At 44.4% G+C, this 230,686-nt stretch carries 179 protein-coding genes, 1 pseudogene and 1 riboswitch (2 of these 181 running past the window's edge); of the genes and pseudogenes, 86 read left to right on the top strand and 94 right to left on the bottom strand.

Features of this window, described 5'->3' with window-relative positions:
• Positions 1–10, top strand: the 3' portion of a protein-coding gene (locus MSG36_RS07505; protein WP_248367040.1) for a hypothetical protein. It extends 980 nt beyond the left edge of the window; 10 of the gene's 990 nt are visible here — the last part of the coding sequence; its start codon lies beyond the left edge, outside the window; it ends in the stop codon at positions 8–10.
• A protein-coding gene (locus MSG36_RS07500) for an MFS transporter (protein WP_248367038.1) crosses the window boundary here: on the top strand, positions 1–1,187 show its 3' portion. Its footprint begins 4 nt before the window's first position; the window shows 1,187 of its 1,191 coding nt (coding positions 5–1,191); its start codon lies beyond the left edge, outside the window; the stop codon is at positions 1,185–1,187. Before MSG36_RS07505 ends, MSG36_RS07500 begins: the two co-directional genes overlap by 14 nt.
• Positions 1,188–1,238: 51 nt before the next feature.
• On the opposite strand, the gene MSG36_RS07495 is transcribed toward MSG36_RS07500, so the two are convergent.
• Both MSG36_RS07495 and MSG36_RS07490 read right to left on the bottom strand, forming a co-directional pair.
• The gene (locus MSG36_RS07495; RefSeq protein ID WP_248367036.1) at positions 1,239–1,604 is read right to left on the bottom strand and encodes a nucleotide pyrophosphohydrolase; all 366 of its coding nucleotides are present in this window, start codon (positions 1,602–1,604) and stop codon (positions 1,239–1,241) included.
• Positions 1,594–2,643 carry an HNH endonuclease gene (locus MSG36_RS07490; RefSeq protein ID WP_248367033.1) on the bottom strand — a complete coding sequence of 350 codons (1,050 nt, stop codon included), beginning with the start codon at positions 2,641–2,643 and terminating at the stop codon, positions 1,594–1,596. Before MSG36_RS07490 ends, MSG36_RS07495 begins: the two co-directional genes overlap by 11 nt.
• Before the next feature lie 442 nt (positions 2,644–3,085).
• Between MSG36_RS07490 and MSG36_RS07485 the strand changes: the two genes are divergently transcribed.
• Positions 3,086–4,588: a reverse transcriptase domain-containing protein gene (locus MSG36_RS07485; protein WP_248367030.1), complete on the top strand. Its 1,503-nt coding sequence runs from the start codon at positions 3,086–3,088 to the stop codon at positions 4,586–4,588.
• Between the two features lie 237 nt (positions 4,589–4,825).
• Positions 4,826–6,259: a hypothetical protein gene (locus MSG36_RS07480; RefSeq protein WP_248367027.1), complete on the top strand. Its 1,434-nt coding sequence runs from the start codon at positions 4,826–4,828 to the stop codon at positions 6,257–6,259.
• A 648-nt stretch (positions 6,260–6,907) separates the two neighbouring features.
• On the opposite strand, the gene MSG36_RS07475 is transcribed toward MSG36_RS07480, so the two are convergent.
• A complete protein-coding gene (locus tag MSG36_RS07475; RefSeq protein WP_248367024.1) occupies positions 6,908–7,936 on the bottom strand; it encodes an IS110 family transposase in 1,029 nt (342 codons plus the stop codon).
• Between the two features lie 102 nt (positions 7,937–8,038).
• Here MSG36_RS07475 and MSG36_RS07470 point away from each other — a divergent pair, with 102 nt between their 5' ends.
• The 3 genes from MSG36_RS07470 to MSG36_RS07460 all read left to right on the top strand — a co-directional run bounded on the left by MSG36_RS07470 (position 8,039) and on the right by MSG36_RS07460 (position 10,226).
• The gene (locus MSG36_RS07470; protein WP_248367021.1) at positions 8,039–8,851 is read left to right on the top strand and encodes a hypothetical protein; all 813 of its coding nucleotides are present in this window, start codon (positions 8,039–8,041) and stop codon (positions 8,849–8,851) included.
• Between the two features lie 136 nt (positions 8,852–8,987).
• On the top strand, positions 8,988–9,497 hold the full coding sequence (locus tag MSG36_RS07465) for a hypothetical protein (RefSeq protein ID WP_248367018.1): 510 nt from the start codon (positions 8,988–8,990) through the stop codon (positions 9,495–9,497).
• Positions 9,498–9,653: 156 nt separating this feature from the next.
• Positions 9,654–10,226 (top strand): HNH endonuclease signature motif containing protein, encoded by a 573-nt coding sequence (locus MSG36_RS07460; RefSeq protein ID WP_206377711.1) that lies wholly within the window; start codon positions 9,654–9,656, stop codon positions 10,224–10,226.
• A 56-nt stretch (positions 10,227–10,282) separates the two neighbouring features.
• Here MSG36_RS07460 and MSG36_RS07455 read toward each other — a convergent pair whose 3' ends face one another.
• Both MSG36_RS07455 and MSG36_RS07450 read right to left on the bottom strand, forming a co-directional pair.
• Positions 10,283–10,681 carry a hypothetical protein gene (locus MSG36_RS07455; protein ID WP_122080799.1) on the bottom strand — a complete coding sequence of 133 codons (399 nt, stop codon included), beginning with the start codon at positions 10,679–10,681 and terminating at the stop codon, positions 10,283–10,285.
• A 96-nt stretch (positions 10,682–10,777) separates the two neighbouring features.
• A complete protein-coding gene (locus MSG36_RS07450) occupies positions 10,778–12,349 on the bottom strand; it encodes an EAL domain-containing protein (RefSeq protein ID WP_248367015.1) in 1,572 nt (523 codons plus the stop codon).
• Positions 12,350–12,694: 345 nt separating this feature from the next.
• On the opposite strand from MSG36_RS07450, the gene MSG36_RS07445 reads away from it, so the two are divergent.
• Both MSG36_RS07445 and MSG36_RS07440 read left to right on the top strand, forming a co-directional pair.
• The gene (locus MSG36_RS07445) at positions 12,695–13,117 is read left to right on the top strand and encodes a lysozyme inhibitor LprI family protein (protein ID WP_248367012.1); all 423 of its coding nucleotides are present in this window, start codon (positions 12,695–12,697) and stop codon (positions 13,115–13,117) included.
• Positions 13,118–13,279: 162 nt separating this feature from the next.
• Positions 13,280–14,071 (top strand): carbon-nitrogen hydrolase family protein, encoded by a 792-nt coding sequence (locus MSG36_RS07440; RefSeq protein ID WP_248367009.1) that lies wholly within the window; start codon positions 13,280–13,282, stop codon positions 14,069–14,071.
• An 85-nt stretch (positions 14,072–14,156) separates the two neighbouring features.
• On the opposite strand, the gene MSG36_RS07435 is transcribed toward MSG36_RS07440, so the two are convergent.
• The 8 genes from MSG36_RS07435 to MSG36_RS07400 form a co-directional block, all read right to left on the bottom strand.
• A complete protein-coding gene (locus MSG36_RS07435; RefSeq protein ID WP_248367006.1) occupies positions 14,157–16,616 on the bottom strand; it encodes a CHASE3 domain-containing protein in 2,460 nt (819 codons plus the stop codon).
• A gap of 221 nt (positions 16,617–16,837) precedes the next feature.
• Positions 16,838–17,839, bottom strand: a complete 1,002-nt coding sequence (locus MSG36_RS07430) for a substrate-binding domain-containing protein (protein ID WP_048613455.1) — start codon at positions 17,837–17,839, stop codon at positions 16,838–16,840.
• A gap of 129 nt (positions 17,840–17,968) precedes the next feature.
• Positions 17,969–18,937, bottom strand: coding sequence for a ribokinase (gene rbsK / locus MSG36_RS07425; protein WP_248367004.1), 969 nt, complete (start codon positions 18,935–18,937; stop codon positions 17,969–17,971).
• Between the two features lie 222 nt (positions 18,938–19,159).
• Positions 19,160–20,038: a ribose ABC transporter substrate-binding protein RbsB gene (rbsB, locus tag MSG36_RS07420; RefSeq protein ID WP_017058470.1), complete on the bottom strand. Its 879-nt coding sequence runs from the start codon at positions 20,036–20,038 to the stop codon at positions 19,160–19,162.
• Between the two features lie 127 nt (positions 20,039–20,165).
• Complete coding sequence (gene rbsC / locus MSG36_RS07415; RefSeq protein WP_048610991.1) at positions 20,166–21,152, bottom strand: ribose ABC transporter permease; 987 nt, start codon at positions 21,150–21,152, stop codon at positions 20,166–20,168.
• Positions 21,149–22,654 carry a ribose ABC transporter ATP-binding protein RbsA gene (rbsA, locus tag MSG36_RS07410; RefSeq protein ID WP_248367002.1) on the bottom strand — a complete coding sequence of 502 codons (1,506 nt, stop codon included), beginning with the start codon at positions 22,652–22,654 and terminating at the stop codon, positions 21,149–21,151. The genes rbsC and rbsA overlap by 4 nt, the downstream gene beginning before the upstream one ends.
• Before the next feature lie 99 nt (positions 22,655–22,753).
• On the bottom strand, positions 22,754–23,173 hold the full coding sequence (gene rbsD, locus MSG36_RS07405; RefSeq protein ID WP_017060853.1) for a D-ribose pyranase: 420 nt from the start codon (positions 23,171–23,173) through the stop codon (positions 22,754–22,756).
• Positions 23,174–23,372: 199 nt separating this feature from the next.
• Positions 23,373–23,687, bottom strand: a complete 315-nt coding sequence (locus tag MSG36_RS07400) for a winged helix-turn-helix domain-containing protein (protein ID WP_248367000.1) — start codon at positions 23,685–23,687, stop codon at positions 23,373–23,375.
• A 406-nt stretch (positions 23,688–24,093) separates the two neighbouring features.
• Here MSG36_RS07400 and MSG36_RS07395 point away from each other — a divergent pair, with 406 nt between their 5' ends.
• Positions 24,094–24,690 carry a porin family protein gene (locus MSG36_RS07395; RefSeq protein ID WP_248366998.1) on the top strand — a complete coding sequence of 199 codons (597 nt, stop codon included), beginning with the start codon at positions 24,094–24,096 and terminating at the stop codon, positions 24,688–24,690.
• Between the two features lie 115 nt (positions 24,691–24,805).
• Here the strand turns inward: MSG36_RS07395 and MSG36_RS07390 are convergent, their stop codons facing one another.
• A complete protein-coding gene (locus MSG36_RS07390) occupies positions 24,806–25,849 on the bottom strand; it encodes an endonuclease/exonuclease/phosphatase family protein (protein WP_248366996.1) in 1,044 nt (347 codons plus the stop codon).
• Between the two features lie 422 nt (positions 25,850–26,271).
• Here MSG36_RS07390 and MSG36_RS07385 point away from each other — a divergent pair, with 422 nt between their 5' ends.
• From MSG36_RS07385 to yejF, 4 genes are read left to right on the top strand one after another with little or no spacing between them, the layout of a single operon-like run.
• Positions 26,272–28,167 (top strand): extracellular solute-binding protein, encoded by a 1,896-nt coding sequence (locus tag MSG36_RS07385; protein WP_248366994.1) that lies wholly within the window; start codon positions 26,272–26,274, stop codon positions 28,165–28,167.
• 12 nt (positions 28,168–28,179) lie between these two features.
• A complete protein-coding gene (locus MSG36_RS07380; RefSeq protein ID WP_248366992.1) occupies positions 28,180–29,268 on the top strand; it encodes a microcin C ABC transporter permease YejB in 1,089 nt (362 codons plus the stop codon).
• 31 nt (positions 29,269–29,299) lie between these two features.
• Positions 29,300–30,322, top strand: coding sequence for an ABC transporter permease (locus tag MSG36_RS07375; RefSeq protein ID WP_017060847.1), 1,023 nt, complete (start codon positions 29,300–29,302; stop codon positions 30,320–30,322).
• Between the two features lie 9 nt (positions 30,323–30,331).
• Entirely contained in the window at positions 30,332–31,951 is a 1,620-nt protein-coding gene (yejF, locus tag MSG36_RS07370) for a microcin C ABC transporter ATP-binding protein YejF (protein WP_248366990.1), read from the top strand.
• Between the two features lie 96 nt (positions 31,952–32,047).
• Here yejF and MSG36_RS07365 read toward each other — a convergent pair whose 3' ends face one another.
• The 3 genes from MSG36_RS07365 to MSG36_RS07355 form a co-directional block, all read right to left on the bottom strand.
• On the bottom strand, positions 32,048–33,241 hold the full coding sequence (locus tag MSG36_RS07365) for a carbohydrate porin (RefSeq protein ID WP_248366987.1): 1,194 nt from the start codon (positions 33,239–33,241) through the stop codon (positions 32,048–32,050).
• Between the two features lie 31 nt (positions 33,242–33,272).
• Positions 33,273–33,812, bottom strand: a complete 540-nt coding sequence (locus MSG36_RS07360) for a hypothetical protein (protein ID WP_248366984.1) — start codon at positions 33,810–33,812, stop codon at positions 33,273–33,275.
• A gap of 885 nt (positions 33,813–34,697) precedes the next feature.
• Positions 34,698–36,605, bottom strand: a complete 1,908-nt coding sequence (locus tag MSG36_RS07355) for an amidohydrolase (RefSeq protein ID WP_248366981.1) — start codon at positions 36,603–36,605, stop codon at positions 34,698–34,700.
• A gap of 367 nt (positions 36,606–36,972) precedes the next feature.
• On the opposite strand from MSG36_RS07355, the gene MSG36_RS07350 reads away from it, so the two are divergent.
• The gene (locus MSG36_RS07350; protein ID WP_248366978.1) at positions 36,973–37,863 is read left to right on the top strand and encodes a LysR family transcriptional regulator; all 891 of its coding nucleotides are present in this window, start codon (positions 36,973–36,975) and stop codon (positions 37,861–37,863) included.
• Positions 37,864–37,979: 116 nt separating this feature from the next.
• Here the strand turns inward: MSG36_RS07350 and MSG36_RS07345 are convergent, their stop codons facing one another.
• Positions 37,980–39,659, bottom strand: coding sequence for an amidohydrolase (locus MSG36_RS07345; RefSeq protein ID WP_248366975.1), 1,680 nt, complete (start codon positions 39,657–39,659; stop codon positions 37,980–37,982).
• Between the two features lie 111 nt (positions 39,660–39,770).
• Here MSG36_RS07345 and MSG36_RS07340 point away from each other — a divergent pair, with 111 nt between their 5' ends.
• Positions 39,771–40,670, top strand: a complete 900-nt coding sequence (locus MSG36_RS07340; RefSeq protein ID WP_248366972.1) for a LysR family transcriptional regulator — start codon at positions 39,771–39,773, stop codon at positions 40,668–40,670.
• 35 nt (positions 40,671–40,705) lie between these two features.
• Here MSG36_RS07340 and MSG36_RS07335 read toward each other — a convergent pair whose 3' ends face one another.
• From MSG36_RS07335 to MSG36_RS07310, 6 genes are all read right to left on the bottom strand, one after another.
• On the bottom strand, positions 40,706–41,743 hold the full coding sequence (locus MSG36_RS07335; protein ID WP_248366969.1) for a linear amide C-N hydrolase: 1,038 nt from the start codon (positions 41,741–41,743) through the stop codon (positions 40,706–40,708).
• Between the two features lie 90 nt (positions 41,744–41,833).
• Complete coding sequence (locus MSG36_RS07330) at positions 41,834–42,715, bottom strand: LysR family transcriptional regulator (protein WP_048608631.1); 882 nt, start codon at positions 42,713–42,715, stop codon at positions 41,834–41,836.
• Between the two features lie 136 nt (positions 42,716–42,851).
• Positions 42,852–43,409: a hypothetical protein gene (locus tag MSG36_RS07325; RefSeq protein WP_048613474.1), complete on the bottom strand. Its 558-nt coding sequence runs from the start codon at positions 43,407–43,409 to the stop codon at positions 42,852–42,854.
• Positions 43,385–44,113 carry a helix-turn-helix domain-containing protein gene (locus MSG36_RS07320; RefSeq protein WP_050621614.1) on the bottom strand — a complete coding sequence of 243 codons (729 nt, stop codon included), beginning with the start codon at positions 44,111–44,113 and terminating at the stop codon, positions 43,385–43,387. The genes MSG36_RS07325 and MSG36_RS07320 overlap by 25 nt, the downstream gene beginning before the upstream one ends.
• Positions 44,114–44,135: 22 nt before the next feature.
• Entirely contained in the window at positions 44,136–45,524 is a 1,389-nt protein-coding gene (locus MSG36_RS07315) for a hypothetical protein (RefSeq protein ID WP_248366964.1), read from the bottom strand.
• A complete protein-coding gene (locus tag MSG36_RS07310) occupies positions 45,521–45,775 on the bottom strand; it encodes a cold shock domain-containing protein (protein ID WP_050649359.1) in 255 nt (84 codons plus the stop codon). Before MSG36_RS07310 ends, MSG36_RS07315 begins: the two co-directional genes overlap by 4 nt.
• 267 nt (positions 45,776–46,042) lie before the next feature.
• On the opposite strand from MSG36_RS07310, the gene MSG36_RS07305 reads away from it, so the two are divergent.
• The 5 genes from MSG36_RS07305 (at position 46,043) to MSG36_RS07285 (ending at position 53,595) form a co-directional block, all read left to right on the top strand.
• Positions 46,043–47,455, top strand: coding sequence for a TolC family outer membrane protein (locus MSG36_RS07305; RefSeq protein ID WP_231718235.1), 1,413 nt, complete (start codon positions 46,043–46,045; stop codon positions 47,453–47,455).
• A gap of 150 nt (positions 47,456–47,605) precedes the next feature.
• Positions 47,606–48,691, top strand: coding sequence for an efflux RND transporter periplasmic adaptor subunit (locus MSG36_RS07300; RefSeq protein ID WP_248366962.1), 1,086 nt, complete (start codon positions 47,606–47,608; stop codon positions 48,689–48,691).
• 6 nt (positions 48,692–48,697) lie between these two features.
• Positions 48,698–51,817 (top strand): efflux RND transporter permease subunit, encoded by a 3,120-nt coding sequence (locus MSG36_RS07295; RefSeq protein WP_248366959.1) that lies wholly within the window; start codon positions 48,698–48,700, stop codon positions 51,815–51,817.
• A 198-nt stretch (positions 51,818–52,015) separates the two neighbouring features.
• Positions 52,016–52,795, top strand: a complete 780-nt coding sequence (locus MSG36_RS07290) for a hypothetical protein (RefSeq protein WP_048608619.1) — start codon at positions 52,016–52,018, stop codon at positions 52,793–52,795.
• 263 nt (positions 52,796–53,058) lie between these two features.
• The gene (locus MSG36_RS07285; RefSeq protein WP_136974998.1) at positions 53,059–53,595 is read left to right on the top strand and encodes an RNA-binding S4 domain-containing protein; all 537 of its coding nucleotides are present in this window, start codon (positions 53,059–53,061) and stop codon (positions 53,593–53,595) included.
• Between the two features lie 156 nt (positions 53,596–53,751).
• On the opposite strand, the gene MSG36_RS07280 is transcribed toward MSG36_RS07285, so the two are convergent.
• The 8 genes from MSG36_RS07280 to MSG36_RS07245 all read right to left on the bottom strand — a co-directional run bounded on the left by MSG36_RS07280 (position 53,752) and on the right by MSG36_RS07245 (position 63,162).
• Positions 53,752–55,485: a sodium/solute symporter gene (locus tag MSG36_RS07280; protein ID WP_017080165.1), complete on the bottom strand. Its 1,734-nt coding sequence runs from the start codon at positions 55,483–55,485 to the stop codon at positions 53,752–53,754.
• A complete protein-coding gene (locus MSG36_RS07275; RefSeq protein ID WP_348983440.1) occupies positions 55,478–56,476 on the bottom strand; it encodes an ester cyclase in 999 nt (332 codons plus the stop codon). The genes MSG36_RS07280 and MSG36_RS07275 overlap by 8 nt, the downstream gene beginning before the upstream one ends.
• A 14-nt stretch (positions 56,477–56,490) precedes the next feature.
• Positions 56,491–57,465 (bottom strand): ester cyclase, encoded by a 975-nt coding sequence (locus tag MSG36_RS07270; protein WP_193840297.1) that lies wholly within the window; start codon positions 57,463–57,465, stop codon positions 56,491–56,493.
• Positions 57,466–57,978: 513 nt separating this feature from the next.
• The gene (locus MSG36_RS07265) at positions 57,979–59,259 is read right to left on the bottom strand and encodes a TRAP transporter large permease (protein ID WP_248366956.1); all 1,281 of its coding nucleotides are present in this window, start codon (positions 59,257–59,259) and stop codon (positions 57,979–57,981) included.
• The gene (locus MSG36_RS07260; protein ID WP_086774247.1) at positions 59,256–59,819 is read right to left on the bottom strand and encodes a TRAP transporter small permease; all 564 of its coding nucleotides are present in this window, start codon (positions 59,817–59,819) and stop codon (positions 59,256–59,258) included. The genes MSG36_RS07265 and MSG36_RS07260 overlap by 4 nt, the downstream gene beginning before the upstream one ends.
• Before the next feature lie 168 nt (positions 59,820–59,987).
• Positions 59,988–60,983: a TRAP transporter substrate-binding protein gene (locus MSG36_RS07255; protein WP_086774248.1), complete on the bottom strand. Its 996-nt coding sequence runs from the start codon at positions 60,981–60,983 to the stop codon at positions 59,988–59,990.
• 314 nt (positions 60,984–61,297) lie between these two features.
• Complete coding sequence (locus tag MSG36_RS07250) at positions 61,298–62,260, bottom strand: substrate-binding domain-containing protein (protein WP_017080159.1); 963 nt, start codon at positions 62,258–62,260, stop codon at positions 61,298–61,300.
• A 152-nt stretch (positions 62,261–62,412) separates the two neighbouring features.
• Positions 62,413–63,162, bottom strand: a complete 750-nt coding sequence (locus MSG36_RS07245; protein ID WP_248366953.1) for an aldolase/citrate lyase family protein — start codon at positions 63,160–63,162, stop codon at positions 62,413–62,415.
• 341 nt (positions 63,163–63,503) lie between these two features.
• Between MSG36_RS07245 and hisD the strand changes: the two genes are divergently transcribed.
• The 6 genes from hisD to MSG36_RS07215 all read left to right on the top strand — a co-directional run bounded on the left by hisD (position 63,504) and on the right by MSG36_RS07215 (position 69,584).
• Complete coding sequence (gene hisD, locus MSG36_RS07240; protein WP_248366950.1) at positions 63,504–64,796, top strand: histidinol dehydrogenase; 1,293 nt, start codon at positions 63,504–63,506, stop codon at positions 64,794–64,796.
• 1 nt (position 64,797) lies between these two features.
• Positions 64,798–65,529 (top strand): SDR family oxidoreductase, encoded by a 732-nt coding sequence (locus MSG36_RS07235; protein WP_017080156.1) that lies wholly within the window; start codon positions 64,798–64,800, stop codon positions 65,527–65,529.
• A 17-nt stretch (positions 65,530–65,546) separates the two neighbouring features.
• Entirely contained in the window at positions 65,547–66,542 is a 996-nt protein-coding gene (locus MSG36_RS07230; protein ID WP_248366947.1) for a cupin domain-containing protein, read from the top strand.
• Between the two features lie 8 nt (positions 66,543–66,550).
• The gene (locus tag MSG36_RS07225) at positions 66,551–67,285 is read left to right on the top strand and encodes an alpha/beta hydrolase (protein ID WP_248366944.1); all 735 of its coding nucleotides are present in this window, start codon (positions 66,551–66,553) and stop codon (positions 67,283–67,285) included.
• Positions 67,286–67,735: 450 nt separating this feature from the next.
• A complete protein-coding gene (locus tag MSG36_RS07220) occupies positions 67,736–68,260 on the top strand; it encodes a cytochrome b (protein WP_050649368.1) in 525 nt (174 codons plus the stop codon).
• 1 nt (position 68,261) lies between these two features.
• Entirely contained in the window at positions 68,262–69,584 is a 1,323-nt protein-coding gene (locus tag MSG36_RS07215; RefSeq protein WP_248366941.1) for an ethylbenzene dehydrogenase-related protein, read from the top strand.
• Positions 69,585–69,737: 153 nt separating this feature from the next.
• On the opposite strand, the gene MSG36_RS07210 is transcribed toward MSG36_RS07215, so the two are convergent.
• Entirely contained in the window at positions 69,738–70,622 is an 885-nt protein-coding gene (locus tag MSG36_RS07210; protein ID WP_248366938.1) for a LysR family transcriptional regulator, read from the bottom strand.
• Between the two features lie 106 nt (positions 70,623–70,728).
• On the opposite strand from MSG36_RS07210, the gene MSG36_RS07205 reads away from it, so the two are divergent.
• On the top strand, positions 70,729–71,691 hold the full coding sequence (locus MSG36_RS07205) for a nitrilase family protein (RefSeq protein ID WP_248366935.1): 963 nt from the start codon (positions 70,729–70,731) through the stop codon (positions 71,689–71,691).
• A 165-nt stretch (positions 71,692–71,856) separates the two neighbouring features.
• Here the strand turns inward: MSG36_RS07205 and MSG36_RS07200 are convergent, their stop codons facing one another.
• The 10 genes from MSG36_RS07200 to MSG36_RS07155 form a co-directional block, all read right to left on the bottom strand.
• Positions 71,857–72,300, bottom strand: coding sequence for a F0F1 ATP synthase subunit epsilon (locus MSG36_RS07200; protein WP_017060844.1), 444 nt, complete (start codon positions 72,298–72,300; stop codon positions 71,857–71,859).
• A gap of 14 nt (positions 72,301–72,314) precedes the next feature.
• Positions 72,315–73,700, bottom strand: a complete 1,386-nt coding sequence (atpD, locus tag MSG36_RS07195) for a F0F1 ATP synthase subunit beta (protein ID WP_019820615.1) — start codon at positions 73,698–73,700, stop codon at positions 72,315–72,317.
• A gap of 44 nt (positions 73,701–73,744) precedes the next feature.
• Complete coding sequence (gene atpG, locus MSG36_RS07190; protein ID WP_122080835.1) at positions 73,745–74,614, bottom strand: F0F1 ATP synthase subunit gamma; 870 nt, start codon at positions 74,612–74,614, stop codon at positions 73,745–73,747.
• 46 nt (positions 74,615–74,660) lie between these two features.
• Entirely contained in the window at positions 74,661–76,202 is a 1,542-nt protein-coding gene (gene atpA / locus MSG36_RS07185; RefSeq protein ID WP_248366932.1) for a F0F1 ATP synthase subunit alpha, read from the bottom strand.
• Positions 76,203–76,211: 9 nt separating this feature from the next.
• Complete coding sequence (locus tag MSG36_RS07180) at positions 76,212–76,763, bottom strand: F0F1 ATP synthase subunit delta (RefSeq protein ID WP_248366929.1); 552 nt, start codon at positions 76,761–76,763, stop codon at positions 76,212–76,214.
• Between the two features lie 11 nt (positions 76,764–76,774).
• Positions 76,775–77,245: a F0F1 ATP synthase subunit B gene (locus tag MSG36_RS07175; protein ID WP_017060839.1), complete on the bottom strand. Its 471-nt coding sequence runs from the start codon at positions 77,243–77,245 to the stop codon at positions 76,775–76,777.
• A gap of 54 nt (positions 77,246–77,299) precedes the next feature.
• Entirely contained in the window at positions 77,300–77,536 is a 237-nt protein-coding gene (gene atpE, locus MSG36_RS07170) for a F0F1 ATP synthase subunit C (RefSeq protein ID WP_004730405.1), read from the bottom strand.
• A gap of 45 nt (positions 77,537–77,581) precedes the next feature.
• Positions 77,582–78,352, bottom strand: coding sequence for a F0F1 ATP synthase subunit A (gene atpB, locus MSG36_RS07165; RefSeq protein WP_048608583.1), 771 nt, complete (start codon positions 78,350–78,352; stop codon positions 77,582–77,584).
• Position 78,353: 1 nt separating this feature from the next.
• Positions 78,354–78,755: an ATP synthase subunit I gene (locus MSG36_RS07160; RefSeq protein WP_048608582.1), complete on the bottom strand. Its 402-nt coding sequence runs from the start codon at positions 78,753–78,755 to the stop codon at positions 78,354–78,356.
• Positions 78,756–79,471: 716 nt separating this feature from the next.
• Positions 79,472–80,356, bottom strand: coding sequence for a LysR family transcriptional regulator (locus MSG36_RS07155; protein WP_017060836.1), 885 nt, complete (start codon positions 80,354–80,356; stop codon positions 79,472–79,474).
• A gap of 157 nt (positions 80,357–80,513) precedes the next feature.
• Between MSG36_RS07155 and MSG36_RS07150 the strand changes: the two genes are divergently transcribed.
• The 7 genes from MSG36_RS07150 (at position 80,514) to MSG36_RS07120 (ending at position 89,993) form a co-directional block, all read left to right on the top strand.
• Complete coding sequence (locus MSG36_RS07150) at positions 80,514–80,912, top strand: RidA family protein (protein WP_004730412.1); 399 nt, start codon at positions 80,514–80,516, stop codon at positions 80,910–80,912.
• Positions 80,913–81,111: 199 nt separating this feature from the next.
• A complete protein-coding gene (locus MSG36_RS07145) occupies positions 81,112–82,572 on the top strand; it encodes an aldehyde dehydrogenase family protein (protein ID WP_048613379.1) in 1,461 nt (486 codons plus the stop codon).
• Between the two features lie 183 nt (positions 82,573–82,755).
• Positions 82,756–83,751 (top strand): membrane dipeptidase, encoded by a 996-nt coding sequence (locus tag MSG36_RS07140; protein WP_048608578.1) that lies wholly within the window; start codon positions 82,756–82,758, stop codon positions 83,749–83,751.
• Positions 83,752–83,980: 229 nt separating this feature from the next.
• Positions 83,981–85,588, top strand: a complete 1,608-nt coding sequence (locus MSG36_RS07135; RefSeq protein WP_248366926.1) for a BCCT family transporter — start codon at positions 83,981–83,983, stop codon at positions 85,586–85,588.
• 229 nt (positions 85,589–85,817) lie between these two features.
• Positions 85,818–87,632 carry a hypothetical protein gene (locus MSG36_RS07130; RefSeq protein WP_248366923.1) on the top strand — a complete coding sequence of 605 codons (1,815 nt, stop codon included), beginning with the start codon at positions 85,818–85,820 and terminating at the stop codon, positions 87,630–87,632.
• The gene (locus MSG36_RS07125) at positions 87,629–88,366 is read left to right on the top strand and encodes a DUF3726 domain-containing protein (RefSeq protein WP_248366920.1); all 738 of its coding nucleotides are present in this window, start codon (positions 87,629–87,631) and stop codon (positions 88,364–88,366) included. The genes MSG36_RS07130 and MSG36_RS07125 overlap by 4 nt, the downstream gene beginning before the upstream one ends.
• A gap of 334 nt (positions 88,367–88,700) precedes the next feature.
• Positions 88,701–89,993, top strand: coding sequence for an alpha/beta fold hydrolase (locus MSG36_RS07120; protein ID WP_248366917.1), 1,293 nt, complete (start codon positions 88,701–88,703; stop codon positions 89,991–89,993).
• A gap of 169 nt (positions 89,994–90,162) precedes the next feature.
• On the opposite strand, the gene MSG36_RS07115 is transcribed toward MSG36_RS07120, so the two are convergent.
• From MSG36_RS07115 to MSG36_RS07090, 6 genes are all read right to left on the bottom strand, one after another.
• On the bottom strand, positions 90,163–90,345 hold the full coding sequence (locus MSG36_RS07115; RefSeq protein ID WP_004730424.1) for a hypothetical protein: 183 nt from the start codon (positions 90,343–90,345) through the stop codon (positions 90,163–90,165).
• A gap of 264 nt (positions 90,346–90,609) precedes the next feature.
• The gene (locus MSG36_RS07110; RefSeq protein ID WP_004730426.1) at positions 90,610–90,837 is read right to left on the bottom strand and encodes a PAS factor family protein; all 228 of its coding nucleotides are present in this window, start codon (positions 90,835–90,837) and stop codon (positions 90,610–90,612) included.
• 267 nt (positions 90,838–91,104) lie between these two features.
• Positions 91,105–93,261 carry a cytochrome c gene (locus MSG36_RS07105; RefSeq protein ID WP_248366914.1) on the bottom strand — a complete coding sequence of 719 codons (2,157 nt, stop codon included), beginning with the start codon at positions 93,259–93,261 and terminating at the stop codon, positions 91,105–91,107.
• The gene (locus MSG36_RS07100; RefSeq protein WP_248366911.1) at positions 93,258–93,872 is read right to left on the bottom strand and encodes a cbb3-type cytochrome c oxidase subunit II; all 615 of its coding nucleotides are present in this window, start codon (positions 93,870–93,872) and stop codon (positions 93,258–93,260) included. Before MSG36_RS07100 ends, MSG36_RS07105 begins: the two co-directional genes overlap by 4 nt.
• Positions 93,873–95,297 carry a cytochrome-c oxidase, cbb3-type subunit I gene (ccoN, locus tag MSG36_RS07095; RefSeq protein ID WP_248366908.1) on the bottom strand — a complete coding sequence of 475 codons (1,425 nt, stop codon included), beginning with the start codon at positions 95,295–95,297 and terminating at the stop codon, positions 93,873–93,875.
• A gap of 37 nt (positions 95,298–95,334) precedes the next feature.
• Complete coding sequence (locus tag MSG36_RS07090; RefSeq protein ID WP_050646107.1) at positions 95,335–95,709, bottom strand: cytochrome c; 375 nt, start codon at positions 95,707–95,709, stop codon at positions 95,335–95,337.
• Positions 95,710–96,182: 473 nt separating this feature from the next.
• Here MSG36_RS07090 and MSG36_RS07085 point away from each other — a divergent pair, with 473 nt between their 5' ends.
• Positions 96,183–96,638 carry a hypothetical protein gene (locus MSG36_RS07085; RefSeq protein WP_248366905.1) on the top strand — a complete coding sequence of 152 codons (456 nt, stop codon included), beginning with the start codon at positions 96,183–96,185 and terminating at the stop codon, positions 96,636–96,638.
• Positions 96,639–96,647: 9 nt separating this feature from the next.
• Entirely contained in the window at positions 96,648–97,673 is a 1,026-nt protein-coding gene (locus MSG36_RS07080; RefSeq protein ID WP_048611070.1) for a GGDEF domain-containing protein, read from the top strand.
• A 230-nt stretch (positions 97,674–97,903) separates the two neighbouring features.
• Here MSG36_RS07080 and MSG36_RS07075 read toward each other — a convergent pair whose 3' ends face one another.
• A complete protein-coding gene (locus MSG36_RS07075) occupies positions 97,904–100,336 on the bottom strand; it encodes a bifunctional diguanylate cyclase/phosphodiesterase (RefSeq protein ID WP_248366902.1) in 2,433 nt (810 codons plus the stop codon).
• A gap of 3 nt (positions 100,337–100,339) precedes the next feature.
• On the bottom strand, positions 100,340–101,371 hold the full coding sequence (locus MSG36_RS07070; protein ID WP_050621595.1) for a spermidine/putrescine ABC transporter substrate-binding protein: 1,032 nt from the start codon (positions 101,369–101,371) through the stop codon (positions 100,340–100,342).
• 362 nt (positions 101,372–101,733) lie between these two features.
• On the opposite strand from MSG36_RS07070, the gene MSG36_RS07065 reads away from it, so the two are divergent.
• From MSG36_RS07065 to MSG36_RS07035, 7 genes are all read left to right on the top strand, one after another.
• Positions 101,734–102,384 carry a LysE family transporter gene (locus tag MSG36_RS07065; protein WP_248366900.1) on the top strand — a complete coding sequence of 217 codons (651 nt, stop codon included), beginning with the start codon at positions 101,734–101,736 and terminating at the stop codon, positions 102,382–102,384.
• A gap of 279 nt (positions 102,385–102,663) precedes the next feature.
• Positions 102,664–103,464, top strand: coding sequence for a PhzF family phenazine biosynthesis protein (locus MSG36_RS07060; RefSeq protein ID WP_052879678.1), 801 nt, complete (start codon positions 102,664–102,666; stop codon positions 103,462–103,464).
• A 123-nt stretch (positions 103,465–103,587) separates the two neighbouring features.
• Complete coding sequence (locus MSG36_RS07055; protein WP_050650519.1) at positions 103,588–104,091, top strand: YgjV family protein; 504 nt, start codon at positions 103,588–103,590, stop codon at positions 104,089–104,091.
• 71 nt (positions 104,092–104,162) lie between these two features.
• Entirely contained in the window at positions 104,163–104,477 is a 315-nt protein-coding gene (locus MSG36_RS07050) for a cupin domain-containing protein (RefSeq protein WP_248366898.1), read from the top strand.
• A 98-nt stretch (positions 104,478–104,575) separates the two neighbouring features.
• On the top strand, positions 104,576–105,058 hold the full coding sequence (locus tag MSG36_RS07045) for a GNAT family N-acetyltransferase (protein ID WP_048608558.1): 483 nt from the start codon (positions 104,576–104,578) through the stop codon (positions 105,056–105,058).
• Between the two features lie 165 nt (positions 105,059–105,223).
• Positions 105,224–105,481 (top strand): hypothetical protein, encoded by a 258-nt coding sequence (locus tag MSG36_RS07040; protein WP_050633506.1) that lies wholly within the window; start codon positions 105,224–105,226, stop codon positions 105,479–105,481.
• 131 nt (positions 105,482–105,612) lie between these two features.
• Positions 105,613–105,909: a hypothetical protein gene (locus MSG36_RS07035; protein WP_004730457.1), complete on the top strand. Its 297-nt coding sequence runs from the start codon at positions 105,613–105,615 to the stop codon at positions 105,907–105,909.
• Positions 105,910–106,050: 141 nt separating this feature from the next.
• Here the strand turns inward: MSG36_RS07035 and MSG36_RS07030 are convergent, their stop codons facing one another.
• On the bottom strand, positions 106,051–106,548 hold the full coding sequence (locus MSG36_RS07030; RefSeq protein ID WP_108111944.1) for a fasciclin domain-containing protein: 498 nt from the start codon (positions 106,546–106,548) through the stop codon (positions 106,051–106,053).
• Positions 106,549–106,750: 202 nt separating this feature from the next.
• Here MSG36_RS07030 and MSG36_RS07025 point away from each other — a divergent pair, with 202 nt between their 5' ends.
• Together MSG36_RS07025 and MSG36_RS07020 are read left to right on the top strand one after the other, a co-directional pair.
• Entirely contained in the window at positions 106,751–107,734 is a 984-nt protein-coding gene (locus MSG36_RS07025) for a DUF2860 family protein (RefSeq protein WP_248366896.1), read from the top strand.
• Between the two features lie 165 nt (positions 107,735–107,899).
• Complete coding sequence (locus MSG36_RS07020) at positions 107,900–108,394, top strand: GNAT family N-acetyltransferase (protein ID WP_248366894.1); 495 nt, start codon at positions 107,900–107,902, stop codon at positions 108,392–108,394.
• 142 nt (positions 108,395–108,536) lie between these two features.
• On the opposite strand, the gene MSG36_RS07015 is transcribed toward MSG36_RS07020, so the two are convergent.
• Positions 108,537–109,319, bottom strand: coding sequence for a LuxR C-terminal-related transcriptional regulator (locus tag MSG36_RS07015; RefSeq protein WP_248366892.1), 783 nt, complete (start codon positions 109,317–109,319; stop codon positions 108,537–108,539).
• A gap of 167 nt (positions 109,320–109,486) precedes the next feature.
• Positions 109,487–109,586: riboswitch (purine riboswitch) on the top strand.
• Between the two features lie 90 nt (positions 109,587–109,676).
• Between MSG36_RS07015 and MSG36_RS07010 the strand changes: the two genes are divergently transcribed.
• From MSG36_RS07010 to MSG36_RS07000, 3 genes are all read left to right on the top strand, one after another.
• A complete protein-coding gene (locus tag MSG36_RS07010; protein WP_248366890.1) occupies positions 109,677–110,696 on the top strand; it encodes an adenosine deaminase in 1,020 nt (339 codons plus the stop codon).
• Positions 110,697–110,952: 256 nt separating this feature from the next.
• Complete coding sequence (locus tag MSG36_RS07005) at positions 110,953–111,669, top strand: Crp/Fnr family transcriptional regulator (RefSeq protein WP_050712525.1); 717 nt, start codon at positions 110,953–110,955, stop codon at positions 111,667–111,669.
• A 120-nt stretch (positions 111,670–111,789) separates the two neighbouring features.
• Complete coding sequence (locus tag MSG36_RS07000) at positions 111,790–111,948, top strand: hypothetical protein (protein WP_017070406.1); 159 nt, start codon at positions 111,790–111,792, stop codon at positions 111,946–111,948.
• Between the two features lie 87 nt (positions 111,949–112,035).
• Here the strand turns inward: MSG36_RS07000 and MSG36_RS06995 are convergent, their stop codons facing one another.
• The 5 genes from MSG36_RS06995 to MSG36_RS06975 form a co-directional block, all read right to left on the bottom strand.
• Positions 112,036–112,701, bottom strand: a complete 666-nt coding sequence (locus MSG36_RS06995) for a DUF2057 family protein (RefSeq protein ID WP_050646096.1) — start codon at positions 112,699–112,701, stop codon at positions 112,036–112,038.
• 106 nt (positions 112,702–112,807) lie between these two features.
• Positions 112,808–113,236, bottom strand: coding sequence for a hypothetical protein (locus MSG36_RS06990; protein ID WP_248366887.1), 429 nt, complete (start codon positions 113,234–113,236; stop codon positions 112,808–112,810).
• A 13-nt stretch (positions 113,237–113,249) separates the two neighbouring features.
• Entirely contained in the window at positions 113,250–115,637 is a 2,388-nt protein-coding gene (locus tag MSG36_RS06985) for an ATP-binding protein (RefSeq protein ID WP_248366884.1), read from the bottom strand.
• Positions 115,630–116,724, bottom strand: a complete 1,095-nt coding sequence (locus tag MSG36_RS06980; RefSeq protein WP_048608538.1) for a cytochrome c peroxidase — start codon at positions 116,722–116,724, stop codon at positions 115,630–115,632. Before MSG36_RS06980 ends, MSG36_RS06985 begins: the two co-directional genes overlap by 8 nt.
• A gap of 416 nt (positions 116,725–117,140) precedes the next feature.
• Positions 117,141–118,703: an arylsulfatase gene (locus tag MSG36_RS06975; RefSeq protein ID WP_048608536.1), complete on the bottom strand. Its 1,563-nt coding sequence runs from the start codon at positions 118,701–118,703 to the stop codon at positions 117,141–117,143.
• Positions 118,704–119,049: 346 nt separating this feature from the next.
• On the opposite strand from MSG36_RS06975, the gene MSG36_RS06970 reads away from it, so the two are divergent.
• The 10 genes from MSG36_RS06970 to yegS all read left to right on the top strand — a co-directional run bounded on the left by MSG36_RS06970 (position 119,050) and on the right by yegS (position 131,925).
• Entirely contained in the window at positions 119,050–120,597 is a 1,548-nt protein-coding gene (locus MSG36_RS06970; protein ID WP_017060009.1) for an arylsulfatase, read from the top strand.
• 192 nt (positions 120,598–120,789) lie between these two features.
• The gene (locus MSG36_RS06965) at positions 120,790–123,198 is read left to right on the top strand and encodes a tetratricopeptide repeat protein (RefSeq protein ID WP_248366881.1); all 2,409 of its coding nucleotides are present in this window, start codon (positions 120,790–120,792) and stop codon (positions 123,196–123,198) included.
• A 130-nt stretch (positions 123,199–123,328) separates the two neighbouring features.
• A complete protein-coding gene (locus tag MSG36_RS06960) occupies positions 123,329–124,312 on the top strand; it encodes a MoxR family ATPase (protein WP_048608533.1) in 984 nt (327 codons plus the stop codon).
• A 12-nt stretch (positions 124,313–124,324) separates the two neighbouring features.
• A complete protein-coding gene (locus tag MSG36_RS06955; protein ID WP_061038363.1) occupies positions 124,325–125,287 on the top strand; it encodes a DUF58 domain-containing protein in 963 nt (320 codons plus the stop codon).
• Complete coding sequence (locus tag MSG36_RS06950) at positions 125,288–125,848, top strand: DUF4381 domain-containing protein (RefSeq protein WP_248366878.1); 561 nt, start codon at positions 125,288–125,290, stop codon at positions 125,846–125,848.
• Positions 125,841–126,920 carry a VWA domain-containing protein gene (locus tag MSG36_RS06945; protein ID WP_248366876.1) on the top strand — a complete coding sequence of 360 codons (1,080 nt, stop codon included), beginning with the start codon at positions 125,841–125,843 and terminating at the stop codon, positions 126,918–126,920. Before MSG36_RS06950 ends, MSG36_RS06945 begins: the two co-directional genes overlap by 8 nt.
• A complete protein-coding gene (locus MSG36_RS06940) occupies positions 126,913–128,637 on the top strand; it encodes a VWA domain-containing protein (protein ID WP_248366874.1) in 1,725 nt (574 codons plus the stop codon). The genes MSG36_RS06945 and MSG36_RS06940 overlap by 8 nt, the downstream gene beginning before the upstream one ends.
• Positions 128,634–130,016 carry a BatD family protein gene (locus MSG36_RS06935; RefSeq protein WP_248366872.1) on the top strand — a complete coding sequence of 461 codons (1,383 nt, stop codon included), beginning with the start codon at positions 128,634–128,636 and terminating at the stop codon, positions 130,014–130,016. Before MSG36_RS06940 ends, MSG36_RS06935 begins: the two co-directional genes overlap by 4 nt.
• Before the next feature lie 78 nt (positions 130,017–130,094).
• Positions 130,095–131,000: a LysR family transcriptional regulator gene (locus MSG36_RS06930; protein ID WP_017064697.1), complete on the top strand. Its 906-nt coding sequence runs from the start codon at positions 130,095–130,097 to the stop codon at positions 130,998–131,000.
• A gap of 19 nt (positions 131,001–131,019) precedes the next feature.
• Positions 131,020–131,925, top strand: a complete 906-nt coding sequence (yegS, locus tag MSG36_RS06925; RefSeq protein ID WP_048608524.1) for a lipid kinase YegS — start codon at positions 131,020–131,022, stop codon at positions 131,923–131,925.
• Between the two features lie 62 nt (positions 131,926–131,987).
• On the opposite strand, the gene MSG36_RS06920 is transcribed toward yegS, so the two are convergent.
• Together MSG36_RS06920 and MSG36_RS06915 are read right to left on the bottom strand one after the other, a co-directional pair.
• Positions 131,988–134,462 (bottom strand): EAL domain-containing protein, encoded by a 2,475-nt coding sequence (locus MSG36_RS06920; RefSeq protein WP_050633488.1) that lies wholly within the window; start codon positions 134,460–134,462, stop codon positions 131,988–131,990.
• A complete protein-coding gene (locus MSG36_RS06915) occupies positions 134,459–135,577 on the bottom strand; it encodes a substrate-binding domain-containing protein (protein WP_248366870.1) in 1,119 nt (372 codons plus the stop codon). Before MSG36_RS06915 ends, MSG36_RS06920 begins: the two co-directional genes overlap by 4 nt.
• A gap of 81 nt (positions 135,578–135,658) precedes the next feature.
• Here MSG36_RS06915 and MSG36_RS06910 point away from each other — a divergent pair, with 81 nt between their 5' ends.
• Positions 135,659–136,753 carry a substrate-binding domain-containing protein gene (locus tag MSG36_RS06910; RefSeq protein ID WP_248366868.1) on the top strand — a complete coding sequence of 365 codons (1,095 nt, stop codon included), beginning with the start codon at positions 135,659–135,661 and terminating at the stop codon, positions 136,751–136,753.
• A gap of 138 nt (positions 136,754–136,891) precedes the next feature.
• Here the strand turns inward: MSG36_RS06910 and MSG36_RS06905 are convergent, their stop codons facing one another.
• Complete coding sequence (locus MSG36_RS06905) at positions 136,892–138,574, bottom strand: alkaline phosphatase family protein (protein WP_248366866.1); 1,683 nt, start codon at positions 138,572–138,574, stop codon at positions 136,892–136,894.
• A gap of 159 nt (positions 138,575–138,733) precedes the next feature.
• Positions 138,734–139,522, bottom strand: coding sequence for an SUMF1/EgtB/PvdO family nonheme iron enzyme (locus tag MSG36_RS06900; protein WP_048608517.1), 789 nt, complete (start codon positions 139,520–139,522; stop codon positions 138,734–138,736).
• A 137-nt stretch (positions 139,523–139,659) separates the two neighbouring features.
• Between MSG36_RS06900 and MSG36_RS06895 the strand changes: the two genes are divergently transcribed.
• Both MSG36_RS06895 and MSG36_RS06890 read left to right on the top strand, forming a co-directional pair.
• Complete coding sequence (locus MSG36_RS06895) at positions 139,660–140,991, top strand: anaerobic sulfatase maturase (RefSeq protein ID WP_248366863.1); 1,332 nt, start codon at positions 139,660–139,662, stop codon at positions 140,989–140,991.
• A gap of 87 nt (positions 140,992–141,078) precedes the next feature.
• Complete coding sequence (locus MSG36_RS06890; protein ID WP_248366861.1) at positions 141,079–142,137, top strand: HEAT repeat domain-containing protein; 1,059 nt, start codon at positions 141,079–141,081, stop codon at positions 142,135–142,137.
• Positions 142,138–142,284: 147 nt separating this feature from the next.
• Here the strand turns inward: MSG36_RS06890 and ggt are convergent, their stop codons facing one another.
• From ggt to MSG36_RS06835, 11 genes are all read right to left on the bottom strand, one after another.
• On the bottom strand, positions 142,285–144,015 hold the full coding sequence (gene ggt, locus MSG36_RS06885) for a gamma-glutamyltransferase (RefSeq protein WP_248366859.1): 1,731 nt from the start codon (positions 144,013–144,015) through the stop codon (positions 142,285–142,287).
• A gap of 261 nt (positions 144,016–144,276) precedes the next feature.
• Positions 144,277–145,344, bottom strand: coding sequence for a sulfate ABC transporter permease (locus tag MSG36_RS06880; protein WP_248366857.1), 1,068 nt, complete (start codon positions 145,342–145,344; stop codon positions 144,277–144,279).
• 1 nt (position 145,345) lies between these two features.
• A complete protein-coding gene (locus MSG36_RS06875) occupies positions 145,346–145,822 on the bottom strand; it encodes a hypothetical protein (protein ID WP_017094534.1) in 477 nt (158 codons plus the stop codon).
• Positions 145,823–145,831: 9 nt separating this feature from the next.
• Complete coding sequence (locus MSG36_RS06870) at positions 145,832–149,035, bottom strand: response regulator (protein WP_248366854.1); 3,204 nt, start codon at positions 149,033–149,035, stop codon at positions 145,832–145,834.
• Positions 149,036–149,248: 213 nt separating this feature from the next.
• Positions 149,249–149,623 (bottom strand): hypothetical protein, encoded by a 375-nt coding sequence (locus tag MSG36_RS06865; protein WP_050621561.1) that lies wholly within the window; start codon positions 149,621–149,623, stop codon positions 149,249–149,251.
• 108 nt (positions 149,624–149,731) lie between these two features.
• Positions 149,732–151,870 (bottom strand): ATP-binding cassette domain-containing protein, encoded by a 2,139-nt coding sequence (locus tag MSG36_RS06860; protein WP_050643875.1) that lies wholly within the window; start codon positions 151,868–151,870, stop codon positions 149,732–149,734.
• On the bottom strand, positions 151,867–153,453 hold the full coding sequence (locus MSG36_RS06855; RefSeq protein WP_061038347.1) for an ABC transporter transmembrane domain-containing protein: 1,587 nt from the start codon (positions 153,451–153,453) through the stop codon (positions 151,867–151,869). Before MSG36_RS06855 ends, MSG36_RS06860 begins: the two co-directional genes overlap by 4 nt.
• Complete coding sequence (locus MSG36_RS06850; RefSeq protein WP_248366851.1) at positions 153,443–154,867, bottom strand: TolC family protein; 1,425 nt, start codon at positions 154,865–154,867, stop codon at positions 153,443–153,445. The genes MSG36_RS06855 and MSG36_RS06850 overlap by 11 nt, the downstream gene beginning before the upstream one ends.
• The gene (locus MSG36_RS06845; RefSeq protein ID WP_248366848.1) at positions 154,842–157,073 is read right to left on the bottom strand and encodes a response regulator; all 2,232 of its coding nucleotides are present in this window, start codon (positions 157,071–157,073) and stop codon (positions 154,842–154,844) included. Before MSG36_RS06845 ends, MSG36_RS06850 begins: the two co-directional genes overlap by 26 nt.
• Before the next feature lie 3 nt (positions 157,074–157,076).
• On the bottom strand, positions 157,077–158,426 hold the full coding sequence (locus MSG36_RS06840; protein WP_122080866.1) for an HlyD family type I secretion periplasmic adaptor subunit: 1,350 nt from the start codon (positions 158,424–158,426) through the stop codon (positions 157,077–157,079).
• A gap of 12 nt (positions 158,427–158,438) precedes the next feature.
• Complete coding sequence (locus MSG36_RS06835; protein ID WP_122080867.1) at positions 158,439–158,789, bottom strand: hypothetical protein; 351 nt, start codon at positions 158,787–158,789, stop codon at positions 158,439–158,441.
• Between the two features lie 190 nt (positions 158,790–158,979).
• On the opposite strand from MSG36_RS06835, the gene MSG36_RS06830 reads away from it, so the two are divergent.
• Both MSG36_RS06830 and MSG36_RS06825 read left to right on the top strand, forming a co-directional pair.
• Positions 158,980–180,498 carry a tandem-95 repeat protein gene (locus MSG36_RS06830; RefSeq protein WP_248366845.1) on the top strand — a complete coding sequence of 7,173 codons (21,519 nt, stop codon included), beginning with the start codon at positions 158,980–158,982 and terminating at the stop codon, positions 180,496–180,498.
• Positions 180,499–180,706: 208 nt separating this feature from the next.
• Entirely contained in the window at positions 180,707–181,060 is a 354-nt protein-coding gene (locus tag MSG36_RS06825) for a hypothetical protein (RefSeq protein ID WP_248366842.1), read from the top strand.
• Positions 181,061–181,276: 216 nt separating this feature from the next.
• On the opposite strand, the gene MSG36_RS06820 is transcribed toward MSG36_RS06825, so the two are convergent.
• The 5 genes from MSG36_RS06820 to MSG36_RS06800 form a co-directional block, all read right to left on the bottom strand.
• Complete coding sequence (locus MSG36_RS06820) at positions 181,277–182,173, bottom strand: sigma-70 family RNA polymerase sigma factor (protein WP_248366840.1); 897 nt, start codon at positions 182,171–182,173, stop codon at positions 181,277–181,279.
• 412 nt (positions 182,174–182,585) lie between these two features.
• Positions 182,586–182,918, bottom strand: a complete 333-nt coding sequence (locus tag MSG36_RS06815; protein ID WP_048660260.1) for an Hpt domain-containing protein — start codon at positions 182,916–182,918, stop codon at positions 182,586–182,588.
• On the bottom strand, positions 182,912–184,501 hold the full coding sequence (locus MSG36_RS06810) for a response regulator (protein WP_248366838.1): 1,590 nt from the start codon (positions 184,499–184,501) through the stop codon (positions 182,912–182,914). Before MSG36_RS06810 ends, MSG36_RS06815 begins: the two co-directional genes overlap by 7 nt.
• 275 nt (positions 184,502–184,776) lie before the next feature.
• The gene (locus tag MSG36_RS06805; protein ID WP_048615305.1) at positions 184,777–186,327 is read right to left on the bottom strand and encodes a DHA2 family efflux MFS transporter permease subunit; all 1,551 of its coding nucleotides are present in this window, start codon (positions 186,325–186,327) and stop codon (positions 184,777–184,779) included.
• Positions 186,328–186,330: 3 nt separating this feature from the next.
• Complete coding sequence (locus MSG36_RS06800; RefSeq protein ID WP_248366836.1) at positions 186,331–187,395, bottom strand: HlyD family secretion protein; 1,065 nt, start codon at positions 187,393–187,395, stop codon at positions 186,331–186,333.
• Between the two features lie 128 nt (positions 187,396–187,523).
• Between MSG36_RS06800 and MSG36_RS06795 the strand changes: the two genes are divergently transcribed.
• A complete protein-coding gene (locus MSG36_RS06795) occupies positions 187,524–188,426 on the top strand; it encodes a LysR family transcriptional regulator (RefSeq protein WP_248366834.1) in 903 nt (300 codons plus the stop codon).
• Positions 188,427–188,494: 68 nt separating this feature from the next.
• On the opposite strand, the gene MSG36_RS06790 is transcribed toward MSG36_RS06795, so the two are convergent.
• The 4 genes from MSG36_RS06790 to MSG36_RS06775 all read right to left on the bottom strand — a co-directional run bounded on the left by MSG36_RS06790 (position 188,495) and on the right by MSG36_RS06775 (position 193,862).
• On the bottom strand, positions 188,495–190,912 hold the full coding sequence (locus MSG36_RS06790; RefSeq protein ID WP_248366832.1) for a glycoside hydrolase: 2,418 nt from the start codon (positions 190,910–190,912) through the stop codon (positions 188,495–188,497).
• A 103-nt stretch (positions 190,913–191,015) separates the two neighbouring features.
• Positions 191,016–191,828 (bottom strand): DUF2861 family protein, encoded by an 813-nt coding sequence (locus MSG36_RS06785; RefSeq protein ID WP_248366830.1) that lies wholly within the window; start codon positions 191,826–191,828, stop codon positions 191,016–191,018.
• Complete coding sequence (locus MSG36_RS06780) at positions 191,828–192,475, bottom strand: response regulator transcription factor (RefSeq protein ID WP_248366827.1); 648 nt, start codon at positions 192,473–192,475, stop codon at positions 191,828–191,830. The genes MSG36_RS06785 and MSG36_RS06780 overlap by 1 nt, the downstream gene beginning before the upstream one ends.
• Positions 192,453–193,862 (bottom strand): DUF3404 domain-containing protein, encoded by a 1,410-nt coding sequence (locus MSG36_RS06775; RefSeq protein WP_248366824.1) that lies wholly within the window; start codon positions 193,860–193,862, stop codon positions 192,453–192,455. Before MSG36_RS06775 ends, MSG36_RS06780 begins: the two co-directional genes overlap by 23 nt.
• Positions 193,863–194,105: 243 nt before the next feature.
• Here MSG36_RS06775 and MSG36_RS06770 point away from each other — a divergent pair, with 243 nt between their 5' ends.
• Both MSG36_RS06770 and MSG36_RS06765 read left to right on the top strand, forming a co-directional pair.
• The gene (locus MSG36_RS06770; protein WP_050620834.1) at positions 194,106–194,639 is read left to right on the top strand and encodes a YbhB/YbcL family Raf kinase inhibitor-like protein; all 534 of its coding nucleotides are present in this window, start codon (positions 194,106–194,108) and stop codon (positions 194,637–194,639) included.
• Positions 194,640–194,662: 23 nt separating this feature from the next.
• Positions 194,663–195,460 carry a helix-turn-helix transcriptional regulator gene (locus MSG36_RS06765; protein ID WP_248366821.1) on the top strand — a complete coding sequence of 266 codons (798 nt, stop codon included), beginning with the start codon at positions 194,663–194,665 and terminating at the stop codon, positions 195,458–195,460.
• A gap of 30 nt (positions 195,461–195,490) precedes the next feature.
• On the opposite strand, the gene MSG36_RS06760 is transcribed toward MSG36_RS06765, so the two are convergent.
• Together MSG36_RS06760 and dsdC are read right to left on the bottom strand one after the other, a co-directional pair.
• On the bottom strand, positions 195,491–196,684 hold the full coding sequence (locus MSG36_RS06760) for a CynX/NimT family MFS transporter (RefSeq protein ID WP_248366818.1): 1,194 nt from the start codon (positions 196,682–196,684) through the stop codon (positions 195,491–195,493).
• Between the two features lie 142 nt (positions 196,685–196,826).
• On the bottom strand, positions 196,827–197,768 hold the full coding sequence (gene dsdC, locus MSG36_RS06755; RefSeq protein WP_248366815.1) for a DNA-binding transcriptional regulator DsdC: 942 nt from the start codon (positions 197,766–197,768) through the stop codon (positions 196,827–196,829).
• Positions 197,769–198,023: 255 nt separating this feature from the next.
• Here dsdC and MSG36_RS06750 point away from each other — a divergent pair, with 255 nt between their 5' ends.
• The 11 genes and pseudogenes from MSG36_RS06750 (at position 198,024) to MSG36_RS06700 (ending at position 211,315) form a co-directional block, all read left to right on the top strand.
• The gene (locus MSG36_RS06750) at positions 198,024–199,355 is read left to right on the top strand and encodes a D-serine ammonia-lyase (protein WP_248367343.1); all 1,332 of its coding nucleotides are present in this window, start codon (positions 198,024–198,026) and stop codon (positions 199,353–199,355) included.
• A gap of 253 nt (positions 199,356–199,608) precedes the next feature.
• Positions 199,609–200,409, top strand: coding sequence for a hypothetical protein (locus MSG36_RS06745; protein ID WP_248366812.1), 801 nt, complete (start codon positions 199,609–199,611; stop codon positions 200,407–200,409).
• Between the two features lie 251 nt (positions 200,410–200,660).
• A complete protein-coding gene (gene trpS / locus MSG36_RS06740; RefSeq protein WP_050650473.1) occupies positions 200,661–201,689 on the top strand; it encodes a tryptophan--tRNA ligase in 1,029 nt (342 codons plus the stop codon).
• A gap of 47 nt (positions 201,690–201,736) precedes the next feature.
• Positions 201,737–201,934 (top strand): annotated as a pseudogene (locus tag MSG36_RS06735) (hypothetical protein); the annotation flags it as partial.
• Positions 201,935–202,049: 115 nt separating this feature from the next.
• On the top strand, positions 202,050–202,427 hold the full coding sequence (locus MSG36_RS06730; RefSeq protein WP_248366809.1) for a VOC family protein: 378 nt from the start codon (positions 202,050–202,052) through the stop codon (positions 202,425–202,427).
• A gap of 137 nt (positions 202,428–202,564) precedes the next feature.
• Positions 202,565–203,026: a hypothetical protein gene (locus MSG36_RS06725; RefSeq protein WP_248366806.1), complete on the top strand. Its 462-nt coding sequence runs from the start codon at positions 202,565–202,567 to the stop codon at positions 203,024–203,026.
• A gap of 356 nt (positions 203,027–203,382) precedes the next feature.
• Complete coding sequence (locus MSG36_RS06720) at positions 203,383–204,246, top strand: delta-class carbonic anhydrase (protein ID WP_248366804.1); 864 nt, start codon at positions 203,383–203,385, stop codon at positions 204,244–204,246.
• 316 nt (positions 204,247–204,562) lie between these two features.
• Positions 204,563–205,744, top strand: a complete 1,182-nt coding sequence (locus MSG36_RS06715; RefSeq protein WP_061040223.1) for a C45 family peptidase — start codon at positions 204,563–204,565, stop codon at positions 205,742–205,744.
• Between the two features lie 204 nt (positions 205,745–205,948).
• A complete protein-coding gene (locus tag MSG36_RS06710) occupies positions 205,949–207,136 on the top strand; it encodes a BamA/TamA family outer membrane protein (RefSeq protein WP_248366801.1) in 1,188 nt (395 codons plus the stop codon).
• A 280-nt stretch (positions 207,137–207,416) separates the two neighbouring features.
• A complete protein-coding gene (locus tag MSG36_RS06705) occupies positions 207,417–209,051 on the top strand; it encodes a hypothetical protein (RefSeq protein WP_248366798.1) in 1,635 nt (544 codons plus the stop codon).
• Positions 209,052–209,248: 197 nt separating this feature from the next.
• Positions 209,249–211,315 carry a carboxylesterase family protein gene (locus MSG36_RS06700; protein ID WP_248366795.1) on the top strand — a complete coding sequence of 689 codons (2,067 nt, stop codon included), beginning with the start codon at positions 209,249–209,251 and terminating at the stop codon, positions 211,313–211,315.
• 93 nt (positions 211,316–211,408) lie between these two features.
• On the opposite strand, the gene MSG36_RS06695 is transcribed toward MSG36_RS06700, so the two are convergent.
• Together MSG36_RS06695 and MSG36_RS06690 are read right to left on the bottom strand one after the other, a co-directional pair.
• On the bottom strand, positions 211,409–212,326 hold the full coding sequence (locus tag MSG36_RS06695; RefSeq protein WP_048612554.1) for a LysR family transcriptional regulator: 918 nt from the start codon (positions 212,324–212,326) through the stop codon (positions 211,409–211,411).
• Between the two features lie 147 nt (positions 212,327–212,473).
• Complete coding sequence (locus MSG36_RS06690) at positions 212,474–212,959, bottom strand: DUF3299 domain-containing protein (RefSeq protein WP_248366793.1); 486 nt, start codon at positions 212,957–212,959, stop codon at positions 212,474–212,476.
• A gap of 290 nt (positions 212,960–213,249) precedes the next feature.
• Between MSG36_RS06690 and MSG36_RS06685 the strand changes: the two genes are divergently transcribed.
• The 5 genes from MSG36_RS06685 to MSG36_RS06665 all read left to right on the top strand — a co-directional run bounded on the left by MSG36_RS06685 (position 213,250) and on the right by MSG36_RS06665 (position 218,463).
• The gene (locus tag MSG36_RS06685; protein WP_050646396.1) at positions 213,250–214,011 is read left to right on the top strand and encodes a hypothetical protein; all 762 of its coding nucleotides are present in this window, start codon (positions 213,250–213,252) and stop codon (positions 214,009–214,011) included.
• A 319-nt stretch (positions 214,012–214,330) separates the two neighbouring features.
• Positions 214,331–215,899 carry an amidohydrolase family protein gene (locus MSG36_RS06680; protein ID WP_086969395.1) on the top strand — a complete coding sequence of 523 codons (1,569 nt, stop codon included), beginning with the start codon at positions 214,331–214,333 and terminating at the stop codon, positions 215,897–215,899.
• Between the two features lie 94 nt (positions 215,900–215,993).
• Complete coding sequence (locus tag MSG36_RS06675; RefSeq protein WP_086967941.1) at positions 215,994–216,635, top strand: trimeric intracellular cation channel family protein; 642 nt, start codon at positions 215,994–215,996, stop codon at positions 216,633–216,635.
• A 109-nt stretch (positions 216,636–216,744) separates the two neighbouring features.
• The gene (locus MSG36_RS06670; protein ID WP_048615283.1) at positions 216,745–217,371 is read left to right on the top strand and encodes a LysE family translocator; all 627 of its coding nucleotides are present in this window, start codon (positions 216,745–216,747) and stop codon (positions 217,369–217,371) included.
• 141 nt (positions 217,372–217,512) lie between these two features.
• Positions 217,513–218,463 carry a LysR family transcriptional regulator gene (locus MSG36_RS06665; protein WP_054541129.1) on the top strand — a complete coding sequence of 317 codons (951 nt, stop codon included), beginning with the start codon at positions 217,513–217,515 and terminating at the stop codon, positions 218,461–218,463.
• A 59-nt stretch (positions 218,464–218,522) separates the two neighbouring features.
• On the opposite strand, the gene MSG36_RS06660 is transcribed toward MSG36_RS06665, so the two are convergent.
• The 7 genes from MSG36_RS06660 to MSG36_RS06630 are packed head-to-tail and all read right to left on the bottom strand — an operon-like array spanning position 218,523 to position 225,064.
• On the bottom strand, positions 218,523–219,899 hold the full coding sequence (locus tag MSG36_RS06660; RefSeq protein ID WP_248366790.1) for a BatD family protein: 1,377 nt from the start codon (positions 219,897–219,899) through the stop codon (positions 218,523–218,525).
• Positions 219,886–220,605, bottom strand: coding sequence for a hypothetical protein (locus tag MSG36_RS06655; RefSeq protein ID WP_248366787.1), 720 nt, complete (start codon positions 220,603–220,605; stop codon positions 219,886–219,888). Before MSG36_RS06655 ends, MSG36_RS06660 begins: the two co-directional genes overlap by 14 nt.
• Positions 220,599–221,579, bottom strand: a complete 981-nt coding sequence (locus tag MSG36_RS06650) for a VWA domain-containing protein (RefSeq protein ID WP_248366784.1) — start codon at positions 221,577–221,579, stop codon at positions 220,599–220,601. Before MSG36_RS06650 ends, MSG36_RS06655 begins: the two co-directional genes overlap by 7 nt.
• Positions 221,572–222,597 carry a VWA domain-containing protein gene (locus MSG36_RS06645; RefSeq protein WP_248366781.1) on the bottom strand — a complete coding sequence of 342 codons (1,026 nt, stop codon included), beginning with the start codon at positions 222,595–222,597 and terminating at the stop codon, positions 221,572–221,574. The genes MSG36_RS06650 and MSG36_RS06645 overlap by 8 nt, the downstream gene beginning before the upstream one ends.
• The gene (locus MSG36_RS06640) at positions 222,590–223,129 is read right to left on the bottom strand and encodes a DUF4381 domain-containing protein (protein ID WP_248366779.1); all 540 of its coding nucleotides are present in this window, start codon (positions 223,127–223,129) and stop codon (positions 222,590–222,592) included. Before MSG36_RS06640 ends, MSG36_RS06645 begins: the two co-directional genes overlap by 8 nt.
• Positions 223,130–223,148: 19 nt before the next feature.
• Positions 223,149–224,081, bottom strand: a complete 933-nt coding sequence (locus tag MSG36_RS06635; protein WP_248366777.1) for a DUF58 domain-containing protein — start codon at positions 224,079–224,081, stop codon at positions 223,149–223,151.
• 14 nt (positions 224,082–224,095) lie between these two features.
• Positions 224,096–225,064 carry a MoxR family ATPase gene (locus MSG36_RS06630; RefSeq protein WP_248366775.1) on the bottom strand — a complete coding sequence of 323 codons (969 nt, stop codon included), beginning with the start codon at positions 225,062–225,064 and terminating at the stop codon, positions 224,096–224,098.
• A gap of 403 nt (positions 225,065–225,467) precedes the next feature.
• Between MSG36_RS06630 and MSG36_RS06625 the strand changes: the two genes are divergently transcribed.
• Positions 225,468–226,523 carry a DUF1254 domain-containing protein gene (locus MSG36_RS06625; protein ID WP_050646387.1) on the top strand — a complete coding sequence of 352 codons (1,056 nt, stop codon included), beginning with the start codon at positions 225,468–225,470 and terminating at the stop codon, positions 226,521–226,523.
• Positions 226,524–226,961: 438 nt separating this feature from the next.
• Positions 226,962–227,504: an MSHA biogenesis protein MshA gene (locus MSG36_RS06620; RefSeq protein WP_248366773.1), complete on the top strand. Its 543-nt coding sequence runs from the start codon at positions 226,962–226,964 to the stop codon at positions 227,502–227,504.
• Positions 227,505–227,599: 95 nt separating this feature from the next.
• Here the strand turns inward: MSG36_RS06620 and MSG36_RS06615 are convergent, their stop codons facing one another.
• On the bottom strand, positions 227,600–228,982 hold the full coding sequence (locus MSG36_RS06615) for an MATE family efflux transporter (RefSeq protein WP_116870692.1): 1,383 nt from the start codon (positions 228,980–228,982) through the stop codon (positions 227,600–227,602).
• Positions 228,983–229,490: 508 nt separating this feature from the next.
• On the opposite strand from MSG36_RS06615, the gene MSG36_RS06610 reads away from it, so the two are divergent.
• Positions 229,491–230,309 carry a hypothetical protein gene (locus MSG36_RS06610; RefSeq protein WP_248366770.1) on the top strand — a complete coding sequence of 273 codons (819 nt, stop codon included), beginning with the start codon at positions 229,491–229,493 and terminating at the stop codon, positions 230,307–230,309.
• Positions 230,310–230,686: the final 377 nt, after the last annotated feature.

The following is a 230,686-nucleotide window of genomic DNA, read 5'->3' as shown; positions in this document are numbered from 1 at the left end:
AAGCTATTAGATTAAAACTATTGGGCAATATTAGTAGAAACTTTTTCCTTTTTTGTATCGCCTCGTTTGTTTCTTCTATAGGAAATTCTATAATACCAATCGCCTTTGCCATCGAATCTGTAAAGATCTCTCCGTCAGGCGTAGGTCTTAGTATAGTTCTTATATCCTTATGGTTAGGGAGATACTTAGGGACTTTACAATATCGAAGAACAAGTTTTGTTAACCTTAAGAGAGTAATCCTTGTCTCGGATTTTTTTAAGCTATCGACGCAGCTTGGCTTACTTCTTTATATCTACGTTTATAGTAATGATATTGTAGCAATGGCAGCATCTTCCTTTATATACGGTATAGCTTCATCTTTTTTCGCCCCTTCCTCATACAGGTTGATACCAGTAATTACTTTAGAAAAGGAAAGGGAGAGATGTAACTCAATTCTATCTGCTATGGGTGATGTTTTTGGGATCCTTGGGCCATTAGTTGGCGCTACGATAGTTATATTTCTTGGCTTCGAACTAGTTCTATTGGTTGATGTTATTACTTTTGGCTTCGCCTTGCTTATGTTTTACTTAATGGATCTTGAAAAGCAAGTCAATTCAGTTGGCGAGTCAGAAACACCCAAACCTGATACAAACTCAAATAAGATGTCTATGATTCCAGTTTGGTCTGAGAATGGTATAAGAAGTTGGTTCTTTGCCTCAGTTTGTATTGGGTTTATGGGTAGTGCGGGGCCATTCTTAATTATACAAAATCATTCAGAATATTCATGGGCACTTGTTGCGACTATAGTTTCAGTGGGTTCTCTGTTAGGGTCGGCCTCCGTTATGACAGGAAAGCTTACCAACGTAAAATGGAAAGGTGTCCACTTCCTATGTTTATTGTTCCTTACTATTCAATTGTTGGCTTTCAATAGCCAAATGAACATTTACATAATCGCGATGTTTGGCCTTACTGGAGCTCTATTTACCACTATGAGTGGTGTGAAGTGGGATACGAAAGTTCAAAATGAGCTATCCCCTAATCAACTATCGATTTTTGCTGCTAAGGAACAACTTTGGATGAATACAGCAATCCCTATGGGAATGTTGCTGTTTGCTTTTGCATCACTAGTTGAGTTAATTGATCTTACCTTAATAGTCATTTCAGTTACTACATTCTTAAGTACGATCTTTTTGATACGTAAAGAATAATTATAGAGCGTCAATCGTATGCCTTACTTGTGAGGTAAGGCTTATACAATGTTATTTGTCTGAGTACTTCGTTGCGTTACCATAAGATGACGAGATAGGATACTTTTGAGCATTTTTTTGGATTTTTATATGAGCTGCCTGTATCAAATCAATGTTTGTTGCATCGGCTAACTGTAAGAGATATAAAAATACGTCTGCTAACTCTTCTTGAACTTTTGTTGTTTGTTCATCGGTTAACTTGTTGCTTTGCTCTTCTGTTAACCACTGAAATATTTCCATTAGTTCACTCACCTCAACAGATAACGCCATGGTTAAGTTTTTTGGACTATGGAACTTACTCCAGTCTCTTTCCGATGCAAAAGAACGTAGCTTGGTATACAGTTCATTGTGTTCCACACAACTGTTACTATTTGACATAATAATCCATAAGTTTTCGAAGGGTAATTTTGACACCTCTCTCCTTAAGAGACTTCTTTCTACGATTTAAGAATGTTTCCACTAGAGGTGAGGTAATATCTATATCAGAATGATGGAACATGCTGTGGCAATTAGGGCAGAGCGAAAGAATGTTTTCTGGAACATCTAGACTAACGTTAAACTCGCCTTGTTTTTCCATTGGTATTAAATGATGTGCTTCGACGAAGTTTTTCTTAGTTACACGAGACCTAAATGTAATGTGTTGAGGGTTGTTTTCACACTGAAAATTAGCATTTTCTAACGCGCTTTTAGCAATACGGAAGCTTCTTGGCCATTTACCTTTGGCATTACCATTGTCACCACGTTTTTGGGGCGGCTTTATTGGCCCTGCCTCTAAAATTATTGACTGTGCAGTTTCTACGGTGTTTTGGTAAGTTTCTTCATCTGTTGAAGGAAGTTCACTTACTGTTAATTTAGATTCTATGTTTTCCATATCATGCAACAAAAGAACACTCGGGAAAGGAGCGCGCTTTTTACCTGCCGCTATTATACTTAAGTGAAAGTTATAATTGCTGTCGCTTATAGACCAGTTCATCTTGCCAGCTTCATGAGTTTGAACCCACTTAAATCTATGTTTGAAGCTAACAGATTGTTTAGTTGGGTCGTCTTCATTTGGTGATGGCCATAATTTATAATCATCTATATAGAAATCACTAGTGATTTTACCAAGAATTACTCGGTCTATTTCGAATACAAAATCACTGACAAAATCTTCAGTTAACGTTTCATCTGGATACATCGGGTACCTATGTTCGATAAAAGGTAGATGCTTTTTCATGTATTGTTTGTTTTGGGTCCTAACTCCCACTAAAAACATTACATTATCTCCAGCTTTTATTTCTGAATGTAAACCACTAGTCCTTGTTCCCCAAGTGAAGTTCTCAAGGGCGATTTTAAGGTTCCTTTCAGTTATATCATCGTTTTTTAGTATAATTGTCCAAGTTTTTGGCATTGTCGAAAGCCCAGTTAAGTAGTTCATTTAAAACTATGTTTATTAATATAAAGGGAAGTTACCTCCCGATGAATGAATAGTCTATATCTAGGCTTCGCATATCTGGTTTTTATCTACTTTTTGGGTTTTACCTGTCGGTGTGTTGGGGGGAGAAACTTACGCTAAATGCCAGTGGCCCTACCTAGTTGGTTTTTAGTACCTTAATCAATGTCTTTTGGTTGAACATTAAGTATGGAATATACACTTATATGATATTGACTTTATTGCATATTTTTAGTCTAATTCAGCATATGCCTATAGAGGTGAGCGGACACCCTTACCACTTGGTTATTCCTCTTAACTAATGTATGACTAAGCAGGGACGTTAGTGGATAAAACATCTTTCTAATGTATGTAGTGACTATCTTTTACGTAGGTTGTGTCCGTGGAATAAACCCAGCGAAAGCTGGGTTTTTTTTAGGAGAAATTTGTGGAATTGCATGAAAAAATCACGTGGTATATTGAAAAGGAAGCAGAGAAACTAACTCTTCGCCATCACGCATATCATAATGCTTTATATGTTGAGAATGAGAGAAAGCGTCAACGGTCTTCATCACCTACAAACCTAAAAGTGGTTGCGAGACCACCACACTGGTCACAAGATAAAAAATTCAACCCTTTTTATGTAAAAAAGCACGCTAAGACAATAGCCTATTCTATTGCCAAGAAAATTGAGTCTCAAACCTATGAACCATTTGAACCATCGAAAAACAAGGTGGCTAAATCATCTGGAGGTTATCGGGAGGTAGCGATGTATCAGATTCCAGATGCTGCTATATCGACTTTTTTCTATCACCGGTTGCTGTCTAAGAATAAACACCGGTTCAGTTCATTTTCATATGCTTATCGTGATGATAGGAACGTGCATTTTGCGATTCAGGATATTGCAGTCGAACTATCACAAAATTCTAGGTTGTTTGTCGCGGAATTCGATTTTTCAAAGTTTTTTGATGCGATTTCACATAAGTATTTATTCGAACAATTTGACCTCAATGGCTTCTTCATTAGCCAAGAAGAGAGAGCTGTTATTAAAGCGTTCTTAAACGGCCGTGAAAGAGGTATCCCTCAAGGGACATCTATTTCCCTTTTCTTAGTAAACCTAGCCTGTTGGAAACTTGATAAACAATTAGAGAAAGAAGGGCTACAATTCGCTAGATATGCTGACGATACAATCGTGTGGTCACAGGACTATGCAAAAATCACTAAAGCCCTAGATATCATGAGTAATTTCTCTAAAGATGTTGGCGTTGCGTTGAATGCAGAAAAATCTGAAGGGATCAGTATTCTTAGACCTAATGGAATGAAGTCAGAGTTCCATAAAAGCAAAGATAAAGTTGAGTTTTTAGGTTACTCAATATCCATCGATAAAGTTTCAATCAAAGGTTCGTCAGTCGAAAAAATCAAACGAGAAATCTCATATGTTCTGTATAAACATCTGATTCAACCTCTAAAGTCTTCACCTCTAAAAGCTCTAAAAATGCCAGCAAACAATCAAGATGAAGCATTACTTAGTGCCATTTGTGAAATTCGTCGATATATGTATGGCAATTTATCCGAAGACATGTTGTCGGTATATCTTAGTGGACGCAGCAATCGAATATTTTTTAAAGGAGTGATGAGCTTTTACCCTTTGATTAATGATGAAGATCAAATGAAGTCTTTGGATGGTTGGTTGGTAAATGCTATTTTTAAAGCCGTCCGACATCGTGCGATTCTTCTCGCATTTCACCGTCAGCCTCGAAATCATATCTTTCCGTTTAATGTCTCAAGAGGAGAGCTTTTAAGAGGTTGTAATCGAACTCGCATCAATGGCATGAGGCTTCTTAAATACCCAAGCTTTTTAACTATATATAAAGCCATGCAGAAAGGGTTGATAGAAGTGGGGATCGCGGGTGTTACTGACTCTAAAGCTAATACTTATAACTACATGTAATGTATAAAAGACATCTTATGAATTCAATTTACCCCTTTATCACGGGGTAATTCGACTTTGAGTTAACTACCTAGTCCGAGACCTCACACGTACGTGTCTATCTTTGCATAACATCAGACCAAACGCATCAATGTTGCTGGTTACACATAAGATATAAAAATAAACTCACATCAACCACTTTAATATTGTGGACTTAGCCCCAACATCTTGTTCGTAGATGACATTTTGGAAGCCGCTATGAGAGTATCAGAGTATTTTGGTTTAAAACGCACACAAGCATATTTAGATTTTGTAGACATCCCTTTAGATACTGATTTAGCAGTATTTTTAGACCCAAATGCTATAAAGTCACTTGATTCATCATGGGGAAATGAGTTGTCTTCGTTCCTGCAGTCTTTTTTTGAGTCCGTTTTAAAAATGATAAAAAATGGAGATGATGGTCGAGCAAAAACATTGCTTGCGTCTTTAAGTGAAGGTAATGAGTTTCATTTGGGGTACTCTGTTGGGAAGTCAAGAGGGCACGGCTTTGGAGATGAGTCAGCAGATTCAGTTTGGGATGCTCTAACTAAAAGTAAGGCTGCAAAGTCCGGTTTATTGCAAGACTTAGAGGATACAGCTCTACTTATCAATGGAATAGGGACTGATATGATTTCTGACGCGGTATGCAATATCCTTCGCAGTCCGCTGATAAAGTACACTCAAGATATGTGCCGCTATTATGGGATTCCACTCACTCAAAATGTTGTTTCTGGACCTCTTTGGAATCCAATAAAAGAGGTGTGGGAAAATACGTTTGTTGATTTACCAACTACTAGTTACGGTAAAGTAATATTGGTCCCTAAAGTATTGGTCCGCAGTCGACTAAGTTTTCATTATGAAGAGTATTATAGACACTATTTGTTGCCTCAAATGCAGCATGAACATATTAAAATTCAAAGTCCCTTAGTTCAAAACCTAAAAAATGGCTCCCAGATAGTCACTAAAAAGGACTTAATGGAAAAATATGGAAAGGACAAACTGGCTGTAGTTGAGCAAACGATTTTGAGGCCACATGTATTGGATGATTATCGAGAAGCAAAAATTGATAATCCATCTAGCCCTATATCTCATGAGCAGTTTTCCGAGCTTGAACAAGTTGAAAAACCAGATGTTAGTCAATTACTGGAACAATTAAAGGCTCTGCCTGTAGGTCGTGAGACTGCAGAACAGTATGAAGACATTGTTGAAAGGATTTTGTCAGTCATATTATACCCATCTTTATGTAATCCAACTAAGCAACACAGAATACACGATGGCCGAAAAAGGATAGATATTACATACGTAAATGAAGCTAAAGGGGGCTTTTTTTATTGGTTGTCGATGCATTACCCAGCACCACACATCTTTATAGAGTGTAAAAACTACGGGAAAGAAGTTGCAAACCCTGAGGTCGATCAGCTATCCGGTAGGTTCTCACCTAGTAGGGGTAAAGTTGGGATTTTGATATGTCGCTCTATTGAGAATAAAGAGCTTCTCTATAAACGCTGCGTTGATACTGCGAAAGACCAGAGAGGTTTCATTATTGCTCTTGATGACTCTGATATAATAACTCTTGCCAACGAATACGCTGACTGTGAAGGTATACAAGATTTCACTTTGTTACGTGAATACTGGAAACAATTAGTGGACTAAAGCTTTGTTTTGGTTCAATTCTGATAAGCGGTAACTTGAAATGTGAAAGAGATATGAAGCCGAACCCACTCGTTATGGGCTCAGCTTCGTTCTCCTCTATATGTTAAAGAAGGAAAGGATCATACTTATATAGTCTTATTTTAAACTAACCTATCAACGATAATCTTATCGATTCCTAGTAGATGCTTTGAAGTTTCACCTTAAAATTTGATTAATCCTAACTCCTGTTAATGTCTCTTATGGTCTAGAGCTTGGCCTGTCGCCATCTTTAACATCATAGAGAATCTCAACTGAACGGCCTAAAGTTAGTAACAACTATCTAGCTACACATTTGCTACATAGATAATAAAAAATCAAATAATATTTAATATGTTAATGATTTAAATGCTATTTTTTGATTTATATTTAAACCTTAACAGGGCTACATGGACTCCCTCTTTTGTCAACAACAGCTCCCGCTGACAACAGTGGATCGAACAGCAGCTCTACATTCGGTGTTTAATCGGAATCGTTCCGTCACCTTGATGATATTCGCTTGATGCCAGCCTCATTCGTTAAACAGTATTTATTACTTCCCAATTAAACAGGTTTAGGCATCTCGGTCTGGTCGTATTGTCATCATTTGCTATTGCTTTGACTCGGTGAGTGTTAACCGTTTACATAGTTAATCTTATACTCTTTTCCTGTTGTTAATAACGCCCATATTATACGAGCGTTTTTTGCTGCTAGGGCGACAGTTGCTCGTTTATAACCTCGTCGTTCAACGAGTTGATTTAACCAAATACTGTTGCGATCGGTTTTCTCTTTACATCGTGCAATAACGGCTCTTGCGCCATGAATAAGTAGAGTGCGAATATGTTTTTCGCCTCTTTTGCTGATGCGACCAAGATGAACATGACCACCTGTTGAGTATTGTCTTGGAACCAACCCTATCCAAGCGGCAAATTGGCGGCTAGAGCCAAATTGTTTGGCGTCATTGACGGTCGCGACAATGGCACTTGCACTGTGTTCACCGACACCTGGAATATCCATGAGGGCTTTGGCTGAAGCCATCTCACGAACTAAAGCAGAGACTCTACGATCATAGTGCAATACTTCTAGGTTAAGGTGTTGAATCTTGTTCGATAGATCTTGAAGTAGCTCTCGAGCGAGTATAGGCAAACCATTTTCTGCATCTTCAAGGACACTACCAATAGTGTTTTGAGCCGAGTAGCGACCCTGCGGCATCACAATGCCAAATTCGGAAAGCAAACCTCTGAGCTGGTTAATAGTCGCCGTTCTTGTTTTAATTAGCCCCTGTCGAATACGGTGCAGGCAAAGCACAGCTTGTTGCTCTTCACTTTTTATAGAGACAAATCGTGTTTTGGGTCTAGATACCGCTTCACAGATGGCCTCTGCGTCATTGGCATCGTTCTTCTCATTTTGTCGATATGGAATAACGAATTTGGACGCCATAATTTTCGGGTTATGACCTAGTTTCAGTAGCTCTCTCGCCCAGTGGTGTGCACCAGAGCACGCCTCCATACCGATGAGGCAGGGCGGTAACTTCGCGAATGTGTCTAAGAGTTTGTTTCTTTTGACAGTTTTGCGTAGGACGCACTTGCCATATGCATCAACGCCGTGAATACTGAATACATTCTTGGCGAGGTCAACGCCAATAGTTTGAATGGTGGACATAGTAACCTCCAGTTCTTCAGCGTGTACTAAGTAAGTATGGCACGCAGAGTGTCAGGTAGAGGGAGTCGATATCATTCGTTAGGTGATATTGGGAAATTTAATATGTACGAAAGTCTAAAAATAGAATTTGAAAATAAAGGTATTCCCTTTAGTGAGGTTGATTTTTTTGATCATCCAAATTTCCTCAGAGCAGAACAACTAGATCCTAGTTATCTCGTAAAATTTGCTCAATTTGTAGCTGAACAACCATATTCAAATGAGTACCTTGTTAAATCTGAAAAGATAATTCGAGATGTTTGCAACATTTTAAGTGCCGAACTCATTAAAAATGGAAGAGAGGGGGCATGTGCTGATATTGCTGGAATTTTAGCTAGAATCCTTGAACAAAAAGGAATTTGGAGTGTAGCTATAAATGGCGCTGCGACAATCGAATTCCCCAAAGAGTCAGGTGAAGAAACGACATATTTTTGGTCTGTAGACAACTCAAATGCTTTTGCTGGGCATGCTTGGGTATTTGCTCCCCCATTTGCTGTGATTGATATAACGCTTAAACAACAGCCTTATGCCGGGAATAAAAAGGAATATATTCCAGTAATTAACTTGATAAAAGATGCACCCATAGCTCATAGCTTCATTGAGGATATTCTCAGCCCTGAAGCTAGGCAGTATGTAAAAATGCATCGAATTCCTGATAGTAAAGTGTTTGATTTTACAGCTTCTCAACTAAAACTTGTTCAGGCTTCGATACCAGCTCGTAATGCTGAATTAGGTCAAGTAAGCGTAAAGTATTCGCCAGTTGCTGTTTTTGCGAGCGATAATGCCTTACCGCTGATGAATAATATGAGTTTTGGTGGTTTGACACCTTATGAGATGTACAAAGAAAAAATAGAAAAAGTCGTCGAAAGTATCACCTAACAAACTGTTTAAGAGTGATTCTCAACGCTTAGCATTTTTGGTTTGCTTTGAATTTAGTGTTTACGGCACTATGCTTTAAGTGCAGTGGTCTGCGTTGCTCACCACTTAATGCGGCTAGAGAGCTAAGGAGAAATAAGTGTCACCCGAAGAAATCGAATTGTACAAAGATGCTATAAAAATCGGTGTGCCCGCTATTGTAGGTTTACTCGCAGGACTTGTACCTTATTTAATTGAGGGGAACAAAGTATCTACACAACGAATGATCGAGAAAGATAAGTCTAAACGAGAGTTGGTTTTAAGATTTTCTGATGCGTTATCGCAATATATCGGTAGTTCTTCAGCTTATATCTCCTATTTGTTGTCTAAGGAATTTAACCGTGGTGAAGAGTGGGATAAATCTGTATCCGAATCCGCGAAGAAAATGTTAGATAATGAAGTTGATAGAACAAGGGCTAAAGCTCTATCTGGTATCATTGGTGATACTGAAGTTATTGATTCTATTTTAGAGTATGACAAGTGTGTTACCAATGTGATTTCCTTGCTCGCTCATCCTAAGCGACCTGATAAAACAGAGAAGGAAGCTGTCTTGAACAGAATGAAAGATAGTGAAAAAGTGCTTCTACATTCATTGAGTAAGCTTCTTTAATAGCGCTCTAACAAACGCTTAAATAGGAGAGTCAACGCTTGGCGAGCTTATTATCAATAGCTGAGTTCTGTGTTTCTGGCATTTCAGGTGGAGAATAGTGGTAGCGTTGTCTGCCAATTAAGCGGGCGTTATGACGTTAATGAAATTGGAGGTTCTGTGTCTTACGATAAACTATTTAAAATGCCTAATCCTGTGAGTATTACTGGCCGCTCTTCGAGTATCACTAATTCTTTTGTGAATGGCATTATTCCAACAGTTAAACCGTCGGAAGTTGAGGTTCAAGAAGCGTTAGCAATATTAGGAATGAACGATAAATCTATTTGTTGCTCATATTGCGGAGACAAGTTTACTGAGTGGGACCATTTAAGGCCATTGGTAATGAACAAGAAACCTACTGGTTATATATCTGAAATCCATAATCTAGTTCCAGCTTGTGGTAAGTGCAACCAATCTAAAGGTAATAAACCTTGGGACGTGTGGATGCTTAGTGACGCGCCGTTATCACCTAAAACACGTGGTGTTAAAGATATTTCAGAAAGAATGTCTGCATTGGCTCGTTACGAGAGTTGGCAAGAGCCTACCAAAATGGATTTTGAGTCCATTGTCGGTGCTGAAACTTGGAATAAACACTGGGACAACTGGGCTAAAGTTCAGCAGTTAATGAAAGAATCTCAAGCTTTAGCTATTGAAATCAACCATAAAGTGGCTGAAGCATACAAGGCGTCATAACAAACGTTTAAGAATCGAGCTAACCAAAGAGGGCGCCAATAACGGCGCCCTTTGTGTTAGTTGGCAACACTGTAAGTGTCGTAGTCACGAAGTAAGAAGATTGCGACACAGGCTGCGAGCATTGGCCAAGAGGCGAAGAATAGAAGGTTGTTGAACGGGTCCATGTATTTTCCAAAAGAGGAAAAGGTTGAGCCTGCATGCAGGACTAAAATGGCACCATAGGTGTACTTTTTCCACATGCCTACAACGAACGCGCCTAAAAATCCGAGCTGCGCGACACCCAGAGCCATCATCGCATTGTTCGAGATGTCGATGCCGTAAAAGCCGGACAGTACTTTTGTCGCGTGCTCAGGGACAAGGATTTTATCCAAGCCCCAGAACAAGAAGACGATAAAAATGCCGATTCTCAGCAGTAGTAGGCTAGTCGCCAGTTTGGTTTGAAGTGTCTTTTCCATGATATCCCTTGTGATGCATTCAATGATGCGATGATTTAAATGTTCATCAAAGGAGACCCAGAGCCTTCGCGTTTTCTTTCGCAGTTTTTCAGTGGCTTATGTAACAGGAAATGTCTGGTTGGTTTGTTCCTCAACGTTATCGGACTCAAAATGCTGTTGCCTGAGTAAGCTGACAGTTAGGTTTATCGGCATCGGCTTATAAAAATAGAAGCCTTGGATATAGTCGACACCAAGCTTAGATAAGATTTTTACTTGTGACTCATACTCGACACCTTCGACGATCACTTGCATCCCTAAGGTGCGTGATAGTTGAAGCATGGACTCTAGCAAAGGGAGACCAAAGCTGGATTCGTCGGATATGTTTTTCACGAACACGCGATCAATCTTGAGAATGCTGAACGGGAACTGTCTTACGAAATCTAACCCTGCGTAGCCTGTACCAAAATCATCAATCGCAACTCTTACGCCCATGTTCGATAGTTTGGTTAGGTTGTCTCTAATTTTGACCATGTCGGCATCAGAACATTCACCATCTTCGGTTACTTCAAATACCACCTGTTTGAGAATCTCAGGGTGTCTTTTAAAGATGCTGATCACCTTGTTAGAGAAGTTACTGTTGGACACAACGTTGCGGCTGATGTTGACGCTGATGTATTTTGATTCGAACACGTCTTGATTGCTTTTTAACGTCATTAATACTTTGCGCAGCACGAAGTAGGTGAGCTCCTCAATCAAGCCTAAGCTTTCAGCAAGCGGAATGAAAATAGCCGGGGAGACGTTACCTTCAATTGGGTCGTTCCATCGTAATAGTGACTCACAGCCGACGATCTCGTTGGTGTTTTGGTTAACGATAGGCTGCATGTGAACATGAAGGTGTTGGTTTTTTAGCGCACTTGAAAGCGAATATTCTAAGCTCCGTTGGCTCTGCTTTTTATGCTTGATGGAAAGAAGAATAATGGTGGTGATTCCGGCCATCAAAAAGCCAAACCATAAATAGCTCAACATGAAGTGAAGATAAAACTGATACCCAATGTATGAGGTGATGGTCAATGGGTAGGTGTTTGATTGTATCCGCACCTTGGCGATTGATGAGTCAATATCGGTAGGGTGGATATCTCTTTTGATCACCTCTACTTTGGCCTGTATTCCATGGCTGCTCAGGTTTGTTTCAACAAGGTCATAGATGAAGTGTGGCGGAATCATCAGGCTCACTCCTGCATCTTCATTGTTCGAGAAAATGAGCATGATGGACTGAACTTGCGTGATGGCTGAGTTGGAATACGACAGGGTCGTTAATTTCGGGTCGTCGTTGAGTCGCTGCCTGATGGTGCTGTATAGGCGAAATGAAACGTCACCATCGGTGGTTGAACAGTAAAATCGGTTCTCTTTATTGAATACCGCTGCTTCTTTTACCCAATCGGCTTCAAAAACGTTTTGTCGAAGCTGTCTAACGATCGCGTCGCAAGACTGTTCAGGTCTAACTTCAGATAAAAAACGGTCGAACCTTGATTGGATCCCTTCTAACCTGGTTTCGACTAACCTTGATGTGTCTTCGGTTAATGTTTGGTAGTGATGCGGTGTAAAAGGAATGAGCATTGCCATGGAAAAAAAGAAAGAGATGGCAAAGTAAAATGAAGTCTTGGCAATGTTTTGGTACTTGATATCCATAGTTGGAGAAGCGTTACCGATTTATGTGAGCATTCGATTTAATTTATAAAGTTAACGATTACGTAGCAATATAAATAATTAATATTGTGAATGCAGGCACGAATTATTGATATAAATAATATGTTTTCTAGTTTTACCAGCAAAATCTTGATGTTATCTCGTTTATTTGAGTTATCGAGGCGTCATTTTTGATGATTCATGCGGATAACAAATGCTTATATCCTGATAAGTTTTGTTGTTATTTGGCCGAGCTGAATGAACTGAATGAGCTAAATATTGAGCCACGTTTAAATTAATAAAGTCATGTCACGATTCGTTTTGGTAGTGACAGCATAAAGGATGTTTATGAAAAAACTGATATCCGCACTCATAGCGGTGTGCTTCTCATTCTCTGCGTTGGCCGACGAAGGTGTTGTTGATTGCGAGAATGCGATGAATACTATCGAGATCAATCAGTGTGCGGCAATTGAGTTGGAATCTGCACAAGCGGAACTGGATAAATACCTTGCAGCCAGCTTTGAGCACAATGCTTATGATGGTGAGCTGGTGGCATCAATTAAGAAGGCTCAGGAGAGCTGGCAGGCGTACATGATGGCGCATTGTGATTCTGTGTACACCCAATGGCGTGATGGTTCCATTCGAGGGGTTATGGCGCTTTCCTGCAAGACGACGTTAACCAAGCAGCGCACGCATGAGGTGTGGGAAAACTTCTTAACTTATATGGACAGCACGCCTCCCGTTTTACCAGAGCCTAAATTAGCGCCGTAGGCAGGTTTAAAATACGTACAGGACTGTGCACCTGCTTCAACCTTTGGCGTGCGAATAAGAAAACGATAGGTGATTGCCTTACTCTTTCGTTCTTAGTCTCTAGTTCTTAGTCTCCAGCTTGAAGCATTACAGCTTTAAGTGTTACCTAGCAAGGAATCGATTTTGAATAATGTCAGTATCACGCTTATTCAGCTTGAAGTTGAATACAAGAACAAACAAATGAACATTGATTTGGTCTCTGATCTTTTGCAAGCGGAGTCGTCAGTCGGGGATATTACTTTACTGCCTGAACTGTTCACGACTGGGTATATTTTTAACGAGGCTGAAGAAATTCACGAATTGGCGGAAGACTTCGCCGACAGCATTACGATTGATTCATTAACGCAGCTTGCAGCGAAGTATCACACCTTGATTGTTGCGGGCATTGCCGAGAAAGATAGCGGCCAATATTACAACAGTGTCGTGGTTGTGGATGCTTCCGGTTTACGACACAAATATAGAAAAATCAGTCAAACCAAATTCGACAAGCAGTTCTTCTCGAGAGGGGAGGAACGCCTCACGTTTGAGCACAAAGGCTTAAAGTTTGGTGTCGCAATTTGCTTTGATATTTGGTTCCCGGAGATCATGAGAGCTTGTCAGTCGGTCGACGTTATTCTTCACCCTGCCAATTTCGGTGGCCAGCATAGTTTTGCTATTGCTCAAGCAAGGGCTTTAGAAGAAGGTTGTCATGTGGTGACGTGTAATCGGGTTGGACAGGATGTGGTTGATGCGTTTACTGCGACTTATTGTGGTGGAAGCAGAGTCTACTCACCCAAAGGGGAGTTAGTGACTCAACTTAACGAAAAGCAATCTATAGAAACCGTGAGTATTCAAGATCTATCGATTGCACCGCAATACAATGGTGTTGATGTTGAAGATGAGATGCAGCAAATCACCGCTCTCTTAAACCGTTAAATCGCTAGAACAGAGATTAGCGCGGTATCAGATCGAAAAACGCAAGGTGATTAAGCCTTGCGTTTTAGTTTGGGAACGAAGCGTTCTAAGCTTGATCGTTCATTTTATTCAGATGCTCGACTGAATGGGCGTTTTTCATCCGCTGCGCTTGATGGATATTGACCATAAGGCGATTGAGCAGCTTTTGCAGTCGTTCAATATCCGGCAGTTGTTGATTTTTGGCTTCGACTTCTAGTTCCAATGCCTGCTTAGAAAGCATGTTAAGGCCTAAGTTTAGTGACATGCCTTTAATGGAGTGCAGGGTGCGACAAAGTGGCTCTAATTCTTTCGCTAAATAGTATTCGATGACGCGATCAACCGACTGTTCGAACTCAATAATGGTTGAGTCGATGAGTAAGCTAAACCCTTCCGTGTCATCTTTCAGTATGTGTATCACTTCTGAATGGCTGATCTCTTCTTCCGTTAACCTTAACGTTTCAATAGGCTTACGATGAAGCTCGACAATATTTTCATTCTCACTCGAACCTTCGGCTGCGGTTTGTTTCGGTAATCGACTTGAGAACTGTTGTAGGGCGTCGAAGAAACTCTCTTGCTGCAGAGGTTTGGTCAGAATATGGTCGACACCCGCCTGAATAAAGTTGTCATGCGCCTCACGGAATACATCGGCCGTGTAAGCGAATATCAAGGTATCGAGTTTCAGTTTTTCACGAATGTAATTTGTTGTCTCGACCCCGTTCATTTCAGGCATATGATTGTCCATCAAGATAAGGTCATATTGAGTGGTCTTGAGACGTTCAATCGCCAATTTTCCGTTCTCTGCATGATCGACATGATGGCCGAGTTTTTCACAGAAGCCTTGTGCAACAATGGCATTAATACGGTTATCTTCCACCAACAGGATACTTAACGAGTCATAACTGAGAGTTTCTGCATCGACTGAATGGGTAGCGATGTCTTTCGCTTTGCTTTCTTGCCATGTGATAGGCAGAGAGACTTGGAATTTTGTGCCAAGCCCAACAGCACTGGTTAATGTGATTTCTCCATTCATGAGGTTGACTAGGTTCTTGACGATTGCGAGGCCAAGCCCTGTTCCGCCAAACTTCCTTGTTGTGGAAGTGTCGGCTTGTTCGAACGAATTGAATACCTGCTCGTGTTTATCTTTCGGGATACCAACCCCGGTGTCTGTCACGGTCAGAATCAACTGGTTGTTGGGGCGATTGAGGTCAGCTTGAATGGACACATGACCTTCTTTGGTGAATTTGGTCGCATTGCCGCCCAAGTTGAACATGATTTGACGTAGCCTTGCACAGTCTCCGACGAGTTGGATGTTTTTCGGTATGTTATTTTCGATCAACAGGCGAATGCCTTTTTCATCCGCTAAGGGTTTTAGTGCGCTGCATACAGGCTGCATGACTTGAACAAAGTTAAAGGGTGCAACGTCTAGCTCAAGCTTGTTTTCTTCGACTTTTGAGAAGTCCAGAATGTCGTTGAGTATCGTCATCAAGTGGTGACCAGAATCGAGAATGATGTTGATGTTCTCTTTTGTTTCGGGTTCTTGGGTCTGGCTTGCAATGATTTGAGATATTCCAAGAACGCCGTTCATTGGCGTTCTGATCTCGTGGCTCATGGTAGACAGAAAATCGCCCTTAGCTTTTACTGCGGCTTCAGCTTTGGTTCGTTCGGCGATTAGCTCCTGAGTTTTCGCTCGCATTTCACTGTCATTACTGATCAAATTGGCTGTCATTTTTTGAAAGCTTTGTTTGAGATGAGCGATTTCGTCTTGGGTGTTTATATTCGAACTCAATTCCAGAGTTGCAGCACCTTGATCCAAATGGCCAGCGGCAACTTGGTTAGTGGCCTCAAGTAGGGTGTGTAATCTTCGATTAATACGTTTTGACGCCCACGCAGCAACAAGGAGTGATATGAACACGGAAAACAGTGTTCCGAGGATTAATATGTAGCTGGTTTGATTGGCTGAGCTCTTCGATTTTTCGACCCTGAGAATAATAAGTTGTTGTTCAATTTCAATGAATTGAGCAATCTCTTGGCGGATCTCGTCAATCAATTTTTTTCCGGTTTGCTGCTGAGTGAGGTCGATGACACTTTGTATTTCAGCTTCGCCTTTATTGACAAGGCTGCGTTGATTGATCTCTTTCTCTCCAGACTGCTTCAGCCATGTTTTATGAATATCATCGATTCTATATAGGCGTTCTACTTGAGGTGGGTTATCACTCACTTGATTCGCAAGGGTTTGGAGTTTTTGAGGCCATACATCAAGAGCTAAATGGTAGGGTTCTAAAAAAACAGGATCACCCGTGATCAAGTAACCACGTTCAGCCGTTTCTAAGTCGACTGTTAAGCTGAGAAGTTCTTGAGCCCGAGCGATGGCTTTATGTGTGTGTACAACCCAACTATTGTCTTTTACAACCGTTCGGGTGTTTTCATGGACAGAAAAAGCCACGATAAGCATCAAAGCGATAGGAATCAAAAAGCTGACTAATAGCTTTTTCTGTAGGGATATATTGTCAAACCAACCCGCGATCATAAAACAGCGCTCTCCATGTCGTTGTTATTCACTGTTAGTGTAGATGATAATCAGTCGTTAAGTGCGCAAATAGTTGCTTAGTGCGTAAGTACATACTTTAGCGTGTAAGTTTCGCATATTAACGGCATTTTAGGGGCGATTAAGCGGCGTTATTATGTTTCAAAGACAAAAAAGCTAGCTCAATAAGCTAGCTTTCAACGGTGTTATGAGTGTGGCGAGTACTAAAGCGCTTTTACGCTGCTTCGTTCAACAAGAGTAGGTTCAAGTTCAACGACTTGCGGATAAGCATCTGGAGTTTGTAATCTGCTCAAAAGCGTATCCACTGCGGCTTTACCTAAACGATGTTTTGGCTGGTGGACAGTGCTTAACGCGGGTGTCATGTACTTCGACAGGTGGATGTCATCGTAGCCAATGATAGACAGATCATTCGGAATCGATGTGCCATCTTGCGCCGCAGCGTGAATCACGCCCATCGCCATCATATCGTTACTGACGAACAAGGCAGACGGCATTTCGCCACGAGTTTTTAATGTTTGGTAAGAGTCAAAACCACCGTCACATTCAAAGTTGGATTCGACAATCCACTTAGGGTTGATCTCTAAATTGGCTTCTTCCATTGCTTGCTTGAAGCCTTGATAACGAGACGAAGCTTGATTGCGGTGGAGTGGCCCTGTGATACAACCAATTTGAGAATGACCGTTATCAATCAGGTGCTTAGTTGCCATGTAGCCACCTTGATGCGAGTTGTCTTGGATCTTATCGCTCGCAAACAACATAGGGCCCCAATCCATGACTACAACAGGCAACTCTGGGTAGCGCTCGAATACATCGATATGTTCGCCTTCAAGGGTAGAACACATTAGCATCAGGCCATCGACACGCTTTTGCAGCAAGGTATCGATAGAGGATTTCATGCGTTCGCTATCGCCTTCGGTGTTACACAAGATAAGGTTGTAGCCTTTTTCGTAGCAACGACGTTCAACGCCTTTTACCACTTCACCAAAGAATGGGTTGGTGGATGTGGTCACTAGCATTCCCAAGGTTTTGGTTTGCTTCATTTTCAAGCTGCGAGCCAATGCAGAAGGCGCATAGTTGAGTTCTTTAGCCGCACTGTTAACACGCTCAGCAATCTCTTCACTGACAAAGCGTGATTTGTTGATCACGTGGCTCACGGTAGAAGTCGAAACCTTTGCGAGCCGTGCGATGTCTTTCATTGTTGCCATAAAAAAATCCTTGTGGGAATAACCTTCCACGTTGGGCTATATTCTGCCTGAAAACAGGGGCTTATTCTTGTTATTTGTTGTTACCGAATTTGAAGGCTAACATCCGTTAACTACGGTTTAGCTCAGGAGTTAACCCTTCAAATAGGTATCAAGCGAAGCAGGCAGTTGCTCTGCCAAAAACGCATCGGTTTCAGCACGGGTTGGAATCGACGTTTGAGCGCCAAAGCGGGTCACAGAGATAGCAGCAGCAGCGTGGGCAAATTTAATCGCACGCTCTAGTGGCATATCTTCAAGCAAGCCTGTCACCAACGCGCCGTTAAAGGTGTCACCTGCGGCAGTTGTATCTGTTGCTTCAACACGGAAACCTGCGATTAATTCACCTTCGCTGGCTTCATTTCCTTGACCGCGATGACTCACCCACACGCCTTTCGCGCCTAGCGTGATCATTACCGTTTCGATGCCTTTAGCATGGAGAGCCAACGCAGCCTGATGAGCAGTTGCGTTGTCTGTCACGGTAATGCCTGTCAGTACTTCAGCTTCGGTTTCGTTTGGTGTAATCACGTCAACACAAGCAAGCAGCGAATCCGACAATGGACGAGCAGGAGCCGGGTTTAGAATGACTTGCGTGCCACTCTCTTTTGCTACTTTCGCAGCGTATTCAATGCCTTCAATTGGCGTTTCAAGCTGAGTCAGCAGGTATTTAGCGCCGCGAATCTTTTCTAAGTGCGGCTCGATTTGATCGCAAGTCAGCTTGTCGTTGGCTTCCGCAGAAAGACAAATGCTGTTTTCGCCCGTTGCTGATACTTGGATCATCGCGATGCCAGTAGGCGTGTTGTCTGCAACGATCACACCGTCGATGTTGATACCATCTTTAGCGAAATCTTGACGAATATTGATGCCAAATGGGTCGTCACCGACACAGGCGATAAAGCCGATATCTGCGTTTAATCGCGCTGCGGCTACTGCTTGGTTTGCGCCTTTACCGCCAGGGATGACCTGATAGTTACCGCCAATCAAGGTTTCACCCGGACGAGGGAACGAAGGAACTTGCAGTACGTGGTCAGCGTTAACGCTACCTAAAACAATCAGTTGAGTCATGATACGAGCCTTATGATATATCGTATTTGAAAATGCATGGGTCTTTCTCATGATGTTAATTACTCGCCTTGTTAGCGGCTTATGAGAAACAGCGATGCACTGTCGGGTTTTTGCTTTTATGTTAAGTCAGTGAGTAAATGAGCTAATGAGCTAATGAGCTAATGAGTTAAGCAAAGCAGGGGATAGGGGACCCCTGCTTTATATCGCGTTACTTAGTAACGATTACTTAGCGATGATTTTTAGAGGTACTGGTACGTACTCGTCTACTGTTTCGCCTTTCAGTACTTTGTCTGCCATTTCGATGCCTAGAGAACCGATTAGGTCAGGCTGTTGTGCAACCGTTGCTCCAAGTAGGCCGCGGTTAACTGCTGCGATGCCGTCTTCTGTGCCATCAAAGCCAACGATCATCACTTCTTTACCTGAAGCTTGAACTGCGCGAAGTGCACCTAGAGCCATTTCATCGTTTTGAGCGAATACCGCTTGTACGTCTGGGTTAGCCGCAAGCAAGTTTTCCATTACGTTCAAACCTTTAGTACGGTCGAAATCAGCAGGTTGGCTTGCTAGAAGCTCAAGGTCGCTGCCGTTTACTGCGTTCATGAAGCCTTCACCACGTTCACGAGCAGCAGAAGTACCAGCGATACCTTCAAGTTGGATTACTTTCGCTTTTTCGCCCACTTTTTCCATGATGAAGTGGCCTGCCATTTCGCCACCGATTACGTTATCAGAAGCGATGTGGCTCACTACGTCACCACGGCTTGCACCACGGTCTAGCGTTAGTACAGGGATGTCTGAGCGGTTAGCAATACGAATCGCGTTAGACACAGCGTCAGAATCCGTTGGGTTAATCAGGATTGCTTTAACACCACGAATGGTTAGATCTTCAATGTTCGAAAGCTCTTTGCTTGGATCGTTTTGAGAATCAAGAACGATAAGCTTGTAGCCTAGCTCTTCCGCTTTCGCTTCTGCGCCATCTTTCATGGTTACGAAGAATGGGTTGTTCAATGTAGACAGAACGATTGCCATTGTATCTTGCGCCTGTGCAGACACAGATACCGTTGTAGAAAGAAGAGCAGCAGAAATAAGAGTCGCTAATTTTTTCATGGTGTAAGTCCTTTGTGTAGGGTGAGCTAGGAGGTGAGTCCTAGCTCGTAGTTACATTATTTATAGATTCTAATATTTTAAGGTAAAACAGGGTGTTACTTGTATTAACCTAGGATGTGAATAGGTTTTATTTGTTTTTGTTGTCGACCAATACCGCCAGAAGAATAACCACTGCTTTTGCAATCATCTGGTAGTAAGAAGATACGTCTAATAGGTTTAGGGCGTTGTTTAGGAAGCCGATAATCAGAGCACCAATCAATGTGCCCATGATGCGACCACGACCGCCGGCTAAGCTTGTTCCGCCTAGAACTACGGCTGCAATGGCGTCTAATTCATAACCCATACCTGCGGTAGGTTGAGCTGATGACAAACGAGATGCCACGATGATGCCTGCCACTGCTGCTAGCAGACCACAGATTGCGTAAACGCCGATTTTTACTTTGTCTACGTCGATGCCTGATAGGCGAGTTGCTGATTCGTTGCCACCCAGAGCGTAAACGTAGCGACCAAAGCGTGTGTGGTTCAGTAGGTACCATACCGCTGCGAATACCACGACCATGATCCATACTGGAACTGGGATGCCCATTGCGTAGCCTGTACCGAACCAAGCGAATGCGTCTGCTGTGTCAGTAAAACCAGTCGAGATAGGACGACCGTCGGTGTAAACCATGGTGACGCCGCGTAAAAGAGTCATAGTTACAAGCGTTGCGATGAAGGCTTGAACCTTACCCTTGGCGATAATCACACCACTGATAGCACCTAATGCTGCACCTGCTACAAGAGCGGTTGGCACGGCGATCATCACTGGGATTTCCATGCCAATCATGCTGGCTGCGAATGCACCACAAAGTGCCAGTACAGAGCCAACACTCAAGTCGATACCCGCGGTTAAGATAACCAGCGTCATACCTACTGCGATAATTGCGTTAACCGAGGTTTGGCGCAGAATGTTTAGGATGTTGTCGACAGTAAAGAAGTTCGGGTTTAAGAAAGAAACGACAACAATCAGGAAGATCAAAGCAATCAATGACTTTTGATCAATCAGCCACTCTTTGCTGATTAACGGTTTTTTATTTGGAGCTTCAGTTGTTTTGCTCATGGTTTTAGTACTCATGCTGCGTCCTCGTTGATCTTTTTACCGACCGCACACGCCAGTAATAATTCTTGGTTTGCTTCTTTAGCATCAAATTCACCGCTTACACGGCCTTCATGCATCACCATGATGCGGTCACTCATTCCTAATACTTCTGGCATTTCAGATGAGACTAAGATGATGCTCATGCCGTCGGCTTTAAATTTATTAATGAGTTGGTAAATCTCTTTTTTAGCACCGACATCGACACCACGCGTTGGCTCATCGAGAATCAGTACTTTTGGTTTGGTCATCAAGCCCTTAGCGATAGCCACTTTCTGTTGGTTACCACCAGAAAGGTTGCCAATAATCTGTTCGCGAGTCGGGGTTTTGATGTTGAATAGCTTGATGAAGTCATCTACTGCAATCACTTCGTCTTTATGTTGGATTTGACCGCTCTTTGTTAGTAGGTCAAGTGAACATAACGACATGTTTTCTTTAACAGAAAGCCCTAGAACTAAGCCATCGCCTTTACGGTCTTCAGAGATGTAAGCAATGCCATTCGCTAGGCCGTCTTTCGGGCTTACCGGGTTGATGGTTTTGTTTTCTAGGTTGATGACGCCGCGTTCACTTGGAAGGGCACCGTAAATCACTTTCATCAGCTCGGTACGACCTGCGCCCATTAGGCCAGATACACCCAGGATTTCACCGCGTTTTAGCGTAAAGCTTACATCGTGAACACCAGAACCCGTCAGGCCAATCACTTCAAGGCAAGTCTCACCGTGGCTCTGGCCGATACGTGGATATTGCTCGTCCAGCTTACGGCCAACCATCATTTCGATTAGGCCATCTTCGTCGGTGTCTTTTACTTCACACTGACCAATGAACTTACCGTCACGAAGCACGGTGATGTCATCACAAACCTCGAAGATCTCTTTCAAACGGTGAGAGATGTAAACAATGCCACAGCCTTCATCGCGCAGTTCGTTAATCACCTTAAACAGAGATTCAGTTTCGGTATCGGTTAGCGCATCGGTTGGTTCATCCATGATGATGACCTTAGATTCAAACGATAGTGCTTTCGCGATCTCTACCATTTGCTGCTCACCAAGGCTCAACTGACCTAAAGGTGTTTTCGAGCTGTGTTTCACATTAAGGCGTTTAAGTAGCTTGTCTGCTTCTTGGTACATCTCGTTCCACAAGATGCGACCCATGGTGCCCGTGATTTCACGACCTAAGAAGATGTTCTCGGCGATGGTTAACTCAGGAATTAGGTTCAGTTCTTGGTGAATGATACTAATGCCTGCTTGCTGAGAGTCACGCGGTCCTTTAAATGCAGCAGGTTTTCCTTGGTAGGCGATAGTGCCGCCGTCCAAGTGGTAGATACCTGTAAGCACTTTCATAAGCGTTGATTTACCCGCACCGTTTTCACCCATTAACGCCATTACGCGTCCTGGGTAAACGTTGAGGCTTGCCTTATCCAGTGCTTTAACACCAGGGAAGGCTTTCTCAATTGAGCTAAGTTCTAAAATGGCTTGAGTCATGTCGGTTCCTTTACTCGGGGCCAGTTGTATTTGATTGTTCTGTCTATGTATTGTTTTGGTTCAGTGATAACACTGAGCTGTCGCTGCATTTTGCTTGAGCTAAAAGGTTACGCCAGCTTGGAAAATAACATTTGCGTATGGTGTGCATTCACCAGTGCGAATCACAGCGCGGCTTTCATGCGTACGCTGTTTGAATTCTTCATGAGTGATGTAAGTAATCGAAAGCGATTTGCCACAACGTGCTTCTTCTGTCTTGATTAAATCAATCAGTGCTGCGTGGTGTTCTGGGCTTACTTTCGCAAACTCTTCTGCAATCACAACACCTTCGATTTGAGATTCATCTAGCATGGTTTTTACCGTTTGCTGAAAGCTTGGGACACCGTGAGTCAAAGCAAGATCAATACGAGTTACGTGGTCTGGAATCGGCAGGCCCGCGTCACAAATCGTGATTTCGTCTGTGTGGCCAAGAGTCGCCACTAGGTAAGAGAGTTCAGAGTTTATTAGAGTACTTTTTTTCATATCACGACCTATCGAAAAATAACGCTTGATGGGTTGAGAACAACTCAAGAAAAGCCATCGAAACGTTTCGATAGTGATAATAGTGTCTGATTTATCATTTGCACGTTTGATTGTTTTAGAGTGTGATAATGATCATCGAAACGTTTCGATGGGGCGTTTTTTGGTGATCTTAGTCACCGCCATTGATTGCATAAATCCTTTATGTGGGTTCAATCGATAGCGCATATCCAAACTTACTGATGGTAATGATCTGGACGTTGGGTGCTCTTAATCGCGCGAAGACATTGCGTAGGTTATAGACGACGTTAGCAAGAACATGCGGTGACGAGAGTTGCCCGTCCCAACACACATCAACAATATGCTCTCTTGAAATCGGTCTTCCCACATTTTCCAATAATAAGCAGAGCACTGCTAATAGGTGAGGGCGCAAAGTGATTTTGTTTCCTTGTTGATTGGTAATTGTTCGAGCGTCGATATCAATGATTAAGCCGTTGAAGTCTATTGTGTGGTTCATCGTGTTTTCTGTTCGTCTTATTCTGAATTGTGGAGATTGATTAGGTAGTTCGTTAGGTGTGTTAGTAATTCAAAGCGCGCGGGTTATGCGAAATAACACCACTCTTGAAAGTAAGCGTTCGTAAGTCTTCGCGAATAAAATCTAAATATGGGACGGTTTGAAAATTGAGGGGAAGGTTTTATCTAGAAAAGGCGTATTTTTATTTCTTTATTATTCAGTTGTTTGTTTAGTTATTACTGATTGTGTTGTTTGAAATGACAAAGTGATTACATTTTTATTTATTTTTTTGTTTTCTGTGAGCTTAACCTGCTTGCGAATTCGACGGGGTGTCGGATAACTCTAACAAGATTGTGCAGCACAGGAAGGCGGAACAATCTTGATTTGCACTAAGTAAGGTCAAGCAGTAATGAACAACAAATTTATTCTAAGCATCGCGATGATGTCAGCATTTGTAGCAAACAATGTAATGGCAGCAGATAGTGGTTTCTACCTAGGCGGCGCAATCGGTACAACTGGTATTGATGATGGTGGGCTTTATAAGGACTCTTTCATTCCAATTACTGTTGATGCAGAAGACGAGACATATAAGATAATTGCTGGATACCAATTTAATCGCATCGTCGCGTTAGAAGCGCAATATACGAATTATGGCGACGTTGTTGCGAAAAATGCATTAAACCAATCTACTTACACTTGGTCTCCGACTGCATTTTCGATCAGTGCTAATCTAGGTTACACGTTTGACAATGGAATTCGCCCTTTTGGCATCATCGGTTTGTCGACGATTGATTTAGACCAGTCGCTGCCGGTGCTTGATGACGATAGTGGTGAGGGTATTCGCTATGGTTTCGGAGTGGAGTACACCCCTAAACAGGCTAATAACGTCAGCTTTAGGTTAGGCTATGAAGCGGATGCATTTGTTATTGAGAGCGATTCAGCTTTTGAAAATGATAAAGATCTCGTGATCGATTCATTCTACCTTGGCGCAACTTACAACTTTTAAGTTTCACACTTTGTTGAACGGTAAATCGGTTTCTAAATGGGGCGTCGGTTGGCTCAACCCGTTTAGCTAAAGTGGAAGGCCGCAGTTTTTGACTGCGGCTTTTTTATGTTTAACTCTAGGCTTCACGAATATGAGCGGTGACAGACACGATGGCATGGTCGGTACTGAATTGGTCGTGTTCAAAACTAGGATTAATCAGGTGATGGTCTAACACTGTGTAGCTAGAGATCTCCATCAAGCTTGAAGAGTTCTGACAATCAAACTCGTTCGACATCAAAATGTAGTCCAGTACAGACCCAGAAGCGCCGTAATAATGGGTTGGCTTACGCTGTTCAAGCAAGTCTTCTTCATGTAGTTGATGATAAAGATCCCAGCTGTCTTTCAATCGAAAGTGGGATAGCCAATGCTTGCTGTTTTCGTCTCGGTTGATTGAGTAACTCAACAGCCCTTTAAACTCATCATTAAACAGAGGTTTGTTAAAGTCGCCCATCAACACAACAGGTTGCTCGGTTTGGTAACGTTGGTTGGTGATGTATTGATGCAGCATCTGAGCTTCTAGACCGCGTTGGACACTCGATAGCCAAGAACCAAGCTGTTCTTGATGGAAGCGGGTGAGTGTGTCGCTTTGTGGTTTTTCGCTTTGCAGAGCGTTGTTCGCATCACCAGACTCTACCTTTGGTTCTGTCGGACGTTGTGATTTGAAGTGCACCACATAACAGTCGGTTGAACCTAAATGGGGTAACGTAATCGTCGCGTGAACAGGCGTTCTGTTGAATGAGAATTTGTCGTCAAGGTTGAATGCTGTCAGTAACTTCGAATCTGGCGTAACAGGCTGTACGTTTTCAATCGGGTAACGGGAAGCGATCCCAACGACAGGTGAGGTGTAGAGGTAATCATCTTCAACGTGGGCGCTATCGATCACTGCAAAGTATGGATAACCTAGCTCGTTCATCAATTGCTCTAAAGACTGCGGGCTAAATATCTCTTGGAAGCCAATCACATCGCAATCTAATGAACGAATCGCTTCAGCCATCCAATGTTGCTTCTTCTGCCATTCTTCGAAGCTGTAGATGTTCTCAAAATCATAATAAGCATTCGGTGGCTCGAGATAGTTCAGAAGGTTGAACGTTGCGAATGTTATTTGGTTTGGTTTGTTCAAAGTGTCATTCCATTTAGACCTAGGCTGCAAGGATACTCCAGTAAAAGTATAGTTTGTTGATTATTTAGAGCTTAAATTTCACTTTAGAAGCGAATCAAAGGAAATCTAAGTCGTGGAGGCTTGTGTCATTCAGGCTAGCGCAACCTTGGTGCTTCTGCTTTAACCCGTACTTTCCAACGCCACCAAGCTAATCAACTTATTCAAAGGAACCAAAGGAATCAAAGGAATCAAAGCTAACTGTATCCAATAACTTCGAGCGGTGACGAGTAATTTGTAAATAAACCGTCAGAGATAGAGTGCTGATGGTTTTATTAGTTATTACATGATGTTAGATTTGAACCTATACTTGATTTAACGGCATGCATTCAAAGCCGATAAATCAACTTGAATATAGAATTCATGACATTTGAAGGGAGAGTCAAATGGGAACAGTTTTTCGACGCAAAGCCTCGCAACGCACTCAGTTTTTCAGGTTTAAATTGAAGTCATGTGCAATTATGTTGCCGCTTATTGCTATACAACCCTCCGTTACTTACGCTTCTGAAACCCAATCAACTCCTGCTGTCACCGTTATTGAAACCACACAACTGGTTGGTTTTGGTGAAGCAAAATATCCAACCGATTTTACTCACTTCGATTACGTTAACCCTGATGCGCCAAAGCAGGGTAAAATGACCTATGGCAGCATAGGTACGTACGATAGCTTTAATCGATTCGGTTCCCGTGGCGTTGCTGCAAGTTATACCGGAGAGATTTACGATACCTTGATGTTTTCTCCGAGCGACGAGATTGATGCGTACTATCCATTGATTGCTTCAAAGGTTCGCTACGCCAGTGATTTCACTTGGATGGAAATCGACATCAACCCAAATGCTAAATTCCAAGATGGCGAGCCTATCACCGCGCATGATGTTGCCTTTACTTTTGACAAGTTCTCAACCGAGGGCGTGCCTCAGTACCGTGTGTATTACAAAGAGATTAAGTCAGTAAAAGCGGTCTCTGATTTGGTTGTTCGTATTGAAATGAACAGTCCAAACCGCGAAAAACTGTTCAGCTTTGCGCAAAGCACTCGTGTATTACCGAAACATTTCTGGAAAGACAGAAAGCTGTCTGAACCTCTAAGCGAGCCACCAGTCGGTAGTGGTCCTTATAAGATCATCAGCTACAAATCAGGCCAAAGTGTTACCTATGGTCTAGATGAAAACTATTGGGCAGCAGACCTACCAGTTAACGTTGGCCGAAATAACTTCAAGCAAGTGCAATACGATTACTACCGTGACGACACGGTAATGTTGGAAGCCTTCAAAGCAGGGGAGTTCGATCTTCGAACCGAGAACTCGGCTAAGTTCTGGGCCAACTCTTATACGGGCGCGAACTTCGATAAAGGCTACATCATTAAAGAAGAGATTAACCACGAGAAGCCTGAAACGACTCAAGGTTTCGTCTTCAACATTCAATCTCCTGTGTTCTCTGATCCTAAAGTGCGTGAAGCGTTAACCTACGCGATGGACTTTGAGTGGATGAACAAGAACATGTTCTATGGTCAGTACAAACGTACTCGCAGTTACTTCCAAAACACAGACTATGAAGCGAAAGGTTTACCAAGCGAAGCTGAAATCGAGTTGTTGTCTCAATACAAAGATCAAATTCCACCGCGAGTTTTCACCGAAGAATTCCAACCACCCGTCACCGATGGTAGCGGTCGTATTCGTAGCCAGATGCGCACGGCTTTCAAACTATTGAAAGAGGCGGGTTGGGTGCTGAAAGACAAAGTAATGACCAACGAAAAGACGGGCAAGCCGATGTCATTTGAGTTGCTGATTTACAGCCCAACCACGGAACGTATTGCAACGCCGGTTCAAAAGAACCTTAAGCGCATGGGTATCGAGATGAAGATCCGTACCATCGATACCACTCAGTACATCAAGCGCTTACGTGATCGTGATTTCGATATGGTTTCGTCGTCATTTTCCGCAAACCCTTATCCTAGCCCGAACTTAATGATCGTTTGGAACTCTAACTACATTGATTCTACTTACAATACTGCAGGTGTTATCGACCCAGTGGTTGACGCGTTAACAGAAGAAATTGCGCGTAACCAACAGCATCCTGAAAAGCTTCTTACTCTAGGTCGTTCACTAGACCGTGTATTGCAGTGGAATTTCTACAACATCCCGCAATGGCACGTTGGCGAATATCGCGTAGCAATGTGGGACAAGTTTGAGCGTCCAGATGTATTGCCTAAATACGATTTAGGTATCGATACATGGTGGATTTCAGAAGAGAAGGCGGCATTGCTTCCTGAAAAACGTCGCTAGGAGTTAGTTAGCATGGCCGCGTATATATTTCGACGTTTATTGTTGGTGATCCCCACGCTGTGGGCGATCATCACCATCAACTTTTTCATCATCCAGATTGCCCCTGGAGGTCCGGTAGAGCAAGCCGTTGCTCAATTAGAAGGGCATAACTCTGGCATCATGGAGCGCTTTTCTGGTGGTGGACAAGAAGTTGATTTAAGCGAAAGTGACCAAGCGTCTGCCAGTGGCTATAAAGGCTCTCGTGGGCTTGATCCTGAAGTGGTTGAAGAGATCAAAAAGCAGTTTGGTTTTGATAAGCCGATTCACATTCGCTACTTCGACATGTTGAAAAACTACGCGACCTTTAACTTCGGTGAAAGCCTGTTTAAGGGAGGCAACGTTATTGATCTCATCATCGAGCGGCTGCCTGTTTCCATCTCCTTAGGGTTATGGAGTACCTTAATCATCTATGTGATTTCGATACCTTTAGGCATCATGAAGGCGATACATCACGGTTCTCGCTTCGATATTTGGTCAAGTGCGGTGGTGATTGTTGGCTATGCCGTTCCAGGTTTCTTGTTTGCGATTATCCTGATTATTTTGTTTGCGAGTGGTAACTACTTCAGTTGGTTCCCATTGCGTGGGTTAGTGTCGAGTAACTTCGACCAGCTCAATTGGTATCAGCAAATTGGCGACTATTTCTGGCACTTAGCTTTGCCTATTTTTGCCATGGTCATCGGTGGCTTTGCCACACTGAGCATGCTGACCAAAAACTCCTTCCTTGATGAAATTAATAAGCAATATGTAGTGACCGCGCGAGCGAAAGGTTTGGACGAGAGCAGCATTCTCTACAAGCACGTTTTCCGTAACGCGATGTTGATCATTATTGCCGGTTTCCCGAGTGCATTTATTAGTATTTTCTTCACGGGTTCTATGTTGATTGAAGTGATGTTTTCACTCGAAGGCATCGGTCTACTTGGTTTTGAGTCGACCATTCAGCGAGATTACCCAGTGGTGTTCAGCTCTCTCTATATTATGACCTTGCTTGGCTTGGTGCTGAGCATTATCTCCGACCTGACGTATACCTGGGTTGATCCTCGAATTGATTTTGAAGCGCGTTAATGGCGAATGAATAAAAAGGTATTGATAATAAATGTTTAACAACCCTTTAGCTGAAGCTCGTTGGTTACGTTTTAAAGCAAACAAGCGTGGTTTTATCTCCCTTTGGATATTCACCATTCTGTTTGGATTGAGCCTGTTCGCTGAGATCATCGCCAACGATAAGCCACTTTTAGTTTCTTATGATAATCAGTGGTTTGTACCTGTCATTAATGAGTATGCCGAGACCGAATTTGGCGGCGAGTTTGAAACCGAAGCCGACTACAAAGACCCGTATGTTATCGAGCTCATTGAAGACAATGGTTACATCGTGTGGCCAATCATTCCGTTTAGCTACGACACGATAAACTTTGATATTTCAGGCGCGGTGCCTTCGGAGCCTGATTCAGTGAACTGGCTAGGAACCGATGATAAAGGGCGAGATGTATTAGCTCGCATCATTTATGGGTTCCGTATTTCTGTCTTATTTGGCTTTATTCTGACGATTGTATCGAGCGTAATCGGTGTCGTGGTTGGGGCGACACAAGGTTACTACGGTGGTTGGGTGGATCTGTTTGGTCAGCGCTTCATTGAAGTTTGGTCAGGGATGCCGACCCTGTTCTTACTGATCATTCTATCGAGTTTTATCGAGCCGAACTTCTGGTGGTTGCTCGGGATTATGGTGCTGTTCAGTTGGATGAGTTTGGTGGGGATTGTGCGAGCCGAATTCTTACGCTGTCGTAATTTTGATTACGTTCGTGCCGCCCAAGCCATGGGTGTTGACGATAAACGCATTATGCTTCGTCACATGCTACCGAACGCGATGGTGGCTTCATTAACCATGATGCCGTTTATCCTTTCAGGTTCGGTCACTACGTTAACCTCATTAGATTTCTTAGGCTTTGGTCTTCCTGCGGGTTCGCCTTCATTGGGTGAACTATTGGCGCAAGGTAAAGCTAACTTACAAGCGCCTTGGCTTGGCATTTCGGCCTTCGTCGTGCTTTCTCTGATGCTTACGTTACTGGTCTTCGTTGGTGAAGCGGTGCGTGATGCTTTCGACCCACATCAACAGAAGTAAGGATAGGTTATGACTTCAAATACAACGCCTGCTTCTCCAGTTTTGACCATAGATAAACTGTCGGTCGGTTTCGGGCGAAAAGATTCGATAGAACAAGTGACTCACGATGTCTCGTTGGAGATATTCAAAGGTGAGACACTCGCGCTGGTAGGAGAGAGTGGTTCAGGCAAATCGGTTACCGCTAATTCAGTGTTAAAACTGCTGCCTAAAGGCTCGTCGCATTACTTAAACGGTAAGATTAACTTCTCTGGCACCGATATTCTGAGTTGTTCAGAAAGACAACTACGCGGGATTCGTGGTGGTCGTATTGGCATGATCTTCCAAGAACCCATGGTGTCGCTTAATCCGCTTCATCGAGTTGGAAAACAGCTTGTTGAAACCCTCGCGATTCACCGAGGTATGCGAACCAACAAAGCGCAAGCCTTGGCGATAGAGTGGCTTTCAAAGGTGGGTATTCGCTACCCCGAGCAAAAGATTTCAGCGTACCCACATGAGCTATCAGGTGGTGAACGTCAACGTGTGATGATTGCAATGGCACTCATCAATGAACCAGAGTTACTGATCGCTGACGAGCCGACAACGGCTTTGGATGTGTCGGTACAAGCGCAGATCCTCGACCTTCTAAAAGACCTGCAGCAAGAATTCGGTATGGCGATGCTTTTCATTACTCATGACTTAAGTATCGTTCGTAAGATTGCCGACAGAGTAGCGGTAATGAAAGATGGTCGCTTGGTTGAAAGTAACGACTGTCATACCCTGTTTAATGCGCCTGCTCACCCTTATACGCAAAAGCTTATCAACTCTGACCCGAAAGGCTTGCCCGTTCCTGTGTCACCCGAAAGCAAACCGCTACTCGATGTAAATCAACTTCGTGTTTGGTTCCCGATCACGGGCGGTTTATTCAAGCGAACCATTTCTCATGTCAAAGCCGTAACCGACATGGAGTTCACTTTGAAGAAAGGGCACTCAATCGGTTTAGTTGGCGAAAGTGGTTCTGGTAAATCGACGACTGGTATGGCGATACTTAAGCTGGTGGATAGTGAAGGGTCAATTACCTACTCGAGTGAACAGCTTCAAGGTTTAGATCGAAAACAGATGCTTCCGTTTAGAAGCCGCATGCAAGTGGTCTTCCAAGACCCGTTTTCTGCGCTAAACCCGAGAATGTCGGTCGCTCAGGTGATTGGCGAAGGTTTGTTAGTGCATCAACAATTGGATGAGCACGAACTCGACCAACGCATCTGTGACGTAATGAAAGAGGTTGACCTCGATCCTGAAACTCGTCACCGTTACCCAAATGAGTTTTCTGGCGGTCAAAGGCAGCGAATTGCGATTGCTCGTGCTTTGATCCTTAAGCCAGAGTTTATCTTGCTCGATGAACCAACATCGTCACTCGACAGAACCGTTCAAGCGCAAGTACTGGATTTGCTGAAGTCACTTCAAGAAAAGTATGGCCTGACTTACCTATTTATTAGTCATGACCTTAACGTGGTGAAGTCTCTCTGTCATTACACGATAGTGATGAAAGCGGGAGAGGTGATAGAGAAAGGTGACACAGAGACTTTGTTTGGCAATCCGCAGCATGAATACACTAAACAATTGGTGTCTTTATCTGAGGTTGGCACGCCTTAATCGATGAATTTCGATTCAATGTGAAAATCCAAAAAAGAGCCTGATCACTGATGATCAGGCTCTTTTTATTTAGAGCGTATTAGTATTTGCGTGGTACTAGAAAACGATATTCGTTCTTAGGCCAAACAGCGCGACTTTGCTTTGAGTGCTAACTGCGGGTGTTACGTATTGCGCGTCCGCGGTAAAGGTTAACCATGGCGTTGCTTGGAACGCGTAGTAGATCTCAAAACCTTGCTCGTCTTTTAATTCTGCTCCGAGTGGGAGATCGCTAATGCTGTTTTGTAACGCATTAGACAAGTTGTAGTAATAGTAGCCCGCACCCCATTGATCTTGAGGTCTGTCGAAGAAGAAAGCGTTGCCTCCAAGGCCGCCAACAAACGTTCCGTCTATGATATTTGGATTACCGTCTGCCGCTGCTGCTCTTAGATAGACGGCGATAGTATCGTCATTGTTCTCGTAGATATTGTGTGTTGCTTGAGCTCGAATGTTGTACTTATATTTTGCGGTCTCACCCAAAGAAGAGTAATCCACTCCTTCTTCAGTGCTATATGTACCAGACATACCAAACGTAGAACTTCTATCGAACAGTTTGAATGAGTGAGTTGCACCTAATGAAAAGTTCACGCCATCATCAAACCAATCATTGAATCCTAAGTTGTCAGCATATCGATCTCTTGGATCATAAATCATCGCCGTGATTCGTGTATCGCCGATGGTGTGGTTCAGGATGCCGCCAATAAATGATGGGGGAGTCACACCACTTGGTGGAGCTGAGAAAGCAATGTTCATGAATCCATGACGAGTTGCACCACCGTAGAATGGCGCATTTCGTAGTAGCTCAAACGCGTCGATCTTGCCAAAAAGTAGGTTGGTGTTGTCATCAAACTTGTGTGTGTAATACAAGGATGAGAAGAAAGGGCTACTGCTGTCTGCGTAATGGGCTGAATTAGGTACTGACAAACTGGAGAAGCCAAAGTCGTTCGCATCTCCGTTTAGATAGATCAACTGGGTGCGAAAGGTGCCGTTTTTCCATAGGCCAGCATTTTCAGTATCAAGCCCAGCCAATAAATCAAAACGGTGCGTGAATTCATTTGAATTTGATGGTGAGCCAGAAACCGCTGATTGGTAAACGTTGGTGTATTCAGCATCGAGCGAGAGTCCGCTGTCTTTAATGCGACTGCGTTCACCTCCCCAATCACCGGTTAATGTATCTGAGTATGGCTGGCTTGCATTAGCTAAAGACGATAAAAAGAGTGGAGCTAAACAAAAGGGTAATGATAAATATTTCATAATTAAATCTTATTGTTAGAACGTAATCTGGCTAGGCGCATTGAGATAGATAAGCAGGATTGTTCAGCATGTTGGCCGCTCGTGAATGGCGTTGATGTTTAAACAGTGCATTCAAAGCATCAAACGCTTCGGAAATGGATAGGTAACCTTGCTGGTAAGCGAAAGACACCGAACTTGCTTTACCGTCGTTGAGGTCATGTCTTGAGATCGCAATGCCATGGTTTTGCGCGAGTAAGAACAATGCATCAGCGTTAAGAGGCTGAGAGTCCACGTTCTGCTGGTGGCGCAACTTGTTGACGAGTGAGTGAATACGCTCGATACACTGGCTAAGTTGGTGATAGCGAGAGGTGTTGACCGTTGTCGCAATATGCTGGCAAACCTTTACCAATGCCTCCATTTGATCTGTTTTCGCTGAAGACGAAATCATCTTTTCAATAACTGCATTTAGCTCGGCAAGATATTGCGTTCTAAGCTGGGGTAATACCGTCACTTCATCATCCTTAATGTATCCGCGTAGCTCCTTGCCAAGTGACTCTAGATAACCCATATCTAATTCCCAAATGGTAGACATAGTATTGACCTGAGTTGTAATTGACTGGGTCATGTTATCGATTTTGGTGATGGTAAAACTAATTTTGAAGTTTTTATGTTTTAATTAAGTTGTTGTATTTAATGAATTTTCATTGTATTTCATCTGCTTGATAGACGTTTCAATACCTGTGTCATTAAAGGAGAACAAAAGAGAATATTGGTGGATGGAGAATGGTGCAGTTACGGTGGTAAACAGCGTAATTAAATCAGATTTGTGTAGCTCTCATGAGGCAAGATGAGATGCTACGAAAAGAGGTTAGCCAGTTAAAATGAGGAGGTGTGTACTCGACCGGACATAGAGGAAAGGTGACCAATGATCTACGCATTTTGACGAGTTATCTGTGATGCAAAAGTCTTTGCCTCTGAAAGGATCTAATAAGGTGGCACTGTTGATGAGGAGTTGTGGGGGACTTTATCTTTCCCTGCCAACAGCCAAGCATGACGCACACACTTGTTCATGTAATGAGTTCAATTCGCTAGAGCCGTATTTATGAAGCCGCATCTTTTGAGCTATGTTCTGGCTAATAGGTTGCGCCACCAAACGGCAAACGTTCTCGATGATCTGCTAAGTCTAAGTCTAAGTCTAAGTCTAAGTCTAAGTCTCGGGACATTTGGTTGTGATGTGGAAAGCAGTGAGATAGGGGATTGAAGGTGTGAGAGCGTGTCGGATTGAGTTTGAGATCTTTGTATAGAGATAACTGAATATAGGGGGTCTGTATCGCGGAATCGGTAAACATGTACCATAAAAAGAAAAAGTGATAGCGGACGCTGAGGTCACACTATCACTTTTTGAGAACGATGAAGGTCAAGCTATTGAGATGCTTTCGCTCAGCTTAGAGCAATGTTCATCGTTATTGCGCTTACGTTATTGTTGTTGAATCGCCGTAAGAGCATGTTGGAAGTACAAGCTTGTCGCACACACATCGTGGTCATGATCATGATGGTGGTGATGACCGTGAGCGTTGTGGTATCTGTTGATTACATTCACAACTTTCATATTTTGCTCAGTCATGGCTAAACCAGAGTTACTGTTTTTTACAGGAGCAGGGATACCTTGGTAAATCGTTGCTTCAACTTTTATCTTGTTGATGTCTTCAGGTTTTATCGTGTATGGGTTGTCGTCGAGTACCGTAAAGTTAGCGGTTTTACCGATATCAATGGTACCCACTTCATTTTCTAGACGTGCTGTGTATGCTGCATCAATCGTGATTGCGCGCATTGCTTCATCAACCGTGATGCGCTCTTGAGGTCCCATTACCGTTTTGCCAGACAGACCGATTCTGTTTACAGCAGCCCAAACTAACCCTAGTGGTTGCGCTGGTGCCATTGGTGAATCTGAGTGCAATGATAAAATACCACCCGCATCGATGAATGAACGTCCACGCGCCATCACTTCTGCACGCTCTTGACCGATACCTTGTTCAGAGTAAAGCTCAGCCAGAATATGTGTGTAGTAAGGGTTTACACTAAAGTTTGCGCCAAGTTCAACGGCTTTAGGGATGTCGTCTTTATCGGTAATACCTAGGTGATGGAAGCTGGTTCTGTGATCGTCTCTGCTTTTTTCTTTGTTGAGCTTGTCGACAATGTTCAATGCAGTCTCAAAGCCTAGATCACCATTGGCATGGATAACAATCGTGTAGTCGTCTTCCCAGTAGGGGCGCATACTTGCTTCAAGATCTTTAGGCTCTTGCAACCATTCACCTGAGTGACCATCGGTGTAACCATCTTTAAGTTGCATTAACTGGCTGTACATTGCGCCGTCTGAGAACAACTTAACGAATTTAGGTAGCCATTTGATCTGTTCGCCTTGATAAGACGGGTGCTGAGTCAAACCTTCGGCAATCGCTTTACCTTTGGCAGGGTCGTTTTCTGCCATCATGTAGGTAAAGTTACCAGCTGGCATTAACCAGTAATCCATTGGGAAGTTACCGTCTTCAAGAATGTCGACTACTTGCTCGAACATCTCAGGTGTTGCAACAACACCTGGGTCAATCGCGGTAGTAATACCACCAGAGTGGATGTAATCTTTGGTTCGCTCCATCCCCGTTGCAAAAATGCCGCTATTTACCCAGAACCCCATTACATCATTGAGAAGGATTTTAGCTCCAGCTTCATAAGCATGGCCTCGTTCCCAGTCTAGCTGATCGTAGTTATAGCCTTCGCCAGTCCAGTCTTCTTCAGACCAACCTAGCATTTCCATCGCTGCATCGTTGAAGAACAATTCGTGGAAGCTACGATGCCAAATGATAATTGGTCGGTCTTCAGAAATGTTATTCAGCAACTCGCGGCTCATTTCATTGCCGTGGAAATAGTGATGGTAGCCCCAGCTTACCAATGGTTCGCCTTCTGCCAGTTCACTTTCTAACTCTGTTAAACGGGCTAAGTAGTTATCATGGCCTATTACGCCTTCAACGTTACCCCAAGGTAAATCCCAATCAGCAGGAGTAATAAAGTCTGTGCCGATCAATAACGCCATCAGCCAAAGGTGAACGTGAGGTTCAACAAAGCCCGGTGTAAGAACGCGATCTTCAAATGATTTATCAATCGTAAAACCATCTTTAGATTGGTACTTAGTGGTGAGCGTTTTTTGATCGCCAAGGTCGAGTATTTTACCGTCTTGGACTGCGATAGCGTCTACGTTGCTATGATCGTGATCTGAAAGAGTAATGATGTCGTTCGATACATAGAGCGTGATAGGGCTAGTAGAGGTTTCGGCGAAAGCAGGTGTGGCGACTAGGCCAGCAATAACCGTTGAGAGAAGTAGCTTTTTCATAATGGATCCTATTGCTCTCAACTAACGGCCTTGTTCTATGAGAGGATTAAGTCGACCATCGCGCTTTGGAAAATCAATCTTCCTGTGAGCGCTTAGAAAGTCAGTTCTTTCTTTGTATTCACGGATAAGTGATAAGAAAAGAGAGGCGGTAAACCCATAATTAGCAATGCGTAACTCTGTTCAAATAAGTGTGTATAGCTAACTTCTGGGCTTACTGCCAATACATAGAGAAGCGAATTTTATCGTTCAAATACAGAGTGAAAACTCTCTTCGCCTCACATTTGTGGCTAATTTAGCAGTGTTATTACGTTTCTAATAACGCATAATGATGGGTAAAACCAAACATTAATAATCTAAGGTGGTGGGGATGTTTTCTTATGAACACTTAAACTCATTCTGTGCGACGTATGACGAACAGAGCTATAGCAAGGCTGCGAGAGCTATTGGTAAAGATAGAACGACCATTCGAGAACAAGTGAAAGCGCTAGAAGACAGCTATCGAACCATTTTATTTACGATTGAAGGAAAAAAGGCGGTACCTACCAGCTTTGCACGTTCTATTTATAAGCAATCAAAATTACTGGTGCAAAACAGTGAGCGATTGCATCTAAGAATGATGAATGCTTATCAACAAGAGCTGACCCGTTTAGATTTCTATCACGATACTCTGATGCCCAACGATTTAGTGGTGGAAATAGAGCAGCATGTTTTGAAGGCTCACCCGGACATGGTGCTCAATTGGCTGCATCGAAATCGAGATGAGATCTTGGTTGATGTGACACAAGCGCACAACAAAGTTGCGATCATGCAGCACCGAATGGAAAACATGTCGGAATACCCCATCAGCGCCATCAAACTTGGTGACGGTGATATTGCTGCCTACGCACGGGTTGATAGTCCTCTGTTCAAAATCAGTGAGATTCGACTTGAAGATCTTCAATTAGAAACGCAATACATCAGTGAAAACCAAAGCAAAACCATGCCAGAGTGGTTGGGCATATCACCGTATTTTCGCACCGTAAGCAATAACGATATGTTACTGGAGTTAGTGAAAGTGAATGGCTGGGCGTTACTTCCAAAAAGCTTAGCGACCGAAGCGGTGAATACGAAGCAGCTACGCCGAATAGAGTTCAATGAGTTGCTTTCACACAGCGCGAAGTTCGGGCTCTCATTCTTCTATCCAACGAGTTTTGAAAATACCAATGTGTATAAAGGTTTGGTTGAAGTACTGAAGGGTTACGCAATCAAGAATCTATAGGCGAAAATTTAGATTTGGGCACATCAACGAAAAATAGAAATCGAAATAGAAACAAAAAGTGTCGTTTTGTCGTGATACCCCAGCCAAGGATAATCTCAGCTGGGGAGCTCAGTAGACTATTGGTTAACGTAAACCGTATTGCCGTCTTTGATGGTTTCTAAGATCTTGATGTCTTTGATATCCATAGGGTCAACGGTGAGTGGGTTCTCCGCTAAGATAACTAAGTCAGCACGCTTTCCAACTTCGATGCTTCCCTTAGAGTCTTCCTCAAAGTTCTGGTAAGCCGCATTGATGGTAATGGCTTCTAGTGCTTGGTATGGCTCAATTTTATGATGCTCACCTAGAGTCTCACCACTTCGTGTTACGCGATTCACATTGGTCCACATGTTCAACAGTTGATCAGGAAACAGCACAGGTGCATCCATGTGCGTTGTGAACATCAAATCATACTCATTTGCCCATCCCATTGGTGAGATGTTAGCGGCACGCCATGGGCCAAGCACAGAGCGTTTATGCCAATCTCCCCAGAAGAAGGTATGCGCGCCAAAGAAAGAAGGAATCACATCAAGTTTCGCCATTCTCTTTACTTGGTCTAATCGAATGGTTTGAGCGTGAATTGCGACTGGGCGACGATCGGCTTCACCATGCTTTTCGGCTGCGTGTTCAACCGCATTAATGAAAAGATCAGCGGCAGCGTCACCATTGGTATGCGCAATCACCTGTGCGTTATGGCTGTAAGCGAGATCGACCCATTGGTTGATTTCTTCCTGAGATAAGACTGGGTAGCCATGATAGTGGTAAGCATGGCTGTGTGGCGGCTCCCAGTACGGAGTCGACAAATACGCAGTTTTACCTTGAGGTGAACCATCGGTGGTAATTTTCATCCCGCCAACTTTCACGCCGTTGTGATACTCACCGATTGGCATGACTTCGATTGAACCTTCAAACTCGCTCCACATAGGGTAAGTAATGACGTCCATGTAGAAGGCGCCTTGGTCGGCAAGGGCTTTTAGAGTGTGAGTAAGTTGAGTGTTCGATTTGCCTTCTTGCGCTGTTGTGATGCCATAAGCAAGGAACATATCCTGAGCAAGTTTCACATTGGTTAGAGCTTCTTCCATATCAGCAACCGCAATGTGTTGGAACATTGGGTAGGTTGCTGACTCATCGAGTACACCGGTTAGTACGCCATTTTCATCACGTCGTAATACGCCTCCCGGTGGGTTTTCAGACTCTTGGTTGTAACCCATAGCCTCTAAACCTTTTGAATTACAGGTTAAGAAATGCCCTGAAATATGGAGTGCACACAACTTGTATTCGCCAGTCACTTCGTCCAGTTCCCATCTTGTTGGATGGCGATTTTCTTCAACGGCTGCGTCATCGTAACCAATCGCAAAGTGAAGTCTTTCTGGGTCGAGTTTAGGGTCTGACATGTGATCTTTAATGATACGCTGAATGTCAGAAATACTGTTACCTTCGCCGAGAGGTGAAGGGTAAACGTAAGGTGAATTAATGACCGGAATATACTGTGCAAAGTGGCCATGAGAATCGATAAAGCCAGGTGTCATGGTGTTGCCCGCGAGATCGCGTATTTCAGTATTGTCGCCCTTTGAGCTTAATAGCTGCTGGGTGTCACCGACCGCGACAATCTTGCCATCTTTAACGGCTACTGCTTGAGCGCGTTCAGCGCTGCCTGTCATGGTGACGATATCACCGTTAGTAAAAATAGCATCAGGGGCGGCGACTGAGAACTGACTCACTAATGCAATGCTTAATGCACTTAATGTTAGCTTTTTCATAAACGTCTCTTTGTATCGGAACAAGGTATGGCTCATATAATTAACCAGTAAACTCGAACAACAAAGTCAGTTTTGTTAGGCTTTCCCTATCAAGTGAAAGGTTGAGATCATATGCATACATTAGAACAGTTGAGTGCTTTCATTGCGGTTTATGAGCAAGGCTCTTATAGCCAAGCAGCAAAAATACTAAATAAATCAAGGATAACGGTGCGTGAGCATGTGATGGCGTACGAAGATATGGTGGGCTATCCGTTGTTTGACATACAAGGAAGAAAGGCGGTTCCGAGCGACCAAGCCAAACAATTGTATCCGCGAGCTAAAACTGTTGAACGTCAAAACCGTGATCTGTATGTGCAAAGCCAAGGCTTATTTGAGAACGACGTGCACACCATAAACTTGGTTTACGATGTGATCACACCATTGGCCTTGCTGACGTCGATTGAATCAAAGGTGCAGCAAACACTCCCGGGAGTAGTCGTTAACTGGCAACATCGCACTCGTGAGCGTGCATTAAAAATGCTTGATAACGGCGAAGCGGATATCGCGATTATGCCGAACCGTTCATCGTTGTATCCAGAGCAGCCTATTGCTTGGAAATCGATTGGGGATGTGGAACTCGCGTGTTTTGCTAGAAGTGATTCCCCGTTGGTTAGAGAGCCAAATCTAACACTGAACCACCTGCGTTTAGAGACTCAGTACATCACCGAGAATATGCTTACTTTGGATATCGCCTCTGCAAGAATATCGCCAGTTTTACATACCGTTAGTAATAGTGATCTACTTTGTGAGTTGTTGAAGTTTGGCGGTTGGGCGGTGATGCCGAAGCACTATATGAGATCCCTAGTAGAGTCGGGTAAAGTCGTTGAGTTGAAGCTTGAGGAGTTAGGACGAGGAGGGATGCTTGGTCTAAATGTGTTCTTTTCTCATGGCAAAGACAATCATCCTATATTCCAACAAATCATACGTTGGTGTGTGGATTATGGGCGAGAGAACAACCATCTGTTTGAGTAAAGAGGCTAAATAAACTTAGCCTCTTTTCTAGTCGATTATTTTGCTGATTCGAGTATCGTCTCAGTCACATCTCCAATCAAACCTGGCTGGATTAACTGGAAGTTGATCGCTTTTCCAGATTCTTGGATATCTCGCATATTGTATTGAAGCTGAGTGAAGTCATCTCCCCACTGGTAGCGAAGTAATGTTTCACCTGATTGTAGGTGATAGTTAACCGCGTATTCTGTCGCATAACCAGCCATCACACCATCAATGGGCGCGTTTGGCGCATCATGTGGGATCTTGTAAGTAATCGAGTTTAGCTTGACCATGCCATTGATTACGCTAGTAGGCTCGGTAAGGTGTCCCATGTAGTAGCTTGAGTGTACAAACCTGTCTTCTGGGTTGGCGTTACCACCTGTGCCTAAGTTGGTTTGTGAGTATTGGGCTTCTTGCGGGCCCCAACCGCGTTTAGAGCGCTCTACGTTTGCCAAGTGCTGGTCGTAGTCCGGTTGGTTGGTCATCACTGTGTATTCCGCGCCATGCCAGATTCGCGGTCCTTCCGCTCTAAATTCTATAATCGCTGAATCACCCGATGTGTCTTGAAGACTAATGTGCAGTGCGATTCTAACGGGAACACCGGGTACAAATTCAGTAGCAGGCTGCGTTTTTTCAACGAATTGAACGGCTTCTTCAACGGTACTGAACTGCGATAAAACATGCTTTAGGTAGGTCAGCGTGCCTAAATCGTCAGCTTGAGTTGACTCTTCTGTATTCATACCTCGGTCGTACAAAACATTGCCACTGAGTCCTGCGTTATTCATGCCATCAGTGATTTGACCATAAGTCGTTAGTCCTGTGACATCGTATTTAGAGGTCACCTGGTTAGTATTATCTAAGTGGGTAACGTAAGTGCTGTCTTTTGGAATGTTAACGAGGTGCACATCCGTTTGCTCTGACCAATCCAGAGTACGCGAAACGAATGTGCCTTGATCTTGTGTATCCCAAAGTAAGCGGGTGCAAGCTTCAGCGGCAGTAACAACGCCCATAGAGAAGGTAGCAATAATAGCGGTAGATAGAATCTTCTTATTCATGATGATTACCTTTGTAATTGGGGGACACAATCATCATGGCATTGAATCTAGAAACGAAAAACTCAAGTATGCGGGTTAAAATCCATCAAATTATGGGGCAAAGTGTGCTTGAGTGATCGCTTTAATGGTCGGTAGTGGTTCTTTGTTACCCATTGATACTGGGTAATATAAGGTTAACCCAAAGTGAAATTGGTTTGCGATCTGCTGTATATGGAGCGTCTCTAATTCGCCGCGCTGTACTAAGGGCTCTGCTAGGTCGGTACTCATGATCGCCCAACCATCATGTTTTACTAACTCTAATAACAGGTCGTTGTTGCTGACGAGGTGGTACTGAGGCGAAATGAGATAGAGCTCTGGTAGCGTGTTGAAATGGTTTTCGCTCACATATTGCTTGTCTAACTTTAAGTCTTCAATAGAGAGCGCATTAAGGTGAGGGAGTTTACTTCTTCTTCCTGCATACATACCTAACTCGCCATAGCCCAAAGAGAAGAACTCAATATTTTTACTAAAGCGCTGCATGTTTTTGTGCTGCATCAGTGCGATGCTGTTTGTTTCAGATTCAATGCTATCAAAGGCTTCCTCTCGATTACGATGCAGCCAATGCACACGAAGTTCTGGGCATTTTTGTTGTAAAGCGTGCTCGATTTTGACGGCCAAATTGAGTGGCAAGGAAATGTCGTGATAGATATTGAGCGTCAGCATCTCATCCATATAGATGTTTTCTAATGAGGTACTGAGCTTCTCAGTGTTATTCAACACAACCTTGGAGCGTTGATAAATATGATCAGCCGCTTGAGTCGGTGTTGCCTTCTTTCCGATGATTTCAAATAGCGTAACGCCATATAAGTCTTCGACGGCCTTTACTTGGTCTCGTATTGTGGTTCGGTCTTTGCCTAACTTTTTGGCAGCTGCGCTATATGAGGATGCTTCGTACGTGGTGCAAAATGCCAATAGATGCTCATAGGAAAACATGCTCAAACCTCAATAGAAAGTGAACTCAGACTTTATGATGGAAATTATCCTGCATTAATGCTGAATTCGCTAAATTTTATCTTCGGTAATGAGATGAAAGTGTGATCAATACTAGGTGTTTATTTTTCGAGCTCGATTAACGCGCTTCAAGTAAATGCGGCGTTTCGATTTTAAGCTGTCTCACCAATCCTATATACGGCAATTCAGTGATGATCTCGTGTGACGATACAGAGATGATTTTTCTCGGAGTTGAAAACATACGAAGGATCATATCTCTCGAGAACGACTTGAATTTAACCTCGTCAATTTTCTCTGAGACTTCTTCCAAACGAATTGAATCGGCAATGACATCAAACTGTATGTGATTGTTTTCAAAGCGTTGCCACTCAGTGTCGAACTTCACTTTCACATGAGCCACGGTTCCTGTTTGGTCAAAAAAATTGAAGTGCATGGCGTGATAAGACTTATCTTTGGTCATGAGAACCTCAGATTCCGTCTCGACGACACGTATGTCCCATAACTGAGCCAAGTAGCCAAATCGACTTGGGTATCCTCTGTGTTTATAAGACCAATATTGATTCAAAAACACCGATTCTGGACTGTAATGAGTAACGTAGAGGTCTTTGATGACGTAAGACATCAGCGCCACAATAATGAAACTGCTTGTGATTACTTTAGTGGTGAAAGATGACATACAAGCACCTCCTTATTGTGATCTCGCCAGAACAATCTCGGCAGTGTTGGTGCAGAGCTTTCACGATGTAACGGTAAAGTATCGAAGAGTGCGCTCTGCTGCGCTTCAATCAGTAGTGATTGGCAGATTTGAATATCGTGATCACTTGGCGTCTCAGCGTTTTGATGGATTAACATCGGGATAGGTGGCGCGATAGTGGGCTCGGTGACTAGACGACTGAATGCGCCATTGTGGTATAAGCCGACTAAGTTCCAGCCGATAAACAGAACACATGCGAACCTGATAAGGTTATGAATGAAAAAGGTTTTGTTATGCTGAACCCAGCTTGCTGTTTTTGACCATAACGAAGCGTGGCGAGTAATCAATGATTGATATTCTGCTTCAGTGAGCGCTTGAGTTTCTCCGATATAGGCGTAGCCCTTCATCACTTGAGTTTGGATGAACTTTGGTTGTTCGCTCGAATCTCCCAGCTGTGCACGCAAGTTTTTTACTGCGGTGGCGACACTCGATTTTGCACGCGTACTTTCCCAAATGGCCTCAAGAATAAACGCTGATGTGAGGTCAGAACCTGAATGTTCAATGAAAAGTGATAGCAATTTCCACTCATTGGAACGCAGTTGCGTCTCTTGCAAAGACGTCAGGTTTAACAGTTTTCCACTTTGACTGTTAAAAAGCAGATTTTGATTTAATAGGTAGAAACTCATCGTAGCTCACTCAAGGTTAAGTCTAAATCTTACTTAAGGTGGATCGTATCGTCAGTAACTTTTGATCCCACTTGCGACGCCGAGCAAGCTCAAGTGGACTCTCTTGTTTCGCCAATATGCGGTCAGCGTGCGCTATTTTATTGGCCAGCCAAAGGCTTTGATACTGCAAAATATTTCTCACTATCGTATCAGCGGTTGCTGACTTAGTTTTTGATTTCAACTGTTCAATGGCTTGATTTATGTTGTCGAGTTTGACTTTCAATCGAGCTATTTGGTCTTGAGGCGAGAGTGTTGGGCGTCCTCTCTTAACGGGGTTTCCTATTGCCGAGCCACTTTCAATAACGCTACTTTGGTTAGGCTTCAATTTTGAATAATCAATGGTGCGCTCTTTAAGTTGGTGCTCTTGGCACAGTATCTGGTCTTCTAATACTAGGCTCTGATTGACAAGCTTTTGCAGTTCGCTCATCGGTTTTCTACCGGCTTTTGTTTGGGTTGTTGCTTTGCTGTTTTTTTCGAGCGCCTTGGCGGCCAGTGTTTCGATACCTAGTGCTGGTTGATTGTGTGCATGACACGCGTGTCTGTATTCGAGGTACGTATCTTGGAGCGCTTGCTCTTGTCGCATTAATTGTACAGGCAAGGGGAGTGCAGGCCTGCCCGCGCTGCTTTGTCCTTGCCTTGGTAGCAGTGAATCAATTTTGTTGTCAATAATATGCAGCATCAGTAAGCGAATGACCTTTCTATGATGCTTGATGCGCTCAAGCACAAACGAAGTGTCGTCACTCCAGAAATGACTGAGACTCTCTGAACCATTCAATAAAGCTCCGTTGAGCTCTCTGATGCTTGATTTGAAGTTTTCAGTGACGGTATAGAACCAATCATCTTGTTGAAAGCCAGTCGCCTCAACTAATGTACTTTTGAGCCAAGGGTTCACTGTTTGCGAAATTAACGTTTGCGAGATTACTGTTTGAGAGGTTCCCTTTTGCGAGATTTCTTTTTGTGAGAAAGCTTGCTCATGGACCCAAAGTTGATCCGCGAAATCACACACAAGTATTGACCTTGGCTGTGACGGAAGCGACCTAATCCGAAGTTGGTACAGGCTAATAAGCTGCTGAACATTGTCTAATACCTTCTCTTGAATGCTTTGCCATTGCTGGGTCGGAACAGAATGACGTTGCGCAGATAGCATTAGGTTATCAATGCTGCTCCAAATCTTATATTCCTCGGAGGCGCTGATGATGTCGGCGTTAATTAGAGCCAACTTCTCTGCATTGTGTTCTGGGTACAGTTGACGAAGTTGAGCTTGGTAACGAAGGTTAAGGCTCACGTAATCTTGATAGTCTTTTACGACGTGTTTAGCGAGCTTCACAACAGGCGACAGCGTCGGGCGTCCTCGTTGATGAGTATTCATCATAGTGACTCTAATGCGGAGAATGGTTTTGCTAGAGGTAGCACTTTGACGGCATTCCAGTGAGGCTTACCTTTTACTTCCTCAAGCTCCATATAAACTCTCTGACCTTCCTCTAAGTTAATTTCACCATCAAATTCAATGACACTGATGTGAATGAGTACATCAATATCACCGTGATCAGGTTTAGCAAAACCAAACCCGTTTTCTAGGTGAAACCAGGTGATGTAGCCACGAGTACAAATCAAATCGGACATTTACGAGATTAACTCAGTGAATAGATAATGAGGTGATTCTATCAGTGGGCGCTATGACTAATTTTGATTTAAATCTATTTAATAAGTAATTAATTAAATCCAAATTCTATGTGGAACCCGACACAAAACCCTCGGTATTTGCCAGCAAATCATGACTTAGAACAAGTTTGATTCCGACGGCGCTACAGCTCGACTCCTTAAATCGCAAAACTTGACTCAAAAGGGCGCAAGTCCGTTCATCCATTTGATGTGTTGGTGGGTCATTCCATGAAAAAACAAACTTCAATGCTTCCAAGTACGGTTGCCGTTAATCGCAGAACGCCGAGATCTTCTATGAAGATTTCGGCGTTAGCTGTGCTGGTGGCCGGAGCATTAACGAGCTACGGAGCCTTGGCTGAAAGTGTCAGCTTAAGTGAGCTGTATCAGCAATCTCTCGACAATAACCCTGCGTTAAAAAGTGCAGCACTAGCCATTGATAGTGCGACTTATGGTGCAGACAAAGTAGGTGCCGCGTATTTACCTCAGGTTGATGCAAACCTTGCGTATGGTGTGCTTCGTAACAGCTACACCACACTCAACGAGATAGACACCAACGCGGCACAGGCGTCTATTTCTGTTGGGCAAAATCTTTATAACGCGAAACTGAACGCGGCAAATGAGCTAAGTAATCAACAGGTTGAGCTCAGCCAAGTCTCACACCAAGTTGCGTTAGAGAGCCTCGCTTTGCAAGTCGTGGTGGGTTATTTCAATGCCCTTAAAGCGCAAGAGTCGTTAAAGCAAACCAAAGCGACACAAGAAGCGATCGAAGAGCAGCTTAAGCAAACCGAACGTCAATTTTCATTGGGGATGATTCCGGAAAATGACGTGATTGATGCGCGCGCTCAGTTCGATTTGGTTTCTGCATCGGTGATTGTGGCTGAAAACGAAGTTGAGAAATCATTGGACGCGCTTTACGAGCTGTCTGGCAATGAGTTTACGTCGGTTTATCCACTGAATACTGACCGTTACGACGCCAATATCCCAACGCCAGAAAATGCGCTGACATGGCAGGAAAAAGCGCAGCAATTCAACCCTGAGATGCAAATCCAGAAACAACTGGTTGAGCTAAGCAAGCAGCAGATTGAACTGGCGCAAGCAGGGCATCAACCTTCGTTAGGCTTGGTTGCTGAGTACCGTTATACGTTTGCGAGCGAGATTCGTAGAACCGAGATGGGTCAGTCAAAACAACAGTTTAATAGCATTGATGACAACTCAACTGTGTTTGCAGGTGTAGCAATGACCTTGCCTGTCTACCGTGGCGGGGCAACCAGCAACGAAGTACAACAAGCCAAGGTTCAATACCAACAAGCCCTTCAGCTTCAAGAGCAATCTTGGAGAAGCGTAACGCGTCAAATCCGCGGTGCAGAAAAAGACCTCAATGCCCTTATTAGCGCTCAGCAAGCCTATGCCAACGCTGTTCATTCTGCTGAACGCTCACTTGTTGCAACCCAACAAGGTTTTGAAATTGGCAGCAGAACGATTGTCGATGTGCTGAACGGAACACGTCAGCTTTATGCGGCGAAGCAAGACCTGACTGAAGCGCAAATTGATTTCATTTTGGTGTCACTGCAGCTCAAGTTCTTGGGTGGCGAGCTTTTACCTGAAGACATCAGTGCGATTAACGCTGGTTTGAAACGCTAGTCGAAAAAGCGGGTTAAAGCGCTCGCTCGAAATCATGGCGTCAACGCCGAATAGAAAATAGATCAAATGTGATGGCACCTGAGATTGAACCCTCAGATTGAATCAGGATGCGGTCACTCAATGTATCGACGTATTTGTAGAGAACACACGATGAAAAAAACAATAACGTTATTAACCGCAAGTATCTTACTTGCAGGCTGTGGTGGTAATTCACAACCTACGGAGCAAACCGCTGCTCCAGTGCCTAGTACACCGGTAACTGTGGTGCTTGCAGAGGAGATGGCACATTCGCCAATCCAATACCACGTCGGAAGAATGGAGGCGGTTGAGTCTGCTCAACTGACACCAAGAACCAGTGGTTTCTTGTTAAACAAACTCTTTGATGACGGTTCTTATGTCGAAGCGGGCGCTGTGCTTTTTGAAATTGACCCAACGTCATACCAAGCGGCATTTGATGCGGCAAAAGCAACCTTATCTGAAGCGCAATCGGCACTGAGCTTGACTCAGCTAAACCATGAAAGAACCACTCAGATGTTGAAGTCGGGCGGTATTTCACAGTCGCAGCTCGATTTGAGCATTGCGGAGCTAGAGATGGCGAGATCTCGAGTGGTATCTGCTCGAGCAAACGTAAGAGTTCAGCAAGACAACTTAGACCAAACCCAAGTTAAAGCACCGTATTCAGGTCAGTTAGGGAAAAGTAACTTCTCTATCGGTGACATGGTAGGCCCTAACTTTGGCCCATTGATTGACCTGATCAAGATGGATCCGATCGATGCGACCTTCTCGATTAAAGAAAGCGAACTGAGTCAATATCAGCTTCAAGGTAAGCAAGCGACATCAGTATTGCTTGAGCGTGATGGCCAATTGACGGATTACCAAGGCAACATCGCTTTTGTTGATAACAAAGTGAATGCAGCCAGCGGTACGGTGACGATTTCTGCCTCTTTTGATAACAGCGAAGCGGGTCTGCTGCCAAATCAATTTGTTCGTGTTGGGCTGACGAGTGCAGAACCATTAAGCGGCGTGCAAATTCCTCATAAGGCGATCCATCAAGATCAGCTCACTCAATATGTACTTACTATCGAAGAAGGTAATGCGGTACGTCGTGATGTCGTTGTAGGTGATCGAATTGGACAAGATGTTTTCGTCGCAAATGGCTTGGACGCCGGTGAACCAGTGATTGTTGGCGGGCTACAACGCATTCGTCCTGGTGCCCCTGTTTCAGTTGCGGAGTAATAGATTATGCTCAGTAAATTTTTTATCAACCGACCGAAATTTGCGTTTGTTATCTCGATCTTCCTGACCTTGATTGGTTTGATTGCGATTAAAACCATGCCGATTTCAGAGTATCCAAGCGTGACGCCTCCACAAGTTCGTGTAGTCGCGTTCATGCCGGGTGCCAGTGCTGAAACCGTAAAAGAGGTGATTGGTAATCCAATCGAAGAGGAAGTGAACGGTGTTGATGGCATGGTTTACATGCAGTCACGTTCAACCAACGATGGCCGTTACTTCTTAAACATTACCTTTGATAACAGCGTTGACGCCGATATGGCGATGGTTAACGTATCTAACCGCGTTGCCGTTGCTGAAAACATGCTGCCGTTTGAAGTTCGTGCTCGTGGTGTGCGTATTCGTAAAGCCGCGCCGGATGACTTGCTCGCGATTGCTTTCTACTCTGAAGACCAATCGATGTCAGAGCTAGAGCTTAACAGCTGGGTTGAAGCAAACTTCATGGAGCGTATCGCTCGTATCTCTGGCTTAGCAAGCAGCGATTTGATTGGTGCGACCTATGGTATGCGCGTGTGGCTCGATATGGACCGCATGGCGTCACTGGGTGTGACAACGTTTGATGTGAAGAACGCGATTCGTGAACAAAATGCAGTAGTGCCAGCAGGGCGAATTGGCCAAGGTCCAAGTCGTGAAAATGCCGCATTGCAGTTTAACTTGATCACACAAGGTCGACTGTCGAGTGCAGAAGAGTTTGAACAAATTATTGTAAAAACCTTAGCAGACGGCAATCAAGTCTATCTGAAAGATGTATCTAACGTAGAAATTGGCAGCCAATTCTATGATGCCTACGCAACCTACAATGGCGGAGATGCCGCTCTAGTTGCAATGCAGGCTAACCCAGATGCCAACGCTTTGGAAACAGGCGCTGCGGTTAAATCGGTATTGGAAGACATCGAAAGCATCATGCCAGCCGGTATGACTTACGCGATCCCATACGACACCACTTTATCGGTTGAAGCGTCTATTCGCAGTATCGTCGAAACCTTAATTGTTGCTGTCGGGCTTGTGATTGCGGTGACTTACCTATTCTTGGGTAATGTCAGAACAACACTTGCACCTGTGATTGCGATTCCTGTGTCTTTGATTGGTACTTTTGCTTTCATGCAAATGGGTGGCTTTAGTATCAATACCGTTACTTTATTTGGCTTGATTCTAGCTATTGGTATCGTGGTGGACAATGCCATTTTGGTGGTTGAGAACGTAGAACGCATTCTCAATGAAAACCAAACCATTGATGCCAAAGAAGCCACCAATCGAGCGATGAAAGAAGTCACCGGTCCGATTGTCGCGTCGACATTAGTCATGCTTGCGGTGTTTATTCCTGTGGCATTGCTGCCAGGTATCACGGGGCTGATGTTTGCTCAGTTCTCTATCACCATCTGTATCGCTTTGGTGCTATCGGCTATCAATGCACTCACTTTGTCACCTGCACTATGTGCAATGGTTATGAAGCGCAACCCTAAACCTGCTAAGTGGTTTGTGGCATTCAATGCAATGTTCGACAAAGTAACAGACGCGTATGGCAAAGCAGTCTCTTTATTGGTGCGCAAATCAGCAGTGCTTTTAGTTTCGTTCGCAGTGGCTATTACTGCGATGGTGACGATGAATGACAAGCTACCGACGGCATTTGTTCCAGCTGAAGACAAAGGCGTGTTAGCGCTCGCGATGTTCTTGCCTGATAACGCATCGAAAGAGCGTACTCATGACTTGATTCGTCAAGCTGAAGCGGTATTAAACCAAGATCCAGCAATTGAAGATTTCGCAGGTGCGATTGGCTTCAATGCTCTGACCGGTGGTGTTGCCGCTAACTCAGCGACCATGTTCGTCAATTTGAAAGACTGGGATGAGCGTCTTGCAATGGATGGCGATCATACACAAGCTGCGGTTGCCCAGCGCATCAACATGCAGTTGTATGGCATTGATAAGTCGATGAGCATCGCTATGGGTCTACCACCTATTCCAGGTATTGGTATCGGTGATGCACTTGAGTTTATGGTGCAAGACACGTCTGGCCGCACTGCTCAAGAACTTGCACAAGTGACTTACGCGATGATGGCAGCGGCCAATCAAGCGCCAGAAATCACCAATGCGATGACGACTTATCGTGCCAATGTTCCACATTACAACGTTGAAATTGATCGCGAGAAAGCGCGTCAGTTAGGCGTACCACTCAGTGCAATTAACGATGCGATGGCGACACATCTGGCGTCTGCATACGTTAATGACTTTGCCCTAAACGGAAGAAGCTACCGAGTTTTTGTTCAAGCTAAAGGGGAACAACGAAATGATCTATCTGATGTGTTACGCATACATGTCCCGTCGGCGCTTGGCGAGCAAGTTCCGTTGTCTGCTGTCGCAACGATTGAACCGACATTAGAGCCTGATCTAGTCACAAGCTACAACATGTTACCTGCGGCACGTTTGCAGCTAAATCCAGCTCCAGGTTACTCATCTGGTGAAGCGATTGATGCAATGGAGCGTATCGCCGAGGAAGTTCTCACTCAGGGTTACACCTATGAGTGGACCAACATGGCTTATCAAGAGAAGTTGGCGGGGAACACAGCTCAAATCGCTTTGGTTTTAGCACTGGTATTCATCTACTTGTTCCTTGTTGCTCAGTACGAATCATGGGCTCTGCCTGCTGCGATCATCATTGTGGCTCCAACCGCTGCTGTGGGTACCTTCGCGGCGCTATTAGCGGGTGGGCAAGCCTTGTCTATCTACGGTCAAATTGGCTTGATTCTATTGATTTCCCTAGCAGCTAAGAACGCTATTTTGATGGTCGAGTTCTCAAAGCTGAAGCGTGAAACTCAAGGTTTAAGCATCGAAGAGGCAGCTATCCAAGGCGGCAAGATGCGTTTTAGAGCCGTAAACATGACGTCATGGTCATTCATTCTTGGCATCTTGCCTTTGGTGTTTGCAAATGGTGCAGGGGCTATCTCTCAGAACACGACTGGATTGGCACTACTGGGTGGCATGTTGATGGTGCTGGTGGTCGGTTCGATGATGACTCCGGGCTTCTACGCCATTTTCCAAACACTCCGTGAAAAGCTGAAAACGAAACAACAGTAACCCATAGCCTCAATAAAGTGACGGCAAAGGTGTGTTGTTGCTTTATTGATGGTTTTTACCCCTCGTTATGAATTTTAAAGATTGTTTTTATCGTCTGATAATGGAGGGAGGCAGGGAGTATTTCTCTGACCAAGTTATTAAACATGAGCCATGTGAGTACGGAAGCGGCTATGGCTCCAATGAGAATAAGGTTTACACATGAAAAAACTATTACTGACCGCTTCAATGTTAGCTGCAATGTCTGGTACTGCTTTGGCGAATGAAGAAGAAAGCCAAGTGATTGATCCATCGGATCTAACTCGCGTTTATACACAAGCGGCTTTTTTTGTTACTTCTGACGCTGATATCCGTTTGTCTTCAATGCTAACTGGAGCATGGTCTGAAACGACTCAGTTCGGTGGCTTTATCGAAGGTAACTTTGGCGACTCAGATGCTAAGCCAGGCAAAGATTCAATGGGCGTTGACTACCTTGGTAGCCGAGCTCAATATTTCCAAGTATCAGCAATTGATAGCTCATTAATGCCACGTGTTGGCTTCATGGCGGACTTCATTCACACGAAGAACTCAGCACTGGGTTTAGATGACAATACGTTGGTGTCTGTCGGTGCAATCGGCTTGATTAACCCTGCTTATACCGGCGGTGCAATGCTGTTTCCAAACGTAAACTACACCATAGGTGAAGTGTTTGGTGAAACGGCAGACGGCTACATGCTAAACCTGTTTGCGACCATCCCAATGGGAGATTCTGGTGCGTTTGTTCAAGCATGGCCTGAATACATGAACGTTTCTGGCGATACAGTGGAACTTGAATCGACGTCTTTCAACATCATGATGAACGCTCCTATTAAGGAAGACCGAACTCAATGGTTAATGACGAAACTGCAATACGCATCAGCAGATGTCACTCTGCCAACGGGCGTTACGCTAGAAGGTGACTACGAGCTAAAAGCAGAAGTCGGCGTGAAGTGGTTCTTTTAAAACACCTGAGTGAGCTATCTATGGTTCTACTAGCCATGGTTTAACTATCTATGGTTTAGCGACCTAACAAGCGGTAACTGAGCTATGGTTTAAATAAGAAGAGAGCTAATGATGTTAGTTCTCTTCTTTTGTTTTATGGCGTTAAAGATAGCTTTAATCCAGTGAACTCGATGCTTGAACCATAATTCTCCATGGTCATTTCGTTGTTTTAAGATTACACTGCGCCCAATATTTCAGAAGTACATATTTAGGTAGAGGTCACCATGGACCAAGAACATTACGAAGACGCTGATTACGAAGGTCAAGAGCTGGGCGAAGAAGGCGAAGAGATTGAAATTGAAGCAATTGGTATTGATGTTTCATCACAGCCAATCGAGCTCTACAAAGTGTTTAAAATTGCTAACCTAGTGAGTGGTGGCGGTGAAGCTAAGCACATCATCTCTGAAGGCTACGTAGCGGTAAATGGTGAGCTAGAAACCCGTAAGCGTCGTAAAATGTACGATGGCGACTTCTTTGAATTCAACCAAGAATACTATGTAGTGGTGTGTGATCAGCCAGTGCAAGAAGAATCAGAAAAGCCGAAAAAGAAAGAAGCGCTTAAAAAAGAGAACAAGGCGAAGAAAGGTCAGTCTAAAAAGGATTCTAAGAAGAAAGAATCTAAGAAAAGCAAAGCAGAAATGCTAAGCGCAAAGGCTGAACCAAAGAAAGAGAAAAAAGAGAAGAAACCGAAAAAGAAAGCGGACACGCCGAAGCCAACACGTGACGACAAAAGCGGCCGTAACTCGATTGAGTTCTTCTAAGTTATAGTTCTAAAGTACAGCTCTAAACTACTGATCTAAAACTATTCTTTCAAAACGCAAGCAAGGTTAGACCTAGGTTTACGTTAAGCAGATATCAAAAGGCTCACTATTTAGTGAGCCTTTTTTGAATGAGCTAGGTTGAATTTAAATAGAACCCTAACTGACTTGTTCTACTTTGTTTGATTGCTTAGAGCGCTTGAACGCGTAAATCATATAACCGATGACGCTTGTAGCAACAATAACAGAGCAGATTCGGATAAAGTTAATCAACATCGGTGCGTTCTCAATAAACTCGTTAATTCCCCAAAGTAAAACGAGAGAGAATACAAACATGATGAGTAGTCCCCAACAAGGTGCATCGACTTTACCCGGCACAACATACCAACCATCTTCTTTGATCGGTTTGTTCAAACGAGCATATTCTGCTTGTTGACCTTTGACGGTGTAGAGGTGCATTTCTGTCTGTTTACCGGTTAGCAACAAGCTTGCAGCGTATGCGACAGTCGCATTGACTAACACACCGATTACACAGTACCAAGGCCAAGCAATATCAGTCGCAACAGCAACATACCAAATCGCCAAGAAGCTTGCAGCAACACCGATTAATAGTCCCTTCTCTGTTATATGTTTAGAATAAAAACCAAGCACGAACATACAGAAGTTTGCACCTACAAAATAGGAACCTGCTTTACTTAATATTTCTAAAACTGAGCCGGTGCTGGTCGCAAACATGAAGGCTGGAATGATGATACATAGCGCCCACATAACCGTGAAGAAACGCGATACTTTGAGGTAATGTTCCTCTGACTCGTTTTTCTTGTAAAAGCGTTTGTAGAAGTCAGAAACAGAGACGGTAGCCATAGAGTTAAAAGCGGAATCTAGACTAGACATGCTTGCTGCAAGAATAGCTGCCGCGATGATTCCCATCAGACCTGGCATACCATATTCGCTGGCATAGTGCAGGATAATGGTGTTGCCATTTTCGAACTCTTTACCATCGTAATAAGCGTTAAATAACACGCCTAACAGGATAAATACGAAGTAGATGAAGAAAGCAACGTAACCCATCATTAGCATCGCTTTTTTCGCATCACCCATGTTTTTAGCCGCCATACAGCGTTGCACCATCATTTGGTTACCGCCATAAACAGTGGTGTGGAACATTGTCATTGCGATAACGCCAGCCCATACGGTGGTAACTTGGCTCAAATCTAAATTGGTTTGTAACGCATTCGTCATGCCTTGTGACTTGAGATCTTGCATCACTTCGGTCATGGGTTGTGGCATGCCATTCCAGACGGCTTCAATGATGATAAATGCGCCAAGAAACAGAATGACCGCTTGAATTACATCTGTCCAAATAACGGCGGCAATTCCCCCCATTACGGTATAAATCAGTGCGATAACAGTGACAATGACGATGCAGTAAGTAACATCGATACCAGTAATGAACTCGAGGATTAACGAGGTCGCATATAAGACCGCAGCTGAGCTTATTGCCTGTTTAATTAAGAAGATCAAAGACAGAGTGATACGTGAGGCTTTACCAAAGCGTCGTTCTTGATATTCATAAATCGAAGTGAGGCCGTTGTTGTAGAAAAACGGCATAAACACCGCAACGATAAAGAAAATCACCAAAGGGTAGTTAAGGTGGATGGCGATCACTGACAAGCCTTCTTTGTAAGACCAAGCCGGCCCACCCAAGAAAGACATAGCACTGACATAGGTACACACAACGGAAATACCGATGGCCCACCATGGAATATTTTTATCGCCTAATGCAAATTGGTTAGCGGAAGTCACACGTCTACCAACGAGTGCACCCATAACTAAAGTAAGGACGATATAAGTACCAAGAATTGTCCAGTTTAAAGCGCCAAACTCATACATGCTCACGTCCTTTTAATTGTTCATCCATTTGCTCAAACAGATCGTAACCAAGCTGTTTTAATATGTGTGCTATATCGATAGCGACCCAGTTTTCCTTGAGTAATTCTCCTTCGCGTCGCCAGATATCCATAACACGAAGTTCGATGTGCTTGCCTGTAGGTGCTAAACCTAACCAGCCACTGCTACCAGTATGTGTACCGTGCATGTGTGGCCAACCACCAGTGGATACGTAGTCATTTTTGGACAAAATGTTGAGTTCTATATCGACACTTCGATCAGGGAAGGCAAATACAAATGGTCCTTGATGGTGGTCTCTGAAACCTTGGATTCCACGTGTCGTACCAATTGCAGCCGGTCCATACCACATAAAATCGTCATGCCAGTAGTTTTCCAAATCCATTGAATCAAGGCGCTTACCATCAAATCGACCCAAGCAAGCCAACATGTCTAGGACTAGCTTTTGGCTTTTCTGGCTCTCTTCAGCTGCGATGCTACCCGTTTGTATACCGTCTTGAGTCGCTGGGGCAGGGACTAATCCAGCATGACCTAAGCTTTTGCGTAACGGATTAACGCCAGCTTGGTTCATTGCATCAATAAAATCAGGTATGAGGTAAGATTCAACAATTTGACCTTCTTGGATACAAACCATTTCGGTGTAGCGTAAGTAGAGTGTTTTTCCTGTTGCTGGAATACCAAATAACGGTTGTGTAAATGTGCCGACAAAATAACCCGTAGAGTTAACCCAAGTGCGGCCTTCGTATTCACCTTGCATAACGATTGAAGGGCGTCGTTCAACATCAGGTAGTGCGTTTACTAGCGGTAATAGGAATGCTTGTTCGGTCGCCTTGACACCAGAGACGTCATTAATCGGATGAGCGACACACCATTTAACATCAGCATTTAACATCTCGTGGACTACTTGAGTACGTTCTGATGAGTGAGCGTTAAAATAGGTTTTGTAGAAATTCTCAATCAAGCTGTTCAAAATAATACTTCCTTATATAGTTAACCGATTTGGATTAAAATCTGTTTCCAGACCGCACTTTCATCAAGTAGCGTAAACTCTCTGCGTAGACCCCAAGGTCCAAACTCTGCATGGCTGATTCCCATGATGTAAACGTCTTTTCCTGTAGGCTTCCCAAACATACCGTAGCCTTCATGCTTGCCTTGCAACGACCAACGAATAGCAGCACGTGGTGACATCATTTCGTCGTTGCGACCAATACGGTGGTGAATTTTGAACTCAGCGTTTGGAAACGAAGAGCGAAGTGACATCCAAAACTGGTCTATTTCATTATGAGAGAGTGCTGTTTGCCCACCCGTGTACTCGCCGATACATGCGCGGTCATATTCTGTTGGTATTACAGAGAACTCAGCATTCATTACACGTCGCAGTATGTCTTCATAGCGCTGGCCGTATTCATTGTCGTTACCTACGCCAAGGTAAGGGCCTTGTATGTCGACCTGAGGAGTGAAAGGGTATGAGCATTGTTCAACGCCACCCTCTATTTCAATTTGTTGACGGGCGTACTCTTCTGACGTCATACCCAGTTGGTTTGCAATCGCAGCGATGTCTCGGATCATCCACTCATCATTGATTTGATTATTGATGGCATGGCAGTCTGCGATAATTCGAAACTTAAGTGTTTTATTCGTGGCTTTACCAAACACGCCATCATTAGTATGAGTTGCTGTTGAAATGATTCGATGGGATGAAAGCATGCCTTGTTCAGGAGTCCCTGACCAAATAACGTCTTCACCCAATAAGGTACGGTTTGGGAACTCGGCTAGCGTGCCCATGGTCGCGCTAATGACCTTTTCGTTTCCCTTCGTGATGGAGAGTGGTGTACGGACGATAATGTCAGGTGAGTAATAGTTATGCAGGGTACTCAGACCTCGATCTTCCCAAATTTCTTTAGTGATACCTAATATGTAGTCTGGAAAATCTTGCCATTTAGAATCAAAGCCAACCATAGCCATTTATCGCCTCCTGATGCGTCAAAAGTTTCGTTATTGAATTAGTTTTGGTTACGTATCCAATATTGCCTTTTGTTGCTATTGTGTCAATGAGGTGTATTGCATATGTTTCTTTATTGTGGGTTGGATCTGTTTTTTAACAATTCACTAAATACGGCTCTCTTAAAATAAATTGAATGAATATTAATTATTGATCGAGTGTATATGAACAAAATAATTGGGTTTAAAGACAGCGCTTTATTATTTAACTTATTGTATTTAATTGACATTTAATTTTCGTGAAGAAGTGGGTATCAAATTAGATAATGCTCTGTGACGATTTATAATATCGACGTGATGACGAGAAGAAATTTAGAGTAATGATTCTATTTTGATGAGGTTTGACTTGAGTTGTTAATTGTTTGTTTAATATTATCTGGCTGCGAATGAATTCGCATGCAACAATAAGTTTGAGAATGATTGGATTGAAAAAGCCACTCAAAGGTGAATATCAAGTGGCTTTGTTCTCGGAAACGTTTAAGACAATAACTCCGGAAGAAACAGTGATATGGCTGGAATAAAGGTGATTATCATCAAAGCCACTAGTAGAGCACCAATCCATCCTATTATGGCTCGAGACAAGGATTCAATGGGCACATTACCGACTTGGCTAGCCATAAAGAGGTTGGCTCCAAGTGGAGGCGTCACGAAGCCTATGGCCAAGTTCACTATCATCACGATACCAAAGTGAATTGGATCCATTCCTAATGCTGTAACGATAGGCAACAGGATTGGAGTCAAGATAACAATCGCAGCGAGCGTTTCCATGAAGGTGCCAACAATCAGCAGCAATGCAGTGATACAAAGCAAAATAAGTAACTTGTTGTCTGTAATCGACAGGATGAACTGTGCGATTTCAGTTGGCAGGCGTTCAAGCGTTAGGATTCGACCAAAGGTGACCGAAGCGCCAACAATAACAAGTACGGCACCAACCAGTAGCGAGGATTCTAAAATGATCTTCACGACCTTTTTGTAATCCAACTCTTTGTAGACAAACATGCCGAAAAACAAGCCATACAACACACCGATAGCGGCTGATTCTGTTGGCGTGAAGATACCAGAGTAGATACCACCAAGAATGATGACAGGCAGTAACATTGCCCATATCGCTTCTTTTAATGCTGTAATTCGCTCCGACCATGTCGCTTTTGTTTCGTTGCCTTTGTAGCCGCGAATTTTGGATACGATCAAACAGTAGCCGATTAACACTAAACCAACCACAAGCCCGGGTACGATTCCTGCCATGAACATTTTAGTGACGGATACTTCGGCGGTGATTGCGTAGACGATCATCACCACCGATGGTGGGATAATCACTCCAATGCCACCTGAAGAAGCAATAAGCGCGCCAGCAAAACTGCGGTCGTAGCCCTTTTTGACCATAGATGGAATCATTGTTAAGCCAATAGCCGCAACGGTTGCCGAGCCAGTACCAGAAATCGATGCGAAGAACATGCACGCTACGATTGCGACAATACCCAAACCACCAGTGAAGTGACCAAAGAAGACTTCAGCAACATGAAGAAGGCGTTTGGATATGCCGCCTTGGCTCATTAAGTTACCAGCAAGCGTGAATAACACGACAGCAAGAAGAGGGAATGAATCTAGCCCTGTGACTAACCCTTGAACTAAAAACTCAACGTTTAAGAAGGGGAGGCTCAATATAGCGAGCATGCTTGCGCCAGCGAGTGCTATCCCAACGGGAACCCCAATAAGAAGCAGTAATCCGAAGCTACCAAATAACAAAGCAGAGGTCATAAGCTTAACTCCAACAAACGATTAGAAGTGCGATGTTTTGCTTTCAAGTGACGGTAACGATGCTGAGTGAGTCGAACGGGTTTTGGCGAGTAAGCAATGGTTGAAATACGCTTGTTGATACTGACCACTAAGCGAATGGAACTCAAGACGGCACACACAAGGACTGATGCGTATAAGCATGCGATTGGGATTTCCATTGCTGGCGCTATCTGGCCTAACTTTAAACTGCGCCCAATAACCTTGAAACCAAACCACGCCACAGTACAACTGAAAGCTAGATAAATAAGGTCTGAAAGGATCAAGCTGTAGTGGGTTAAGTTCCCCGGTAGTTTGTCGATGAATAGACGAATACGAATATGTCGGTCATCGCGAATACAGTAGCTGATGCTTAAGTACATTGCCCAAACGAAAAGATAGCGAGCGAGCTCTTCTGCCCATGCAATTGAGGCGTCGAATAGGCGCAATGTAATCTGTAAGCATAATAAAGCGGTCATTAACGAAATAGAGAACACAATAAGTGTAGGTTCGAAGTATCGGTCGAACAGGCGAAACCATTTCATACGTCACTCCTAGGAGATGTTGAAAAGGGCATTGAATGCCAATGAATACACGACAGAACAGGCTTTAGGGCACTCGTTTATAGAATGCCATTCAAGACCTGGAGTAACGATGGTTAGACCGTTAAAGTTATTTGTCGGTGACAGGTAATCGATTAAACGAGGCGCTATTTACAGATGCTCAATCTCAGTAATCACGCTATCGAATAGCTCTTCACCTGTTTTACTACGCAGTTCTTGGTAAACGGCGGCATTCATTTTTTCTTTCATCTGAGCTCGAACGTCGGTTGGTACCACATTCACTGTCATGCCTTTGGCTTCAAGCTCTTTAATGACTTCTTGGTTCTGCTTCGCCGCGAGATCACGCTGTACTGCAATGGTTTCTTGGCTCACTTCATTGATAAGAGTTTGTTGATCGCTCGGTAGAGAATCCCAGAACTCTTTATTCATGAATAGCACGTAGTTAGTGTAAATATGGTTAGTTAGCGATAAGTACTCTTGTGCTTCATAAAAACGCTCAGCGTAAATAGAGTAAACCGCGCTTTCTTGTGAATTGATTAAGCCTTGTTGTAGTGATGTGAAGATCTCACCCCAAGAAAGCGGTGTCGGTGCCGTACCTACCGATTTCCAAGCACTGATTTGTGTTGGGTTAGACGCTGAACGAATCTTTAAGCTGTTCAAGTCTTCAATGCTGTTAATCGGTTGCTTGTTATTGGTGATGCTGCGGAAGCCAACTTCCATGAAACCTAAGCCATGAAAGCCTTTTGATTCCATTGAATTAAGAAGTGGTTTGCCGATCTTGTCGCTGTCCAATGCTTTGTGTGCTTGCGCTTCGTCTTCAAACAGGTAGAAGACATCAAGTACGTTGAACTCAGGTACGTAAGGTGAAAGTAACACCGATGCGCCAAACGTCATCTGTAAGTTACCTTGCTGAACAAGCTCTGTGGTTTCTCTTACATCGCCCAGTTGACGGGCAGGGTAGATTTCCACTTCAAGCTCTCCGTTAGAGCGAGATTCCAACTCTTTTTCGAAGTGAAGCATTGCTTTATGGACGGGTGATGTTTCTTGGCTGTCGTGAGCAAGGCGGATCACATTGCTTGCAAAGGTATTCATGCTAGACAGCGTTAAGCCGAGGGCAGTAATCGAGGTAAAGATTGCGCGTTTCATCGTTCTTCCTTGTTCATCACATGGCTTTTATGTGCATTCATTTGAGCCATGTTGTTCAGTGGGTTATTTATCCGCACTTCATATCCTAATTTTTGCATACGAATCCAAAATATAAACACACAACTAACAAGTCAATAACAAATCCGTAAAAGTGATAAAGAAGTTAATTTGAATCGATGAAATTTTAGACAAGATCACAGAAAGAAGCCCTAACATGGTATTAGGGCTTCTACTCTAAACTGAATGGGTTTTATTGATGGGAAAATAGAGACTTTCGTAAGGCTGAGTGTAGGTTATGTCAGCCAACCCCTTTATTAACTTAATGATGTACTACCGCGTTCTATGATGGTGCCGGGTTCAAGTAGGTACTCGCCCTTCGCATCTTCATTATCGTTAATCCGTTGCATCAAGTCTTCGACGGCACTTTTCACGATTTTATCGATAGGCTGGGCAATGGTGGTGAGGTCATAGCTCGGCCAAGCTGCCATAGGGATATCATCCACGCCCATGATTGCGAAGTCTTGTGGGATGTTACACCCAAGCTTTCTTAAACCATCCATAACGCCCATTGCGAGAATATCATTGGCACAGAATACGGCGTCAGGTTTTGATGTGTGTTCCATCAGCTCTTTGGCTGCTTCTAATCCTGCTTCAAAACTGTATTTTGCGTTGATGAAAATAGGGGAGGCCGCTTCACGTGTTTTTGCGGTTTCAGAGAAGCCTAACCAACGTTTGTCACTGGTCATTGATCCTGCGTCACCACTTACGTATGCCAGCTGTTTGTAGCCTTTATCAAGTAAATAATCAGCTGCTTGTGTGCCAGCTTGCTGGTTGTCTAAGCCAGCACTGTTCGCATTAATGCTTTCTGTATAGCGGTTGATGAGGCTTAAGTGAACGCCAAACTTTTCACATTGTGCAAAAGCTCGGGAGGTGAGACGGCTGGTGGCGATGATTAAACCATCAACTTGATATTCAATTGCACGTGAGATAGCGAGATCGAGGTCATCTTTGTCGATAGGGCAGAGTACAACTTGACCGCCACGCTTTTGAATTTCCATCGCGAGCGCACGAGATTGCAAGTCGTACATTGGGTTCGACTCGCTATCGAGTGCGATAGCTACAAGTCCTGAGCGATTAGAAATCAAGCTACGAGCAATAGCATTGGGTGTATAGCCAAGCTTGGTAGCGGCATCCATCACCATTTTTCGCTTCTTCTCACTGATACTTGCAGTCGGGCTAAATGCACGAGAAACGGTAGATTGAGATACGCCAAGCATTTTGGCAACATCAATAGAGGTAACTTTCGCTTTTATGGTGAATCTCCTTATATCGCGATAAATCCAAGCGCCACCTTGAATGGGTCAACAGGCCCTAATGAGCAAGGTTTGATAATTACAATACGTGTAACATTTGAAATCACAAAGAAAATTTATGAATTCATGACGGCTTGCTCATTTCGAAAGCCATCAATGATCATTTTGTGTTCAGAACCGACGCAAAAGAAGTTAACGCCGAGCTCTTTCCAGTGACGAGCCGCTTGAGCATTCGCAACAAACATACCAACGGGTTTGTTAACTTGCTGAGCTGCTTTGATTATTTTGATGCTCGCTTCTCGCACGCATTCATCATTCACACTTTCAGCACCGTAAGACACGGCCAAATCGACTTGTCCAATAAACAGTGCATCAATGCCTTCCACTTTTGCTATCGATTCTGCGTTTACCACACCCTCTGGGTCTTCAATTTGTGCGATGACAACCGTGTTGTTCTGGCTATCTTTCAGGTGGTTCGCCATCGGTTTGGTTGCGTAGTTTGCTGCGCGGCTTGAGCCTGCATAGCCTCGACCACCTTCACCGTAATGGGACATTTTCACTAACTTTTCTGCTTGCTCTGCACTGCATACGTGTGGGATCTGGATTCCTGTCGCTCCGCAATCTAACGCATTCAAAATGGTCGATGGCTGGCTATCTTGAACTCGAACTACGCAAGGGAGCTGATTAGCGCGCGCAGCAAGAATACAGCTATCCAGTGTCGTTCTATCAAAAGGGGCGTGTTCCGCGTCTAGCACAATGAAAGGCAGTTCTGCCAACGCCAGCACTTCAATGATGTGTGGGTGAGGGGTTTTAACAAAAGTTCCAAGTAGCTCGGTATTGCTTAGTGTGTTCTTAAAGTTATCCATTACTTTTTATTCTCCATTACTTTTCGTTCGCTTTTGCAAAGGTATGCAAAACTTAACATGTGTTGTTGTAAAAAAAGAGTAAAAACAATGTGATCAATGCAACATAAATTGACTGTATTTTAATCCGATAGGCATCGTGACTAACCGCTGATAAGTACTTTTGTTATTTAAAACAATGGCTTGACTTTGATTCTCTAAGTTGGGAAATGAATTTGCCAAGTGTTAAAAAAATGTTTATGTTTATTTTGCATTCGTATCCAAAAGTATACAAAACAAAGAATAAACTCTGTTAAAACCAATAATCAGCAAACACTAGGCATACGCCACAAGGAGAATTACGCATGGCTCGCATTCTAAAACACGGCATCACTGAAGAAGCATCAGCATCAAACAACGCGCAAGTGCGCCAAACGGTAGAGAACATTCTTTCTGACATTGAAAAGAAAGGTGACAGTGCAGTACGTGAGCTTTCAGAAAAATTTGATAACTGGTCTCCGGAGCAGTTTCGCTTAACAGATGAGCAAATTCAGGCATGTGTGGACGCATTGGACGAATCAACCAAGCACGACATTGCATTTGCACAAACACAAGTTCGCAACTTCGCTCAGATCCAACGTGACTCAATGCACGATGTTGAAGTAGAAACCATGCCAGGTGTAGTACTTGGGCACAAAAATGTGCCAGTAAACAGTGTTGGTTGTTACATCCCAGGTGGTAAATACCCATTGGTTGCATCAGCGCACATGAGTGTTCTTACTGCAAAGGTTGCTGGTGTAAAACGCGTTATTGCTTGTGCTCCTCCTTTTAATGGCCAACCAAATGTGGCGATTGTTGCGGCAATGGCAATGGCAGGTGCGGATGAGATTTATTGCTTTGGTGGCGTACAAGCCGTTGGTGCGATGGCGCTTGGTACTGAAACTATTGCACCGGTAGACATGATCGTTGGCCCAGGCAACGCGTTCGTAGCAGAAGCAAAGCGTCAATTGTTCGGTCGTGTTGGTATCGACTTGTTCGCTGGTCCAACAGAAACATTGGTTATTGCTGACGAAGAGGGCTGTGACCCAGAATTAGCAGCAGCGGATCTATTGGGTCAGGCTGAACACGGTTATAACTCTCCAGCTGTTCTTTTGACGAACAGTGAAACATTTGCAAAAGAGACGGTAAAAGAAGTTGAGCGTCAGCTGACTATTCTTCCTACCGCTGAAATCGCAGGTAAGGCTTGGGAAAATTACGGACAAGTTATCCTTTGTGACAGCTACGAAGAGATGGTTGAAGTGGCCGATGATCTTGCTTCTGAGCACGTACAAGTAATGACAAAAGATCCTAAGTACTTCCTAGATAACATGACCAACTACGGTGCGTTGTTCTTAGGTCGTGAAACCAACGTTTCTTACGGCGATAAATGTATCGGCACTAACCATACATTGCCAACGAATAAAGCTGCACGCTACACCGGTGGTCTGTGGGTTGGTAAATTCATTAAAACATGTACTTACCAGCGCGTAACGGAATCAGCTTCGCTAAAAGTAGGTGAGTACTGTTCACGCCTATGTGCACTAGAAGGTTTCGCTGGCCATAAAGAGCAAGCAGACATTCGTGTACGTCGTTACAAAGAAAAATCGGTAGAGGCATAACATGACAAAAATCGCCTTAGTTACAGGCGGCAGTGGCGGCATTGGTGCCGCCATATGTCACAAGCTCGCGCAATCTGGTTACCGCGTTGTGTTTACCTACAACAGTAATGAAAGCGCAGCTCAAACTATCTTAGATACTTTGCAAGGCTCAGGTCATGCCATGTATCAACTTAATGTTGAAGACAGCTCTGCGATTGGCGCATTAGCGGACCAAGTTAAAGAGTCGTCAGCTTCTTTAGACTTATTAGTTAACTGTGCAGGCATGACAAAGTTTGTCGCGCACAGTGACTTAGCATCCTTGAATGATGAGTTGATAGATAAGATCTTCCGCGTCAATGTTCGTGCTCCATTCGCCATGGTTCGTGCGTTTGAGCCCTTACTTCGTAGCGCTAAAGGTTGCGTGGTGAACATCACCTCAATTGCAGCGCAAACCGCAATGGGCAGTAACGTGGCTTACTGTGCGAGTAAGTCTGCAGTCGAGAATATGACACGATCATTAGGTCGAGCGTTGTCTCCTGACATTCGAGTGCTCGCTGTCGCTCCAGGCTTAGTGGATACCGAATTTGTCAAAGGGCTAGATGATGAATGGCGTAATGCACAAGAGCAATCGACACCACTAAAGCGATTAGCCAGTGATGAAGAGGTTGCCAACGCTGTTTATGCCGCTGCGGAACTACTGACATTTTCAACGGGTAATACCATCGCAGTGGATGGTGGCAGGCCGCTAGGTTAGGTAAGAAGGAATTTAGAATGACTCTACAAAATACAATAAATAATAATCTCGTTCGTTACATGGAGCTGATCCCAGGTACAAGTGCTTTCATTGATGCACGTACTCCAGGCAGCGATCTAAAAGATAACTTCTGCATCATTGGTGCTGGTGTGGCTGAAAGCAGCCGTCAGCACGTTCATATTCGTGAAACGGCTGGTTTTAACATAGGTGCTGCTGGTCAGCCTCCTGGCATTAAGAACTCGCTGCACTCTCATCACACTGCTGAACTGTTCGTGGTCTTCAAAGGTCAGTTTAGATTCTATTGGGGTAACGAAGGTGAACACGAAGCGGTGCTTTCACACGGTGATGTCATCTCTATTCCGACCAATCTTTTTAGAGGCTTTGAGGTAGTAGGGCGTGATTACGGCTTTATGTACTCTGTTTTAGGTGGCGATAACTCTGGTGGTGGTGTGGTTTGGCACCCAAGCGTAATTACGGATAGCCAAGGTTACGGCTTATACCTAAAAGCAGACGGTACATTGGTTGATACCATTGACGGCGATGCTATTCCAAATGAGTCTGAGCTGATGCCTCTGCTAACGAGCGAAGAGTTGAGCAAATTTGATACTTACACGGCTGAGCAGATGATGCCTTTTGTTGCGCTGAAAAAGGATTACCGAGAGGTGTCTGGTGATTTTGATAAGCCGGGCGTTAAACAGTTTGCGCTAACAGGACACCCATCATCTGACTACGACTTCCAAGTTAAAAGCGTTGATGACGTGAGTATCATGGCTTATGAATTGACTGAAGGTGCAAGCATCCCAGTGCACAAACGCAGTGAGAAGCAGGTACTGATTAACTTTGAAGGTGATACATTGCTAAACATCGTTCAAGACGGTGAGCAGGCGCAAGTCGTGCTGACCACTGGTGATGTGTTCAGTGTTCCAGACGGCGCGTCATACAGCCTTGAAAACCTACGAGGCACTAGCTTTACTTACGTTGTTCTTGGTTCTGATCAGCCACAAACTGTATAGGGTAACGAATGATGAAACCAGAAGTACCACTGTTATGGCTACCTGGTTTGTTGTGTGATGAAACGTTGTTCCAAGACGTCAATAAAGAGCTGCCCAATTGGGTAGCTCCTTTTACTTGTGATTTAGGAACGGAAACATCCATGCAAGCCTTGGCGAGTAAAGTCCTAGACAATACCCCTGATAGTTTCGTGCTTGGAGGTTTATCTATGGGCGGAATTCTAGCGTTTGAAGTGTTTAGACAGGCACCACAACGCGTGAAAGGCTTAATCTTAATGGACACCAATTCCGCAGATGAAAAGTCAGAGGTGTCGGAGAAAAGAAATGCTTTAGTCGATAAAGCAAAAGCAGGGGAGTTTGAGTCAATAACCCCTGATATTTTAATGCCAGTGCTTATCCATCCGAACCAGTTAGCGAACCAAGAACTGACTCAAAGAATCACGCAAATGGCGAATAACATCGGCATGGAAAGGTTTGAGGCTCACGCTCAGGCATTGGCGACTCGTCCTGATGCGAGGCCATTACTGGCCGACATTCAGATTCCGACGTTGATCATCACAGGCAAAGACGACCTGTTATGTCCAATCGATAATCACCTGTTAATGGCAAAGCACATCAAACAGGTATCACTTCATGTCATTCCTGATTGTGGACACTTATCGACAATGGAGCAGCCTAAGGTTGTGTCGAAACACATTTCGGACTGGTTGAGTAGTCATCAATTTCTGATAATCAGCTCTCGATAACCGGCTCTTGACAACTAATGTTCGACAGCCAATTATTAGTCACCATGAATGAATCTAGTTCTTCTGACGGATGCTAGGTTCGTTTTTTCATTTTTTACAATCGATTTTATTCTTTATAAAACCCTCAAAAAACGCTTTAAACCTTTCCTCTTCAATTCAATAAACTTATTCTCGATAATAATTATTAGCAGTCTAGATTGAATCTGATAAATAAATTTATCTTGTTTTTTTACATAACTCTAATCTGTAGTTGTCCTTTAATATATTAAGCTATTTCAAAGGTTTGTTGGCGATTAACGTCTGTCCGGAAAGGAAATTGACCGTCATCAAAAGTCACGTGTGTGAGTCGAAAATATAATACTAATACTTTGGTGGTATTGGCTGCTGAGGATAATAAAAATCATATCAATAAAATTTTCTCTTTATTAACGATACACTTAGGAATTAATTATGAAGGTATTTGTCCCTACCGAGCATTTCAGTCCTGTCAGTAAGTTTATACACATCGTCTCCGCCGTTGCATTTATCGGTGCGCTGTTGATCATGCTGTTTGCGCCAGACCCTGATTCATTTGCTTTTGGTGTTCACCAATCTTTGGGCATGTTGGTTATTGTGCTGTATTTGGCTCGTATTGTTTGGATGAACTGGGCGGGAAAGCCGAACGCGCTTGGTACTAAGTTCGAAAAATTTATGGCACACATGGCTCACTTAGCCTTGTATGGCATTTTGATTCTAATGCCGTTATCTGGCCTGCTTATCGCGATGGCAAAAGCCAAAGATACCGTTGTGTTCGGTTTATTCACCATTCCTGGCCTTGTGGAGCGTAATTCAGGTTTGATCGATTTTGCTTCTGGTCTCCACTCTTTCTTAGAAATCATCTGTTACCTGCTGGTCGCTATGCACGTTGGTGCAGCGCTTTATCACCACTTTATCCTTAAAGATGAAACCCTTAGCCGAATGATGGGGAAGAAATAATATGACAAAGTTCTCTATAAGAAATAGCGTTTTACTTGCTGCGTTGAGTGGTCTGTCTTTGAGTGCCAATGCTTACAATATGAGTATCTATGACACGGAATTAGACGTCGATTGGAGCGACATTCCTGTGGTTGAGAAAACCATGTTTTTCCCGGGTAAAGTGACCTTCGATTGGATCAATTCACCAGCGCATAAAGGCACGCTCAAAAAAGGCTTTGAAACCAAAACCTGTTCGAGCTGCCACCAAGGGGAGGAAGAAGGCCTTGGTGAAATGTTGGTGCAAGATGACAGGCTAGGTAACTTCCCAGATAAGAAAGGCTCGATTCCTGCCGAGTTCCAGTTTGCACACGATGATGAACATCTTTATGTGAAAGGAACGTGGGAAACGGAATCGCCTTTCCCAGCACGCTTACACGACACGCTTCTTTTCCAAGAAGGCAAATGGACAATCATTGGCGGTGACCGAGGCAAAAACCCTTACACTCCCATCTATGAAGACCGCTTCTCGTTGATGATTGACGATGGCTCAGTATTGCAGTTCCGTGAGCAAGGGTGTTGGATGTCTTGTCACCGTGGTGCGCGTGATATCGGCCAAGCAACAGCGAGAGATGTTCAAGCATTGGATGTGGTTGGCGCGTTTGGCTTAGATCAGAAAGATATTCGTAAGTACCTTCCTGAGTCTCGCACTGAGCGTTACGGCGTAAACTGGGACAAAGTGAAGCCACAAGAAGAAATTGATAAGCTGAAAGCTGAAGGGCAGTTTGTTGATTTGATGCAATGGCGTTCGACGCGTTCTGCACCCACCAACAGTGCTGATGATGGTTATGTGTTTGAGTATCGTTTGAACGATAAAGGCACCACTGTATTTACTTGGAACTTCGATAGGAAAACAGGCCTGCCTAGGTACATGTACGATAAGTCGGTAACCGGTTTCTACGCGTTGAATAAAGAAGACTTCAACGACCTCAACAAGAAGATTGCAATGGTCGAAGGCGTTAACGTGATGCCTTACGATGCAAGTAAAATTGAAGAAGGCCAATATCTTCAAGGTCGATTAAACCGAGAGGGCGCAGGCTCTGCGGGGGATAACAACCAAGTATTCTCTTCATGGGAAGATGGAAAATACACGGTTATCTTCAAACGTAAGTTGAACACTGGCCACCCCGAAGATGATAAAATCATGGAAATTGGCGGCACTTATGACATGAACATCGCGATTCACGATGGCGAAACAACAACACGTTTCCACTATGTCGCATTCCCATTTACGGTTGGTATTGGGGAAGGTTCCGAGGGCAGGTTTATTGCGTTGCCTATTAAGTAACGAGTAACTTAACTTGATGTGAGAAACAATCTTAGGCTCTTGGTTGGTGTGCGATTCGTATAATCAACAAGAGCCTTTTTTCAAATTCAACTAACTGCTGTTTTAACTCAACCAACTGCTGCCCTAACTTTTGCTCTACTTGTCTCTTTGGCTTTATGTTTGCTTAGCTTGATCAGCCACAAACTGTACAAACCTATCCCTGAGTGGGTTTTCACTCTCTCCATTCCAGATCAACCCGACAGGCCAAGTCGCGTGTTCACCTTCTAACGCAATGAATTCCACATCAGTGTTACTAATGTACTGCGCACTGCTGGGAACAATAGTGAAACCGATATTGGCAGAAACCAAGGCAAGCAGAGTCAGAATGTCGTCGGCTTCTTGTGTCTTAGATAAGTCGATTTTATTGGCAAGACAATATTGTTGAATCTGTCTGTCTAATCCGGGGCCGCGATGTTGGGCGAGCTTTAAATAAGGCCATTTCGATAACTTAGAGAGAACCTGATCGTTACCTGGCGCTTGTTTGAGAAGGTCTTTGTGTACCGCAATCACAAGCGAATCATTGAATAGGGTTAGACTTTCTAAACCCAAAGAGTTAGGTATCCGATTGAAGCTGATATCGAGATCATGGCTCAATAACCCGTCGGTCTGCTGCTTAGACGGTGTGTCATTTAAAGTGACATGAACGTCTGGGTATTGCTGTTTATAAGCCGCAATCAGCTTGGGCGCTTCATGATAAAGGGACACGCCAAAGCCTATGTTCAAATGTCCCTGAGTTCCTTTCACCACAGAGCCTGAAAGCTGCTCAAACGCCTGCATTGAATGAACCAAACGTTGGGCTTCTGTCAGTAATGTTTTTCCTGCGTGCGTCAGTTCGGCGCCATTTCTGCCACGAGAGAATAGACTCGTCCCAATGTTGGATTCAAGTCGTTGAATCTTTTTGGTAAGAGCTGACTGAGTGATGTAGAGCTGCTCTGATGCCAGACGATAATTGCCCGATTTAGCTAACTGACAAAATGCCTTCAGTAAATCAAATTCCATTCCAAATGCTCATTGAACTAAGAATATCTTTCATTATATGGAATTGAATCGATTTTTTATACTGAGTCCAGAGCAAATCAGAAAAAGCGAAGTTTGAGGACAAATCATGAAGAGAGATATTAAAGTAGCGTCGGTTCAATTCAACCACCATGCAGGTGACAAGGCGTATAACCTATCTGTGATAGAAGAATATGTTCGACAAGCTTCGGAGAGTGGTGTGGAGATCATCAGTTTCCCAGAGATGTGCATCACTGGCTACTGGCATGTGTCTGCTTTGTCGCGAGACGAGATACAAGCACTAGCGGAACCTGTGCCGAGTGGTGAATCGACTCAAAAGCTGATTGCACTGGCAACAAAGTTTGGAATCAGTGTTGGGGCTGGTTTGATAGAGAAGGGTGTGGATTGCGAATTATACAACACCTACGTATTCGCCATGCCTAATGGTGAGGTACAAAAGCACCGCAAACTGCACACCTTTGTGAGCCCTCATATGAGCAGCGGCGACCAATACACGGTGTTCGATACGCCTCATGGTTGCAAAGTCGGTATCTTGATTTGTTGGGATAACAACTTGGTCGAGAACGTCCGAATCACTGCTTTGAAAGGGGCTGATATATTGATTGCACCACACCAAACGGGCGGTTGTCAGTCACGTAGCCCCAATGCGATGAAGCGAATTGACCCAGATTTATGGTTTAACCGAGATGAAAACCCAGAAGCGATTCGTGCTGAAATGCAGGGTAAAAATGGTCGCGAGTGGCTAATGCGTTGGTTGCCTGCAAGAGCGCACGATAACGGTTTGTTTGTGGTGTTCAGTAATGGTGTCGGCGTTGATATGGATGAAGTGAGAACCGGTAATGCGATGATTTTGAGCCCTTATGGTGAAATCATCACCGAGACTGATAGCGTTGATAACGATATGGTGATTGCAGAGCTAAAAGCCGAAGAGTTGGATATGTGTACTGGCAGGCGCTGGATTCGTGGTCGTAAGCCTGAACTGTACCATTCACTGACGCAGCCGTTAGGTCATGAACTGGATCCACACCAAGCGCGCTTTGCAGAGAAGTAATGTTGTAAGCGCAGGTGATAAAGGATGTATTAGGGCAGTTGAAAGGAAGGGGAGGTTGAAAGAGAGGAGGAGGGTTTCTGATGTAGTCTACCCACTTAAATCATGTTTAAGTGGATAGACTATTTACACATCAAGCACTAAGCAATAAGCATCTAAGTTCTATTCTCAGTGTCTTGTGTGAGAAGAAGTTAGTTCTGATGCTCGTAACTGAGCAACGGCTTTCGCCAATTCTAGCTGAGCTTGTGCAAAGTTAATGTCTATGTTGCCCTTGTTGATGTTCTCTAGAGCCGCATATTTTGCTTCTTCTGCGCGAGCGCGGTCAATGTCTTTACCATGCAAGGCCGTGTCGGCTAACAGCGTTACCACATCCGGCTGAACTTCCAGCATCCCACCAGAAACATACAACACTTGGCCTTCTGATTTAGGGTCTGTCACAAACACGGTTACGCCCGGTTTGATCTTACTGAGAAGCGGGGAGTGACCGGGGCGAATCCCCAGTTCACCATCAGCGCCAGAAACGGCTAGGGCATACGCTGGACCTGAAAACAGCGTACCTTCCGCACTTACAATATTAAGTTGAAATGTATTATCTGTAATTCCGATAGCCATGGTGCACCTACCTCTTAGAGTGATTTTGCTTTGTTAAGCACTTCGTCGATAGAGCCACAGTACAAGAACGCTTGCTCTGGGATATCGTCATATTCACCGCTTAACAGACCTTTAAAGCCTCTTAGTGTTTCGCTTAGCGGTACAAAGACACCTTTCTGACCGGTAAACACTTCGGCTACGTGGTAAGGCTGAGTTAAGAAACGTTCAATCTTACGAGCGCGAGATACGGTCTGTTTGTCTTCAGTAGACAGCTCATCCATACCAAGAATCGCGATGATGTCTTTTAGCTCTTTGTAGCGTTGCAGCGTTGTTTGTACTTTTTGCGCGATGTCGTAATGCTCTTGGCCAACCACAAGCGGGTCCAACTGGCGAGAGGTTGAATCCAATGGATCAATCGCAGGGTAGAGGCCCAATGCCGCGATATTACGAGACAGTACAACGGTCGCATCTAAGTGAGCAAAGGTTGTTGCTGGTGATGGATCGGTCAAGTCATCCGCAGGTACGTATACCGCTTGGATAGACGTGATAGAGCCTTGTCTAGTCGAAGTGATACGCTCTTGAAGCACACCCATCTCTTCAGCCAGTGTTGGTTGGTAACCTACTGCTGAAGGCATACGACCTAGCAGAGCTGATACTTCAGTCCCGGCAAGCGTGTAACGGTAAATGTTATCAATGAACAACAGTACGTCACGACCTTCATCACGGAAGCGCTCAGCCATAGTCAGACCTGTAAGTGCTACACGTAGACGGTTTCCCGGTGGCTCGTTCATTTGGCCATAAACCATGGCTACTTTGTCTAGTACACCCGCTTCTTTCATCTCGTAGTAGAAGTCGTTACCTTCACGAGTACGCTCACCTACACCGGTAAATACAGAAAGACCTGAGTGGGCTTTGGCGATGTTGTTGATAAGCTCCATCATGTTGACGGTTTTACCTACGCCAGCACCACCGAACAGACCAATTTTACCACCCTTAGCGAATGGACAAATAAGGTCGATAACCTTAACGCCTGTTTCTAGAAGCTCAGTGCTGTTTGCTTGTTCTTCATAAGAAGGGGCTTCACGGTGAATCTCGTAGTTTTCTTTCTGACCGATTTCACCACACTCATCGATAGGTTGACCAAGCACGTTCATGATACGGCCTAGCGTTTCTTCACCCACAGGAACCGTGATTGGAGAGCCTGTATTTTCAACCGTTAGGCCACGACGTAAGCCATCTGAAGTACCCATTGCAATACAACGAACGATATTGCTACCCAATTGTTGCTGTACTTCCAATACTAACGAACTTGCTTCGTCGCTAGTCACTTTCAATGCATCATAAACGCGTGGGCTGTTGCCGCCGCTGAACTCGACGTCAACCACCGCGCCGATTACTTTAACTATTTTTCCAACACTCATTCTTAAATCCTCAAACTCTGTTCTTGACCCAGTCTTTTCTAGCCCTAGACAGCTTGGGCACCTGAGACTATTTCACTCAGCTCTTGGGTAATGGCAGCCTGACGCGCCTTGTTGTAGACCAACTGCAAGTCATCAATGAGTTGGCCTGCGTTATCAGTCGCCGCTTTCATTGCGACCATTCGGGCTGCTTGCTCACAGGCAATGCTCTCAACAATGCCTTGATACACTTGCGATTCGATGTATCGATGTAACAGTTCTGAGAGTATGTCTTTGGGTGCTTGCTCATAGATGTAGTCCCAACGACGCGCTTTTTTAGGCTCACCACCTTCCTCAGAATCTGAAGGGTGGGGGAGCAACTGCAAGGTCGTTGGCGCTTGAACCATGGTGTTGACGAACTGGTTGTAAACGAGATACAAGCTATCGATCTTGCCTTCGTCGTAATGCCCCAGCATCGCGTTCACCGTACCTAAGATGTCTTCTAACTTAGGGGTATCGCCAAGACCTGACGTTTGTGCAATAACGTTGCCGCCGCGTTGGAAGAACGAGATAGCCTTAGATCCCACTAAGGTTGTTTCTACCTCGACTCCCCTGGTGCGCCATTGCTCCATTTCTTCTAACACTTTCTTGAACAAGTTTGAGTTCAAGCCGCCACACAAGCCTCTATCGGACGAGATAATGATGTAAGCGACACGCTTAGGTTCACGCTGTTGCAGGTAAGGGTGCTGGTATTCCAGCGAACCCGATGCAACATGAGAGATAACTTTTCGCATGTTCTCGGCGTAGGGGCGAGTTAGCGTCATGTTGTCTTGAACCTTGCGCATCTTACTTGCTGCAACCATTTCCATTGCGCTAGTGATTTTCTGAGTGTTACTAACACTGGCTATCTTGGTGCGAATTTCTTTAGTACTTGCCATAATCTGCTCCTATTTGTTTTGATTTCCAGCTAACAAACCGGAGCACTTACCAAGCTTTCATCCCAACAAAACCTTCTAGGATCTCTTTAAGAGCGCCATCGATTTCGTCGTTGTAATCGCCTGTTGCGTTGATTTTTTCGAACAACGCAGGGTTTTGACCTTTGGCGTAAGCAATCAGCGCTTCTTCAAAACGGGCAATGTTGCTTAGCTCAACACCGACCAAGTAGCCTTTCTCTGCCGCGTAGATAACCGTTGCTTGCTCAGCGACTGACATTGGAGAGTATTGTTTTTGCTTCATTAGTTCGGTAACACGCTCACCATGGTCTAGCTGTTTGCGCGTCATTTCATCTAAGTCAGAAGAGAATTGAGCAAAGGCCGCCAGCTCGCGATATTGAGCTAATGAAGTACGGATACCACCAGACAGTTTCTTGATGATCTTGCATTGCGCCGCACCACCCACACGAGATACCGAGATACCTGGGTCTACTGCAGGACGTAAGCCTGAGTTAAACAATTGGGTTTGAAGGAAAACCTGACCATCGGTGATTGAGATTACGTTGGTTGGTACAAACGCTGATACGTCACCCGCTTGAGTTTCAATGATCGGAAGCGCCGTTAATGAGCCTGTTTGGCCTTTCACTTCACCGTTAGTGAACTTCTCTACATACTCTGCATTCACTCGTGCTGCACGTTCTAGTAGGCGTGAGTGAAGGTAGAATACGTCGCCAGGGAAGGCTTCACGACCCGGTGGGCGTTTCAATAGCAATGAGATTTGACGGTAAGCAACGGCTTGTTTTGATAGGTCATCATAGATGATCAGCGCATCTTCACCGCGGTCACGGAAGTATTCACCCATGGTGCAACCCGCATAAGGTGCTAGGTATTGAAGCGCTGCAGACTCTGATGCTGATGCCACGACTACGATGGTGTTTTTTAGCGCATCGTGGTCTTCGAGTTTACGAACCACGTTAGCGATAGTGGAGGCTTTTTGGCCAATCGCTACATACACACATTTGATGCCAGAATCTTTCTGATTGATGATCGCATCGATAGCTAACGCTGTTTTACCCGTCTGACGGTCACCGATGATAAGTTCACGTTGACCACGACCGATTGGCACCATGGTATCAACCGCTTTGTAGCCAGTTTGAATAGGTTGATCAACAGACTTACGTTCGATTACACCGGGTGCAATCACTTCTACAGGGTCGAGTCGGTCACAACTTACTGGGCCTTTGCCATCGATTGGTTCGCCTAATGTGTTTACTACACGGCCAAGAAGTCCGTTACCGACGGGTACTTCCAAGATACGACCTGTCCCTTTCACTTTCATACCTTCAGAGAGGTCAGTGTAGGGGCCCATAACCACCGCACCTACTGAGTGGGTATCGAGGTTAAGTGCGAGTGCGTATTTACCACCTGGTAGCTCAATCATCTCGCCTTGCATAACATCAGCAAGGCCATTGATTGTGATGATGCCATCACGAACCGATACGATAGTGCCTTCGTTGCGAGCCTCGGTGCTCACATTAAATTTCGAGATGCGTTCTTTGATTAGATCGCTGATTTCATTTGAATTTAATTGCATAATTGTTACCTATCTCGCGTGAAGTTGATGAGCCAATCGGTCAATTGATGTGTTTAAAGAACCATCGATAACGGTTTCACCCGCCTTGATGACCATTCCACCCACTAACGTGTCATCAATAACCTGCTTCATTTCAACCTGACGCTCTAATTTCTTCTCAAGTGCAGCTGTTAATGACGTAACTTGATCCTGTGTCAGCATTTCGGAACTGGTGACAGTGACAGGCACCACACGTTCATGTTCGTCCTTTAGCTCGCAGAACAATTCAAACAGGTCTCTTACAACAGAAAGGCGGCCGTTCTCGGCCAAGACTCGAATAAGATTAATGACGTGGTCATCAACGAGTCCTTGGCAAATATGAATGATGAGGCTTGCCAGCTCTTCTGTTTGGTGTGTAGAAGCACCTTCTGCTGAAGAAATCTGACTAGCGATCGTTTCTTCTTCCGCGACAGCCACAAGAATGGACAGCATTGAGTGCCACTCTTGTAACTGGTTTTCACCTAAAGCAAATTCAAACGATGCTTTGGCGTAGGGATGAGCAATATTGGTGTAATCTGACATATTGCCTCTCCTTAGAGTTCGCTAATCATTTGGTCAACTAGCGCTCGGTTCGTTGCGGAATCTAGGTTTTTGCTAATCAGTTTCTGTGCACTTTGAATCACTGCGTCTGCCATATCCGCCTGAAGTTCACGACGTATCTTTTGGCGTTCGCCTTCTAGCTCAGCTCTACCTTGTTCTAAGATGCGTGCCTTTTCTTGCTCGGCTTCTTGTTGCGCTAAGCTGATGATTTCATTACGGCGTTTTCGGCCTTGTTCAACCAGTTCAGTCACATCTTTTCTTGCATCTTCGATGAGTTGCGCGCCATTTGATTTTGCTAGTTCTAGCTCTTTCGCAGCGTTCTCTGAGTGGCGTAAACCATCAGCGATTTCTTTTTGGCGCTCGTCTAACATCGCGGTGAGAGGGGGCCATACATATTTCATGCAGAGCCAAACAAAAATCACGAATGAGATTGCTTGTCCAAACATGCTTGCATTTAAGTTCATACCTTCCTCACTAAATCTTGATTATGTATAAATCGATCTTTCAAAGCGGTTTGATTAAGCCACGGCGAAGATGATGTATAGACCGATACCAACACCGATCATCGGTACCGCATCCACAAGACCCATCATGATGAAGAATTGAGTACGAAGCATTGGAGTAAGGTCTGGTTGACGCGCAACACCTTCAAGGTATTTACCTGCTAAGTTACCAATACCAGATGCTGCACCTGCTGCACCTAAACCGATCAGTAATGCACCTGCTACATATAAAACTGCGCTTACGATATCCATTTGTATCTCCGAAAATAATTTGTTAGTTAATTTTTTAGTTATTAATTAGTGGTGTTCTTCTGTTGCCATTCCTAAATAAACAACGGTCAGTACCATAAATATAAATGCTTGTAAGAATACGATTAATATGTGGAATAAGGCCCAAGGTACACTCAGTGCCCACTGCATCCACCAAGGCATTAGTGCAATAAGGATGAATATCATCTCGCCTGCATACATATTTCCGAATAATCGTAAGCCTAGTGATATTGGCTTTGAAATTAATGTTATTAATTCAAGAACTAAGTTAACAGGATATAAAAGAGGGTTATCAAATGGCTGAGTAGTTAGCTCTTTGATAAAGCCTTTCAAACCTTTATTTTTAAACGTATAAGTTAACAATAAAATAAACACACCGAGTGCCATCGACATTGGTATATTTACGTCTGCTGTTGGTAGGTCTCTAAAGTGCTCTAGACCCACAGCTCGAGTTAACCCCGGGATTAAATCAATGGGTAATAGGTCGACTGCATTCATTAACAACACCCAAACAAAAGTGGTTAATGCCAGTGGCCCTATTAATTTATCTTCCGCTTGAAAAATCTCTTTGACGAGATTATTAACAAAGTCAAAGACAAGCTCGATAAAACATTGAAAACGACCTGGAACGCCGCTAGTGCCACGAGTGGCCACATAGCGAAATGCACCGATGAAAAGTAAACCTGTAATCCAAGATACCAACATCGAGTCAATGTTAAACGCCCAGAAACCATCACCTGTAGTTAAGAAGGTTAAGTGATGCTCTATGTATTCGTGAGCGGTAGTTACTTGATCCATACTACGCGTACTCCGATCTATTAGAGGCGGTAATAAACGGTGTTAAGAAGTATCCAACCATAGTAAAGATGTACGCATATAATATTACTGGGTTATCCAATTTGAAGAATTGGAACGCCAAGATAAACATCAAAAACGTATATGTTATTTTTACGACACGACTCATTTGCATTAAGTCACGTAAACTATAATTAGGATTCTTACGCACCTTTAGGCTTGCATATATAAATCCAAACAGCGGTGGCAACATTGCAATTACGATGCCCAAAGCTGATGATTCCATATCTACTTTATTACCAAAAAACACTTCATATAAAACTACACCGATGGCTAATACTATTTGGCAGAGAACAACTCTTTTAGCGGCAACAAGGATGTCGCTACTAATCCCATTAAGCCTCATAATAAAACCTTATGCTAAACAGTGTAAGTTAATATAAAACACAGTTTAAATTTAACTTGTTACTACATTTCACTTGTTAATAACACTTGATTTGCTTTAAAGAAAAACCCTTGCTGGTTTTATATCTCCTGACGAAATGAAAAGAATTAAGCTAATTCACTATCGTTTCGACAAAATATAAATTACGCCTAAAATTATGTGATCAAAACGACAAATATTGACATCAATAATTCCATTTTTGAAATGAGTGTTTTTCATTTATGAAAGTAATAGTTCTATCACTTTATTCATGAATATTTAAGATGCTTTATCCTTGTGAAAAAGAGGGTCTTTTTAGAAGGGAGCAGCGAGCTAAATTATCAAATTATGATCTTATCAATTAAGACTATTCAAACACTTAGGTTCATTTACAAGCTGAATTGCGATGTGTGATTTTGGCACGGGTTAAGCTTGCTTGAGGCAATGATGGAAGATCTGGTTTGTCTGGGAAATTAAACGTACGTCGCTCCTTATCAATAAGCGAATATTTTTTATATTGTTGTCAGCTTGTCACTATTTGCGTGCGCGAGAGTGAAAATTCAGCGCCTAAATGTTGATGATATAGGAGTGAAATGGGGGACTGGGTGTATGAGAAGCATGGTGTGGCGAAGAAACACCGAGTTTTGAGGAAGTAAATGGCAGCAAAACGCTGCCTAATTTACTTAATCTAGGCTCTCTTATGACTCTTCATAACTGAGGTATTGAATACATAAGTCATGGAAAGCCTGTGCTTGTGGCGAGATCGTACGATCAGACAGTCTAAAAATGCCGATTTGTCGTTGCAAGGGTGGGTCAATTAACGGAATCCACACCAAGCGGGTTTCATTGGTTGGGAAAGCCAGCTTAGGTAGCGTGGTCACGCCTATCCCGAGCTCTAACACCGAAAATAGCGAGGTAATGTTCTCCACTGAGTACAGGGCTTGTTCGCTGAGCATTCGCGCAGGTGTTGGGTCCAATAGGGTGCAAGTCCCGTTACGAATGAAGGGCTGCTTTAACAAGGTTTGCCATTCGATTCCTTCCCGTTGAGAGGCAATAGGGTTGTCTTTGAGGCACACCACGCCGATAGGATCGGAGAGTAAAGGCGTGAAGTCGATGCTCTCTTCTTCTAAATGGGAGCTATTGCCGAGGGCAACATCCACCTCGCCAGAGAGTAATCTTGCTTCTACCCCTGCCGCATTATCATCAATCAAACTCACTTCTACATTCGGGTACTGCTCACAAAAAGCCCCTAAAACACTAGGGATTAGTTTTGCGGCCACCGAAGGCACGCTCGCTATTCGAACTCTTCCTTGTTGTCCTGCCGCCGCTGCGCGTAAGTCATTGTCTAATGCTTTGTAAACATTCAGAAATTGAATGATCTTGGGCAAGCATATTTCACCAAAAGGCGTCAGTGTCGATTTGTTGCCTGTTTCAAACAGAGGTTGGCCGAGTATTTTTTCCAGCTCTTTTATCGAAGTTGAAAGTGCCGCTTGCGATCGATTTGCACGGTGAGATGCCGCTCGAAATCCACCTTCTTCGACCACCAAAACAAAATGTTTTAACTGTTGTAGCTTGATACTCATGGCGCGAATCCTTCTCTAGCCCTTGCTATACCTTACTTTTTGCAAGGTGATAGATTTTATTTATCAAATGCACAAAATTTACCGTTAGATTTATCAGTCGTCAAGGTGCAGTATTTAACCATCTTGAAACATAGTTGTTACAAAGTTGGATGGAATCGTGAACGCACAAACTAAAAAACACCCAGTAAAAACCGAGCTTTTCGCTTCAAAAGCACCCCTAGAGTGGGCAATCGTTAATAACGGCACTCTATACACCGCGCAGATTCCAATTGATGAAACTGGCGCAGTAGTAGAAGGCGGTATTGAAGCGCAAACGCGTCAGACTTTTAACAACCTTGTTCATACGTTGGAGTGTGCAGGCGAATCTATGGATTCAGTGCTGCAAGTTCTGATTTACGTGACAGACCGTGAATACCTAAAAACGGTCAACAGCGTATACGGAGAATACTTCAATGCACCTTATCCAAACCGTGCTGCGGTCGTCGTTGCAGGGTTAGCAAGAGAAGAGATGCTGGTCGAGTTCGTGGTTTATGCATCGGCGTCTCAACCTGAATAATTTGACTGTGAACTAAGGCTATTTGCGGATCAAAACTCTTTTGAATTAAAGCGGTTTATTGATACAAGCGATCGGGTTCACTTTAGATACAAAATGTACGACTTATTTTAGCAATTAATTACCTGAATATTAACAGTTTATTAATTAACCAGATGGTTGCCAGACTCAACCGCAACCTAACCGTTACAAGGACAGAATGATGACTCAATTACAGAATGTTCAAGCAGAAAACGCACTTTACATTGGCGGCGAATGGCAAGCGGGTGTAAGCACCGTAGCGAACATTAACCCATCAGATATTTCTGAAAACATCGGTAACTTTGCACAAGCAAGTGCTGAACAAGTTCAACAAGCGATTTCAGCGGCAAAGCACGCTCAACCAGAGTGGGAAAAAACGCCGATTGAACGTAAGCAAGCAGTGCTTCAAGCAATTGGTGATGAGCTGATTGCACGTTGTGATGAGCTGGGCACATTGCTTTCTCGTGAAGAAGGTAAGCCTTTTGCTGAAGGTCGCGGCGAAATTTACCGTGCAGGTCAGTTCTTCCAATACTTCGCGGCTGAAGTGCTTCGTCAAATTGGCGACAACGCAGAATCAGTTCGCCCAGGCGTTTCTGTTGAAGTGACTCGTGAAGCTGTTGGTGTTATTGGCATCATCTCTCCTTGGAACTTCCCGACGGCAACAGCAGCTTGGAAAATCGCTCCAGCGCTTGCTTTCGGTAACAGCGTTATCTGGAAACCAGCAAACCTAACACCAGCAAGTGCGGTTGCGCTTACTGAAATTATCCATCGCCAAGGTATCCCAGCAGGCACGTTCAACCTTGTTCTGGGTAGCGGTTCAACAGTCGGTGATGCACTGATCAACTCTAAAGAAGTGAACGGTGTGAGCTTTACTGGTTCGGTTGATACGGGTCGTAAGGTTGCCGCTGCTACAGCGCCAAACTTCGTTCGTTGCCAACTAGAGATGGGCAGTAAGAACGCACTAGTGGTTGCTGACGATGCTGATATCCAAACTGCGGTTGATGCAACGATCGCAGGTTCGTTCTCTGGCGCAGGTCAAAAATGTACAGCCTCTTCTCGTTTAGTGGTTATGGATGGCATTCACGACCAATACGTTGAAGCACTGATCAAACGTATGAGCGAGCTTAAAGTCGGTCACGCACTGGAAGAAGGCGTGTTCATGGGGCCGGTAGTTGACGGCAACCAACTTGAAGCAAACCTAGGTTGGGTTGAGAAAGCGCGTCAAAGCGGCGGAGAGCTGGCATTCGGTGGCGAACGCTTGAGCATGAAACACGAAGGTTTCTACATGTCTCCAACGCTGTTCTTGAACACGAAGAACGATTGGGAAGTGAACCAAGAAGAAGTGTTTGCACCAATGGCAAGCGTGATTCGAGTGGCTGACCTAGAAGAAGCGATTGCGACAACCAACGATACTCGCTTTGGTCTTACGGGCGGCATCATTACTCAAAGCTTACGTACGAGCGCAATGTTCAAGCAACAAGCGCAAACAGGTTGTGTGATGGTGAACCTACCAACAGCAGGCACCGATTACCACGTACCGTTTGGTGGCCGTAAAGAGTCTAGCTTCGGTCCTCGTGAGCAAGGTCAATACGCGAAAGAGTTCTACACAGTAGTGAAGACGGCTTACCAGCGTCCTTACTAGTTAGCTCTCTATTAATTGACGTTCTATTAATGAAAAGTGGCCTGATTCACAGAGTCAGGCCAACACCCAAACCCAACACAGCAAATGAAATTAGAGACGTGATTTAACCCATTTTTGAAAACATGTTATTTGAGCGTGTTTTCAAAACCGAGCTAGAACACTGAGCTTTCAATAGGAGTGGTTATGTACCAGCAACGGATTGTTATAGATGGATTGCAATACTGCAATTGGAACAGAGAATATTTCCAAACACTAAAGGCGAGCGGCATTACAGCAGTTCACGCTACCGCGGTTTATCACGAGACAGCTCGTGAAACCTTATCTCGCTTTGCAGAGTGGAACTTAAGATTCGAGCAGAATGCAGACATTATCATGCCAATTCATTCAATGGCGGATGTTGAAACTGCAAAAGCGACCGGCAAAGTCGGCATTTTCCTTGGTGCTCAAAACTGTTCTCCAATCGACGATGAGATTGGTCTTATCGAAGTGATGCGCAAGCAAGGTCTTTTGATCATGCAGCTTACTTACAACAACCAGAGCTTGTTGGCGACGGGTTGTTACGAGAAGAACGACACCGGTATCACACGTTTCGGTAAGCAAGCGATCGAAGAGATGAACCGAGTGGGCATGATCATCGATATGTCTCACAGTGCCGAGCGTTCAACGCTTGAAGCGATTGACCTGTCTTCTCGTCCTATTTGTATCAGCCATGCGAACCCAACGTTTGCTCATGATGCACTACGAAACAAATCAAACGATGTGATTAAAGCCCTAACCGCACGCGGTGGCTTAATCGGATTCAGCTTATACCCATTCCACCTACCAAACGGCAGCCAATGTACCTTGGAAGACTTCTGCCAAATGGTTGCGACTACGGCTGACATGGTTGGCGTAGAACACCTAGGAATTGGCAGTGACCTATGCTTAAACCAGCCTCAAGCGGTTCTAGAGTGGATGCGAAATGGTCGTTGGTCGAAGGCAATGGACTACGGCGAAGGCTCTGCAAACAACTCAGGTTGGCCAGATGCACTGCCTTGGTTCTGTGGTAGTTCGGGCATGGAAAATATTTATAACGGATTGATGCGTCATGGTTTCAGTGAGTCTGAAGCTGGGCAAGTCTTGGGAGAAAACTGGTTTAACTTCTTGAAAGATGGCCTAGAGCCGCAAAGTAAGGGTTAAGCGTTTCTCGCTAGTCATCATCTAATAGGCAGTCTGCTAACAAACGTTCATTTAGTCAGTGCTGCTTTAATCAAATTCATTATTTAAAAGGAACAACGGTCTATTTCGCAACGCGGTAACCCAAACATGGATTAGCCTGCCCAACACAAAAATAATAGGGCGGGTGTTAAATACACCCTTGTAGTCATCATTCAAATGACAGCTGCAAAGAAACCTCTGGAGTCAGAGTATGTCTGATTTAACCAATAGCGTGAAATCTTCAAACGTAAATGCGGGTCAAGCACACACAACAAACAATGTAAAAAGTAATACAAACCAGTCTGAATCGACTTCAGACAAATTAGGACTTACCAACCCAGCACTATGGTACAGCGGCGGTTTTATCGCTCTGTTCGTAACGCTTGCTTTATTTGATGGCGAGCTGTTATCAAGCCTAGTAAACACAGGCTTTGCTTGGTCGGTAAAAGTATTCGGTCCTTATTGGCAAATGCTTCTTCTTCTGACTTTTCTTATTGGTCTTGGCCTGGCGGCAGGGCGAACAGGCAAGGTTATCCTTGGTGGTATTGCTAAACCTGAAATGGATGGCTTCCGTTGGATGGCTATCATCTTCTGTACGCTACTTGCGGGTGGCGGTGTATTTTGGGCGGCAGCAGAGCCTATCGCACACTACGTTAATCCACCACCGTTATATGGCGCTCAAGAAAACGCACAGCAAGGTGCAGTAAACGCGTTATCACAATCATTCATGCACTGGGGCTTCCTAGCATGGGCAATTGTGGGCAGCTTAACGTCTATCGTGGTTATGCACCTTCACTACGACAAAGGCTTACCGCTTAAACCTCGTATTCTGCTTTACCCTGTATTAGGTGAAAGAGCACTGAAAGGCCATACAGGCGCGCTGATTGACGCATGTTGTATTGTCGCTGTAGCGGCGGGCACCATCGGCCCGATCGGCTTCTTGGGCTTGCAAGTGAGCTACGCGCTGAACGAACTGTTTGGTATTCCAGATGGCTTCACAACACAGCTGATCATCATCTTGTTCGCTATCGTGCTTTACACACTGTCGGCATTAAGTGGTCTTAACCGCGGAATGCAAATGCTAAGCCGTTACAACGTAATTTTGGCTATGGCACTGATGGTTTACATCCTTATCTTTGGCCCAACGAACTTCATCTTCAATGGCTACATTCAAGGTGTGGGCAGCATGATTGATAACTTCATCCCGATGGCAACATACCGCGGTGACGAAGGTTGGTTGAGCTGGTGGACAGTATTCTTCTGGGGTTGGTTCTTAGGTTACGGCCCAATGATGGCAATCTTCATCGCACGTATTTCACGCGGTCGTAGTATTCGCCAATTGGTATCAACGATTAGCTTGATTGCACCGTTTGTTACGTGCTTCTGGTTCACGATTGTTGGCGGCTCTGGTCTTGCGTTCGAAATCGCAGATCCAGGCAGTGTAAGTAAAGCGTTTGAAGGCTTTAACTTGCCAGGTGCGCTACTGGCGGTAACTCAGCAGCTACCAATGCCAATGCTTATCTCAATTCTGTTCTTGATCTTAACCACGATCTTCATCGTAACGACCGGTGACTCAATGACTTACACCATCAGTGTGGTGATCAGTGGTGAGACAGAACCGAATGCAATTATTCGTACCTTCTGGGGTGTGATGATGGGGGTAACAGCGTTAATTCTGATTTCCCTTGGTTCTGGCGGTATTTCGGCGCTGCAATCCTTCATTGTTATTACCGCGGTACCGGTGTCCTTAATCTTGCTGCCATCACTTTGGAATGCGCCTCAAATCGCAATCAAGATGGCAAAAGAGCAAGGTTTTTAGAGAGCAGGGTTTTTAAACAAAAGGGCTCTGTAAAACAAGAACGAATCAGCCTTTGAAAGAAGGCTGATGCAAAGTTCCGAAAGGAACAGAAAAACCGTACTGGTGAAGATACATCGGGCGGCACGTATTTAGGTCAATCGATCTAGTCAGGACAAATAATAAGGGGTGAGCTCGCTTACTCCAAATAACGTGAAAGCTAACCAACACACTGTAACAACGAATGCTTCAAATGATGGCAACGATCGGTTCTGAATGGCTAGCAAAATCCTATAACTATAAGGTGGTGAGCAAAATGGATGCACATCGTTCTACCTACACTGAATCAGCACTACGTGACGCGACTGTCGTCATGGCACCGGAAAGGCTAGGTGCAATGCACCAAACACGTATCAGCTTCGTTAGAACTCTGATTCGTAAAATGGCGCAGCAAGAATGGAAAGTGACCAAACATGAGTGGCAATTAGACGCTCAGGGTTTTGGCCATGTTATCTATAAGCTTGCGACGCCAAACCATGTTTATCATTTGGTTGTTTTCTGCGATGAGATTGCAGATGACGAACGAAATGACCGTGTAATTGCTGAAAAGTGGGACGTAACGTTTGCGCTTGTTCTTGGTGATGTTGATGTCGCCCTACTTGAAAGACTTCGTGCGAATGTACCGCTTCAAGAAGCAGGCCGTAATCCAAATAACGTGCTTGTGTTGGCGCGTGCAAATAAAAGTGTACGTGTGTTTGAACATATCGTTAGTCACTTGGCGAAAGGTGTTCAACCAACGCCAAAAGAGCTGGCTGAAGTGGGTTACATCCTGCGAACGACAGCGGTATACGGTAATGGCAAATTTGGTATTGCTGACTTTAAAATCTTAGAGAAAAATGAAGATTTTAATCAGTCGTTCAGTGCGCAAATGTGTGCGGTTTATATGCTGCGTGAGTTCAGCCTAGATTGGGTTCATTACCTAGCCGAGCAACAGGGCGGTGAACAAGCAATCACTTTACACAGAGGATTACAGCGTTACCTTGGTGTGGGTAATGCGACGGGTTTAGGCATGGCGCCATACCTTATTAACCACCCAAGTATTGTCGATCAGTGGATGACAACACGTGAGCATGCATTGGCTGACGTGTTGGCTAGTCAGACCGATACGGCGTTGATCGAGCCACTACGTACATACGTTAAAAAAGCGATTTGTCATTTAGAGCAAGTTGTTACCATCAATGAAAACCAGCAAGAGTTGAACAAAGCAGCCGTTGATGAGTTACAACACGCAGAACAGTCATTAGAAGCTTCTGTAAACCATTGCGAGACATGGGCGCAGTTAGTTGAACAATCTAAGCACATGAGTATGGAAGCCCAAGAAATTCTTATCTCATGCTTGATGGAATTGTACCCAGAATTAGTGGACGCCCATCAAGAGCAAATGAATTGCAGCGAAACACTCTCACTTCCTAGTGGCAAAAAGATCCAAGACCTATTGGTTGTGTTAGAAGAAAAGTACCGTTGGGCGATCACGACCGACTTTACCAAAGCAGAAAACAACTACTGGTTCTGGTATCGCTCTCAGGACAAAGAAGAGCCAAGGCTCGGTGTTCGAGGCGAGGAACTCGGCGAAGAGCGTGAACTGCCGTTAGATATCGGCCGTCAAGCTTATCGTTTGTACCATGCTTTATTGCAATTCGCGCCAGAGCTTTCATTGGCAGAGTTTCTTGTTAAGCAGCCCCAGCATCGTGCCATTGCGCGCCGTGTATGGACGCTAGGTAACAAGGCGATGGGCGACATTCAAATGAACGTGCTGCACCAAGACTCGCCACCAATGCACTTGCTGCGTTGCAAGCTAGCAATGTTTGGTGCGACTAAGTTTGATCCTCGTTCAGACCGTTGGGTACGAGTGACGTTTTTCCAAGGTGCACCGTTGCTTGATGAAATTCATCAGGACGAATGGGTGTTCCCAATCTTACCAAGTGAAGCACCAAGTGAAGCAGAGCTCGCTGACTCAAATAAAGTTCCTACACATATCAACGCTCAACATGGAGGTAAATCGTTATGATCGTTTCTCACAATGAACTGGTAGCGGCCGTCAACAAAGCCTTTTTAGGTATGCGTCGTACATGTGGTGAAGCCGATGTGATAGCGAACATGGTGGCAGATTTACAAATGGTGGGTTTGGATGGTGTTCGTCATTTTAACAATGCGAGCAACTTTATGGGGCTAGAAGACGATTGCCCTGTAGACATTCAAGTACGCAGCGATAATACGGTTGAAGTCGACCTGCACAAGGCGAGCTTAGCGTGTCATCTTCCTGTGGTTATGGATTACGCCATTGAAAAAATGGTCGGCAAAAAGACACTGAAAATCGAGCTAAATAACTGCCATAACCGCTGGTTAGCGTACAGTGAGCTTGTGAAACTCGCAGCGAAAGGCATCGCGTGTACCGCGCGTTGGGATAACGGCTCTAACCCTAAGAGCACTTTGTATGTGCTTAATCGTGGTTGCGTTGCACCAGAACTGTTTTTATCAGATTTGCCACTGGCATCGGACGAACATATCCACAATATGACCATCGAACTTTCCGTCCAGGATTTCGATATCGAACGTTTGTCAGATGGCTACCAAACACACATTGAGTCGGAAGCACTTTTTAAAACTCAAGAGAAAGCGTGGAACGATGGCATTGAAGTTGACGAGGCAGAGTGGGGCGCGTTGAAAGAAACCGCAACAGCCATTCTTGTCGAAAGCAGCCAGCGCTCGATTCAAGGTGCAGGGGAGCTAACGACTTCATAATTTAGTGCTTAGTGAATCGATAGCATTATTGATAACACACGCTACAACAGATAAAACCAAAGAGCTTAACGTATCCTCACCTCGTTAAGCTCTTTTTATTTGTCTCCCGTTTTCATTCTTCCTCTCAATAGACCGCCCCTTAAACCTTCTGTTTTGAAACAAGTTGTTACGCGTATAAAGCTAATTTGGCGATTTAATGAAGTACCTTCACATTCAGGTTCAACAAACGGTTTCATTTACAAGCTAGTATGCGTATCTTGCTAACTAGGGTGCCAAAGGGCACCGTTTTTATTCGTACCGATGACTTTAGAATCAGATAAAAAAGGAATGAAGCGTGCAAGCTAACTTTATTGATGGAACCACCCTGTATCGTCAGCACTCATTTGAGTTGCCACTCGACTATCAAGCAAAAGATGGACAACAGATCCAAGTCTTCGCACGTGAGCTGGTTGATCTCGCTAAAGATGGGCAAGAGCTGCCGTGGTTGATCTACTTTCAGGGCGGTCCAGGCTTTCCTTCTCCGCGTGTTAGTGGTCAATCAGGTTGGCTAAAGCGTGCATTACAAAACTATCGTGTTCTATTGCTAGACCAACGTGGTACAGGCAACAGTACGGTTATCAGCCATGAAACCCTGGCTCATTTGTCACCAGAACAACAAGTTGAGTACTTAACACATTTCAGAGCGGATAACATCGTTCGTGACGCTGAAGCGATTCGTGAGCAGTTTGGTATTAAACAATGGTCGACGATTGGTCAAAGCTTTGGTGGCTTCTGCACACTGAGCTATTTGTCACTGTTCCCACAGAGCTTGCAACGTTGCTACGTGACGGGCGGTATTCCTTCGATTGAACGTGAAGCTGACGATGTTTATCGTGCGACTTATAAGCGTGTTGAAGACAAAAACAGAGCGTTTTTTGCTCAGTTCCCACAAGCGCAAGCGATGTGTCGTGAGATCTCTGATTACCTGCTGAACAACGACGTGAGACTGCCAAACGGTCAGGTGTTTACGGTTGAGCAATTTCAACTTATTGGCATTAACCTTGGTGGCGGTGAAGCGAACCTGCCGATGTACTTCACTCTGGAAAGTGCCTTTGTTGAAGTGAACGGTAACAGACAGCTGAGCTACAGCTTCCTAAACCAAATGCAGCAAGAGCAGGGTTACTTAACTAACCCAATTTACGCAATCTTGCATGAGTTGATTTACTGCCAAGGTACAGCGTCTAACTGGTCTGCACATCGAGTTCGTGAGCAGTACCCACACTTCAACTACCAATCGGGCAGTGAGTTCTGGTTTACCGGAGAAATGGTCTACCCATGGATGTTCGATCAACTTGAAACGTTGAAACCATTACGCGAAGCAGCCAATCTGTTAGCTGAGAAATCGGATTGGGGTACTTTGTACAACGCAGAGCAGTTGAGCAAGAATACGGTTCCGATGGCGTGTGCGGTTTACGCAGATGACATGTACGTAGAGCTGGATTACAGCCGTGAGACACTGGCTAATATTCCAAACTCGAAAGCGTGGATTACCAACGAGTATGAGCACAATGGTTTGAGAGTGGATGGTGAACGAATCGTCGATAAGCTAATGACGATGGTTGATGCATTAGAAAACTTGCCAAAATAATCAAATTCTCTGCGTAGGTTATCTAGGTTAAAAGCTATCTAAGTTAGAAGCTCTTTACGTTAGAGACAAGGCACGCCAGAAACAAGAAAACGCTGCATCCGTGCAGCGTTTTTTTTATGTCATCGAACTATTCGATTTAAGGAACTAGGAGGGGTAGCCCTTGAAGCCATTAAGGTTGGATGACGATATCTTGATTTTCAGTGGTCGATAAGCTGGCGCGGTTCTGTTCGATAAGCTGAGCCGCATAAGAGGGAGTCACAGCTTGAATTTCGCCTTTTGAACGAATCGTTAATGCTTCCCACGCATGATCACGGTATTTGCCTGTCTGTGTATATTCAATAAGTACTCTCATGATTCTTCCATCCGATGTGTGGTTAACGTGCTACTAACATTAGCGCCATTATTGTGGTTACACACCTGTTAAAAATGGAACATAAGATTAACCAAATGAGAATGCGTGTAACTTGAAAAACAGACCTAACTGCACTTATCTTACTTAACCGTATTTGTCGCAATTAACAGCATTTATCGTAACCAACCTTACTTATCGTAAATAATGTCCATAAAAAAACGCTGCACGATGGCAGCGTTAAAGTTGAGATAGGTTGAAGATTGCTTAGCTGTTTTCTAAGCCAACAATCTTGCGTGCAGACATCACTGCACTATCCAAATCGGTCAATCTACCAGCACTTGCTGGACCAAGAACTGATGAATACAAAGCCAACTGCTTCTCAAATGATAAATCTAATTGGTTATATAGATTTTGGCGGATTTGAGCGTGTTGCTGTGGCTTTGCGCTCGATAGGCCTTCCAACGTATCGTAGATGAGTGTAGTTGTATCCATAACTGTCCTTAGTACATCTTTAGAAAATTTTGCATATTATGCACTTGGTGTCATCTTTGTTCTGCGAGATTGATCGCATTATGTGCAGCTCTGCTTAATTGTGTAATCAGTTAGTTACAATTGTGTTGTGCGGCAAAGTATCGAAAACTTGGGTTTGGGCAAAAGAAAAGGAGACACAGTGGTCTCCTTCTGGCTTGTTAGGCAAAGATAAAAGTTGCGAGCTGATCGCTGCTTGTTGAGCCAATAGGCTACGCACAGTTACAGCGCCTATCGTATGTTAATGTTCTTATCTCGATTTTCGTACATTTCAGGTGTGGTGTGTAACCCGCCCGCATAACCTGCTGCTTCAAGTGTTTCTCGTACCTCTCGAACGTGCTCTGCCGTTACTGGTTCCTCTCTATCTCCAAGGTGCAATCGCACGAAGGTGATCAACTCAGCCAACCTTTGATCCGAAAGCACATCTTCAAAACTTGCCATCGGCATGAAGTTTCTGTCTTTGTCGAGATAGGTAGGTTGCAAGCCGCGCACCGTTACCGCAATGGTATTGAATGGGTCGCTGTGCATGATAATACCGTTGTTCAACAGAGTAGGGGCGATTGGATCGCGACCTTTACCATCGTCACCATGACAGGCCCCACAGGTTTGACGATACGTGGTGTAGATTTCACTGGCATACGCAGCTTCATCAAACCCTCTAGGCTGTAACTGAACGGCATCACTGGCAATGGTGTTGTTGATGTCCCCACTGAGTAGGTAATAGGACATCGACTCAATATCTTCACGTGTCATCAAACTTAGGCTGTTTTTCACTACATCAGCCATGCCCGCAAAAGCGGTGCCTTTGTCTGAATGTCCGGTGTGTAAAAAGTCGGTAAGTGTTGCTTCATCCCAACCATCGATATAGAGCTCATTAGCTGTGATATCAGGCGCGTTCCAACCGTCAATCAAGTTACCTTGGAAAATACGTTCTGGTATCAGTGCTTGGGCAATGTTTCGTGGCGTATGGCACTCCGAACAGTGACCAAGTCCTGCGACCCAATATTTGCCTTGCTGCCACTTATCGACATTCTCAATTTCTCCTTTGAGCTCTTCTGGTACTTCGTAATCAATAGGGTCGGTATCCATGAATACGATGTTCCAGCCAAGCAAACCTAAGCGAATATTGGATGGAAACATCATGCTGTTGTCATCATTGCGTCTCGGCACGGCGGTGATTGACTGCATGTATTCCCATAAATCGACCATGTCTTGGTCGGTCAGGTATTGATAAGAGGTGTAAGGCATTGCAGGGTACAGGTAACCATTCTTACCTTTACCTGCAACTAACGCAGCTCGGAAATCATCGAAGTCATAAGTCCCAATCCCTTCGGTGGTGTGTGGCGTTATGTTAGTTGAATACACGGTACCGAAAGGGGTGACAAAGGGCAGGCCGCCAGCGAAGGGTTCGCCACCTTCTGCACTATGACAAGCCACACAGTCACCGGCGTAAGCGAGATATTCTCCGCGCTCAACAGATGATGCTTTCAAACTCGCGAGCCTTTGCTGCTCTACATCACCTGCGTGTCGTATATAAGCCCCAAGCGCGAGTATTTCGTTCTCGGTGAGCTGCTCATCAAATGCAGGCATTAGGTTGTTCAAACCGTAATTGATGGTGTGCTGAATCTCTTCAATACTGCCGCCGTGAAGCCAGATATCATCGGAAAGATCAGGTACACCAATCGCGGGGTTAGCGACAGCACCATCGGCATGACAAGACGAACAGTATTGGACGAACAAGGTTTTACCGAGCTCGACTTTAATCTCCGGCACATCGGTATGACGTTGGTTGAGGGAGGCTAGATAGTAGGAAACTTTTGCCACCTCATCTGGGCGCATGATTTCACTCCAACCCGGCATAGCACCGTTCCGGCCTTTGGCGATCGAATGAATCACAGCTTCATCACTGCCACCATAAAGCCACTCTTGGTCAATCAGATTAGGAAAGTGCTTTTGTCCCTGAGCATTATCTCGGTGACAAGCAGCGCAGTGAGTTTGGAACAGAATCCTACCGCTGTTCACGATCTCTGGGACTGCAGCCAATCCTTCTAACGTGGTTTCACTGGTTTGTGCAAATTGCTCATTGAGAGTGGTGGATGGTGAACTGAGCTTATCATCGCTTTGTTCCCAATCGACTAAGCCTTCCCATTCGCCAAGCCCAGGGTAGAGCACCAAATAGCCTGCAGATAAAAGAAATGCGACCGCATAGCTTACAAATAACAGCTTAGGTGGAGGCGCATCTTTCTCTTCAATCCCATCAAAGGTGCCAATGGTGTGGTCGTGATCGGCCTTGTGATTGCTACGCCAATATTTAACGATAACCGATACCATCAGAACAAAGAATATTAAGGTTAAGAGTACCGCCCATAGATTCCAGAATGTGCTCATTGTGATACCTCCTGTGACGTATCTTTACCCAGGCTTTGTAAATAGCGAATCAGCGCTTCACCTTTGGTTTTGCCTCTTACTTGTAAACGGGCGTCACCAATTTCTTGATCGGTATAAGGCACTCCTAAGGTACGTAACACTTCCATTTTGGCGCTAATATCATCGCCAGTCAGAGTCTGCTCAAACAGCCATGGATAAGAGGGCATGATCGAAGTCGGTACAACTTTTCGAGGATCAATTAAGTGAATAACATGCCACTGGTCAGAATACTTTCTGCCTAAGTTAGTGAGGTCAGGTCCAGTACGTTTAGAGCCCCACAAGTTAGGAAACTCATAGATATCGTCTGCTTCTTGGTTCGGACGACCATTACGTTTCACTTCTGGCTCTAGAGGGCGAACCATTTGTGTGTGACAAACATGGCAGCCTTCACTGATGTAGATGTCTCGGCCTGCTAACTCTATCGGTGTGAGTGGCATCGCTGAGCTTCCTTTGGCAATATCATCGCCACGGACAATGCTTGGCACTACCCAGACCAATAAAGAGAAGGAGGCCACGACAACAGTGGTCAAAATTAAAATGACGATTGAATGTGTAAAGTCTTTACTCATCATTTAAGCCCCCTCATTAACGGTGTGTTTAGCATCATGTACTGCGGGCATACGAACCGTTTTGTACAAGTTGAAAGCCATTAAGAACAATCCAAGTACAAACAGCGCACCACCAAAGAAACGCATGAATAACCAAGGTGCTTTAAAATCCATAGCTTCTACAAAACTGTAAATCAGTTCGCCATTTTCATTTTGAGCGAGCCACATATACCCCTCGCCGATGCCTGCGATCCAAAGTGCTATTGCATAGATGGCGACGCCAGCATGAGCAAGGCAAAAGTGCCATTTAATCAATCGTCGTGACCAAAGATCGGTTTGGCCCCATAAGCGTGGAATGAAATAGTAAAAAACCGCTATCCCTGACATTCCAACCCATCCTAGAGCCGCGGAATGTACGTGTCCGATGATCCATTCGGTGTTGTGTGCCACCATGTTAAACCAGCGAATGGCGAGTAGCGGACCTTCGAATGTCGCCAAGCAGTAGTAAAGAATCGCTGAGAAAAAGAATAAAAGAATGTAGTCGGACTTCAGCTTTTCTTTGTTTTGTAGGAGGGTCATTGCGCTATTAAACGCACCCGCCCAAGAAGGGAGCCACAGGATCAATGACATCACGATGCCGATGTTCTGAATCCAGATAGGAACGGAAGAATAAACCAAATGGTGCGTTCCGGCCCACGTGTAAAAGCCGACCAAGCCCCAGAAATGGATCACAGACAAACGGTACGAGTAGATAGGTCGATCCGCCGCTTTAGGTATGAAATAGTAGTTCATACCAATCACACCAGCTGTCAGCAAGAAGCCAACGGCATTATGTCCCCACCACCATTGAACAATGGCATCTTGAGCGCCTGCAAACACAGAATAGGACTTCATCGCCAACACAGGCATCGCGAGGTTGTTCACGATAAAAATCATTGCAACGACGATGATGAAAGCAGCAAAGAACCAGTTAGCCACAAAGATATGGCTGACCTTTCGTTTAGCAAGGGTGCCAAAGAACAACACCGCATACAGCACCCAAACCAGAACAATCATCAAGTCGATTGGCCATTCAAGCTCCGCATATTCTTTTGAGGTAGTGTGGCCTGCGGGTAAGGAAATGACCGCAAGTAACAAGATGAATTGCCAGCCCCAAAATACCATCCATGAAAGGCTTTTGTTGAACAAGTCACAATGGCCTGTTCGCTGGGCAATGTACAAAGACGTCCCCATCAAGATATTCACGACGAAGCCGTAAATTACTCCAGAGGTATGTAGCGGACGCAGTCGACCAAATTGGAAATATTGAGAATCAAAGTTTAAGACTGGCCAATATAATTGCGCGGCGAGAATCACGCCGATGATCATACCTACAATCGCCCACACTAAGGATGCGATGATGAAGTACTTCACGACCTTAATGCTGTATTGCGTTGTCACTTGTTCCATAACAAGGCTCCTTGCCTAGATATTTTGAATCGCTGACTTAATTTGAATCGCTGAGCGAGCCTGCTTCGTTGCCGAGCACTGAATAGAAATAGGAAATGTCACGGATGTCTTGATCTGAGAGCGTGTCGGCTTGTTGTTGCATGAGAATCGCTAAGCCACTGGTTCTTTCCCGAGTCTGATAATCTTTCAGTGAAGAGATGAGATAACCCACTTTTTGACCGCGAAGGTTCGGGTAGGGATCTTGTGTTGAGATGCCATCAGCGCCATGACAGGTCATACACACTTTGGCTTTTTGTTTACCTAATTCGAATTGTTCTTGATTAACTTCAGCAGAAACAGGAAACATGACCAGCGTCATTACTAGGGTAGAAAGTGTCGCGATGGGGTTAAATTTTTTTATATTCAAACTCATTCTTGATTCCCTTGATTATGAAGTGAGTAAGCTTTTTAAGATCAACACACGAGATCAACTGGTGAAGTAGAAACGACTGGAACCCGTTATTAAGTCTCTTAAAGCTGCTTACGTTCGATTAAAGGTTATGCAGCAACCAGCATTCTCGCTACTTACTTACTCATATTTATTGTTAATTTTGTTGTTTGATACGTATTCATAGGGCTTATTGGTTTACTTACGCAGAGTAAAATACGAGTTTTTCTTACTAGCCAGTCGAGAAGGAATACGTCAAGCGGGTTGGGAGCGCTGAACGAAAGCGGTGATGGAAGAGACAGAGAAGTGAGAGAGAAACTGCGAAGCTATTGAAAAACAGCGAGGTGTAGGAGCATTAGGGGTAAAGCGATACCAATCAATCTGAGTGGTATCGGTACAAGTTAAATGGTCAATTTATACTAGACTCAATTTAGTGACCTTTTTAAATGGAGTTTAGAATGAGAACTGTATTCTTGTTGATGCTTTGGCTTTGCTCGTTTTCGATTTTTGCAGCCTCTGAGTTAACGGTTTTCGACCACTCTGGGCAAAAATATGGTTTTAGTAGAGAGCAACTCCTGTCACTTCCTCAAAAAGAAATTACTACCACCTTGCCTTGGGTTGAGGGTCTGACTGTTTATAGTGGTGTGACGTTACAAACGGTGCTTGAAAATATGGATCTACCGATATCATCACAAGTTACTTTCGTAGCATTGAATGACTATAAAATTGCGGTGCCTAAAGAAGATTTTGATACCTATGAACCCATCATTGCGATTAAAAAGAACGGTGAGTTTATGTCTGTGAGAGAGAAAGGCCCGTTTTGGTTGATTTACCCACTCTCTGCGAATCCTGAGACCAATACCCCTGATTTCCATGCCAAGATGATTTGGCAGATTCGTGACATTCACCTGTAGAGGTTAATTATGAAGAAGCTGTTGTCTATGGCTGCAATCAAAGTCGTTGTTTTGTCTTTGGCCGTGGTTGTTCTATCCGTCAATATCTACAGTGTGACTCGAATTAATGACATCAACAAGAGCTTTTCTAACCGCCAAAATGAGGCCACATGGTTTGTTTTTCAACTCGTCAAAGAGTATGCAAACTTCTTGATGGTTAGCCATGCAAAGACGATTGATTATGATGAACTTTGGTTGGCTTATGACATTACTTGGAGTCGTTTTGATATTCTGATCAACAGCACTGAATCGTCCAATTTTATTCGCTCAGCAAACTTTAAGCCTTACTTTACCTCAGAGTTTGAAAAGTTTAAGTCGCTAGAATCGTCAATCAAGTTGGTCAGTACAGGGCAATTACCCAAAGAATCGCTGCAGAAGAAAGTCGATATTTGCTACACCACCTTGGTCGAATTCATTAACGAAAAGTTTCGATTACAAAGCCCAGTTATTGAAGAAAACACGTCCATGGTAGGCAAGTTTGTTGTTGTTCACCAAATTAGCAGCGCCTTTCTTGTCTTGATTATGTTGATGACAGGCATCATTTTCTATCTCGATTTTTCCATCAAACGAAAACTTCATTCTACCGACTTTATTACAGGCTTTCGCAATCGAGTCTCGCTCATGCAGTTTGTTAAAAACAGCTATCCAACAAACGGTAATTTCGACCTTTACTTTGTACGCATCAGAAACCTCAATGAGATTAACCAAAAGTACGGCCTGGAATACGGTGACTTGGTGGTGAGTTCAGCTGCTAAGTCCCTGACGGCAAAGGTTCCGGAAAGTACTATCTCGTTTCGTAGTAGTGGCAGCCAGTTTCTATTCTTCATTCCTGAGCACTTGTACACAAGTGATGAGATACAGGAAAAATTCAATGACGTGCTTAAGGATTATATATCTGCGGGCAATTTAGAATTGATGATTGACGCTGTAGTAAGGCATAAGAAGAATATCAGCTCTAAAGATATGATGGAGCTATTAACGACAATGCAGAGTTAATCCCCGCATCAGCGATAAGTTAGATCATTAGGTTTTGTTTACTTTACGCTCACCATTCTCCTGATTCACTATCATGGCTTTTGCCATCCTTTATTTGCCTCATCATTCAATGTGTAGCCAACGCAGAGCTCCTGCACTGATGAAGATAGTTCTAGTTATAGATATAGATATAGCTATAGTGGTTTGTAGCGCTTGGATAGGAAGATAGGCCTTGAGGTTTAGGTTTGAGGCTATTGTTTTTGAGTTAGTGCAACGATTCGCTCGTTGGATCTCGAACTGGTAACAGATTGCGGGTTTAAAATTGCTTGCGGATTATGGTCTCGCACAAACTCGATGAACTCCAGATAAGTGAGTGGTTGGCTAAAGAAGTAGCCTTGTATTAGGTCACAGTTCGCTTTTTTAAGGTAATGATACTGTTCTATGGACTCGACACCTTCTGCGACGACTAGCGTGTCACAAGAGTGACCCAAGTTAACCATAGATTCGACCATCTTACGGTCGGCTTTGTCGTCTACCATGTTATCGATAAAGCTCTTATCAATTTTTAGCTCATCCACAGGGTAGTGGAGTAGCTGGTTGAAGGCTGTGTATCCAGTACCAAAGTCATCAAGTGAAACCTTTAAGCCTAGGCTTCTGATTCTCTCGATAGTCTGTACCGTAAGCTTGGTACTTTTCACGTAACTGGTCTCAGTTATCTCGATAATAATGTTGCTAGGAGGTACTTGGTACCGTTCGATAACCTTACGAATATTGTCGGCAAAATTTCGGTTGTAGAGTTCCATTGCTGAAATGTTAATGGATAAGGTACCTTTGTACTTGTGGATTTCTGAGAGCTCTTTATAGCTTTTGATAGCGGTGCTAATAACCCACATATCGAGTTTAGATATGAGGTTACTCTTCTCTGCTGCAGGTATGAATTCGTCTGGACCCGCGTTTATGTCAAATAAAGCAGGGCAACGAATCAAACACTCAGCGCCATCTACCTGAAGTGTTTTAGCGTTGAAAATAGGCATAAAGCGAAGTTCAAAGTTATCACTTTCACAGCACTCTAAAAGCCTTTTTTCTATAATGTCGTGTCTCTCTAACGTGTGTAATAACTCCTCGCCATAAACAATACGGCTTTCTCCATCATTGTGAGATTTTGCACGGAGCAACATCTCATCAATACATCGGTGCCAAATTTCTTCAAACTTTGGTGTGTCGAGCGGTAAAACACCTGTTGCGAGTGATAACCTAAATCCATAGTAATCAAGGAACGTAGTGCTAGTCAGCGTATTATTGATGTTCTCTATTTCTTCGTTTATCACTTGGTTTTTATCCATTTCTAAAATGGCGATAAACTGATTCCCCCCAAGCCTTGCTATGGAGTAGTCATTGCAACTGAAACCGGAAGATGACTGTTGGTTTTGTAGAGTTTCTCTCAGCACTCTAGTTAAGCTTATTAGTACATTATCACCAACTTTTGCACCGTAGAGATCGTTGATTTTACGGAAGTCGATGATGTCCCAGCAAACCACATAGCAGTGTGGGTTCATTGAACTCTTGAGGCGTACATCAAGGTGTCGGATGAATGAGCGTCGATTGGCTAGCTTGGTGAGTTGGTCGAATTCGGCTTCGAACTTCAATTCTGTTAATGAGTCAATGTAAGCGTTCTTTAAACCATCAATTTCACTTTGCCCCGATGAACGCTTGAAATACCTAAGCTTGAGCCCGCCGATCGATATCTCTTGCAGTAAGTCTTTAAGCGGGCGCACAAGTTGGTAACGCACCACTAAATGTACGATTAACATGATCGTAAAGAGAGTACCAAAGCCACCCAACAAGGTTTGTTTAGCGATGATGGCTTTCTCATGGTTGAACTTTTGTTCTCGAATATTTACTTGCGCGATGAGATGTCGGCTGGTCATCTGCACATTGATATTATCTTGGGTTTGCTCAATTGATTTGATAACGAATTGGGTATTTTCGATGTTGGCAGCGTCTGAGGATGGCTCGATTAAGAACTGAATATTGTCATCGTCATTGTATTTGATTAATAAGCTAGAGAGTTGTATCAGAGGTCCGTCTGCAATCAAGATGTAGCGATTTAAACTGTTACTTGCACGTTTATCTTGAGGAAGGAGGTAAGGGTCAATTGCCGCAACATACGAATATCTGAGCTCGCCACTAATCGAGATATAAGAGAAGCCTTCGTAGGAGAGTTCCTTCTTGCTGATTAACGAGGTGTATATGTCGAAGACTCTTTCGTAAATCTTGTCAGGGATTTTTAGCCCCTCGAAAGGATCGGCTCTGAGAGTCGAAAGCGTTAATTTGAACTTAGGGTCCACGATATAAACATTGCGTTGCCCAAATTGATTGACGTGATTCTGGCTTAATACACGGAGTACTCGTTTTTCCAATAGCGATAGAGTCGTGTAGTCGCCAGGGTTTTGAATGTAGCGGAGGAACTGCAACGAAGAACCGATATCTTTAACTAGCAAGGACAAGCCGAGCTGCTCGTATTCCGCCGCGACTAAAGCGGTGTTCACATCAGATTGCACCTTGTCCAAATACATGTGCTTAGCATGATCTGATGCGTAGTTGTACGTCACGATTCCTGCTATCAGGAACACAAATATCAGCGTTGGTAAAAGTACAAAATAGAGCTTCTTCAATACTGGCATGAGTTATCTCAAACTGTCGACAATACGATTGCGAATTTGAATGCTATTGGGTTCTAACGGCTGATAAAGATAGCTGCGATCCAATACCTCTTTGCTTGGGAAAAGCTCGGGGTCGTTTTGATACTCCTGAGAAGTGAGTGCTTTTGCTTTTGAACTTGGCGTTGCAAACCATGAATCCATTGCGTTTTGAGCGGCGATTTCGGGTTGCGATAAGAAGGAGAGGATTGTGGTTGCCTGTGGAGATAGCTCTCCGTTGTTAATTGCGGCCATACACTCTAGCCATAAGGTTGTTCCTTCTTGAGGAACTGTGTAGGCCCAAGATGCCTCAGGTTCAGCATCATTAAGCACATAGCTGTCACCTGAATATCCGTAGGCGAGGTCGATATTGGCTAGACGCTCAAGCTGGTGGATGTGGTCGATGACATACTCATTGCTTTCAAGGTGTGGCTTCTGCAGTTGTAGCGTTTTGTAAGCAACACGAAGTTCTTGTTCATTGTTGGTAAATGGGTCAAATTGATTGACCAATAACGCAGTACTTACCAAGTCGGTGGGGTCGTAGTACATACTTATACGGCCACTGACTTTGGAGTCGGGCTCAAGAATGGCCATCCAAGATTCTGGGGCGGAGATTTTATCACTGCGATATAGGATACCGGATGTTCCCCAAGCGTAAGGAATACCATATTCACCGCATCCATCCGCCCACCTGGGATCAAAATTGCTTTCAATGGATTGTTGTAAGTCACTTAGGTTATGGAACAGGTTTTGTTTGGCTAATGCCTTAAGTTTTACGCTTTCGACGATGACCAGTTCAAAAGCGCCTCGACGCTCGCTTAATAGAACCTCATCCCTTATTGACTCATCAGAGAAGAATTGTTGCTTTAGTGAGATGCCGTAGGTATCACTCAACTGGGTAACGACGCTGTCAGATAAAAATTCATCCCAATTGTAGAGATAAATATCATGCTGCTGGCCAAATACAGGGCTAGCCAAAAAGGATGTTGACGCAAGTATTGATACGCAAAACGCTTTCACTGACGGATTCCCTTTCGTACGTGATAACTAAATCGTAGCCCAAAATCTGCGACATGATTCAAATTTACGGCTCTTATTTTAGTACAACCTAATGCAATGCATGCGAACACCAACTTTTAATTACCAAAATAGAAGGAAAATGAGTCTTGGTTATGAGATCGCTAGGCAAAATAATGGATTAACTATCTAAACTAAATGTTGGAAAGTCGGTTATTAGATCGTCTTTACCTAACGAGACTTATGAAAACGTGTTGTCCGTCTGATTCTCTTAGTATCGAAACATTAATTATGAACCAAAAAACCAACTACAAGTTAATTATGCGATAATAATGCATTAAATTTCACAATAAGGACATTGGTTTATGGATGCAGGTTTAGTTGGGATTTTTGTTACCGTGGCGATTGCTCATTTTTTGGCGTTGTTGAGCCCCGGACCAGACTTTGTGATTGTAGTGAAGAGTGCTGTTCGAAATAAGGGAAGAAAAGCACTAGGCGTTGCATTCGGTATTGCCAGTGCGAATGCGGTTTACATTGTTTTGTGCTTGGTTGGAGTAGGGTCGATTCTAGCGGCATCCGTTTCCGTTATGATTGCACTCAAGATCATTGGTGGTGTGTTTCTTGTTTATCTTGCTGTACAAGCGATAAGAGCGAAAAAATGCAATTACAGCAATTTCGATGTTGACGAAGAAGGTGCCTCCAATCAAACCACTTTTCTTAAGGAATTCATCACGGGTTTTCTATCAGGAATCCTTAATCCCAAAAACCTTTTGTTCTATTTGAGCTTATTCACGGTTGTGTTGAACAATGACATTGGCTTCATGTTTAAGTTGGGGTTAGGTATTTGGATGACGGTGGTTGTATTTGTATGGGATGCGGCGATCATCTTCCTGTTATCTGCACCTAAAGTGCGTCAAGAGTTTACACGTGTTGCTTACTATATTGATAAAGTGACAGGAGTCATGCTGGGGCTACTTGGCCTGACCATTGTGAAATCTGCTCTGGTACGTCAGTAGATTCACCATTGCTGAGTAACCTCACGTTTGTGGCACGATACAATACCTATGTGCCGCGAATGTGTGCTTGTTACCTACCAGGCTGATACGTTTTATCTCTTATCTGCCCGATATTAAACCTTCTGCTTAATCCACGAATTCTTTGCATAACTCTTTGTTTGTCATTTCTTTTGTTTCTGAGTAAGTATCTATAAATTTGTTTCTAAAGACTTGTAGCACAAGGTATTTGTGCTTATTGTAGGCAACAATATTTATCCAATATTAGAGCTAGGAACTATTGTGAATTTAGATATATATCAAGTGGACTCGTTCACAACTCAAGCTTTTAAAGGAAACCCAGCTGGGGTCTGCATTTCTCAAGATCTACTTGATGAGTCACTCATGTTCTCAATCGCTGAAGAGATGGCGGTATCTGAAACCGCTTTTCTTGCGCTTAACACCATGACGCTTAAATGGTTCACTCCAGAAGTAGAAGTAAAACTGTGTGGGCATGGCACATTGGCAACCGTTCATGTAATGAAAGAGCAAGGGTTGGTTAAAACAGGTGACAGTGTTGTGTTTAACACCTTGTCGGGTGAGTTATCTGCCACAGTTTGTGAATCGTCTATCGAACTTGATTTCCCTAGCACTCAGTTGTCATTGAACTTAGAAGCTAATCTCACATTACTTGAGCACTTTGGTTTAGAACCGCACCAAATCGTTTCATTCCGAGAGTTTGATTCCAAGCAGTTAATCGAAGTTTCCAGCGAGCAAGTGTTATTGGCTCTCTCACCTAACTTTGATGCTTTAAAGAGTATTAAAGGGCGAGGCGTTGTTGTGACGGCACTTTCATCAAATTCTAAACTCGATTTTGTTTCTCGTTATTTTGCTCCATGGGTTGGGGTTAATGAAGATCCTGTTACCGGCTCGGCACATTGTGCATTGACGCAGCACTGGGCTGAAAAGCTAAACAAAAGCTGCTTCAGTGCTTATCAGGCGTCTCGTCGTGGTGGGTATATGTCGACAGAGCTCTTAGCAAACGGGCGAGTAAAGTTAATCGGCTCTGCGACCACTGTGATTGCTGGCGTGTTGAAGCTTTAGGTTTTTATAGAAGCTTTAGAGCGCTGTTTGCTCTGTTTTGTTGGAACCGCCTAGTACGTTTTATTCGACTGTTCACAGTTAAAAGAGGCGGCTAGGGCGTAATGTATTATTGAAGGAATCACCGTGTCTGCCTTTTATCTTTCCCAAGTATTAGTCGCGATAGCCATTTGTTTTGATCTTCTGTCATTCCAATTCAAGGAAAGGAAGAAAATCGTCACTTGTCTGTTCTTTGCTGGCGTTCTTATTTCGAGTCACTTTATCCTACTTGAACAATGGACAGCGGCGAGCTTAATGACGATTGCCACGATTCGCTATTTGACGAGCGTATTTTCTACCTCGTCTAAGTTTAAATATTTGTTCTGCTCGATGTCGGTGGTCGCAACCGCTGTGACTTATTCGGGGCTGACCAGCATATTGAGTTGCTTTGCCTCCGTATTTCAAACCTTTGCTGCCTTCAATAAAGATGACCGTCGATTAAGAGAATTGATGATCATCGGAACCAGCTTTTGGTTGATTCACAATTACTTAGTTGGCTCGCCAACAGCGGTTGTTATGGAGGCGCTGTTTATCTGCAGTAACTTGGTGGGCTATTACCGTTTTTACTTCAGAAAGAGTGCCGCTGCTTAGGTTTACAACTGAAGCTAAGGCCCAAGTTGTTAATCAATTCAAATCAATTCAATGCTAGCTAGGAGAGCTTGATGCCAAACATTTACAATGATGTTCCTTCATCAATACCCAATGAGATATTCAATGACCTGATTGCCAACGATAGTGTTCGAATTGAAAGAATATTGTCGCATGGACACAGTTCACCAGAAGAGGGTTGGTATGATCAAGATGAGAATGAATGGGTGATGGTGATAGAAGGTCAAGGCGTCATCGAGTTTGGAGATGGACGCGTTGTTACCTTGTCTAAAGGGGATTACATCAACATTGCTGCGAGAGAAAAGCACAAGGTTATTGGCACAGATAAAGATACGGTGACGATCTGGCTCGCTGTGTTTTATCGTTGATATCTTGCTCTAAAGCTGAGGCTGTTAGGTTATAAAGCTTGCTGATTCAGCTGTTTATTTGCACCTCAGAAAGGACTTAAGACAAAAAGGAGTATGTTGTGATTAGAATTCGAAACTATCAAGCGAGTGATGACAAAGCACTGTGGGAGATCTTCTTTCATACGGTACGTAACGTCAATGTTCGAGATTATTCTCAACAGCAAGTCGAAGCTTGGGCACCCAGTAGCTTTGACTTTGCGTTATGGCAAAAGCGTATGAATGGGTTACAACCCTTTGTAGCTGAGCTCGATGGCTGTGTTGTTGGCTATACTGACCTGCAACCCAACGGCTTGATTGATCACTTTTTCTGTCACCACGAATATCAAGGGAAGGGGGTAGGGAAAGCGTTGATGGAACATGTTTTCACTGTGGGTCGAGTTCGTGGCGTATCGAGATATTTCTCTGAAGTAAGCATTACCGCAAGGCCTTTTTATGAGCACCTTGGCTTTAAGGTGGTTAATGAACAGGAAGTCGAAATGCGTGGCGTAAAGCTGACCAATTACGTGATGGAAAAGATAGTTGAAGATGGACAAGGCAGCTGAGTAGGCGGACTCGTGTTCTTAGGGATACAGACATCAAGTTTGAAATATTAATGAACCTTTTTAAGGATAACTTTTCCTGATCTATTGATATTGTCGATGAGTTCAAATTGTGTGCAAGATAATTTGTCTAATCTAAACATTGAGTGAATACAAGGAGTGTTGTTCATGAGTCATGTGAGTAGATCTAAACTATATACATTAGTGTCGATGTTGTCCTTCGCTGTTGGCGTTCTTGCCTTAGATGCTGGGGTGTCGGGGCTATTTCCTCTCTTTGTTGTTGTCATCTCATTCTTTTCATTTGTCATCAACTCGTTTCTTTGTTTGTTCGGAGGTAAACGCGAAGATGGCTTTGATGCCTATCAAAAAGCAAATCAGACTCGGTCGGGAGCATTGGTCAAAGGCTTAGAAGACTCGAGCAAATAAACCTGTGCGTTCAGACGAACGGTAATCTCATTTTTGATACGGTTTTCACCTGCTTTTTGTTCTCTTCTTAAAGAAAAATCATCACTTTAGCGATAATATTCACTGCAACTAATTTGAGTGAAGGAAGTAACGTGGGAATTGAAGCTTTAGCGTTTGTGATGGACGCATTAATCACCGCATGCTGCATGTATATCGCCTCCAAAATGTCTTTCGTGGTCGCAGACTTTAAATCCCTTCTTACTATTGCTGTAATCGTTGCTTTGGTGTCGTTGATTCCGACAGTGGGCTGGGTGTTGGGGTTGATTCTGTTTGTGTTCCTTCTCGGGAAAGCAACGCACTCTAGTATTGGTGATTGCATCTGGGTGGTGGTCTTCACGAAGGTGGTATCGATGGCGGCATTTCTAATATTCGGCCGCTTGTTTGTGTAATTCGGGTTCTTGTCGATATAGTTCTTGTTGATATAAAGGCAGCCTCGGTTGGCTGGAGACCGTTATTAACTTTTTAATTAAAAGATGAAAAGGGTGTGACCTGTCACACCCTCTTAAAACCTTTAACTGATGCTGTATTTCTTATTTGGGCAACAGCACAGCGTCAATCACATGGATAACACCATTGCTAGCCTCAACGTCTGGCATAATAACTTTGGCGTTGTCTATCATTACGTTGCCGTCATCTATCGCTATCATTACTGCACTGCCTTGAACCGTCACTGCACTATTTAACTTCATAACTTCAGCGGCCATGATTTTACCTGGTATTACATGGTATGTGAGCACTGCAACTAGTTTGTCTTTGTTTTCTGGCTTCAACAACATGTCGACCGTTCCTTTTGGTAACGCAGCAAATGCCTCATCAGTGGGAGCCAATACGGTGAAGGGGCCTTCACCTTTCAATGTATCAACTAAGTCCGCTGCTTTTACTGCCGCCACTAACGTATTGAAAGAGCCGTTTTCCGCCGCAACATCAACGATGTCTTTCTTCATCTCGTGGTGGTTAGCGTGAGCAAAAGCCGTAAAAAGAAGCGTCGCAACTAGCACTGATGTGGTTTTAATTAATTTGTTAAACATATTGTCTTCCTTTGAGTTTTGTCCGTTATTTTCGAGAAGTACTACGAAAGCTTAAAAGCGATAGATCAACTTATTGCACCTTTGAACCTATTTTTTAGATACCCAATTCGTCAGTTGAATAAATGTCTCCGTTAAATAGTTGTTATAATTTCAATTTAATACATATAGTTAACGGGTGATTATTCAATTAATGGATGTGAATATGAGGTTTGTTTTACCAGTTGTATTTTCGGCATTCGCTTCAATGCCAGCTTATAGTGGCCTTGCACCAATGGAAGGTTTCAGTGGTAACTTTAGTGTCTTGACGGGTGTATCTTCTGACAGCAGTAACTTGAGCACCGAGCAAGACGCGAATCAAGCAACCAACACCAAGGAGGGGGACAGCGAAAATCAAGGGCTACTCGGTTTTTTGGGTACGGTTCAATATACCTTTGGTGAGTCACTGACTCATCAAGTGTATGCGGGTACCACTCGAGAGGATATTGCAACAGGTACCATTGCTTTTGAGATTGGTTATCGACATCAGCTATCTGGAGGCACAATATTGGATTTTTCTGTTCTTCCTACGCTTATCTCGGGCAAGGCTTGGACGGATCCGTATGCTGTTGGCGTTAATCGAAATGAAACGGATGTGAAAGGTAATGTAGGACGACTGCAGCTCACTAATATCGGTGGAACTGGTTTTCGAACGGATCTCGCATTTGGGCAATCTGATGTTGATGAAGAGCTATCTGGTAGCCAAGTCTTATCTCCGGAAGATGCTGTGCTGCTGGATAGGGAAAGAACCTATGTGTACGCCAAAGCAGGGTACCGCTTTATCTTGCCAAACCAAGCAGGTCTATTTGTTCCTTCAATGGTGTATTTTCACTCAGACGCAGAAGGAGGGGCACTCAGCTTCGATAGTTATGGTATTGAATTGAACTACGCGAAGAGAATCGGTCGCCACGGTTTTGTTGTTACCCTAGATGCAAGTGATCGTGAATATGATGAGTCGAATCCAATTTACGGGCAAGTACGTGAAGAGAATGAATACGGTGCATTTTTAGCTTATGAGTTCGGCGGCTTAATGGGTTATGAAGATTGGTCGTTTATTTCATTACTCGGTGTAAGGTCGATTGACTCTAAGATTGACTTTTACAGCTCTGAACAAGCATTAGCGAGTGTTGGTGTTGACTACAAATTCTGATATTCACACTACGTCAACAAAACTAATCAAAGCAGAAGCTTAAGCTCAGTCTTTCTATTTGTTTAATTATTTCGAGCACTTACACCTTCAAAGGTTGTAGGTGCTCGTTGCTATCCGTAATATGAAAAATAGTTTATATCTAGAATCAGATAATAAGGAAGCGCTTTGGAAATACAAATTAGACATCTTGAACCCACCGATAACCAAGATATTTTTGATATTTATCGACACTCGTCAGTATTAGAGAATACCTCACAAAAGCCTTTTCTTAGCTCTGATCAAGTGGAGCGACTGTTTGGTCATTCAGACCATTTCACTTTGGTTGCGGAAGTATCCGGCAAAGTAGTGGGTCACATTACTTTATTCATGACCACCAAGGTAAGAGACAGGCACTGCGCGGGTCTTGGTATTGCGATTCACCCGGATATGCATGGTAAAGGGGTCGGTAAGACGTTAATGCAAGAAGCGATCAATCAGGCGGATAACTGGCTTAACCTCGTGCGTCTTGAGTTAGAGGTTCATGCCGATAACCACGCCGCGATTGCTTTGTATGAACGTGTAGGTTTTCAGTTAGAAGGCACAAAAAGACTCAGTACGTTCAAAGGCGGTAAGTACATTGATATGTTGTTGATGTCGAGAATACGACCAGATTACCTATGAAGGCGAAGTGACTCGATATAACTGAAACAGTTGAATAAGATATTAATTAACAAAGTCATTTTAATAAAACCCTCAAACTTTATTTGCTTGAGGGTTTTGTGTTTATAAGCATTCGTTACTATCAGATCTTTTAATAATATCGCTATGGATTATCGATGCCAAAGCCATTTCGCAGTGCAAACTGAATCAGTTCGGTATGGTTGTCGAGTTCCAAAATATCCAACATGCGGTATTTGTGTGACTCAATGGTTCTAGGGCTTAAAAAGAGGATCTCTGCACATTGCTTTGCGGTGTAACCTTGTGCCAATTGAGTCAGAACCGCACACTGCCTTTTGGTCAGCAATAATAGCTTTTCACTCTCGTTAATATTATTGGTTTCATCACTGGTGACACTGCGCGTCATTTTGGAATGCTGCCAAAAACAGAGCCAGATATCACTCAGCAATTTGATTCGCTTCATGTCAGCCTCTTCAATTGGCTTATCGTAATGATTGAACCGTGAGAAGCCGATAGCTCCCCACTGCTGACCAAACAACGAAAGGCTTACAATCCCATGCCAATGTGCGCCTTCTTCATAAAGTACACGTAACGGGTCGAGTTTATGGTTCTTTAGTGTTTCTTCAGGGAACAACTGCCAACACTCTTTTGAACGTAAAAGCTTAAGGTAATCAAGATAATTGCCTTTTAGAAAGCGTTCCATTTCAAGCGGTGGAGTATCTGTTTGGGATACGGAAATACTTTTTCCTGTATCCAGAAGAATCATTGAGTTTGGAAATAGGGTAAGTCTGTCGAGCTTAAACCAAGCGAGCGCTTCTCTTGCCAGTAACAAAAAAGCGCTATCGAAATCTTTGGGTTGGCATGCGGTCAAAGTGTTGGTTTGGTGAGAGAGGAGATCCTCAAAGCTCGCGAATGGGTTGTTTTTCATATCGACCGTCTTTTGTGGTTTTAGACAAAATAGCGGCAATAACTGAAGTGTGTCAACCTAATATTAGAATGTCGTTCTGAATAAGGTGTGGCGAGTATTCTGAAATGCTACTGAGTAATTTATTAGTTTTATCGAGAAACGATTAGTGAAATTCACACTGAACTCTGTATAGTAGCAACCGTTTGCTTCGTATAACCCCAATGATATGGTTTGGGGGTCTCTACCAGCTCCCGCAAAGTGCTGATTACGAAGGGTTTAGATCACAATTGTGTTCTTACTCTTTGTAATGGCGTTCAAGAAAACCTCCGGTCTATTATTCAGAGTAAGTGCACACCTAAAATCCATAGTAGGTGAAATATGAACGCATTTATTCAAGGGCTCCCAAAAGTAGAGTTGCATTTACACATTGAAGGCTCGCTTGAGCCCGAGTTACTTTTCCAGCTTGCTCAACGCAATGGCATTGAGCTGCCTTATTCAACCCCAGAGCAACTAAGACGCGCATACGAATTTGATGATTTGCAATCATTTCTGGATATCTATTATCAAGGTGCCGATGCATTGCGCACTGAACAAGATTTCTATGATTTAACTTGGGCGTATTTAGAGCGTTGTAAAGCCGACAATGTTATTCATACTGAGATTTTCTTTGATCCTCAAACACATACGGAGCGTGGTATTGCATTTGAAACTGTGATTAACGGGATTCATCGTGCGCTCGAAAGTGGTCAAAAACAGTTAGGTATCTCTTCTCAAATTATCGCTTGTTTCTTACGACATCTGTCTGAAGAGAGCGCCATTCAAACGTTCGCCGATGTGTTGAAGCATCAAGATAAGATCGTCGGGGTTGGACTGGACTCTTCTGAATTAGGACACCCACCAGAGAAGTTCAAGCGTGTGTTCCAACAAGCAAAACAAGCGGGCTTCTTAACGGTGGCGCATGCAGGAGAAGAAGGGCCGGCTCAAAACATCGTCGATGCGATTGAAATGCTCAGCGTGAGTCGAGTGGATCATGGTGTCCAGTGCATGACAGACGAAGCTTTAATCGAAGAACTGATTGAAACTAAAATGCCACTGACGGTGTGCCCACTGTCGAATATTAAATTGCGCGTATTCAATGTGATGGAAGACCACAACATTGTCGAGCTGCTGAGAAAGGGCGTGGCTGTAACGATTAACTCGGATGACCCTGCTTATTTCGGTGGTTACATGTCGGATAACTTTAATGCGGTGAGCCAAGCTCATGAGATGACGTGCCAGGAGCTAGCGCAGTTTAGTTTGAATGCGATAGACGCGAGCTTTATTGAAGCGCCATTGAAGCAGCAATATCGAGAGCTTGTTCTAGGTTACTTAACTAAAACTAAAGCTAATTCTGAGTAATCTGTCGTTTAGATTTCGACGGCCAAAACTCTGAAGCATAGCGCCTTATAACGACCGACATATGTTGGTCGTTGTTATATTGGCTGCAAGCGATTGTTAGACCAAGGAACAACTTAACTTATTAAAGAATATGATCTTATTTAGCAAAAAACAGCTTACCTTGGCTGTGATGCACTACATTTAGAGGGAGTGTAGAGATACAGTAACCACGCTGTATAGATACAGAGTTAGCGATTGTCGGAGGAGGGATACAGCGTTGTTAGACCCAACAATCAGTGAACAAATAGAGTGGCCATGTGAATTGCCGCAAGAATTGATCGATAGCCTAATCGAAATTGCTGTTTTCAAAACGAGTGTTCATAGCCTCGAAATTACCCAAAAATTCCAAAACCTGCCTGGCGTTTTCTATATTCTCAGCGGCTCCGCGGGAATCTGCTTTTCTACCGAAAATATGAAAAGCATATCCGGTGGTGTGATCGGAAGGGGAGATTGGATAGGCGCTTTGACTATTCATGCCAACTACAACCTCTTCGCTGTGGCAGAGGAGGTCGAGCCTATCACTATGGTACTGTTTCCCGCCGAGAAAGTGTTAGCGCTGGCTGAAGAGCAGTGCATGGTATTCAAATGGCTGCTGCACAGTGGGACCAGAGCACAATCTATTTGGATGCAAGCTTACTTATCCTCCATTCATGAAAAAGAACAGAAAACCATTTACGTTTTGTTGGAACTTGCGGCGCGCCAGAACAATATTGCAGGTGCGACCGTGAGTATTAATATCTCACAAACTCAATTGAGTACCATTACCGGGATCTCGAGACCCAGATTGAATGAGGTGCTCAAAGGAATAGAGCAACAGGGCTTAGTGAAGATCCAAAGAGGGAAGGTGTTTATCACCGACATTGAGGGTTTGTATGAGCGTATTTCACCAATGAATTTGATGATGCGAGATCCTGTCGCTGATATTAAGGTATGAACTTCAATATCAAACGAAAAAAATTATGCACAGTGTTCTTTTAGGAACATACATCAAAAGAGAATATCTATAATGTTCACTCTAGATTTATAAATTGAATTAGAGCGGAATAGAATTGTTATGAAAATGGCTGTATTGGAATATAAAGTATTGGGACTTGGTGACTGGATTAAAACAAGGGTTTCTAGCCGCTGTGCCCATTTACTAGCAGCTGAGTATAAAGCGCTAGGATGGCCAACTAAAGTGGATGGTAAAGTGTTATCGACTGAGTCTGCTTAATCTCTATAAGCCTAAATCATCTAGATGAAGATAAAAAGAAGCTGGCAGTGTGCCAGCTTCTTTCATTTTTAAATTAAGACCATTGAGCTACTTGTTCACGTAGTCTTTGAATTTCTGCTTGGTTTCAGCATCCGCTTTTTCGTACCAGAAATAGAGCATCTCTTCAGCTGTATTTGCTGCATTTCCGTCAATCTTTGCTGGAAGCGTTACTGGTTGTGCGACAGCAGCCGCTGCGCCCGCGCTCGCACCTACTGTAAGTGCTGCGATGCCGCCTTTTTGGTTGTATTCCTTCGCTTCTTGCGGGTACTTACGACCAATCTGCATGCCATCTTTGATTAGCTTATCTTGCTTAACACTGATTGCATTTTGGTTTTCATCAACCAGTTTCCAATCTAAGTTTTGAAGGCCTTTTTTCGCTTCGTTGGTGTTACGGAACTTAGGCATGTCAAACGTCAATGCTGTGTCTGTCGCATCAAAAGTAGCAATAATAGTATCGCTGTCGACAAACTCACGGTCGTTGCCTTGGCTGAAAGCAAGTTGATATTTGAAAACGATTTGGTTTACGCCATCTGGAACGGTGATCGTTTTGCTCGAAGAGAAGAAACCACCGTCAAGATCGGGTTTAGCTTCATTTACAGCTAAGACTTCGACTAAAGCATCTGCGCTAGAAGGAACTTCAATTGTTACGTCAGCTAACACTTGTGGTGCTGCGATAATTGTCGAAAGCAGCGCAATGGATTGTAATGTTTTCATAGTCATACAGTTATTTAGGTGAGTAGTTCTACACTCGCATGCATAAAGAAGTATTTCAAGTTGCCTTGTCTCGATTTGGTAAAATTCACCGAAACTTAACCTAAGCCTAGTTTTTGAACGTGTTTATTGTGCGGTTTCTAGTCAGGTGAGAGCGTGGACTTGCCTTATTTTCTGTTAAAGCATCTTCATCGACGTTCGTTGGCGCTTGAGGCGGTTTTAAAGAGACATAAATAGGAACGATTGCCGAAATCCAAATAGCATAGATGGTAATTACGCGATTGAAGGCGACGAACCAGGTTTCACTGCCCGTACTAGATAGGTAGTAGCCAATGAGCGTAAGCAAGGTGCAGGTGATAGCCCACATCACTGTGGAGGTTGGATCTTTCGTTGTTGCCGCAAGCAATACTATCGTAACGTAGGGAACGGCCATAGCAATGCCCAAAGGTACATGATAGTCGACCACAAAAATGATGGTTGCACCAAGAGCCAAGAACAAGTGTGGGCCGGTGTTAGGTAAGTTCAAATTCCATATCATGTGATACCTTCCTTTACCCCATTTTGCGTTGCTGGTGGAGTTTGTGTATCAATCGAGTGGCTTGATGACTATTGACCATCAATCGATTGATCAGTTGTTGAAGTAATTCTGCTTCGGGCATGATGTGTTGATCGGCTATCTGTTCGGCTGAGCTCGCGAGTTCAAGCACTTCGTTCATTTCATACCTTGCTGCAATCTCTTTAACCGCCTTCAATGTTCTGGATAGGTCATCCTGTTTAGCGTCCGAAAATAGCTCTATCAACTCATCGATTTCGTTTTCTAGCTCATCAACGAGAGAAGTTAAGCATTTGAGTTTCTCGTCTGTTTTAAGCTCATCATTAGCTAAAAATTGGCTACGCGACAGTTCTTCCTCTGTGAGTGGCAATTTGTTCTTAGGGTGACGCGTTAACATCGTGATGTTACTTTTTTCCTTGTTTGGAAGATTGTGTGCGCTAACGGAGTGATGGCGGTTGACCTCAAACTGTTGGTGAAACTCGTTGATGGCGTTTTGTAAGCTGTTTTTCTGTAACGGTTTGGTGAGTACAAAGTCTGCGCCTGATTCGATGAATTCATCGTGGGCCTCTTTGAATACATCGGCGGTACATGCAAAAACAACCGTAGTCAGCTTGAGTTCGCCACGGATTTTTTGAATCGCTTCAATACCGCTCATGTTGGGCATATGGTTGTCCATTATGATCAGGTCATATTGGTTTGACGCCAACTTATCTAAGGCCTGTAAACCGTCGTAGGCATTCTCAACCGTTAAGTTTATCGACTCACAGAACTTCCTAATCACCATTGCGTTGATCTTGTTGTCTTCGACTAACAATACTGAGAAGTCATCGAGAGTCTCATTGGTTTTGGTTGGCGTTTGGTCGATGACTTGTTCTTCAAGCTCATGCATTTCCAACGGCAAAGAGATCTTAAATTGAGTGCCCAAACCAAGCTGGCTGGAAACCTTAATTGTTCCGCCCATCAGTTCGACTAACTGCTGAACAATGGAAAGCCCTAACCCTGTGCCACCAAACTTACGGGTTGTTGAGATCTCGGCTTGTTCAAAGGCGGTAAATATATGGTCGATTTTGTCTTCTGCAATGCCAATACCTGTGTCAGTCACTAATATATTCACGCTTGTTGGGGTTGTCGGTGCAATCAAGAATTCCACTTCAACCTTTCCTGACTCAGTAAACTTGACTGCGTTGCCTGCTAAATTAAATAAGATCTGACGGGTACGTGCAGAGTCACCAATCAACTGAATATTGGTAGGAATGTTATCTTTAATGATAAAAGCTAGGCCTTTGTCTTCTGCAAGAGGTGTCAATGTTTTATCAAGGTGTGTCACGACGTCGGTGACAGAGAACGGGCTATATTCCAACTCCATCTTGCCTTGTTCCACCTTAGAAAAGTCAAGAATGTCATTTAATATGGTGACAAGGTGTTGTCCTGAATCAATGATGATTTGGGCCTGTTTGCGAGTATCTAAACTTTGCGAGTCTTCCTTTATGATTTGAGCGATACCTAACACACCATTCATTGGGGTTCGTAACTCGTGGCTCATGGTCGCTAGAAAGAGAGATTTTGCTTCGCTGGCTTTTTCTGCTTTGTCTGCGGCTTCTTGATAGGAGAGGTTGTTTCTTTTGAGTTCGAAGACTCGGAAGAAAAACATGGTGAATGAGAACACTAAAGTCAGCAACGCCAAAACGATAATAAGCTTAACGATGATACTTTTAAGTTGGTCTTGCAGATCGGTAAACTCATGCTCAATATGTTCAATGTACTCCATGCTGTGTGCTGAAAGTACTTGAGATAACAGCTGACTTTGTTGCTGATTGAGTTCGGTAAACGTTTTATAAAGGTTCGCCAGCTCGGAGTTGACACCAGAATGGTTAATTTCGATTCCCCCAACCAACACACTCGCAAGAAGCGCGCTTTGAATGTCGATATTTGCATTGTTTATCTCTGCATCAGTTGAGCTGCTCTCTGTGAGTTGTAGAGTTAAAGATTGCAAAATAAACTGACGAGCCACACTAAGTCCTACTAGGTTGTCTAGCGTATCTAAGTTCGACATTGAAGCATCGTAGAAGCGCTCCAATAATTGCGCTGTTGGTAAGTGTTTAAAGAACGTAGAGTGGATATTCTCGCTTTGATAACTTTCTCTGAGCAGTTGTAACTCTCTTTCTAAAGCCACCAAATCTGCAGACATTTGATAAGGGTTGGAAATACCCGCAAGCGCTGCATTGGTGATGTGATCACGCATTTCTAATACTTCATGGCCTAACTCCCGAATAGGCACTCCATATTCGGTGACCTTTTCATGCTCGGAGTAGGTCAGCATAATGAAGCTAATTAAGCCGATGAAAAGCGATACAAACAGTAGAAATATGAGTCTGATCTTATTCATTTTCAAACTCCATTAACATTTGAGGACGGTTACCGGTAAGGGATTCGAGGAAGACCTTGATATCGTTGATGGTCTGTTTTTCAAACGTTTTACCGAGTTGGCTTTCACCCATGATTTTGATCGCTTCTTCGAGTGTGGCTGTTTGGCCGTCATGAAAATAGGGTGCAGTGATCGCCACGTTTCTTAAGCTAGCAACACGAAATAGATGCTTATCTTGTGGTTGAGCGGTAAACATAAAGCGACCTTGGTCTTCACTTCGCTCGGCTCCTGTTTTCGATAACCCGAAGTAACCAAATCGCATCACCATGCCTCCACCAATGTTGGTACCTTGGTGGCAACGAATACAGCCTTCTTCTTGAAAGGTTTCCCAACCTCGTTTGGCGGTTTCAGAAAGTGCTGCGTTGTCACCTTTTAAATACAGGTCGAAAGGGGCATTTGGTGTGGTCAAACCCTGCATAAATTCAATAAGAACAGCCTTAATTGAAGCTTCGTCAATGGGCGTTGATTGTTCTTGGAATAAGTCGATGTAAGTTTCCGATTGAGACACATAATCCGTAATGTGTTTCCAGTTTGAATCCATTTCGTCGACGTTGTGTACTGGACCATCGATTTGATCGCCAAGGTTATTCACCCGACCATCCCAAAAAAATCGGTAGTTAAAGGCAGCGTTAAAAACGGTGAGTGAATTTCGCATTCCCGCTCCATTTACGCCAATGGAAACAGGAATCACTTCAGCGCCATTGGTTTGCAGGCTATGACAACTTTCACAGCTGACACTTCGGTTCGACGATAAGTTAGGGTCTTTGAATAGCGCCCAACCTATCTTGGCAAGTTCATTGTTAATCTCGGTCGAATCTGGAATTGGGAATATTTGTTGATCTGGAAATGCCGCTTGTCGGGCATCTTGTGAGTCTGTATTTGAGTCGTGTTCTGAAGAGTATGAATCATCATAGTCGTTTGCATGAGAGTGATTTTCTTGGTGTTCAAATGAGGCGTGCATCTTTAAAGAAGCGGCGTCATAAACCAGTAGGCCTATTGAAACGCAAATGACAGTGATGCTTATTACTGCTAAATATGGCGTTTTCATAGTATTAGTTCCATCTAGTTTAGATAATTTTGGCAAGTCAGAATCCTTCTGATTTAAACCTTATTCACCCTGTGGATGAGAGGTGTATATTTATAAACTTAGTTTCATAGTGGTGATGTTGCAAGAAGATGGTGTAACAAGAGGAGAGGAGCAAGATGAAGTCATTGAATCGTTGGATGACAAGGGACAGGGATCGTTAGAAACAACGCGTTACGTAGGGCAAGTTAGTGACCTAACGGTCAATTCGAAAAGACCTTGTTGTATAAAACTCGGATTTTTAAGAGTCAGATACTGATGCAGATACAGAAAACAAGTGCCAGACATAGAAAAGCCGTGGTAACTGCATAGAGTGACCACGGCTTTGGTATTACATCATGTACTTTCTAAACTACTTGAATTACATGGTCTAAAGGGGCTTATTTAGCTTGCGCTGCTGCCGCTTCTAGTTGCTTAAGTTTACCTTGAAGCATGTAAGCATTTTGGTTGAAGTTACCAGGGTTCAACACTTGGCTTTGCTGCATAGGGTAGTCAGGTAGCGTGTTCATGAACTCTTGTACTTTGCCGCCTACTGGTACGAATAACCACATGTTGTCTGCCATCCAGCGTAGGTACATGCCCGATTCGTGTGGTGCTTTTTCGAATGGGTCAGCACGTAGGTGAACAACTTGAGGCCAGTTTGGTTGGAAGCGAACCGCATCAACGATGTTACCGTCCATTACTGCGAACGAAATCTTGAAGTCATTCCAACGAACTGCGTTTAGCTCAGCGTTAGCAGAGAAGTAAAGCATGCTGTCACGAGGGCCTTCCTCTTCTTTGCCTTGGAAGTAAGGTAGGAAGTTGTAACCATCTAGGTGAACACGCCAGTTTTTACCGTTGTAAGTTGCACCTTTATCAGACGCAAGTTTCTCAACCACTTTATCATCACCAGCGGCTGCTAGTAGAGTAGGGATCCAGTCTTGGTGCCCCATGATATCGTTGATCTTAGTTCCCGGTTTGATAGTACCAGGCCAGCGAACTAGCTGAGGAACACGCATACCGCCTTCGTAAGTTGTACCTTTTTCACCGTGGAAGTAAGTAGCACCACCATCAGGCCAAGATACCGTTTCTGCACCGTTATCGGTCGAGTAGATAACGATTGTGTTGTCTGCGATCTTAAGCTCATCAAGCTTGTCTAGAAGGATACCCACTTGGTCATCGTGCTCTAGCATGCCGTCTGCGTAGATACTGATACCAGATTTACCTTGGTATTTCTCTTGTAGTCGAGTCCACACGTGCATACGAGTCGTGTTGTGCCAGATGAAGAATGGTTTATCAGCTTTCACTGCTTTTTCCATGAACGCTAGAGATTCTTCTAGGAACTCTTCATCTGCGTGCTCCATACGCTTACGCGTCATAGGACCAGTATCTTCAATCTTACCGTCAGAAGTCGACTTGATTACACCACGAGGGCCAAAGTTCTTACGGAACTCAGGATCTTTAGGGTAGTAGTATGTCTCTGGCTCTTCTTCCGCGTTCAGGTGGTAAAGGTTACCGAAGAACTGGTCAAAACCGTGGTTCGTTGGAAGGTGTTTGTCTTGGTCACCCATATGGTTCTTACCGAACTGAGCTGTCATGTAGCCTTGTTCTTTAAGAAGGTCAGCGATTGTTGGAGCCCAATCAGGGATACCGTGGTCAGAGCCCGGCATACCGATAGTCAGTAGACCTGTACGGAAAGGTTCTTGACCGGTTAGGAATGCAGCACGACCAGCAGTACACGATTGTTGACCGTAGTGGTCAGTAAATAGTGCGCCTTCGTTAGCAATACGGTCGATGTTAGGTGTTTCGTAACCCATCATACCGTTGTTGTATGCACTGATGTTGAATACACCAATGTCATCACCCCAGATAGCAAGAATGTTTGGTTTTTCTGCTGCTGTTGCCGCTGAAGAAGCTGCTAATAAGCCAACACCTAATGCTAGTTTATTAATTTTAGTACCCATAAGGACTCCGATTCACTTTTAAGATTAATGCGTTAGAACAACACATCGATGAGCAAATGTTATTCCCAAAATTCCGTTCCGTCCTTTTATAGTGCTTATAACCAATCGTTATGATGCTTAGGTAACCTATTGATTAATATCAGCTCCAGTGGGTACCTAGAATAAAGCCTTAGTTTGTATGTGTGATCCTTATCATGTTTGTTGGCGTAAACCCTATCGATGATTTCTGTATCCGTATCTCAATAAAAATGACAAAAAGATTAATAGCTTAGGGAATCTCGCGCATGTGCAAAAAATGGACTATACGTTGTAGGGCAGGATGCAAATAACTTACGAAGAGGTTTCTATGACAGCGAAATATGGCGCTAAACGTCGATTAGCGATTTTGGGTACAGCAATGATGGCCGCGTCCAGCGCCACTTTTGCGGCAGAAAAGCCAAATATATTGGTCATTTGGGGGGACGATATTGGTCAATCCAATGTGAGTGCATACACCTTCGGTCTCATGGGTTACAAAACCCCGAATATTGATAGCATCGCCAAAGAAGGGATGATGTTTACCGATTACTACGCAGAGCAATCTTGTACTGCTGGTCGCTCTACTTTCATTACGGGACAAAGTGTATTACGAACGGGTTTGAGTAAAGTAGGCTTGCCGGGTGCAGACATTGGCTTACAAGCAGAAGACGCGACAATCGCAGAAATGCTGAAACCTATGGGTTACATGACAGGTCAATTTGGTAAAAACCACCTTGGCGATAAAGATGAATTCCTTCCAACAGCACACGGGTTTGACGAATTTTTTGGCAACCTTTACCACCTAAATGCTGAAGAAGAACCAGAAAATGAAGATTACCCGACCGACCCAGAGTTTCGTAAGAAATTTGGCCCTCGTGGCGTTATCAAGTCATTTGCTGATGGCAAGATTGAAGATACTGGCCCACTAACGCGTAAGCGTATGGAAACGGTTGATGAAGAAACACTAGACGCGGCACTTGATTTCATGGATCGCGCAGTGAAAGCGGACAAACCATTCTTCGTTTGGTGGAACGCAACACGTATGCACTTTAGAACGCACGTGAAAGCTGACAGTAAAGGCGTAACCGGCGTTGGTAACTACGCTGATGGTATGGTTGAACACGATCGACACGTTGGGCAACTATTGAAGCAAGTAGACGAGTTAGGAATCAAAGACAACACCATCGTTTTCTACTCAACGGATAACGGCCCTCACATGAACTCTTGGCCTGATGCGGGTACAACCCCGTTCCGTGGTGAGAAAAACACCAACTGGGAAGGCGCATACCGTGTACCAGCGATGGTTCGTTGGCCTGGTAAGATTGAACCAGGAACCGTATCCAACGAAATCATGCACCATATGGACTGGATGCCAACCTTCGTTGCCGCTGCTGGTGATGACCAAATCAAAGAGAAACTACTCAAAGGTCATACTGCCGGTGATAAAACATTTAAGGTTCACTTAGATGGTTATAACTTCCTTCCTTACTTAACCGGTGAAGAAGAGAAAGGCCGTCGTTCGGAGATCTTCTACTTTACCGATGATGGTGATTTAGCGGCGCTTCGTTACAACCAGTGGAAAGCGGTGTTCATGGAGCAGCGTGCAACGGGTACCATGCAAATCTGGGCTGAACCGTTCGTGACGTTACGCCTTCCTAAGCTGTTTAACCTGCGTATGGACCCATACGAAAACGCAGACATTACATCGAACACATACTACGACTGGTTGTTAGACCATGCTTATATGTTCGTTCCAGCACAGGCGTATGTCGGCAAGTTCCTAGAAACCTTTGCTGAATACCCGCCACGTCAAAAAGCAGCGAGCTTTAGCTTGGATCAGGTAATGGAAAAACTGCAGGAATCTCATAACAAGTAAGTGATTGTTTGAGTGAAACTGAACAGATTGAAGAGCTCTTAGGAGCTCTTTTTTTATGCGCATACCGATGAGTAAATCCCGGTCGTGAATATGAGTCACAACTATCGAGCTCACTGCCACTAAATAATTGTAAATTCGTTGTTTTTACGTCTACCTTATTAAGCATAAGGATGTATAAAAACAAGGAATGTTATGTCTGCATGGTTGTGCTTACTGGTAATCGGATTGAAACACCAGCGAGTCGCAGTATTATCCGCAATCTTGTCTCCACTGATGTTGTCGCTGTTCAGTTTGAACGCTTATGCCAAGGAGCAAGATCCTAATATCAACTCTGATATTTCAAAGACCAGATCTGTAGCTTCACACGTTAGCTCTGACGCTTTACCTATCGGCTCTAAAGCCACCTATGTCGGTTCGGAAGCGTGTGTTGATTGTCATAGTGAAGAAGTCGAAGCGTGGGAGGGCTCTCATCATGATATGGCGATGAAGCATGCTACAGACGAATCTGTATTAGGCGATTTCAACGATCAAACAGTCACTCATGACGGTAAACCCAACCGATTTTTTCGCAAGGGCGAAGAGTTCTGGGTCAATATCGAAGGGCCAGACGGCCAATTCCAAGATTACAAAATCAGCTATACCTTTGCCTTTGAACCACTACAACAATACATGGTTGAATTTGAAGACGGCCGTGTACAGTTGATTCCTTTCGCTTGGGACTCTCGAACTGAGGGCGAAGGCGGCCAACGTTGGTATCACCTCTATCCTGACACCACCAACACTGATGAATTCTACTGGACCAACAGCGGTCAAAACTGGAACTTCATGTGTGCCGATTGTCATTCAACGAATCTAGAGAAAAACTACGACAGCGCGAGCAATACTTACAACACTACTTGGTCGGAGATTAATGTCGGTTGTGAAGCCTGTCATGGCCCTGCAAGCGAGCACGTTGAGCAGGCCAAGCTAGCCAAAGCTAACGGCGGAAAGGATGCTACAGTCTCGGCGCATTATGGCTTTGATCGTGACTTGTCGAAGTCGGTCAAAGAGTGGATCTACCAAGAGGGCAACTCAACCCTGCAACCAAAAGACATCATCCATACCAACCAAGTTCAAACCTGTGCTCAATGCCACAGTCGACGTACTCAGTTAAATGAAACGGGTGACCACGTTAACGGGTCATTCTTTGATAAGTATCGCCTGAGCTTAATTACCCCTGAGCTTTACCACAACGATGGTCAAATCTACGATGAAGATTACGTTTACGGATCTTTCCTTCAATCCGTGATGGCTGAAAAAGGCGTCACATGTACTAACTGCCACGATCCCCATACCGCTGAACTAAAAATTGCGGAAGAAGCCGTGTGTAGCCAATGTCACATTGCATCAGAATACACGCCTGAGAAGCACACCTTCCACGAAGCGAATACTGAAGCTTCACAATGTACGACTTGTCACATGCCAGAGACGACTTACATGGAGGTCGATCCAAGGCGTGACCACAGTTGGCATATCCCACGTCCTGATATTAGCCAACACATTAAAACGCCGAACGTGTGCACTAGCTGTCATGAAGACCAAACCGACCAGTGGGCAGATAAGCAAATTGGTGAATGGTTCCCAGATTCTAAGTACCGTAATCAGCAGCACTTTGCCGTTGCCTTTTATGCAGACTCAATAGGACATCGAGGGGCAGAGGATGCTTTGGCGTATTCGGCTCAGGATTCCAGCTTAAGCAATATCATTCGAGCATCGAGCTTAGAACGTTTGGGCGGTAATACGGGCAAGAACACGCTTATCTCGCTGGCAAGAGCGGTGAAACATGATGACGAAATGATCCGTTTGGGTGTGGTGCAAGGCTCGTCTGGTTTCCCATTTACTGATCGTTGGCAGATTCTAGAGCCGCTACTGAAAGATCCTGTATTGTCGATTCGTTCAGAAACCGCAGGCGCATTAGTGCGTTACTGGGGAGAAATGAACCCTTTGCAGAAAGACCAAATCAAACCTGCACTGGAAGAGTACATTGAGATACAGCAATTTAATGCCGACAGAGGGTTTGGACGCACTAACCTAGGAAATGTTTACCGAGATTTAGGTCAGCACGATAAAGCAATCGAATTCTATTTAGGTGCTATCGAGATTGAGCCTTACTTCGAAAACAGCTACGCCAACTTGGCGGATTTGTATCGAGCGCAAGGTAACGAAGCAAAAGCGTTGTCGACTTTGAAGCAAGGTATTGAAGCTCAGCCTAAATCGAGTGTTTTACCATACAGCACAGGACTGTCTCTGCTTCGTGTAAAAGATTACGAACAAGCAACAGACTACCTTAAACAAGCCGCTGAAACTGCGCAAACCGACCCACAATATTGGTATGTGTACGGATTGGCTTTGGAAAAATCAGATGTGCTTGCAGCTAGTAAATCACTGCACAAGGCTTACCAATTTAGCCGCAACCCACAGCACCTGTATGCCCAGTGTGAAGTGTTGGCGCGAAACAGCCATATACCGGGCGTACCAAAGGCGTTTGAGCAATGTATTTCATCATTGAGCAAAGTGGCACCGCCGGAAGCCATTAACCAATTGAAAGCTAGGTTTAAATAAAGCGATGAGGTGAGCTTGGCTATCGAGCTTGCTACTTATTCCGCTTGTAACCAATTATCGCGTTTATAACTAATAGTTATGGGGCTTGTGAGTAGGATGTACGCAGCCAGATTGAATTAAGGGAAGACCTATGAACCATGCGCAACAAGCAATAAACCAACTGATTGAACAAACAGAGAAAAGTGTTATCGGTCAGAGCCACGTCGTTCGGGCTCTGGTGATAGGGTTATTGACTAATGGCCATGTGCTTTTAGAGGGACTTCCCGGTACAGCGAAAACTCGCTCAGTAAAATCGCTGGCGAATCTACTGAACACCAGTTTTGGTCGAATTCAATTTACGCCAGACCTGCTGCCATCTGATGTGACGGGCACAGAGGTGTATCAAGAGCTTGATGGAAAGCCTCAGTTGCATTTCCAACCGGGTCCTATTTTCAACAGCATTGTATTAGCCGATGAAGTGAACCGTGCGCCTGCAAAAGTACAGGCTGCTCTGCTTGAAGCGATGGCGGAAGGGACGATTACTGTGGGTGGTCAAACTCATATTCTGCCAGATCTGTTCATGGTATTAGCTACGCAAAACCCAGTTGAGCAAGAAGGTACGTATCCACTCCCTGAAGCTCAAATGGACCGTTTCATCATGAAAGTGACGGTCGACTATCCAGAAGATGAAGCTGAACGCGACATCATTCGACTTGTGCGCAGTGAGGAACTCGGTAGCGAAACCAGTTCAGAATTAGTCACGCCACAACATATTGAACCTGAGTTGGTACTTGAAGCTCGTCGCCAACTTCCAGACATTGCCGTTTCCGATTTGGTTGAGAACTACATTGTGGCCTTGGTGATGGCGACTCGTAAGCCAGAGCGTTACCCAGAATCAAACTTGTCTAAATGGATAGAAATTGGTTCAAGCCCGCGTGCTTCTATCGCATTAGATAAATGTGCTCGCGCTTATGCATGGCTGCAAGGACGTGACCATGTCACGTTAGATGATGTGCGTGCCATGTTGCCAACCGTGTTAGGTCACCGATTCTCGCTGTCTTATGATGCATTGGCCGATGGTGTTGACCATCAAAGAGTGGTTGAAGAACTGCTCGATAATATCGAGATTGGATAACTAGGGGGCGTCATGGCGAAGCCAACACAAGCTCCCAGATCGCAAGGCCTTGATCCACGACTGTATTGTGATTACTCAAGGTTAGTGCGAATTCAGGCTCAAGCTGAGTCGTTTTCGCTACTGCCTCATCTAAAGGCGGGCAGCGTGCTGTCGGGTAGACACAACTCATTGTTCCGAGGTCGAGGTTTGAATTTCGAGGAGCTACGTCACTATCAACTTGGTGATGACATTCGTAACCTTGATTGGAAAGTCACGATGCGAACAGGTAAACCTCATGTTCGTAGTTATACCGAAGAGAAAGACCGTAATGTGATGATCTGTGTTGATCAGCGCAGCTCGATGTTCTTTGCGTCTCAAAATACCATGAAATCCGTTGTGGCCGCTGAAGTCGCAGCATTGTGTGGATGGCGAGTGCTGAAAGATGGTGACCGTGTCGGCTTCGTTTTAGCCTCACATCAAAAGCTCTTTCATACCAAAGCGCAGCGTTCTCAATCGGACTTATTGGCTCAGCTAAAACATCTTACCAAAGCCAATCAAAGCTTAGGTGTCAGTGTGAGCGACAGCCAAGGTGTTGGGTTTAGCCAGTGGATTGAACTGATAAAACGAATGAGATTAAAGCAATCGACCTTAATCTTTATTAGTGATTGGCGAGATTGCCAAGAGCAACATCTTGACCGACTAAAACAACTGCAACAACACAACGACATCTTAGCCATTATGGTCACCGATCCATTAGAACAATCTTTACCTCAAGATTTGGCAAGCGCAAACTGGGTGGTGGGTGATGGTCGCTTTCAACTTAATCTGGATAGCCAATCTAAGGTTAACCTCGCAAGTGAAAGCCTTGCTCAAAAAGCGGCACTCCAGAAGCAGTCGCTTGCTAAATTGATGGCGATGAAAAACCTTCCTTATATCGAATTAGACACCTCGGGCAATCACATATCACAGCTGCAAAAGCTGGTGGGAGGGCGCTAGATGGCCGTTGAACATACGCCTCCAAGTACTTATATTCTTCGCGATCTGCACGATGTCGCCATTCCCGAGAGTGTGAGCTGGATGCCGCAAACCATTGGTTGGAAGATCCTCGGCGTTATTCTGTTATTGGTCGCTATCTATCTGGCTTATCGTTTGGCGCAGAGATGGTGGAATAACCGTTATCGTAAAGAAGCGATTCAAGAGCTCATGGTATTGGATGCAAGAGACAAGAACTCAACCGAACGAACCTTCAAGGTACTGAAAGTGGTGCTTCGCTACCTAGACAGCAGCAATGCTAAGTTGTTTGGTCAAGCTTATGTGGACCGTTTGAACGCTTACCTGCCTGTTAGTGCTAACACCAGTGAAAACAGCAATGCGTTCTTTGCCAATGAAGTTTCGGAATTATGGATGCAGAGCTTAATTGACCCTAATGTGCGTTTGAGCTTTGAACAGCGTTTAGAAGTGATTCAAACCGCGATGATGTGGTTAAAGCTTCATAAACTCGATGTACAAACAAAACCGAATGTACAGGTAACGGCTGAGGGGCAAGACAATGTTTGATGTTTTATCTGCCAGCTTTGAATTTGCGCACCCGCTATGGTTTATCGCGCTGCCTCTGCCGTTGTTGGTCTACTTTGTGGTGCCAGCTTATCGAACTAAGCAAATGGCGATTAAGGTGCCATTTTTTCGAGAATTGGTTGAAGCGATTGGGGAAGCACCGTCAGAAGGTGCAAGCCAGTTAACGCCAAGCTGGTGGCAACGAACCACGCTCATTATTACTTGGGTATTGGTCGTGTGTGCGTTAGCGAAACCAACTATTCTCGGAGAGCCACAGGTTCGTGAACAATTGGGTCGTGATGTGATGGTGGTGGTCGATTTGTCTGGCTCAATGGCGGAGCAAGATTTTACCTCTAAACAAGGCGATAAAATCTCTCGTTTAGATGCGACCAAAGAGGTGTTAGCCGACTTTGCGAAAACCAGAAAAGGAGACCGACTCGGTTTGATCTTGTTTGGTGATGCAGCGTTTGTACAAACACCATTTACCGCGGACCAAGATGTATGGCTTGAATTGCTTAATCAAACCGATGTCGCGATGGCAGGGCAAAGTACCCACTTGGGCGATGCAATCGGCCTTGCGATCAAGGTGTTTGAACAGAGTGAAAAGCAAAGTGCTGCCGCTCAAGATTCAAACGTCGATACCAACGAAAAAGAGAAAGTCGTGATCGTATTAACTGACGGTAATGATACGGGAAGCTTTGTTGAACCTATCGATGCCGCAAAAGTCGCTAAGGCTAAGGGCGTTCGAATTCACGTTATTGCAATGGGCGACCCACAAACCGTTGGTGAAGTGGCTTTGGATATGGAAACCATCAAACGTGTGGCTCAAGAGTCAGGTGGCGAAGCCTTTGAAGCGCTTAACCGCGACGAACTTACCAAAGCCTACGCTCAGATTGGTGAGCTAGAACCTCAGTTATATGAAAGTACCACTTATCGCCCTAAACAGGGACTGCACCATTACTTAATGGCGATTGTTGTTGTGATGTATTTGACCGCATTCAGCTTAGCAACGATACGCCGAAGATCGCTGCTCGCTTCTTCGGCTAAGAATTTGAAAGGAGAGACTGATGCCTGATTCTCTCACGATACAACAGTTCTTTACCCAGTTTCATTTTATCCGACCGTTGTGGTTGTTGGCCTTTATCCCAATGTTTTTCCTGTTATGGGTTCGTTGGAGAGAAGAGACCAAACCAACGTGGAAAGACATTCTACCGGCACATTTACGTGATGCATTGACCATTGGTGAGACAGGCTGGCGCAAGCAGTTACCTTTGAAGCTATTGGTAGTGATTGTGACTATCGCCATCATTATCTGCTTGGGCCCAACATGGCAACGTGAAGCATCGCCTTTTGGTGAAGACAAAGCGTCGATGTTGGTTGTGCTTGATAACAGTGAATCTATGCTTGCTAAAGATTTGCCTCCAAGTCGCTTGGAACGATCTAAGCAGAAAATTAGAGACTTATTGGCCGCTCGCAAAGGCGGTAATACGGGCTTAGTGGTTTATGCAGGCAGCGCACACGTGGCGATGCCCGTCACGCAAGACAGCAAGGTATTCGAACCGTTTCTTGCGGCTATTACACCTGACATCATGCCGGTTTCAGGTAAATCAGCAGATGCAGCGTTGCCACTCATAAATCAACAATTGTCTGGTGAGTTAGGTTCGTCTGTGCTTTTAGTCTCAGATGGTGTGAATCCAAGTACGACGCGAGCTTTTGAAACCTTCTTTAACGAAAACCCGTATCAGTTGCTGATTTTGGCTGCCGGAAATGGCGATGTGGTGAGCGATAACCCTGTCGACCTAGATTCATTGCGCAATTTAGCAAACAAGACAGGTGGTCGAGTGATTGAGGTGACCGTTGACGATTCGGATATTCGACAACTGAATCAAGCCGTTGAAAGAAACATGCAGTTTAACGGCGAGTCTTCAATGCCTTGGAAAGACATGGGATACGGTCTGCTTATTCCAATGGCGATCATCATGTTGTTGTGGTTTAGAAAAGGGTGGTTGGTTCAGTGGTGTGTGGTTGGTGTGCTGATTACGGGTTCCTTCTATTCACCGGATACCTTGGCGAAAACGGTCAGCTTAACCGCGGATAAACCCGTAGTTGAAGAGTCCCTGACGGTTTGGGATAAGACCGCTCAATGGTGGTGGGATTTATGGCTAACGCCTGATCAGCAAGGACAACGTTTATTGAATCAAAAGGAATACCTTGAAGCCGCCAAGCATTTTAAGGATCCAATGCGAAAGGGCGCGGCTTATTACTATGCTCGTGATTTTAAGCTTGCTCACAGTGCATTCCTGCAAACCAAAACTGACCTTGGTTTGTACAATGCAGCCAGTGCGTTAGCTAGGCAGCGTGAATACCTTGCGGCGCGAGACCTTTTGAAGTCACTAAGCGAGAAAGAGGATCTGTCACCAGAACTAAAAACGGATGTGGAAAATAACCTTGCAGTGCTTAGCGGGATTGTCGAAGAGGTAAACCGAACCAGCGAAAGCCAGTCTGGAACCACAGATGGCCCTGAAGAATCTTTAGAACTAGAAGACGATCAGCCGCGAACGGGTGATGGTGCTGAAGAAGAAACGGTAGCGGAATTGATGCTTAAGGAAACGCTGAATGCCAATGAAATATTGGGCAGTCAAGAGCTTGCCGACAAGTGGTTAAAACGAGTCGAAGCGGATCCTAAATTCTTCTTGAAGTCGAAATTTCAAATTCAATTAAGAGACCCTGCACCTTCGATAGAACAGACACCGAAACAGGAACAGGCATCAAAACAGGAGCAAGCACAATGAGTCGATACGATTTAGCGCTTGAAGCGATTCAATCAAAGGGCGCGCGATTCACAGCCCGTACATGGTTGTTGTCGATGACTCTTATGTTGAGTTGGTTTTTTCCTGCTGTTGCTTCTGCTGCCGATATCTTCGATCTGCAAAAAAGTGGTGACGTTGAGCTTATCGCTTGGGTGGGCGAGAAACCCAAGTCAGGCGACAAGATAACGCCGACCAAAGTCAGCGTAAATGAGCAGGTCATTCTGAACATTGAGGTGGCGACACCGCGCTGGTTAACAGGCGGCACTCGAATTGGCAGTATCGAAATCCCTAACGTGATTGCTAAGCAGCGTAACCAACTCGCGACGAACTACACAGAAAGAGTCGGTGGTACTACATGGTCACGTCAGCGTTGGGAAGTGACGCTTTATCCGATGACTTCCGGTGAGTTTGTTATTCCAACCGTGCCGGTTCATATCCAAGTTTCTGCTCCTGATGGTTCAAACGTGGGCGGTACGCTTTACACGCAGCCGATTAAGTTTGAAGCTTCGTTGCCTTCAGGTTTACTCGATAATGAAGCGCCTTGGTTTTCTGCGACAGAAGTAGATGTAGAGCAACAATGGCAACGCTCGAGTGACGAGTTAAAAGTTGGCGGTGCCATTACTCGAACTATCACGATTAAGGCAAAAGACAGCCTTTCTGTGTTGCTGCCAGGTGTGCTAACCAATGAGTCCACTCAGCAGTTCCAAGCTTACCCACAACCCAACCGTTTGGATGATACTCAAGAACGAGGTGATTATCGCTCAAGCCGAGTTGAAGAGACGGTATATGTGATTCAACAAGGTGGTGAGTTTACTCTGCCGGAGTTTTCATTTCAGTGGTGGGACAGTAAGAATCAACGGCTTGAAAACGTGGTGATTAAAGGGGATGTGTTTGAAGCGAAACACACAGTCCAATCTTTCATCAAGGCCTACATGTCGGTGTTTATTGGTGTTGGTTTGGCGTTGTTAGCCTGCATTGCGTTGATTGTTTCCGTAAAGCGTTACTACGCAAATCGCCCAACACCGAGTTGGCTGGTATTACGTCGTTTACTCAAGCAAGGTAATTGGGCAGCATTAAGAACCTTTATCTATCGTCAATTGCGAAGCGAAACCACTCAGTTGGAACTGAATAAAGCGCAGCTAAGTAAAGAGCAACTGGGTAAAGCGAACGAACAAAAGCGTTGGCTAGAAGATAGCGAAGCCCTTCAACAAGGAAGTGAAGATAAAAACGTATTCACTCGTTTATGGAAAGGGTTACGTAACTTGCCCAACGACAAATCAAGCCAGAGTAAACCTCGTTCAATTGCCGCTCGCTTGAAAATCCCTAAAGCCTTGCCAGACTTAAAAGATAGAACTAAGTAGCAAACTTTAGTCATTCGCATCGAACATAATCGGCAGGTTCTCTACTATGGGGAACCTGCTTCTTTAATATGGAACTGTATGAAAAGTACCGAACTAAATCTAATTCCTATATTTGTTGCTATCTATGAAGAGCAGAACTTATCTAGGGCTGCTAATCGCATGGATATAAGCCAACCAGCAGTGAGTAAAGCACTTGCAAGGTTGAGAGATATCTATGATGAACCACTGTTTCATCGCACCACATCAGGCGTAGAGCCAACCACATTCGCTATTGATATCTATCCTGCAATGGCCGCTGCACTTAAAAATTTCACTTCTACCTTATCCGCATCAAGAGACTTCGATCCTAAAACCTCAGGCCGCGTGTTTTCCATTGCCTGCGTCTCGGCCGCGAGCTATGAAATGATGCCAAAAGTCATGCGGTTAATCAGCCAAGTTGCGCCAGGTATCGCGTTAGAGGTTCATCCTCTATTTACCGAAGACTATGAGTCCGATTTAAGGCTGCAAAGACACGACGTGATTGTTGATATGACGCCTAAAGGAAGAACCATGCTTAAGCACGAGGTGATTTCTACGGAAGAGCTGGTCGTGGTGTGTAGTAGTGATCATCCAACGGTTGGCGATACGATCGATATGGAACAGTTCTTAGCACTCGAACATGTGGTTGTATCAAGGTGGCATGCGCGCAAAAGCTTATTGAGCTCTGAACACTACAGTGACCTTGAGAAACGTAGAATCGTGTATCGCGCAGCGGGCGTTGTAGAGATGCTGCCTGTTATCGAAGGCTCTGAGTACATCGGTGTAATGCCTATTTCATCGGTGCGTTGTTTCGCTGAAAAGTACGCCGTAAAAACACTGCCATTGCCCTTCGAGTTGGAAGACCTCGATATGTGTATGATTTGGCATCCAAGCCGTACCAATGAACCAAGCCATAAGTGGTTACGAGCTAAGATCAAAGCGGCAGCAAAAGAGTTATCAAGTTAGCCTATACAAGGACATAGCCATGGAAAGCATTCGCGCGATTTTAAACGGAAAGAAAGCCAATATCCCGGAATTAAGGAAAGCCATCTTTGCGGCGAGGGACAATGATATTGACCTGCAAGTTAGAGTGACTTGGGAATCGTCGGATATGTTCCGTTTGGTAAGCGAGGCAATATGCGATGGTGTTAAGCGTCTGATTGTGGCGGGTGGCGATGGAACGTTGAATGAAGCCGTTAACGCGCTCAACCAGTTCCGTGCGAGTGAAAGACCACAACTGGCGATTATCCCCATGGGCACGGCGAATGATTTTGCTACCGCAACGGGAATACCTAATGATATTTCGGGTGCTTTCGAACTAGCGCTGGAAGGCAAGGCGTTTGCAGTGGATAGCGTGCGTGCGAATGACCGCTACTTTATGAATGTCGCTGCGGCGGGTTTTGGTGCTGAAGTCACAGCTGAAACGCCAGTCGAGCTTAAAGATTTTCTCGGTGGCGGTGCGTATACGTTAACAGGGGTGGTGAAAGCACTCGGCTTTAAGCCCTACAGTGGCACGTTGACCATAGACAAAGGCAGCTTTACCGGCGAGATCCTTGTTGGTGCTTTTTGTAATGGTCGCTTAGCGGGTGGAGGACAAGAGTTAGCGCCTAATGCATTGATTGATGACGGTTTGATGGATCTAACTTTAGTCAAAACTTTCGTGGCTTCTGATTTGCCAAAAGTCATCGAAGAGCTCAAGCATCCAGCCGACGACGGCAAGTACATTGTCCATATTCAAGCTCGTTGGTTAGAGATCGATTTTCCTCAGTCACTGCCCATTAACCTTGATGGTGAACCTTATCGTTCCAACCAAATACGTTTTGAAGTCATGCCATCCAGCATTTGTTTGGTGTTGCCAGAAAACAGTCCTTGTTTGGTGAAAAACCGGTAAACCACTTCGGTTGGGTAAACGGAGTGATCGACCGATAGGGTTATTCACTCCGCTAAGATTCGTTATGCCTCTTTTTGCGTTTGCTCTGAATTAAGCAAGAAGTAAGACAACCAGTCATCAATCGGCAGAGGACGCGCAAAGAAATAGCCTTGAGCGTATTTACAACCGATCTGACGCAGTGTCTTTACATGACTCTGGGTTTCAAGGCCCTCTGCAATCACTGAAAAGTCGAGTATTTGTGCGAGTTTAAGCACCGCACAAGTAATCTCGTAATCAACCTTTGATGAGTTAATATCTTCAATAAAGCTTCGATCCAATTTTACGCAATCAGCCGAAAGATTCTTCAATACCGACAGTGAAGAGTAACCCGTGCCAAAATCATCGATAGCAATCTTATAGCCTTTAGAATGAAGCACCTCAATGGTTCTCGAACAGGTTTCAAAATCACGCATCATGTCTCTTTCGGTAATCTCAAGCAGCAATTGGTGAGGTTGGCAATCCGTTTCATCCAGTATCACTTGTAGTTGCTCGGCGAGGTCTGTCATATAGAACATTCTCGCTGAGAAATTGATTGAGAAAATCACGCCTTGCAGGCCTATTCCCGCACGTTGCCATTCAGTGATCAAGTTCGCCACTTTCTTAAACACCCATTTATCGATGTCGATAATGAGGTCACTTTTCTCCGCCACTTCAAGGAAATCAATCGGTGGCAGTAAGCCCAATTTAGGGTGTCGCCAGCGAATAAGTGCTTCGGCGCCAATGATCCCTTGTGAATCTAAGTCGACTTTAGGTTGGAAGAACACTTCAAGTTCGTCGTTAGCAATCGCTTGATGAAGCCCAATGTTGGTTTCGATTAAGTCGTTCACTTCATGAGTCATTTTATCCGCGTAGACTCTGTATTGATCTCTACCGTTCCGTTTGGCGTGATACATGGCGGTATCTGCGTTGCGAATTAAGGTTTCACGATCCAAACCATGAGTAGGGTACTCACACACACCAATACTCGCGGAGACGAAGATAGAATTATCATCGATGTAATACGGCTTTCTTAATGCTTGATTCAAGCGATCCGCGATCGGTTCACCTTCTTCTAAGCCAATGTTGGAATACACAACCAAGAACTCGTCGCCACCCATTCGAGCAACAAAGCCTTTATCGCCGACTAAGTTATTCAGAATGTCAGAGACATTGACTAATAAGTTGTCTCCGGGCGCATGCCCTAAGGAGTCGTTAATGGTCTTAAATTCATCAATATCAAGATAAAACAATAAGAAAGAGGCGTTGCTCTCACTGGATTTTCTAATCTCTTCATCCAATTGTTTGGTGGCCAACAGTCGGTTAGCCAAATTCGTCAGTGGATCATGGTGTGCGAGGAAGTCGAAGTTCTTCTTCTCTTCTGTGAGGTCGAGGTAGGCCTCGGACAGCCTTAAAGCCATGTCGTTATAGGCTTTTTCTAAGTGAGACCATTCGTCACTTCTGCCCAAGTTGATTGGGTTTTTGAGGCTACCGGATTCTAAACGGTCGAAGCCATGTCTAAGTGCATTGAGTGGCTTTCGAATGTGGTGTCTAACAACGTGGCTAACCAGCAACATCGACAGCACGACGGCTGAAATGCTGATAACAATCGCATTGAGCCTTGATAGACCAATCTCTTGTTCAAGCTGGTCTGTCAGTTCTAAGGCTTGGCTTTGTACGCGTGATTCGGTTTTTTCTACCATCTCCAACAAGTCACTTTGAGCAACTAGCAGTGATGCCATCACCAACCAACGCTGTTCCAGATTCGCTCGTATGCGTTTCAAAGCCGCGTTGTATCGTTTCACTGTACGATGAATTCTTTTCTTCTCAGCAATCACCGCTGACGTTTCGATATCGACGTTTTCTAAATGGAGCAAAAATATATCGAGCTCCTTCTCGACTTCGATAAGCAGGACTTTCTCCGTTTCTGGCGTGATACGGCTGTGAATGTCACCGACCATTTTCCCCGAAGTGAGAAACGACTCTCGTAGCATGTTGATGAGATCTAATTCATTGTTATAACGAATGAAATTAGGTTGGTCTAAGTGCCTTAGCTTGCTGTCGGCGATTGCAAATTCGAGTTGATCAAGTTGCTCGGCTAACGCAGCGTCGATTTGATTGGTCTGTTTTAGAATTCGATTCAGTGCTAGCGAACTGCCTAAGAAACGGTGGAAATTATCGATAAAGGCATCGATCTTTTGCGAGAAACCTTCGTTGGTCGAAAGATCTCTCAGTCGTTGCAGTTGGAAATCAACATTGAACGCTTCTTCAGACAGCGTGGTTTCGCTGAACAAAAAAGTTTGTTCCAGCAGCTTAACTCGAGAGGTGAGCGTAAACACGCGACGACTGATTTCAGAGTTAACGATCAGATCTGATACGTGTGTCGAGGTTTCCGTTTTGAGCGTCGACTCGACGTAATAGAGCGAGCGGATCACCATGATGACCGCAAGGCTCACAATCAATAGCGAAACCAGATTCGAAATAATGAGCCGTTGGGTGATGTTTATCTGAGGTAGTTTCATTGTGGCTTCCAAATTTTCAGATACGCTTCACGGTAGCCATTTTTAGGGTCGTAGATGCCTTTGTCTGACTGGCTGATGAGTTCTTCAACATTATCGGGCGTGACGAGATGCACAGGGGCAGAGTAGCCACTCGGAGGCATCTGGTTGAATGCTCGATTGAGCTCGTCGACAATTTGCCAACCTTGTAGATATAAGGGTTCAGGTACTGTCGCCAGTTGGAATTGACCGCTATTGATTCTTTTGTACGCGGCTTTGCTGCCATCGCCCGCTGAAATGTTTTGTGGTATTAGCCGATACTCTTCGAGATTAGATTCCAAAGAGGGGATCGCATAATCAATGTAGAGGTCGTTGATGGCTAAGATGTGAGTGATTTTCTCGTCATATTTATCATCTAGGTTCTTCAATGTTGCAGGCATCTGCTCGGCAATTTTATCGAGCGGTAAGTAGTTCAACTCAAGTACATCACAGGTACTGCAACGCTTGATGGTGTTGACCATCGCGTTGGCTTTGATCATCGCAATTTCATAGTTCGGGTCGGTAAACACCACGGTTTTTGCTCGCCCGTTTGAGTTAACAATCGCGAGTAGCGCGGCCACTTCCGCCACATCGAGAGGGTCGGTGGTGATGTTGGTGTATAAGCCGATTTCAGGGTTGCCACCGACCAGCTCAGTCGCGTGCCAGCCAATAACAACGATTCCGAGATCTTCCGCTTGTTTCAAAATGGTTTTGTGTCGAACAGCGTCAATGCCGCCAAGAACAATGGCATCGGGTTCAAAGCCAATCGCTTTTCGGATAGCTGCACCTTGGCGTACTTCTGAGCCTAAGCCATCAATGAACCTCAGATGCCAATTGATGTTTGAAATCGCCTCAGAGATGCCTTTACCCACCCCGTAAACACCGCCATTACGTAAATCAGACGCGACAAAAATAACGTTTTTTTCATGACGCACCACAGGGCCTTGCATTGGGCCATCCCAAGTTCTCTGGTTGGAAACCGCTCGCATCACTTTTTCTTCAGCATATTGGAAGAAATCGTCTTCATGATTACCCGCAAAACTCTGAGAGTAGCAAGTAGTAGCGAGCAACAAACCCGCAAAATTTAATCTCTTATTCATATGGCTTATAAAACGCTTTAACTTATAATCGCCCTATATTTATAATATTGTTAATAAACATTCAAACATTTGGTAACAGTTATGCCGGGTCAACTTTATAAAAATATTTTACCAACCCTACTGACAGCGTGTTTTTGCCTCCCTTTGTACGTCAATGCTGACGGGGTAAGGTCGGAGGCTGATGTAAAGAAACTTGAAAAATTTCAAGAGACTGTAAGTGGCGAGCCAATTTCATTAGCTCCGATGTCGGTAGAAAAACCGGTAAGAATTGCGCTGATTTATCCAAGTGCAGATATTTCTGACTTTTGGACAAGAAATTACACCGCACTGAAGGAAAGGCTCATCGCTTTGGATCTGCCTTTTGAGATCAGTGAGTTTACTTCAAGGCAAATTGAGCACTCATTACAGACCCAATACATCGAGCAAGTCCTGAATTCTGAGACGCCTTATGACTTCGTCATTTTTGGCCCTTCTGAACTGGGTATCCAAGCCGGCAACATTCAAAAACTGTCCGCTTCCAAAGATTTCAAAACCTTTATTTGGGCGTTTCACACACCGAATGAGCAATGGAAACATCAACCAGACAGCTGGTTTGATTTCTCCAGTTCGATGGGTGCTGAGGTGCTTTGTGACCATGTGGTGAAAGAACTCGGAAATGAAGTCGAGTTTTCGGCTAATCGAGGAATCCCGGGAATAACAGATACTCAACGTTCACAAGGTTTCATTGATTGCGTAGAAGAAAAAGGTGATTGGTTAACGGTGTATGAGCACTTTGGGCAATACCAGAAGATAGGTGGCGCTGACGGGATTCGTTTGGTGCTCGGTAACTTCCCCGAAGTGACCATGGTTCACAATGCTAATACTGCGATGACCATGGGAGCGGTGGATGCTTTAAACAAGGCTGACATGTTGTCTGAAATCTATGTGACGGGTTGGGGCGGTACTGCGAAAGAAATAGAAAAGATTCGTTCCGATGAATTAGACGCGACGCCTATGCGAATGAGTGATGACCTTGGTGTGGCAACGGCCGAAGCGATTAAGTTTCACTTGGAAGAGCGAGAGGCAGAAGTCCCGTTGGTTTACTTAGGTCGTATCACCGTTGTGCACAACAAGATGAATGACGACCAATTAAATCAGCTAACCAGAGAAGCGTTTCGTTACTCGGGCAAGAATTAGGTTCGATTCAATCTATCCGTTATCAACCAAAGAGCCGTTTATCTGTTTCGACCTAGTGAGTCAGAATTAGATAAACGGCTCTTTTATTGAGTGGGTGCTGGATTCGAAATCCAGCTCACGAAACCTTAGAGATTGAGTCTACTCCGTGATCTCTTGCAGCACTTCTCCGATTGACCCACTTGGTTGGGTGATTCCCAGCTTGTTCGACAGTGTCGGTGCAATGTCATAAGGCGTCACTGCTCGCGATACTTTCTGAGCTTCAACATCGTAACCTGCGAAGATCACCGGCACATGTGTGTCGTACTTCCACGGAGAACCATGTGTCGAGGCAATTTGAAGGCCTTCCATGTCGTTAATGTAGCTGCGCGGTGCAAAAACTACGTACACGTCGCCAGAACGAGCAGGGTGATAGTTGTTTTTGATTAGCTGCATTACATGCGTATCCGGTACTCGGTTAGCCGCAATGTCACTACTTGATACAGCAAACGCAACACCTTTCACTTTTGCAATTTCATCAGCAATGGCTTCTTGCACCTTAGCCAGATCAAGCTTCTTCTCTGCGATTAGATCATGATTCAGATAGATATAAGGTTGTGCGTACAAGCGAATCGCGTCTTTGGTTAGACCAAATTCATCCTTCAATCGTTTCTCAACACCACTCGAGAGTAGTGTGTCTTTATTGAAGTATTGAGCTTGATTGAAACCAAGCGCATTTGCCGCAGGTGAAGATTCAGGTACACCGTGATCGGCAGACAGCACAATCAATGTGTTTTCTAGCCCGACTTGGTTATCAACGGTCTTGAAAAGCTTAGCGAGAGTCTTATCAAGTCGGATAAGGTTGTCTTCTGTTTCTAGGCTTTCAGGGCCGTAAAGGTGCACCACGTAGTCGTTTGATGAGAAACTTACAGATAGATAATCAGTCACGTCACTTTGACCAAGCTTCTCTTGCATCAGCAAGGTGCTAGCGAAGTTTTCCGTGATCTCGTCACCAGCAGGGCTGACGGTTAGGGTGGTGCTGTAGTACTTGTAACTTGCCGGGCCATAAGGATGAGGGAAGGTGCGTTGGAAGTTACCGAGTTTCACTTTGTGTTCGGTATCGTGTTCTTGCAACGTGTACTTATCACGCGGTAATGAGAGCTCCCATTTCTGTTTGGAATACTGAGCAGCAATCGCTTTCTCGTTCCAGCGTGATACCCAATCTGGATACTCGTCGTAGTAATAGTTACTGGTGACAAACTCCGATTGTGCTTTGGAGAACCAGAAGGCTTTACCACTGTGTCCTGCCAATGAGATTGCGCCGCGGTCTTTCACTGATACACCAAACACTTTTGATTTGCCACTATTGGAAATCGTCAGTTCGTCACCAAACGTGGTGGAGAGTATTGGCTCTGGAGAGCGACCATCGCCTTGTGCTGTCTTCTGCGTTGGGTCGATCTCTGTTGCTTTATCGACACCCGCACCAGAGGTCAGCATTTGGTAGTTACCGTCTTCTACGTTATACACCAAACGTTCTTCGCTACGGTCGTACCAAACGTTACCTACCATGCCGTGTACGCTCGGTGGAGCGCCGGTTGCAAGCGATACATGGCCCACGATCGTTTCCGTGTTGCCATGTTGGTAGTTCGCGTTGGTGTAGTAAGTACCATCATCCATTAAGTACCGGAAACCGCCTTCACCGAAGTTGTGCTTATATCGTTCGATTAAATCTGCGCGCAGGCCATCTACCGTGATTTGAAGGACTAGATTTGGCTTTTCCGCAGCTGAAGCTGGAAGAGCGCAGAGTAATGCGAGGGTTAGTCCTGAAAGCTTGGTGTATTGCATAGAGTTTCCTTATTCACTGTTGCCGCTGAGTTCTAGTGTTTGGCCAGATTTCTAACGTGTGTGCAGTGCGAATCGTATTTTTAGTATTGTTGGTGACGATTAGTGAACCATAACCTTCGGCGTCTTTAGTTAGTTCGCTTCGTTAGCTAGTTCACAGCTTTAGTTCGTATCCTTAACTAAACGCAGGCCCATATCTGACATAGTGATCGATTGGCTTGCGAAGTCACGACGGTAACTTTCAGATTCATTTTCGTCATAAGCAAAGCTGCCACCGCGAACCGATTTGTGCGATAAACCAACGTCGCTGTGTTTTGCGTTGTTAGGGTTGTCTGTTGGACCGAATCGGTAGAAGGTGTCATCGAAGGCATCGATAACAAACTCGCCCACGTTTCCTGTCATGTCATATAAGCCTAGTTCATTTGGTTTCTTTAGCCCGACTGGATGTGCGCTATTTTTAGAATTTGCTGAGTACCACGCAACATCATCTAAGTTATTGGAACCACTGTAAGTATAGCCTTTACTTTTGTTGCCACCTTTGGCTGCAAATTCCCATTCAGCTTCAGTTGGTAGACGGTATTCTTCACCCGTAAGTTCGTTCAATTGCTCGACGAAGTAGTTCGCTTGTTGCCAGCTAAGGTTATTGACAGGAACTTGTGGGTTTTGGAAATAACTGAGAGATGAACCCATCACCGATTCGAACAATTCTTGAGTCACCTCAAACTTCGCTATGTAGAAACTATCTACAGTTACATTACGTGCAGGACGCTCTGCTTTGGTCGCTTCTGGATCGTTCGACCCCATGGTGAATGTGCCGCCTTCAACCAACACCATCTCTTGGTCAATTTGTTGGGCGATGGGGTGTGTAGGCACGCTTGCACAGCCACTCAGAAGAATAGTCATAGTGACGCTGCTAATTGTTGCTAACTGTTTGTAATTAAGAAATTTCATCACGTGCCTCAGATGTTCGAAATAGGGTCTAATTCTAACGTTTAAGGTCATTCCTATTGGTTATAAAGGGTATAACATGTTACTTGATCGAATAGGAATTATGATGGCTCCAGAATACTAAAATAGGTAGGTAAATCATGCATATTACTCAAGGTCCACAATATAACGGTCAAGCGTCTAAGCGCTTGCATGTCATGGCTAAGCCGATTGGCGCAGCATGCAACATTGACTGTAAATATTGTTACTACCTAAGTAAGCAAGATTTGTTGGAGTACAAGAAAGGCAGTTCTCCAAGAATGGATGATGAGACGTTAGAAACCTACATCCGACAATACATCGAAGGTCAAAACACGCCAGAAATTATCTTCTCATGGCAGGGCGGTGAACCGACAATGCTAGGTTTGGCGTATTTTGAACGCGTGGTTGAGCTACAGAAAAAGTACCAACCTGAAGGTGTATTGATTTCAAACGATTTACAAACCAATGGTACTTTGCTGAATGATGATTGGGCTGAGTTTCTTGCGAAGAATAACTTCCTGATCGGTTTGAGTATTGATGGTCCTGAAATGCTGCACAATGCCTATCGTGTTAACAGAGCTGGCCGTGGCACATTCAAACAAGTGATGGCGGCCGTTGAGCTGCTGCACAAACACCAAGTGAAGTTCGCAACGCTTACCTGTGTGAATAACCTCACCAGTCAAAATGCACTTGAGGTCTATCGCTTCCTACGTGATGTGGTGAAGTCACCGCAAATGCAGTTTATTCCTATCGTTGAACAGAAAACATTCCGAACGGTTGCACCACAAACATCCCAAGTGAGCGAACAGCTCAAACAAGGCGACAAACGCCTGATCCCCGGCCATAAAGATTCGATCATGGAATCGTGGTGTGTGTCGGACTTAGCTTGGGGTAACTTCTTGATTTCTGTGTTTGACGAGTGGGCCAAGAACGACATCGGCAAGGTGTTTGTTCAGTATTTTGAAGCGAGCGTAGAAACATGGATTGGACGTCCGAACCCACTGTGTACCTTGAATGAGATATGCGGGAAGGGCTTGGCAATGGAGCCAAATGGCGACGTATTTTCATGCGACCATTATGTTTACCCTGAATACAAGATTGGCAATATTCATCACGAGAAGCTTGATGACTTAGCGTACAGCGCACCACAGCAAAAGTTTGGCTTTGCTAAATCACGCACACTAACCAGTCAATGTCAGCAGTGTGATTACAAGTTCGCTTGTCATGGTGAGTGTCCTAAGAACCGCTTTATCAAAACTCGTGCAGGCGAACCGGGCTTGAACTACTTATGTGCAGGTTGGCACAAGTTCTTTTCTCATGTCGATAAGTCGATGGCGTATATCGCTCGCGCGATGGGGCATCCAGTGGCTCATGGCAAATTCAGCGACTCAGTATTGATGGCGCATCGAGCAAAACAGGCGCAACAAGCTACGTTCGAGACCAAGTTTTAACTCGTTCTTTGGGTCAACAGTTCCAAGAAAAATTTAATCAGATACGAGTCTAAGGACAGGCTAAGTTCTCCAGTTTAAGGTAATACTATGATGAAGAAGAGTTTAGCGACGGCTGTTGCTTTATTGGTTTCAACGTCCGCATTGATTTCAACGTCTGCGATGGCTGCGAATAGCGTTCAACAAACGGTTGACGCGCCAGCACAAAATATCAATCAAGTGCTTGAAATGACGGACACTCAAACCCGTATTCAACAATTGTCTTACATGGCACAAGATCAGAATCAATCTGTTGAAAATCGTACTGGTGCACTGCAAGAGCTTGCTTCATACCCAAGCCAAAATGCGCTGGTGGCGGTGGCAAGAGGCTTAAAAGATCAAAACCCTGAAGTGCGTGAAGCGGCGGTTATCGGTTCTGAACCTTACCAACTGGAACATCGCTGGGCGTTAGTTTCACCTCTGCTAAAAGACAGCGATACCATGGTTCGCCATACGGCAACGTCAAACCTAGTCCGTGACTTCAATGCGTTAGATGACGAGCAGAAAGCACAAATTGAACCACCAGTCACAGAGCTTATTAGCTTCTTGGAAACGCAAGAATCTGAAAAGTACCAATTACTGTTTGCTGATGTGCTTCGATGGCACAACGATTGGGATAAGGCGGAAACGGTTTATCTAGAGCTGATCAATACTCATCCCAAAGAAGCGCAAGTTTGGTTGAGCTACGCAGATAATTTTCGTGCGCAGAACAAAGACAAACAAGCAGTCGAAGTATTAGATCGTGGTTTGGAGAGCGTGCCAAACAACGCCGCGCTGCACTATTCGAAATCGCTGACTCTGGTTCGCCTTGAAGACAAAATTGCGGCAGCCAAAGAGATTGAAGTGGCTGCGAAGCTAGCGAAAGATAACAGCTACTACTGGTACCTAAATGGGGTATTACAAGAAGAGTTAGATATCGACAAGTCGACTAAATCGTTCGAGAAAGCGTATTTGATCTCTGGTTCTCCAGAGCAGTTATACGCGGTATGCGATATCTATGTGCGCTACGGCAATGAAAAGACCGATGATTGCTTAGGTGAGCTAGGTAAAGTAGCTCCTGACTATGTTATTGAACAGTTGAAAGATAAACGAGTAGCGCCAAGCTCATAATATCCTAATGAGTAATTAGCGAAGCCTATAATGAAAAGCCAGTCGACACGTTCGACTGGCTTTTTCGCATCCATGAACTGCTTAGACGAGGTTCAAGCAACTAAAGACAAAATAAGGGCAAGACTGTTACTTGCCCATTTCACTTTATTATTCACCCATAGAGCTTGATGCACGGCGTCTGTCGGTCGCGCCATAGATCTTGCCATCTTTGACTTCAATGGCATTCAAGCCACTAACGACTGGAATGACATGCACCGGATAACCGAGCTGCATGAACTCTGGTACTAGCATTTCAGCGTAGGTTTTCTTTTCGACGAGTAAACCCGTTGGGTCATAAGGTTTGGTGCGATCAATCTTGGTGCCGTATTGGATGTTTGGAAGGTCAATGGCTTCTTGCGCAGACAGATCCCAATCTAGAACTCCTACCACGGCTTTCAACACGTAACCCGGAATTTGCGAACTGCCTGGTGAGCCGACAACTAAACGCAGGTCGTCTTTTTTATCCATAACCATTAACGGTGTGATGGCGGAACGAGGTCGCTTACCTGCTTCGATAGCATTTTGAGTCGGTTTACCGTTTATAGTGGGTTTGGTGGAGAAGTTCGCCATTTGTGCGTTAAGAATTACACCATCGACCATTACTCCTGAACCCATACCTGTGCCGACGGTGCTAGTCATAGCAATGGCATTACCGTCTTTGTCGATAATGGATATGTGCCCGGTATCTTGGCTCTCAAACCCTTGATACTGAGCGTAATCAGTATCGGATAACTTGCCTGCTTTCGGGTTTGTTTTCGCAATGCCACTCTCAGGAATGAGCTTACGTCGCTCATCGATGTAGGCTTTGTCGAGTAGGGCAGCAACTGGCGCTTCGATGTAATCTGGGTCACCGGCATAAGCGATGCGATCGGCCTTAGCGATTCTCATGGCTTCGGTCATCAAGCGCCAAGGTTCAACATCGGTTTTAGACATGTCTGCTAAGTCATAGGCCTCTAACATTTCAAGGCTTTGAGCAACCATCACGCCACCAGAGGCTGGATAACCGAACGAGACAATTTTGTTGCCTCGGTAGTCGCTTTCGATAACCTCACGTTGTTTGACTTGGTATTGTTCAAAATCTTCGATAGAGAGTTTTGCATGGTCGGCGTCGATTCGGCTGTTAACCGTTTTAACGATGTGCTTACCAAACTCGCCACCATAAAGGTACTTGTCGCCTTGTTGAGCAATGTTGCTCAGAGTGCCGGCAAGCTTTGGGTTCTTCATCAATGTGCCGGTCGGTTTGATTTGGTCGCCATTCCAATACAGGGCTTCGATTTCTGGATCTTCAATCAATCGTTCTTGTTCACGAACCACGATGTCGTAGGTGTAGCTGTTCATCGCATAGCCCTTGCTTGCCAGTTCAATTGCGGGTTGAACAAGCTCAGACCATGGCAGTTTTCCGTATTGTTGATGAGTGCTATAGAGCAAACGAAGTGTGCCGGGAACCGCTACAGAACGAGCCCCTAAAATCTCGTTTCGACTTAGCGCTTCTCCATTTTCCATGAACATGTCTGGAGTAGCAGTTGAAGGGGCTTCATCTCGTCCATCAAGTGCGAGGAATTGATCTTTGTCTTTTTGGTAAAATAGCGCAAAAGTACCACCGCCGATCCCTGTCATATCCGGTTCAACCACCGACATTGTCATCTGCATCGCCACCATTGCATCGACTGCATTACCGCCTTTTTTGAGTATCGAATACCCAGTGCTGCTTACGTATGGATTCGTTGCACTTACCATAAACTCTTCGCCAGTTTCGTCTGGCGTAATTGGAAAAGGATTTGGCTCAGCCGCGAAACCGACCGCTGAAACCAAACTTAAAGATAAAGTCGCTATTCGCATGCGTTCTCCGTTTAAGGTATCTGTTTATTCGCTCTTAGGTTGACCGAGTAAGGGCGGTGAAGTTCGTGAGTTTGCAGCCTTCTTACACAATATTGACGGCTCTGACATTAATCGCCAAATCACCTAAATGTTTCTGTATTAAAGGATAGTTAAGACCAATGTTATGGCTTGTTAAGCATGACAATTCAAAGACATAAAAAAGCCCAAACTGTTTGATTAGCTTGGGCTTTTATTTCTATAGACGATGATTTTTACGCATGATTAGAAAACGAAACTCAGCATGATGGTGTAAAGGACGGCATCTTTGTCATCAAAGGCACTTCGTGGATAGAACTCTTCGACAAACGCACCGTTTGACTTGCGAGCTTCGAAGTATTGCACTTCACCATTGATAGAGACGTTTGGTAACACATCGTAATCCACACCAATTAGGTAGCTGTTTCCTGTTAGGTGTTCGTGAGAATCAAACTCTGCTCCGTAAACGACGTATGGAGTGAATAAATCTAGTCTATAGCCCAAACTCGCGTACATCGAGGACGAGAAGTCACTGATCTGTCCTTCACTTGCAAGCACCGCTTGACCAAATTCATACTCAGCACCTAACGACCAAAGTTGGATGTGTTGGTTATCTGCTGTTGGGAGGGTACCAACGTTTTTAATCTTTACTGTTTGGTCAAAATTTGAATCTAGGAAAGATAAATTCCAACGATAATTTTCACCACTCAATTGAAGGTTGGCACCTAACATTCGATTGGTTTCAAATTCCAGCTCTGTACTCGAATTAAAGTCGACTTCGTTTTTGTCTTTTATACCGAAGAAGGGGGAGAGTAATAGCGTTGCTTCGTCACTGACATCATGAGTCCAACTCACTTTAATACCATTGAACGCAGTAATGCCTAAGACGGAATTGTATACCTCTGTCGGTGGCCTTGCTGTCATATAGGCTTGGCCCACATAGTAGTACTCAGAGGCAAGGAATAATGGTAGTCGTAATCGACCAACGCTGACATCAAAGTCATTAAATTCATAACCTAAGTAAGCCCACTCTAGCTGAGGCTCACTCCAATCATATTGGGGGGGCTTTACAACTTGCACGGAAGCTTTGAATGAATTGTAGAAGTAATCGAGTTGAACACCAAATGTGGTATCACAGTCGTAACAGCTCTCATCAGTAAAACCGCGGTTGATGATTAATGGATTATCGTTATCCGATGTTGCCCAAGACGTTGAGCCAAAGCCACTCAAGGATAAATTATCGGTAAGTTCGATATTCGCAAAAGCCGGAGAGGCCATTGAGGCACATAACACTGACGTAATTATTCTTTTCATATTATTTCTCCGAACTTATAACGTAGAGAACGTTGGCATTTTGAGGAACCGAAGAGAGTGGGGAGTAACCAATACGGTTTGGTTTGTCATCAAGCCAGTCCACTAAGCTGTCGGTTGATGCCGTTTTGATTTCTCTTGGATAACGCGCTTTTCCTGAAAAAGATAACCCAGCCCAATGTGCATTCATTTGAGCGGCATTTTTTCCAAGTAAAAGCTGATAAAATTGTTCTCTTTCGGCGCTGTTCTCAGGCCAGTCTGATAGTTCTACACGTTTGCCATTGAGGCGCTTGGTTTTTCCTCGGTATAGCTTTCTCGCTTTGTTTATCGATATTTCTTCAAACCCAGAGTCTAAAGAGAATATGGCGTAATCTTCTGCGGCATGAGCGGGGCTGAGAAGAAGTAAGCTTCCTAACAGCCCTATCACTGCGGGTAGCAGCGCTCTGCACGAGAGTGTTTTAATTGTTTTGATCCAATCCATTGGTTTCTCCTAACAAGTCGCACTTTCTATTTGGTGGAACAGTTTTTCTTTTCTTACGGGCTTCGCTACGTACCCATCCATTCCGGAATCAAAGCACTTTTGAATATCATCATCAATAACACTGGCGGTTAACGCGATAATAGGAGTTTTGCTTAAGCCTTGGTTTTTCTCGTGTTCTCGAATCTCCTTAGTTGCGGTGAAACCGTCCATAACAGGCATCATGCAATCCATCAAAATAATGTCGAAGCTACTGTCGTTCTGGTACATATCAACGGCAATTTGTCCGTTGTCTGCAATTTCAAAGGCGTAGCCGGCTTTTTTAAGCATCACTGAAGCGACTTTCTGGTTCACGCGATTATCTTCAACCAAGAGAATCTTCTCAGATTTGCTTGGTACCGTGTTCAACTCAGGTTGCTCTGGCAATGTTTGTTTGGCTGTTTGTACGCTATGAATCGGTGTGACCGTTGAGTTTGAAGGTGTTGCAGGTGCGCTTTGCGCCGTCGGCAGTGGCATGGCCTCTACTGCTGCGAGAACCTTCTCTTTCAACATCTCGAATTTGAATGGCTTAGGCACGTAATCGTCCATGCCTACGTCGAAACATTTTTGAATATCATCATCAATCACACTGGCTGTAAGAGCGATGATAGGAATACGACGAGCGGAATTGGCCTCTTTTTCAACGCGGCGAATATTAGCAGTTGCTTCAAAGCCATCCATCACTGGCATCATGCAGTCCATAAGAATTGCGGCGTAATGCGGGTTAGCGGTAAACATGTCGACCGCTTCTTGTCCGTTATTAGCGAACTCGAATTCGAAACCGCTTTTTCCAACGTGAAGCCCCGCGATTTTCTGGTTGATCTTGTTGTCCTCGACGATAAGAATCTTGTGCTGAATTGCCTGACCTTGTTGATTGGCTTCGGACAGCTCAGCTAGACCTTGTGAGTCACAAAGTTCAATGGCTTTTATTAAGCGCAAGCCGAGTAGGGGCTGTGATACTTGAGCGGTAATACAGTGCCCAATATCTGCAGGGTCACTTAGGAATGAACGAATCAAACAAATCGTTGCGCCATTCTTGTGGAGTTTGTCTAGGTTGTCTGAATAGTCACTCGCTTGGAATGAATCGTCCTCAGCAAAAATAACGGTGGTTGGCTTGTCGTGTTTTTTCGCAGAAATTTGCTCGTTAATGGTATCCGCGCTGTTGGTTTGCTGAGTAACTTTCAACCCATAGAGATTAAGGTCGCTTTCTATACGTTCAGAAAGCATGTTCTCGTTACCTAGAATATAGATATTTGCTGAGGCAGTGCTTGGTTTCGGTAACATCAAATCAACGGCCAATGTTAGGTCGAAGTAGAAACAACTACCTTCACCTTTAACTGAATCAAGTTGTATCTGGCCACCCATTAACTCAACCAACTGAGTACTAATAGCAAGGCCAAGACCAGTACCACCAAATTGACGTGTGGTTGAATCGTCTTCTTGAGCGAAGGGTTCAAATATCTGTTTTTGTTGCTTTGAATCGATACCAATACCCGTGTCTCGTACAGCAAATCGAATGGTGGCATTGTTATCTGCTTTGTTGAGCGTTTGGATTGATAAGGTGACGCCACCTTCTGCAGTAAACTTCACCGCATTCGACATAAAGTTCATCAAGATTTGTCTTAAACGGTGATCGTCTATCATCACGCGTGCCGGTGTGTCTGGGCTGATATCTACGTTAATCGATATTTTTTGTTCTTTGGCTTTTGGTGCCACAATAGAGGCTATGTCGTAAATCGATTCTCGAATTGATGCTGAATGAGGGCTGATCAAGAGCATGCCAGATTCGATCTTAGAGAAGTCCAAAATGTCGTTAATAAGGCTTAATAGCAGTTGAGAAGAAGTCTCAATGGTATCGACATAATCGCGTTGTGTTGGTGTCAGCGGTGTATCAGACAAGATCTCAGAAATACCGATAACGCCATTCAATGGAGTACGAATCTCGTGTGACATGTTAGCCAAGAAGCTACTTTTGGCCTTACTGGCTTGTATCGCGTGATCTTTTGCTTCTTCAGCGTCTTCTTTAGCTCGCTCGGCGTCTTCTTTTGCTACCGTCAATCTCTCTTTCGCGAGTTCTCGTTCGATGGTCAATCGTTCAACTTGTTGAGCAAACAGACTGAGTTCATCTTTACCTTGGATTAATTTATCTAAAGAAGGGCGCGTGTCATCATTTTCGCTTTTTAAGAAGGCTAACACCAAATTTAGGTTGTTAGTGACTTGTCTGGCCAAGCTAAGGGTTAAACCCATAACAATCGCTGCCAACAAAGCGACGATTGAAATAAACAGGGTTCGCTGTATTTGCGCGTCATAGATGGCTTGCTCAACTTCTTGTTGAAACTCTTGCTTGATTACGCCGCCAAGGCTTTGTAATAAGTTGAGTCGAGCGCTCATCGCTTCTAAGCCAACAGACACTTCTTGTGGCGTCAGTTGGCTGATTGCATTTAGGTCGAGTAGCGCGCTTCTTATCTCTTGGCTTTGAGCAAACACATCATTTCGAAACACTTCAACCATCAAAGACACTTGATGTTCGTTGGCGTTCAATGAAACAAAGCGCTCTAAGAACAATTGTTGTCTTTCACTCAAGGTTTCGATTTGTTCTGCGAGTTCTGGGTCGTACTCTTGGCTGCTTTGGAATATCTCAATCAGTGAACTACCAAGCTTGAACTCTTCATTCGACCAAAACATCAACCACTCAAGTTGTTGAAGGGCAGTGAGGTGCTGTTGAATTTCACGTTTAGTGTTTTCAAAAGGGACCTTCTCTACTTCAAGTAACAGTTGCTTGTATAAATCGCTCTGCCATTCGAGGGCATCCAATTTATCGTAAGTGTCAGTCGCTTGCATCGTCGATAAGGTCGCTTCGCTGAAATCGGCAACAAGTTGATTCATTTCATCAGATGCGTCTAAAAAAATGATGGGAGACAGGTTTTTTAGTTCTGCCTTTACTTGATTGCTTTGAGTCGCAAACTCTTCAGGGCTAGACGCCAAGGTACTTCTATACAAGACAGAAATATCTTGAAGATACACAGATAACTGATTGGTTCGTTCAAAATCGGTTAACTGAGTCGTTAATATATAAGCCTGTCTACCTGCTAGGAAGAGTAATAATGAAATGGGAAGTAGAACTAAGCCAAAGAGTTTATGTTTGACTGAAAGGTTATTCCAGACCGTAATTGCCATATAAGGATCCATCCAACTGTCGTTATATAAAAACAGTAGAATAAAAATTCCGATATGGAAACTTTGAAACGGTAAATTTTACGTAAGTGTGGGAGGGGTATAAGTTCTTGTGATTCCAGAGCTTATTTTGAAATGCGTTCTTTTATTAGTAATTTATAGCGTTTGGCAGTTTGTTTAATTTTATGCTTATTGATGAATAACTTAAAAAGCGTATTAATGAGGACGATTGTTATCGAGGCTTAATTCGAAAAGAAGTTGCTCTAAAACAGTTTTTGCAGAGGGTTCTAATGTCCAAATACCGAGCATTCTGTTTAGTGCAGCGCGATACACTCTGTTTTTGAGTAGGAAGGCGAGTGTGCTCGTATCGTTGTTAAAAACGTGTGTTTGTATGATTGTGAGCTCTGGTTTATTTGCGATTTCAATTTTCTGTAGGTTAAAAGCAGGCAGGAATGAACACTCGTACCAAATCTCAATGATCTCTCGAAGTTCGATTTCTTCTTCAGGCACGTCACAGCCCTGAAATATATGATTCTCAGGAATTGCGGATAAGTAAGCTACATCAAGCTTGTCTGCAACGAATGTGTACATTTTCTTCCTTGTTACCTGTGGTATTGGGGCGAATCATCTCTCTCACTTATGATTTTGTCAATTACATCCATTTCCCTAAATAGCGAATTGTGACTAAGCGTTGAGGTTTTAGCTCAAGCTGTTTAAGTATTTGTCTGTTAAGCCAAAATATTTCAAATTCCCATCCGGCTCTAACACTAAACTCATGTTTGATGTTGCGATCAAACCAGGGTCATTAGTCGAAAAAATCACGGTTTTATTCAACAATTTATCGGAGAACAGGCGATTAAAGTATTGAGCGTTTTCTTGCTCTGCACCGTTGAACGGTTCATCAATGATAATCAGAGATTGCTCACAGTTACCTAGGCCAAGTGCCAAACGCAATTTTTGTTGAATTCCATTCGGGAGACTTTTGCATTTATCCACGCTTAACTGAGTAGCCAAGCCTTCAGGAAGCCATTCATCTAATTCAAAGAAGCTGATCATCTCTTGCATCTTGTCTGTTGGAATCAGCCCGTTGTGTAGAATGAAGTTGGTCTCAAGTGAGCCTTCAAAAATATGTAAATTGAAAGGGATGTAGTTAATCGACGTGCGATAACGGTAGCTATTGAACTGTTTAATGTTGTAACCATCGACAGATACAGCGCCTTGATAGCGGTCTTCTAACCCAGCAATGATTGAGATTAAGGTGGTTTTGCCGCAGCCCGTAGGGCCACAAATGACCACTTTGGCACTGGGTGGCACTTTAAAACCTAGGTTGGTTAAGCCGGTCGCCGCTCCTGCATATCGGTGACTGACACCGCTGCCCACAATGCTGCCTTGGAACTGGCGAATAGGTGGGCTTTTTTCTAAGGTCAATTTGTCGTCATTCATCGACATCAGGTTGTTTATCTGTGCTGATGAAGCCTTGATCGACTGGAACTTGGAAATTGAGTTATAGATACCCATGATTGGGCCTAACGCTTTCCAAACCAAAATTACGGTCGCGAGCATTGCACCCGCATCAGAAGTGCCTTCCATCACGCCGATTACCGCGGTCACGATACTTGCTGTACCAATCACTTGAATCAAACTGCCGCCAGCGGCCTGAATCTTACTGTTAGTTACGGCAACGTTCTCTGCATCGCTGGTGCTTTGCATATGTGAAGCACTGAATCGAGATTGAACGACACGAAGTAAAGGTAAGCCTTGAATGGTCTTGATACCACGAAGGATTTCGTTCCATTGATACGAGACCATCGCATTGGCGCGCGAACTTTTGGATGTGGCTTGCGAGTAGATATAGCGCGAGTAAATACAGAACACTAACATCAGTATTAAACCACCCATCACCACCAATGCCGCTGTACCAGACATCAGAGCTATGGCGATGATAAATACAATAACAAACGGCATATCAAAATAGCTAAGCGTTGATTCTGCAGTCACTAAGCGTCGGAAGGTGTCGATATCTTTCAAGCGAGCTAACTGAGAAGAGACCCCAGCAGTGGATGTCATCGCATAAGGTAGCCACAGCAGCTTAGATATAACGGCTTGCGAGATGTGCACGGCGAGATCTTTACCGGACGTGGCAATGATATTTACCCGCATCTTTTTAAAGAAATACTCCGAGAAGCCCACAATGATGGCAAACAGAGTTAACCAATACAGTGTCGCCTCAGAACTCGAAGTGAGTGCGAAATTATATACACTCATAATAAAGAATGGCTGCAATGCACCGAGAATACTGATGACAAAGCTCAGAATGATCAGACTTTTAAGTTCATTGTTGTAACGATAGAAAGCGTATTTTATCCAATTGCTTCTGTCTTGCGATTCCGGAGGTGGTTCGCGGAACAGGCGAGAATATTCGCTAATCGCAATCAGCAAACAGGGCTTTTTGCACATCGGGTATTCTATGGTGTTGTTGTTCGTGTAATCGAACAACAGCAACTTTCCATCTTTGGTGCCTAAGAAAATCGCACTTAGATTCTCTATTTCAATAAAGCATGGGTGAGGGTGCTTATCGATATTCTCGAGTGTCTTTAATTTGGTCACATCACAGCGGTACCCAAGGCGCTCTATGGTTGCTGTAAAGCTGTCGCCATCTTTGGGTTTTGGAATAAAAGCATCGCTGAGGATTGCGGGCGTACCTTCCCATTCCAATGCTATCAAGGTGTAAGCTAATCCGCGAATCAGCGGCGACTGACCGTAACGTTCATCATAACCACTTGCTTCAAAGTCCAAAACTCGCTGTGGAACATTATTGAAGTCTACTAGGATACTCATTGGTCACCTCCGGTAAGTTTTACACGTTTGAGGCGGTGGTTAAGTTTATCCATTTTATTGCTGGCGATGATTAGGATTTTGTCATTGGCACGATAAGCCGTGCTGGTAAGAACCATTCGCGCGAATTCCTCATCAAACACACAGTCGATATCATCAAATATCAATACGCGTTTACTTGCGAGCAGAGCGCGAACCAATAATAAGGCATAGCCAACTTGGCGTGAGAATGGGTTACGCATATGGCCTTTGAGTTCTGTATAAAAACCGGCAGGAAGCCCATCAATTTGAGCTTTGATGTTCATGGTTTCACACAGTGCAAACGCCGTGTTATTCAAGCTTGGGCGGAAACAGGTGAGGTTATCGATAATCGTCCCTTCTACGAACGAACTGGTCTTATCAACCATCAGAACACTGTTACGCCAAACGTTGTAATTGACGTCATCCAAAGGCGTGTCGTTAATCATGATATCGAGTTTGCTATCACTGTTCTGACGCGTAATACAGTTAGCGAGGTGGGTTTTACCTGAACCACTTTTCCCTGTCAGCAAATAGGCTTGTCCGAGTTCGAACTCGATGCGCTGCTTTTCAGAATACTTAACCGAAATACGTTCTACTTCTGTTGTTTCATGTTGGTGCTCGACAGAGGCTGCTAATTCAAGGAGATCAGCGATACGTTGGATATGGAGTTTGTTTAACTCCCAGCGGCTAGCGGTGCGCATTACTTGCTGGTAAGGCGCAAAATAACGGTTGGTTAGCATGATGATGGCGGCCATGATGCCTTGACTCGATTCCATATTGATTACTGCAGTCGCCAAGACCACTACAACGCAAGCAATGGATAGCTGTTGAATGAGCGCCAATATTAGGCTGAAGTTCGATTCAATCTGCTCATATTTGATGTTCTCCACTTCACGCTCTTCGACCATTTGTGTCATCAGGCTTTCAACGCGGTATTCCATGTTTCGTGCCTTGATATCAAGCGGGCTAGAGATGATCTCAATGATTTTGGAGGTAGTTAACCCTTCAATGTCTGACTTATTCTGCAAGCTACCAATTTTCTGTTTGGAAAGGCTCCAAGCAAAAATCGCTAAGACAGCCGAGGCAATTAGAAGGGTAATGCCGGCCCATATGTTGATGAGTCCGATGATAAGTATGGTAATTACGCTGACGGCAAGGTTGATAAGCGCTCGAACCGATTCTCCACCAAAGAAGGTCTTAAGTTCAGGAATGGTTGAGATTCGTTCTAGGTATTCGCCCGGTTCTAAACGGCGGAATTTAGAGATCTCAGCCAAACAGATGGATTGAAATACCTTATTGGTTAAGTTGGTCTCAAACTGCCTCATGATGACAGAGGAAATCTTCTCTTCCTGATTTTTTAAGTGATAGTCGAGGAAGATAGAAATCAAGATAATCGCGAACAATAAGAACAGAGTATCTTGTGCTTGGTTGGGTAACACTCGGTCAAAAATGATCAGAATAGAGAAGGGCAGCACCAAGCCAAACAGGGTCGATATTATCGTTGAGAAAGTCAGATAGCACTTATCTGCCATATTTATCTTTTGCGAAAATTGCTCAGTTTGCATTACGACCTCCTTTTCTCAGTGACTCCGTTGAGAGAAGGTGTTTCGGTACCAAATCTTGATTGTCTCGTCCCTCAATATCACTCATCAATTGCATAATGCTCTCTATCGATTGAATCGAGAGTATGCCCTTAATTTGCTCAAGCTTGATGGTCTCGATGATGTAGTCGTATCGTGCGCTTTCGTAGTCTCTTAACGCGCTGAACAGTTTACTTTCCGCCGCCAGCAAGTCGGTGATGGTACGCGTACCTAATTGGTAGGCCCTTTGGATCCCTTTATAAGACGCGTAGTTGGCGCGAATTATGTTTTCGTAACTGCTTATAGATTGCGAGAAATCGTTAATGTTGAGCACGGAGGTATTCACACTGTTACGTGTAGTGTAAAGCGAATCTTGGTAAAGCAGCTCAGTACGTTCGATGGCCGTCGATGATTTTTGATAACCATAGTAATCAGAACCACCAGACAAGATAGGCACGGCGAGGTTTAAGCCAACGCTGGTTGAGTTACTTTCACCTGTCGCTGTAATGTCGGTTTTGTCGTAGTTATTGGCGTCATCGTGTCGATAGCTGGCTGAAAGCGACACGGTCGGTAAGAAATTCGACCCGCTCTCTTTTAAGCTTCTTCGGCTTCTTTCTACGTTTTTCCTTGCTACCAATAAGTCGTTATTGAGCTTTAACGCCTGATCCATGATCGTGCGTTGTTCAGTTTCGTTGATCTCTTTTAAAGGCACGCTTTCGTATATGTCTTGCGACGGAGTAATAGGGTATTGAATTTGAATAGAGAGCCCGTTGAGAATGACACGACGATCTTTCTGCAAGGTTCTTAATCGGTTCGACACACCTTCTTTCTGAGCGATCACTTCGTACAGCTCACTGGCTGCGGTGTTACCTAGCTCTACATTGCGTCGCATTTGATGTTCACGCGTTTCGGACGATTTAAGCTCAACCTTGGTCGCTTTGATTTGGGCGTTGTTTTTTAAATACTCAAAGTATTGAGAACCGATTTCCGAAATGGTGCTTTGGATTTTGTTCTCGTGTTTAATCTCTTCAATATTGAAGTCGAGCTTTGCTGTCTCATATTTGAAAATGTCACCAAGATTGAATATGGATTGCGATAGCGAAAGGCTGTAGCTGTTTGAGTTATAGCTAGAGGTTTCATCCGGCACGCTCGAGAGCAAGGTTTCATTTTCGTTCCATGTGGTATCGGCAGCACCATTGAGTGAAGGCAGAAATTTAGAGCGACTGATACCAATGTTGTACTCGTTTTCTTCAACACCTTTATCACTGGCGCGAAGAGACAGACTGTTTTGCAGGCCGAGCTCTACCGCTTCAAGCAGGGTAGTCGCCGATGCTGAAGGTGTCGTGCTTAATACAAGTGCAGCCATGATGCTGCTAGTTAAGTTTTTGTACCGCCACATACTTGTTGATCACCTTGATGATTTGGTCGCTTTTATAAGGTTTGCTGATCACGTAATCCATTCCGGCCTCAATACAAGCCTGGTGTTCGTTACTGCTGGTCAATGCGGTTGCACCTATGATGGTACAAGGGTTTCTCTCGTTCTCTTGCTCGAATTGGCGAATGCGTTTTGTGGCTTCGATGCCACCCATACCCGGCATGATGCAATCCATGAAGATGATGTCAGAACGCTTATTCATGAAGTGCTTCACGGCATCGGCGCCATCGCCAACCATGTCTGGTTCATATTCTTGTTTGGTCAAGATTCGTTTCAGTAAAATCTGCTGAACTCGGTCATCCTCTACGATCAGGAATGAGCTGTTTTCCATCTGTTCTTCCGATGCTTCTGCTTCCATAATAGTGAGTAGGTTTGGAATGAACTCGTAAGGGATAGCAGGAGCGTTGATGATCTTGTCGACGAAGCTATGGCACTCTTGTGCTTGCTGAGTGTTGGTCACTGACAACAGTAACTTGGTGTTTGGGTGGTTCTTAAGCTGAGATTTCACCGTCTTGCTCAACGACGGCAGTTTGTTGGGTTCAAAGGTATCGGTCAGCATAATCGCATCGTATTCACCGAACGTTTTCGCGGCAGAGAAAAGTTCATTTGCAGTACGAATCTCGGTGATATCTAGCCCCAAGTTACTGAGCATTTTCTTCATCACATCGATACGAACTTGAGTATTAGCACACAAGAGTAAACGCTTACCATCAAAGCGCGTTTTCTCTGTGTGGAAGTTCTTAGCCTTAAGATCAAGCTCGATCTGGAAACGTTCCTGAGCCCCTGACTGGAACCAGTGACTCTCGTAATATCCGTAATCCTTCAGAACGCTTTTTGCTAAGTCATCTGTGCTGGCTGTATGGTCTTTGTGTGCGCTCCAATGGAGTTTATTGAGCTTGGCAACAGAGACATCCAGCGTTGATAAGAAGTTGAGGTTGATGGTGACACGGGTATTTTCCATGTCAGAAGCCGCACCCGATTCAATCGTAACAAACAGCTTCTTATTTGATTTGAGTTGAATAGCGTTAGAAAGTTGAAGGAACAGTATCCAGAATAAGCTGGTGGATTGGCCTGCAACACGATTCGGTAAGTTGTCAGAGATAAAACAGTCAAGTTCGCCTTCATTTCGTTGAATCTTGGCGCTGATATGAATCATCAATTCCGACAAGACGTTGAGTAGTGAAAATTCTTTCGATTTGCTTTCAGTACCCTGTGAAATCAAGCGATTATAGTTCTCTGCTAACTCAGATAAAGTACTACATGCAGAGGTAATATCGTTCGCCATCAACACGCCGTTTTCATCGGTTTCTTGAACCAGATATTGGACGCCACCGTTGATGGTGTTTGTAATTCCACGAATCTCATAGCCGATCAGCGCATACAACTGTTTGTAGAGATCGTTATTGCGCTTTTGGTCTTCTAATTTACTGAAGATAAGTTTGAGATGAGAGTAAATCTGACGCTGTTTGGGGTTGATGCTCACTTCATTAAGAAGCTCTTCAAGACGTTGTAAATCTAACTGCTTCAGTTCTTGATACAGGGCGTCGAATTCATAGTCGATCTCTCGTTCGTTGGAGCTGGATTTCTTCAGTTTCAACATAGCAACTGAGTTAGATAGAATCGTAATCACAGCCAATATCACGACCACCATAAACAACCAGATAAAGAACTCGTTTTTCTCAGACATTAAGTCATTCGCATGGTTGTTAAACATGGTGCGATAGTTGTCATCCATCTTCAGGTAGTTATTGGTCAATGAAAGGTACAAGCCCAATACGTCGTTACGTGTTTTTTGGCTATCAGAGAAACGATTAATCGCCAATTCCAGTTGTGTGTATTCAGTTGCCCCAACCAAGCTGAACTCGGTTTTGTTCAACGAGGCTAAAGAGCGAAATTCATCAATTTCACGCTTTAAGTTAATTAGGTTGAATTCGTTAGTACCGCAAGTGTCGGTAGTTAAGCACTGCTGCAGAGTTTGAATATCTTGTTCTATGGTCTGATTAAGCTTCTGGGCTTGTATGAGCAGTGGGGCGCTTTGGACTTGTGCGACTGAGTCTACTTTTGACCAAGAAAAGTATAAATAGAAAGCGAACGCAGCCAATACCACGCTAAATAGTATGCTTAGACGCAGAGCGGGTACGGAAATATTGTACGAAGGTTTACCGCTCATTGATTATCTCTCATCGAAAGCATCCTCGATGGCTGACATCACAGGTTTTGCAGCGTATTCGATCACGCGACGCGAGCCTGTTTTCACATCGGCGGTAAACTCCATATAAGGTGAAAGCTTGTATTGAGTGCCTCCTCGTTCAAGAAAGTTTCGGTCAATTTCAATCTCTGCTAAATAGAACTCAGCGTCTTCTTCTTCGTATGATGAACGGCTGATTGAGGCGATGGTTCCCTCAACAAATCCGTATTTTGCAAAGTTATAGGTATCCATTTTTACTTTCACTGCCTGACCAATTTCGACAAATCCCATGTCTTTACGTGGGATCTTCGCTTCACCGTGAAGGGAGTTATTGATCGGTGCAATATCGGCGATACTTTCACCTGGTGGTATAACAGCAGATCGGAAGTTGAAGTGCAGTTTGTCGACCACACCATCGACTGGTGAGTAGACGATTAGGCGATCAACCTTGTCGGAATGCTGTGGTTGTAAGATTCGCTTCAGCTTGAGATCTTTATTTGCTTGAATGATTTGCGCTTGATACTCAGAGTTTCGGTTCTCAACCAAGTCACGGTGTTGCTTTTCTAATTTGTCGAGTTGGAAACGCTCATTCATCACAGACTCGTCAAGGTTCTCAATCTCACGCACCATATTCGACTCTTGTACTTTCATGTTAAGAACGTCGACATATGACGCCATCTCTTCTTTATAAAGGGTGTTTTTGATGTTGAGCTGCTTACGTATCAGAGAGAGCTGATTCTCTGAGCTTTTGCGACGCTTTAGCATTGAACTGATTAACGAGTTCTTGTGCTTGATATCGTGAGTGATGAGTTCTTCATTTGAACGGTTTTTAGAGAACTCTTGCCTCCACGTATTCATGTTGACCTGAACTTGCTCAGGGTATTTCTCAATGAAGGCGTCGAAGTTAGGTTCTACCATGTCGCGTAAGCTTTCATAACGAATCTTATCGAGCTCAATCTGAATAATTTCAGTATTCACGGTATCAAGTTGAGTGTTACGGTCGAGTGAGCGTATTCGAGCGATAGGTTGGCCCTCATAAACGACTTCACCTTTCCTGACTAACAATTCTTCTAATATCCCGCCTTCTAAATGTTGAACTTTCTCGACATCCGATTCCAATAGCAGCTCTCCACGCACGGAAACAACAATGTCGATACGTGCTTGTGACGCCACGGCGATAGCGACCAAAGCGAGCAAGAATATAATGAGCAACGTTTTGTGAACGCTGGTCATGGCACTAGCAAGTACAATAGTGTCATCAGCTGTGACCTTAGAAGCCTCGTTATTGGAAACAAGTGCTTTTCTGAGGTGATGTTCTATTTGGTTATTGCTCATGACTGACCTCGGTTACTTGCCATCTATTACTTCCTTAATATCCAACAAGTGGTTGATTTGTCGATTGACGTTGTGCAATTCAGTTTTTACATCCTCTATTAGATCTTCCGGCGCAGGGAACTCGTGTCTACTCAAGTGTTCCAATTTGGCCATTTTTGGCGGAAGGTCTTGGTCGCAAAGCAATGTTAAGATGGTCTTCAATTTTTTTGAGTAACTATGGAGTTCATCAAAACGATTACCGTTATGAAGCGCTTCTATATTTAGGGCTGCGTCAGAAAAGTCATTGTAAAAGTCGCCTAATAGCAATTGCAGCCCTTTGTGGTTGTTGTCGACCGAACGCAACAAATTCGTCATGTCTATCATCGCTCCACTGCCTTAATTGCTTTAATCACAATAACTAAGGATCTTTAAACGCAGTTTTCAAATTTTTTTTGATTCTTTCTCTTTAAAAAGAAATTATGAAAAATGTTGTATAAAAAATTGGTTTTTCAAAATGATGTCCTTTAATGCCTCTATAAATACGATCAGTTAGCTAGTAGCAAGGGAGGCTGTAATGGCAGGCGAAAATAACCAAAACAACCAAAATGAAGATCTAAATGACGCGGTAGAACAAACGGACACGAACGACGCGGGTACGCCCTCCCAACAGCAGAATCAACAAAATCAACAAAATACGATTGCGTCGACAATAGCGACGGGTGCTGAAAATACGGATGCGGCAGACGAAGTTAACCAGGCTTTAGACGAAAACCCGAGTGGTGCAGGTAATGCTGAAGATGCCTCGGCTTCTGGTGCGGCTGTGCAAGAAGAGACGCCAGAAAGTGATGGAGACTCAGACGCTGCACAATCCAATGTAGTTGGTGGGGCCGCTTCTGAAGCTGGTTCGGATAACGCTGCTGGTAGTGGTGGCGGTGCCGGAGCGGGCGCACAAGCTGTAGGTGGTGATAACGCAGAGGCTGCGACAGGTGGTGCAGACGCAGAAGGTAATGATGAACAAGGCCAAGCTGCGCGTACTTCAGCAGCGCCGAGTGCGACATCTTCAGAGTCGGGTGACCAGCAAGTTGGTGATGATCTAGATTCACAAACAGTAGAAGAGACATTTGCAGTTGATGTTCAAGCTTCTGACGAAGAGACCATTAGCGAAGTAGAAGATGACTTTGATTCTGAAACGGTAAGCGAAACGTTTAAAATCAAAGTCGAAAGTGAAAATGATGCACCAGAAGCTGAACAAGATCTGGCTTACATCATGGATGAAGATGGCTCCATAACATTCACTCAAGAACAATTACTCGAATACGCAAGTGATGTAGATGGGGACGAGCTTGTTGCTTCTAACGTTCAAGTTGGTGCTGATGCAACAGTTCAAGACAATGGTGATGGTACTTTCACCGTTGTTCCTTCAGCTGACTTTAATGGTGAACTTGACCTTACTTTCGACATTAGTGACGGCCAAGAAACGATTAGTAGCGCAATTGATTTAACGGTACGTCCGATTAATGACGCGCCTGTTCCTGAAGATAAAACGTTCGAAATCGAGGAAGACGGAACTCTTGTATTCACCGACGCTGACCTTCTTTCTGGTGCTACAGATATTGAAGGCGATAACCTGACGGTTGAAGGTATCACTTATGAAGGTACTGATGGCGTACTGACTGACTTGGGTGATGGCTCATATAGCTTTGCGCCAAACGAAAACTTTAATGGCGATGTGAACTTTAGCTTCGATGTGTCAGACGGTACCGATACGGTGTCTGCAAACATTGATGTTAGCGTGACTCCTGAGAACGATCCGCCAGTTGCGGGTTCAACGTCTTACTCCGTAAATGAAGACAATTCGATTACCATTTCTGACGCACAACTATTGGCAACGTCTTCTGATATTGAAGGTGATGTATCGATAGACAGCGTGACTTACTCTGGTAGTGACGGTGTCCTCGAAATCAATGGTAACGGTACTTACACCTTCTCGCCAAATGAGAACTTCAGCGGTGAAATTGCACTGGATGTAGTTGTTGCTGATGAAGATGGTGCGACGGACGCGACGACAGCGGGTATCAATGTTCTTGAAGTGAACGATCCGCCGGTTGCAGGCCCAACGTCTTACACCATTGATGAAGACTCCGTACTGACTTTCAGTGAGTCTCAGGTGTTGCTTAATGCCTCAGATGTAGAAGGGGATGTTGAGCTTGTTGGTATTAGTTACGATGGCCCTGATGGTATCTTCTCAGTAAATGGTGACGGCACTTGTAGCTTCGCTCCGAATGAGAACTTTAATGGCCAAGTTCAGCTTGATGTCACCATTCGTGATGAAGACGGTGCAGAAGTTGAAACCGTCATCAATGTTGACGTATTGCCAATCAATGATGCGCCAGTTTCTGGTGATTTGGCTTACAACGTTAACGAAGATGGTTCAATCACACTGAGCCAAGAACAGCTGTTGTCTCAAGCGTCTGATGTTGAAGGTGAAGACCTAACCGCGAGCGGCCTAACGGTTGGTGGTGATGCGACGGTTGTAGCTAACGATGACGGTAGCTTCACGATTACGCCAGATGAGAACTTCAATGGCGACATCGATATCAGCTTCGATATCTCAGATGGCACCAATACCGTTCAAGCATCAGCTGACCTAACGGTTAACCCAGTTAACGACCTGCCAGTCCCACAAGATCAACAGTTTAGCGTTGAAGAAGACGGCACACTCATCTTTACCGACGCTGACCTGTTAACAGGTGCGACTGACATCGAAGGTGACAACCTAACGGTTGAAGGTGTGACCTACGATGGCGGTGACGGTATCCTGACCGACAACGGCAATGGTACTTACACCTTTGCTCCGAATGAAAACTTCAATGGCGATGTAAACTTCGGATTTGATGTGTCAGACGGCACCGATACGGTATCAGCAAACATCGATGTGAGTGTTACAGCGGTTGATGATGCACCTGTGTCTGGTGACCTAGCGTACTCAATCGATGAAGACGGTTCGATTCGTCTAAGCCAAGAGCAGCTTTTATCACAAGCTTCTGACGTAGAGGGTGATGACCTGACTGCTAGCGGCCTAACGGTTGGTGGTGATGCAACAGTCGTTGCTAACGATGACGGCAGTTTCACGATTACGCCAGATGAGAACTTCAATGGCGACATCGATATCAGCTTCGATATCTCAGATGGTACTAATACGGTTCAAGCATCAGCTGACCTAACCGTTAACCCAGTTAATGATTTACCAGTCCCTCAAGATCAACAGTTCAGCGTTGAAGAAGATGGCACACTCATCTTTACCGATGCAGACCTATTAACCGGCGCTACTGATATCGAAGGTGACAACCTTACTGTTGAAGGTGTGACCTACGATGGTGGCGACGGTATCCTTACTGATAACGGTAACGGCACGTACACCTTTGCTCCAAATGAAAACTTCAATGGTGATGTAAACTTCGGTTTCGATGTATCTGACGGTACCGATACAGTGTCAGCAAACATCGACGTAAGCGTAACAGCCGTTGATGATGCGCCGGTATCGGGCGACCTAGCGTACTCAATCGATGAAGACGGTTCGATTCGTCTAAGCCAAGAGCAGTTGCTATCACAAGCCTCTGACGTGGAAGGCGATGACCTAACGGCCAGCGACTTAACGGTTGGCGGTGATGCGACGGTTGTAGCTAACGATGATGGCAGTTTCACCATCACACCAGATGAGAACTTCAATGGTGACATTGATATCAGCTTCGATATCTCAGATGGCACTAACACCGTTCAAGCTTCAGCAGACCTAACCGTTAACCCAGTTAACGACCTGCCAGTGCCTCAAGACCAACAGTTCAGCGTTGAGGAAGACGGCACACTCATCTTTACCGATGCAGACCTATTAACAGGCGCGACAGATATTGAAGGTGACAATCTAACGGTTGAAGGTGTGACCTACGATGGCGGCGACGGTATTCTTACCGACAACGGCAATGGTACTTACACCTTCGCTCCGAATGAAAACTTCAATGGCGACGTAAACTTCGGCTTCGATGTGTCTGATGGCACCGATACGGTCTCTGCGAACATCGATGTGAGCGTTACGGCGGTTGATGATGCACCTGTATCGGGTGACCTAGCGTACTCAATTGACGAAGACGGTTCGATTCGTCTAAGCCAAGAGCAGTTGCTATCACAAGCCTCTGACGTGGAAGGCGATGACCTTACGGCCAGCAGCCTAACAGTTGGCAGTGATGCGACGGTTGTAGCCAACGATGACGGCAGCTTCACGATTACGCCAGATGAGAACTTCAATGGTGACATCGATATCAGCTTCGATATCTCTGATGGCACCAATACCGTTCAAGCTTCCGCAGACCTGACGGTTAATCCAGTTAACGATTTACCAGTACCACAAGATCAACAGTTCAGTATTGCAGAAGACGGTACTTTGCTGTTCACAGACGCGGATCTGCTAACAGGTGCTACAGACATTGAAGGTGACAACCTAACGGTTGAAGGCATCACTTATGAAGGCACTGATGGCGTACTGACTGACTTGGGTGAGGGCTCATATAGCTTCGCGCCAAACGAAAACTTTAATGGCGATGTGAGCTTTAGCTTCGATGTGTCAGACGGTACAGATACCGTGTCTGCAAACATTGATGTTAGCGTGACTCCGGAAAATGATCCTCCAGTTGCGGGTTCTACTTCTTACACGGTGAATGAAGACAATTCGATTACCATTTCTGATGCACAACTATTGGCAACATCTTCAGATATTGAAGGTGATGTATCGATAGACAGCGTGACTTACTCTGGTAGCGACGGTGTCCTCGAAATCAATGGTAACGGCACTTACACCTTCTCACCAAATGAGAACTTCAGCGGTGAAATTGCACTGGATGTGGTTGTTGCTGATGAAGATGGTGCTACCGACGCGACGACTGCGGGTATCAATGTTCTTGAAGTGAACGATCCGCCGGTTGCAGGCCCAACGTCTTACACCATTGATGAAGACTCAGTACTGACCTTCAGTGAGTCTCAAGTGTTGCTTAATGCCTCAGATGTGGAAGGGGATGTTGAGCTAGTTGGTATTAGTTACGATGGCCCTGACGGCATCTTCTCAGTAAATGGTGATGGCACTTGTAGCTTCGCTCCGAATGAGAACTTTAATGGCCAAGTTCAGCTTGATGTCACCATTCGTGATGAAGACGGTGCAGAGGTTGAAACCGTCATCAATGTTGACGTATTACCAATCAATGATGCGCCAGTGTCTGGTGATTTGGCTTACAACGTTAATGAAGATGGTTCAATCACACTGAGCCAAGAACAGCTGTTGTCTCAAGCGTCCGATGTTGAAGGCGAAGATCTAACCGCAAGCGACTTAACGATAGATGGTAACGCAACAGTAACCGCCAATGATGATGGTAGCTTTACCATCGTTCCAGATGCGAACTTCAATGGTGACATTGATATTCAATTCAACATCACTGATGGTACTGACACGGTTCAAGCAACCGCCGATCTTACTGTTAATCCAGTTAATGACTTGCCGGTTCCTCAAGACCAACAATTCAGTATCGCAGAAGACGGTACGCTTCAATTTACAGATGCCGACCTACTTACCGGTGCCACCGATATTGATGGCGACGACTTAACCGTTGAAGGTATTAGCTATACAGGTGGCGATGGCGTACTGACCGACCACGGAGATGGTACTTATACCTTTGCGCCAAATGAAAACTTCAATGGCGATGTGAACTTCAGTTTCGATGTGTCTGATGGCACAGAAACGGTCAGCGCTAACATTGATGTGAGTGTGACACCTGAGAACGATCCGCCAGTTGCGGGTTCAACCTCATACATGGTCAATGAAGACAATGCCATCACAATTTCTGATGAACAGTTGCTAGCAAACTCTTCTGACGTTGAAGGTGCAGTGTCTGTTGACAGCGTAACTTACAGCGGCACAGATGGTGTGTTCCAAGATAATGGTGACGGCAGCTACACCTTCCTTCCTAATGAAAACTTCAGTGGCGATATCAGCCTTGACGTTATTGTTGCCGATGAAGACGGTTCGATTGATGAAACCACCGCTGGAATCACGGTTCTAGAAGTGAATGATCCACCGGTTGCAGGACCAACATCTTACACCATTGATGAAGATTCGGTTCTGACGTTCAGTGAATCTCAGATTCTTGTGAATGCTTCGGATGTCGAGGGCGATGTAGAACTCGTTGGCATTAACTACGATGGCTCGGACGGTATCTTCACTGTAAATGGTGATGGTACGTGCAGCTTTGCACCCAACGAAAACTTCAATGGTCAGGTTCAACTGGGTGTGACCATTCAAGATGAAGATGGCGCAAAGGTTGAAACACACATTAACGTTGATGTATTGCCAATCAATGATGCGCCAGTATCGGGCGATTTGGCTTACACCATCAATGAAGATAGCTCCATCACGCTAAGCCAAGAGCAATTGCTAGCACGAGCAGGTGATATTGATAGCGACAACTTAGAAGCTATCAATCTATCTACTGATGAAAATGCGACCATCCAACACAATGATGATGGCAGCTACACCATTACACCTAACGCCGACTACAACGGTGACCTAGACCTGAACTTCGATATCATCGATAACGATGGTGGTTCAGTTCAAGTTGGCCTAGACATTACCGTGAATCCGGTTAATGACTTGCCACAAGCGCAAGATCAACAGTTCACGATTGAAGAAGACGGTACGTTACTCTTCACCGATGCTGACCTGCTTGCCGGCGCGTCAGATATTGATGGTGACGAGCTGTCGATTGAAAACGTGCTCTACACGGGTGCAGATGGTGTTCTTAGCGATAATGGCGACGGCACATACAGCTTTGCTCCAAACGAGAACTTCAATGGTGATGTTCAATTCTCGTTCGATGTCTCTGACGGTACTGATTCAACATCAGCTGTTATTGATGTCAGCGTAACGCCTGAGAATGATCCACCGGTTGCGGGCTCGACATCTTACACAGTTCAAGAAGATGGCCAAATCACGATCAGTGATGGGCAACTATTGGCAAACTCTTCCGATGTGGAAGGCGATGTATCATTGTCTGGAGTAACTTACTCCGGTGATGACGGCTCTTTTGTTGATAATGGCAATGGTACTTACACCTTTACGCCAAATGAAAACTTCGATGGTGATATTTCACTAGACGTTGTTGTCATTGATGAAGACGGTGCAACCGCAACTACAACCGCTGGCATCGATGTTATCGCTGTGAATGACGGACCTGAAACTTCGGGAATTCAGGCTGAAGTCGATGAAGATAACGCAATTACCATTACTCAAGAGCAGTTGCTAGCGAACGCAACGGACGTTGAAGGTGATGATCTAACGGCATCTAACCTACAAACCAACGATCCAGATGCGACAATTGTTGCTAATGACGATGGTTCATTCACCATTACGCACACAGAAAACTTCAATGGCGAGTTGGACTTCACATACAACATCAGTGATGGTGAGAATGAAGTTCTGACGACACTCGACTTGACGGTTAATCCTGTCAACGATGCGCCGGAAGCGGGCGATGAAATCTTCATTCAAGCCCAAGAAGACCAAACAGTTGGTGTAACACTTCGTGAAGAGCCAGCACTACGTTTAGACCAAGCGCCAGAAAACGGCATCATTGAAGCGAATGTGAATGACGAATGGGTGGTGCTGGAAGTAGGACAAGAAGTTCCTGCTGACACAGAAGTACGCTTTATTCCAAATGATGACGCATTGGCTAACGGTACACACACCACGCAAATCGGTACGTTTGACGATAACGCGAGCGTGGACGATTGGGGTACAGAAGTCGACCCTTACACTCGTGAGTTCTCGGATGGAGACTTAACAGTAACCGTTCAAAGTAACGATGATCCTCTTGGTGCCTGGAATGGTAACACCCACATTGGTCACGGTATTGGTGATACAGACCGCCAAGGCCTAAGTGGTGATGAGAAACTGACCGTTTCGGTTGAAGGTCAAGACATCAATGAAATCAGCTTCCACCTTGATGGTTTGGGTGGCTGGTTCATGGAAGAGTCTCGTCACTTTACTGAAGTGGAAATTCGCGCCTTCAACGATGATGGTGAGTTAATCGATTCGATGACTTACCACAAAGAAGACCGTAGCAATTACGAGACGGACTATACGCTTACGGTAAATGAGCCGGTGTCTTACTTTGAACTTGGTACCGTGCAAGGTAATGGTACTTACGTGGTTCAAAACATGACAGTGTCACAAACTTGTCATGATGAAGCCGTGTTTACATCGATTGGTGTTGATGGTTCAGAGATCACCGAAACGGTTGAGTTGAATATCCATGCGGGTGACAACGAAATCGAGCTAACGGCTGAACTTCCGAATATTACTGTCGATACCGATGGTTCTGCCCAGTTTGCTTCGGTTGTGATTACTGAAGAGCAACTACTGGCGCAAGCATCTGATATTGATGGCGACGACCTCGATATTCAGAATCTCGAGCTAGTGGGTGAAAACTCAGAGCATGCAACACTCACCGATAATGGTGATGGTACTTGGACGGTAACACCGGATGAAAACTTCCATGGTGAAATCGAACTCGGTTACCAAGTTACCGATGGTGAGCTGACAGACAGCAACATCATCAACATCAACTTCGAATCGGTGAACGATGCGCCAATCGTTTCTGGCCCGATTGTTCTATCGACAGACGAAGACGAAGGCATCACGTTCAGTGCGGATGACTTGCTAGCGAACACTACAGATGTGGAAGGCGATACGCTGTCTATTTCAGACATCACTTACGGTGGTGACAACGGTGAGCTAGTTGATAACGGTGATGGTACGTTTACCTTCATGCCGAATGAAAACTTCAATGGTGAAATCGACATCGACTACAAGGTGTTTGATGGTACTGATGAAGTTGCAACGCATCTAGACCTAACGGTTGTACCGGTCAATGATGTGCCAGTTCCGGGCGAACCATTACATACCCAAATGCTTGAAAATGGCTCTATGATCATCGAAGCGAAAGACCTATTGTCTGGTGCTACCGATGTTGATGGCGACATTCTTCATGTCGAAAATCTATTACTTGCAGACCAAACGCAAGGTACCTTAACGGATAACGGTGATAATACCTTTACCTTCGAACCTGCAGAAGACTTCTATGGTGAAGTGAATCTGACTTTCGATATCAGTGACGGGCAAGCAAGCGCACCAAGTACAGCAAGAGTCGACGTTGAAATTGTCAACGAAGGCCCTGAGGTGAGTGGTCCAATTGAAGCCGCTGTTGATGAAGATGGTTCAATCACTATTACTCAAGAGGAGCTGTTAGCGAACGCAACCGATGTAGATGGCGATAACCTTGAAGCGGTTAACTTTGCGACCAACGATCCAAATGCGGTTGTTGTCGAAAATCCAGACGGTAGCTTCACGATTACACCAAGTGCAGATTTCTTTGGTGAGATTGAATTTACTTACGATGTCACTGACGCGATCGAAACTGTTGCCGCTGACCTCAACCTAACCGTAAATCCAATCAATGATGCGCCAGACGTGCCTGACATGTCTTTCACTACGGAAGATGGTCAAGCGATTACTATTACCGAAGCTGAGTTACTGGCACAAGCGACAGACGTTGAAGGTGATGAACTGTCAGTTGTGAATGTGACGAGTGCAAGCGACACGGTAGAAGTCACAGACAATGGCGATGGAACATACACATTAACACCAGAGCAGGGCTTCTTCGGTAACGTTGACTTAGCGTTTGATGTGAGCGATGGCACTGATGTGGTTGCTGCAAACATCGACCTAAAAGTTGAGTTCGTCAACGATGCACCAGAAGCGACGCCAATGGTGGCAGATGTCGACGAAGATGGTTCAATCCTCGTTACACAAGAAATGTTGTTGGAGAACGCGAGCGACCAAGATGGCGATGAGTTGTTTGCAAGCGCGCTTGAAACTAACGATCCAAATGCCAGCATTGTAGACAATGGTGATGGCACGTACACAGTGACGCCTTCAGAGAACTTCAATGGTGATATTGCATTCACTTATGAGGTGAGCGACGGTGAGTTGAGCACGTCTAATGATATGACATTGACCGTTAATCCGGTGAATGACATTCCAATTGTTGCTCCAGGCATGTACCACATTGAAGAAGATGGCAGCATCCTGTTCACTCAAGAGGATCTGTTGAGTGGTGCGATTGATATTGATGGCGATGACCTCAGTGTTACTAGCATCAATTACTCTGGCGATGAAGGTACAGTCACCGATAACGGCGATGGCACGTTCAGCTTCGTTCCTGAAGAGCACTTCAGTGGTGACCTGCAGTTCAGCTTTACGGTGACAGATGGCACGGATGAAGTTGAACAAGACATCAATGTTCACATTGAAGCCGTAGCTGATGCACCTGACCTAGTGATCACGGATGGCGATGGTGTCAACGTTGATGATGAAGCAATTCTGGTTGAGCCAGGCGGCATTGTTGAGCTTAATATTGCGGCTGCGCTAGTAGACCAAGATCTATCAGAAACACTGACGGTAACGGTTGATGGTGTGCCTGAAGGCTCAGTGATTACCTACGATAACGAAGGGGTAATCAATAACCAAGACAACGGTATCACCAGTTACAACGATACTGAAATCACAGTCACATTTGAGGGTGAGACGGCTGGTTACGAAAACACAGCGGGTTACTACAAAGTTGACGAAGACGGCAACATCACGGGCGTTGAAATCGTCTACGAGAACGCCTCACAAGTCGATGGTGGTGGTGACCTTGTTCCTGGGCAGGAACAGTTCAGCTTCCAAGTGGCGGAAGGCGAAAGCTTTAACCTGTTCTTAATTCCAAACGGACATCAGCACAACGACTTTGATGCGATGCAAGACGGTCAGTACGAGTTCCGTGCTGAGGATGGTTCGCCTGCGAACATGGATACGGTTGATCCTCAACTTGTCTTTGTTGCTGCAGATGGAACCGAGACAGTGATTCAAGGCCAGAATGGTGACGCGATCTTCCATGGTGGTTCAAGCTCTCAGCTAAACCAAGATGGTATCGAACATACTCGCACGACGGTTAATGAAGACGGCGAGCTGGTTTACGGCTTTGAAGATTTGTATGGCGGCGGTGATGCTGACTACACAGATTTCAACTTCACAATCGATGTCGGTGAAGTGAACAGCCAAATCTACAGCGGTGAAGTGACGGTTGGCCCTGATGGTACGGTGAACTTACCAACAACGGCTATCGAAAATGCACTACAAATCCAGCTACCTGAAGACTTCAACGAACAGCTTGAAGTTCATGTAACCGCAACCGCAACAGAGCTATCGAATGATGATTCTGAAACGGTCTCTCAAACCATCTACATTAACGCGACAGGCGCGCACATTGAGCACGCACCTGAAGCACTTCCGGTTTCTGCAACGGTTGAAGAAGATGGTTCAATCATCATTACGCAAGAAGACCTATTAGCTAATGCGCGTGATTTAGATGGCGATCAGCTGACGGCTCTGAATTTAGCAACCGATGATGAGAGCGTTACGATTACCGATAACGGTGATGGTACGTACACATTAACGCCAGATGCTGATTTCAATGGTGATGTAAGCTTTACGTTTGATGTGTCTGATGGTGATGATGTTGTCTCTACCAACCTAGAGCTAACGGTTTCACCTGTGAACGACGGTCCAGAAGCACAAGACCAGACATTCACAGTCGGCGAAGATGGCGTGTTAACTTTCAATGACCAAGACCTATTAACAGGTGCGACGGACATTGAAGGGGACGACCTAAGTGTTGAAGGTGTAACGTACACTGGCGCAGACGGTGTCCTAACCGACAATGGCGATGGCACATACAGCTTCGCACCAAATGAAAACTTCAATGGCGATGTGAACTTCTCGTTCAATGTATCAGATGGTACCGATACGATAACCGCCAACATTGATGTGAACGTGACGCCAGAGAATGATCCACCGGTTGCTGGTAGCACGTCTTACACGGTTCATGAAGACAACTCTATTACGATCAGTAACGAACAACTGCTAGCGAACTCTTCGGATATCGAAGGCGAAGTCGCAATTGATAACGTGACTTACAGTGGTAGTGACGGTGTTCTAGAAATCAATGGTGACGGCACATATACCTTCTCTCCAAACGAGAACTTCAATGGCGAAGTTAGCCTTGATGTGGTTGTTGTGGATGAAGACGATGCAGCCGTATCTACTACTGCGGGCATTACGGTTCTAGAAGTGAACGATCCGCCAGTTGCTGGCCCAACGTCATACACCATCGATGAAGATTCAGTACTGACTTTCAGTGAGTCTCAAGTTCTGCTGAACGCATCTGATATTGAAGGTGATGTTGAGCTTGTTGAGATCAACTACGACGGTCCAGACGGCATCTTCTCAATCAATGGTGACGGTACATGTAGCTTCGCACCGAATGAAAACTTCAACGGCCAAGTGCAGTTGGATGTGACCATTCAAGATGAAGACGGCGCTCAAGTTGATACGTTTATTACGGTTGATGTTTTACCAATCAACGATGTACCAGTATCAGGCGACCTAGCATACAGTGTTGAGGAAGACGGTTCGATTACCTTGAGCCAAGCACAGCTTCTTTCTCAAGCGAGTGATGTAGATGGCGACGACCTTACTGCTTCTAACTTGATTGTTGATGGAGACGCGACGGTTGTTACTAACGATGACGGCAGCTTTACCATTACGCCAGATGCGAACTTCAATGGCGACATTGATTTGAACTTCGACATTACCGATGGTGATGCGACGCTTCAAGCAACGGCTGACCTAACGGTTAACCCAGTTAATGACTTGCCAACAGTCGGTGAGCCACAATTTGTGACTCAAGAAGACACCAGCTTTACCTTCACAGAAGAACAACTGCTGCAAAATGCGGGCGACATTGATGGCGATAACCTATCGGTTGAAAATGTGGCTTCAGATAGCGGTACTTTGGTAGATAACGGCGACGGCACTTACACATTCGCACCGAATGAAAACTTCGACGGTAATGTGAATGTGACGTTCGACGTGAATGACGGTACCGCGACAGTACCAGCAGAAGCGACGATTGATGTTCAATCTGTGGTTGATATGCCAGAGCTGTCGATTGCGTCTGATTTGGTGATTGCTTCCGATAACTTCGAGTCTGGCTCAAACGGTTGGAATACAGGTACTGAAAGCTCACAAGGCTTCGAGTCGGGTGACATGCTAGGTCGTATTGGTGGAACGGGCGGTGATGAAGCCGTCAGCAAAACTTACGACATTCCAAATGATGTGAGCGAAGTTAATATCTCGTTCAACTTCTACGAAATTGACTCTTGGGATGGTGAGTCGTTCCAAATCTTTGTCGGTGGCGAAGAGCTTACCTCGTTAGATAACTCGGCGTTCCAAACTCAAGATGGCACGACAACGTTGTACGATTCAGCGGGCAATGAAGTCGGCGAAGTGGTTCACGGCGTGTCGCAAGGTGAAGGCTTCAGTGGTTGGAACGACCAAGCACACCAAATCAACCTAACGGTACCCGTTGAAGACGGCCAACTTGAGTTAGGCTTCGGTTCAACCTTGAATCAAGGTGTAAGTGATGAATCGTTTGGCATCGATAACATTGAAATCACAGTGTCTGACGCGGATTACCAAATCATTGGTACCGAAGATACACCTGTACCACTTGATATTGATGCGGCGCTTACTGATACCGATGGTTCAGAAAACCTTGCTATTTTGATTGAAGATGTGCCGGAAGGCAGCTCGCTTTCTGCAGGTACCGATAACGGTGATGGCACATGGTCATTGCAACCAGGCGAGCTAGAAGGGCTAGAGTTTATCCCTTCAGGTGACTTCAATGGTGATGTGGTTCTAACCGTGAATGCGACATCGACTGATGTTGATACGGGCACCACCGCAACGGCAACACAAGATGTGACGATTCACATCTCGCCAGCGAACGATGCTCCAGAGGTTGACGGTGATATCAGTGCCGTTACGGCCGAAGATAATAGCATCACGCTAACTCAAGAGCAGTTGCTAGAGCACGCTGTCGACATTGATGGTGATGACCTATCAGCAATCAACCTAACTACCAATGATGAAAATGCGACCGTTCAAATGAACGACGATGGCAGTTTCACCATTACACCGAGTGAAAACTTCAACGGTAATATCGAATTTAGTTACGATGTCACCGATGGGGAAGACATGGTCGCTGCTGGCCTAGACTTGACGGTAACACCTGTCAATGATGCGCCAGAGTTGCAAGATCAAGCATTCACTATTGGTGAAGATGGGGTTCTTAACTTCACTGACGCTGACCTGTTAACGGGTGCAACGGATGTTGAAGGTGACGACCTAACAGTCGAAGGTGTGACATACACGGGTGCTGATGGTGTGCTTACCGACAATGGTGACGGAAGCTACAGCTTTGCGCCAAACGAGAACTTCAATGGTGATGTGAACTTCAGCTTTGATGTGTCAGATGGCACGGATACGGTTCAAGCCAACATTGATGTGAGCGTGACGCCTGAGAACGATCCACCAGTGGCGGGTAGTACGTCTTACACTGTGCATGAAGATAACTCAATCACGATCAGTAACGAACAGCTATTAGCCAATTCTTCAGATATTGAAGGTGAGGTTGCGATTGATAGCGTGACTTACACTGGCAGTGATGGTGTGTTCGAAGACAACGGTGACGGCACTTACACTTTCTCGCCAAACGAGAACTTCAATGGTGATGTGAGCTTAGCGGTTGTTGTTACCGATGAAGAAGGGGCAACAGAAGCGACCACAGTGGGAATCACCGTACTTGAGGTGAACGATCCGCCAATCGCAGGCTCAACCAGTTACTCAGTCAACGAAGATGAAGTTATTACCATCAGTGCAGAGCAACTGTTGGCGAACTCTTCGGATATTGAAGGCGAAGTCGCGATTGATAGTGTTACTTACACAGGCGCTGACGGTATCTTTACTGACAACGGTAACGGCACATTCAGCTTTGCACCGAACGCAAACTTCGATGGCGATGTTAGCCTCGATGTTGTGGTGACAGATGAAGACGGTGCGACAGTAGCCACCAACGCAAGTATTGATGTTCTTCCAATTAATGATCCACCAGTATCGGGTGACTTGGCATACAGCATTGATGAAGATGGTTCGATTACTCTGACTCAAGAGCAGTTGCTATCTCAAGCCTCTGATGTGGATGGCGATGACCTGACCGCAAGCAACCTAAGCGCAGGCGATAATGCAACTGTTGTTGATAATGGCGATGGCACCTTTACGGTAACGCCAGATGCGAACTTCAATGGCGATATCGACCTAAGCTTTGATATTTCGGACGGTACTGAGTCAATTGTGGCGAACGCCGATCTGACGGTAAACCCAGTCAATGACTTGCCAACGACATCTGATGTTTACGCGAACGTTGATGAAGATAATGTCATCACTATCACGCAGGAGCAGCTACTTGCGAATGCCGCTGATATTGAGGGCGATGACCTTGTCGCTTCCGACTTAACCTTAGTGGGTGACGATGCAACGATTGTCGATAACGGCGATGGTACGTTCTCTATCACTCCGAGCGAAAACTTCAATGGCTACATTGATGTTGCCTACAGCATCAGCGATGGTGACACTCCAATTGCCGCTAACTTAGGCTTAACCGTTGACCCAGTTAACGACGCGCCGATTGTTTCTGCTGATGTGGCGATAACCATTGAAGAAGATGGTTCATACACCATTACTCAAGAAGAGCTCCTACAATTCGCGACTGACATCGAAGACGATGACATGACCGCAATTATTGGAGAACAGGGCGATGAAACAACCGTAACCGGTACTGTGTTAGACGCTGAAACCAGTAGTCCAGTGTCTGGTGCAGAAGTCACCCTGACCGACAGTGCTGGCAATAGCTACACCACAGTAACGGATGATTCAGGTAACTACTCTGTTACAGGTTCAGTCGTTGACCAAGGCACGGTTACCATTGAGCAAGAAGGTTCAATCACCAGTAGCTTCCTTGTCCCTGCGGGCGAAGATGTGAATGGTGGCGTAACCGCTATATCTGAAGTACTTGAAGAAACAGATATGCGTATCGTGGTGACTTGGGGTGAAAGTCCTCGAGATATGGATAACCACTTATGGCTATACGATACAGAGAATGGCAATGAGCTAGACCATATTTACTACCGCGACATGAGCCATGATCTTGGTGAAGGTAATGTTGTTCAACAAGATGTGGATGATGTAAATGGCCATGGTCCTGAAACCATTACCATTCCAAACTACCAAGATGCTGACATGCACTATTCAGTACACAACTACACCAACAGAAGTTGGGATGTAGATGGTGTTGAAGATGTACAAGTTCAGGTGTTTGTAGGCGATACATTGGTTGAAACCTTCAGCCCAGATTTATCTGATAACCCATCAGGTGACCACTGGCATGTATTCGATATCGTGAATGGCATCATTGTTCCAAGCCAAGATGTGGGCACTCAAAATGCGTTCGACTTGCCAACGGCAGAAGAAGCGCTTGCGAATGAAAACGGCATTGATATCTCTGAATTGCTAACCGGCGATGAAGGAGATGACTCTGGTGATACGGGCGGAAACGAACCAAGTGTTGGAGATGTTTCCATTGAGAACGCGCTTATCACTGACAATGGTGACGGCACTTACACCATTACACCGGAAGAGAACTTCAATGGTGAATTCTCGATTAGCTACAACGTAGACGATGGTAACGGTGGGGTTACTCCAGCGGAACTAGACGTGACAGTAACAGCAGTTAACGACCTTTCTGTAATTTACGACCACGACTACACCATTAATGAAGATGGCTCGCTGACCTTTACCGATGAACAGCTATTGGCTGGTGCAACGGATATTGACGGCGATGACCTTTCTGTCGAGTCGGTTAACTACGAAGGCACAGACGGTGTGTTCACGGATAATGGCGATGGTACTTACACCTTTGCGCCAAACGAGAACTTCAATGGCAATGTCGACCTAACTTACGATGTGAGTGATGGTACGGATGTTGTATCGGCGAATATTGATGTTCAAGTGGTTCCAATCAATGACGTACCGGTAGCGGGTTCTACAACTTGCAGCGTTGAAGAAGATGGCAGTATCACCCTAAGCGATGCACAACTTCTAGCGAATAGCTCGGATGTTGAAGGGGAAGTGTTTGTCAGCGATGTAAGCTACAGCGGCACTGATGGTGTATTCACCGATAATGGTGATGGTACTTACACCTTTGCTCCAAACGAAAACTTTAACGGTGACATCAGTCTTGATGTCTCTGTTATGGATGAAGATGGCGCAATCGCTGAAACAACCGCAGGTATCGACGTCATTGCTGTTAACGACTTGCCAGTTGCAGGTTCAACGACCTACAGCGTTGACGAAGATAACGTGATTACCATCAATGAAGCGCAGCTTCTTGCGAACAGCTCAGATATTGAAGGTGATGTATCCGTTAGCGACGTTTCTTACTCAGGCGCAGACGGTATCTTCACTGACAATGGTGATGGTACTTACAGCTTCGCACCAAATGAAAACTTCAACGGCAATGTCAGCCTAGATGTCACCGTTGCAGATGAAGACGGTGCAACCGCTCAAACGACTGCGGGAATAGATGTTATCGCAGTCAACGACGCACCAGTATCAGGTGACTTGGCTTACTCAGTGGATGAAGATGGTTCAATCACGCTAAGCCAAGAGCAACTGCTTGCTCAAGCATCGGATGTGGACGGCGATGATCTTACCGCTGCAAACCTAACCGCGGGTGATAACGCAACCGTTACGGAAAACGATGATGGTTCATTTACCATCACCCCGGATGCCGATTTCAATGGCGATATTGACCTAAGCTTCGACCTTTCTGATGGTACTGAAACGGTTGTTGCAACGGCCGACCTTACTGTGAATCCAGTGAATGACATCGCAGTTGTAGAAGATGTCGCTTACACCATTGAAGAAGATGGTTCGCTTACCTTTACTGACGAGCAACTGCTAGCGGGTGCTTCTGACATTGATGGTGATGAGCTTTCAGTTGCCGATGTGTCTTACACTGGCGCAGAGGGTGTGTTCACCGACAATGGCGATGGCACTTACACCTTTGCACCGAACGAGAACTTCAATGGTGACGTAAGTCTGGACTTCTCAGTATCTGACGGTACAGAGACGGTTGATGCAAATATCGACGTAACGGTAACAGACGTTAACGATGCACCAGTGGCAGGCGCAACGTCTTACCAAATGAACGAAGATGGCACCATCACATTGAGCCCTGAGCAGTTGATTGCTAATAGCTCCGATGTGGACGGGGAAGTGTCGCTTGATAGCGTGAGCTACTCAGGTGCAGACGGTATCTTGGTTCAAAATGAAGATGGTTCGGTAACGTTCGCACCAAACGAAAACTTTAACGGCGACATCAACCTTGATGTGACGGTTATTGATGACGACGGTGCTACCGCTCAAACCACCGCTGGTATTGAAGTTATTGCAGTTAACGACGCACCAGTGGCCGGAAACGTGGCTTACTCGGTTGATGAAGATGGTTCAATTACGCTATCTCAAGAGCAGTTGTTGGCGAACGCATCGGATGTTGATGGTGATGCACTGACCGCAAGCAACCTATCCGCGGGTGACAATGCAACCGTAACAGCAAACGAAGATGGTTCATTTACTATCATGCCGGATGCTGATATCAACGGTGACATTGATTTGAGCTTCGATGTGTCAGATGGCCTTGAAACTGTTCAAGCTGGCGTCGACCTAACGGTTAACCCAGTCAATGACCTACCAACAGCAGAAGACCAAAACTTTACCGTTGAGGAAGATGGAACGCTAATCTTCACGGATGCAGACCTACTAGCAGGTGCTGCAGACATTGACGGCGATGACTTGTCTATCACGGATGTGTCTTACACGGGCGCAGAAGGTGTATTCACGGATAACGGTGATGGCACTTATAGTTTTGCTCCGAACGAGAACTTCAATGGTGATGTCAACCTAGGCTTCACAGTGACTGATGGCACTGAGACAGTCGATGCCAATATTGGTGTGACGGTAACGGATGTTAACGATGCGCCAGTAGCGGGTTCTACGTCTTACCAAATGAACGAAGATGGTACCATCACAATCAGCCCTGAGCAGTTAATTGCTAATAGCTCTGACGTTGATGGTGAAGTGTCGCTTGAAAGTGTGACTTACACAGGCTCTGACGGCACTTTGGTTCAAAACGATAATGGGTCTGTGACCTTCACGCCAAACGAGAACTTTAATGGTGATATCAGCCTAGATGTGGTCGTGACCGATGATGACGGTGCAACTGCAACAACAACGGCAGGAATCGAAGTTCTGGCTGTGAACGATGGACCTGAATCTGAGGATGTGAAACTAACCACAGCCGAAGACAGCACCATCCTTATCACACAAGACATGTTGTTAGCTCAAGCTACCGACATCGATAACACCGCAGACGAACTGTCAGCTTCTGGTCTACAAATCGACCCTAGCTTGGGTGAGTTGCTAGATAACGAAGATGGTACTTGGTCATTTACACCAAACGAAAACTTCAATGGCGATGTGCCAATGACGTTTAACGTTAGCGATGGCCAAGAGACAATTTCAGTCGACGGTAACATCGATGTCACGCCAGTCAATGATGCACCTGAAGCGCCAACCATTGAGATGCAAGGCGAAGAAGATGTGGTCATGGTGATTGACCCAGCTTACATCGCGGGTCAAGTAACAGACCTTGATGGCGACGAGATCAGCATTGAGAGCATCACAGTTCGAGCTCCAGCGAACGCGACCTTAACTCAGCAACCAGACGGCATGTATCACTTGGTGACTACTCAAGACTTCAATGGCTTAGTAGAACTGGGTTATCAAGCTACTGACGGTGAAGAAGTGGTTGATGGCTCGCTGAATGTGGATGTCATTCCGGTTAACGACGCACCATTCAACGTCGGCAACGCAATGATGACCACCAACGAAGATGGCGCGTTCACCTTCGATGCTGGCGACTTGATGAACTTGTTCGGTGACATTGATACCGCTGACCTTGTTGTTTCTCGCATTATCACCGCAGACGGTGAAGATGGCGGAGAAGTAACAGACAACGGTGATGGTACTTGGACATTCACACCAACAGGAGACTTCTCAGGCGTTTCTGACCTACAAGTTGTCGTAAGTGACGGTGAGTTTGAGACGGTTCTTGATGTTCCTGTGTTCGTACGTCCTGTCGCAGATGGCGCGGTAATTACCACCGACCATGACGGTCCATTAGTCTTCGGTGAAGATGAAACGGGTCACTTGGGACTGAACGTTGGCCTAGTCGATGATTCAGAAACACTAAGTAACTTGGTGATGACAGGTTTCCCTGTTGGATTCGAGGTAACAGATGGTGTGAATACCGTGATGATCACCGAGCCGGGTCAATACATCGACCTGTTCGACTGGGATATTTCAAACATTCAAATGACGCCTCCTGAAGACTTCCATGGTGAGTTCTTCGTAACCGTAAGTGCAACAACGGTTGATTACGGAGATGAGCCGGAAGCGTTTGATGATGGTATCGATACGGGTGATTTCGAAACTGTAGCGGGTGATTCCATCATCCTAACGGCGGACGACCTAATTGGTTTGGCTGAGAATGTCGATGCTGACAGCGATGATGAAGTGAAACTGGTTCATCTTGCCGACCGCAGCCAAGGTGAGATTGTCGATAATGGCGATGGCACTTGGACGTTCACACCAGCACCAGGCTTCACAGGCGAAGCAGACATTGCTTACGTGGTTGATAAAGATGGCGTGCTTCATGATGAGCAAACTGGCGTAGTCGTGAAAGAAGGCGACTCACAAGAGAATGCAGCACCAGAAGTTAACAGTATCACGACGACGGAAATCGCAGCGGATGCTACCTTGTCGTTCACTGATGAAGACATGTTAGCGAACCTGAGCGATGCAGAAGGCGACAGCTTGAGCATTGAATCAGTAAGCTTGATGGAAGGTCAGGGCGTAATTGAGAGCGATAACCAAGGTAACTATCAATTCACACCTGCTGAAGACTACACCGGTGATGTTCAAGTTGGGTTTATAGCGACCGATGGCGAAAATCGCATCGAAAGCTTCTTCAATGTGGATATCCACGGCGGAGATGAAGCTGCGGCGAGCGAAGGTTATGCCTTAGCTGATGATGGTTCACTAACTATCACGGATGTACAGCTGGTGGATGAATTGGGCGTGAGTGATTCTGCACAAGTTGTTGATGTTGCAGACGCGAACGATGCTGGCTTCTTTGCCGAATCAGGTGAAGGTGAGTGGACTTACTGGCCGAACGAAGACTTCGATGGCAATCTAGCGATGAATGTTGAAGTTAACGACGGCGGTGAAGTATCAAGCCACAGTGTAAGTATCCAAGTAGCCGATGAATCAGTGCAAAGTGATGAACCACAAGTCCAAGCTGCTCAAGCAACAGAAGAGCAACAAGTGGAAGTGGCTCAACAAGCTGATGACCAAGCTCAAGATGCTGAAACTGAAGACAGTACAGCCGATGTAACCGCGGCACCTGGCGATACCATCTCTATCTCGATTCCAGATGAGGTGAGTGGTAACGAATCGGTTGATTACGCTGATATGTCTGGCTTACCTGAGGGCGCTACTGTGAGCAACGCACTAGATAACGGTGATGGTAGCTTCACAATCAGTGGCAACCTAGAGCAGCCTGTATCCGTTGAACTTCCAGAAGGTTATGAAGGTACTAGCGAGATCCAATTCCAAGGTTACGACGAATTGGGTAGCTCAATAGACGGAGCTAGCGGTTCTGTTGAAGTTGAGGTCGATGATCAATACACCATGCAAGGTTCTACGCAAGAGCAGCAACCGGACATGGCAGGTATGGAATCTGGTGGCAGCGACTGGACAAGTGCGGGAGGTCAAGACCAAGGTGTTGACTTCACGGACGACTCTGGAAGCTTCGATTCAGATTCTCAAACTGGAACCGATCAAGGCAACGACTTTGACCAAAGCTCGATTTAATCGAGAGAGCTTAGTTTTAGTCTAAACCGACATTTAGTCTAAACCAGCAAGCAGATAGGGCAGCGTAAAGTTGCCCCCATTAAAGCCATGTAGAGTTATTGATACATGGCTTTTATTTATTTATTTGTTGTTTGTCTCGCTAAATAAACTTGAGAACAGATAAAAATGTCCTTAATTATTAGAAGAGTTAATTAAAAGGAGGGACGACATGTATCGTTATGTCAGTTCGCCACAAGCGTCGAGATACATTGTGCCACCACCTCAACATCGTGAATTGTCGAGTGTGGATGTGCCTGAGTCTGAATTGGAGATGCGAGAAATATTGAATAATTGGTTTGCTGATGGTTTAGCGCCCATTATTGAAAGTGACGATGACTACATTTCTGCGAGCGATCACGTTCGATTCGAAAAGCTTAGCCGTACCGTTGGGATGTTGTTGAGAAACAAAGATTATTATTTTGCGGCCAAACGGATTTTATCAGTGTGGGAACAAGATTGTCTTGAAACCACTTATATCAATTATCTCATTTTGCGCAGTGAGCGAGTCACTTCTCTAAGGTAAGTTAATGCTTTGGTACTTGTAATTAGCCATTAGCCATTAGCGACTTAGGGTTCGTGTGCTTAAGATCTTTTTGTTTTTCTAGCGAATCAGGCAAACAAAAAGGGCAAGCTTGGAGGCTCACCCTAAAGGTTCTTTGTTTTACTTCCGTTGTTTTTTTAATTACGTTGCTGTTTTGGCTTAACGCTATTTTCAACTAATTCTCAACTGGGTTACGACTTACACCCAACCATCAAATTTGAGTCGTTTTTGAATTCTCTCGACCGCTTCTTTCTGCATTTGTCTAACACGTTCGTTAGAAACATTCACATCCAACATTTGTCCGACCTCAGACAGCGTTTTCACGTTGTTATCAAAGAAACCAAAACGGTGGATTAGCACCTTTTGTAATTTTGGAGGAAGTGTATGGATGATTTGTTCTAGAGCTTGGGTAAAGGATTGATCTTCACAATCTTGTTGAGGGTCGGGGATATATTCACTTTCGCATTGATCAAGCACCATAGGCGCATGGCTAGTTCCAACCGTTGTCGTCACGTCAATAAACCCGCTTAACGCCACCAATTGATCGACGCGTTCGGCCTTAACACCTGAACTGTCTGATAGCTCAGAAATTGAAACCCCTTTACTCATTTTTTTGCTTACATCGAGCTTTTTTGAGGCGAGGCTGTTTATTTCTTTACATACGTGGGCTGGCAATCGAACGGTTCGACCCGTGTTCATCAGTGCGGCTTCAATGTTTTCGCGGATCCACCACACAGCATAGGTTGAAAAACGATAACCTGGTTCTGGATCGTATTTGTCGATGGCCTTAATCAAGCCAATGTTGCCTTCCTCGATTAGGTCGAGCAGGGTGAAATTATTACCTTTACGTTTTAGGTAACTTTTTGCGATTTTCACAACAAGGCGCAGGTTTGATTCGATCATAACATCACGCGCTTTTTTATCACCCGCGCGATTCAATTTTGCGTAATACACTTCATCTTCACGCGACAGCAGATCAATGCCAACAATATCTTTCAGATAATGAGCATAAGGGTCTGCACTGGTAGAAAATGATTCGGTAATGGGTGTTTCATCCGTGAGCCCCTGAAACGCAGCAAAACTATCGTTGTTCATTTCCTTGTCCTTATCTAGCCGACTGAACGTTTTATTTTATTATTATGCCACCAAGTGATTAACGCTTGGTTTCATTAGAGTGTAGATAACAGTTTCTTCTTTACCAATAAATAAAATGCAATTTCGTATGTTTATGTCACAAAAAAATCTACAAATATTTAACTATTTTGCATCTCATCCAGTGTGTTGGTTTTTCATTTAAAACATCAAGATGGCTGGTTTATAAAGCATGTGTTATGTATTGCTTTGCCTAGATAAATGCCGTGAAATTATAGGTGTGGGTTAGATCTATAATTGAGAGGGGATATGATGAAAAAAATGGTAAGAGTCGAGGTTCAATGTTTCCAAGTACCTCAACTCTTTTAGCTGTATCGGCTATTAAGTATCGCCACGCACGTCTTAATTCTATCGACTAATAAGTGCTAAGAACCTCATCAATTTGTTGATTAATGATCTTCATTTCGCTGTAGATAACGGAAAGATCATCAGCTTGCGGAGCAAGCTTATTAAGTGTGTTTTGCTCTACTCTTTCTAATGCAACAGTCGCCGTTTCTTCCCCAAAACTGGCTAGAATGCCTTTTAAGGTGTGCACCGTAAAATGAAGTTTGCCCCAATCTTGTTGTTGAACCAACTCTTCGATTTCTTGTAGCGAATTGCCATGGTCTTCTTGATATGTAGACAAAACGGCGTAAATGACTTCTCTGTCGTTGTCTAAATAGGCGTTTAAAGCATCAAAGTCTAGCATGTGGACTCCTGTCGGCTGCATGTTGAAAATGGGCTAGGCGGCTTAGTGGAAAAACCATACCGTGATGAATCACTAATCCATTGGTTCCATTTTGGAGGAAGTTCTAATTGTAAGATTTCTTCTAAATAGTCGTCGCTAAGTTTCTCATCTATATGAGCTTTATGGACGGCATATATATAGTCAAGTTTGGCGGCAACTGAATATGGGTAACTGTGAATGTAGTCCTTTAATTCTTGGATCGACCCAAAGTTTTCAATGTTTATACACGTTGAAGGGTCGACATTTTTGGACTCAAGTTTGTGACTTACTGCTTCTCCCCGAGATTTTAGGCATGCCACTGCTAAGTGATAAAGAGAGTACTCACCAAAGTGGACGAGCAGTGGTAATAGTTGAGCGAGCAAGTAAGTCGGTTGGCTTTGGAAATTATTCGCTAACAGGGTCGAAGCTCTAATCACTTTTTTGTGGGCAACCTGAGGGCTATTTTCGATGAGCAATATGCTGCTCTGAAATAGGGCAAGGCTGGCCAAAACTTGCTGCTGTTGTTTTACCGGAAGTTTCAGGTTTACCAACTCGGTGAATTGGTTGGCGTGCTCAAGCAAAATACGTTTGTACTTTAGCTGCGTCTCGCGCTGATACGTTGCTTTTAACGAATTAAAGTGCGCACCAATGGAATGGATGACATCAATATCAGCAGCTGAAATGTGGGTAGCATACATTTCACCTAACTTTATGATCATATGTGTGTTATCTGCGTTCTCAGCTAAGTCGATGGCCCTGATTGCACGATGGCTGATACTCGGTGTCATCTCAAATGCACGAATCGCCAATTTAAGAGCAGGCAGCAGCATCTTGTGTTTTTCATAGATACAGCTTAAGCAGTCAATCACGCTCAATGAGAGTGGCTGCGCTATCAGAAAATTGTGGAGCTTATCTATGGCTAAATTTGGCTTGCCTAAGCTGTCGAGAACGAGCGCCTCAGCCACCAATTTTGTTGGGTGCATGTTGGTTTTCGAGTTGTTAATGACGCTAGTGAGTAACTGCCATTTCTTACCTGCAATTAAATGTTCAATCAATGTCGCTTCGAACTGGACGCTAGTACCATTAGGGGAGATCGCCAAAGCTTGAGCTAATCTCTCTTGACTGGCAATTGGATATAAATCATTCAGTTGGGTGAGCTTCTTCGAAACGGACACGGCACTTTGGATCTTTTTACCCAACGTTTGAGTATTAATCGGTTTAGAAACGAAGTGGTGTGCTTCACCTGAAAGGGCGGTTAATACTGTTTCCTGACGCATATCCCCAGAGAGCAAGATTGTTGCCACAGTATGGTCTATCAGGCGATTTCGATACAGAATACCCAACAGCTCAAAGCCAGTAAAAGACTGTTCTAAGTGGTAGTCAATGAGGAGTACATGAAAAGAGTGCGTCTCGACCGCTTTAATTGCTTGTCGATAGTCGGTCGCAATAAAGATGCAATCATGTGAAATGCCCAAGCTCGAGAGTTGCTGCTTTATAAGAATAGTTGCACTCTTGGAGTCGTCGACAATTAAAACTCGTAGGTCAGGTGGTAAGGTCAAATCCATTTTCCTCAATACCAAATGTTATTTTTAATCTAGGTGTCAAGTTGCACATTGTCAAGGTGCCTATATCACATACAAACACTCAATAAACTATTGGTAATTAAAACATTTATGAAATCCTTCAAACGCAGGTTACTTTTACCTGATTTTTGTGGGGTTATACGTGTTTTAGAAATAAAAAAGAGGCAAGCCGATAAGCTCACCTCTTTGTTTTATATTCGAGTTTTTATTCGAAATGTTTTTATTTGCTTGAAGCTTTATTTACTTAAACTCCTGCGCTAATCACGCATGTTTAGAATCAACACCGCGGCTAGGGCCAAGAACGCCGTCATCATTAAGAACACATCGTTGTAAGCCATGATGGCAGCGTCACGTTGCATTGTACCAAGTAAGCTTGCTTGCGCTTGTTGCATCGCAGTTGCCGCATCACTTCCTGACTGAATAAAAAACGCTTGTTGTTGCTGAAGCGTCTGCCAACCAAGTTGACTCACGGAAGGTAACGATTCCTTGATGTGTGCCAAGTGCTCACGCGTTTTGTTGTCGAGTAACGTAGCAATAATCGCGATGCTGAAAGCGCCCCCTAAGTTTCGCATTACGTTGGTTAACGTTGATGCATCTGGCGTGTCCATTTTGCTGATGTTTTTCATGGCAACCAAAGACAGCGGAACCATGATGAACGGACTACCAATAGCACGCAGAACCATAGATAAAATCAGCTGTTGTCCGCCAAAATCGATTGTCATGTGTGTATTTACGTAACAACTTAATCCGAACATCGCGAAGCCAAAGGTAACCAAGTACTTAGGCTTAATGATCTGTGTTAGCTTAGGCACAATTGGGAATATCAGAAGCTGTGGGAAACCCATCCACATTAACACTTCACCAATTTCCATCGCATTATATTGCTGAATTTGAGTGAGATACATCGGCAGAACATAGATAGAACCAAGCAATGCCATCCCTAGAATCAAATAGGCGATACAGGACATCGCAAACTGCCCATCCCGCAATAGCCGCAGGTTAACCAATGGCTTCTTGTGTTGAAGCTCGTTTATCACGAAGTAAACCAAACTCACCGCAGAGACGATACTCAAGCCAACAATAAAGCTCGAACTGAACCACTCTTCACGGTTACCTTCTTCTAGTACTACTTCCAAACAACCTAGCCCTAATGCCATGGTGGCGATACCAAACCAGTCTGCTTTTTTGAGCGTGCCAAGGTCGAGCTTTTCATCGTCCAAGCCATATCGGATCATGGTGATCACAAGCAAAGCTGGCGGAATATTGATGTAGAAAATATAGTGCCACGAGAAGTTCTCCGTCAGCCAGCCACCAAAAGTAGGGCCAATCGATGGAGCAAAGGTCGCGGTTACACCAAACAGTGCCATACCCACAGCGCGCTTGTTGACCGGCAACAACTGAATCACTAGCGAGAAAGCAAGCGGGATTAAAGCACCACCACTGAAGCCTTGCATCGCGCGGAATACAATCATCGAGGTCATGTTCCAAGAAAACGAACACAACAAAGATGAAATGGTGAAGATGGCCGTCGTCCACGTGATATAACGGCGTTTACCGAGCGCTTTAGAAAGCCAACCACTGAGTGGGATAGCGATCATCTCTGCCACTAGGTAAGACGTAGAGATCCACGAGCTTTCATCCAAGGTGGCTGATAGCGCACCTTGAATATCTTTGAGAGACGAGTTGGTGATCTGAATATCCAAGATCGCCATGAACGCGCCGATTAAGCCGCCAAATAGGGCGATCCAATGACGTCTTGAAACCTCGTCACCATCATTAGTTTGGGTGACAACACCAGCGTTACTCATGGTCTAGCCTCGTTTATCGATGGTCGCTACCACAGACAAACCAGGAAGCAGTCGACCTTTCAACTCTTGCTGATCTGGAATCGTAATTTTCACTGGTACACGTTGAACGATTTTAGTGAAGTTACCGGTCGCGTTTTCTGGTGGTAAGAGCGCAAACTTAGCGCCAGTCGCAGGGGAGAAGCTGTCTACCACACCTTCAAGCGGCAGCCCCGGGAACGCATCCAGCTCTACCTCAACCGTCTGACCTTTGTGAATACCACTTAGCTGTGTCTCTTTGAAGTTGGCTTCAATCCACACTTGGTTGTTTGGTACCAAGCTCATCAGTGGTGCGCCTGCTTGAATCAGCAAGCCTTCACGTACGCTGCGTTTACCAATCACGCCATCTGCTGGCGCGTAAACTTTGGTGTAATCAAGGTTAAGTTGTGCTTGATCTCTTTGGGCTTGAGCTTCGGTCACGGATGCATTTGCTTGCTCAATCTCACTAGCGATAACGGTTAATTGATCATTGGTTGCAACGAGGTTTGCTTTTGCTTCTTCTAAATCTGCTTGAGTCACTTTTTGCTGTGCGACCATGCTGTCGACTTCATCTTGAGACGCGTAGTTACGCTTTAGTAAGCTACGAGAACGTACCACTTGTTGAATCGCGCGTTCGTATTCAGCTTGTGCAGAATCAACGCGGCTCTCTGCTTGATTAATCTTGCTACGTTGTAACGTTTGTTGTGCCACTAGATTTTTGACGTCTGATTGCACGACGCTTAAATGGGCGTTTGCTTGAGCAAGTGCTGACTGGTAATCACGGTCATCGATTTGAACCAGCAAATCACCTTCTTTAACCGATTGGTTATCACTCACGTAAGACTTAACAATATAGCCAGACACCTTAGGGCTAATATTCGTGATGTCGCCTTGTAGGTAGGCATTGTCGGTAGATTCAAAGTACTGGCCATAACCGTACCAGTACCCAGCACCGGCTAAACCCAATGACAGCATGATCGCAGTAGCAATAAGCGGAGCTTTTTTACGTTTTTTTGTGCTTACTGATTGCGAAGCGTTGTTGTTCCCTGTCATTTTTTATTTCTCATTTTGTTTTTATTTAGATGTAACGAATTGTAAATGAATTCGATTGATTGATAAGATAGGAAAAAAGGGAAACACTGTTGCAAAAATCTAACTAATAGAGCTTTGGGAGAAGTACGATGGACTTAAATGCTGTGACTGTTTTTACACAAGTTGTTGATTGTGGGAGTTTCACGCATGCAGCAGAAGCGTTGAACATGACCAAGTCGACCGTCAGCCGAAAGCTAGATGAGCTAGAACAGCACTTAGGTGTGAGGTTGATCACTCGTTCGACACGAAGTTTAGTCTTAACGCCAGAGGGTGAGCGCTTTTATCAGTCGAGCATGCAGATGCAAGAGATAATGAACCAAGCTGAGCTAGAGGTTTCTGCCAATCAGGATTTGATCCGAGGGCAGCTAAATGTTGTGTTGCCTGTCGAATTGGGGCATCAAGTATTAGCCAAATACATCCACAGCTTCCTAAAAGAGCACCCAAGCGTGACTTTGAACTTAGAACTGTCGAATCGAGAAGTCGACATCATTGCGGAAGGGATCGATCTTTACGCACAAATTGGTGAGCTAGTGGACTCGAGTTTGGTTTCTCGCTACCTCACAACATCAAAGCGTGTATTGGCAGCCAGTCCTGAGTATTTAGAACAGTTCGATGAAATCTCTTCGCCCAATGATCTTAAACCGCCATTCAGAATGATTGAGGTGGTGAACAAGGCGGCGCGTTTACCCAAGTGGCATTTACAATTAGAAGGCGGAGAGTCGATTTTGATCGATCTGCCGTGTCAGTTGCGGGTGAATACCATCACGGCATGTCTAACAGCGTGTGTGGATGGGCTCGGCTTGGCAGTGCTTCCTGAATTCATTTGTCGGGAACACTTCAAGACAGGTAAGCTGATTCGTTTGTTACCTGAATATGAGATGCCGGAAGTTTCAGTAAGCCTAGTGTATGCAGACAGGCAGTTGATGCCGAAACGTAAGAAGGTCTTTATCGACTATCTACTGACTGCCTTTCAAAATAGGAAGCACAAGTAACGGGGTAAACCTTAGCGGTTAAGTGCTTAGGCTTCCTATTATTCGTTATTGTCTAAACCGTATCGAAGCTAACTATGATTGGGCAGCCAGTCGATAACTTGTCCACTCGCTAATATAGCTTTGACCGATAGGGCAGCAATATCGATACCGTTGTGACGAAATGCCTTGCTGGAGAAGTTGGCAATGATCTTACTCCCGTCACTAAACTCAGTTTGTTGGACATCGCCGTTTTTATCTAACCATTCGAAATTGACTAACTGTTTATCCCATAACTGTTCGTGCATTGGTTCAAAGCCGTCTTGATAGTGTTTGAGTGCTTTGATTCTCGGGCTTGAACTTGATAAAGCTTCATCTCTGGTCAAGTGAACCATCGGGGGGGTGTTGTACAGCATGGCGGTTAAGTCTCGATTTGCTCGTACATTAGTGAACTTGAGGCTGTCTGAATGCCAATGGTGTGTATTGATTACTTCATCATGGAAAACGGCTTGGTAAAGTGGAATTCGATATTGAGGCGAAAACAGTAGCGACTTGTAGGGTTCTTTAACCTTAGCCGGCTTAAAGAAGAAGTCGGGCTTGTGGTCTGGGTACCAACGACCTAAGTAATAGGGAGATTGGCGGTTCTCTTTCATGTCTTTGTCTGTCCAACCAAAACCAACCGTTTCTAAGCCGTGTGCAAACGCGATGCCTTTTGTTGTTAGGCTGTTGCCGTCTTCAGATCCTAATAGTAACGATGGTTGCTCGCTAAGCCACTGCATTCGATTGTTGAAGGCAGAAAGCATGTCCGACTCGTTTGTATTGCCATTGCCATTGCTATGACTCTTGATATGACTGTCTATAGAGCCGCTGTAATCTTCGCGTGCCATGGCGGTTGCATCAACATCTAAGAACAAGCTGTTGAAGTTGCCGAATCTCATAATGTCTTGAGCACGCTGTTTTACGTATTCTAAATGGCAGTTCGGATTGAGATAGAATCCGTTACCTCGAAACCCTTTTTTTAGGTTGCCATCTGCCAGTTCAATGGCACAACTCTGACGCATCGGCTCTGGCAATTGAGCGGTTAGCCAGTTGTCATTGAGCTTCGCGGGAATGGCTGTGTTGTAGGAATCGTAAGTACCGACCAGATATCCGGACTGTTTTGCCATAGCCACGGCGTTAGGTTGATAGAATGCTGGCGTCCAATTGTCGAATCCAAGCCACAGTTTGTTTAAACCTGCCTTATTTAGATTAGCGACCATGTCTGAAGACAACGCTTGTCCCCAAGTGTCTGACGAGTTTAGGTAGGGGGAGGCGTGTTCAACCAACCAATTTTTCTTATTCTGCGCTGCCACGTGTTGAGCTTTGATCGTGTTGTTTTCGAGTGTCGGATTACCAACAGGATATAACACCTGCAACGATTGGCTAATAGAGTCCAATAATAGTTGTTTGTGGTACTGACTGAACCAATCTTTGCCCTTGGAAAGTGATGACAGCTCTCTTTTCGCTTCCCCAGAAACGCCGAGTTTAGAGCCCTCTAGATACCATGTTTTCAATCCCCACCAGTCGCTCACATCTTGGATGCTCAATGGGTCTTTGCCAAACAGGTAAATGTGGCTTGCGCCGATCAGTTTACTCACATCCGGATTACGCTTTTGTTTAGCAACCAGTGTTTCAGAAAGGCCATTTTCGATGCGCCAATCGCGGTAGTGTTTCGCTCCATCTAACCACGAGTCTCCAAGGGTGATACGAACAATAAAAGGCTGTGATTGATTGAGCATCGTAAATTGGTGTGATGCCTTCATGTCAATCTTGGTGTTTGCATTTGAGGAGTAATCAGAGGGCGCCTCTGAAAAGAGCAGTTGATTGTTGGTTGCATTAACCATCTGATAGCTAATGAAATGCTTGTTTTGTTGCACTGTCCAAAAAGGCATCCTTAAGTCTTGAGTAGTGTTGCTTCCAGAATGGTTGCCGACGAGATAACTTGCCCAAAGCTTGTTGTCAGTATGCACGCGCATGCCTTCACTAAAAGGAAGAAATAGCGTCTGAGTTTGTTGTTCGGCAAGATCAAACCACGTCAACTCGATGGGTTCCTTTCGTTTCACCTGTATATTTGAAGGTAAGCTGAACTGAAAAGTGAGCTGGTCTTGATTAAGCTCTGCCTCAACGTTTATCCCACTGGGTACTAAGGTCCAAGTGGAGATTTTTACTGAGTCAGCTTTATCGGAAAAGCCAATAACCAGATTGGTCGCTTTCTGTGGTTTGCTATCAACGGTGAGAGCAGCGCTGTTAACGCTTAAGCCGTTCCAATCTATCTCTAGAGTATTCGATGATATAGATACGGTATTGCTGCTAGTGGCGTTAGCGTTGTCGCGAATACTGCTGCCGCTAACGTTGCTATTACTGGTGAGCGTTATTTGGCTCGCTTGTGCATTGGATGAAAACAGACAAGCTGTTGTTAACGCCACAATGGCACAATTAGAAAGATTGAGTGGGTGACGTACGCTGAGCATATTTAGATTCCGTAAAGGGTAAGTACAGTTATTACACCTAAGTAGCGCTAGTACTTTGTCACCTATATGTCTCTATTTTCTGTTTGGCTTTAGTGGTGTTCCATTAGAAAGGCACGGCGACGCGTTGCACATATTGGACTTCAATAGCGCCTTGGTATTCAAACATTTCAACCGAAGCACTTAAGTGCTTGGCTTTGGTTCCTAGTGGACTTTCTGTGGGAATGGGTGCTTGCGCTGTTTTGATTGGCACTTTGTAACCTAACAGGTTGTAGTTTTCATCAAACCATTGCCAACTCACATTAGCGTCAGGGCAGTTGTCGATCACCTTTGGAGGCGAGAGCACGATATGTGGTTCGCTGAGTTTACTCTCAAGCGTCAGCCATCGATTGCTGTCATTTAAAGCGACAATAATAGGGTAGTGATTTGAACCTATCTTTAGTTGATAAACACCAGATTCGGGTTTGATGAACATTTCATTGGTTTCAATCTCCTGATACTCATTGTTGAAAGTGAGTTGCCCATCAAGAAGGACTTTGCCTTTAGGCGATACCAAAGAAAGAGTTTGGGTTTCTAAGCCTTTGTTGAGTTGCTCGGCAGAGACTTTGATTTGATAACCGTGCGACGACAGGCCATAGCGTCGAATGAAGCTGACTTGGATGTGGTGTTTCGGCTCAGCACTTTGTCTTAGTGAGGTTCCACATTGAGTCTGGCTTAATATCTCTTGTTTGACTGGCAGCCAAAGCTCAATATCGAGTGTTTGTTGATCGAGTGCGATTTGCAGCTCTTGCCACGCAACTTGCGGTTGTTCATCAAGCAGAGATTGATAGGTGTGCTGCAATGGCGTGTCAGTAAACCATGCTGCATGACTTGCGAGCGACCAGGTGCAGAGCAGTGCGGTTAACGAAGTGACTTTCATTATGACTCCCCAGCCAAGCGGTAACCAACGCCACGATGTGTTTCTATATTCAATGTTGGCAGCTTCTGGCGTAAGCGCAGTATGTGATTATCAATAGTTCGGGTACTAGGAAAGGCCTGATAACCCCAAATCTTATTGAGTAACTCATCTCGGTGAAACACGCGATTTTGGTTCTGAACAAACAGTACCAATAGCTGAAACTCCTTAGGTTTCAACGTGATTGGGCTTTCATCCAGATAAGCGATCCGTTCCGACAAGTTGATTTGGATATTTGCGTAATTTAAGAGGCTCACACCTAACGGACGAAGCTGGGTAATGACTCGAGCGAGTAATTCATCGTTCGAAAATGGCTTAGTCACGTAATCTTTGGCACCCGCCATTAAACCTTCAACACGTTGTTGAACTTCTACTTTAGCGGTTAACACAATCACAGGCAGCGCTTTGAGGAGCAACCAGTTTGGAAGGTGTTGCAAGCTGTCACCATCTTCAAGCTGTCGATCCAATATCACAAGATCGGCTCGAAACCATTGCTTACTGGCACTCTCTGAATCCTTCGCCCAAAAGCATTGGTAACCACTGGATTCAAAGAAGCTGACGAGGCCTTGTCCAAGCAGTTGGTCGTCTTCAATCAGCAGTAGGGTGTTCATAAGCAATTTCCAGAATACATCGGGTTGGGCTACGAAGAATAATAAGGCGGCCATTCGCTTGCTTCATCAAGTGCTCGACAATAGTCAGGCCAATGCCCATGTTATCCAGTTTGTGCGCTTCACTTGGCGTGACACGAGACATGAGTTGTTGTATCGGCGAAGGGAAGTGCCCATCGTCTTGTACCTCAATAGTCAGCTTGTCTCCGAGTTCGACCTTTACCAAAACCTCGCCTTTACCGTGTTGTTTGGCATTCTTGATTAGATTATCCAAGCAGATGGTTAGCCAGTAATAAGGAAGGTTCAGTTCAACTTCACGCGCTTCACATTGATAAGAAATATTGTGCTTTTCACATACATGATCGAGCCACTCTTCTAATGATGCATTTTGCATCAACAAAGGCTCAGACTGATCTGAACTTAGGTACACTTTGCTGTTTTCGGTGAGCTGAGAGAGCCTTTGATAGTCAGATATCAAACGCCAAACCGCACTTTGAGTTTCATCCGAAAAGTCATCGTAGCGATTTCTAAACATTTCGACGGTTAAGCCTAGGCTAGTAATGGGAGTGCGCAGTTCATGAGTAAGAAGCTGTAAAACGAACTGCCTCTCTTTTCGTTGTTTTGTTCTTAGGTATAAGACTCTAGCGAGGCCGGAAAGCAACGTTAACAGCAATGAAAATATCAAGGTTTTCATGATCAGATTGTCATTGCTAGGCTCACTTAAGCACACGTTGCTGTAACGAAAAGTACAGGTTTCACCTGTCAAAGATACCTCTTGTTGCTCTGCGATAGGTTGCCACACATCTAAGGGAATCGCTTTCCAGCCTTGTTCGCCACTTAACCAAAGCACATCATCTTGTTGCCAAGCGCGGTATCCATTGAGCAATGCCTCTCTGCCTTGAGCGGTTAGCGATTCTAACTTGGTATATAAAGGATGCTGTGGGTTGGTAATACTCAAAAACGGGCGTATTTGCTCGCTTACGTCTGGGTAAGCTGCCAAATAACGATCAGCAAAGCTGCCACCGGCAGGGTGTCGTTTGGAGTGTGCTGCAAACCAAATGGAATCCAATGTTTGTTGCTGACACAAAGCGAGCTCAAACTCGATCGCGTCATGTAATGAAGGGTTATTGCTTTCAATCGCTTGGCAGTGATCTTGTATTGACGCTAACGCTGCGATGTCGTTCCAACTGAATTGGTTGAAATCAGGATAGCGGTTACGTTCATGAAGCAGAACTTTTGGATATTGAGCCAACTCTTGTTGAGATACTAAGATTGGAGATGATTGCCAGCTCAGTTGATACAGGGTTTGCCACTTATCTTGCAAACTTTGGGCATTGGCTAGAGTTGGGAGCCAAAAGATCAAGCAAAGAGCTAATGTAAACCTGCGCATCCAATCATTCTCGTTAAAAGTCGTGGGGCGAGTCTAAAGAGTTTTGGACGCGATTTGTAACCTGAATGTCAACAAGTGTTCTTTTAACAACAAATTGTCGTGTGGGTCATGCTTTTAAATAATAAAGTACAAATACAGTAAGTATCATTTATTTGAAATAAACTAGATAATTGTGTACTTACTGTCATTATTGGGCGGATTGAGGGGACTATACTGGGCTCATACCTAATAAGAGGAACCATTATGAAACTCATCATCAAATCAGTATTGGCAATCAGTATTTTGGCTGCAGGCTCTGCTCAGGCGTTCGAATTAACCAGCAACGATATTCAAGAAGGTCACCCAATGGCGAAGACTTTTGAATACTCAAGTTGGGGGTGTGACGGCGACAATCTATCACCACAATTGATGTGGAAAGATGCACCAGCAGGCACTAAAAGCTTTGCAATCACAGCTTATGATCCAGATGCACCGACTGAAAGTGGCTTCTGGCATTGGGTTGCGTTTGATATCCCTGCAAATGTGAACGAGCTACCTCGCGGTGTCGACATCTCTAAAGTCGGTGGCAAAGAAGGTCGCATTGATTACGGAACAGTTGGCTACGGTGGCGTTTGTCCTCCAGAAAAAGATGGCATGCACCGTTACCAGTTCACGGTTTGGGCATTGCCAACGGACAAACTTAACCTCGACGAAAACACGCCGTCGGCTGTGGTTGGATTCACGTTGAACAGTATGGCTTTAGATAAAGCAAAACTGACCGCAACTTATACACGTTGATAATAAGTAAATAAGGGGGTGAGATGAATCATCAATATCAAGTGACGATCTTTCGTGCAGAACAGTTACAAAAGCTGCGTAATGTGAGGATTCTATCCCCTAGTATCATTCAGATCATTACAGGCAGTAAGCGCCTGTTTTGGAAAGATTCAGCGGCAGAGCTCTCACATTCTGAGCTGCTGTTGTGTGAGGCATCAGCTTCACTAAGTTTTGAGAACATGCCCCACAAAGGGCGTTTCTTGTCGCGAGTATTCAGCTTCGAATTCCAACCTTCTCAGGCGATGCTTGATTTAAGTGAGGAACGCTCGAATGCTCTGGGGTTGCCTACAGTAAAAGCGGATCGAAACTTACAAGACTCACTCAATGCTCTGTTCTCGTTTGATACACCGAGCATGAGCAAAGAGACTCAACAGTATTGGTTGCAGGGCTTGTACCAGCAATTGGCCGAAAAAGGGGTGTTGCATCGACTGTTTGCCAGTGCCAACGTCTCGTTTAGCCAAAAGCTTAGCCATTATCTTTCACATTCACCAGATGAGAAGCATCCATTAGAGTCGGTGGCGGAGCGTTTTGCGATGAGCCGAGCCACGCTGATCCGAAAGCTCAAACTGGAAGGTATGCAATATCGTGAGGTATTAGCTGAAGTTCGCTTGAGTCACGCGCTTTATCTGATGCAAAACGGACAGCAGAATGTGGCGATGTTGGCTCAGTCTTGCGGTTACCAATCGGAAGGGCGTTTTAGTCAGCGCTTTAAAGGCAAATTTGGTTTGTCGCCAAGTGAATACATCAAGACCGTCGTCAGCCATAGAGTCGCGAGCAAATAAAGTCGCGACGCCATAATCATTCTGTTTGGCCTAAACGCTCACTTTCTTATCTCGTGCTGCCAATGCCGCGAAAATCGTGCACGCAAAGGCAACAGATGCGATCAGCAGAATCGGCACACTCCAAGAATCTGTCTGAGCATGAAGTTTACCCACCAGCGTTGGACCAGTGGCTGCCAACGCATAACCGATTCCCTGAGCCATACCCGACAATGATGCGGCTTGGCTGCTATTCGATGTACGCAAGCCAACAAAAGAGAGCGCGATAATAAACGTCGAGCAGTTGGCTAATCCAAACAGTCCCACCCAAAAAATCGCAAACTCAGGCAAATACAGAAGACCAATCAATCCAACAAATACACTCGATGCACACAGAGTGATGAGCCATTGTTGATTGTCACTTTTGGCTAAGAATGGCAGTAACAGCAGCCCCGGAACCATCGTCGAAAATTGCAGGAAGCCGTAGATGTAACCCGCATCGATTTCGCTGTAGCCAAGGTCGTTCAAGATCTGTGGCAACCAGCCAGCCAAAGAGTAAAAGGTAAATGAGTTAAGCCCTAGCGCTAAGGTTACTTGCCACGCGACACCACTCTTAATCATCTTTTTCATCGGCAGAGGTTTGTCTTGTTGCTTGTTATTGCTGGCCGAAGATGAGCGTTTTCTGATTTTAGGCAACCAGATCATCAAAGCTAATATTGGAAATACCAAGTTCATTAACAGCGCTAATTGCCAACCTGTCATAGTGAACAAGGTGAGTTCTGAAAATGGGACCATCAAACTTGAGCCTAACGTCGAGCCGATACCCATCGTAAAGATGTACAAAGAAGTCACAGTAGCGATGCGTGTCGGGAAGCTAATTTTCACTACTACAGGTAACAACACATTACCAATCGCGATACCAAGCCCAATCATCACCGTGCCGATATACAAGGTTGGAATTAAACCAGCAGAGCGCAATGTAATCCCTGTCGTGATCAGAACTAAGCCTAATAACAGGCTAGGCTCTAGACCAATTCGTTGAGATATCTTGGTGACTACTGGTGAGAATAAGGCGAAGGTAAGAAGTGGCAAAGCCGTTAAGAAGCCAGCAGCCGACGACGTAAGGTTGAGGCCTTCCATAACCTGAGAAAGCACAGGAGCCAAGCTCGTAAAAGGCCCACGAAGGTTAAGTGCTAGGAATAGAATCCCTAACATGACGAAAATGCTATTACGAAGAGAGGCGCTCATAGGTTGTTCTACTGTTTGCTTATGAGAAGACAGGCTAGCCTACAGATCATTGAATGTATAAACAATTACCGCTGCTAAAAAGAGCTGGTTGAGCCAAGAATTCACATATTCCACATAAGCCGCAAGATCCGAAGATACGCACCTACATCAGATCTCTTTGCTCAAAAGCCCATTCAATAAACATTTTAACTTTTGGTGATTGGTGCTCTGAAGGCGTCGCAAAATAGTACTGCTGTTTGCACGTCACGGGTGGTTCGTTAAATGGCGCGATAAGCGTATTGTCTTCAAGATATTTCGATACAACGCTATATCGTCCAATCGCAATGCCGGCATTGTTTATGGCTGCCAGTATCGCGAGATCTGAACGGTCAAATTCCATATTTGAATTGGACTGTACAGTACCGAGTTGGTTCGCTTGTGCCCACACTTCCCACTCATTGCGGTTTGAGTCGTAGTTCCATGCTTGGTTGTCGTGCAGTAACGTTGCTCGATTGAGGTTTTTTGGTTGTTGATTAAGCCCATGTAACTCAGCGTATTGAGCTGTACAAACCGGAGTCATGCTCTCGTGCATGAAAGCTTGGCAGAAAAGCTTATCGGGGAACAGATCATCGAAGTAGATGGCAATATCGATACCGTGTCCTTGAAAACTGATATTTTCATTGCCAGTGAGCAGTTTCAATGTGATTGATGGGTAACGTTGTTTGAAGTTCGCTATCCGAGGTACTAGCCAACTCTGTGCAAATGTCGGTCGTGAATAGATCGTGAGTGTGCCCGATATTTCTTCGTTCTTAACATCTAAAATCTCTTGGTTTAGATCATTCAAGGTGCGGCTCAATGCAGCATAGATGCGTCTGCCTTCGCTTGTCAGTGTGATTTTTCGGTGCGCACGTTCAAACAGCTGTATATCCATCTCTCTTTCGAGCTTGTTGATACGATGAGAAACCGCACTTGGTGTCATCGATAGCTCTTGGGCTGCAAGTGAAAAAGAACCATGTCGAGCGGCCACTTCAAACGTGTGCAGTTTTGACAGCTGGTGGCTGTTTAAGCGTTGATTTTTAGAGTACAGGTTGTCTTCGCTATACATTTCGTTAAAGGCACCTTGATTCAAGCAAGAGGATTTCGATACACATCGTCAATGTCATATCATAGCTCTATCTATGACTCATAGTTAATCATAAGTTGCTTTGGTTGCGTTAATTTCCGAAATTCTAATTAATAGATGAATTCAGTTCATGTAAATGTGATTTTTCGTCGTTTGAACAAACACCAAAATCCCGTTTTAATAGGTTTACCAATGATTGAACCTGCGCAGTACGCGCTTAGCCAGAAAAGGTCACCCATGACTGTATTGAATTTCGACAAGCTCATCTCAGACTTCCCACTGCTTGCACAATTAGTCGCACTCGATGAAGTGACTTGGTTTAACCCAAACATAACGACTTTGGAGCAAGGTTTACCCTATGTGGGATTAGGCGAACAAGATATTCACGATGCGAGCATGAGGCTGCAAAGGTTTGCTCCTTATCTAGCCAAGGCGTTTCCTGAAACTCAAGCGACCAATGGCATCATCGAGTCAGAGCTTGTTGACATTCCATCTATGAAAGCAGTATTGGAAGCGCATTATCAGCAGCCTATAAAAGGGCGTTTGATGATGAAGAAAGACAGCCATTTACCGATTTCAGGTTCAATCAAAGCTCGGGGTGGTATTTATGAAGTACTAACGCATGCCGAGAAGCTTGCCATTGAGGCCGGGTTACTGTGTGAGAGTGATGACTACAGTAAGTTGCTCGAACCTGAGTTTCGTGACTTCTTCCAACAATACAGCATTGCGGTTGGCTCCACAGGCAATCTAGGCATGTCGATCGGTATCATGAGTGCCAAATTGGGCTTTACTGTCTCTGTTCATATGTCGGCAGATGCGAGAGCTTGGAAGAAAAGCAAACTTCGTGAGCATGGCGTCAACGTTGTTGAATATGAACAAGATTATGGCGTTGCGGTGGAACAAGGACGTAAAGAAGCAGAGCAAGATCCTCGATGCTTTTTCATTGATGATGAAAACTCGCAAACCCTGTTCCTTGGTTATTCGGTGGCAGGGCAAAGGCTCAAACAGCAATTTGAGCAACAACACATTTCAGTAGATAAAGAACACCCATTATTTGTTTACTTGCCATGTGGAGTAGGTGGTGGCCCCGGTGGTGTCGCATTTGGCTTGAAGATGGCCTTTGGTGATGATGTTCACTGCATTTTTGCTGAACCGACTCATTCACCTTGCATGTTGCTTGGTGTTCATACTGGATTGCATGATGAGATTGCGGTGCAAGATCTTGGTATCGACAACCTCACCGCCGCAGACGGTTTGGCGGTGGGTCGGGCTTCAGGTTTCGTGGGTCGCGCGATGGAGCGTTTGCTTGATGGTTATTACACATTAACCGATGAACGTATGTACCAATTGTTAGGTGAACTGAATCAAGCAGAGGGCATTCAACTTGAGCCTTCAGCATTAGCGGGTATGCCAGGTGCGGTTCATGTTGAGCAAAATAGTGAATACCTTGCTCGTTTACAGATTAATGAGTCGACGCTAGCGAATGCAACACACCTTGTATGGGCGACAGGCGGAGGCATGGTGCCACCACAAGAAATGGCAGCTTACTTAGCGAAGTCATCGGTTTAACCCTAAAGCTTTTATCGTTTAATTGTTTGTAAATATCAGTTGTTGTAAATATAAGCTGTTCAAAAGATAAGTCATGACAGAAGAGTGTTGTTTATAGCTTAAACACACTCTTTCTCATCTTTAAATCCCACCGTAATTCAAACAATAACTTGCGCAGATCGTTATCCAAAACACACATTTTATAAATTAAGCTTCTTAGATGTTCTAACTATCAGTTAGGTTGAGTGGCATTCAACTTGATAGGGATTGAGCAATGCAAACGGATAAAGATATTCAGACAATACACATAAACACACCAGAAAAATTACTCCAGCGTTTAGATGCGATTGGGGAGTCTTTGGAAGCATCGGATAAGGCTCATGCTTTGCTGGGTTTGGGCTCAGTAGGCATTGAAACGGAACGACTTGATCAGTATTCAGATGTCGATTTTTTCGCAATAGTGCAAACAGGGCACAAGCAGTATTTCTTAGACAGTTTGCATTGGCTATCTGATATTCACTCAATCGACTACGCAGTGAGAAATACCGTCGATGGCTATAAAGTCTTATACACTGACGGAATCTTTTGTGAGTTTGCAGTGTTTGAACCCCACGAGTTAGCGCAAATCCCATTTGCTGAAGGGCGCATTGTTTGGCAGCAACCTGAATTTGATACGCAGTGTTGTGTTCCACCAGCAAAAGGCGAGGCACACGCAAACTCCCAAGAGTGGATCATTGGTGAGGCACTCACCAATCTTTATGTGGGTATGTCTCGTTATAACCGAGGCGAAAAGCTGTCGGGCAGTCGGTTCGTTCAATCTTACGCACTCGATCGTTTGATCGATCTTGTGGATCAAACTGAACAATCTGAGCCTGAATTCGTTGATGAATTTATGTCGGATAGAAGGCTAGAAGCACGCTTTCCTAATTTTGCCCAATTGCTACCAACCTTTACCCAAGGCTACGAGCGCACCGCTGAGTCGGCACTTGCCCAACTAACTTTCCTTAACTCCCACTTCACAGTCAACCAAGCTATGTGTGACCGAATCACTGAACTGTGTTCCAGTAAAGATTAAGCTTATAACCTGTTAATCTTAAAACCTATTTTCTTGGTGCGCGTAAATAACAGTTGTCGCTCGTCTGTATTGTTGATAGGTTTTAACCATGAAATTTAATTCTGCTTCAACTTCAATTTTCTTTTGGTGGTGCTCTTAACAGAGCAGCACGGAATACTCACATTCTTTAGCTGCTGGACGGTAGCTAAGAATGTCATCAAAAATGTCTCCTCTTTTTATCTCCAGTAGCCTTTCTAACTTGGAGATACACCATGAATACCAACTCAAACAGCCATACCAACAAGCCTGAGATTATTCTGACTGGCGATAGAGCAACTGGGCCTTTGCATTTGGGTCATTATGTCGGTTCACTTAAACAAAGAGTCTCTTTACAGCATATTCACGACCAAACGATATTGGTTGCCGACATGCAAGGGCTTACCGACAACGCCCATAATCCTTCGAAGGTTTCTTCCAACATTCTCAATGTAGTCGCTGACTATCTTGCGGTGGGTATCGACCCGACCAAGACCACGATTTGTCTGCAATCACAGTTGCCGGTGTTAGCTGAGCTCACCATGTTCTACAGTAATCTTGTTTCTATCGCTCGCTTAGAACGGAATCCAACAGTCAAAAGCGAAATTCAGAACAAAGAGTTTGGACGTTCAATTCCAGCAGGCTTCCTCACTTACCCCATCTCACAGGCGGCAGACATCACCGCTTTCAACGCGACTTTAGTGCCTGTCGGTGATGATCAACTGCCGATGTTAGAACAAACCAATGAGATTGTAAGAAAGGTTAATTCGCTCGCTGGCAAACCAATCTTGAATGAATGCAGACCACTTCTCAGCAATGCATCTCGCCTCCCTAGTACCGATGGTAAAAGTAAGATGTCTAAATCGATGGGTAACGCCATTAATCTGGGTGCGACAGAGAAAGAGATCAGAGCTGCAGTCAAATCCATGTATACCGATCCAAATCATCTACGAATTGAAGACCCAGGCAAGGTAGAAGGCAATATCGTGTTCACTTACCTTGATGCTTTTCACACAGACACTAACTATGTCAGTCAACTAAAAGAGCATTACCAAAGAGGTGGGCTAGGCGATGGACAAACTAAGAAAGTGTTGGAAGAGTGCCTGCAAGAGATGCTTCGTCCTATTCGTGAAAGGAGAGCTGATCTGTTGGATGACAAAGCGCAACTCATCGAAATTTTACGCAATGGCACCCAAGTCTCTAGGGAAAGAACGCAAAAGGTGTTGTTCGATGTAAAAGACGTCTTTGGTCTGAATATTATCTAGCACTGGCTGTATCAATGACGAGCCAAACTGCGGGAGAGTGGAAGGGCGATCTGGATGCAAATACTTCAGAAGGAAGCTTTATTATCAACGGGCCAGTATTGTCTGAATTTATTGGTAAATTAAAGCCGACTGAATCAACCAATCAATTTCAATTTGTAGATGGCGAGAATGTTTGGGTGTTCAAGGTAGGTGATGATAGTTTAGTTTCCTACACGCTCAGTAAACGCGAAGGCAAAGTTCAGTAATTCCAGCCTACATGTCTGTTATGAGTTATGTGGGTTGTCGAATGACATTGTTCACCTAACTAAGCCTCGTCACCGCCAATAAGCCCTTATCACTATTAGTTACAGGAAGGTAATGATGGAAATCAATCAGTTGGATCATTTGGTATTAACCGTGAGTGATTTGCACGTTACGGTCGACTTTTACCAACGGGTGCTTGGAATGAAGCCCATCGAATTTGGCGAGGGCAGATTGGCGTTGTCATTTGGGACACAGAAGATCAATTTACACCTCAGTGGTAGCGAGTTTGAGCCAAAGGCAAGGCGTGTTCAGGTCGGAAGTGCAGACCTCTGCTTTGTTACCAATACACCAATTACGGAGGTTGTCGAACATATCCAAGCGCAAGGCGTCGTGATAGAAGAAGGGCCAGTACCACGAATCGGTGCAATAGGAAAAATTGTCTCTGTTTATATTCGAGATCCTGATGGCAACCTGATTGAGCTCTCGAATTATTAGGCTTAAGCTCTAAACCCGTACGCTTTTGTTTACTCTTCAAGAGCGTGACTTTTCGTGTTTACTCCGCTTATCACTGGATGTCGTCAGCCAAATAAAATACAATCGAACAATGTTTTATTAATTCGTGCTTTATCATTATGATGAGAAAATTACTCATATTCATCGTTAGCCTGTTCTTCTTAACAGCTTGTTCTTCAACGAGTAATCATCAGCTCGACGATGAGACATTGAGCAACGAAGATGCTATGTCAAAAAGCGTAGAGGGAGAGAGTCATCTCGAGACTTCAAAGGATACAAATGCTGAGACCAGCGTTGATTCTTCCCATGATTCTATCGTTAATCATCAACCACTCACTAACCTTGATTCAAATAAAGACACGATAATTGATGCTAATGCAAAGCCAGAATCAGTGGAACCTTCTCAAGTAACAGCGACAGAAACAACTGAAAGCGATGCTAAGAGTAGCGGTGAAAAAGGCATGGGAAGCTATTTTATTCGTCATAACCAACCGACTAAGACCGTGATTAAATCACTAGAGGGCGTGTCAGATGCATTGAACGTCATGACGTTTGGGATATTTGCCACCGGTAACGGTTAAATCGTTAACCAAGAACGCCAAACTAATAGATAGAATGAAACGTGAAGGCGAGCCAGATGGTTCGCCTTTTTGATCTTCTAAATCTGGCCATCGTTCTTCTTAAGGTTCGTGTTCACTTATCTGAGCGTAGAGTCAGGCGACGGTTAACAAAAATAGGAAATTATTAGTTCTGGAAGGGACTCGCCGAATTTACCCTGTTTGACTTGTTATATGCATCAAGGGTTCTAATACTCATCCCAAAATAAGCAATGAAATCTAATCTTACAAAGACAAGCCTTATATTCACTTACAAGCATAGTAAGATGTTTGCTGTTAAGTCGGCTTAGGTTTAGTTATCAATATTCTAGGGAAGAAAAATGAAGAATAAGAGTGTGTTTTTAAGTGTCGCGATGGTGATTTTATCTGCTCATGCAAATGCATCAGACGCGAACCATGAGTCTGTATCAGATGGTGTTATCGCAGAACAAAGAGCGAAGCTTTCTGAAAATACCCAAGGACAAGGTTTTGGACCGCAAGCTCCACGAGATTTGGGTTCATTAGAAGGTACAAATACCAGACTGTTTTCGGATGCCCCTGATTCAACAGCGATGAACTTATGTAATATTCACTTCCATAAAAATGCTGAGCATAAAGGCGGCGAGTTTACTCAATACGCTGGCAATGGTGATGGTAAGGGATTCCAGAGTGGCTTTAAATACACAGGCAAGTTGAGTTCTGCTGAACTGAAACCATTTGAGGGTAAGGTTTGTCCAAGCGATCATGGTTCTTTGCATTCGGGTGACACCATTGAAGTTCACTATGTTTATTCAACGGCGCAAGTTGAACCGGGTGAAACATTGGGTGCTTGTTTTAACGACGCGATCACCAACCCGCAACTGCGTGTAGAAACCCAAGTTTACGTATTAGTGAATGACGACAAAGCACTCGACTTTGAAGCGCTCGCTAAACATTCAAAAGTGAACGGTTTACACCAAGCACCAAACATCCCACAAGATACGGGCTCAGCGATTCAATACGCAGGCTCTACAACGGGCCCTGGTTACAATGAACAAGGTTCACCTTTCCAAGTAACATGGAGCGTTCGTCCACAAGTAGCGAAAGTAAACATCGCGACAGTTGGGAACTGGTGTGAAGGCAATGACTTTAACGAAGACCACGCCCACGGTGTGAGAAACTTGGTGGTTAACCCTGAGCTGTTATCACCTATTCGTAACGACTAAACGGTTCTGACGAATAAAATGATCAAGGTGAGCCAATAGGTTCGCCTTTTGTTTGGCTCAGTATTTTATGGGTGACATGCCCTTTATGTTTCACGCCTAGCTATATCCTTTCTTTTTCTCTCTTCTTATCTGACTTGCTTCTTGAGTTCCAACTCGTCTTCGCTATAAGCATGCTCTCTAGTCTCATGCGCTCATACTTATTTATTTTTGGATGAGTTTCGTCCGTCATATCGAATTGTTGGTATTTAAAAATCGTCCATATAATGAGCCCATCTTAAAGAAACAAACCAACTTACTTAGATAAATAGAGGTCATTATGAACACTTCAACACTTACTACTAAAGCACAATTCGAAAACGGAACAATGTTTGAAACTGGCGAGGAAATGCTTTACGTCCTTCAGCTTAACGGCAGCTGGTATGAAATGGGCAAGCAGTACGGAAACTTGTCAAAAGAGCACATGCAAGCTATGTACGACGTTATTGTTCAGCCTGAATTTGATAAAGGGCTAATCAGCCAAAAAGAAGCATATGAATTGTTTGGCACTCGCGTTTTCGCAGCACTTTCATTGCGTCGTAAGCAATACTTCCAAGGTGTAGCAGATGGTCTAGGCTGGCCACTGGAAAAGGTCATCGTGCTAGACCAAAGCGGCCCAATGGCGATTTACCTTGGAAAGCTTCACTCATTCTCTGGTTGTTCTTCATTAGCGACTTGGGGCGAAAGCACTGTCGATGGTCATTCGGTTGTTGGCCGTAATATGGACTGGAGTGATCTGTTCCTAGACTTCCCAATCTATACAACGGTTTATAACCCAACAGATGGTTCAAACGCATTAGTGAATGTGAGCTGGCCGGGTTGGCAGTGGATGGTTACTGGCTTTAACGACAAGGGTGTGTATACCGATCTGCATGACGGTACATCAATGGGCGGTAATATTGTATCGGTCGAGAAGCCATCTTTCTTAAACTCAGTAGTCGATTACATGGCGGAATCTGATTCGATCGAAGCTCTTAGCTCACGCTTCCAAGCGTCACGTACTGATATTGCTTCAATCTGGATGTTAGCGGATAAAAGCGGTCAGGCTTGTGCTTACGAGAACACAATCCAAGAAAACAGAAAACGCGTCAGCGATAAAGACGCTAGCTCGTTTGCGACGGTTAATACGTTCTTAAACCCAGATTGGGGTTTGGGTATCCGTGAAACTCAAAGCTTTTCACTAAAACGTTTTGATAACTTAAATGCACGCCATGATGACCTGTGCGGTCACATTGATGCTGAGGCAATGCGTAACATCTTTGACTTACCACTGTATAACGAAGATGGCAGCTTCAAAGAAAATGGTGGTGTGACTAAGCCAACCAATCAAGATGTGGATCTAACTAACTACCAAATCGTAGCTGACTTAAATGAGCTGCAAATGTGGGTGAAACTTCCTGCGCTTGGCAGCGACACCAACTGGGCTCATATTGATGTGAAGTCTTTGTTTAACAACAAGTAACGTTATCACTTAGTGAGTAGGGCTAATGTGTTTGTATAAGCACATAGCCTTCCTCTTTTTGTAGGCTCACCTCGTAAACCGGCCTCAACAAAACGTAATCAATCGCTTATCAAACTCCTCGTCGGACTTTAATAGACGAATCCGATCATTGCATGGAAGCTTAACCAGCAGGCGTAAACGCTGCCATTAAACCAAAGTGCAAAAATGATTAAATCTAAATTGTTTCATTCTGTCTCGCTAATCGGCGCTCTTTTTTCTTCCGTTTCTTATGGCTCATTTTTCGATGCTGTGGACGACCAATTCGATATGGGTCACCACATTGCAGAAAACGCCGTGGGCTTCTTACCCGTACCGGTTTTGATTACCGAACCTGCCGTTGGTTATGGCGGGGGGCTTGTCGGCGTATTCATGCATGAAACGGACGAGCAGAAACAGCAAAGAAAACAAGCGGCACTCAATGCTATCGATGGAGGCGCACAGCTTGTTCCTGGTGCGATAACAGTATTGGGCGCAGCGGGTACAGAAAACGGATCGTGGTTTGCCTTTGTCGGGCATCGACACACATGGTTGAACGATACCATTCGTTACACGGGTGGTGTTGGGGCTGGGCAAATGAATCTTAGTATCTATAAAGATTTGTCACTAGAGCTCCCAAATAACAAGTCTACGGACATCCAACCGTTAGAGTTTTCAACTGAGACTCGGGGTGTTGTTTTGCAGCAAGGAGTCCAATTTCGAGTGGCTGATACGCCTCTTATGTTGGGCGTTAAACAGTTCGTTTCTTATACCGAGATAACTTCTGACAGTCAGATCGTTGATAAGTTGATGGAGTACACCTTAGGTCAAACCATCGTGACTTCGGGTTTAGGATTGACTGCAGATTACGATACGCGCAATAACTTATTTTACCCAACCAGTGGCTATCAATTTTCAGCTGATTACATGGTTTACGATGAAAAGTTAGGCAGTGATCAAGCATACAGAAAGTTAGATTTAGAAGGGGAAGTCTATGTCCCATTGGCAACACAATGGACGCTGGCTTTTGCGGCCAATTATCAAAACTTTCAATCAGATGAATTGTTTCTTTCGCCAACCACTCAACCGTATATCCAATTGAGAGGCGTGTCTTCCTATCGATATCAAGGGGATGAGATTACCACTCTCCAATCTCAAGTTGTTTTCGACACTGATGATCGTTGGAATGTGTCTGGGTTTTATGGATACGGTCAGGCGAAAGAAGAAGCAGAACTTAGCCAAGACCAAACAGTAGGAGCTTATGGTGTCGGGTTTCGATATCAGATAGCTCGCCGATATGGGTTACGAATTGGTATGGACTTGGCTCGAAGCGACGACGAAAACGCTTTCTATATTAGCTTAGGGAGTGGTTTTTAAATATTCAAAATACCAGTCTAAGTCTAAGACTCTTTTTACTAACGGTTATCAACGGCTATTAACGGCAGAGTCCATTTTTAGTGACGGGTTTGATCCATCATACATGATTCAAGGGATGGGAAAATAGGCCGTAAAATGTAGCCATACCAAAGAAGCTTCATTCTGATATCGAAGGTTTGATGGTCGTTATGATTTGGTGAACAGGAGGGTTCACTCATTAAATTTAATCTGCCTTATCTATGGCTTTAGGTATTTGGTGGAAGTATTTGGCACTCAAATAATGAAAATATTTAATCTGTTCAGCTTTAGAACCCTCGTTTTGTTCGCAACCCCGTTATTTTGGTGGGCTTCGTTTTCAGCGCTATCAGCTGAGTCGAAAGCTGACCATCCTGGTAAAGAGATTTTCAAACGTTATTCGCTCAGTGAAGACATTCCTAAGTTGGCCATGAGTTCTCTCATGCAAGGAGAGCACTTGGTTGAATATGCGACTCGTAAAATTGTAGTTGGAGACAACGTTCGTGAATCAAAAGTCTTCTTAGTGAAGAACACCGATACCAAAGGCAACATTGATCTGCGAATTAAATACAATCCCGATGACCTTGATGAACAAGAGCAAGTTATCGATGAAATTGAAGCATTTGTCAGAACTGAATATCGACTGAGGCATTACGCTGAGAGCTATGACCCGTATTCAGTTAAAGCTAAGGATCATGGTAATGGTCGTGTCGATATCTTCTTTGAGTACTCAAAGTATGCATTACCCCAGGATATTTCGTACTTCCGTCATTTAAGCGTGAAAGTCGAACTCGTTAATGGGCAGCCACAGACGATGAGTATCTATAACGATCAGCCGTTTAAATTCAATGGATACCAAATCGAGAGTTACTTACAACAACTTGATTTTAAAAGACTCGAGTCAGGAAAGCTTATTATCGACAGTAAGCACATCGAAGTTGAAGGTAAGAAGCGCGATAAGCCAGTGCGTATGAACACGATGATTCGTCCAATTGCTATTTATGATGAGCAAAATGAGGTGACAGTCCTAGACCACAAAATGCTTGAGCAAGTGTCGGATCCGCGAATGAGAGAAGAGAGTGTTGTGCTAGACCGAGTGTTTCCTTTGATGGGCGATATGGTTCGCCGCCAAGGAATCGATTTGCCATTGCCTTTTGGTGTGTCTGTCGCGTACAGGAACCAGAACATGGACATCCCATTCACTGATTTCGTGATTCAAGGTGTGGGCTTGAATGATCTTTTCGACCCTTACGCTAGCATCGGAGCTGTTAATGCTGAAAGTTTAACGCTTAGAGCTGATCTCAATATATTACCGTTTTGGAATGTTTATGGTTTGGTTGGAAAAATCAACGTCGATGCTCAAGTTGATGCGGAATACACCGGTGAGGCGGGTGAGTTTCTCCGAGATAAATTAAACAACAAACTACCACACCTTGGGGATGCATTTTGTAGTGAGTTGTCGGCACTTTGCCAAACGGGTCGTGTGAAAATTCCGTTGAGTTTGGAGTATGACATCGTGGGCTTAGGGACAACTTTGTCCGTGGGATATAAAGAATTTTTTGCTTCTGTATCGGGCAGTTATACAAAAACGCGTTTAAAAGACACTGACAATTGGGGAGATGGCATTGTCACTGTTCAGCCTATGCTTGGCTATCAACTCGTTGATTATCGTACTCAACTATTTGTTGGTGCTGAGTACCAAGGCTTGGACTCGAGAATGGCAGGGCATGTGGTTGCGGGTGACTTGGAATTTGATTATGACATTGGTGTGAGCTTATCTCAGTGGGCGTATTTGGTGGGTGTGAATAAACAATTAGGTAAGAACTACAATTTGACCTTTCTTTATAACAAAGGTGAAACGCGAGATTCGATGACGGTCAATTTTGGCTATCGATTTTAAGCATGAGATGTGAGTGTTTGTGGAGAGGGTTTCATCCGTCATAGGAGATTAACTGGATGTGTTTTTGTGACATAAACTCCTTTCATTAACCCAACACTGATAACTGAATACCGAATAAACAACGAATCAATGGAAAGTATAACGCGCAGGGAGTTCGCATTGTGAAGCAATAAACATAACCAAATGCAGGCTCAACCATGACTTTTAAATTCCCAGCAGCTAAACGAAATCAGCGTTCTCATTTTAATAATAAAACGTTACTTACTCTCGGCATTACCTCACTTCTTATCGGGTGTGGTTCAGACAAAAGTTCAGACTCAGGAACCACGCCAGAGCAACCACAACTGATGCCGCTGCCGGCAAAAACAATCACCGCGAATGTTGGCAACGCGACGCTAAAGGCATTACAAGAATCTGTTTTGATTCAAGACACTCAAGGCGAAGATAGCTTGGTTGATATTGAAGCTTTTAAAGGTATTCAATTTGGCCATGCAAATCGTTTTACCCATAGTGAACTGACCTATTTAGAGAACTCGATTAATGCAACCGAGTTTGGTGATGCGTGCCCGCAGTTAAAGGCAACAGATCAATCGCAGTCTGAAGATTGTCTCAACTTGAACCTATGGCGCCCAGAGGGAACACAAAGCGGGGATGGTTTACCTGTCTATCTGTTTATACACGGTGGAGACTTTGAGTACGGCTCGGGGTCTGCCAAGCTTATTCATGGAGACACGATTGTGGCTCAAGGATCGGCAGAGACTAACCCGTTCATTTTCATTACATTCAATTATCGATTGGGTGTATTGGGGAGTCATTGGGTTAAGGGCGAAAACAACAGTGGCAACTACGGCATTGGTGACCAACAAACTGCGCTAGAGTGGGTAAACCAACATATAGAAGCATTTGGTGGAGACGCTCAGAATGTCACGCTGATGGGGCAAGGTTCAGGCGCGATGTCTGTATCGATATTGCAGCAGCAAGCAGAGAAAGAAGGGCAGGCTAATGACTACTTTCAACGTAGTATCATGCAAAGTAATCCGTATGGCTTTGAATACCGAAGCTACGATGTTGCGAAGAGCCAAGACGACGAGTTAGATCTTGTTGACGCATCTTTGGAAGAAGTGTTGCTCACTCAAGAGTCGTTATTGTCACCGACAACGCGTATCAAAGATTGGCTACTTAAAAGTATTCTGCCATTAGTAAATGAATATTCACCAATATCATTAGGCAAGGCAGACCATACACCCATGGGGACTTTAATGCCTTTCTCACCTTATTTGGCGTGTGAAAAGACATCTCTACTCGGGGCGTGCAGTCAAAATGCAGCACAACCGTATCAGTCCGATTTTATCGTTCCAACGGTAATCGGCGTTAACGCAAAAGACTCGAACGCGATGAGTATGTTGCCAACTCTGACGTTTCTTATTCCTAAAATACTCGATTTGGTGTTGGAACAATCACCAGAGCTGCAAAGTGATAACGCCACCTCTCAAGACTGGATTAATGCGATTCAAAACTGGGTGCAAAGTGATGGGGCATCAACAGATATTGATTCGCTATTTGCATCGGCAGATGGCGAAGTCACCGTACAAGTTGAACTGGAAGATCTGCTTGCCGTATTGCCTAAATCAGCTTACGAAGCGGTGAGTCAATTGTATTTTGGACTTGAAAATCGAAACAGTACAAGCGAGCTACTGTCGCTTACCGACTTTTATCCAAATGACGAAAGTGAGCTTGATAATGCAATGCGAAATATGGGGCAGTTCAAAATGATGATGAACGACATGCTCTTTAGTGGTCCATCACGTATTAAAGCAAAGCAGTCTCAACAACCCGTCACGTTTTACCAGTTTGACTACAAACCGAGCTTCAATGTTTGGGCTTACAATACCAAGGGCGAAGAGCGAAGCGTCGATATTTCAGATGCATTAAAAACCGTCTCTTGTATTAGTGGAGCTTGTAATGGTTCAGAGCTGCCATTTGTGTTCAACAAGTCATTTAAATTGGATGGTGAAGAAGTATCGCCGTCGAAGAAAGACAAAGCACTGATGAACAAGTTGTCACGAATTTGGTTCAGTGATGCGCTGTTTAGTGATTACCAATATAGTGAAGCGACCGACAGTGTTATGTCGATAGATAATGAAGGCAGTATCCACCTAGAATTAGACTGGGATAATTACTTCCAGCAAGGTGTCGACCCGGTATTGCGAAATGGACGATTAAATGGCCTAGAAGACCTTAATCTCATCGCCAGTTATCTTTAACTAACTAACAAATAAAAAGTGATCCATTAGGATCACTTTTTTTGTTTGTATCATAAGCAAGTATGCATCAATGCCATGCTTACTTTAGCGCTTTTAATTCAATGGGTTCTGCAGTGCAATAAAGCGTTCAACGTAGGCATCTGTCGCTGTCATGATCGACTTTTTCACTTCCATGATCTGTTTTGAGTGTGGATTCCATAGAGCAAACGAGAATTTCATTCCCATCTTCAGTTGGTCTAACTCCAGTGTTTCCAAGCTTTCAGTTACATAGGGTGATTCTGACAACACCTTGGGTAGCCACGCCCAACCGAGCTCGTCTTGAACCAACTTTATAACCAAGGCAAGTTGATCAACTTCTTCGTGTATCGCTGATACTAAGAGCTTTTCTTTGAGGCCTTCATCTTTAAACGCACTCAAAACGAACTGACGTGTGCTGCGTAAAGCGGTTAATGCTTCTGTTGGCGAAAGCTGGGAGAGTTTGCCTCCTTTTTTCACAAACGGCAAAAACTCGATATGGCCAATAAAGGTCGAGTCCTTACTGTACATACCTTTGCCTTTGTCGATCATCACCAAGCCAAAGTGAATATCACCACTTGCTAAGCCTTGTTCAATCTGGCTCTTTGTTCTCACCAGAAAGTTAACCTTCATGTTTGGAAAGTCTTGGTCTAGTTGGGCTCGTATGGAAGAGAGCAGGCGATGTGGAGTCATACTTGGATAGGCAAAATTGATGCTTTCCAGTCCACCGTAAGAGAGGCTTAGTGCGATATTATCGAAGATACGAGATTGCTCTATCGCAGACTTAGCGTAGTGATAAAGAAGCTTACCATCTTCAGTCGGTTCTACTGTGCGACCTATGCGCTCAAATAGCTCAACAGCTAGCACGTCTTCAAGGTTATTGATGACTTGGCCAGTGGTTGTACGGTGTTTGTTTAATCGGGCTGCAGCCTTGCTGAATGAACGCTCTTCGTAAACGGTCACAAAGGCGAGTAACTGTTCAATACTAAAATTCATACGTTGTACTCAATTGTTAGTCCATTAAGTATAACGTATCAGATATTCGTAGGATTAGGTAATTCATATGCCCAACTATGATGTGCGTAGTAGTTGGGCAGAATAGGTATTTGGGGGGAGGTTGGAGCGTAGCGGTACAGGAGTTTGTTATTGATAGGGTGCGATTTCGATATCAATCATTTGATAACCCGTATCGGCAACGTCTGTCGAGGTATCTTTCGTTCTCAGGGTTCCCGTCAAATACACCGTATCCCATAACCCTTGTGCGCTCACATTTTTAGGAGAGTTTACATAGATGATTTGATTGGTCGGCGGTGGCGGTACGTGTATGCAGGCACCGTAATAAGGAACCAACAAAAACTCAGTAGCGATCTCATCATCACCTTCAAGAGGAATGATGAATCCCGGAATCTTAACACGTTGCCCATCAAGCTCTTTTCTTACTGAGCCTAACTTATTTTGTTCTGGCATATCCCAAGAATGTTCGGCGAGGAAAGGCTGTGTCGCTTCTCTGATCATGGCTTGTTCTTGCGCTGGTACAAGATCAATCCACTCTATTTCCTGGGTGTCTGCCTGAACGGAGAACGCGCTAAAAAGTGCGACTGATAGTCCAAGTGTTGTTAGCTTTTTCATGTTGCCTCTTTAATATCTTTGCTGTTGGGGATGCAAGCGATATTAAAGTGGTATGGATCATCAAACGAATCATCAATGATGGATCAAACTCGTCCTTATTGTGGTTGTTGATCGAGGGGATTAGGGAATATCAACAGAGCAACTGAATTTATTATTTGGACGTGTTACATCCGTCCAAGTGGAGTTTTAGATAGATCAGTTCCATTCAATAATATCGGTGTACGGAAACGAGGGCGAACAGTTCGCTCATTCATAGGAGGGTGATAACTTAACTTACACAGGTATATATGATGATTAACCGCAAAACACTTTCACTATCTATTCTTTCAATTGCAGCGACAGCGCCTTTATTAGCAGCAGCGCCTCTATTCGCTGCAGAGTCTGAGCCGAACCCGTCAGACTTAACGGAAACGAGCACTTCAGCGTATTTTGGTATGAGTAACCAAGGCGATGTAAAGGGCTCAATATCTGGCGACTTTCATTTTGATAATGGGCAGACAGGCATGCTCACCGTCGAAGGAACGATGACTCAACAGGGGAAATATTCTGACAGTCGAGTTCAGTATTTCCATGTTTTTTCAACAGAGAACAAAATTGTTCCAAGAGCTGCGCTATCGCTCGACGTTATTGATAACTCGATGTTTACTTCTGCGTCATTGGGCGGAGTTGCAGCGATTGATACCGGGGTGAAAGGACTCCAGCTATTCCCGCGCTTAGGTGTATTGGCAGGTGAATATTCTGATGCGTCAGTGTTGTCGTTTGATGCTGACAAGAAAGAAGCGATCGGCGGATCAGCCGCTTTCTATATGATGTATCAGTTGGGTGAAGATGGTACCTACATCGGCGCATGGCCAGAGTACAATTACTTAAACGGTGATATTGAAACGTCTATGCTTAAATCAACATTAATGATTGCGACGCCTTTCTCTAACGATAAAACTCGATGGGGGCAGTTAAGAGTCGATAACACCACTGGTTATATGCAATCCCAAACTCGCTCTATTGATATCGACGATACGGTTGTTTGGGCTAACTACAAATTCTATTTCTAACTTTTGATGTATAACCGGAAAGGCAGCGCTAATAGCGCTGCCTTTTTTCGTTTGTGGCGTGACTAATTGAGTCGCGTAACCCGCTAACTTTCACACGAATTTAAGAAAATTAAATAATTTCAAAAATACTATCATCAAAGTAAGCCGTGTTTAGATGTGGGTTCTTAACAATATCAATAACTTACTCTACTCGATGAGATTTGGATGTGTTGAGTCCGTCCTATGTGATTTATCAGACTGACAAAGTTCATCAATAATGCGAATCAAAGAGGCGGACAACGCTGACTTAATTTACTTATTTACCTTTGGAGTCAACATTATGAACAAGCAAATCAAAGCTACTCAAATCAAACGTACGGCCCTAGCAATGCTGGTGGCAATGTCACCAAGTGTCTTCGCTTACGATCTCGTTATCATGAATGGTCGAGTTATGGACCCTGAAACGGGCTATGACCAAGTTGCCAATGTCGCAGTTGAAGATGGAAAGATCGTCGCTATCACTGGCGATGCTATCGAAGGCGATAAAATGATTGATGCGGAAGGGCTGGTTGTCGCACCTGGTTTTATTGATACTCACTCACACGTTGTTGCGATTCCAGTCATGCAAAAGCTACAACTACGTAGTGGTGTTACAACGCCATTGGCTCTAGAAGTTGGCGCTTATCCAGTGAGTGATTGGTATCAACGATTGGAAGGCCGTTCACAAACGAACTTTGGTGCGAGCGTGTCATCTGCGGGTATTCGTACCAAAGTCTTTAACGACGATTACCACACACGCACGGGTACAATGATTAACGATATTTTTGATACCGAAGAGGCAAAAGCGTCGAAGATTTCAGGTGATTCAATGACTAAGATTGCATCAAGAGAGCAAATAGAAACGATTTCTGAAATGGTCGATAAAGAGCTAAAAGATGGCGGTTTAGGTATCGGTGTTCCAGTGGGTTACATGTCTAAAGCGGCAACGACCATCGAAACTAAAGAGTGGCAGAGACTTGCGGGTGAATACGGTGTTCCAACGTTTTTGCACGGCCGATTCTCCAGCCAACTTCCACCAACATCGGGCTTAATTGGTATTGAAGAGATGCTATCTGGAGTGGGTATTTATGGTGGTGGGTTGTTGGTTCAGCACATGCACCAGCAAACTCTCAATGAAACACCGGTCGCACTTAAGATGCTGGATGATGCAAAAGCAAAAGGCATGAACGTCGCAGCAGAGATCTACCCATATAACTATGGTGCAACCATTGCAGCGGCTGACTACCTAGAGCCAGAAAACTACCAGCGTAATATGGCACGAGATTACTCAGATATTATTGAAACAGAAACAATGAAACCTCTAACCAAAGAGCGATACGAGCAATTACTAAAAGAGAACCCTCAAGCGAGTGTTATGTTCTACGGTGCAACGGATCAAGACCTTAAAAACGCGCTCGCTCATGAGTCAACAATTGTCGGTAGTGATGCTTTCCCACTGATGAAAGAGAACGGAATGATGGCTTACAGCTGGAATACGTCTTATGAAGGTCTACAAGGGCACCCAAGAGCCGCTGGTACTCAAGCTCGAGTATTGAAAATGGTTCGTGAGGACAACCTGATGCCATTGATGTCTGCGGTTTCTAAAATGTCTTACATGCCAGCTAAGTTCTTGCAAGACAATGGTATTAACCAAATGAGCCAAAAGGGTCGTATTCAAGTGGGCGCTGATGCTGACATCACGATGTTTGATCCTGAAACGGTAACGGACAACTCGACACTTAAAGAACCAGGTTTGCCATCAACAGGTATCCCTTATGTTGTGGTTAACGGTACAGTAGTCGTAGAAGACTCTAAAGTGCTGCCAAATGTTTACCCGGGTAAAGCGGTGCGTAATAGCGTTACCAAATAAAACTACCTAAACAAACGTTAATAAAAGCAGACGCGACAACTTCGGTTTCACGTCTGTTTTTTTATCACCAAATTAGCATCTAAAAGGTCATCAAATGTTCGTAACAACCACGGAACTCATAAATACTATCTCTGTCCTTGGCACTGCTGCCTTCGCGTTCTCTGCGGTTTTGGCAGCGAGTGAAAAAAAGACGGATATTTTCACGGTGGTGGTATTGGGTGTAATCACAGCAGTAGGGGGAGGCAGCACACGTGATGTATTGCTCGATGTGACCGTGTTTTGGTCAAAGGAACTGTATTATGTCTGGATTGCGGTTGTGAGTAGCTTAATCGGCTTTATCTGTGTTTCGTTTTTGAAGAAGCGGTGGTTTCATACGATCAACCTTTATGTCGATGCAATTGCTATCGCCATGTTTGCGATTCAAGGTACTGAAAAAGCATGGAGCTTAGGTTTCGGGCTACCGCTAGGTCCAATCATGTTGGGTATTATTACGGCCGTGGGAGGAGGGGTTATAAGGGACGTATTGATTCAACGTCCGACGCTACTGTTATCAAAAGAGCTTTACGCAATCCCTGTTGCATTAGGGTGTACATTACATGCGACTACACTGGTGTTGCTGCCACAATATACCGATGTGAGTGCGATTGTTTCTATTGCCCTTGTTATTTACATACGTCACCTGTCGATTAGTAAACAACTTGCTGTTCCAAAATGGGCGACATTGAATCCAGTTTAAAACCAGTTTCCGTTTTATTTCACTGGCATTGATCGTTTTCTTTACTCGACTCAAGACAGCATGATACGTTCATGATCAATTATGTTGGGTTATAGAAAAGGACAGTCCAATGTCATTAGAAAGTGCGATTACATTCTTTATTGCCATGTTTATATTTGGTATTACGCCGGGGCCTGGCGTATTTGCCATTTTAGCTCGTGCTATGGTTCAAGGATGGCGAAAGTGCGTCACGCTTTCGTTAGGTATGATATGCAGTGATCTTATTTACCTTGCGCTTGCCTGTTTCGGTCTAGCAACGATTGCCGAGAATTGGTCGATTGCGTTTGAGGTGATTCGCTACGTTGGTGCAGCTTATTTGATTTACTTGGGCTACAAGATGTTTAAGAGCCTGCCTGAAGTGCAAGGCTCTGCGGAGCTTGCGGCCAAACAGAGTCAGAAATCTGAACTCGCGAGTTTCGCGCAAGGCTTTTTGATTTCAGCATCAAACCCTAAAGTGATTCTGTTTTATATTTCGTTCTTGCCGACTTTCATTGATCTGACTGTTCTGCGCTCACAAGATATTGTCTTGGTTTCTGCGCTAGCATCTGTTGCTCTAATGTCCGGTTTAATGCTTATCGCTGTAGGCGCGGGCAGAATGGCAGGTTTGTTGAAAACGCCACGCGCACATAAAAGGTTAAACCAAAGTGCTGGTGGAATAATGATTGCTGCTGGCTCATATTTGGCGATAAATCGATAAATACGATTCTTTAAACAGAAAGGCGAACCGATGAGTTCGCCTTTTTAGTTGCGTATAAGTGACATCGTTTAAACAGAGACTTGTTTGTTAGTCACAATGGTGCAATTATTTAACGAGTGATATTACTCGGATGCATGTCTTATGATGACTATCGAACAACAGCTTTCTCGGTTGGACCTAAACTTATTAGTGTCGTTAAGTGTTTTAATCAAAGAGAGGAACGTAACGCGAGCTGCCAATACTTTGTATCTGTCTCAGCCTGCGATGAGTCGTACCTTAAGTCGTTTGCGAGAGTTGTTTGATGACCCACTGTTCTATCGAGAGTCTAATGGCTTAGTGCCGACGCAAAAAGCGCTAGAACTGCAAGCACCTTTAGAAGAGTTGCTATTGGCGATGCGAAGCCTAGTAACGAAATCTGCGTTTGATCCTGCTGAATGTGTTCAAACCTTTGTTGTCTCTGTACCGCCATTAATGAGTCGGATGCTTTCTGTGCCCCTTGCTGAACGCTTCATGCACGATGCGCCAAACGCCAGTCTTATCGAATATCCGATTGCAAAAACGCCTACTAGCCAACTGCTGTCACGAGATGTGGATTTTACCATTCACATCGAAGCCCCGAGTAATCCAATCGAATTTCCATACGTGAGTCTTGGCCAGATCTATCCGGTATTTTATGTTTCTGAACATCACCCTTTAGCGAAAGCGAAAAATGTCACGCTTGAGCAGTGCCTCGAATCTCGTTTTGTCGATCTCACGCTCGATATTCGCTCGAATTACGGGCTGCAACACCCTGTAGATACTTACTTAGTTAAGAATGGAATGCAGAGAGATATTGCATTTAAAAGCGGACAGCTTCTTACTTTGGTGGAAGTGATGCAGAGTTCGAATACAATTTTGGTTGCGACCCACAAATTGACGGAACTAGAGGGAATAGGCGACAAGATAGTGCCAATATTCTCTCTAGATAATGTTCCCGAGTTAATGTTCGAACTGTTTTTGATTGAGCATAAAAGAACCGTTACCAGCCCAGCCCATCAATGGTTCAAGAACTTAGTCGTGTCCGTTATTGAAGACGTTGTTTGTGATAGTTGAGCCAACGTCTTTCTAATACCGCAGCTTAGTTAAGTAGACCGATTAGTTAAGTTCACCGCTTAGTTCAGATTCCAATTAAAACTAAATGGTGTTCTTCGTGTTTTGGGCGAGTCATTGATGGCTTTTAACAGTGTTTTGGCTTCTGTTAGTGAAACAGAGAGGGAGGAAGAAACTGAGCCTTCAGTATTTTTTGCGTAGCCAAGCTTCAATAACTTCTTCCAAATGTCGTTTGAGTCAGAATCTAGAGGCAGTTGAAGCGTGCCTTTCGACAAGGTTTTTCGCCCCGTAATCTCATAGACAGTTTGCACCGCTTTGCTGTACTGCTTTTCTTCAACGTGTCGACAAAATTTAATACTCAACTTTTTGGTATTCAATTGCTGGCGTGCGAAAAAATAACGTTTTAAATCAATAAAATGCTTTCCGACTAGGCGAGCAATCGCAGCAAGGAATATTCCCGCAATGACCAAGTAATACCAATATTGGCTTAGCCAATTCGATAAGGTTTGAGCCCCGTCGCTCGATCCTAAAGTGTTGCTTAGTGAGTCTAATAACTTTGCGTCACCGACTTGAAGCGTTTGCTGCTCTACAGTTAACGATTCCAGCTGATTGGTCTTTGTGTTCCACCATGTCATGGTCTGTTTTGGTAAGACGACTTTCCCTTGTTCTTGAAGAATTAACGTTACCTGTTGTTTGAGTGTCGCGGTATTGCTTTTATTCAGGCGATTAAACACGTTTTCTTTGACTGCTGGCTTGCGATACAACTCAACGCCGGAAATGTCTGGGATATTGATCTCCGGCAGCAACATCATGTGTGAATTTGCCACGCTCAACGTATACGTGGCAGTGACCGCGTGGCCAACTTCGAACTCGTCGGTTAACGGACGATCGGTTGATATTGAAAGCTCAGCATTTGGGCTCACAATCAACGCGTCTGTATCAATGTTGCTCACGGGCATTTGGGATGTAAAGTTAATGGGTTGCGATTGGATCGCACCTTCAACAACGTTGTCGCTAGTAAGCTCTACACTAACAGGGATGCTCAATTCAGGAACAGTAAACTCGCCAGCTTGCATTGGGTACAAGTAATAGCGTGCTTTTTGTGTAAACCACTTAATTCCTTCAATTGTGTGTGCTGAACGAGCGACTTTCTGCTCATCTTTCTTTACGACCGTGTTGGGTATATCTAAGTAAGGTAATGCCAACTCTTCTTGAAAGGGGCGGGTACTCAATACTTCAACGTCGAGTGCGACTTGTTGTTTCACAGCGACATCTTGAGCTTTAATTTCAACGTTCAGCTTCAGTTCACCGTCACTGACAAGCTGGGCTAGGTTAGTAGCACTGGCAGGCATTGAAGTTAAAAGCATCATCGCGGATAAGACAGCAAACCAATATTTTAGAAGATCGAATGCTCGGATTGTCGATTTAGTTTTGTTCATTGCTGTATTCCTGCTGAAATTTTTGTCTTAGAAACTTAGATGGATTTTGTCTGACCTGTTTTAGCCAAACTTGGTCAGAGATCACGAGCTCCTTCTGACTCCCTTCTTTTGGTTCGTCGTCGACCAATTTCCTATCATCAATGACTTTTTCTGAATCTTGTTTTGTCGGTGGTGTGTTCTTAATCTTCTCTATCGCAGCTTCCACAACGGCTAAGTTGTTTGTCGCTTGTTCTGAATACGTTTCGTTGTTCAACAGTTCGTTGTAAAGCGCCGTGGCTTTATCAAATTGAGCTGTATGAGCGTAGCTGTTCGCAATGATTAACTTAGCGAAATCAGTCAGCTCTGCCGGTTCGCCACCTTGTTTACTCTTTTGTGGGCTTAATTGGTCAATCGCGCCAAGGAAATCACCTGACAAATAACGACTGTAGGCTTTCCATGTTGGATCATCGTACAGAGCGGCACTTTGCGCGTAGTTACCTTGCTTGAACTCGACATAAGCGTGTTGATCGTTGGATAGCCAAAAATCAAAAAATGAGTGCTTATCGGCAATTCCCCAAATCAGATTTCCTGCAATAAGCACAAGCAACAAGTGCATTGGCTTAAGTTTGGATAACCAAGCTAAACGACTGGATTGGTTCGGAGTCGAAGAGGTTGGCTTCGTCAGATTACCGAACTCATAATTCACTACCTGTTTATTATTTACCACTGTAGCGTCCACCCTTTTCTAAACCACATCAATTGAATCGGCAGTAACAAGAACAGCAACCAATAGCCCGCGTCTAACCAAGGTAGGGCGTTATCGCTGACCGCAAACAGGTTGTTTTGAATGCCTTGATAAACCGCTTCTACATCGCTAGCGTCGTGGGTGAATGAAACCATGTTTCCATGACCTGCTTGCGCCAGTTGTGACAGTGAAGCCAGTTGAGTTTCTGTTAAACCTGCCGTGCCATTTCCGCCACTTTGTGGGTTTTCACCCATCGCCCAAACGATCACTTGGTGTTGCTGTTGTTCAAACGCTTTAGTGAATTCTTTTATCGCTTGGTCATTGGTCTTGTCCGTCAATATCAAAACCGTTGATGGTGCTTTTGCTTGTGAGATTAGCTCGAGCGTTGGCTTTAACACCGAAGCCGGTCTGCTCTCGTTATCTGGCAGCAAGCTTCCATCCAATACATCGAGGAAGTATCGCGTTAACTCTTTGTCTTTAGTGACAGGCATAGCGACATGGGCACTGCCGCCGTATATGACTAAACCAGTTTTTGCGTCACCTCGCAGTTCAACGAGCTGATTGATCTTCTGTTTTGCGCGCTCTAATCGTGACGGCTGAATGTCGGTTTTATTCATTGAATCAGAGACATCCAAGGCGATCACCAGCTCGGAATTGTCTTCAAAAAATGGTGAAGGTTGTTGCTGCCAGGTTGGACCCGCCATAATGAGCGTGGCGAGAACCGCAAACACCAAAAACAATCGATTAGGAGAAACCATACGCGCTCGATTTTGGTTGAGAGACAGATGTTCCACCATGTTTTTAGACATCACAGGTTGCCACTGCGCGACCAAATCCTCTTGTTGAACGAGTGCGCGATAAAACAACACGAACGGGACCAGTGCTAACAACCACAATGGGCGCATGAAATGAAACTGGGTGATATCGCCACCAAACAATGTATTAAAATCAGTCATTGGTTAGCTCCTCTCTACGGCGAATAACGCGCTTTATTTCTTTTCTACGACGCAGATTTGCACCAAACACGATTAAGGCAGCGAATAGGTTGCTCACCAGACACACGCCAAATGCATAGTGGTGCAAGCTGTGTTTTGGACGGTGAGATAAAAGCTCGAACTCTTGCTGTTCTAGTTCATCTATCGTTGCGTAAGCTTGTTCGAGTTGCTTTCGGTCCATGGCATGAAACATCTGCCCGCCAGTTGCGGCTGATACCTTCTCCAATGTTGGAAGATCCATCTTGTAGCGACCTTTGGTACTCGGGTCACCAATAGCAATGGTGTAAATCTTCACGCCATATTTGGCTGCGATTTCCGCGGCTTTGACAGGAGGCATTTTCGAGCTTGTGTCATCACCATCGGTTAGCAGGATCATCACTCTTTGGCGGCTCTGTTCTTGTTCGAATACGGCAATTGATAAGCCAATCGCATCGCCAAAAGCAGTTTGAAATCCGGCGTAACCAAGCTCAACGTCTTCGAGTAGCGATTGCCACACGTCAATATCTTCAGTAAAGGGCGCTTGAACATACGCAGAGTCGGCAAACAAGATTAACCCTAAGCGGTCATGTTCTCGCTGGGCTGCGAACTCTCGCAATACCTGCTTTGCAATGGTTAAACGGTCGTGTTTGTTGCCTTGTTTATCGGCAAAGTCTTCTTCTGACATCGAACCTGACAGATCCAGTGCGACCATAATTTCACGAGCGGATTTCTTTTGTTCGATTGGTTCGCCTACCCACATCGGTTTCGCAATCGCGACGACTAAAGCGAGATAGCTGATAATGACCAATAGCCATTGCACTTTACGACGGCTCATCTTAACCGCGGTTTCAGAGGGCTCCTGTGAAGAGATGGCAATCAGGCGATCAAAAAAGGGTACTTGAATCGCGCTTTTTGACTCTTTGTAAACAGGCAATAACCAATACACGGCAAAAGGTAAACAGAGCAGTACAAACGCTATCGGGTATTCAAATTCAATCATGTGACACCTCGTGATGCTTTATCCAAAGTGCAACGTTCTCCATGATGGCGTTTCGTTTGTCTTCCGTTAATGTCGCTGCTGAAGAGTAGGCGAGTTGAGCAAGTACGCCTGAAAGTTCTAATGTAGAGAACTCGGTTGAAAATTGGCGATTAGTGCAATGGTCGTCTAACCATTTTTCCCAATCTGTACCAGTTAAAGGGGCGACCTCTGTACGAGGAAAGGCGTACAATGCGGTTCTTCGTAGCAGTTGTGGTAGCTTTTGAAATGATGAAATGTCGCCAGACTGAGCCTCCAAAGAGAGTTGCTCGAGTTCTACCAAGGCAGCGCGTCGGTATGTGTTTGCTAGGTACTTTTGAATAACTAAATAGACACGATATAAAGCGAAGCAAAACAGCAACAAGAGCAGCCAGTACCAGCCTGGTGCATTCGGTAGCCACGAGATACTTTCTGGCAAAGAAGGCTCAGACAAAGAGGCCATCAATGGATTCACGTTCTCTGGCTGTAAAGGCTCAAGCCCAGTGTTAATCGTCATAGTCTGCATTCTCAGTTATTTAACTCGCGCCGAGTGCTTTTCTAAGCTGAACATCGGTTGGATCGACGGTGTTGAAGGGCAATACAGGGATTCGATATTTCTTCGCCACTGCCGTGAAATTATCTATGGCTTTAAGCACATCTTTGGCAAACGCATCGCGTAACTGTACTTCTTGGCCTGATACGGATAATTGCAATTGCCCGTCGCTGAGTACCATCTTATTAAGCGTGGCTAAATCATGCTCAAGAGGGTCGGTAACATGACACAACACCACATCGTTGTGCTGACACAAAGCCTTGATTTGTTCTTCGCTACGTTCGTTATAGCCGTAGCCATCGGTAATCAAAATCACTAACCCATCGTGCTTAACCAACCTCTGCGCCTGATGAAACAATTTAGCGAACGAATTGGATTGTGTGTCTTGCGCCTTTCCCGCTTTGAGCTGCTGATTCTTACTCGCAATCTCATTGAGTATTTTGAGTACGTGATTTGTGCTGCGTTGCGGTGAAATAGGCAGAGCAGTGCTGTCGTTATAAATAATGGCGCCCACACGATCGGTACTGTCTATGACTTTCCAAGCGATCAAAGCTGCGATTTCTGCAGCAACTACAGATTTCATTCGACCTGTGCTGCCAAAGAACATGCTAGTGCGCTGATCGACCATGACATAAACGTTACGCTCGCGCTCTTCAGAGAATATTTTGACGTGTGGCTTGCCCGTTCTATTGGTCACTTTCCAATCCATAGTGCGAATATCGTCACCAATCTGGTAGTGACGCATCTCTTCAAAGTTCAACCCACGTCCACGTAGCTTCGAAACATGGCGACCTGTTAACGCACTGTTGATTGGCTGATTAGGCAGAAAGTCAAAGCCATGCGCTTTGTATTTCAACAATCGCAATGCCTTTAGATCGGTATAGATATCGGGATCAAGTGTTGGTTTCGTCTCCATGGTGACCTCTCGCGTTACGCTACTGCAACTTGAGACAAAATCTCATCGATAACTCGGTCTGAACTGATGCCTTCAGCCAGTGCATCGTAAGACAGAATCAGGCGGTGACGCAGAACCCCATGAACCACTTTACGAACATCATCAGGGTCGACAAAGTCCTTACCGTTTAGCCATGCCATCGCTCTTGAACATTTGTCTAACGCGATGGTTGCACGTGGGCTTGAACCAACACCAATCCACTGTGAAAGGGGAGATTCTGGGTACAACTCGGGTTGTCTTGTTGCCACCACAATCGCGACAATGTATTTAAGAACCGCGTCGCTACAATGTACGTCGCGCAGTTGATCACGAGCATCAAAAATACATTGAGGATCAATGGGTGCGGGCTTCTCAGTGCTTGGTTTTTCCTCACTTCGAACCATTTTAATGATCTGCTCTTCGGCATCCGCATCTGGATAATCGAGATTTATTTTCATGATAAATCTGTCCATTTGCGCTTCTGGCAGTGGGTATGTCCCTTCTTGTTCAACCGGGTTTTGTGTCGCTAAAACCATGAATAGGTCAGGCAGTTTGTAAGTCTTGCCAGCGACTGTGATTTGTCGCTCTTCCATCGCTTCTAACAATGCAGCTTGTACCTTTGCTGGGGAGCGGTTTATCTCGTCCGCCAGCAATAGATTGTTGAAAACTGGGCCCGGTTGGAAGGTAAGCGTCGGTTTGCCATCAACGTCTTGATAAACCTCTGTGCCTGTTACGTCCGAAGGAAGAAGATCCGGCGTAAATTGAACACGACCAAGGTCAACTTCTAGAGCAGAAGCCAATGATTTGATAGAACGAGTCTTTGCTGTTCCGGGTAATCCTTCTAACAGAACATTACCATTTGTAAGTAGCGCAACCAGTAATGTGTCGACCATATGCTGCTGGCCAATTACCGAGGATTCCATCTGCTGCTTTAGTTGGTTTATAGAGTCTAACGTTGGGTTCATTTGCTTACCTATTGACTAATTAATCAAGTGAGATTCAGGTCACCAGATGGCGAAAAGATAAATATTGTTAGTTAAAGCAACTATTTAAATCACCTTTGCTAAGGGTAGTCGAAAATAATTTCGACATACGCGATCAACATATCTTTGTTAAAGACTCACCTTGGAAATACTGAATTGCATGGTCTATAAATAGGCTACTGTATTGTTTGTATTTTAATCAAGAATAAAGGTTGATAAGTAACATTACTTCGCTGCATATCTCTTATACGGCGATGTCATTTGTGAATTTATGCTGCCTTGATAACATTGTTCACAAGTTGAGCGGTTAACAAACTAACTGTTCGAACAAAAACAAATGGACTATGTATTGATTTAGCGTTATCGATTTTATTAGAGGTCAACAATGAAAAAATTAGCATTAGTAGTTTTAGGTTTAAGCGCAGTTTCTCTTTCTTCTTACGCAGCCGAAGAAGTTTCAACTCTGACAGAGTTCTTCAATGCCGATGGTGAAGTGACTACCGTCGACAATTACGCGGTGTACGAAACGTCACGCCAATATTTGAAAAACCAAGAGCTTGTTGGCGTTAATAAATTCCTACACAAACGCGAACTCACGCCAACCGATAAACAGCCTGTGGTTCGAATGAACCGAGACACTTACTACTCAATGGCTGTGATTAACGTTTCACAAGGCGCGACGATTACGCTACCTGAGATTCCTGAAGGCAAATACATGTCGATGGAGGTGATTACAGAAGACCACCGCATTCAGCCAATGCAATACGGTTCTGGTACGTTTGATCTTTCTACTCACAGTGGCGACCACGTGTATGTCATCGTTCGTACTGATGCGACGTTCACCAAAGATGAAGTTCATAAAATCCAAGATCAGATGAGCATTGATGCAAAAGCAGACGGCGAATTCATGGCAATGCAAGTGGATGAGAAATCATTCGATGAGGTAGAGAAAAACCTTAAGATGGAAATGCCAAAACTACTAAAACGCGATGGTGCTCAGGCGACGTTTGGTATGTTTACCAGCCCTGAAGATGCTTCAAAAGAGATGTTTACCAAAGAGAAGTACGCAGTGGGTGCGGCTATCGGTTGGGGTGGCGCGCAGTTAGATGACAATATTTATGAAGTCTCTGGCAACTTCCCGGCAGACACTTGTCATCAGGCAACCTTTGATGACCCTAAAAACCAAGCGTTTTGGTCGGTAACTGTCTACAACAAGCAAGGTTTCATGTTTGGTGAAGTGGCGAACGTAAGCTCAAACACGGCTGAGAAAAATGCAGATGGCACTTACACAGTAAGCTTTGGTTGTGGTGATGATGCTGTAAACAACATCAAAACAGAAAACGACTCTGGTGTGTTTAACTTAGCTTTCCGTCATTACATTCCAAGCCAAAAAGTACGTGATGGATTCCGAGTGCTTCCTTACGTTAAAGCTGTGAACTAATGTTGCGATAGTCGTATAACGATTGATAGATACGTGCTATTACCCATGGTAGTAGCGCGTTTTTTTATGGGTTCTATTTTGTTTCTTGCTTTCTTAGGTGGAGAAACAGAAAGACCAAGTCAAAAAATGGTCTAACTTTGGTTATACGCAGCGTGCCTCAGTTCAAATAAATCAATTAAACCTTCTTCCATCGATACTTTCAGTTGCACCACGCATTTGTTCGAATTTAAACCCGCTGACACCTTATGTGACAACGCTTCCAGTTATCTTTGCAGCCTCTAGATAGAACAAACACCACATACCAATTTTATAAAAACTGATAGCCGTTGAGTTTTATGAATCCTAATCACGATGTATAGTTATTGATAGTTCATTCAGTAATTGTATCTGTAGTTGTCAGTTGATGTGGGTGTTATGAAGCAAAACGGCTTTACGTTAATGGAATTAATCGTTGTGATCGTGATAATCGGTATTATTGCTGTAACAGCAGCGCCGAGGTTTCTTAATATCCAAGAATCAGCAAGAGAAGCGGTACTTGAGGGTGTTGCGGGTGCAATGGAAGGAGTAATCACACAGGTAACGTCTAAAGCTATTATCGCTGGGCTTAACCCTGATGCATCAAACCCAGGAGATCAGAGCAACTATGTGATCGATTTTGGTATCGGCAGTGTTGAGGTTGACTGGGGCACACTTTGTCCGGAAAGCCGAGGGGAGTCGGGCGACAAATTGACGATGATCGATTTTATGACCTTATCAGATGATGACAGCTTAACTTCTGATTTTGGTAATCGACACACTGTGATTGGGTATGACTACGACTTTACCCAAGCTGAATTAGATAGCACGAACATAACGGATGCGGATCTAGAGACGCGCCAAGGTTGCTTTGTTCTTTATGACTCTTTTGGCCGAACAAATGGCAGCCAATGTCCTGATGAAGGATGTGAGTGTACAGTTCGTATTGTGAACAACAATTGTTAAACCGAATCCTGTAACTGATTTTTAGACTTCGAATAAAAAGCGCGTTATCGCCAATGGCAATAACGCGCTTTTTTGTATCAGTTTATTGGTTTCTCTTAATTTGCCGTTACCGCATCTGCTGGTGGCAAGTCACGTTTCTTAATCACGTAACGTAAGCGAAGTAGCATGAGAGCTGCTGACACACTTAAGCCCGTTAGAATACCAATCCAAAAGCCTTCTTCACCCATTGCAGGAACAATGTGATCTGTTAAGCCCAACACCATACCCAGTGGTAACGCTAAGCCCCAGTATGAAGCGATAGCTAAGATCATCGGGATCTTGGTATCTTTATAGCCACGCAGAGCACCATTTGCAGAGGTTTGCAGAGCATCACTGAATTGGTACATAGCGGTAAAGGTCAATAACACTGCCGCTGTTGCACTGATTACTGGGTCAGTGGTGTAAAGCCTAATGATTAATTCAGGGAACAGTAGGAACATCGCTACCGAAAGCAATGAGATTAATGCCGCCACCAAAATACCGACTTTACTGCGCTCAATCGCGCCAAGTTCATCTTTTTCACCCAAAGCGTGTCCAACACGAATCGTAATCCCAAACGAGATACTCATCGGGATCACATAAGTTAGGCTCGATATATTGAGAGCGATTTGCGCCGCTGCCACATTCTCGGCACCAATACGGCCGATCATCAATGCGATAACCGCAAAGATGCTGCCACATACCGCGATGTTCATTCCGATAGGCAAACCTAACCTTAGAAGGTGAAGCATCTCTTTTGCTTTTGGCTTAGCGTCTGTAAAACTAATAATCGTCTTGTAGTGGTGATGACCTTTAATGTAGGAATACAGCATGCCCGACATTAGCCAATACACCAAGCTTGTCGCCCAGCCACAACCCACAGCGCCCATTTCAGGGAAGCCAAACTTACCGTAGATAAGCACGTAGTTGACTGGAATGTTAATCAGCAAACCAATTACCGAAATGATCATCGGTACTTTGGTGTTGTTCATCCCTTCACAGAAGCCGTTCAAGGTGTAGAACAGAGCAATACCCGGTACACCAAAGGCTAGGGCAAACGCATAGTCACTGCCAATTGGGATGATCTCAGCGGCTACGCCAATCCATTCTAAGATTGGTTTAGCACTCACCAAGTAAGCGATAAGCAGTACGCTAGCAATTAATGCAAGCCATACCATTTGGAAAAACTCGACAGAGATACTCTGAAAGTCGCGAGCGCCACGGTGGTAAGCGACTACAGGCGTTAACGCCATAATCACACCACGTAACAACAGCAACACGGGAATCCAAAGGCTAGTGCCGAGTGCAATAGCGGCAAGATCAGCAGGGCTTACTTGGCCAGCCATTGTCGTATCGACAAATCCCATCGCTTGGGTAGCTATTTGAGTCAAAATGATTGGAACCGAAAGATGCATAAGCGCACCCGATTCACGAGTAAAAGGACGAAGTTTCGTTAGCATGGAAGTTCACAACACCAATATAAATACACGAATGATGGCAGGATGGCCGGTGTGCATTTTAGGATGTGCCCCGTTGGGCGGGCGACAATATAAACACCTTACCGTATAGGGTCAAGCATTGGATTGATTGAGCGTAATTTGACGATCCAGAGTAGCTACTTATCACAGTGCAGTTACAGTGTGATTGTACGCAACTTGTTGATTTTTATTTGAATCCTATTCAGTCCTTAAATTTCCTATTTGCTATGTTAATCACTAAGAAAACAGTATCGCTGATTGTTATGGACAAACCAAAGCTAGTACAATTGGTGGCATAATTAATTGGACAGAATTACTCTGTGTAACCGCTGTTAGGTATTTTGAGGTCAATTTTAAATTGTTGGATATAAATAAACCTGCTTGGAGTACTGATGAGATTCGACATGCGTATTTCAGAAATTTTTCGGAAACAGAACAAATTCTAAAGTGCACTGAGGGTGCGATATTGTGGCAAAGGCACGAAGAATTAATGGATTGTGTAACAGTATTGGAAGCATGCTACAACGATGTATTGAATAGCATTAACTCTTTTAGCCATGAAACAACAAAGTTAGACTTTTGGTATCCTGCTAATCAACAAAAGCTGGAACAAAAGCAGTTAGATGTTAGAAAGTCTATTTTTAGTGCATCTGCAGTAACAATGGCACTTGTTGATCATTTTAGACGGTTTTCACAAAAGTATTCCGTTGAAAAATCAAATGAAACACGCTTAGAGATCTTCGGTAACTCAGGCATACATGAGTTTATACAGGGACTAAGAAACTATATTCTTCATGTCAAGATTGTTGAAGCAAACTGGGTTATATCGAGAGACTTCAAAAAACAAACTAGGGACGTTAGCTTTTACTTCTATATTGATGATCTTAAAAAATACAAAGATTGGAAATCAGCTGCAAAACAATTTCTAGAGCATCATGGAGAGAAAGTCGATGTATATGAGACGTTCTTTAAGTATCTAGAGTGTGTAAAAAAGTACTATGCATGGCACAGAAATGCAGTACTAACTGAGTACAATGAACAAATCCAACGTCATCTTTCTTATGAGAATGTACTCAACGGAATCAGAAGTGATACGAGATGGGGTTTCATTGTTGCTAACCTCAAAACACGTCAAGAGTTACTGTCTACGCTTACTAAGTACCTATCAAAAGAACAGTTAAGACTTGTTTTAGCTTGTGAGGGTGGGTCTCCTCAGCAGCTTGATATGGTTTTGTCAGTTACTGACACATTTGATGCGTTCAGCGACCAACTAAAAGAGAAGTTTAGTGACTCGCTAGTAAATGCCTGAAAAAACGATTTCAAGAACAACTTTGATCGACGTATAGAGTTGTCGTTTTTAAAGCAGATCCTACTGCCACAAAGCCAGTAGAAACACAAATAACCCAATCCCAAACGTGACTTTTAGAAGTAAGCCAAGAGGGGCACCACCTTTTGGCGCTTTGTTACAACATCCCATAATTGATTCCTAATTCAGTGTTGGTTTAGTTCAACCTTAAACCTTTCCCTTACGGTAAGGTCAATGCCTTTGTTTACCTTGAATTTCAGACAACAAAAAGGCGAACCATTTGGTTCGCCTTTTTGTTATGTTTTGTCCCGTCCTGAAATGTGTTTACACATTGAGGACGAATTATGACTACTTCAAATAATACCTACATTAAGCGCACT

Origin of the sequence: Vibrio sp. 1CM8B, assembly GCF_023161685.1 — a bacterium.
GTDB lineage: Bacteria > Pseudomonadota > Gammaproteobacteria > Enterobacterales > Vibrionaceae > Vibrio > Vibrio coralliirubri.
This window is presented reverse-complemented; position numbering and strand designations above follow the sequence as displayed.

Coding starts and splice junctions, on each gene's coding strand:
- MSG36_RS07205 (WP_248366935.1), top strand. CDS start 70,729: ATGAAGAGAGATATTAAAGTAGCGTCGGTTCAATTCAACCACCATGCA.
- MSG36_RS06630 (WP_248366775.1), bottom strand. CDS start 225,064: ATGAACCCAACGTTAGACTCTATAAACCAACTAAAGCAGCAGATGGAA.
- MSG36_RS06985 (WP_248366884.1), bottom strand. CDS start 115,637: ATGAATAAGATCAGACTCATATTTCTACTGTTTGTATCGCTTTTCATC.
- MSG36_RS07250 (WP_017080159.1), bottom strand. CDS start 62,260: ATGCTTGGCGTATCTCAATCTACCGTTTCTCGTGCATTTAGCCCGACT.
- MSG36_RS07385 (WP_248366994.1), top strand. CDS start 26,272: ATGGGAACAGTTTTTCGACGCAAAGCCTCGCAACGCACTCAGTTTTTC.
- MSG36_RS07200 (WP_017060844.1), bottom strand. CDS start 72,300: ATGGCTATCGGAATTACAGATAATACATTTCAACTTAATATTGTAAGT.
- MSG36_RS07100 (WP_248366911.1), bottom strand. CDS start 93,872: ATGATGAGTAAAGACTTTACACATTCAATCGTCATTTTAATTTTGACC.
- MSG36_RS07320 (WP_050621614.1), bottom strand. CDS start 44,113: ATGAGTTTCTACCTATTAAATCAAAATCTGCTTTTTAACAGTCAAAGT.
- MSG36_RS07085 (WP_248366905.1), top strand. CDS start 96,183: ATGAGAACTGTATTCTTGTTGATGCTTTGGCTTTGCTCGTTTTCGATT.
- MSG36_RS07115 (WP_004730424.1), bottom strand. CDS start 90,345: ATGAGAGTACTTATTGAATATACACAGACAGGCAAATACCGTGATCAT.
- MSG36_RS07210 (WP_248366938.1), bottom strand. CDS start 70,622: ATGGAATTTGATTTACTGAAGGCATTTTGTCAGTTAGCTAAATCGGGC.
- MSG36_RS07235 (WP_017080156.1), top strand. CDS start 64,798: ATGACAAAAATCGCCTTAGTTACAGGCGGCAGTGGCGGCATTGGTGCC.
- MSG36_RS07255 (WP_086774248.1), bottom strand. CDS start 60,983: ATGAAACGCGCAATCTTTACCTCGATTACTGCCCTCGGCTTAACGCTG.
- MSG36_RS06720 (WP_248366804.1), top strand. CDS start 203,383: ATGAAGAATAAGAGTGTGTTTTTAAGTGTCGCGATGGTGATTTTATCT.
- rbsK (WP_248367004.1), bottom strand. CDS start 18,937: ATGACTCAACTGATTGTTTTAGGTAGCGTTAACGCTGACCACGTACTG.
- MSG36_RS07220 (WP_050649368.1), top strand. CDS start 67,736: ATGAAGGTATTTGTCCCTACCGAGCATTTCAGTCCTGTCAGTAAGTTT.
- MSG36_RS06670 (WP_048615283.1), top strand. CDS start 216,745: ATGTCATTAGAAAGTGCGATTACATTCTTTATTGCCATGTTTATATTT.
- MSG36_RS06975 (WP_048608536.1), bottom strand. CDS start 118,703: ATGGGTACTAAAATTAATAAACTAGCATTAGGTGTTGGCTTATTAGCA.
- MSG36_RS06880 (WP_248366857.1), bottom strand. CDS start 145,344: ATGAAAAGAATAATTACGTCAGTGTTATGTGCCTCAATGGCCTCTCCG.
- MSG36_RS07270 (WP_193840297.1), bottom strand. CDS start 57,465: ATGGCTATGGTTGGCTTTGATTCTAAATGGCAAGATTTTCCAGACTAC.
- MSG36_RS07090 (WP_050646107.1), bottom strand. CDS start 95,709: ATGAGTTTGAATATAAAAAAATTTAACCCCATCGCGACACTTTCTACC.
- MSG36_RS07345 (WP_248366975.1), bottom strand. CDS start 39,659: ATGAAAAAGCTAACATTAAGTGCATTAAGCATTGCATTAGTGAGTCAG.
- MSG36_RS07130 (WP_248366923.1), top strand. CDS start 85,818: ATGATGGCAACGATCGGTTCTGAATGGCTAGCAAAATCCTATAACTAT.
- MSG36_RS06705 (WP_248366798.1), top strand. CDS start 207,417: ATGAAAATATTTAATCTGTTCAGCTTTAGAACCCTCGTTTTGTTCGCA.
- MSG36_RS06815 (WP_048660260.1), bottom strand. CDS start 182,918: ATGCTAGACTTTGATGCTTTAAACGCCTATTTAGACAACGACAGAGAA.
- MSG36_RS06870 (WP_248366854.1), bottom strand. CDS start 149,035: ATGGCAATTACGGTCTGGAATAACCTTTCAGTCAAACATAAACTCTTT.
- MSG36_RS07135 (WP_248366926.1), top strand. CDS start 83,981: ATGTCTGATTTAACCAATAGCGTGAAATCTTCAAACGTAAATGCGGGT.
- MSG36_RS06775 (WP_248366824.1), bottom strand. CDS start 193,862: ATGCGCAGGTTTACATTAGCTCTTTGCTTGATCTTTTGGCTCCCAACT.
- atpB (WP_048608583.1), bottom strand. CDS start 78,352: ATGGATCAAGTAACTACCGCTCACGAATACATAGAGCATCACTTAACC.
- MSG36_RS07110 (WP_004730426.1), bottom strand. CDS start 90,837: ATGGATACAACTACACTCATCTACGATACGTTGGAAGGCCTATCGAGC.
- MSG36_RS06980 (WP_048608538.1), bottom strand. CDS start 116,724: ATGAAAACGCCATATTTAGCAGTAATAAGCATCACTGTCATTTGCGTT.
- MSG36_RS06820 (WP_248366840.1), bottom strand. CDS start 182,173: ATGAACAACGATAGTTTTGCTGCGTTTCAGGGGCTCACGGATGAAACA.
- MSG36_RS06840 (WP_122080866.1), bottom strand. CDS start 158,426: ATGAGCAATAACCAAATAGAACATCACCTCAGAAAAGCACTTGTTTCC.
- MSG36_RS07350 (WP_248366978.1), top strand. CDS start 36,973: ATGTTTTCTTATGAACACTTAAACTCATTCTGTGCGACGTATGACGAA.
- MSG36_RS07475 (WP_248367024.1), bottom strand. CDS start 7,936: ATGTCCACCATTCAAACTATTGGCGTTGACCTCGCCAAGAATGTATTC.
- MSG36_RS06940 (WP_248366874.1), top strand. CDS start 126,913: ATGCCTGATTCTCTCACGATACAACAGTTCTTTACCCAGTTTCATTTT.
- MSG36_RS06700 (WP_248366795.1), top strand. CDS start 209,249: ATGACTTTTAAATTCCCAGCAGCTAAACGAAATCAGCGTTCTCATTTT.
- rbsC (WP_048610991.1), bottom strand. CDS start 21,152: ATGAGTACTAAAACCATGAGCAAAACAACTGAAGCTCCAAATAAAAAA.
- ccoN (WP_248366908.1), bottom strand. CDS start 95,297: ATGGAACAAGTGACAACGCAATACAGCATTAAGGTCGTGAAGTACTTC.
- MSG36_RS06635 (WP_248366777.1), bottom strand. CDS start 224,081: ATGGAGACGAAACCAACACTTGATCCCGATATCTATACCGATCTAAAG.
- MSG36_RS07160 (WP_048608582.1), bottom strand. CDS start 78,755: ATGAGGCTTAATGGGATTAGTAGCGACATCCTTGTTGCCGCTAAAAGA.
- MSG36_RS07245 (WP_248366953.1), bottom strand. CDS start 63,162: ATGGATAACTTTAAGAACACACTAAGCAATACCGAGCTACTTGGAACT.
- MSG36_RS06780 (WP_248366827.1), bottom strand. CDS start 192,475: ATGAACACCCTACTGCTGATTGAAGACGACCAACTGCTTGGACAAGGC.
- MSG36_RS07215 (WP_248366941.1), top strand. CDS start 68,262: ATGACAAAGTTCTCTATAAGAAATAGCGTTTTACTTGCTGCGTTGAGT.
- MSG36_RS06790 (WP_248366832.1), bottom strand. CDS start 190,912: ATGCTCAGCGTACGTCACCCACTCAATCTTTCTAATTGTGCCATTGTG.
- MSG36_RS07335 (WP_248366969.1), bottom strand. CDS start 41,743: ATGAATAAGAAGATTCTATCTACCGCTATTATTGCTACCTTCTCTATG.
- MSG36_RS06900 (WP_048608517.1), bottom strand. CDS start 139,522: ATGAAATTTCTTAATTACAAACAGTTAGCAACAATTAGCAGCGTCACT.
- MSG36_RS06950 (WP_248366878.1), top strand. CDS start 125,288: ATGGCCGTTGAACATACGCCTCCAAGTACTTATATTCTTCGCGATCTG.
- MSG36_RS07015 (WP_248366892.1), bottom strand. CDS start 109,319: ATGAAAAACAACCCATTCGCGAGCTTTGAGGATCTCCTCTCTCACCAA.
- MSG36_RS07435 (WP_248367006.1), bottom strand. CDS start 16,616: ATGATCGCGGGTTGGTTTGACAATATATCCCTACAGAAAAAGCTATTA.
- MSG36_RS07340 (WP_248366972.1), top strand. CDS start 39,771: ATGCATACATTAGAACAGTTGAGTGCTTTCATTGCGGTTTATGAGCAA.
- MSG36_RS07280 (WP_017080165.1), bottom strand. CDS start 55,485: ATGTATGAGTTTGGCGCTTTAAACTGGACAATTCTTGGTACTTATATC.
- MSG36_RS06665 (WP_054541129.1), top strand. CDS start 217,513: ATGATGACTATCGAACAACAGCTTTCTCGGTTGGACCTAAACTTATTA.
- MSG36_RS06745 (WP_248366812.1), top strand. CDS start 199,609: ATGCAAACGGATAAAGATATTCAGACAATACACATAAACACACCAGAA.
- rbsA (WP_248367002.1), bottom strand. CDS start 22,654: ATGACTCAAGCCATTTTAGAACTTAGCTCAATTGAGAAAGCCTTCCCT.
- MSG36_RS06645 (WP_248366781.1), bottom strand. CDS start 222,597: ATGATTGAATTTGAATACCCGATAGCGTTTGTACTGCTCTGTTTACCT.
- MSG36_RS06725 (WP_248366806.1), top strand. CDS start 202,565: ATGATGAGAAAATTACTCATATTCATCGTTAGCCTGTTCTTCTTAACA.
- MSG36_RS06910 (WP_248366868.1), top strand. CDS start 135,659: ATGCCGGGTCAACTTTATAAAAATATTTTACCAACCCTACTGACAGCG.
- MSG36_RS07105 (WP_248366914.1), bottom strand. CDS start 93,261: ATGAGCACATTCTGGAATCTATGGGCGGTACTCTTAACCTTAATATTC.
- MSG36_RS06715 (WP_061040223.1), top strand. CDS start 204,563: ATGAACACTTCAACACTTACTACTAAAGCACAATTCGAAAACGGAACA.
- MSG36_RS06890 (WP_248366861.1), top strand. CDS start 141,079: ATGATGAAGAAGAGTTTAGCGACGGCTGTTGCTTTATTGGTTTCAACG.
- MSG36_RS07300 (WP_248366962.1), top strand. CDS start 47,606: ATGAAAAAAACAATAACGTTATTAACCGCAAGTATCTTACTTGCAGGC.
- MSG36_RS07000 (WP_017070406.1), top strand. CDS start 111,790: ATGAAAATGGCTGTATTGGAATATAAAGTATTGGGACTTGGTGACTGG.
- MSG36_RS06860 (WP_050643875.1), bottom strand. CDS start 151,870: ATGAGTATCCTAGTAGACTTCAATAATGTTCCACAGCGAGTTTTGGAC.
- MSG36_RS06830 (WP_248366845.1), top strand. CDS start 158,980: ATGGCAGGCGAAAATAACCAAAACAACCAAAATGAAGATCTAAATGAC.
- MSG36_RS06650 (WP_248366784.1), bottom strand. CDS start 221,579: ATGACTGATTTTAATACATTGTTTGGTGGCGATATCACCCAGTTTCAT.
- MSG36_RS06680 (WP_086969395.1), top strand. CDS start 214,331: ATGAACAAGCAAATCAAAGCTACTCAAATCAAACGTACGGCCCTAGCA.
- MSG36_RS07230 (WP_248366947.1), top strand. CDS start 65,547: ATGACTCTACAAAATACAATAAATAATAATCTCGTTCGTTACATGGAG.
- MSG36_RS07325 (WP_048613474.1), bottom strand. CDS start 43,409: ATGTCATCTTTCACCACTAAAGTAATCACAAGCAGTTTCATTATTGTG.
- MSG36_RS06955 (WP_061038363.1), top strand. CDS start 124,325: ATGGCGAAGCCAACACAAGCTCCCAGATCGCAAGGCCTTGATCCACGA.
- MSG36_RS06920 (WP_050633488.1), bottom strand. CDS start 134,462: ATGAAACTACCTCAGATAAACATCACCCAACGGCTCATTATTTCGAAT.
- MSG36_RS06730 (WP_248366809.1), top strand. CDS start 202,050: ATGGAAATCAATCAGTTGGATCATTTGGTATTAACCGTGAGTGATTTG.
- MSG36_RS06625 (WP_050646387.1), top strand. CDS start 225,468: ATGAAAAAATTAGCATTAGTAGTTTTAGGTTTAAGCGCAGTTTCTCTT.
- ggt (WP_248366859.1), bottom strand. CDS start 144,015: ATGCGAATAGCGACTTTATCTTTAAGTTTGGTTTCAGCGGTCGGTTTC.
- MSG36_RS07375 (WP_017060847.1), top strand. CDS start 29,300: ATGTTTAACAACCCTTTAGCTGAAGCTCGTTGGTTACGTTTTAAAGCA.
- MSG36_RS07450 (WP_248367015.1), bottom strand. CDS start 12,349: ATGGATATCAAGTACCAAAACATTGCCAAGACTTCATTTTACTTTGCC.
- MSG36_RS06905 (WP_248366866.1), bottom strand. CDS start 138,574: ATGCAATACACCAAGCTTTCAGGACTAACCCTCGCATTACTCTGCGCT.
- MSG36_RS07225 (WP_248366944.1), top strand. CDS start 66,551: ATGATGAAACCAGAAGTACCACTGTTATGGCTACCTGGTTTGTTGTGT.
- MSG36_RS06710 (WP_248366801.1), top strand. CDS start 205,949: ATGATTAAATCTAAATTGTTTCATTCTGTCTCGCTAATCGGCGCTCTT.
- MSG36_RS07470 (WP_248367021.1), top strand. CDS start 8,039: ATGTACGAAAGTCTAAAAATAGAATTTGAAAATAAAGGTATTCCCTTT.
- MSG36_RS07295 (WP_248366959.1), top strand. CDS start 48,698: ATGCTCAGTAAATTTTTTATCAACCGACCGAAATTTGCGTTTGTTATC.
- MSG36_RS07380 (WP_248366992.1), top strand. CDS start 28,180: ATGGCCGCGTATATATTTCGACGTTTATTGTTGGTGATCCCCACGCTG.
- MSG36_RS07075 (WP_248366902.1), bottom strand. CDS start 100,336: ATGCCAGTATTGAAGAAGCTCTATTTTGTACTTTTACCAACGCTGATA.
- MSG36_RS06845 (WP_248366848.1), bottom strand. CDS start 157,073: ATGAGCGGTAAACCTTCGTACAATATTTCCGTACCCGCTCTGCGTCTA.
- MSG36_RS07050 (WP_248366898.1), top strand. CDS start 104,163: ATGCCAAACATTTACAATGATGTTCCTTCATCAATACCCAATGAGATA.
- MSG36_RS06800 (WP_248366836.1), bottom strand. CDS start 187,395: ATGACAGGGAACAACAACGCTTCGCAATCAGTAAGCACAAAAAAACGT.
- atpE (WP_004730405.1), bottom strand. CDS start 77,536: ATGGATATCGTAAGCGCAGTTTTATATGTAGCAGGTGCATTACTGATC.
- MSG36_RS06945 (WP_248366876.1), top strand. CDS start 125,841: ATGTTTGATGTTTTATCTGCCAGCTTTGAATTTGCGCACCCGCTATGG.
- MSG36_RS07395 (WP_248366998.1), top strand. CDS start 24,094: ATGAACAACAAATTTATTCTAAGCATCGCGATGATGTCAGCATTTGTA.
- MSG36_RS07040 (WP_050633506.1), top strand. CDS start 105,224: ATGAGTCATGTGAGTAGATCTAAACTATATACATTAGTGTCGATGTTG.
- MSG36_RS06875 (WP_017094534.1), bottom strand. CDS start 145,822: ATGGATTGGATCAAAACAATTAAAACACTCTCGTGCAGAGCGCTGCTA.
- MSG36_RS06750 (WP_248367343.1), top strand. CDS start 198,024: ATGACTGTATTGAATTTCGACAAGCTCATCTCAGACTTCCCACTGCTT.
- MSG36_RS07290 (WP_048608619.1), top strand. CDS start 52,016: ATGAAAAAACTATTACTGACCGCTTCAATGTTAGCTGCAATGTCTGGT.
- MSG36_RS06640 (WP_248366779.1), bottom strand. CDS start 223,129: ATGACGATTAACACTGGGCTTGAGCCTTTACAGCCAGAGAACGTGAAT.
- MSG36_RS07260 (WP_086774247.1), bottom strand. CDS start 59,819: ATGAAATGGTTTCGCCTGTTCGACCGATACTTCGAACCTACACTTATT.
- MSG36_RS06850 (WP_248366851.1), bottom strand. CDS start 154,867: ATGTGGCGGTACAAAAACTTAACTAGCAGCATCATGGCTGCACTTGTA.
- MSG36_RS06765 (WP_248366821.1), top strand. CDS start 194,663: ATGAATCATCAATATCAAGTGACGATCTTTCGTGCAGAACAGTTACAA.
- MSG36_RS06685 (WP_050646396.1), top strand. CDS start 213,250: ATGATTAACCGCAAAACACTTTCACTATCTATTCTTTCAATTGCAGCG.
- MSG36_RS06690 (WP_248366793.1), bottom strand. CDS start 212,959: ATGAAAAAGCTAACAACACTTGGACTATCAGTCGCACTTTTTAGCGCG.
- MSG36_RS07285 (WP_136974998.1), top strand. CDS start 53,059: ATGGACCAAGAACATTACGAAGACGCTGATTACGAAGGTCAAGAGCTG.
- MSG36_RS07155 (WP_017060836.1), bottom strand. CDS start 80,356: ATGAGTATCAAGCTACAACAGTTAAAACATTTTGTTTTGGTGGTCGAA.
- MSG36_RS07145 (WP_048613379.1), top strand. CDS start 81,112: ATGACTCAATTACAGAATGTTCAAGCAGAAAACGCACTTTACATTGGC.
- dsdC (WP_248366815.1), bottom strand. CDS start 197,768: ATGTATAGCGAAGACAACCTGTACTCTAAAAATCAACGCTTAAACAGC.
- MSG36_RS06785 (WP_248366830.1), bottom strand. CDS start 191,828: ATGAAAGTCACTTCGTTAACCGCACTGCTCTGCACCTGGTCGCTCGCA.
- atpD (WP_019820615.1), bottom strand. CDS start 73,700: ATGAGTGTTGGAAAAATAGTTAAAGTAATCGGCGCGGTGGTTGACGTC.
- yegS (WP_048608524.1), top strand. CDS start 131,020: ATGGAAAGCATTCGCGCGATTTTAAACGGAAAGAAAGCCAATATCCCG.
- MSG36_RS07140 (WP_048608578.1), top strand. CDS start 82,756: ATGTACCAGCAACGGATTGTTATAGATGGATTGCAATACTGCAATTGG.
- MSG36_RS07480 (WP_248367027.1), top strand. CDS start 4,826: ATGAGAGTATCAGAGTATTTTGGTTTAAAACGCACACAAGCATATTTA.
- MSG36_RS06865 (WP_050621561.1), bottom strand. CDS start 149,623: ATGTACACATTCGTTGCAGACAAGCTTGATGTAGCTTACTTATCCGCA.
- MSG36_RS06935 (WP_248366872.1), top strand. CDS start 128,634: ATGAGTCGATACGATTTAGCGCTTGAAGCGATTCAATCAAAGGGCGCG.
- MSG36_RS07065 (WP_248366900.1), top strand. CDS start 101,734: ATGGATGCAGGTTTAGTTGGGATTTTTGTTACCGTGGCGATTGCTCAT.
- MSG36_RS06995 (WP_050646096.1), bottom strand. CDS start 112,701: ATGAAAACATTACAATCCATTGCGCTGCTTTCGACAATTATCGCAGCA.
- MSG36_RS06805 (WP_048615305.1), bottom strand. CDS start 186,327: ATGAGTAACGCTGGTGTTGTCACCCAAACTAATGATGGTGACGAGGTT.
- MSG36_RS06855 (WP_061038347.1), bottom strand. CDS start 153,453: ATGCAAACTGAGCAATTTTCGCAAAAGATAAATATGGCAGATAAGTGC.
- MSG36_RS07265 (WP_248366956.1), bottom strand. CDS start 59,259: ATGACCTCTGCTTTGTTATTTGGTAGCTTCGGATTACTGCTTCTTATT.
- MSG36_RS06915 (WP_248366870.1), bottom strand. CDS start 135,577: ATGAATAAGAGATTAAATTTTGCGGGTTTGTTGCTCGCTACTACTTGC.
- MSG36_RS06990 (WP_248366887.1), bottom strand. CDS start 113,236: ATGATATGGAATTTGAACTTACCTAACACCGGCCCACACTTGTTCTTG.
- trpS (WP_050650473.1), top strand. CDS start 200,661: ATGAATACCAACTCAAACAGCCATACCAACAAGCCTGAGATTATTCTG.
- MSG36_RS07455 (WP_122080799.1), bottom strand. CDS start 10,681: ATGGAAAAGACACTTCAAACCAAACTGGCGACTAGCCTACTACTGCTG.
- MSG36_RS06960 (WP_048608533.1), top strand. CDS start 123,329: ATGAACCATGCGCAACAAGCAATAAACCAACTGATTGAACAAACAGAG.
- MSG36_RS07080 (WP_048611070.1), top strand. CDS start 96,648: ATGAAGAAGCTGTTGTCTATGGCTGCAATCAAAGTCGTTGTTTTGTCT.
- MSG36_RS06810 (WP_248366838.1), bottom strand. CDS start 184,501: ATGGATTTGACCTTACCACCTGACCTACGAGTTTTAATTGTCGACGAC.
- MSG36_RS06930 (WP_017064697.1), top strand. CDS start 130,095: ATGAAAAGTACCGAACTAAATCTAATTCCTATATTTGTTGCTATCTAT.
- MSG36_RS06835 (WP_122080867.1), bottom strand. CDS start 158,789: ATGATAGACATGACGAATTTGTTGCGTTCGGTCGACAACAACCACAAA.
- MSG36_RS07010 (WP_248366890.1), top strand. CDS start 109,677: ATGAACGCATTTATTCAAGGGCTCCCAAAAGTAGAGTTGCATTTACAC.
- yejF (WP_248366990.1), top strand. CDS start 30,332: ATGACTTCAAATACAACGCCTGCTTCTCCAGTTTTGACCATAGATAAA.
- MSG36_RS06825 (WP_248366842.1), top strand. CDS start 180,707: ATGTATCGTTATGTCAGTTCGCCACAAGCGTCGAGATACATTGTGCCA.
- MSG36_RS06695 (WP_048612554.1), bottom strand. CDS start 212,326: ATGAATTTTAGTATTGAACAGTTACTCGCCTTTGTGACCGTTTACGAA.
- atpG (WP_122080835.1), bottom strand. CDS start 74,614: ATGGCAAGTACTAAAGAAATTCGCACCAAGATAGCCAGTGTTAGTAAC.
- MSG36_RS06895 (WP_248366863.1), top strand. CDS start 139,660: ATGCATATTACTCAAGGTCCACAATATAACGGTCAAGCGTCTAAGCGC.
- MSG36_RS07355 (WP_248366981.1), bottom strand. CDS start 36,605: ATGAAAAAGCTACTTCTCTCAACGGTTATTGCTGGCCTAGTCGCCACA.
- MSG36_RS06760 (WP_248366818.1), bottom strand. CDS start 196,684: ATGAGCGCCTCTCTTCGTAATAGCATTTTCGTCATGTTAGGGATTCTA.
- MSG36_RS07315 (WP_248366964.1), bottom strand. CDS start 45,524: ATGATGAATACTCATCAACGAGGACGCCCGACGCTGTCGCCTGTTGTG.
- MSG36_RS06795 (WP_248366834.1), top strand. CDS start 187,524: ATGGACTTAAATGCTGTGACTGTTTTTACACAAGTTGTTGATTGTGGG.
- MSG36_RS07025 (WP_248366896.1), top strand. CDS start 106,751: ATGAGGTTTGTTTTACCAGTTGTATTTTCGGCATTCGCTTCAATGCCA.
- MSG36_RS06610 (WP_248366770.1), top strand. CDS start 229,491: ATGGATTGTGTAACAGTATTGGAAGCATGCTACAACGATGTATTGAAT.
- MSG36_RS06770 (WP_050620834.1), top strand. CDS start 194,106: ATGAAACTCATCATCAAATCAGTATTGGCAATCAGTATTTTGGCTGCA.
- rbsB (WP_017058470.1), bottom strand. CDS start 20,038: ATGAAAAAATTAGCGACTCTTATTTCTGCTGCTCTTCTTTCTACAACG.
- MSG36_RS07310 (WP_050649359.1), bottom strand. CDS start 45,775: ATGTCCGATTTGATTTGTACTCGTGGCTACATCACCTGGTTTCACCTA.
- MSG36_RS07365 (WP_248366987.1), bottom strand. CDS start 33,241: ATGAAATATTTATCATTACCCTTTTGTTTAGCTCCACTCTTTTTATCG.
- MSG36_RS07490 (WP_248367033.1), bottom strand. CDS start 2,643: ATGAACTACTTAACTGGGCTTTCGACAATGCCAAAAACTTGGACAATT.
- atpA (WP_248366932.1), bottom strand. CDS start 76,202: ATGCAATTAAATTCAAATGAAATCAGCGATCTAATCAAAGAACGCATC.
- MSG36_RS06615 (WP_116870692.1), bottom strand. CDS start 228,982: ATGCTAACGAAACTTCGTCCTTTTACTCGTGAATCGGGTGCGCTTATG.
- MSG36_RS07125 (WP_248366920.1), top strand. CDS start 87,629: ATGATCGTTTCTCACAATGAACTGGTAGCGGCCGTCAACAAAGCCTTT.
- MSG36_RS07030 (WP_108111944.1), bottom strand. CDS start 106,548: ATGTTTAACAAATTAATTAAAACCACATCAGTGCTAGTTGCGACGCTT.
- MSG36_RS06965 (WP_248366881.1), top strand. CDS start 120,790: ATGTCTGCATGGTTGTGCTTACTGGTAATCGGATTGAAACACCAGCGA.
- MSG36_RS06660 (WP_248366790.1), bottom strand. CDS start 219,899: ATGAACAAAACTAAATCGACAATCCGAGCATTCGATCTTCTAAAATAT.
- rbsD (WP_017060853.1), bottom strand. CDS start 23,173: ATGAAAAAAAGTACTCTAATAAACTCTGAACTCTCTTACCTAGTGGCG.
- MSG36_RS07180 (WP_248366929.1), bottom strand. CDS start 76,763: ATGTCAGATTACACCAATATTGCTCATCCCTACGCCAAAGCATCGTTT.
- MSG36_RS07400 (WP_248367000.1), bottom strand. CDS start 23,687: ATGAACCACACAATAGACTTCAACGGCTTAATCATTGATATCGACGCT.
- MSG36_RS07445 (WP_248367012.1), top strand. CDS start 12,695: ATGAAAAAACTGATATCCGCACTCATAGCGGTGTGCTTCTCATTCTCT.
- MSG36_RS07330 (WP_048608631.1), bottom strand. CDS start 42,715: ATGTTTTCCTATGAGCATCTATTGGCATTTTGCACCACGTACGAAGCA.
- MSG36_RS07360 (WP_248366984.1), bottom strand. CDS start 33,812: ATGTCTACCATTTGGGAATTAGATATGGGTTATCTAGAGTCACTTGGC.
- MSG36_RS07495 (WP_248367036.1), bottom strand. CDS start 1,604: ATGTCAAATAGTAACAGTTGTGTGGAACACAATGAACTGTATACCAAG.
- MSG36_RS06620 (WP_248366773.1), top strand. CDS start 226,962: ATGGAATTAATCGTTGTGATCGTGATAATCGGTATTATTGCTGTAACA.
- MSG36_RS07175 (WP_017060839.1), bottom strand. CDS start 77,245: ATGAACTTAAATGCAAGCATGTTTGGACAAGCAATCTCATTCGTGATT.
- MSG36_RS06675 (WP_086967941.1), top strand. CDS start 215,994: ATGTTCGTAACAACCACGGAACTCATAAATACTATCTCTGTCCTTGGC.
- MSG36_RS06970 (WP_017060009.1), top strand. CDS start 119,050: ATGACAGCGAAATATGGCGCTAAACGTCGATTAGCGATTTTGGGTACA.
- hisD (WP_248366950.1), top strand. CDS start 63,504: ATGGCTCGCATTCTAAAACACGGCATCACTGAAGAAGCATCAGCATCA.
- MSG36_RS07305 (WP_231718235.1), top strand. CDS start 46,043: ATGAAAAAACAAACTTCAATGCTTCCAAGTACGGTTGCCGTTAATCGC.
- MSG36_RS07430 (WP_048613455.1), bottom strand. CDS start 17,839: ATGGCAACAATGAAAGACATCGCACGGCTCGCAAAGGTTTCGACTTCT.